Origin of the sequence: Sunxiuqinia rutila, assembly GCF_050589705.1 — a bacterium.
Classification (GTDB): domain Bacteria; phylum Bacteroidota; class Bacteroidia; order Bacteroidales; family Prolixibacteraceae; genus Sunxiuqinia; species Sunxiuqinia rutila.
The window spans coordinates 57,672-236,723 of the sequence record NZ_JBNGOT010000003.1; the positions used below are offsets into that span (position 1 = coordinate 57,672).

Genomic DNA, 179,052 nt, shown 5'->3' on the forward strand with positions numbered 1-179,052 from the left:
GTTGGCATCCATCTGAAACGGAGGATGCAGTCCAAATAAATTGGGAGAAGTACTTTTCGCCAAAACAGTGTTCAGGCTTTCTTTTGCTTTCTCTGCCTGGTTTAAGCGGGCATATTGACTAATCAGCCAGGCTGCGCTCCATCCGGTATGCCCCCCTCCGTTGGCAATCCTGTAATCCAGTGATTTTTGTGCAGCTTTTGCTAATTCAGGTGTATTCTCCAAACTAATTTGTCTTCCCGGATGCAAGGCAAAAAGGTGAGATATATGGCGGTGTCCTGGTTCCACCTCCGGAAATTCTTCGGCCCATTCCATTAAACGGCCATCAGATCCAATCTGTGGACCAGCAAGCAAATTTATGGCTTGTTTCACTTCCTGAACGGTTGTATTTTCAAGTTCAAGTTCCTCGGAAGCAAAAATAAAATCAGAAAAAAGCTGCCATATTACCTGTTGGTCATGAGTTGGCCCCATGCTTATCTGGCTTCGGCTACCATCAGGCGCAATAAAACTATTCTCTGGTGAAACTGCAGGACCGGAAACCAACTTACCGGTTTTTGGATCAGCAACTAACCAATCCAAATAAAACTCTGATGCCCCTTTCAAAACAGGGTACATTCTTCTCAAAAAATCTTTATCACCGGTAAACAAATAATGTTCCCCGATGTGAGAACAAATCCAGGCACTTCCTCCTGTGTGCATTCCCCAACTGGCCATTTCGCCCGGCGAAGTGTATCCCCATACATTTGTAATGGGGTGAATCACCCAACCCTTGTTCCCGTATTGTACCTGCGCCGTTTTCTCACCAGGTTTAACCAATGATTCAATTAAATCAAATAACGGCAAATGCATTTCCGACAGGTTGGTTACTTCTGCCGGCCAGTAATTCATTTCCACATTTACATCGGTATGGTAATCTCCGTTCCATGGTGTTTGGATTTTATTGGCCCAAATTCCTTGTAAATTAGCCGGCAATGTTCCTGGTCTGGACGAAGAAATTAAAAGATAACGCCCGTATTGAAATAACAACTCAACTAAGTGAGGATCTGATTTTGTTTTCTTAAAATCGATTACGCGTTGGTCAGTTGGAATATTAACGTTATTTCCAGGGGTTAAATCAATACTTACCCGGTTAAAATAGGCCTGGTATTCTTTCTTGTGAGTGTCCAGTAACTCCTGATATGGCTTATTTATGGTATTTTCAATGTTTTCATTCGTTATTTTCACATATCCCCTTCCTTTATATTCAGGATAACTCAACACATAATCTGTTGATGCTGTTAGAAAAAGCACCACTTCATCGGCATTTTCAACAATTACTGTTGAATCGGTATAGCTTACTGAACCATTTTTGCTGACTGCTTTTAACCGTGCCATGTATTGTAATCCGTTTCCTCCCTTACCATCAAAAAGGGCACCTGACATTACCAACTGATTATTTTCAGAATATGTTTTAAACCTTTCAGGACGATCCATTGAGCATTTGAAAGAAATCTGACCCTTTTTATCTGCAGTAAAACGGGCAACCATCGCCTGATCCGGTTGGCTTGTAAATATTTCCCGTTGAAAATTTACCCCCTCCTGTGAATACCTTACGCGGACTACGGCATCATTCAGATCCAGTTCCCTGTAATAATTTTCATAGCCAGTATTTTTTCCGTTTTCAATCCACAAATCGCCAAGTGTCTGGAAACAACCAAATGGGACTTCTGCACCATTGCCACGACCGGAACCTTTACCAATACAAATTTGAGTTTTGTTCGTGAGCTCAGTGGCTTCTTTATACTTTCCTTCAAAAAGTAATTGACGTATTTTTGCCTGGGCTTCCTTTGCCACGGGATTGTCATTGACATCAACGCTACCCGACCACATGCTTTCTTCATTTAACTGAATGCGCTCCTTATTTACATCGCCAAAAACCATTAGCCCTAACGAACCATTGCCCAAAGGCAGGGCTTTCAGCCACTCCGGATCATCTTTCCACCCATCGGGAGAGTCTTTTACCGTAGCATCAGCCGGTTGGTTATACCAGAGCTTTAGAGCTTTAGAGCTTGTTTCTTTCTTTTCGTTGGTACATGAAAAAAGAACCAGCATGATGAACAAGGAGGATAAGTGTCTTTTAATTTTCATATTCGATTGTTTAATATAAATAGATTAAGGCTCAATTTTTATTTCTGCTATTCTCACCACGTTCTGCCCTCGTGTTGCAGAAAGCATCACATACCGCAAATATCGGCCTTTTGCCAGTTTGTGGAGGGTTACGGATTGTGGCACAGGATTATTATCCACGTTTCCATTCTTACCTTCACCCACTTTAAAGTTGATATTTTCCGGATCATTGCCAACATACACTTCAAATCGTTCTACCCTACCAAGCTCTTCCGGACTTCCCTGAGGAGGAATGTAAGTAAACACTGACAAGGTTGTTTCTTCTCCTAAATCGATATCAATGTAAGCAGGCTTTCCATCTTTCAATTCTCCTGTCCAACAGGTATTCAGGTCTCCATCCTTAATGGCAGCATCTGTTTTCCAGTTATCCCTGGATAAATCTTTTTTCTGATTGATTAGGTTAGGCCCTATCAACTCAGGTACTTTCAATAATTTTACAGTTGCCAAACTTGGCGACAAGCGGGAAGAAAGAATCCGAATTCGAATTTTGTCTGTAGTGGTTGATTTTACTCTTTGAATTCGTCTAAAACCAACGGTAGTATTTTTTACCAACTCCCTCCACCTGCCATCTACCATGGCATCCACTGCAAATGCTTCAATTCGCTGTCCGAAGTCAGCCACCATTTCCTGAAGATAAACAGCATCGAAAGTTTGTTCTCCGTATAGATTAATCACTATTTCTGCTGTTTCAGTCCCTTCAGGAGCTACCCAACCAGTACGGATATCATCGTCAAACATATAACTTACATTGTAACCGCCCTCACCAGTTGGAGTCGTTTCGGCCCTGGCACCCAAAGCGTAATTATGTCCCGTCAATTTTCTTCTCCAGTCACCAAAAGCCTTCATTACTGCCATATCTTCTTCTGGAACTAGTCCGGTAGTATCAGGAGAAATATTCAGTATTACTCCGGAATTACAGCCAATGGTACTAAAAAATGACTCTGCAAGATAGTTTAACGAACGTACTTTCTCCAATGGGTTCCAGAACCATTTGGTATGAACAGGTAAACCACCCCTTGCCGGCATCCAGGTTAATTGCTTAAGTTTAGAAGTATCGCCGGTCATATCATCAATTCCTTTTAATGACATTAACTGACTAATATCACCTAATTCAGGTGCCATTGTAGGTACACCGGCATGTGCACCCGGGAAATCTTTTGTATCATAAACAACCCCTTGCACACACCATTCTGTTGTGCGCCCCCGACCGGCTTCATTTCCAACCCAACGCACATCAGGGCCAACACCTGAAATAATAGCCGAAGGTTGTAACTTATGAATGGTAGCATGTATCCTGTCCCAGTCAAAATCCATTTCAACACCACTAACTTTAGTACTGATACCTGCACCATCAAACCATACAACATCCACTGCGCCGTAGTTGGTCAACAATTCAGTCAATTCATTTACCATCAAATCGTTATAAGCAGGCGTCCCGTATGGCTCCTGTTTATCCCACGGAGAATAGTACACGCAAAAACGAAGTCCGTGCCTCTGGGCTCCTTCCGACACTTCTTTTACCAAATCTCCCTTACCTTCTTTATAAGGTGTTTTAGAAATATTTCTGGAGTGATAAGAACTGGGCCACAACCGGAACCCATCGTGATGTTTGCACACCATAATTACCGACTTTACACCAGCTGCGACAAAGGCTTCCATCCATTGGTCAACATTCACACTCTTTGGATTAAAAATGCTTAGGTCTTCCACTCCTGTTCCCCACTGTCTTCCGGTAAAGGTGTTCAGGTTAAAGTGAATAAATCCCATAGTTCCATATTCCTGGTAGCGAAGTTGTTTGGCAGATGGCCTTACTGCAGCCGCCAGCTTAATCATTTCTTCTTTCGTCACATTCTCCGGTATTAACACCGATGTACCTTCGTAGTAGGTATTTTCCACGTACTTAATGCCTGTTTCCTGAGCATAGGGAAAAAGGGAAAAAACCATAAAACCAACTGCTAATATATATTTCATAAATAATTTAGACGTTTAATTACTATTTTCAGGTTGAATTCGAAAACCATGAAGCACTGTCCAGGGATTTCCTTCTGCGTTAAAACCACTGGGTAAGAACATATAAGCAGGCACTCCATCTACCTTGATTACTTTTGGGCGTTCAAACTTATTATTGGCATATACCGCTTTCCCTTTACTGAAGTCCTGTTCTGGAAACATAACCGGACGCGTTTCCCAGGCAACAGATGTTGGAGTCAGTTTTATTTCACCTGTTTTTGTAAAATGCGACTGGTCCATTTCGCAATAAATACCTCCATTTTCAGCATACATCCCAAAGTTATCACACATAGTTGCAACGATATTACCATCTTCTGATACAAACGCACAGAGGTCTTCAACTTTTTTTCCCGGAGGTGGGGCAAAAACGGGTACCATATGTTCAATATAAGGTCCTTCCAGGCTTTCTGCCACAGCTACTCCCAAAGAAGTATTGTCCATAAGTCTGCCATCAATTTCATAAAGTCTGGGACAATACATAAAGAACAAATAATATTTATCATTGTATTTAACCAGCGATGGATTATCAGTGCCGCGTAAACTACTATAGGATGGAACCCCCTCAACAAGCGACTTCTGCATTATCATGCCACAATCTTTCCAGGGCCCACCTGGCTTTTCAGCAATTCTCAATCCTATTTTTCCTTCAGCTCCGGTGTTTATTCCAGGATAGGAAAGATAAGTCAATACATATTTTCCATCAATTCTTTTCACTTCTGGATTATGTGCTGTGTAGCGATTCCATACCCCCTCTTTATCTCCGCCTGGCCTGGATGGAATAATGTTCTTTACAAAAGAATAAGGACCTTCTGGATTCTCGGCAATGAAGTAATTCACTTCAGATTCTACATCCCAGGCACCAAAACCGTATTCTGTTAACCACTGGCAAGCATACATATGATATTTACCATCATCTCCCTGAACGACTGAAGTCCCCCATGTATGATAATCTGGCCTATCCAGGATGACGCCCAAATATTCTAAACGGTCAATAAACTCTCTGGAAATTTTAGGTGGAATTGCAGTATCTGTTGCATTAACCATTACTGCAGTTTTTGTCTTTCCTGATTCAGAGTTTTTTTTTTGTTTGCAGGCAACCATATTCAAACTGCCCAGTATAAGAATGATAATACCAATTAAATATTTATTTTTCATCTGCTTTCATTTATAATTTTAAAAAACGTTTGATTAATAATTCTGCTCTTTCCCATGCACAGCTTCCTTAAAATATTTTGGTTATCATTTTCCAATGCCTCCGCAAAGAGACTATTATTCTGTTCAACAATTTCACTTTTACATAAAACAATGGCCAGTAATTAGAGCAATAAAAGAGGTTCTATACGGAAGCATAATGAACTGATTTTAATTAAAAATTACTTTTCTCAGGAATACCTTTTCATCCTGAACTTTATCAGCCAGATTAAAAATTACTTTAATTGAATTTTCGTTCATGGTTGGGTGTGCGCTAATGTTTAATTCCATACGTCCAAAAACCCGGTCGATTTTGCAAAAACCCGGAGTTTCAACCCCTTCCAACATTAATGCAGCTTCCGAAGGTTTATTTGTTGTACCGTTTACTTTATTGGCAACGAACAGTTCATATTGTCCGGGGCGGTCAATTATTTTAGATAAATCAACGGTAAACTGTCGCTCGTTTGTCGTTTCAGCAAAACCTGAAGCTTTTCCAACTTCCACCAAATCGATATATTCTTTCGACTGACCAGCCTCCCATGAATAACCAAAATCATCTTTATCGCTTTTTAGCCTGTCGTAGTTCTTTTTATCACCAACCATGTAAACAGCCAGTTTCTTTATCACAGGTGACGCTGCATATTCGTTGGCACAGAAACGTATTTTACGGACTTTTACGGGTTTAAATTTATCAATGCGTTTATGTCCTACTGAAATTCCTTTAACGATTTCAAACCAAGTGTTTCCGTCTTTGGAACCTTCAAGGGTATATTTCCTTACGCGTTCACCAAAGGCAATATCTTCCATGGTTATTACGTGGTCTATTTCAGTTACTTTTCCAAGGTCAAGTTCTACCGTTTTACCTTTTCCTGAAGTCTCTTTTATACTTTGTGAAAACCTTCTGCGAATCTCATCTCCCAATTGCTGATACAATTTCATATCGGCAGCGGGGATCAATCCGGATGTATCGGGTGCTGAGTTCAGTAAAAACACCCCACCTCTACCAACAGATTTGTAATAGTTCTCCACAAGCTGGTCCAATGATTTTAAATGCTTTTCGTTTTCCGGAGACCAGAACCAATAGTGGTCTTTTAAGGTGGTGTTTACCTCAAGGGGCATCCACATATCCCCATTGGGGTCGCTATGCGCAGCAGTTGCAGAACCGGTTCCTCCATCTTCCTTTTTAACGGTATTCCATGCCGGATACGGGGCATAGCCACGCTCATTTCCTACCCAACGGATATTTGCCATTGAACTACCGAAAACAATCGCATTGGGGGCATATTTTTCTTTAATATCATCGATGGGGATAATACAGTTTCCATCAAACCATATTTCGGTTGCCTCGCCGTAACGCGATAACACTTCTTCCCATTGCTGGCGAAGCACTTTATTGTATCCTTCTTGTTTTGCGGGGTCTTTGGTTCGTCCTGCTCCGCCCAGGTAAGCTCCCCAGGTTAAGTCGCCGGGATATACATAAATACCTAATTTAATTCCTCGTTGCCAGCAAGCATCTGATAATTCTTTAAGTACATCTCCCTTACCATTTTTATACGCAGTATTTCTTATACCGTAATCGGTAGTTTCAGTATTCCACCAACAAAAGCCACTGGAGTGTTTTGCAACAAACAGAACCATTTTAGCTCCAGAAGCTTCTGCTGCATCCAGCCACTGATTGACATCTAACTTCGAAGGATTGATTTTTTCAATTGGATAGGTGTGATTGCCTTGTTCAATTCCTTCCCAGGTACATGGGTCGAGGCAGATAAACATGGTTTGTTCCATTTGCTGCCACAAGATTTGTTCGGGGGATGGTGTGGCCAATCTGTTTTTGGTTTGGGCATTTATCGTTACTCCGCCCCAGATGATAAATGTACACAGCATTAATATTGCCTTATAATGAATTCCTAATATTCTTTTTTTATCCATCTCTTTAATAATCTTTTAACGCTTGATTAAAAATTCCGCTCTTTCCCAAGTACCGCTTCTTTAAAATATTTTGGTTTATCATTTCGAATACTTTTGAATACTGTTCTATTCATTGATGGCTTTGTTCCTTTCATCACAATAACGTATTTTCCCAATGCTTCTGTGTCAAATACAATGAGACCATCCTTTTCCTTTTTTACCTTAACTACAGATTCATCATTCGCATTCAATACATCAACCCTTTGACCTGGCCAAGGATTAACCAATTTACAAGTACTTCCCTTTATACTTTCTATTTGAACCGCTGCAACAATTCCTTCTTTCATTTCCGACGAAACGATAAATGTTCCCCTTGCCCGAAGTTTAAATGCCGGATTCCAACCTTCCGGAACCGCTGGAAAAACCCGGATTTTACCTTCATTACTTTGCAATAACATCTCATTGATTGTTGAAGTACATATGCTCATTGGTTCTAATCCACATTGGATAAACGGCTTTGCAGGATGCCCCTTTTCGTATTTACATCGCTCATCATAAAGATAGTCACGCTGAGTGGTAATATCCGGTGTTTTAACGGAGTCTGCATACAGAGACAAATAGTACCAATGGTCAATGTTATAAAAAAGGCCCTGTGGAAAGTGTTGCAAACGTCGAACCTGATTGGTTATCCGCTCCAAAGCAACTTCGCCTAAACCCAAGCGGGCCGCCACTATCGGATCGGGTGATATCGCATTTTTCGAAGGTGAATGGCTCTTTACAACATTGGCAGCAGCATTGTACTCCCGGCTCCCTTTTTGGTCAATGCCAATAATATTTGCAGGAAAGACCAACGAAGTGTTAGCGCTGAAATGATTGGTCCAGTCTCCATAGTCTTCTTTTTTAGGATAAACCGATCCATCCTGGTTATAGCCCAGTTGCATAATTTCTCCAATCCCTTCTTCTTCCCGGAAAGGAATAGGCCACAAATGGTCAATGATATGCTGCCATTCTTTAACTTTTTTATTGTCTCTTTCCAGTATTTTTGCAGAAGAAATGCAGGCAGTCATCGTTGAAATGATCATATTACGGTCTGTAATCGTATTCTTCAGATTGTTAGAACGTGGACTCTCATACGGCTGCGAAGGAGATATAAAAAACTCTTTTTTTGATTCATCCCATTGTAAGGTCTGTACATAAAATTCAGCAGCTTTCTTCAAAAAAGGATAGGCTTTCTTTTCTAAAAATACAGTATCACAGGTATATTGAAAGTATTCCCAAAAGAATCCGGCAATCTGACTGGCAGGGGTGAAATTGTTAATCATATCCCCTCTGTTCCAGAAAGTCATACTACCCAAAAAATCATGTGCCTCACTCCAAAGAATGGAATTATCTGCGCCCCTCATTTTGGCATGTTTTTCCGCTTCCGGCATAATCCGGTAATAAGTGTTTAAATACGGAAGCATTAATTCGCAATCATTCTGCGGTGCCAATCCCCAGTATTGTTGCTGTGTGTTCCAATGGTGAGGTGTTACCCAATTTCTCACATCATGGTTCCAGTTCCATAGCCCGCCATTAAAAACAACCGGATATTTCCCCCTTGAACTACTTGCCATCAAATACCTGCGGAGGTAATAAATATTTTCAAGGTAATCATCTCCAATATGCACAAAGGACTGGTTCCAGAAATCCTTCCACCATTGCGAGTGAAGGTTCTTCTCATTTTCAATTCCATTATTCTCAGCCTCGTTTAACAACTCAATTGCGGTTTGCGTTGGTGTTTCCGATTCATTGGAAGTGACCAGTGAAACCATCAAAAGAATGTCATGCTCCCTATTAACCTTGGTTTCAAGTTCGACCCTGTTTGAACTTATCTTTTGTGCTTCAACACCATCCCCAATCAAACGGCATGCAACTGAAAAATTTAGCCCACTAAGACTTTCTTCCAATACAATGTCGGTTCCAATAATTTTTGAATATGTATTTCCTAAACCAATTTCCGAATTTTTTGTATAGCCGCCATACCAGCCGGGAAAAGCCCTGCTTCCCCAGCGTTCGAGCGAAGTACGAATTTTCGTTTTACCGTTGTTTATATTCTTCGAACTTATCCGGATAAACCAAACATTTTTATTGGCAGAAATCCATGTCTGGATGTTATTTTCCTGAAATGGTGTTTTGACATTAAAAGTAGCTTCGGCATCTTTTAACGATAGTCGCCCGTCAAAATCGTTGAGGTATAACCACTCAAAAGTGGGCGTCCCAAAATCAATATTAAGACGAGCTCCTCCACGCAAGGTGGCGCCGGCTTCTGCATTGGGCTGGTCAAACAGATCGTTTTTATTGATTTGGATTTCTATCCCATTTTTATGGTTCCACACCATTCCTCCAAGGTCACCATTACCTATAGGGAAACCTTCAAAACCTTCATAAGCTGGAGTTCTATAAACAATATCATGTTTGTTGAGATAAGTTGCATTATCAACTTTAAATATTGAGGAATTTATTTGTCCCAGTGTACTAAAATAAAAAAACAAAAGGCAAATAAATGCCATCAACTTGACTTTACTTATCTTCATATTATTAATTTTAAAATAATAATTCGAAGCAACAACTAATACATGCTTCGAATACAAACAATAGCTTATAATGAAAAACTTAAGATAATGTCATTGTATAAAGAACATTAATACTCGACTTCAAAATGACAAAATGGATATGAATAAAACGCAGTCTCATCCATACCCATTAAAGTCTAACTAACTAGTTTAAGACTGTAGTTATTTCAAAAATTTTGGTTGTTTTACCATCAGCAGCAACAACCTTATAACTAACCTTGCCTGAATAGTCTCCTGGGCTACCAAGCCTGGGAGAGCCATCAAGCGGGCTTATGGTTGCAGCTGTAGATATCTCTGCTTTACCAGTGATACTAGACAGCTTAATATCTTTATCTGTTTGTGATTTGTTTATGGTTACTTTTCCCTCAACAGTCCCTCCTGACTCACTTAATACTTCGAATGAACAAGCTGATTTAAGATCTGTAAACTCTACTTGTTCATAAGAAGAACCATCCGGATACTGTTTGGTTATAATTTCTCGGTATTCAAACCAAAAATCTGTCATTTCAGCTTCTTCAAAGGTAGGCAGTTCATCCAAGCCCATCCGACAAGAACTGAAAGCCAGTAAAACCACAATAAAAGTCAAGAAATATATTTTATTTTTTTTCATCTTATTTTTTTTTAAAATCATTACAAATTATACTACCAGCCAGGGTTCTGAGGTGCTAAATTTGGATTTTCCTGCATTTCACTTCTGGGAACAGGAAAATAAAAGCGCTTTTGAGTAAATACCCGAGGTGCAAAAACACCACCGTTGTTATATACCTTATTTTCAATTGTATTGTAAAAATCCTGATCGCCACTAACAAAATCTCCGTTTACCGTGAGTACTGCATAGGTAGATCCATCAGAACTGATATCGATATACGTTGGTTCAACGTTTAATTCAGGTACTGTATTCAGATTTTCAGCTTTTGCCCAACGGATAAGGTCCCAATAACGGTGCAATTCAAACGCTAGTTCACAACGTCTTTCATTCTTATATACCTCTAATATATTTGCTATAGAAGTAACTTCAGGCAATTGGCCATGGATTGTACGCGTTGCATTTATGTATGGTAATGCATCACCTTCTTTTCCTGTCCTGATTAAAGCTTCGGCATAATTCAGATAGACTTCAGACACACGGATTAATGGCCAATGATATTCTTGCGGACGTGGAGGCCATCCAAAGTTAGCAAGGTCGTCATACATCCCTTTTCTGAACAAATAGCCGGTCATTGCCCTATGGAGGTTACGGGTCATTTGCGAACGATGTGCCCAATAGGGAGGACGTATGTTAATTGTATCGCCAGAATAAATTGCACCATCGTAAATTAATGTGGCATAGAAACGATTGTCCCTATTTTTGTACATCCAGGCTGTTGCCATTTCACCATCGTCTTTATGCTGTTGCCATAGATTGGTTTCCCACCATTTTTTAGCTACTCCATCATCATCAATCATCAAAAAAGCATCAGCTAAATCTTGAGTCGGATATTGCATTGCCCAGCCATAATAACTTGGTTCATAGTCATTAATTGTTTCTGGCTTGTCGTTTTCTCCATTTGCCAGGGGCAAACGGTATTGCATTGGTGTATTTTCCATATGCAATCCATCTGAATCTCCATAACGAACAAAAATATTATCTGAAGAATTTACTCCGCCAAAATTATTATGTATCCCATTAAAATCAGGATCAATCGCATAGCCATAATTCTCTTTTACGTTTATAAAATCATTGGCTTCTGTAATTACCTCATTGTAGCGTAAACCATGCAACAATACCCTTACAAGGAAAGCGTGTGCTGCAGCCCTGTTTAATCTTCCTTTCGGAGAAGTTTGTGGTAAATTGTCTTTAGCATATTTTAGGTCTTCAACCATAAAGTCAATCATTTCTGATTCGGATGTCCTAGGTAATTTCATATCTTCAGTAGGTTCCAATACACGATCTACTTTCATTACTCCACCAAATCGCCTTACCATCCAAAAGTAAGTCATTGCCCTTAACATTTTTGCTTCTGCCAACGACTCCTTTTGTTCTTGCTCACTTAGCACCTCACTTTTCTCAAGTTCTGTAATTGCCTGGTTGCACAAACGGATCTTGCCATATTGGTTCCATCCTGCATTGTATGAATCATCAATCACTTCTTGCGTTACTGAACGGTTAAAATCAGAGTGTATATCGTCAGACCAATCATCCTCACTTTGAAAATTGAATGTGTACATCGGTATCACCTGGGCATATACATCGGCCATATAACCATCAATCAAGCCTTTACTTCCCCAAACATCTGCACTGGATATTTTATCCAACGGCTTTTTATCCAATAGATCATCCTGGCAACCTGCAACAATTATTATTGAAAAAGCCAGAAATGCAATATATTTTATTTTATTTTTCATTTCTATTTTCTCTTAAAATTTAACATTTAAACCAATAGACATAACCTTTTCAACTGGGTAACCATACCCAAAACCGTCACTTGCTTCCGGATCAAATATCCCATCAACTTTTGGGGCATAGGTTAATAAATTGGTACCATTAACAAATACACGAAGATCGTTAATACCAACCTTTTGTAGTTGTGGCATTTTGAAGTTATAGCCTAACTCAATATTTTTCAACCTTACATAGCTCAATGTTAACAACCATGCATCAGAAGTTGGCCCCACATTATTTTCTCTTTTTCCTGTTGGATTAATCCGTGGGAATCTTGCATTGGGATTGCCAGAGGTCCAAACATCGGTTTGTGGTTTTACAGTTAAAAGGTCTGCTCCTCCATCATCGTAAGAGTATCTGCCGTCTAGCCACATATCGAAATTACTGGCTCCCTGAATAACTGCCGACATGTAAAAACCACGATACGATGCACCAAGATTGATCCCATAGTAATAGTCAGGAGAACCTCCGTTTCCAATCCTTCCAAAATCATCGCCATTAATTTGCCCGTCTCCATTAAGGTCTTTATATTTTAAATCGCCCGGAAGCAAATCAACTGAACCTAAGCGACGTGGACTATTTAAAATATCTTGATTTGTGTTATAATACCCTAAACTAGAATATCCTGTCCCAGTATAGTTTGATTCGTATGTCTCACGGGTTCTTGGATTTTTCAACGATGATTCCGATTCATCTGGCTTAAGTTCCCAGAAACTTTCATAATGAGTTAGGTTAAAACCTAATGAATATTCCAGGTCACCAATTTTATCGTTCCAATTTAAATTTATTTCGTAGCCACCGCGACGAGTTGAACCATAGTTAATTTTTGGCAATGAAGTTCCCAAAGGCGTAGTATAAACATCCTCCGGATTTGCCAAATAACCATTTGTTCGATAATAAAAACCATCAAATACAGTTTTTAAACGGTTATTAAAAAAATCTGTCTCTAAACCAACATTGTAACTTTTTTGGGTGTACCAGGTAATATTTCCCGCAGGTAATCCATTGTCACTATAACCTCCAATCCATGATCCGCCCCAAAAATAACGCTTTTCTACTGGTTGAAATGTTGAAAGGAATGCAAACCGCGCAACTGCATCGTTTCCTGTTTCACCATAAGATGCACGAAGCTTCATATTGTTGATAATTGATTCGGAGATTAGATTTTTATAGAAACTTTCTTCAGAAATCCTCCATCCTAAACCAATAGAAGGAAAAAATCCCCAACGATCATCTTCCCGAAAACGTTCTGATCCATCATAACGAAAACTGGCAGATAGCAGGTATTTATCTTTATAATCATAGCCTAAACGCCCAATATATCCCCTTCGCGCATATTCATCGCCACTTCCTGAGTTGGTGAGTCCGTCCTGAGGGCCGGCAAACAAATAATCAATAGCATCTGAAACATAATCCCTCCTAGAAGCAGAGAGGTTAGAATAATAACCTTCAGATTCTTCATAAAAAAGAGAGAGATCCAGATTGTGATCACCAAAAGTCCTTTCGTATTTTATAAATGACTGCAAAGTATAATTCCTTGATGTTGCCCTTGATTCAGATAATGTTGGCGCTGACTGCTCATTTTTATCTCCTGCGTTGGAATATACAGGCTGTAAAGTCCGCCATTGTTTAGATTTGCTAAAATTAAGGTTGTAATTGGTCATAAAACCAAGCTGCATTCCTTTAACCCAAGGCACATCCCATGTAACTGTAGAAATTCCGTTAAAATAACGATTCCATGAATTATTATAACCGTTAGCCGGATCGGTTTCATAAGCCGGATTATTAGTTGAGTTGATTGCCAAATAGCGGCCTTGTTCATCATAAGGCTTTTGATATGGCAATGTGTTGTTCACATGTCCAAAAATAAACCAGTACGAAAAAGGAACATCTTTATAATCAGTAAATGTACTTCTGACTGTAAAATCAAATTTCAGCCCTAATTTGTCGTATGACTTACCGACCTTTGATAAAAAGTTATATTTTTTAAGATTATGTGCATCACTGGATTTGTATGCACTTCCCTGTTCTTGAAACGACAGCGAGAACAAATAATCTATAGATTCCTCTTTGCCACTTACGCTTAGGTTGTGCCTTTGTGATGGTGCCGGTTTAAATACTTCATCCCACCAATTGGTAGACGGATAATTGGGATCTGTCCCATCTTTGAATTTTTGCAACGCTTCATCATTCCAAGGCTTGGTAATTCCATACATGCCTGCAATTTCATTGTTAAACGAAGCATAATCGTAAGAAGACAGAAAATCTGGTTTCAATGCCGGAGTTGAAGTACTAAACAAATTAGAATAACTAATGCTGTTCCCTTTTGCCTCTTTTGTTGTAACCAAAACTACTCCATTTGCAGCCCTTGATCCATAAATAGCAGACGCACCAGCATCTTTTAAAATTGAAATGTCCTGAACATCGTTCGGACTAAGGTTTGCATAATCATTTTTAAAACTAACCACCCCATCAATTACATACAAAGGTTCACCTCCGCCCCTAATAGATATTGAAGGGACATCGTTGCCAGGACCACCACCACTTTGTTTCAAAATAACACCAGGTGAAACACCTGCCAATGCTTGTCCCATATTTGAGTAGGAAGCATTCTCAAGTTTTTCTGCATCTACTTTTGATATTGAATTTAGCACTTTTCTTTTGCTCTTGGTTCCATAACCAATCGCCACTACTTCTTCTAAACCAATAGCATCGGGTTCCATGGTTACATTAATTCTATTCTGCCGACCAATGACAAGCTCCTGCGTTCGCATCCCCACAAACGAAAAATGAAGTATTTCGCCGGCAGATACATTTGAAATAGAATAATTTCCATCCATATTGGTAACTGTCCCCTGCGTTGTTCCTTTTACAAGTACCGTTACACCAGGTAATGGCAAGCCTTCCTCATCAACCACTTTTCCGCTAATTTTTCCTTTTTGCTGCAGAACTCTTGTTCCTCCATTGAATCTTGCATCATTTGTTGACAATAAAATCAACTTATCTCCAAAAAAACGGTATTCAATTCCAGTATCCTCAAATATGGTCTCTAATATTTCCTCGACCGTTTTATTCTCAACTGTAATAGACACCTTCCTATCTACATCGATTTGCTCATTCTTATAGAAGAAATGGAAGTCACTTTGCTCCTCAATTGATTTCAAAACATCTACAATGCTTTGATTTCTTACCTTAACTGACAACTTGCTATTTTGCGAATAGACCGAGGCAGTCACCTGAAGCATACTCACCAATAAGAGAATCACTGCTAATTTCATAATTAGAAACAGTTTGTGCCACCCACTCCTCGGGTAACATTGTTTTACTTTTTTTTTCATAAATTTGTTTGACTTTAAATTATTAAAATGGTGTTAGCGCACCGGTTAATTTATTTCAGTGTCGGTGGATGTTAGCGCATCCATCGACTTTTATCTACAATTTTGACTAGGGGATTCACCCTTTACCTTTTTTTGAATAATTATCTTCCGCTCTTCTACATGGTATTCAATTGGATGAGTATGTTTTATAATCTCAAAAACCTCCAGTATCGTTTCGTTTCGGATGGTTCCGGTATAATGTTCATTCAATATTGATTGGTCAACAACTTCAATTTCAATATCATATTTTCGCTCCAATAGCTTAATCAGATCCCCAAAAAGCATATCAAGGAAAATCAGTTTATTATCTTTCCAGGAAGTGTATAAATGTGTGTCAACATGTTCTTTACGCTGAATCTTTCGATGGATTTTATCAAAAACCAATTGTTCGCCAGGCTTTAAGACAATCTCCTCTTTAAACATTAAATGGTCTGAAGACAAAATTCGGATAGATCCTTTTTCAAGGGTAGTGACAACTCTGTGCTCCGCTTCATAGTTTTTCACATTAAATTGGGTTCCTAAAACTTCAACGTTGTAATAGGGGGTGTGAACGATGAAAGGCTTCTTTTCATTTCTTTTGACATCGAACCAAGCCTCGCCCGTAACAAAAACCTCACGTTTTTTACTCGTTTCATTCACATCATATTTTATTTCAGAACCAGCATTCAGGTAAATGAGTGTTCCATCAGGTAAGATGGTTTGAGAAACAGACCCTTTGGGTGCTATTGTCGTCAAATAAACTGGAACTTTCTGCTTATAGTTTTGCATGATTAAACTACCAACGAGCAAACCGATAGCAACCACAGCTGCGGTTAGTGACCAATTAATTCTTCTTCGTATAGTTAGTACCGCAGGTCTAGTGGTATTTATGCGGTTTTTAAATCGCTCCCACTCTTGTGTAGTTTGCGCCATCTCTGCAACATCAGCCACAGAGCTTTCCCACAAATCTTTTATTTTAGTGTAGTAACGTGCATTACGATCAGATTGCGACATCCACTGCAACAGTCGCGCTCGCTCTGCATTAGTGATATCTCCGTCTAACTCAGCAATGATTAATGATTTTATTGATCGTTTCTCTCTCATTAGTATCTCTGTTTAATGCTATGACACATGAATACAGTTTACCCCTACCTCTTTGAGGTATATTTTTTGAAAGAGCAACGAGAAGGTGAAAAGAATAAACGATCTACAGTGAAGGAACGGATTAAATACAATCAGGTTATTGAAGATTAAAAGACATCGAAGAATCACATTTTTGAAATAAACATAGCTAACAAAACTCCTACATATTCGGCAAGTTCATGACGTAAGATTACCAACGCTTTCGAGATATGTTTCTCAACCATTTTAACAGAAATCCCCAGACGTTCAGCAATCTCCTTGTTTTTCAATCCCTCGAAGCGACTCATTTTGAAGACTTCTTGGCATTTTGAAGGCATCTGTTCAATCACTTCAGCTATTTTCTCCTCCAATTCTTGCTCTATCAGACTAAGGTATGGCGTCTTTGTTCCATCATAAACCTGCCGCTCCAATTCGGCGATTCTTGTACTAATTTCGGCTTCGGCATTTTCTTTGATCGATAAATGTCGATTGTAATTTAAGCAGCTATTTTTAACCGATTGGTACAAATAGGCCTTGGGAGACTTTTTAATATCTAACTGATCAGTCTTTTCCCACAACATAAAAAAAGCATCTTGTACCAAATCACGAGACACCTGCATGTCACCAATAAACTTGTTGGCAAAAAGAACAAGTCTACCGTGATAATTAAAAAACAGTTCTTCAAAAATTTCAACGTCTCTGTTTTTTATACCAGATATGATTCTTTTATTGTCGATTCAATTTTAAGATTAATTGAGCTGACAAACTTACAAAATCAACACCATATTGCCATGCCTTCCTATCTCGAATCATTTTCTTCCTTCAACATCTTTTCATAAAGCTCCTCCCATCTAAGCATTCAATCAGCTTTTTCTTTTTGCTATCAGCAATGGAGTTGTTATCCATGCTTGAGAAGAGATACACTAACTGTCAAATCAAGATAGTTGTCAATTGACTTGAAATACTCCTCCAAAACTGCAGAAATCAAACCTAACAGCAAAGTTGAATATCTGAATAAGCTTATCCTCTATTCTATCAAATTTAAAAGGTCAGAGAAAAGAGAAACAAACTTTATCGGAGATTCTGAAGGCAATGAAATTATTGATAAAGACCACTGTTTTTACAAACACTCCAAACACAGGAAAACCATTACGGCAGTATAAAATGATAAAACGGTTGATTTGGATTTAATTTAATCAATTTGTATATTTAAGTTGGCATAAGTTCTTTAATATTGTTGAAGGTGATTTATCGAGACCACAAGAAATGGCAATGATCTACACTACTGAATAAAAGCGCATTAACATTACAAAACATGCACCTTTACTGGGCACAAAAGCATTTAAATCATAGATTTAGATGCTTTTTTTATTTTATTAGGAATAAGTACAACTGCCTAAGCATATTGAATTCTGGCTCATACTGAACAAACAGAGGCCACTCCCTGAAGAATAGCCTCTGTAAAATCAATTACCACAAATAACCTTTATTTTACTGTGAGATTACTTTCAATGAATCCACCTAAGGCCAGGTAGTCTTCGTAAAGCTTTTGATACTTCGCGACATTCTCAGGTATGGGATGATATTCCATTTCGAAACCGCCACCCATTTTCTTCTGAGCCTCGTTGGTTGTTGCATAAACACCGGCTACAACGGCAGCAGCCATGGCTGATCCTAAAGCACAAGCCTGCTCAGACCGGGCCACTTTAATTGGCATATTCAACACATCGCATACGATTTGCATCACTAGTTTTGATTTTTTCGCAACGCCCCCAAGAGCAATAACGCCATCAATACGAACGCCTTCACGTAAAAAGCGATCAACAATGGCTTTTGAGCCAAAGGCGGTGGCTTCAACCAGTGCACGGAAAATACGGGGTGCATCCGTTCCCAATGTCAAGCCTGCAATAGCCCCTTTCAGGTTTTGGTTGGCATCAGGCGTACGACGGCCATTCATCCAGTCGATTGCCAGAACACCACTCTCCGCAATTTCAATTTTGGCAGCTTCCTTAGAGAGTTCCACAATCATCTTGTCACTCATTTCGTCAAGCAAAGCCTGACGTTGCTCTTCTGTTACCAATGATGAATTGGCCAGAATTTGCTCAGCCGGCCACATCAACACCCGCTTAAACCAGGCATAAATATCACCAAAAGCAGATTGTCCTGCTTCCATTCCCAGCATTCCGGGCATAATGGAGCCATCAACCTGACCACAAATTCCGGATACCAGCCTATCACCTATTTCTTCCATGGGTGCCACCAGCATGTCGCAGGTTGAAGTTCCCATCACCTTGCTTAAATGATAGGGTTCAATTTCAGCGCCAATAGCTCCTAAATGGGCGTCAAAAGCACCAACTCCAATCACCACATTGGTTGATAGGCCCAACTTGTCGGCCCACTCCTGTGAAAGATTTCCAATGGCCACATCACAAGTGAAAGTCTCTTTATATAGGCGGTCACGCAAACCTCCCAACATCGGATCCAATGCAGTCAGAAATTCTTCAGAAGGAAGACCTCCAAACGCATCGTGCCACATAGCTTTATGACCGGCAGCACAACGACTGCGTTTCAAGGTTTTTGGACGTGTATTTCCGGTCAGTACTGCCGGAATCCAATCGCAATGTTCTACCCACGAATTAGCAGCACGATAAACGGCCGGATCAACCCGTGAGATATGTAACAACTTAGCCCAAAACCATTCCGAAGAATAAACCCCACCTTCAAATTTGGTAAAGTCAATCTCCCACTTTCGGGCCAAGGCATTGATTTCATCAGCTTCCTTTACCGCAGTATGGTCTTTCCATAACACAAACATGGCATTCGGATTTTCTTCAAAACCGGCCGTTAATGCTAGTGGTGTTCCTTTTTCATCCACCGCTACAGGAGTTGATCCGGTTGTATCAACCGAAATTCCGACAACATTTTGAGCCACTCCTGCCGGAGCTTGTTTCAAAGCTTCAACAATAGTGTATTCCAAGCCCTCCAGGTAGTCTTTCGGATGCTGGCGAAACTGGTTCTGAGCAGTATCGCAATACAATCCCTTTTTCCAACGCGGATACTCAAAAAAAACACTGGAAATCTCCTCTCCAGTTTCTACATTCACCAGCAATGAACGTACTGAATCTGATCCATAGTCCAGTCCAATGGTATATTTGATTTCTTTCATTTTTAGTTCCTGATATTTAGTGGTTAATTAGATATTAAACGTATTGATTACTTTTCTTTTGTCACAAAAACTACACTATTGCGATTCTGACTAAAAATTACTTTTTCAACTGTAATAAAAATGATACGACTCATCATCACTGAATCGTCAAACAAATAAGTTCATCATGTTTAGTAGATGTCTCAAACTTATTAAAAGTATATTACACTCTTGTATTATAAGGTTAAAAAGTTCTCAAATATGTTACATAACAACTTTTAGAAAATCCCGCAGATACTTTTCCAATAATTTGCTCTTCCCATTTCAATTATTCATGAAAATCCAAGGCTTTTCACGTTTCATCCACCTTCTAAAAATGCGTCGAAAAGAAACCGGAAATATTAATTAATTGCTAAAGTTTTTTCAATAAAGCGTAAAAAAACGACCTCAGAACCAGTTTCACGCTTCAAAATACCTTCAAAAAACAAAATCAACCATAAACAAGAAGACAGCCCCAAAGCAAACCAGCCAAACAGCCAAACACAAAACCAAACCAACAACAAGCAATTTGCTCAAAACACACCCACAATAACTTCTTTTTGCATTTAGTGTTAAAATAGTTTAAAATTAAATTTTCTTTTCCTAGTTTCGTTTTGTAATTTTTTTCAAAAGATCTTAATCTTTAAGAATTATTTAAGCAATGTAAATTGACTATCAAGCCATGGTCCTACACAGGAAAAAAGAAACAGACAATATGGCCATACGAGAATTGAAACGCTACCGGCTACGGATGCAGATCATTACTCACCTGTACAAGCAATCGCCGCAATCTGCTTTATCGTTAAGCAAGCAGTCGCACGTAAGCTTGCCAACAGTTCGTTCAGTCCTCGATCAGTTAATTTCAGAAAAAAAAGTTTGTATCACCGGCACAGGCGAATCTCAGGGAGGTCGTCGTCCAGTACTCTACAGTCACGCTGAAAATGCCTACCACATTGTAGCCATTGAGTTTGGTCACTATAAAGCCAGAGCCATCCTCATAAACAGCCTCAATCAGAGAATTACCGCAATACACGAGTATTCAACAAACATCAATGATCCACTTCTGGAAGAACACATGGAAACAGCCATTAACCATCTTCTAGAAGAATCGGGACTGGAAAGAGAACAAATCCGTGCTATTGGAGTAAGCATGCCCGGACTTATCCATTCTGAAAACGGTATAAACCAAACGATAAAAAATCCGGCGAACAGAAATATCAGGAAACGTTTAACCCATCATTTTCATAAGCCGGTTTACATTGAGAATGATGCCCGCATGCAAGCCTTGGGTGAATTCATTTTTGGCAAGGCAAAAAACACTAGAAACACACTGGTTTTAAACTGGAGCTGGGGTCTGGGACTGGGAATCATCTTAAACGGACAAGTTTACCAGGGGGACAAAGGATGCGCCGGAGAGTTCAGCCACATCCGGATTCTTCCCGAGGGAGAATTGTGTGAATGTGGTAAAAAGGGCTGTCTTCAAACCATTGCCTCCACCCAAAAACTGCTGGACATGGCAGCATCAGCAATCAAAAAAGGAACGGTATCGCAGTTAACCAATCGTTTTTCGTCGGCGCTTTCAAAAATCACCGTTGATGATATTATTGATTGTGCGCAAAACGGCGATGAACTTGCCATCTCCTTATTAAATAAAATCAGTACAAAATTAGCCTGGGGACTATCCATCCTCATTCAACTATACAATCCTGAGCTCATTGTCCTGAATGGGGCACTGGCAAAAGCCGGGAAATACATTTTAATGCCCATTCAGCAAGCTCTGAATCAGTATTGCCTTGAGAATATTTCACACCATGTAAAAATTGAAATTTCAGAAATGGGCGAACAATCGGGGCTAAAAGGAACAAGTGTTATGACCTTTCAAAAAATATTCCGGGACAAATCCCTGGATAATTAAGTTCTCAAATAAACATCTTTTTTTATTTAACAACTATGTAAAACAAATCTCTATGAATCAAAAATTAAAATGGCTTACTAAGTATTTGCTTGCAATAGCAATGCTCTTTATGGGAATTGGTGCCGCACATGCTCAGCAAGTGAGTATTAGCGGTAATGTTACCAGCTCTGACGATGGCTATCCCCTTCCCGGAGTGACAGTTATCCAACAGGGTACAACCAATGGAACGGTTACAGATATGGATGGTAACTACACGATTAATGTACCACAAGGCTCTGTCGTTCTGTTTTCGTTTATCGGTATGGAAACAACCGAAATAACAGCTGACGGATCCAAAACATACAATGTTGTATTGAATCCGGAAACAACAGGTCTGGAAGAAGTCGTTGTTACGGCTCTGGGTATTAAAAGAGAACAAAAAACCCTGGGGTACTCGATGCAAGAGCTAAAAGGTGAAGCGCTGTTGGAATCAAGAGAGGCCAACCTGACCAACGCGCTATCTGGAAAAGTAACCGGCTTACAGGTTATTAAATCCAGCAACGGACCTGCAGGATCATCAAAAATTGTATTGAGGGGATACAGCTCTTTAACAGGAGACAACCAACCTTTAATTGTTGTTGACGGTGTGCCGATTGACAACTTTACAGGAGCCTCAAACAACGACTATTGGAACCCTTCAACTGACATGGGTAACGGGCTTGGAGATATTAACCCCGAAGATATTGCCAGCATGTCAGTACTAAAAGGTGCTTCAGCTGCTGCCCTTTACGGGTCACGTGCCGGTAACGGTGTAATTTTGATTACAACCAAAACCGGTAAAAAACGTGATGGATTGGGCATTACTGTTTCTTCGTCTGTAGGTTTTGAATCAACATTCATTTCACCAGACATGCAAATGTCTTTTGGACAGGGATCAGACGGTTCGTTTGACAACCGTTCGAACATCAGCTGGGGACCTGCCATTACAGGGCAATCTGTTGTAAAATGGGATGGAACCAGTGTTCCGATGTACGCCTATGACAATGTGGAGAACTTCTTTGACACAGGCATCAACCTGAATAATAATGTGTCGTTCCAGCAACAGATTAATAAAACATCGCTTTATACTTCTGTTACCCAAACAAACGACAAGAGTATGATTCCGGGTGCTAAACTTAACCGGACCAACTTGATGACTCGTTCGATGTCAACTTTCGGGGAGAAAGACAACTGGGTACTGGACACAAAAATTCAGTATGTTCGCTCTACTGCCAACAACAGACCGTTATCCGGGAACAACTCATCAAACAGCTTCAGAACCATGTATCTGCTTCCAGTTTCTATGGACATCAGAGACTTTGAAAATGCAAGTGATGAACTGGGCAATATGATCTGGTACGGTGGTGGAAATGCTGTTAATCCATACTGGGGTGAAAAAAACAACCTGAACGAAGATACTCGTGACCGGTTTATTTTCCACGGATCATTAAAATACAAGTTCACCGACTGGCTTAGTATGGAGATGAAAGGTGGAGCTGACATGTACACCAACAACACGGAAACGAAACTATACAGCGGAAGCCCGTTAAGTGCAACCGGACGTTATAGCTTGGGAAAATCCACACACACTGAAACCAACTATTCAACTTTGGTGACAGCACAACAAGACAATGTTTTTGGCAAAATTGGTGGTATGGTAACCTTGGGTGGTAACCTGATGGAACAAAGATCATCCGGCATTTCTGGAAGCTCAGGCGAATTGGAAGTTCCTAACCTTTTTGCGCTGAACAACGGAAAAGACAAGCCGACTGTAAGAGAATCATTCTCTCACAAGAAAATTAACTCTCTTTATGGATTGTTGCAAGTAAACTACGATGGCTACCTGTTCCTGGAAGGAACATTCAGAAATGACTGGTCATCTTCGTTACACCCCGACAACCGCTCCTTCTTCTACCCTTCAGTAAACGCCTCATGGGTTATTACTGATATGGTTAACAAAACAGGCGGTTCCTTGCCATCATGGTTAACATTCTCGAAAGTGAGAGCTTCTTATGCTGAAGTTGGTAACGACCTTCCTCCTTACCAATTGTATAACACCTATTGGATTGATAAAGATCCGAATGGCAATACAACAGCAGGTGTAGGAAATACATTATACGATCCAAGCGTACGAAGCGAGTTGATCAAATCATACGAGGTGGGTATTGACGGACGCTTTTTCAATAACCGCTTAGGTTTCGACTTTGCCTGGTATCAATCAAATGCTACTCGCCAGTTGATCAACTTACCCATGGACCCACAAAGTGGTTATTCAAGCAAAAAGATCAATGCTGGTGATATTCAAAATACCGGGGTTGAATTGATGGTGAACGGTCGCATTATTGACAATGCCAATGATGGACTTAACTGGGATATCCAGTTGAACTATTCCTTCAACAAAAACACGATTGAAGACCTGTATGACGACATTCAAATCTACGACCTGGGAGGTTTTGACAACTTGAAAATCCTGGCTCAGGTAGGCGGAGAATATGGTGAGATTCACGGAACCAGATTCCTGCGTGTGGAAGATGTTAACAGCCCTCATTTCGGCAAACTTTTACTAACCGAAGACGGACTTCCTCAAGGAACAACTGAATCAGAAAAAATCGGTAGCCAACAGCCTGACGCTTTGGTAGGATTAACAAACACGTTCTCTTACAAAGGCTTTTCTTTGAGCTTCCTGATTGATGGTCGCTTTGGCGGAGAGATGTTCTCAACAACCAACCAATCGATGCAAGCGGCAGGTACTGCAGAAGTTACTGCTCCAGGTGGATCAAGAGAAGACATGGTTCTGGACGGAGTTATTGCCAGCGGCGACGGATTTGTTGCCAATGACAAAAGCATTACTGCACAACAGTACTGGACAACTGTTACCAGCACAACAGGAAACTTGGGAATTGGCGAAGCAAACATTTATGATGCAACTAACATCAGATTGCGTACCCTGCAGTTGAACTACTCACTGCCTAAGTCATTGCTGTCAAAAACAGTTTTCCAACGTGCAAGCGTAGGATTCTCTTGCAACAACGTATTGATGATCAAAAGTCACATGAATGGAGTTGACCCTGAATCAACTTTTGCAACAGGAACAAACGCAGTAGGTTTTGAAAATACTGCACCTCCTACATCAAGAAACTTTTTATTCAATATCACCTTGGGATTTTAAAATAAGATAAAATGAAAGCATTAAAAAAACTTTTCACTTTAGCACTTGGCAGCACGTTACTTTTCTCTTGCTCCGACTTTGACGAGGTAAACATTGACCCCAAAGCAGCAAGTGCCGATCAAGTTCAAGTTGAATACATCATAAATAACTCCATCATTGGAGCACAGCAAAACCCACACGTAGCCGAAAGAGCTTTCGTACTCTATTGGAAAACGGCATCAAGACAACACCGTGTAAACGGGGCTTTGGCACTTGGTTCATACAGCGACGGCTGGAGTAACGATTACTACAACTCGCTATCTGGCTGGTTAAAATCATCTAGTCTGGCCATTACAACAGCTCAAGAAAAAATTGCAGCAGGCTCAGCATTGCCTTATACTGAAAACCTAATGCATATTGCCCGGATTTGGCGGGTTTACCTGATGAGTGAATTTGCAGACAATTTCGGTCCGATGCCAATTGATGCCTTCAGTGGAGAGAACCCTGAATTTGCCAGCCTACAGGATGTATATTACCACATGCTGGCCGAACTGGCCGATGCTACCGCTAATATCAATACGGAAGTGGTCCTGCCCGAGTCAATTACTAAATACGACCAGGCTTACGGATTTAACTACAGCCAATGGATTAAATACGGTAACTCCATGAGACTTCGTCTGGCCATGCGTTTGTCTGAAGTTGATCCGGTAAAAGCACAAGCAGAGTTTGAAGCAGCCGCAGCTCAACAGTTGATTCTGGAAGCTGATGACAACTTCAAAATTGCTGAAAAACCGGGTTGGGATAACCTGACCGGAGTAATGAGTAGAGAATGGAACAGCCAACTTTTGTCTGCAACGCTTAATAACCTTTACATTGGCTTAGGTGGAATTGATTCAGAAGAAGTTCTTCCTGTAGAAATGCACAGCCAAATTAAGCCTGCTGACTACATGGGACAAAGATTTACTGATCATCTGACTACCATGACCAATGACCCATCTGCCGGATACTGGTTTGATGGTCTTCACAAAGTTATGGATCCTCGTGCTTACAAAGCTTTCAGCATTCCTGGAGATACGTTGAATTTGAATTCAAATTTCAGTTTCTATCCTTCATGGACCAATGACGCTAGAACCGTTGTCCGCAATTTGGTGGATGATAACGATGAAGTTGTAAAAGAAATTGATGCAACCTTTACCTGGAACGCTGCGCCTCTTGGTGCCTGGGGTAAAAAATCAGCCAAAAACCAGGTTTCATTCTTCTCAGGAACGAACCCTCGTCTGAGCCAGGAGTTCAGAGGCAGCGAATCAGAGCGTATCTTCTTTGCGAACTGGGAAACTTACTTCCTGATCGCTGAAGCAGCTGTCAGAGGCTGGAATACACCTATTGATGCTAAAGCAGCCTACGAAAATGGTGTTAAAGCAAGTTTTGCTTACTGGGAATTATCAGCTTTTGCTGATGACTACCTGGCTTCTGAAGCCTACAACCGCGTTGGAACTTCAGTAAGCTTTGATCACACTACTGAACCAACCGGAGGTTTTACCATGAACTTTGTTGATGGTTATACCAATGAAGCGGGCACTGTAACTTTTGACTATCCGAACAACACGATTTACGAAAACGGACAAGTTAAAAATGATGCACTGACTAAAATTATCACGCAAAAATACCTTGCTCAATTGCCTTGGTTGCCTTTGGAAGCATGGAATGATCACCGTCGTTTAGGGCTGCCATTCTTCGAGAATCCTGCAGTTGACCTGCCAATAACAGATCTTCCTGAACTTAGCTCGTCAAATTACATTACAAACAGCGTTAAGTTCTTCCCTCAACGCTTGAAATACCCTTCAAGCCTGGTAAACAGCAACGCGGATGGCTACCAGCAAGCAGTTGGTTTCCTTGGTGGAGCTGATGCTGTATTGACACCGCTGTGGTGGGCTAAAAAGCAATAACACTACTACTCGCTAATTGATAAAGGCCGTCTCATCATCGTTTTGAGACGGCCTTTTTTTAGCTAAAAACACTCCCTCACGCACCAAACAAAACCACATATTTAATTCAGTATCATTACGATACAAAACAACAACGAGATTGACCAGTCCTGATATTTCTGTTAAAAAATGTTTAATTTTAAATTTCTTTTTTCTAATTTAGTTCTGTTTATAATTTCAGTTACACTTGTTCTTTGGAAGATATTTTAAGAACTCACAACTAACTGGCAGAACATGGCTTTAAACAAAAAAAATGACACAAAACGATTAGCCATAAGAAAAACGAAGCACTATGGCCTTTGGAAGCAGTTAAATCATTTTCTTTTTAAGAAGACTGATCAAAATCACTATGCCACAGCTTTTTACACAAACCACAACCTACCACAACTAACCAACTACCTACTCCCCACCCCCACTCTGCAAAAAACACAACACCTAAGTATTCGCACTAAAAGCAACGTAAACCAGCCCACCATGCACTGCCCAGGCAACACAAAGCAAACGCAGGTGCATCTTACTCTCACGCGACCTTTCCCCCAGAAGGTAATAACTCAATCTGCCACAAATCTTGACAGATTAGCCTTATCCCCTATAAATCAGAACTAAAACAGCGATCAGGCAGCGTTAAAATAAATACTGCAAGACAGAGTCCTTCAGGCTCGCTATTCCAAGTGCAAAGATCTTCCTAAAGGTACACGGGATTTACCACCCGGCCTCCCTTCCAACCAACAACCAACTAACAGACCCATAGAATTTGGAATTATTAACCATCTAAAATTTGCTTTATGAATCAAAAAATGAAATGGTTGAAAAAGTATTTGTTAGTTATAACATTATTCTTTGCAGGTACCAGTTTCCTGGCAGCTCAAGTCGCTACCCTGTCCGGTACGGTTACCAGCTCAGAAGACGGAACTCCACTCCCCGGAGTTTCAGTACTCATTGAAGGAACAAATAGTGGCACCATAACCAATGCCGATGGAGTATACACTCTTGATGTTCCCGTCGAATCGGTTGTCCTCTTTTCCTTTTTAGGAATGCAAACACATCGGACAACCGTCATGCAAACAATGACCTACAACGTTGTTTTGGAACCCACCACCAAAGGGTTAGAAGAAGTTGTGGTTACCGCTTTGGGTATCTCCCGCGAGAAAAAATCATTGGGATATGCTGTTACCGAGGTCGGAAGCGACGAAATGTCCACAGCCAAAGAAACCAACCCCATCAATTCATTATCCGGACGGGTAGCGGGTGTTACCATCACCCAAGGCTCTTTTGGACCGGGAAGTAGTTCACGGGTAATCATCCGCGGAAACAACTCACTTACCGGTAACAACCAGCCGCTCTATGTAGTTGATGGTATCCCGATGGACAACAGCGGTTTCGGATCTGCCTCCGAAAATAATCCAGGTGAGTACTCCAAAACCGACTATGGATCAGGTATTGCTGACGTTAACCCGGACGACATCGCATCCATCTCCATTCTGAAAGGCCCCAATGCTGCGGCCTTGTATGGATCACGGGCTGCGAACGGGGTAATCATGATAACCACCAAAAAGGGATCTGCCCAGAAAGGTGTAGGTGTGGCATTTAGCTCCAATACCACCTTCGAAAGACCAATGCTCCTCCCCGATTACCAAAATCAATACGGACAGGGAACACAAGGCTATATCCCTTCCACAGTGGCTGACTTAAAAACCGCTGGTGGTTCCTGGGGCCCCATGTTAGATGGAACAAGTCAGCTCTATTACACCGGAGAAAATCGTCCCTACCTGGGGTACCCCGATAATGTCAAAGACTTTTTTGACACAGGGTCGACCTATATCAATACCTTGGCACTAACGGCTGGGAATACTGACCTGAATATCCGTTTTTCATATACGAATTCCCAGATCAACTCAATGATTCCAAATTCGAGACTTGAACGGAACAATTTCAATTTGAGAGGGTTTGCCAAGTTATCCGACAAGCTGTCGATTGATGCCAAAGCAACATACTTCAAGCAATATGGCAAGAACAGACCCACACTGGGTACCGAGGGAATTATGAGCACGCTGTACAATATTCCGCGAAATGTTGATATTAATGATTATAAGAACTATCAGGATCCTGTGACGCTGAGTTCCGTTTCAGCCACCTCACTCAATGCCAACCCTTATTGGACCGTTTTCCACGACATACGGAAAGACTGGAAAGACCGGTTCCAGGGATTTGCCAAGATTCAGTACGACTTTACCGATTGGCTTTCAGCCTATATCCGCACCGGTACTGACTTTACCACAATGAACATCGAAAGCGTCACCCAATTCGGCCATTGGTACGAAGCCACCGGAGCCTTCTCGTACAGCGAAACGCAAATTCAGGAAACCAACTCCGACTTTTTGCTAATGCTGAAAAGAGATCTGACTGAAACCATTAATCTGAATGCCAGTTTTGGTGGTAACTACATGCACCAAACCTATCGGGGACACAGTGTTTCCGGAGAAAAGTTCAGGATCCCTGACGGCCCTCCAATTTCCAGCGCCAGTGTTATCACTCCGGGCTTTACTCCTTTGCAGAAAAAGCAAATCAGTTCCCTTTATGGAACAATTAGCCTGGCCTACGATCGTTGGTTCTACCTTGACTTGTCAGCGCGTAACGACTGGTCATCCACACTTCCAAGCCACAACTGGTCCTATTTTTACCCATCAGTCAGTGCATCCATCTTGTTTAATGACCTGCTGAAATTAGAAGATTCGGTGATGAACTACTCTAAAGTTCGCGCCAGCTGGGCACAAGTTGGTAACGACACCAGTCCTTACCAGCTTTATGATACCTATTCATTGGCCAGCATTAGCAGTTCTTACCTCGGACGCACAACCATGTCGCGCAACTCAACCAAGTTCAATCCCGAACTGCTTCCCGAGGAGGTTAACTCCTTTGAAGTGGGTGGCGAGTTCCGTTTCCTGGATAGCCGACTGTTTGCCGATCTTTCCTACTACAAAATTCTTTCAAAAGACCTGATTATGAATGTCCCAATTTCACAATCAACTGGCTACAGCGCTATGAAAGACAATGTAGGCGAAATTGAGAACAAAGGTTTTGAAGTAATGCTTGGTGGAACGCCGGTAAAAACAATGGATCTTACCTGGGATGTTTCGGTCAACTTTTCAAAAAACAAAAACAAACTGAATGAGCTGATCGAAGGAACAGACGATTTTACCTTCTCAACAACAAACTCAGGCATTGTCCTGGTTAAAGCAACAGTTGGAGGTGGGTTTGGTGATATCTACGGAAAAACCTGGGAAACCAATGAAAACGGAGACGTTGTGCTTACAGCCGATGGCAAACCACAAGCCAGCAGCGAATACTCCAAGTTAGGAAACTACCAACCCGACTGGACTGGCGGACTTACCAATACCCTCACCTACCGGAATCTGCGCTTCAGCTTCCTGATTGACGGTCGTTTTGGTGGCGAAGTGTATGCCGGTACCGATGCTGCCATGGATGGATCAGGAACCAGCAAACGCTCCTTACAATACCGCGAATCAGGCATCGTTGTTGACGGAGTAATTAATACAGGTACAACTGAAGCTCCTTCCTGGCAGCAGAATTCTCAAAGCATTTCTGCACAGGATTATTGGGGAAATATAAACGACATCACTTCTGAATACATCTACGATCAAACTAATATTCGCTTGCGAGAAGTTTCACTGGTATGGAACCTGCCCTCCGCCTGGCTGACCGATACATTCGTTCAGAAAGCATCCATTGGCGTTGTTGGCCGCAACTTGTTTTTCATTCACAAGAAGGTGGACAACTTTGACCCGGAGTCAAGCTACAGTACTTCATCTTACTCACAAGGGCTGGTTTACTATCCACTACCAACAGCCCGGAGTGTTGGTTTCAACCTAAATTTAAATTTCTAAAGCTTTAAAAATGACGATTATGAAATTAACAAGATATCTTATAGCAATAATTGCCGTTTTCGGGTTGACTCAATGTACTTCAGATTTTGAGGAAATAAATAAAGACCCCAACGCAATTCTTGGCGATCAAATATCAGCCAAATACTTCATCACCGGAACGCAAGTGCAACTATTTGCACCCAACCGGTTCCCTTACTGGCGCGCCCAGTTAATTCATGCCGACCGCTATGCCGGTATGTTCTGCTTCGGGTTTAGTGGGTCCTGGTGGTCCGACGAACTCGGATATACCTACAATTCAGGGTATACCGATGCCGCCTGGGATTATTTTGAAGGATACAATAGTACCATTAACACCTACCTGCAACTCACTGAGCCAGGTGGTGACCTGGAAAATCCGCTAACATACGCCACTGCTCTGATTATGAAAAGTATGTTTTACCAAAAATTTACAGATACCTTCGGGCAAGTTCCGTATTCTGAGAGTGGCAACCTGGAAATTCTGCAACCCAAGTTCGACGCCCAGGCCGACATCTACCAAGGCATTATCAATGACCTTACGGAAGCCATGAACCTGATTGGCAGCGAAAGCAGCACCGGGGTTGGAACGGAAGATTTGGGTGAAAACGACCTGTTTTATGGAGGTAACCTGCAACAGTGGAAAAAACTAGCCAACACACTCAAACTAAAGGTTGCCTTGCGCGCACTTGGTGCCAGTGGAGCCACTTTTGCAGAACAGGCCATCAATGAAGCAATGGCGCAACCTTTGCTTAGCGACGAAACAGACAATTGCCTGCTTCCGAAAGATGCCCTAATTGACCAATGGAACAGCTCTTGCTATGGCGATGTGTGGTATAACTTTGGCGTAGGTTCTGACTGGACTGTAAGTAACCTGGTTATTAATTACCTTCAAAAGAACGGGGACCCTCGCCTCTCCAAATATGCTCAACCCGCTGTTGGCGGAAGCGAAATTACGATTCCCAAACCCGAAAGCGACTCGAATGAATTGTATGCCAAACGCAAAAATTTCATCCTGGCAGCACTTACCGACGCTGGCGCTGAGTTTACAGAAACTACCAATGCGCAAGGCGAATCGGTCATTTCAATGGCTGAGAACACCTACTATGTAGGACAACCAGTCCGCATGGGGTCCAGAATGCCTTCCTACGCACGCTATGAATTTTTCAGTAAGCCCGCGCAGTATATTATTCAGGCAAAAAACGAAGGAGCCGACATCGCTCCTGAAATAGTACTGACCACTGCGGAATCATACCTTATGCAAGCACACGCTGTTCTTCTCGGCTATGGCAGCGGAACGGCCAACACGCTGTATCGCGAAGGACTACGACACGCTCTCTTGCTTTGGGATGTGGAAGAAGCCGACGTTGAAGACTTCCTGGCCAGCTCACCAATGGCCAATCTTGATGGAGCTAATGATATGGAAAAAGTAGTCGTCCAACGCTGGCTGGCCAACTACACCGAAGGTTTTGAAGCCTGGTCCATTGTTCGAAAAAATGGCTACCCGGCATCTCTAGCCGAGGGAGTCAGTGACTTTGATATCTTTGGTCCGGGTAACTTGAATGGAGCTTATCCACAACGCATGCGTTATGGCTCAAGCCCATACAGCACCAACAACGACAACCTGCAGCAAGCTTTAAGCTCGCAAGGGCAGGATATTCAGGCAACTAAATTGTGGTGGGCTAAATAAGCCAACTAAGCTTTAGTCATCCACCATAGATGCCGACAAACATCCTTCAGTTTATTTTTGCTGAAGGATGTTTTTTTTTCTGCAAACACCTCCCCAACAACCTACAGGCAATAATCCTTCAACGGCAATACAATTGCTATTCTGGTGAAAATGAAAAGCCCCGGTTAAAGCCGGCCCAAAACAAACAGCCCAAGGCTGCAAAATAGTTCCCAAATTCATCCGAAATAAATAATGAAACGGTTCCTAATATGCTTAAATTAGTGCTTCAAATCGGCTTTCTCCTGTGACGATTTTTCAGAACAGCAGCCGACTCTGTATTAACCACTTAGAAAATACACTGGTATGAAAAGAAAATTAAGACTTATTGTTTTATCATTGGTTGCCATGACTTTCGGCTGTAGTCAATCGGGCCACCAGGATAAAAAACCACACATTGCCATTGCCGGTCTGGGAATCGAATCAAGCACCTTTTCCCCGGCAAGAACCCACGAAGATGCCTTTCACACCTGGGAAGGTGACGAAATTTTTTCCTATTACCCGTTTTTTTCCGACTCTTCGCTTTTGCAGCGCGCCGAATGGTCGCCCACAAAACTGAGCCGTTCACTTCCGGGAGGTACTGTTACCCGCGAAACCTATGAATCGTTGGTGGGACAAACCCTCGACCTGCTGGAAAAAAACAAGCCCTACGACGGACTCTTTTTAGATATTCACGGCGCCATGAGCGTCGTTGGACTGGATGATCCGGAGGGTGATTTTATTCAACGCATCCGCGATGTCATCGGTTACGAAACACTAATCTCCACCTCCATGGATCTTCACGGAAATGTCTCTTTGCGTTTGGCCGAAAACTCGGATATGATTACCTGCTACCGCATGGCACCACACGAAGATGCCTGGGAGTCGCGGCAACGGGCACTGGAGAACCTGCTTGACCGGGTTGAAAACGAAAAAGGCAAACCAGCTTATAAAGCCTGGATTCCTGTTCCTATTTTATTGCCTGGAGAAAAAACCAGCACACGTATTGAGCCCGCCAAAAGCCTATACCAGGAAGTAGCTCCGGCAACAGCAAAAGATGGTGTCATTGACGCAGCCATTTGGGTTGGTTATGCCTGGGCCGATGAGCCTCGTAACCACGCAGTGGTGATGGCTTATGGAGATGACCAGAACCAAGTTGGAGTAGTAGCTGAAAAGCTGGCTCAACACTTCTGGGATGTACGCAAAGAGTTTTCTTTTGTAGCCCCCACCGGTAACCTCGAAGAGTGTCTGGATCAAGCCATCAAAAGCACAAAGAAACCATTTTTCATTAGTGACTCAGGCGACAACCCCACAGCCGGAGGAGCCGGCGATGTTACCTGGACTTTAACTGAAGTATTGAAAAGGCCGGAGTTTAAATCCGCCAACGGCCCTTCGCTGATTTATGCTTCCATTCCGGGACCCGACTTTATTGAAAAGGCCCTTGAAGCCGGAGTAGGCAAGCAAGTGAGTGGCACGGTTGGAGCCATGGTGGATGATCGTTACGCACCGCCACTGCCCATTTCAGGCACGGTTCAAGCCATTGTTCAGGGCGATAAGAATGCCGAAACTGAAGTTGTCGTACGCGTGGGAAGTGTCGATGTAATTGTGACCAAAAAGCGTAAGCCCTACCATACCGAAGCCGACTTTACAAGACTTGGACTAAATCCAAGAGAAGCCGACATTGTGATGGTTAAAATTGGCTACCTTGTTCCTGAGCTGTACAACATGCAGGCCGACTGGCTGCTTGCGCTTACGCCGGGGGGTGTTGACCAGGACTTGGAACGGTTGGACTATCAACGCATCATTCGCCCCATGTATCCGCTGGATAAGGACATGGCTGATCCCGACCTTTCAGCTCGTTTTATTCCCTTATCAGGAACAAATCAAGAATAAAACAGCACGAAACGATGTGAACCTTCTGTTACCAGAAGTAATAAAGGGCACGATAGCTATCGTATTTTGATATGCATCGTGCCCTTTTTTTATCATTCTTCCCGCCAAGCGGAAAAAGCTATTAGCTCAGCAGGTCTTCTTTTCCTTCCTGCACCAACTTCAGGATCAACTCGCCAAACAGCGTATTGGCCCATGCAAACCAGGACCGGGTAAAGTTTGTCGGATCATCCATATGAAAAGTTTCATGCATAAAACCAGTGTCGGCATCCGTATTACGCAATGTTTTTACACACCAGGCAATCTCTTTGTCATCTGAACTGGTCATGGCTTTCATAATAATACTCATGGGCCACACCATATAATAGCCTACATGCGGTCCACCAATGCCTTCAGCTGCTTTTCCCTTAAAAAAGTAAGGATTGTCCTCGCTCCAAACCAATTTACGTGTATTCTGATAGATTTCATCCGCTTGATCCACCAGTCCCAGGTAGGGCAACGCTAGCAAACTGGGAACATTGGCATCATCCATAAACGTATGATTCCCATAACCATCTACTTCAAAAGCATACACCTTGCCATATTTAGGGTGCTCCACCACGCCATACGCGCGAATGGCTTCATCCACTTCCGCAGCCAGTTTCAGGCAATCTTTGGCAAACGACTTTTCACCGGTAACTTCTTCGCTGATTTCGGCCATTTGACGAAGAGACACCACTGCGAATAAGTTAGAGGGAATGAGAAAACCATAAGTAGCTGCATCATCCGAAGGGCGGAAAGAAGAATTGATCAATCCTACTGCTTTTAACGGACGACCATATCCCAAATTGGACAAGGTATCCAACTGACGGGCTGTTTCACGCATGAATTTGTATGGTCCCAAACCATCCTTTCGTTGTTGCTCCAGTAATGTTTTCAAAATCAACTTCGCAGCTTTCTGCCAATCGGCATCAAAAACAGAGGCATCCCCCGTGGTTTTCCAATAATTGTAGGCCAACCGAACCGCATAACACAGCGAGTCAATTTCCCATTTTCGCTCATGCAAGCCCGGTTTCATATCGGTTAAATCACTCATCCAATGCACCTCTTCTTTTTTTGTTTTATTGAAAGCATTGGCATACGGATCGATCAAAATACATTGTGTTTGACGATTAACAACCCCGGCTAGCAACGATTGCAATTCCTTGTCTTTTTTAGCCAAGGGCATGTAGGGCCACACCTGAGCCGTTGAGTCGCGCAGCCACATGGCATGAATATCACCGGTAATCACGAAAGTGTCGGGCTTTCCATTTTTTGTTCCATATTCAACAGTCGTATCCAGCGTATTTGGGAAACAGTTTTCAAACATCCAGGCCAGTTTCGGATCCTTCAACCTGGCTTTAGTTGCCACAATGGTTTCCTCTACCGCTTTCGACGTAAAATGTCTTTCTCCGGAAGCTGGCCGGTTTGTTACATAAGACGCTGGCTTGCTTGCTGCCAGTAAACTACCCGATCCGGCTACGGCCAGTCCGGTTACAGTTAACGTTCCTTTTTTCAGAAAATCTCTTCTCGTTCTCATTTTTTATATTTTCTATTCAGTTGAAATAATTCTCGTTCTTCTTTCCTATTCATTTGGGCAATATGAGCTGCAAAGAAAACAACCTGCCCGGGAAGCTTCCCTTTCCAACGCAAAACTTTTGGCAAATACAGAATACAATGCATTAATTCGCGGATCAACGCATCGTTTGTCTGATTACGAAATTAACGTTTCACAGTTTCTTTAATACGACTTAATGCCCCAAAACACTCACATGCCTTCGTAAATTGGATTCATTTTCCACGGCCTGGCAAAAGCCCGACCAAATCGGAGTCAAAAGAACCACAATTCCCAAGAAAAAAATCGGAATCCGAAGCACGATCCTGACGTTAAAATTCCGCCAGTCACTTTTCCCCTCCAAAACAAAGCCTTAAACTTGTACAAAGCCCAGATTATTTCCCTTCCAAACAGCTTTTTAGGCAAAAAAAATTGCGTGACTCGCTTTTGCGTTTTAATATTGCTTTTTGTATTGCTTGAAGAACTATATTTGGGCCCAAATTTAAAAAGATATAAAGAACAATTCCAGTACGAATAAATATGAGAAAATGGCGCATTGAAGACACAGAGGAGCTCTACAACATAAATGGTTGGGGAATCAATTATTTTTCAGTGAATGAAAAAGGCAATGTCGTAGTTACCCCCCAGAAAGACGGTGTGAAGATTGATTTGAAAGAACTCGTCGACGAACTGCAAATCAGGGATGTTGCTGCTCCAATGTTAATCCGCTTTCCGGATATTCTTGATAGTCGGATTGAGAAAATGGCAAACTGCTTTAAACTTGCTGCCAAAGAGTACAATTACAAAGCCCAGAACTTCATCATCTATCCCATCAAGGTCAATCAAATGCGACCTGTTGTGGAAGAGATTGTAAGTCATGGCCGAAAATTTAACATTGGACTTGAGGCCGGGTCAAAACCGGAGCTGCACGCAGTAATTGCCACCAACACCAACAACGATTCGCTGATTATCTGCAATGGCTATAAAGATGAAGATTACATTGAACTGGCCTTGCTAGCCCAAAAAATGGGACGGCGCATCTACATCGTTGTTGAAAAAATGAACGAGCTAAAGCTGATAGCGCGAATTGCACGCAGGCTGAAGATTAAGCCGAATCTGGGTATCCGGATTAAACTGGCAAGCTCAGGAAGTGGCAAGTGGGAAAATTCTGGTGGCGATGGCAGCAAATTCGGACTGACTTCGAGCGAATTGCTTGACGCCATGGAATACTTGAAAGAGAATGAATTGGAAGACTGCCTTAAATTGGTTCACTTTCACATCGGAAGTCAGGTTAATAAAATTCGTCGTATCAAAATAGCCTTGCGCGAAGCCTCGCAGTTTTATGCCCAAATGTGTTTAAATGGCTTCAACATTGAGTTTGTTGACATTGGCGGTGGCTTGGGCGTTGACTATGACGGAACCCGTTCTGCCAACAATGAAAGCAGCGTCAATTACAGCATTCAGGAATACGTAAACGATGCCATTTCAACGATGGTGGATGTCAGCGAAAAAAATAACATTCCACATCCGAACATCATTACCGAGTCCGGACGTTCGCTCACGGCCCATCATTCGGTGCTTATTTTTGAAGTGTTGGAATCGGCTTCGCTACCTGCCTGGGAAGAGGAAATTGACCTACAAGAAGATGATCATGAATTGGTAAAAGAACTTTATTCACTCTGGGATGCGATTAATCAGCCCCGGATGCTCGAAACCTGGCACGATGCCCAACAAATCAGGGAAGAAGCTCTGGACCGTTTCAGTCTTGGCCTGCTCGACCTGAAAACACGTGCCCAGGTGGAACGTTTATTCTGGTCCATCGCCCGCGAAATTCAGGAAATGATTGGGAAAATCAGACATGTCCCACATGAATTGCATCAGCTGGATAAATTACTGGCAGATAAGTACTTTTGCAACTTCTCCTTGTTCCAGTCTTTACCCGACTCCTGGGCAATTGATCAGATTTTCCCGATTATGCCGATTCATCGGTTGGATGAAAAACCAGATCGTGCAGCCACCCTGCAGGATATTACCTGCGATTCAGATGGCCAAATCGATAACTTTATTTCAACCCGGAACCTTTCGCACTATTTGCCAGTGCACAAATTAAAAGCGAAAGAGCCTTATTACATCGGCGTGTTCTTAGTGGGAGCCTACCAGGAAATTCTGGGCGACCTGCACAACCTGTTTGGCGATACAAATGCCGTACACGTTTCAGTTGACGGAGACAGCTACTCCATCGACCAGATCATTGACGGCGAAACCGTGGCCGAAGTATTGGATTACGTGCAATACAATCCGAAGAAGATGGTACGCACCGTAGAAACCTGGGTAACTTCATCGGTAAAAGCAGGGACCATTTCGGCTACCGAAGGGAAAGAGTTCCTATCCAACTACCGTTCTGGTTTGTATGGCTACACCTATCTTGAGTAAGCAGAACACAACACATGATACAACCAAAAGGCCTTTCAGCAATGAAAGGCCTTTTTTTACATCCTGCAAAAACAGAAATCTCTGGTTTAGATACACAAGCCATTCAAAAATGAATTCGAAACAACATAAAACATAAACTCTTAAAGTTTGTTTATGACCATAATTTAGCGTGGATAGAAAAATAAAAGACACACACATATCCAAAAATATGGTATGTGTGAAACGTGCTTATTGTGCCCTTTATGAAAAATTTACTGTTTTCCACGTTTGTTTCAAGCTTCATTTTTATCTTCTATTCCTGTCAATCACCCAACGGACAGGAACTTTATAAAACCCACTGCGCCGGGTGCCACGGACTAAACCTGGAAGGCACCAGCTCCGGCGTTAAGCTCCTTAATCCGCACTGGAAAAACGAAGAAGGAAGAGACTACATCAGAAGTACTGTAAAATTTGGCATTCCCAGTACCACCATGATCAGTTGGGAAAAAGCCCTAACCAATAAGGAGGTCGATGCCATTACAAACTACCTGATTGAAACACAAGGCACCCAAGAAGCTTTTGAAGTTAATACGGAGCCGGAAACCATTGAAACCAACCAATACACGCTGAAAATCGAAAAGATAGTGGTTGAGCATTTAACCACTCCCTGGGGAATTGAATTTATTAATTCGGACAGTGCCCTGATTTCTGAAAAAAAGGGACGATTGAAATGGCTCATTCAAGGAAAATTGGATACCAGCTTCATCGAAGGGCTGCCTAAGCCTCACTTGGCAAGCAGTACCGGAGGTTTTATGGACATTGCCCTGGATCCGGATTTCGACGAAAACAGATGGATCTACCTGGCCTATAGCCACACCAATGGACACCCCAAAGACAAAGAAGCACTGGGGATGACTAAAATCGTACGTGGAAAAATTAGCAATAACCATTGGCAGCAAGAGCAAACCCTGTTTGAAGTGCCCGATTCCCAAAAGGTGGTGCATGGAGACCGCTGGGGGTGCCGCCTGCTTTTCGACCGGGAAGGGCTTCTGTATTTTTCCATTGGTGATATGGGGCGGGCCAAAGACTCGCAAAAACTGAACAAACCTTCCGGTAAGGTCTTTCGCATTCATCCGGACGGGGCTATTCCGATAGACAATCCCTTTGTTAACACACCCAATGCCCTACCGGCGATTTACACCCTGGGAAATCGTAACACGCAAGGACTGGCACTTCACCCCCAAACCGGAGCCATTTGGTCAACAGATCATGGGCCGCAAGGAGGCGACGAACTGAACATTTTGCAAAAAGGAGCCAACTATGGTTGGCCGGTCATTACCCACGGAATCGGATACAACGGAGAAGTCATTTCCAGAAAGAATCGAAAGAAAGGGATGGAGCAACCCGTGGTGCAGTGGACACCTTCCATTGCCGTTTGTCCCACTGAGTTTGTAACCAGCCCCTTATTCCCAAAATGGCATAACAACCTGCTGCTTGGAGGGCTGGCGTTTCAGGAGCTTCGCCGACTGGAGCTTCGGGGTGAAAAGGTCAGGAGACAAGAAATTCTGCTGAAAGGAATGGGCCGGATTCGCGACCTTAAATTCGGACCAAACGGACAACTTTACGTATTAACCAACAGCCCCGACAGGGTACTTCAGATTGTTCCGCAATAACTCGTCTGGACTTATGGGTGCTAGTAATTTCCTACAAAAGTGTAATATTTCCTGAATCAAAAAGACTAATCCATTGAAAACAAAAAGCAATGAGATATAGTCCACTATTTTTCATCCTGGTATTCTTGCTCTGCTCTTGTTCCAAAGAGAAAGGTCAATTAGTTTATGTCGAAGCCAACCAACAACAGGGATTCAATTTCCCTTATTTCGTCTTCCTCCCCAACGAAATGCCTGCGGATAAAGAGCACTACCTGATTGTAGAACCCAATAACTCCGGATTTGCCAGCGACAAGTTTGAAGAGCATCTGGAAAAAGCACGAAGGCTGGCTTCCAACTCCTATTATCTGGGGAGTTACATCGCTCAGCAACTTCAACATCCGCTACTGGTCCCGGTATTTCCAAGGTCAAAAACAGATTGGCAGATATATACGCACGCCCTCGACCGCGATGTCATGAACCAGCACGATAATGAACTCGAGCGCTTGGATCTGCAACTCCTGGCAATGATTGATGATGCAAAAAAACGCTTAAATAGCATGGGATTTATTACAAATGACAAGATTTTAATGACTGGTTTTTCGGCTTCAGGAACGTTTGCCAACCGTTTTTCCCTTCTGCATCCTGAAGAGATTTTGGCGCTTGCTGCCGGAGGACTCAATGGTCTGCTAATGCTTCCAACAGACAGTCTCCTGGGAAAACCCTTGAGCTATCCCTTGGGAACCCATGATTTTGAAAGCCGCTTTGAAAAAACCTTTAACAACCAGGCATTTCAATCGCTTCCGCAATTTTTGTTTATGGGTGAGTTGGACGACAATGATGCCATTCCCTTTGCCGATGGCTACGATACTGATGAGCGTGATTTAATTTACCTGCTGCTGGGAGAAGAGATGCAGCCTCAACGATGGAACCGTTGCCGCGAAATTTATCGCAATCACAGAATAAACGCCACCGTAAAAACATATCCTCAAATTGGCCATCAACACCCTCAAGTGGTAAAAGAAGAAGTGTTGGAGTTTTTCCGTTCGGCCATTAGAAAGGCAGAGGTCAGGGAGTAAATCAAGTAGATCCTTCTGCCTCGTCTATGTGCTCCTATCACGAATTTGACAAAAGGAGAAAATACGCTCTTCACTACAAGGCAAACAAAAACCAGCAGTGTCCTCCTTATTCTTCCCCCAGCCCCCTTCCCTCCTACTAGCGCCCATAAAAATGGCCTTACAAGTTCCTGATAATTAATTGGCTTCTTTTTTATCTTTTCCGGCATCAAACAGAAAGCCTTTTTAGGTGTTCAAGGAGTAAAATTAATTGTTTAAAAAATCGCACTATGGATGAGTTTTTGGCTGCACGTTTGCAGATGGCCGTCTCTCTTGGGTTTCATATTGTTTTTGCCTGTATAGGCATGGTGATGCCGTGGTTTATGTTTGTGGCTGAATGGAAGTGGCTTCGGACCAACAATCCTGTTTACCTTGATTTGGCCAAAGCCTGGGCAAAGGGTGTCGCCATCTTTTTTGCTGTTGGTGCCGTATCCGGAACAGTTCTTTCGTTTGAACTCGGAATGCTATGGCCCACGTTTATGGAACATGCAGGCCCCATTTTCGGGATGCCTTTCTCGTATGAAGGAACGGCCTTTTTTGTTGAAGCCATCGCCTTAGGACTGTGGCTTTATGGCTGGAACCGCCTCAATAAAAAGGTTCACTTGTATATTGGCATGGTGGTCGGTATTGCCGGCGTAATGTCAGGAGTCTTTGTTATTTCGGCTAATGCCTGGATGAATGCCCCCGCCGGCTTCGACTGGATTGACGGGCAAGCGTATAACATTGATCCGGTGGCTGCCATGTTTAACAAAGCTTGGTTTTCACAAACCCATCACATGATTATTGCTGCTTTTTCGGCTACAGGATTTGCCGTTGCCGGAGTTCATGCAATGCTCTACCTCAGAAATAAACTGGAGATTCATGCCAAGGCACTGACCATTGCACTGGCTTTTGCCTCGGTTGCAGCCTTGTTGCAACCGCTTAGTGGTGACCTTGCCGCTAAGAATGTGGCTAAACTTCAACCAGCCAAGCTGGCTGCTTTTGAAGCACACTTTGAAACACAAAAGTCAGCTCCGCTTATTATTGGAGGAATTCCGGATGTTGAAAACCGTGAAGTGAATTATGCCATTAAATTGCCTGGCTTTCTGAGCTTTTTGGCTCATGGCGATTTCAACGCCGAAGTAAAAGGACTGGAAGAATTTCCGGAAGACGAATGGCCACCCGTGCCTATTGTCCATTATTCCTTTCAACTGATGGTGGGCATTGGTATGTTCCTGATTTTACTGGCTGTCATATTTTTAGCCGGAACCTACAAATGGAAACACTGGCTTGAGAAACGCTGGTGGCTCAAGTTGTTGATGATCGCTACTCCCCTAGGGTTTATTGCTATTCAAGCCGGATGGGTGGTCACCGAAGTTGGCCGCCAACCCTGGATCATTTACGGTATCATGAAAACAAAAGATGCCCTAACCCCGATGCCAGGAATTCAGTACACCTTTTACACCATTACGGCCGTGTATCTGCTCTTGACTTTTATTGTTGCCTGGCTGATGAGCCGACAAATAAAAATGCTTCAAAACAAATATCGTTCTCATGACTGAAACAATTTTAATTATACTCGGAATTTCCCTCCTGCTATACGTACTGCTTGGAGGCGCTGACTTTGGAGGCGGAATACTGGAATTGCTGTCACGTGGAAAAGCATCCAAGATCGTGTCGCGGGCCATCGCCCCGGTTTGGGAGGCTAACCATGTTTGGCTCATTCTGGTTGTGGTGATCTTGTTCGTTGGTTTCCCAACGGTTTACTCCACCATTCTAACGGCTTTGCACATTCCGGTTTTACTGGCCCTCATCGGTATTATTATGAGAGGATCGGCCTTTACCTTCCGGCATTACGATTTGGAGGCTGAACGTTCCAAAGCCATCTATTCCTCCATTTTCCGTTATTCAAGCCTGTTTACCACCTTTTTTCTGGGGGTAACCATGGGCGGAGTGATCCTGGGCGACATTTCCATGGACTATTCCAAAGGATTTTATGCCATCTACATTCACCCTTGGCTCAACTGGTTTTCATTTGCCATGGGCATTTTCCTGGTAGTCCTGTTTGCATTTTTGGCAACCATTTTCACCTTAGGAGAAACGAAAGAAAAAGAACATGTGGAACGATTTACCAAAATGGCGAAATACCTGATCGTAACCTTGGTTATTGCAGGCGCAGTGGTCTTTGCAACCGCCGAGATAGAAGGGCATCCGCTGTTTTATGAGTTTTACCATTCGCTGCCGAGTTTAATCAGCATTGTACTGGCAACGCTGGCACTGCCCTTGCTCTGGATCAATTTGAACCGCAACAACCGCAACTGGCTTCGACTAATTGCCGGCTTTCAAACAACGATGATTATGGTGGGCTGGTTTGCCATTCAGTTTCCGGTGCTGGTTAAAATTAATGATGGTACAGACATTACAGTTCAAAGCTCCAGCGCTCCTCATCAGGTTCAACTTCAACTGCTGATTGCGCTCATATTTGGTGTGTTTGTTATTTTGCCTTTTACCGGCTATCTGTACAAAACATTCAAATTTGACGACAAAGAATAAACCCAATACGAAAGGGAAAGAGCATGAGCAAACGCTCTTTCCCTTTTTTTTCACTTGAATACCCGAAACACCACCCGCAATTCAAAGTCTCCATTTGTATCTACAGGTGTTGCTACTCTCTCAATAAAAAGTCAGACGATTTGGGTATACGCTTAGCTCTTTTGAGAAAAGCCTGCAAGAGCATAAGCCAGTGCTGCTCCCACCATCACCCAAACAAATCCGGCCTCAACCGACACCAACATAGCGAGGCTGGTGCTCACTACCGAGGCACAACCATTAACGGCCCAAGCCCAGGGAACAGCCGCCGCCTGCTGACTGCTGACTTTACTTAAACCCATAGGGAAAGGCAAACCCATAAAGAAGCCCGGAATACAAACAAGTAAAACCATGAGGCCAACTTTTAGTGGCATGGGAAGGAAATTTAAACCCCGAAGCACCGGACTCAACACAAGCGCATAGCCCAAAATCAAGACCGCAATACCCAGGCTGATAACCATTAAATGCTGGGAGGTGCTTACCATTCGACCGGAAAAATAACTGCCAATGCCTGATGATAGCAACAGCAGGCTGATAACTCCGGATGCCGCATAAATTGGAAGCCCCAGAAAGAGTGTGAACTGCTGTATAAACACCATCTCTACAAAAAGATAGCCCAAACCAATGCCCGCAAAATAGAAAAACAGCTTGCCCTTTTCTTGCAGTTTGGTGGCAGCAGGCACCAGCGGCACTAAAATAAAAATCAGCGAAGCTGCCACCAGCAAAATGAAAGTGAGCCAGAGTACCACATAGCCCAGTTCCATGAAAGGGATCGTTTGATCTCCAAACAATGTTTTGAGCCGGGGCAAGCTGGACAAGCGCAGAAACTGAAAAAAATAGGGCCGGTTATCGGTGGCCGGTTGAATGCGAAAAGCGTACTGCCGGTAGAGCGACTCGACCGAATCGGTCATCAGTTGATCAACAGCCTGAAAAAACCAAGGGTCATCCAGCTGGTTGTAATCATCTCGCTTAAAATTCCCATCTCCCGGCAAAATCAATGGATCGTAATACTGCTCCGCACAAAACGTTCGGATCCGGTCAAGCTCCTGAGAGGTAAATGGCGATTTTTTAGCCACAAATGTGAGGGTGCTCCAACTGCGAATAACCACCAAATGATCCTTCTTTTGCAGCCCCTCCCCTTCAAGCAAATCAGAAAAAGTAGCCAGCATTCTTAGTGGACTTCGGATCGGATAATCCATCCAGCAACTTACACTGAGAAGCCCGTCAGGAGTTAATCGTAACCAAAGCTCATCCATCGCTTCGCGAGTCAGGTCGTAGCGTTGCTCCAGCGCATTGAGCCCCGAAGAACCCCAAAAAGAGCCAATTTCGGGCAACTGAATCAGGTCGTAAAAAGCACGGCTGCTACGCAAAAACGAACGAGGTTCCAACGGCATTATCCGGATGGTTAAATCGTGCTGGAAATTCCCTGTCGAATCTTCTTCCAGCAAAGCAATCAGCCCCCGGTTGGGCTCTACCGCATCAATCTGCTGAACACCAAACGACAAGGCCAGGCTTATTTGCTCCCCTGTGCCGCTGCGCAAAATCAAGGCTCTTTCAACCGGCTGTATCTGATAAGGCAATGCCTGCGTGGTATACCGTAAAATTGAATCCGTGCGGGGAAGCAACACGCCCACCCCGTCGCCATTATTAAAAACTCCCGGGCGTGCAGGAATATTCCCGCGGTAGCTCAGGCTCAAACCAGGAGCATAACGTAAAGCCGGCGAACTCACCACTTCCAGCAAACCATAAGGGCTGTGGTGCTCACCAATTACCCGGGCATCGGGAAGCAGCAAGGTCTTTTCAATGCTTTTATATTCCGATCGGACCAAAGGAGGAACATCCGCATTCATCACAAGCAAAACAAGCAAACTCACCCAAAAGACGATGCGCAAGCGGCTGGAAGCAGGCAGCCAAAAACCGCCAAAGAACGGAAGGATTGCCAGTAAGGCCGGTATTCCTGCTGTAGGAGAAAGCCACATAAGCGCCAGCGCCAGCCCTCCTCCCAAGCCCGAGCCCAGCAAGTTGGCAAAATAGAGGCGCCCAATCCCGGTACCATATTGCACAAAGCTCAAGCCGATAGCTAAGGCTCCCAGAAAAAAAGGTAGCAGCAAAAACAAGCACGTTAAAGCCAGGCGAAGCAGATGGCGGCTGTCCTTAAACAGCAGGTAAGTGTCGAAACGAAAAGCTTCGGACTGAATAACCAGGGGACTAACAGCCATTGTAAGGGAGCAGAGCAGCAGCAAAACCGGATAAACCGTAGTAAAGTTTCGGACAAGACCTTTTCTGAAAAACGCCAGAAATGTGCCGGAAGCCCCAAAACCCAGTAAGGCCAACGATATAATTAAATGGGCAAAATGATACCATTGGGTAATGGAAAACAATTGCATCAAAGCCAGTTGAAAAGCAATGAGTGCGGCCGACATCAAACCAATGCCCAACCCAACCCGGTTGATATGCGGCGTGGTGGTCCTAGTCATCTTGTCGGGTAAAAGGGACAAACCGCACCGGAAGCAAGTTTTTTGTCCGGACTTTGTCCTGCTTTTTCTCAATCAATTTCAGCATTTGAACCTGAAAAGGAGAACCTACCGGAATAATCATCCGTCCACCATCCTTGAGCTGTTCAATTAAAAGAGGCGGAATGTAGTTGGCCGCTGCCGTCACCACAATGGCATCAAAAGGTCCAGCTTCAGCCCAACCATAATACCCATCGGCAATCTTTACCCGGACGTTGTTGTAGTTCAAATCGCGCAAGCGTTGTCTGGCCGCCTGCCCCAACGCCTTCACAATTTCAATGGTATAAACCGAATCAACAATTTCGGCCAGCACAGCAGCCTGATAGCCCGAACCTGTACCAATCTCCAACACTTTAAAGTCAGACTTGGGACGAACCTGTTCGGTCATATAGGCAACAATGTAAGGCTGCGATATGGTTTGTCCGTAGCCAATTGGCAACGGCCCGTCGCGGTAGGCTTCTGCCAGATAGTCCAGCGGAACAAACTGATGACGGGGTACGGTTCGCATGGCCTCCAACACCTCCTGATCGTGGATGCCGCGGGCTTGAATTTGCATGCGTACCATTTGTTTGCGCGCTTGCACGAAGGCTTCGGGCTGAGCGCCAGCCAACGGAATGGTGAAGCTTAAAACAACCCACAAAAAAGGGACAAGTGAAAGAGCCATGGCTTCAAACGTTTACAATCGGTTTCCTGTAGCCATCTACGCAACAGGTGAGAAGAGGTTATCGTCCAAAGGCCTGCCAGTCGATCTTCCACGGAACGGTAAACTTTGCTGCATCAGAAACGTAAGCCCCTGAAAACGCACAACCCATGTTACTGCAATTTATCGTATTGGCCCTGTTCGGAATGGCCATGGCACATGTTGAAGGAGTGGTAGTGGTTTATCTTCGAAAAGCCATTGGCTTGCTCGACCCGGAAGTAGACAACCGGCAGGCACTGGAGCAAGTTCCACGCCGCTATGTACAAATTGAAATGACGCGTGAAGCAGCCACCATTGTCATGCTGGTCAGTCTGGCCTGGCTGGTGGGTGAAAACCTGCTCCATCAGATCATGGTGTTTCTGTGGACCTTCGCCTTTTGGGATTTATTCTATTACGTATCGCTTTACCTGCTCATCGGCTGGCCGCCCAAACTCACCACCACCGACGTACTTTTCCTCATTCCCCGGCCCTGGATTGCCCCGGTCTGGTTTCCGCTAGGCGTTTCCTCACTTACCATCATTCTTATTTTTCTGTTGTATCTGCTTCCCTATTGCTGAATACCCATAATCGCAAACTTTACCTAAAGCAAAAAGAAAGCGGTTGTATACAACGGACTTTCAGAATTTCCTGTTGCATACAACCGCCTTCCGCCCGCTTATATTGATACGGTGCGGAATTAAACTTGAAAAGCCTATTCCTGCTTTTTATCCGGGCCTTTCGCAGGTTTCTGCTCCCGCGGGCCACGCTTGTAAATAATCAATCCATTCAGAAAATTTCGTAAAATCTGATCCTGAAGTGGCTTGTAATTCGGATGTTCAACACTTCGGAAAAAAGCTCCCAACTCACTCTTGGTCACTTTGTAATCCACCAGGTTTAGAATCTCCACAATATCTTCATCGCGCAATTTCAGGGCTACGCGTAGCTTTTTCAGAATGTCATTATTGGTAAGGGGCATATACTTTCTTTTTTAGTGAAAATTGATGGCGAATAACGCTGCTCCCGCTTTTAAGGTTGGAGCCGTAAACGCATGGTCAAAAGTAGCAAATAAATTTAGCATGCCCCTTCCTTTAAATTTTATTGAAGGGGTTTACTTAAGAATAAAACAAGGGATCCGATCACTAAAACGATCAGACCCCTTGTTGCTTACGAGTTAATTCTTAAAGTCTTTTATTCGCCTACCAGCAAGGTTCCTCCTTTTTGAAGGCCTTCGATATTGGTGATACGCACCTGGCTCACCCCTTTTTGAATGGCATTGAAACTGTTGTCCAGCTTAGGGATCATGCCGGCATGAATAGCCCCTGATGCTTGCAGGTCTTTAAACTGGGCATGATTAAGCGAGGCAATCACCGAGCAATCGTCTTCAGCATCTTCCAGCACACCCGGTTTTTCAAAGCAAAAGACCAGCTCCACATCAAAATACTCACTAAAACCAATGGCCGCTTCAGCCGCAATGGTATCGGCATTGGTGTTCAGCAATTGTCCGTTTTTATCGTGGGTTAAAGGCGCCAATACCGGCACCACCTGGTTTTCCACCAACAACTTCAGTTGATCCACATGCACCGAAACAACATCGCCCACAAAGCCATAGTCGATGGTTGCCACCGGACGCTTCACGGCCTGCATGTAGTTCAGGTCGGCGCCAGTCAGCCCGATGGCGTTGATACCATTGGCCTGCAGCTGAGCCACAATATTTTTGTTGACCAGACCACCATACACCATGGTTACTACTTCCAGCATATTGGCATCGGTTATGCGCCGGCCATCCACCATTTGGGTTTCAACGCCCATGCGTTCGGCCATGGCAGTTGCCGAACGGCCTCCGCCATGCACCAGCACTTTCAAGCCGTCCAGTTGGGCAAAACGTGCCAGCAAATCCTGCAGCGAATCCTTTTCTTCAACCACCTTGCCCCCTACTTTTACGAGGGTTAATTTCTGTTTGCTCATCAATTTTCTTTGTGTTTATTCAGTCGTTGATTGTCATTAAGTCATTTCAGCAAAACCATGAATGACTCTAAAATGACCATAAATGACATTGCTTTTTTACTTCATCTGTTCCAGCAACATTTTCAATACGGCTTGAGCAGAAAACAAGCGGTTCTCAGCTTCAGCAACCACGATGGAGTTTGGTCCGTCAATCACCGAATCGCTCACAATCATGTTTCGCCGTACAGGCAGGCAGTGCATAAATTTGGCGTTGTTGGTAACGGCCATTTGCCGGTCCGAAACAGTCCAGTCCCGGTCTTGCGACAAGACCTTGCCATAATCGTTGTAAGCCGCCCAGCTTTTCGCGTAGATAAAGTCAGCCCCCTCAAAGGCTTTCATTTGATCGTACTCCGGTTTCAGGTCGCCCATAAACTCAGGCGCCAGCTCATACCCTTCGGGATGAGTAACCACCAGCTCATAGTCTGTTTCGCGCATCCATTCCACAAACGAGTTGGGTACTGCTTGCGGCAAAGCACGCGGATGCGGTGCCCAAGTCATTACCACTTTAGGACGCTCCTTGGTTTTATGCTCCTCAATGGTTATCAGGTCGGCAAAGGACTGCAGCGGATGGCGGGTAGCTGCTTCCATGCTCACTACCGGTACGCCGGCATAATCGATAAACTGCTGAATAATTTTTTCCTGGTAATCATCCTCCCGGTTTTCAAATTTGGCAAAGGAGCGAACACCAATAATGTCGCAATACTTGCCAATAACGGGTACCGCTTCGCGAATATGCTCGGGTTTGTCACTATCCATAATGACGCCCAGTTCTGTTTCCAGCTTCCAGCCACCTTCATTTATATCGAAGACAATTACGTTCATCCCCAGGTTTAAACCAGCCTTCTGGGTGCTTAGGCGGGTGCGCAGGCTGGAATTAAAGAACACCAGCAACAAGGTTTTATTCTTTCCGAGAGTTTGATATTGGTAAGGATCTTTTTTCAATTCAAGCGCCAATTTCAGGGCTTCATCCAAGTTATCGAGGTCGTGTACAGACGTAAAGTGCTTCATAGTTCGTATAAAATTTCAAGTTTCAAGTTCTACATTCCAAGTTTCCAGTTAGCAATCATCAATCTATTTCGGTCTTACCTGTCCATCCCCATCAATGAGGTATTTGTAACTGGTCAGTTCTTCCAGGGCCATCGGTCCGCGGGCATGTAATTTTTGGGTTGAAATGCCAATTTCAGCCCCCAGACCAAACTGCGCTCCATCTGTAAAAGCGGTAGACACATTGCAATACACCGAAGACGCATCGACCATTTTGCGGAATAAATCCAGCCGTTCTTCATTTTCTGAAACAATGGCCTCGCTGTGTTTCGAGCTGTAGGCAGCAATGTGATCCAAAGCATCAAGAAAAGCCGGAACCGTTTTCACCGACATTTTGTAGCCTAAAAACTCCGTTCCAAAAGACTCCTCGGTGGCTTTCTCCAATAGCTCGGCCGGATAGTTGCCAGCAAGTGCGGCATAAGCTTTCTCATCGGCATAAACCACCACCTTGCTTTGGGGCAAGTCAGCACAAAGCTGAGGCAAATCAGCCAACCGGCTTTCATGAATTACCAGACAGTCCAGTGCATTGCAAACACTTGGACGCCGGGTTTTGGCATTCTCCACAATGGCTTGTCCTTTGTCCGCATCGCCATATTCGTCAAAATAAGTATGGCAAATACCGGCTCCGGTTTCGATCACCGGAATGGTGGCATTCTCTCGCACATAGTTGATCAGTCCCTGCGAACCGCGAGGTATAATCAGATCCACATAGCCTTGCGCGTTCAGAATTTCAGCGGTTGCGGCACGGTCGGCTGGCAATAGCGCCAAAACGTTCTGATCAATACCATGCTTTTCCAGCACCTCATGAATGACCTTCACAATAGCCGTGTTGGAGTCAATCGCGTCACTTCCGCCTTTCAACACACAGGCATTTCCCGATTTAAGGCACAGTGAAAACACATCGAAGGTAACATTGGGACGGGCTTCATAAATGATTCCAATCACCCCAAAGGCTACCGATACTTTTTTGATCCGCATTCCATTTGGACGGGTTGTTTCGCTCAAAATGCGCCCCAGAGGAGAAGGTAAGGAAGCTACATTCCGGATATCATCCGCAATGCTCTGAATTCGCTCCGGCGTAAGTTTCAAACGATCAAACTTAGGGTCTTCCGGATCCATCCGGCTTAAGTCTTTTTGGTTTTCCACTAAAATCGCTTCGGTGTTTTCAACGGCTGCTTCAGCAAGCTCCAACAAAACATCATTAATCTTGCTTTCGCTTAGCAAAGCCAGATTTCTGCTGGCTTTCAGCGTTAATTCCAATTGTTTTTTAACCTCCATAGTACCTCCTGTTTCTATTAAAAGTCCCCTTCCCTGGGGGAGGAAGGGGACAACTCAGAATATCTTGTTGAAGTCAACAAAAAAAAGGGGATTGTTAAGATAAGAAACTAACTATCCTGAGCTTATTTTCATTAATTCATTAATCTTCACTTAAATACAAATAATCGTAATGCACCACTGGTTTTTGCTTAAGACTCTCGCCTTCGGCTTTCACTTTATCCGCCGAATATTGCGATTTTCCCCAGCCGACCAGCCGGCCTTGTTCATCGATAATTTTTACAATGTCGCCCCGCTTAAACAGCCCTTTCACTTCGGTTACCCCGATGGGTAACAAACTGGTGGCTTTGGATGAGTTCAACGCATCTTTGGCTCCTTGATTAATGACCAGCTCGCCTTTGGCAAAACTATGCGAATAAGCGATCCATTTTTTCACATTCGACGACTTGCGTTTACCGGCCTTAAACCAAGTATGTTTTACCTCCCGGTCCTTGCTCAGAATATCCGTCAGAATATGATCGCGCATCCCGTTGGCAATGTGCACCGCAATACCATCTTTAGCCGTCTTGCGGGCAATGGAGCTTTTGGTTAGCATGCCTCCACGTCCGAAGCCGGATTTCTGGGTTAAGATATTCTTCATCCAGTCGCGGTCTTTCAGGTTGATCTCTTCAATGATCTGCGATTCCGGCAACTTAGGATCGCCATCGTAAATGCCATCAATGTTACTGAGAATAATCAAAGCTTCTGAATTTTGCATCGAGGCAATCAGCCCCGACAACTCATCATTATCGGTAAACATCAGTTCGGTAACCGAAATGGTATCATTCTCATTGACCACCGGCACCACCCTGTTTTCCAGCAAGGTGGTAAAACAGTTTTTCATGTTCAGGTAATGATTCCGGTCGCCAAAGTTATCTTTGGTGGTCAGCACCTGTGCACAGGTAATGCCATGCTTATTGAAAAAAGCAGCGTATTGATTGATCATCTTCACCTGCCCAATGGCCGACCACAGCTGACGAGAGGAAACCGTATCCAGCTTCCGGTTCAGTTTCATTTCGCTACGACCGGCAGCAACCGCACCGGACGAAACCAAAATGACTTCGACTCCTTTCTGGTGAAGCAGGGCAATTTGATCCACCAGATGCTCCATTCGGGCAACATTCAATGTCCCATCAGACTTGGTTAGAACGTTACTACCTACTTTTATGGTAATTTTCTTATAATTAAAACTCATGTCTTCCGGGCTCTATCCGCGTTCCACCTTATTAAATGAGGCTATCAGTCCCTGAATTACCGAAGAGCTGAAACCTTTATGTTCCATCTCATTGATTCCGGTAATGGTAATTCCCCGGGGGGTAGTCACCTTATCAATTTCCCGCTCCGGATGATGGCCGGTATTCATAATCAACTGAACAGCCCCCTTTACCGTTTGAGCAGTAATAAACTGCGCCATTTCGGCATTAAAGCCCATTTCGATACCTCCTTGCATGGCTGCCCGCACATAGCGCAAAGCGAATGCGGTACCGCAGGAGGCCAGCACCGTTGCCGCAGCCATCAACTCCTCATTGATCACCACGGTAGAACCCAGTTGGTCGAACAATTCCTTAACCGTATCAAGGTCTCCTTCTGAATTGCCATTGCCTGAAATGCAAGTCATGGATTCCTGCAAGGAAATGGCAGTGTTGGGCATTACGCGCAAAATCCGGGCATCATCGCCAATCATCCCGCCCAACTCTGCCAGGCTTACACCCGCTGCAATGGAAACAATAATTTTATCCGAAGTTAAAGCTGGTTTTACCCCATTGATCACCTTCTCAATATGATACGGTTTCACAGCAAAAATAATCACGTCCGCTGTTTTTACAGCCTCCAGATTGTCCTGAAACGTATTCAATCCGCAAGCTTTAAAGCCTTCTAAAACAGCTTTACGCGGATCGGAGATGCTAATTGCTGAAGGTTCAACATAGCCCGACTTCAACAAGCCGTTGGCAATTGCTCCGCCCATATTTCCGGCGCCAATTATGGTAATTTTTCCAACTTTCATTTTGTTTATTTTTAGTTTGAATGAACGGCGAGTTCCTTCAATACTTTTTCAAATTTTTCGATAAAATAAGCTGCTTGTTCCATGGTTAAACTTAAGGGTGGCAGCAATCGAATAATATGCGCTCCGGAAACTCCGGTAAATATTTTCTCATCGAAAAGCAGTTTCTGACGGATGGGTTTCACTTCTTCGTCAAACTCAATACCAATCATCAATCCTTCTCCCCGAACTTCTTTAATTCCCCCAATAGCTGTCAGCTTTTCAATCAAGTAGTTTCCTACTTGCTCCGCATTGGTTACCAACTGTTCTTGAGCCATAATATCCAATACAGCAATACCGGCAGCACAAGCCAGGTAGTTGCCTCCAAAGGTCGTGCCCAGCATGCCATGCCATGGTTTCAGTTCGGGGCTAATCAGCACGCCACCAATGGGAAATCCATTGCCCATACCTTTGGCCATAGTAATCATATCGGGCTGTACAGCGGTGTATTGATAAGCAAAGAACTTGCCACTTCGGCCATACCCTGATTGGATTTCATCCAGAACAAGCAAGCTTCCGTACTGTTTACATAACTGGCTCAATTTTTCAAGGAAAGCCGAATCCGGAACATGAATCCCTCCGATTCCCTGAATGCCTTCCACAATGACTGCCGCAACATCTTTCGCTTTCAATTGCTGCTCAACCGCAGCAATATCGTTTAAAGGTAAAATCACGGCATGCTCTGTTTCATTGACCGGAGCAACAATTTTCGGATTATCGGTAATGGCCACTGCAGCCGAAGTACGCCCGTGAAAACCCTTTTTAAAGCTGATCACTTTTTTCCGGCCAGTTGTAAACGAAGCCAGTTTCAAGGCATTTTCATTGGCCTCAGCCCCCGAGTTACACAAAAACAACTGATAGTCATCGCATCCGGAAAGCTGCCCCAATTTAGTGGCCAGTTCCTGCTGCTGAGGAATCTTTACCGAGTTGCTGTAAAAGCCGATTTGTTGCAGCTGCTCACTAATTTGAGCAACATATTTTGGGTGGCTGTGCCCGACTGAAATTACAGCATGGCCTCCATATAAATCCAGATACCGGTTACCGGCATCGTCCCATACGTAGCATCCTTCGGCTTTCACCGGAGTAATGTCAAACAAGGGATATACATCGAATAAATTCATACTAATCAATTAAAATGATACCGGTTTTAAGTTCAACCCGGCCTTTTCATCCAGACCAAACTGCAGGTTCATGTTCTGAACGGCTTGTCCGGAAGCCCCTTTCAGCAGGTTATCCGTTACACTTAGGATCAATAGTTTCCGGCCGTGTTTTTCCAGATGAAGAACCGCCTTATTGGTGTTCACCACTTGTTTTACATCCGGATTTTCGCTGCTAACAAATACAAAAGGATGTGTTGCATAATACGTTTCATAAAGCTGAACAGCCTCTTCCAGGCTTCCGTCAAAATCAGTATAAACCGAAGCAAAAATACCCCGGGTATGATTTCCTCGAACCGGCACAAAGTTGATATCGAAGTCGAAGGAATCCTGCAACTGCTTAAAGCTTTGGCCAATTTCGCCCAAATGCTGATGCTGAAAAGCTTTGTACACCGACACATTGCTGTTGCGCCAGCTAAAATGCGAGGTAGCACTTGGAGCCTGTCCTGCCCCGGTTGACCCGGTAATGGCGTGGACATGAATTTCATTTTTGACTAAACCAGCTGCTGCCAGTGGCAAAACTGCCAGTTGAATTCCGGTGGCAAAACAGCCCGGATTGGCAATATATTGAGCTGTTCGAATGGCTTCGCGGTTGATTTCGGGCAAACCATAAACAAACGCATTTCCCGCTGCTTTTAACCGGTAGTCGTGGCTCAGGTCAATTACCTTAAGCGACTCCGGCAACGAATTGGCCTCAACAAATGCTTTGGATTTTCCGTGGCCCATGCACAGAAAAATAACATCAACCTTTGCAAAATCAGGCTCAGCAACAAACTGCAGGTCTGTTTCGCCCAGCAAGTCGCGATGAACATTGGTTACCGGATTGCCGCCATTGCTGCTACTTTGCACAAAAGCGATTTCCGCCTGTGGATGGTTCAATAAAATACGAATCAATTCTCCTGCAGTGTATCCTGCCCCTCCTATTATTCCTACTTGAATCATGTATCGCTCCTGCTTAGTATTTTTTATTAACTGAATTGTAAATTTTCAACGAAGTTCCTAAAATTTTGGTGAACCCTTTAACATCCTCGCTGGTCCAGGCTTTATTCATCTCACCATACTCACCAAAGTCTGATTTCATCAAATCATATTCTGACTCAACACCAACCAACACATAATGGTATGGCTTCAGTGTTACAATTACTTTACCGGTAACTGTTTCCTGTGTATTTTCTAGGAATTTTTCAATGTCGCGCATCACCGGATCCAGGTAAAGCGATTCGTGCAGGAACATGCCATACCAGTTCGACAACTGCTCTTTCCAGTACATTTGCCATTTGGTAAGCGTGTGTTTTTCCAGCATTTGGTGCGCTTTAATGATCAGCATGGGAGCTGCTGCTTCAAAGCCAACACGCCCCTTAATACCAATAATGGTATCACCAATATGCATATCGCGGCCAATGGCGTATGGAGCAGCCAAAGCTTCCAAAGCGCGGATCGCATCTACCGTATTGAAGTATTTTTTACCATCAACACCTTTCAGCTCACCTTTTACAAAATCAAGTGAAATCTCTTTCTCTCCCTTCGCTTCCAATTGAGAAGGATAAGCTTCTTCGGGTAAGGTTTTATCTGAAGTCAGTGTTTCTTTTCCACCAATACTGGTTCCCCACAAGCCTTTATTAATCGAGTAAGCCATTTTAGACCAATCGGCCTCAACACCGTGTTTTTTCAGGTAGTCAATCTCTTCCTGACGGCTGAGTTGCAAGTCGCGTGTGGGTGTCAAAATTTCAATATCCGGAGCCAGAACTTCAAAAGTAAGGTCGAAACGTACCTGGTCGTTTCCGGCCCCAGTACTTCCGTGAGCAACATATTTTGCCCCAATTTTCTTGGCATATTCAATGATGGCAATCGCTTGAAAAACCCGTTCAGAACTAACCGAAATCGGATAAGTATTATTCCGGAGAACATTGCCATAAACCATGTATCGGATACACTTACTATAATAGGTATCGGTTACATCCAGCGTAACGTGTTTGGCCGAGCCTAACTCATACGCTTTCGTCTCAATATCTTCCAGCTCTTCGGCACCAAAACCGCCGGTATTAGCAAGAGCCGTATAAACTTCAAGATTTTTTTCAACCGATAAATACTTTGCGCAAAATGAAGTATCCAAACCTCCGCTGTATGCTAATACTACTTTCTCTTTCATTTGATTTGTTTTTTATAAAAAGTGATGACACCAATTCAGCATTTCTACTGAAAACTTACAACTTTACTAACCTTTTTTCCCTAAACTGTTATGCAGCTCACTAAGCTTAATCCATTTCCATAATTGGAAATATTTAAAGAAAATTAATCCTGAAATTATTGCCGAACAGTGCCATCACTTAAGTTCTGAATTATTTTTTTAAAACGATTATCTCCTGATTCTTTACCGCCTGAATGACTTTTAGGTTTCAATTTACCGATGATTTCCGTCAATGATATTTTTTTGCTCTTTTCGACCTTCTTCACCTTCTTCTTTTCCCACTCCGGATCAAAAAGCATTCCGGTACACAAGCATTTAGAACGCCCGGTACGCGTTAGAATATCATAATTTACACAACTCTGGCATCCCTTCCAGAAATCCTCATCATCCGTAAGTTCTGAAAAAGTAACCGGGCGATAGCCCAACTCATGGTTAATTTTCATAACCGCCAGCCCCGTTGTCAATCCAAATATTTTAGCATTCGGGAACTTTTCTCGTGACAATTCAAAAGCTTTCCGCTTAATTTCACGTGCCAGTCCAATTCCCCGGTAATCGCGAACAACAATCAAACCCGAGTTGGCCACAAACCGATTGTGCCCCCACGATTCAATGTAACAGAAACCGGCAAAAGCGGTGCCATCTAAAGCAATAATGGCTTTTCCCTCCACAATCTTTTGAGTAATATACTCATCTGATCGACGGGCAATACCAGTCCCTCTCTCCTTGGAAGCCAGATCAATACTGTCATTAATCTTGGCAACATAGTCCAAGTGCGCAACATTTGCTGCAATAACTTTAATATCCTTAATGTTTTTCATTTAATCTAAAATCCTATCCATCTATCCAATTTTGTCTTCTAATTTTGGCATTACCAAAATCAAACTATTAATTAAATCACTGGGAGTTACTCCCTCTCGCATCACCAGTAAAATGGTGTCATCTCCAGCAATGCTTCCTATAATCTCATACGGATCTGCATGATCCAACACCGCAGCTAAGCTGCTTGCATAGCCCGGACGTGTTCTTAACACCGCCAAGTTTCCGGAAAACTGCAAATCACGAAATCCATCGGCCAAAAAATTCACCCGTGAATTCTCATACTGTGGATCAACATTCACCCCTTCCGGGAAAACATATACGTATCCTTTGTTCGGATGTGCCACTTTAGCCACCTTTAATATTTTTAAATCACGTGACAAGGTCGCCTGGGTCAACTCATAACCTTCTTCTTTCAGTTGCCCCAGCAGTTCCTCCTGGCTACTAATCTCCTTTGATGTAACTATTTTTTTTATAGCCAATTGTCTTTTCGTGCGATTCTTCATTTTCTGTATATATATGCAAATCCTATGCAAAATTATGCATTTTCTGTAAAAATCAAATTTTTATTCCAGAATTATTTCTATTTTTGTAGCCGAAACGCTCACCAAAAAACATTTTGTCACGATGAGTGTTTTTGGTAGCAATACAATATGACGGTGAAGAAAAAACATTATTCAAAAGAAAATAAGCACAATGCGTTTGCCCTACTTTCGGTAGTCAGACGCATTTTTTTTAATCTATAAGCGATTAGTACAATGACAAAGGCAAAGAAAGTCAGTTTGGTTTTAGAAGACGGGACCAGGTTTGAGGGAAAATCTTTCGGATATGAACAGTCCATTGCCGGCGAAGTGGTTTTTTATACTGCTATGACCGGATACCCGGAAAGTTTAACAGATCCTTCATATACCGGTCAGATTTTGGTTTCGACCTATCCAATGATTGGGAATTATGGTGTTCCAACAGATCTTTCGGATGAAGGCGTGCACGCTCACTACGAGTCACACAAAATGCACATCAGCGGATTGATTATTTCGGACTACTCTTCGGAATACAGCCACTGGAATGCAAGCAAAAGCCTCGGTGACTGGTTAAAAGAATCAAAAGTTCCCGGACTGTATGGGATTGACACACGTGCACTAACCAAAGTGTTACGCGTGAAAGGATCGATGTTAGGAAAAATCGAGTTTGAAGAAGAGCCAATTGATTTTTACGATCCAAACAAGGAAAACCTGGTAGCTGTTGCCAGTATAGAGAAAAAGGAAGTGTATGGCAATGGGGAACACAAAGTTGTTTTAATTGACTGTGGCGTAAAAAACAACATCATTCGCTGTTTACTCCAACGCAACACAACGGTCATTCGCGTTCCCTGGGATTACGATTTTTCGGAAGAAGAATTTGACGGGGTCTTCATTTCAAATGGCCCGGGCGACCCTGCCCGCTGCGACAAAACCGTTGAGACTATTAAAAAAGTAATGGCGACCGAAAAGCCCATCATGGGAATTTGCCTTGGGAACCAGCTGCTGGCCCGTGCTGCCGGTGCTGATACCTACAAACTGAAATTCGGACACCGAAGCCATAACCAACCGGTTTTACTTGCCGGAACTGACCGCTGTTTTATCACTTCGCAAAACCACGGCTATGTTATTGACCCCAACACTCTTCCTGAAGACTGGGAAAGCATGTTTGTCAATGTAAATGATAAAACCAACGAGGGCATCCGACACAAAACAAAACCATTCTTCTCTACTCAGTTCCACCCGGAAGCTTCCAGTGGTCCGGTTGATACAGAATATTTGTTTGATGAGTTCATTCAAAACATTGTTGAATTTAAGCAGAAAGCCTAATTTTTATAACACAGCTTCAAATGAGTAACCAAATAAATAAAAACATAAAAAAAGCAATCGTTCTGGGTTCAGGTGCACTGAAAATTGGTGAGGCCGGTGAGTTTGACTACTCCGGTTCACAAGCACTGAAAGCCTTGAAGGAAGAAGGCGTTGAAACCGTACTGATCAACCCGAATATTGCTACAATCCAGACTTCGCAGGAAATTGCCGACAAGATTTACTTCTTACCGGTTACAGCCTTCTTTGTCGAGCAAGTAATCAAGAAGGAAAATCCGGATGGTATCCTGCTGGCCTTTGGTGGTCAAACAGCCCTGAACTGCGGGGTAGAACTATTCGAAAGCGGTGTTCTTGAAAAATACAACATCGAGGTTGTTGGAACACCGGTCCAATCGATTATCGATACCGAAGACCGCCAGATTTTTGCCGGCAAACTAGCCGAAATTGATGTGTTTACTCCACGCAGTATTGCCTGTACTAACATGGCTGAAGCGCAGGATGCAGCAACAAAACTGGGCTACCCCATCATCATCCGCGCAGCTTACACCCTGGGTGGTTTAGGAAGCGGATTCTGCAAAAATGACCAGGAACTCAAAGACCTGGCCTCAAGTGCCTTTTCTTACTCGCCTCAAATTTTGGTTGAAGAATCGCTGAAAGGCTGGAAAGAGGTAGAATATGAAGTGGTACGTGACCAGTACGACAACTGTATTACGGTGTGTAACATGGAAAACTTCGATCCGCTGGGAATTCACACCGGAGAGAGTATTGTTGTTGCCCCTTCTCAAACATTGTCTAACAGAGAATACCACAAACTACGTGCAATCTCCATCAAAATCATTCGCCACATTGGCGTTATTGGAGAGTGTAACGTTCAGTTTGCCCTGGACCCATACTCTGAGGATTACCGTGTAATTGAAGTGAACGCACGACTTTCACGCTCTTCAGCCTTGGCATCAAAAGCAACAGGTTATCCGCTGGCTTTTGTGGCTGCCAAACTTGGACTGGGTTATGGTTTGCACGAACTAAGCAACTCGGTAACCAAGGTTACTACAGCTTGTTTTGAGCCTGCTCTGGACTACGTCGTTTGTAAAATTCCTCGTTGGGATTTGAACAAGTTTAGTGGTGTTTCCAAAAACCTGGGCAGCTCGATGAAGTCTGTTGGTGAAATCATGTCTATCGGACGTAGCTTTGAAGAAGCCATTCAGAAGGGAATCCGCATGGTGGGCATCGGCATGCACGGTTTTGTGGGCAACAAAGAAGAAATTACCATTGAGCAAATTGATGAAGAGTTGATTCATCCAACGGATCGACGGATTTTTGCCATCGCCGCCGCTTTTGCTCAAGGATACACCATTGAAGACATTCATGAGAAAACAAAAATCGATCGCTGGTTTTTGCAGAAGCTTTATAAAATTCACAAGCTGAATGAAGAGCTCAAAGAAGTTAACAGCCTGCAGGATTTGAATAACGAGTTGTTGCTTCAGGTTAAACAAGCTGGCTTCTCCGACTTCCAGATCGCCCGTTTGGTGCTCGATGCCCCGAACAAAGAAATGACGGCGAAACTGATTGAAGTTCGGGAACACCGGAAAGCGCATAACATTTTGCCTGTTGTCAAGCAAATTGACACGCTGGCCGGAGAGTATCCTGCGCAAACCAACTACCTGTACATGACCTACAATGGTACCGAACACGACATTGAGTTTCCGAAGGATAACAACTCTGTGATCGTTCTGGGTTCAGGTGCATACCGTATTGGTAGTTCAGTGGAATTTGACTGGTGTTCGGTAAATGCCATCAACACCATTCGCAAGGAAGGTTACCGCTCCATCATGATCAACTACAACCCTGAAACGGTGAGTACTGATTATGACACTTGCGACCGCCTGTTCTTCGACGAATTGACTTTTGAGCGGGTGATGGATGTGATTGACCTGGAAAGCCCGAAAGGAGTAATTCTCTCAGTGGGTGGTCAGATCCCCAATAACCTGGCCATGAAACTGGCGGCTCAGGATGTGCCAATTCTGGGAACATCAGCACAAAAGATTGACAATGCGGAAGACCGCAAGAAATTCAGTTCGCTACTTGATGACCTGGGCATTGACCAGCCTCGCTGGAATGAGCTGACCAGTATTGACGACATCTACAAATTTGTGGATGAAGTGGGCTATCCGCTGCTTATCCGTCCTTCTTACGTTCTTTCGGGCGCTGCCATGAATGTGGTTTCAAACGAGGAGCAACTGGAACACTTCCTGCAGCTGGCAGCCGATGTTTCAAAAGAACACCCGGTAGTTGTGTCTGAATTTATTGAGCTGGCCAAGGAAATTGAGATTGACGCTGTGGCCGACAAAGGTGAAATGGTAGCTTACGCCATCTCGGAGCACGTGGAATTTGCGGGTGTTCACTCCGGTGATGCCACCATCGTTTTCCCACCACAAAAGCTTTATGTTGAAACCATTCGCCGGGTGAAGAAAATTTCACGCGAGATTGCCAAGGCGCTGAATATTTCAGGACCTTTCAACATGCAGTTTCTGGCTAAAGACAATGACATCAAAGTTATCGAATGTAACCTGCGTGCATCACGTAGTTTCCCATTCGTGTCGAAAGTCATGAAGATCAACCTGATTGAGATTGCGACTCAGGTGATGCTGGGAGTTCCTTATCAAAAGCCGGACAAATCGCTGTTTGAGCTGGAATACGTTGGTGTAAAAGCTCCTCAGTTCTCTTTTGCCCGTCTGTTGAATGCCGACCCTGTTTTAGGTGTTGACATGTCATCAACCGGAGAGGTTGCTTGTATCGGCGAAAACTTCTACGAGGCCATTCTGAAATCAATGCTTTCGGTTGGTTACAAATTCCCTAAAAAGAATATCCTGATTTCTTCCGGACCTGCCCGCTCGAAGCTGGAAATGCTGAACAGCGCCCGTATGCTGGTTGAACATGGCTACAATGTTTTTGCCACCGAAGGAACACACCGCTTCCTGCGCGAAAACAAAGTAGAGTCAACCATGCTGCACTGGCCCGATGAGGAAGACCAACATCCGAACACGGTTGAATACCTTCGCGAAAAGAAAATTGACCTGGTTGTCAATATCCCTAAAAACTATACAAAACGTGAATTGAGTAATGGCTACAAAATCCGCCGGAACTCCATTGACTACAACGTGCCGTTGATCACCAACGCCCGTGTGGCCAGTGCTTTCATCTATGCCATTTGCAAGCATAAGCTGGAAGATATCACCATCAAACACTGGGGAGAATACAAATAGAAAATCGTAATTGATTACAATAAAAAGCCGGTTCAGTCAGATTGAACCGGCTTTTCTTATTTTATCAGGCTTGGACTTATGGAACTTCAACAGCCAGCAGGCTGGAGCTCACTCAATCCTTACATGTCGGCAGTTTCATAAAAAAGGAAGACCCTTTCCCCAATTCACTCTCCACCCAAATGCGCCCGCCATGCTTTTCAATAAACTCCTGACATACGGCCAAGCCAAGGCCGGTGCCAATTTCCTGCTCGGTCCCCAAAGTGGATTGATACTCCCCCGGTCGAAACAGCTTAGCGATTTTTTCGGGAGCAATTCCCACGCCATTGTCTCTGACCTCAATCACCACTTCTCCCAGCTCTCCGGGGCCATCTGATAAAATCTCAACCAAGCCATTTCGAGAGGTAAACTTGATGGCATTCGAGAGCAGATTCCGAAGTACCGTTAGCATCATATCACCATCGGCATACACCTTCAAATCTGCAAGTACCCGGTTCTGTAGTTGAATTTTCTTGATGTTTGCGGTTCCACGGAGTGTGTCACAGACTTTATCCACCAGTTCGGACAAACAAAGTGCCATGGGTTTAAATGAGGCCATTTTCTTTTGCATCATGGCCCAACTCAGCATATTTTCGAGCAAGCTATTGGCCTGAGAAGCCGCCAGATTAATTTCATTGGCGTAATCATTCAAGGTAGTCAGCTGATGGTGTTCAGCCTCATCTGCTATCATTTCACTGAATCCAAGAATTGCTCCAAACTGGTTTTTAAGATCATGTGCAATAATGGATAAGATTTTGTCTTTGGCGGCATTCAGCGCTTTCAGGTTACCTTCACTTTCCTTCAGTGCTTGCTCTGCTCTCTTTTTTTCGGTATTGTCTTTCACATAAGCCAGTAGCCGTCGTTCTCCATTCAGGGTAATAAATTTGGTATTGATTTCTGTGGGGAAAATGGTACCATCCTTTTTTATGTTTTCACGTTCCAGGTAAACATCTCCTGTTTCCATTTCATCGGGAATCACATCGGGCAAGAGCTTGCTGAATTCAGGGGGAACCAAATCCCTCAAGGATAGCTTTAGCATTTCCTCTTTGGTATACCCAAACATTTTATAGCCCTGCACATTGCATTCCAGTATATTTCCCCGTTCATCTTCAATGTAAATTCCATCCAGCGACTGATCAATTAAGGTTTGGTATTTCTTTTCACTATCGCGCAGCTTCCGGGTTTGCTTAATATTGGCAATCAGCAACAGGCTAACCATTAAGCCTGCTATTCCGCCAAACAAAACAACCAATAGCGCTTCGTTCCAGCTCAAATGAGTTTCGGCCGTAAAAACATCATGAATCGCAAACAACAGGAGAAGCAGGACACTTCCCAGGCAAAACCCAATCAACATTTTTAGCACCAACGACAATCCCCCTGACCTCATATTTATTTTATTCAGTTACACCGCCAGCTAAAGAAGAAAAACAAAGCCGACAATTTTTTTACCATCTAGCAATTTAGAAAAAAATAAAGAAAAACATATGGCTAAAAGCGAAAGAACCGCTTTATAAAAGTCTGATCCAGAAAAAAACAAAAAAAAATCCCGACAGCACGTATGTTGTCGGGATTCCTATCGTTTTAAACCAATGCTCAATCCAATTTATGAATAACCAGTCCGGAACGCAATTTAGGTTCAAACCAGGTTGTTTTGGGCGGCATAATATTACCACTGTCTGCAATAGCAATCAACTGTTGCATGGATACAGGATATAAGGCAAAAGCCACTGTCATTTCGCCACTGTCAACTCGTTTTTTGAGTTCACCCAGTCCACGAATTCCACCAACAAAATCAATTCGGTTGGAGGTTCTCAAATCCTTAATATCCAGGATAGGCTCCAGCACCTGGTTCGACAAAATGGTTACATCCAACACCCCAATCGGGTCTGAATCATCATACGTTCCGCTTTTAGCCGTCAACTTGTACCAGTTTTCATTCAGATACATACTCATTTCATGCAAGGCCGAAGGTCTGTAAATTTCAGTGCCCATTTTTTCAACCTCAAAACCTGTGCTCAATTGTTCCAGCAATTGCTCTTCGCTTAAGCCATTCAGGTCTTTCACTACCCGGTTGTAATCAATAATCTGCAATTGATTATCCGGAAAATGAACAGCCATAAAATAATTGTATGACTCCTCGCCGGTATGGGAAGGGTTTTGCGCTTTTTTCTCCAGACCAATGCGAGCTGCTGCAGCCGTACGGTGGTGCCCGTCAGCCACATAAGTGGCAGGAACCTGTGTAGCAAACAACTCTTCAATTTGCTGGTTAACGCCGCTTTCGTTTACAACCCAAAACTGGTGTCCAAATCCATCTTCAGCCACAAAAGAGTAATCGGCCTCTTTGTTCTGAACAATCGACTCCACAATCGCGTCAATCTCAGGAACGGCCTTATACGAAAAGAAAACCGGCTCAATATTGGCATTCAGGTACCGGGTCAGAATCATTCGATCCTCTTCTTTATCCGGACGTGTAAGCTCATGTTTTTTGATGATGCCGTTGTGGTAATCATCACAGGCTGCTGCACCCACAATTCCGTACTGGGTACGTCCATTCATGGTTTGTGCGTAGATGTAATACTTGTCATTTTCGTCCTGCTGAAGCCAGCCATTTTGCTGAAATTTCTCGAAATTTTCAACCGATTTGTTGTAGACCTCCTCAGAGTGGATGTCTGTTCCGGCCGGACAATCAATTTCAGCACGCGTAATGTGCAACAAGGAGTTTTCCTTCCCCTCAGCCATCCGTGCAGCTTCTTCTGAATTCATCACATCGTAAGGCAAGCATGCCAAATCCTGAACAATCTCACGAGGCGGGCGAAGGCCTCTAAAAGGTTTTATTATAGCCATCTTTAAAAATTTTCAAATTAATATCGTAGAACATCAATTGTCAGCGAATTTACAATGGATATTCCACTTACACATCGCTCAATCTCAAAAATTAAGCGACTTTAAGTTATTGCTAAGCCAGACTATAGTCTTGTTGCAGCAAAACTGATAAGCCTGGCTCTTTTGGTCTTCGTTTAGTTTTTGTTCACCTGGAAGGTGTTATCTCCATTTTCCAGGTAAGCCACAATTTGTTCGGCAGCAGCTACTCCGGCATTCAGGTTGGCTTCAGCCGTTTGCGCTCCAATCTTTTTAGGACTAAAGAAATACCGTCCTTCAAACTCAGTTTTAAACTTGTCGGCACAGTCGGGTGTAATGTCCGAAAGGTACTTCGCATCTTTCCGGCTCGCCATAAATGCGCAAAGATCGTCTTCATTAACCACCTCTTTCCGGGCAGTGTTAATGATCAGTGCATTTTCCTTCAGGTGTTGCAACACCTCTTTACTCACTGATTTCAGATGCTCTCCGCGGGCTGGTACATGGATGGATACAATGTCAGAGGCAGCATACAGTTCTTCCAGAGAACTTGTTACTTCCAGCCCTTCAGACGAAGCCTGAGCTTTGCTGTAGCGCGTAAATACTTTGACATTCATTCCCAGTCCGCGGGCAATGCGATGCACATTGCGTGCCACATAGCCATAGCCATGCAAACCAAGTGTGCGACCGCGAAGTTCGCCGCCAGAAGTTCCATCAAAAAAGTTACGGATTCCGTAAATGGCCAGTCCAATAGCCAATTCGGCCACGGCATTGGAGTTTTGTCCGGGCGTATTCATCACACAAATGCCTTTTTCTTTGGCATAAGCCGTGTCTACATTGTCGTAGCCAGCACCGGCACGCACTACAATTTTCAACTCCGAAGCCGCATCCAGCACTTGCTGGTCTACTTTATCACTTCGAACAATCAACGCTTGCGCATCACTAACTGCGTCCAGCAGGGCTTGTTTGTCGGTATACTTTTCCAACAACTGAACCTGGTAACCTGCCTGTTGACAGACTTCACTGATCTGCGCAACCGCAGCCGGGGCAAACGGTTTTTCGGTTGCAATTAATACTTTCGTCATTTTATTCCATGTTTAGGGTTAAAATAAAATGTCATTGCAAGCCAAATCGAAGCAATCCCTTGATTGCTTTAGCCGTACCTCATGCTTTAAATGACTTTGAAAAAGTGGAAGGCAAACGACCGTTCACCTTCCTATTTTAAAAGAACTATTTTACATGCTTTTTCTCGAAGGCCTGCATGGCGTCAATCAAGGCCTGAATGCTTTCTTTAGGCATGGCATTGTAGATTGAAGCCCGGAAACCACCAACTGAGCGGTGTCCTTTAATTCCAGACATTCCTTGTGCGGTGGCAAAGTCGAAGAATTCTTTTTCCAACGCTTCGTAGCCATCATTCATGATGAAGCAAACATTCATTAATGAACGGTCTTCTTTATTCAATACCGTTCCTTTAAATAAAGGATTGCGGTCAATTTCATCATAAAGAAGGGCAGCCTTTTCTTCGTTAATTTTTTCCATAGCTGCAATGCCGCCATTGTCTTTCAACCACTTCAGGGTTTGCAAGGCTGCGTAAATTGGTACTACCGGAGGCGTGTTAAACATGGAGCCCCCATCAATATGTGTTTGATAGTTCAACATGGTTGGAATTGGGCGGTCTACTTTTCCAAGCAATTCATTTTTAACAATAACGAAAGCCACCCCTGCCGGAGCCAGGTTTTTCTGGGCACCACCGTAAATGATTCCATATTTTGAAACGTCAATCTGACGAGAGAAAATATCGGACGACATGTCGCAGATAACCGGAATATCCAAATCAAAATCCTTGCGAATTTGCGTTCCGTAAATGGTGTTGTTTGATGTGAAGTGGAAGTAATCAGCATCCGCCGGAATTTCAAAATCTTTCGGAATGTAGTTGTAAACCGTATCTTTTGAAGAAGCTACTTCAACCACCTCTCCAAAGAATTTTGCTTCTTTGATGGCTTTAGCCGACCAGGCTCCTGTATTCAGGTAAGCCGCCTTGCTTTTCATCAGGTTGTAAGGCACCATGCAAAACTGCATTGAAGCACCACCACCAAGAAACAAGACCGAATAGTCTTCAGGAATATTCAACAGTTCACGAAACAAAGCCTGCGCTTCATCCATTACGGCAATGAACTCTTTCCCACGATGCGATACTTCCATCACAGAAAGATTGGTTCCTGCAAAGTCTTTAATGGCTTCAGCTGTCTTCTCAATAGTAAATTGTGGTAAAATTGAAGGTCCGGCTGAAAAATTATGCTTCTTCATATTGGGTCTATTTTAAAAGGGTTTAAATTATATTTTGTTTTTAAAATTACGTATTCCTATCAAATTAACGGAAAATTGTCTGCCGGATATCTGAGAAAAATCAGTCCACCTGCTTCAAATACAGGTTATAAAACATTATTATTTAAGACACTGACTTCCCTGCTGATATCATTCAGCAGCTTGCGACTTGCCATTAATGCCCGGGCTTTTGGCGAGCAGCATGCTATCGGTGTAATATGGGATCAGGCTGGTAAAATCCAACTGATGGCAAAAACCGATGCAATCATCCAGTCCTTTGGAGGCCAGACGTCCCTTCTGCGCAGCTTTCTGGCTGTAAGCATCCAAGTTGTTTTTTGCTACCGACCATAAATCCATCGATGCAGTTACTGCATCACAAATGGTTTCGTACTTATCGGATGCCAGCAACAGCTCGGCTAAAGCGCCGGCACAAACGGTATCTTCCAGGCTAAAGCGGTCTTTCCACGATGCGCAAAAAATAAGAACCGGTGCATCCTGTTGAATCAAATAATCAGCCAATGCCGACAAGTTCAAAAATGAACCAATCACCACTTCGCGCGAATGACTGGCCATGTGGATGCAGCGGGTGCCATTTGTAGTGGAGTACACAATTTCTTTGCCTTTCACTTTTTCGGGGGTGAAATTGAATGGTGAGTTGCCAAAATCAGCAAAGTCCAGCACGTAGCCATCGCGCTCGGAAGCCACAATGTAGCCCTCCTCTTTCTTTTGGCGGGCTTCTTCAACCGTGGCAACTGGTATCAAACATTTAACACCATTGGCAAACGCCGTGCAGATCGATGAAGTGGCACGCAGCACATCAATCACCACCACGATGTTTTCGTCTTTGGCATGTTTATCGTAAATAGCCGGAGTCAAACAAACTTCCAGCGAGCGTTTTTTCGTATTCATCGTGTCCAATAAGGGTTCGGAGAGCAAAGATAAAGCTCTATTCAAAATAAATCAGAATTAAGCTCAACAATTCCGGCAAATTGTCTATTTGTTAAATTTTACCCCTTCCTGGTTTCAATCTTAAAGCCATACTACCCTTTCCCACTATTCCTGTAGCATAAATTGCTATGCAGAAGGCGTATTTGCTTTTGCAGAATGGTTCTGCAAAAGCAAATACGCCTTCTGCAAGCCCATATCACAATTCTGCAACTCCATTTTTAAATTCTGCATGACCAGAACAGCATTCTGCATCAAGTTTTTATACTTCTTCATAGGTTTTATTCCTGCAGGGCACGTTGGCTTCAGGACACAAAAAAACCCACTGGTGTAGTGGGTTTAAAGATTAGTAACAAGTAAGTCAATCCCCTTATTGAAGACTTACAAAAGGTACTTTAACTACCTTTGCTTTTAATAATTTCGTCCGTACTTTCACATAAATTTCTGTACCGAAAGCAGAATATTCCTTGGCAACGTAGCCCATTCCAATGCCTTTATTTAGCATGGGCGACTGGGTACCGGAAGTAACTTGTCCGATAACCACGCCGTTCTGGTCAGTCAGTTCGTAGCCATGGCGCGGAATGCCACGATCAATCATTTCAAAGCCTCTTAACTTGCGTTCAACGCCTTCCGTTTTTTGAACCGACAGCAATTCCTTATCAATAAAGTCATTGTCTTCGTTGAACTTGGTAATCCATCCCAGACCAGCTTCGATTGGCGAAGTGGTGTCGTCAATATCGTTGCCATACAGGCAGAATCCCATTTCCAAACGCAACGTATCGCGGGCACCCAAGCCAATCGGTTTAATGCCAAACTCTTCTCCGGCTTCAAAAATAGCCTTGTAAATGGCCTCGGCATGTGCATTGTCAAAATACAGCTCAAAACCTCCAGAACCTGTATAACCGGTTGCTGAAATGATTACATCTTCAATCCCTGCAAATTCATCGGTTACAAAAGTGTAGAATGGAATATCACTAAGCTTAACCCGGGTCAGCTTTTGCAGTACTTCCATGGCTTTGGGACCTTGAATGGCCAGCAGGCTGATTCGGTCTGAAGCATTTTCCAGTTCGGCTCCCTCTTGGTTTTGACTAACCACCCAATCCCAGTCTTTTTCAATATTGGAAGCGTTGACGACCAGCAGATACTTCTCCGGCTCGTAATAATAAACCAGTAAATCATCCACAATGCCCCCTTTTCCATTGGGAAAACAAGTGTACTGGGCCTGCCCCATCCGAAGCTTGGAGATATCATTTGTGGTTAATTTCTGTACCAAGGCGGCAGCTTTAGGCCCTTTTACCCAAAACTCCCCCATATGAGAAACATCAAAAACGCCAACACCGTTTCTGACTGTTAAATGTTCATCTTTAATTCCGCTGAATTCCACCGGCATTTCATAGCCTGCAAATTCAACCATCTTACCTCCTGCTTGCTTATGGAGTTGATTTAAAGCTGTTTTTTTCATTGATTTCTTAGTTTGAATTGGTAAAAATAGAGCTTATGCCACCGCTTTTTCATGAGGAATATCAGAAAAATACTGCTGTATAGCAACTATTATATGAAATTACTGTCAGATGTTGTATCTTTCTAGTTCCACCAATAAAGAATAACTATGAAAACCAAACGATTGACCAACTTAAGGTATCTGGAGAAAGCCACAGGAGGAGAGGCTAAAATTATGAAAGAATTCATCCAGTTGTATTTCGAGCAAATTCCCAAATTTCGGAGAGATTTTAGACGCTACCTCGACAACAAACAATGGAAAGAGCTGGGAAATTTGGCGCGAATGGCCAACTCATCGGTGCTGACCTTTGGCATGTTTGACTTGTCTCACAACCTACGAATTCTTCATGCGAAGACCTACAAACAAATTGGGCTCGATTCATACCCCAAGTATGTTGAAGAGTTTGAGTCTGTAACACAAGCGGCAGACCTGGAGTTAAGAGAGGCCCTGCGTAAGTTTTCCTAGACACGTTCAGCAATTTGATTCCTGCCTGACCAGCACAAGCCTGAACGTAACATCTGACGACCAAACGTCATTGATATGCCATTAATGATGTTTCACTGTTGATTTTACTCCGTAAAACCGTTAAGAACTATTTGTCCCAAAAACCACCCAACCATTGCTCCACTCATTCTGAAAACAAGACCACTCCCCCAGCCTTTTTCCTTTCTGATTTGATCAGCAAAACACAGCTTCCCTCAACATTTTGACCAAACACTACCTTACAAACAAACGCTCAATAAGCAGGAAACAGCAACTAAAACAGAACTACCCGTTTAACCTCTGGCATAATAGCCAAAATTTACCTATAATTGCATGTTTTAACTGATGTACAGAGCTATGCCTGAAAAAAGATACACCAATTTAGACTATCTAAAAGAGATTACAGGAGGTCAGGATGATATTTTGAAAGAATTTATCACCTTGTTTTTTGATCAACTTCCTGAATTTAAGATTGGCCTACACGAACATCTAAGCCATAAAAGATATAAAGAGCTTGGCGAGTTGGCACACAAAGCCAAATCATCCGTTATGACCTTTGGCATGGAAGATTTGGGATGGAAGCTGAAAGAGCTGCAACTAAAAACCCAGAAACTGGAAGATATTGAATCGTATCCCGACTACATCAGTGAGTTTGATCTGGTTATTGGCCAAGCCGAACTGGAACTTCAGGAAGTGATGGATCAACTAGCATAAAAAAGAGGCATTTTACAGAAAAATGCCTCTTCGTTTTTTTTACATGCCTTTGAACTTCAACTCATCTTCTTCCATCACAATCCGGATGGTCTGGTCAACCCGAACATCGCCTGCCAAAATTCGTTTCGACAGCTCATTCAGCACATACTTCTGCAGTAAGCGGTTCACCGGGCGAGCTCCGTATTGCGGATCATAACCGATGGTCGCCAACCAGGAAACAGCCTCATCTGAAATTTCAATTTTCAAATCCTGGTTACTCAAGCGTTTCACAATCCGGTCGAATTGAATTTTCACAATCTCTTTGACATCTTCGCGTGACAAAGGCGTGAACATGATTGTTTCATCAATCCGGTTCAGAAATTCAGGACGAATGGTTTTCCGAAGCAAGTTAAAGATGGCTTCGCGGGTCTGCTCGTAAATCTCGCCCTTGTTTTCCTCATTCATCCGCTCAAAACCTTCCTGAATAATCTGCGACCCCAAATTTGACGTCATGATGATGATGGTATTCTTAAAGTTCACTGTCCGTCCCTTGTTGTCGGTCAAACGCCCGTCGTCAAGCACTTGCAGCAAGACGTTAAACACGTCGGGATGGGCCTTCTCAATTTCGTCAAACAGCACTACGGAATAAGGCTTCCGGCGCACAGCTTCACTCAACTGACCACCCTCATCATACCCAACATAGCCCGGAGGCGAACCAATAAGCCGTGTAACCGAGAATTTCTCCTGGTACTCGGACATATCAATCCGGGTAATCATATTCTCATTGTCAAACAGGTATTCTGCCAGTGCTTTGGCCAACTCGGTTTTTCCCACACCGGTAGTTCCCAGGAAAATAAACGAGCCAATCGGACGTTTTTCGTCCTGCAAGCCCGCGCGACTGCGGCGCACCGCATCGGCCACCGCATGAATGGCTTCCTGCTGACCTACCACGCGTTTGTGCAATTCTTCTTCCAGGTGCAAGAGCTTTTCGCGTTCGCTTTGCAACATTTTAGCAACCGGAATCCCGGTCCAGCGGGCCACCACATCGGCAATATCTTCCGCATCCACTTCCTCTTTAATCAGCGAATCGCCCTGAATTTTCTGCAATTCTTCCTGCAAATGCACAATGGCTTCTTCGGCCTCTTTAATCTTTCCATACCGAATTTCGGCTACCTTGCCATAATCACCTGAACGCTCAGCCTGCTCTGCTTCGAACTTGAAATTCTCAATATTGGTTTTATTCTGCTGAATCTGGTCGATCAATGATTTCTCCATTTCCCACTGAGCCCGATAGCGCGATTGCTCTTCTTTCAAATTGGCAATTTCTTCATTCAGCAAAGCCAGTTTGCCTTCGTCTTTTTCACGCTTTATCGCCTCACGTTCAATTTCGAGTTGCTTAATCCGACGTTCAATTTCATCCAGTTCTTCCGGCACCGAGTCCATTTCCAAACGCAGCTTCGCCGCGGCTTCATCCATCAGGTCAATGGCCTTGTCAGGCAAAAAGCGATCTGATATATAGCGTTGAGACAATTCAACAGCCGCAATAATCGCATTGTCTTTGATGCGCACCTTATGATGTCCCTCATAACGCTCCTTCAAGCCTCGAAGAATAGAAATGGCACTCAGCGTGTCCGGCTCATTCACCATCACAATCTGAAAGCGGCGTTCCAAGGCTTTATCTTTTTCAAAGTATTTTTGATACTCGTTTAAAGTTGTTGCACCAATGGCACGCAGTTCGCCCCTGGCCAATGCCGGTTTCAAGATGTTTGCGGCATCCATGGCGCCATCGCTTTTTCCTGCACCCACCAGGGTGTGAATCTCATCAATAAACAAAATGATTTCCCCATCCGACTTCACAACTTCATTCACCACGGCTTTCAAGCGCTCTTCAAACTCGCCTTTGTACTTAGCTCCGGCAATCAAAGCACCCATATCAAGGGAAAACAATTGTTTCGATTTCAGGTTCTCCGGAACATCCCCCCGTACAATTCGATGGGCCAGCCCTTCAGCAATAGCCGTTTTCCCGGTACCGGGCTCCCCAATCAGTACGGGATTATTTTTGGTTCTCCGCGACAAAATCTGCAAAATCCGCCGGATTTCATCATCCCGTCCAATAACCGGATCCAGCTTGCCACTGCGCGCTTTCTCATTCAAGTTGACCGCAAAGCGATTCAATGAGTTAAACTGATCTTCAGCAGTCTGACTCTCAACCTTGGCTCCTTTGCGAAGTTCGGCAACGGCGGCATTCAGCTCCTTCCGTCCAACGCCACTATCCTTCATCAGCGATGAAACAGTATCGCCCGTCTCCAGCAAAGCCATCAGGATATGCTCAACAGAGACAAACTCATCGCCCATTTTCCGCGAAATATCAATTGATTTCTGAAGCGCCTTATTCGTATTGGCCGACAAGTATTGCTCGCCGCCACTTACTTTGGGGTACGATTCAATTATTTTATTAAGTGCTTGCTGAAAAATACCGGTATTTACCCCTAGTTTTTTCAGTAAAAATCCAGTCACATTTTCTGCTGCATGCAACAATCCTTTCATCACATGGCCGTTTTCAATGGCTTGTTGATGATTTGCCTGAGCAACCTCAAACGCATGCTGCAAGGCTTCCTGCGATTTGATCGTAAAATTATTAAAATTCATAGGTTCCTCCTTTTTTCTTAACTGCTAGACTACAAGCAAGAAGCTAACCAAAATTAAGAAATCCAGTCGAATGAGACATTTTGTCTTAACGAAATGATTTTACAGGAAAAAATTACTGGTGGGATGCTATCTACAAGCATTTTTGACAGATAAGCATAAAAAAAAGGATGGCTGGGACCATCCTTTTTCTAACTTAACCAAACCTATCTCTATGAAAAAAATTACTTGTCTCTTTATTAAAACTAACAATACAAATGTAGGCTGATTTATAGTTAAGAACCTTCAACCAACGTTAATAAATGTTAAGAGTTATGTTTCAGCTTCTACCCTAATTTTAGAATAGAAAGGAAGTGACATTTATTCTGTTTTTCATATATTTATAACCACCTAAGCTAATTGAAGTAAAAATACGGTACAAAGTGCTAAAAAAGGCTGTAGAACACGCTTTCTGATTGAAAAATAAGAATAGTATTCCCCATTTTTGTATGGTGAGCAAAAAGAATAAACACTAATTGAATAGATATTATTTTAACTAACCCACAAAAAACGTTTTATGACAAAGTATGTTTATACGTTTGGAAACGGTAAAGCCGAAGGTAAAGCCGGCATGAAGAACCTCCTTGGAGGAAAAGGAGCAAACCTGGCAGAGATGAATCTTATTGGAGTGCCTGTTCCTCCTGGCTTTACAATTACAACGGAAGTTTGTACCATTTATACGCAGCAGGGCCACGATGCAGCAGTTTCAACGATTAAAAAAGAAGTTGAAGAGGCTGTCGCTCTTATTGAAGAACTTACCCACACCAAATTCGGAGACAAAGACAATCCCTGTCTCGTTTCGGTTCGCTCCGGAGCCCGGGTTTCCATGCCCGGCATGATGGACACTGTATTGAACCTCGGACTAAATGACCTGGCCGTGCAAGGGATTGCTCAAAAATCAGGAAATGAGCGCTTTGCCTGGGACTCTTACCGTCGCTTTGTTCAAATGTACGGCGATGTTGTTTTAGGCATGAAACCGGAAAGCAAGGAAGACATCGATCCGTTCGAGGCCATCATGGAAGACCTGAAAGAAGAAAAAGGCATTGAACTGGATACCGACTTTACCACAGCCGACCTTAAATTACTGGTCATCCGTTTTAAGGAAGCGGTGCTGAAAGTTACCGGCAAAAGTTTTCCGGATGATCCATGGGAACAACTCTGGGGAGCAGTTTCTGCGGTATTTGACAGCTGGATGAACGAACGTGCCATTTACTACCGGAAACTGAATAACATCCCTGCTGAATGGGGAACTGCGGTAAACGTTCAGGCCATGGTTTATGGAAACATGGGAGAAACATCAGCTACCGGCGTGGCCTTTACGCGCGATGCCGCTACCGGCGAAGACATTTTCAATGGTGAATACCTGATCAACGCACAAGGCGAAGATGTGGTTGCCGGAACACGTACACCTCAGCAAATTACCCTTGAAGGCAGTAAGCGCTGGGCCGAATTGGCTGAAGTAAGCGAAGAAGTGCGCCAAAAAGAGTTTCCATCGCTTGAAGAAACCATGCCTGCCCTGTACAAAGAACTGATGGACATTCAGGAAAAACTTGAAGACCATTATAAAGACATGCAGGATCTTGAATTCACGATTCAGGATGGTAAACTCTGGTTGCTGCAAACCCGAAACGGAAAACGTACCGGAGCGGCCATGGTAAAAATTGCGGTTGACATGCTGGAACAAGGCATGATTGATGAAAAAACAGCCCTGCTACGCATTGAACCGAACAAACTGGATGAGTTGCTTCACCCGGTATTTGACACCACAGCGCTTCAAAGTGCCCAAGTGCTGGCCAAAGGACTTCCGGCTTCCCCCGGAGCAGCAACCGGCCAGATCGTTTTCTTTGCCGATGAAGCTTCGCAATACGAAAACTCCATTCTTGTGCGGATTGAAACATCGCCCGAAGATTTGGAAGGAATGAATATTGCCCGTGGTATTTTAACCGCCCGCGGAGGCATGACCTCGCACGCAGCTGTAGTGGCCCGTGGTATGGGGAAATGCTGTGTTTCCGGAGCCGGAGCTGTTAAAATCAACTACAAGTCCCGGATAATGAACATTAATGGACAAGAGTTCAAGGAAGGTGACTGGATTTCACTGAACGGAACAACAGGTCAGGTTTATGAAGGAAAAGTAAAAACCATGAACCCTGACCTTGGTGGCGATTTTGGTAAGGTGATGGATCTTTCGGATAAATTTGCCCGGATGACTGTTCGCACCAATGCCGACACCCCGCACGATGCCCAGGTAGCCCGCAATTTCGGAGCTCAGGGAATTGGCCTTTGCCGGACCGAGCACATGTTCTTTGAAGGCGCTCGAATCAAAGCCATGCGCGAAATGATTCTGTCGTCGACAAAAGAAGGACGTGAAAAAGCACTGGCCAAACTTCTGCCCTACCAACGGGAAGATTTCGAAGGAATTTTTGAAGCCATGGAAGGCTATGGTGTTACGGTACGCCTGTTGGATCCGCCATTACACGAGTTTGTTCCTCACCAGCAAGCTACTCAAAAAGAGCTGGCCAAAGAAATGGGTATCTCTATTGAAGCTGTTAAGTCCAAAATTTCAGATCTGGAAGAATTTAACCCCATGCTGGGACACCGTGGTTGCCGCCTGGGAATCACCTATCCTGAGATTACAGCCATGCAGGCCCGTGCCATTATTGAGGCTGCCCTAAACCTAAAAGCCAAAGGTGTAGATGCCCGCCCCGAAATTATGGTACCTCTGGTTGGAACCGTTGCCGAATTGAAAAACCAGGCAGATATCATTCGCTCAACAGCCGAAGAGGTCTTTGAAGAAAAAGGTGATCGGATTGACTACCTCGTGGGTACAATGATTGAAATTCCGCGTGCGGCCTTAACCGCTGACCATATTGCGGCCGAGGCTGACTTCTTCTCTTTCGGAACCAATGACCTGACCCAGATGACACTGGGCTACTCCCGTGATGATGCCGGAAAATTCCTGCCCGTTTACCTTGAAAATGGTATCTTAAAGCAAGACCCCTTCCAGGTACTTGACCGGAATGGTGTTGGACAGTTGGTACAAATGGGTGTTGACAAAGGACGCTCAGCCAAACCTCACTTAAAAGTTGGTATCTGCGGTGAGCATGGAGGAGAACCAAGTTCTGTAGAATTCTGCGACAGCGTTAATCTTGACTATGTCAGCTGCTCACCCTACCGGGTGCCTATCGCACGTGTTGCAGCCGCTTTAGCCAACATTAAGCACCGCAACTAATTCATAAACTGATTTTATAACAAAAGCCGTTTCAGCCATGCTGAAGCGGCTTTTTCAATCGATCTGTTATGAAAACAAGGAAGCGAAAAGTCATTCCGGTTCCTGTCCTGCATTAAGTTTCTATTTCTTCAATTGGGCATTCATCGTAATTTTGATAGCCGCAAGCGCCTGCGAAACCGGACAGTTTTCCTTGGCCTTGGTTGCCAATTCCTGAAAAGTATCTTCAGCAATACCTTCCACTTCAGCCACTACATCCAGGTGGCTTTCCGTAATTTTAAAACCACCGTCTACCATATCCAGTTTTATACTGGCAACAGTTTTCACCTCCACAGGCTTGTAGCCTTCTCCTGCCAGAATATTTGAAAAGGCCATGGAGAAACAACCGGCATGAGCTGAACCAATCAGCATTTCAGGATTGGCACCGACGCCATCCTCAAACCTGGATTTAAAACTAAATGGAAATTCCGTATCACTATTTTCAAATTGCATACGTCCGTTTCCTTCTTTCAAATTCCCTTGCCAATAGGCATGTGCTTTATTAATCTTCATAGTTTTATATTTTTAAAGTGACTTGAAATTGCTAGTCCACTCTACATCAAAGCTGGTGCCGAATCGCTTAACTCGAAAACTCAAAACCAAACAAAACCCATCTAAAACACTAACCAACAACACAATAAATCAAATCCAGCCACTAATCAGCTCCTTCAAAAATTACTTCAGACCATGTATGGAAAGCTCCACCTTTTGAGGTAAAAAATCCACACTCCAAGGCTGTATGTCTTCCCTACCCAGAGTTCGGTTCCCACACATCATGGGCCCCATCTGGTTTATCGCTGATTTTATGCGTATTTTGCAAGGTCTTTGCAGAATTGATTCGTGAACTAAAAATTGTTACTTATGCTTTCGTTTCCATCAACCACCGGACTTTATACCGACCATTACGAACTGACCATGGCACAAGGCTACTTTTTAAGCCAACGCCATGAAAAACAAGCCAGTTTCGACTATTTTTTCAGAAAAGCACCTTTTGGAGGAAGTTTCGTTGTTTTCTCCGGCTTATCGTCAGTCTTGGAAATGATCCAAAAATTTCGCTTTTCATCAACGGAATTGACTTATTTAAAGAGCCTTGGGTTTGACGAAAGCTTTATTGACTACCTCAGTCAGTTTTCCTTTCAGGGAAACATCTATTCCGTCAAAGAGGGTGAATTAATTTTCCCCAATGAACCCGTTTTGCGGGTGGAAGGAACCATCATTGAAACCCAGCTGGTTGAAACTTTACTTTTAAATATTTTGAATTTCGAATCGCTGATTGCGACCAAAGCCTGCCGCATGCGCCTGGCTGCCGGCGACCGTGTGCTGTTGGAATTTGGCTTACGACGCGCACAGGGCCTGGGAGGAATCCATGCCAGCAAAGCAGCCATCAGCGGTGGGTTTGATAAAACATCCAACGTTTACAGCGCTTATCATTTCAAAATCGACAGCAGCGGAACCATGGCGCATTCCTGGATTCAAAGTTTTGATGATGAACTGGAAGCCTTCCGCACTTATGCACGTTTTTTTCCGGAAGAATGCGTCTTGTTGGTTGACACCTACAACACCTTAAAAAGCGGCATTCCCAATGCGATTACCATCGCACGTGAACTCAGCGCACAAGGACACCAGCTAGCCGGCATACGGCTTGACAGCGGCGATCTGACCTACCTCAGCAAAAAAGCACGCCAAATGCTGGATGAAGCCGGCCTGCACATGGTTAAAATTGTTGCTTCAAACCAATTGGATGAAAATATCATTCAAAGTTTACTGGCACAAGGGGCGCCCATTGATGTTTTTGGAGTAGGAACTTCGCTGGCTACCGGAAAATCGGATGCGGCACTGGATGGCGTTTACAAACTTGCATTCTACGACGAAAAACCTTCCATCAAAGTATCTGAAAACCTGGCTAAAATGACACTTCCCGGTGTGAAAACCATTCACCGGTTCATTGATCAGGATAATCTTTTCTGCGCCGATGGAATTTCCCTTGCCCATGAACAAGCATACGATCAGATTTATCATCCCACCGAGGCAGGCAAACACAAAGACATTTCGGGCTGCCAAAGCGAAGAGTTAATCCAGCAGGTGATGAACCAGGGAACAATCACCCTTCAACTACAAACACCAGCAGAAAATGCGGCCTATACCAAGTCACGTCTTCTGCAACTCCCTGAAGAGCACAAACGCTTCTTAAACCCGCATGTTTATAAGGTCGGAATCAGTCAGAAGTTACAGGATGCCCGCAACGAGATGGCCAAACAATATTTGAAAAAGGATTCATTCAATTCATAAACACCTTAACGACTATGAAAGCACTTTTGATTGTTGATTTGCAAAATGATTTCTTACCCGGAGGAGCCCTTCCCGCTGCCAAAGGGCGAGCCATCATCCCTGTGGTCAACGCACTCCTTAATCAGTTTGATTTGGTAATTGCTTCCAAAGACTGGCATCCGCAAGACTCCATTCACTTTCAAAAATGGCCGGTTCATTGCCTGGCCAATTCCGATGGAGCAGCCTTCCCAGAAGAGCTTCATCACCATAAAATTGAAACGGTACTTTTAAAAGGCACCCGCAACAGCGATGACGGCTATTCCGCTTTTGAAGCCACCAACCTTAAACTCACCAACTATCTCAATGAAAAGCAGGTAGACCAGCTCTATATTTGTGGACTAACAACGGAGTACTGTGTTAAAAATACCGTTTTCGATGCCTTGAAAGCAGGCTACCAAACCTTTGTGGTAAAAGAAGCTGTTGCCGCGGTAAATGCCCAGCCGGGCGATGAAGAAAAAGCCTGGCAGGAAATGCAAAAGGCCGGAGCGATCATTGTTCATCATTCCTGATTCGAAGCGACAAAAAAGCCATCCGTCACAAAAGACGAATGGCTTCAAAATTGATTGAGTTTATTGCGCTTAAAAATGAGCCGAAAGTTGAATATTGATGGATGGCGCCAGGCGATATCCGTGATTATACGATTCAAAATACAAATCGCCAGAGCGGTAATACACAGAGGAGCCTACCCGTACCTGTTCACATTGAAATGGCAAATGTGCAAAAACAACCTGCCTCGGAATCTCAACCCGCACATAACCTACTCCACGATGGTGCCTGTAGTAATGTCCTCCATAGAAATAATAATCACCGTGCTGATGGTGATGAATCCGAACGGGATCGGCATAAAACCGGCGGTAAACCTGCCCATAGCCCGGATGATGGTAAGCATACTTTTTACTGTACCTGTTCTGTTTAGCCCAGTGCTTTGAGTGATGGGCCTTTTTATGCGATGCTTTCCAGTTGGGGTGCTTGTAGCCATGTTTTGAATGCTTCAGTTCGCTTTTTCTCGCATAACTATTATAAGCCCGTTTATCCTTAAAATGCTTGTTCTTATTTTGCTGACGAACTTCCTTGTAAGTACGATTTATTTCGTTGCCTGTTTCTCGGCGTTGCGCCTCTGCATTAACTCCTGTCATCACTGCTGCCAGTGTAATCATCAAAGCAATCAGTTGTTTATTTCGTGTTTTCATGGCTTCCAGATTTTAAGTTTAACATCATGTGCTGGTGCCTGTATTTACCGGTAATCAGTTGCCCAAAAGAAGCAAAGGGCGTGCCAAAGCTACATCACACTAGAAAACAGCCGCGTACAGCCCCTTCTCAATTAGATGTTTTTTACGCTTCTACTTTTTTTCTGCCCGGAGAATATTAATTTTGCACAAAATTTGACACCAATGGGAAGAATTCTGGCAATTGATTATGGGAAAAAACGGGTTGGGCTTGCAGTTACTGACCCGCTGCAAATTATTGCCACAAAATTAACTACGGTTCGGACTCATCTGATTTTTGATTTCTTGAAAGATTATTTTCAGCAGGAAAACGTTGAAAAAGTGATTATCGGCTATCCGCTTCAGATGAACAATGAACCCTCTGAAGCCGTTCAGTATATCAATCCGTTTTTAAAGCGTTTTCAGAAGCTTTATCCGGATATGCCCATTGAGCAAGTTGACGAACGTTTCACCTCCAAAATGGCTTTTCAGACCATGATTGATGCAGGGGTGAAAAAGAAAGACAGACAAGACAAAGGAACGATTGATGCCGTAAGTGCAACAATTATCCTTCAATCATATATGGAACAACAAAAATACAGATCATGATTTATCCGGTAACCGTATACGGCGATCCACTTTTACGTAAAGTAGCCGAACCAATTGACACCAACTCTGAAGAATTAAAAGAGCTGGTTGACAATATGTATGCAACCATGTACCACTCTGATGGCGTTGGCCTGGCCGCTCCGCAAATTGGCAAATCGCTGCGCATCTTTGTCGTTGATGCCAGCTCAGCTGCTGACGAAGACGAACCCGAACTGGAAGGCTTCAAAAAAGCCTTTATCAATCCCGAAATTCTGGAACGCACCGGCGACGAATGGGTGATGAATGAAGGCTGTCTGAGTTTGCCCGAAATCCGTGAAGATATTAGTCGTCCGGAACGAGTAAAAATCAAATACCTGGATGAAAACCTGGAAGAACACATCGAAGAATATGGTGGTTTCGCCGCTCGTGTCATTCAGCATGAATATGATCACCTGGATGGTATTTTACTAATCGATTACCTTTCTCCGTTGAAAAAACGCATGTTGAAAGGAAAGTTGACAGCTATTTCAAAAGGAAAAGTAAAGACTTCTTACCGCATTGTTTTGCCGGGCAAGAAGTAAGCTCATAGGCTGAAAGAGGGGGTTTTCCCCTTCTTTTGGCACCCTTCATGAAATAAATTCATATTTTACAAACCGAAAAGGACAGCCTGCCGTAAAAGTCTGAAAACAAAAGGCTGTGACTTTTTTCACCAATAACCCATTCACCCGAATCTTGAGTTTTTGGCTAATCGGCTTACTGATTGGCAACTATTTCCCACCCTTCAAGCTGGGTTTATGGGCACTACTTTTTATCTCCGCTTTTTTATGCCTGCTCAAGCTAAAAGCGAAAACCTACCCTTTCGACCGTTACCTCTCTTCATTGCTGGCCATCAGCCTTGTAACCTTTTCCTCTTATACAGTTCCACCTCCCAAAATTACTGCTCTGGACCAACACCAGCACATCCTTGCAACACTTCTTGAATTCCCGACAGAGAAACCCAACTCCTACCAGGCAAAGCTAAAGATCCACCGGGCCGACTCAGCCGCCTACCACAACGAAACCATTTTGGCTTATTTCGAAAAAACAGATTCGGTGAATCAACTCCAGCCCGGCGACCAGCTGGTTGCAAAATGCCGGTTACAAGCCATCCGAAACCAGGGCACTCCTTACGGATTCGACTATCAAAAGTTTATGGCCAACCGCCAGATATATTACAGTACGTACATTTCAGCTAGAAATTATGTCCGGATTCAAAAAGGCAACAGCAAGTCGCTGCTATTGCAGGCTGAACACTTACGATCGACCATGATTAACTTACTTAGGAGCTACATCAAAAACAAAGAGTCGCTGCAAGTTATTTCAGCCTTGACCCTGGGGTATCGCAAGGAGTTGTCTCCGGAAACCCGCTCCTACTTTGCATCTACCGGAGCCATGCACGTTTTGGCAGTTTCAGGCTTGCATGTCGGCATGATTTACCTTTTCCTCTCCAGCCTTCTGGGCTTTTTAAAACGGTCACGCTTCGGAAGACTGTTCTATGTGCTGGGCATCGGACTCTTGCTTTGGTTTTATGCCTTGCTTACCGGTTTTTCGCCATCGGTACAACGGGCAACCGTCATGTTCAGCTTTATTTTGATTGGAAGCAGCCTGCAACGCCCGGCAGCCATTTACAATTCCATTGCCGCATCTGCCTTTATTTTACTACTGTTCAACCCCAATTTATTGTTTGAAGTTGGCTTTCAACTGTCGTATGCAGCAGTTACCAGCATTGTATTTTTCTTTCCTCGCCTCGAGTCGTTGGCTAAGCCCCGCCACAAGCTAACCCAAAAACTGTGGCAGCTATTTTGTGTTTCGCTGGCTGCCCAACTCGGGACATTCGCTTTATCCATCTATTACTTTAATCAGTTTCCGGTGTATTTCTGGCTCAGCAACTTTCTGGTAATTCCGGCCGCTTATCTCATTTTAGACGGAACCTTTCTGTTCTTTATTTTTTCGCCAATCAGCTATCTTGCCGAAATTCTCGCAAGCCTCGTTTCTACAATTACTTTTGCCACCACGTTTCTGCTTCGTCAAATTGAGCAACTCCCTTTTTCATTGATTGAAAATATCAGCTTGTCCAGCCCACAACTGCTGCTCCTGCTTACTATGGGAGGTTGCCTTCTCTTTTTCATTAAACTCAAGCGAAAAGCTTTTTTCTTCACGTCCGTGATTCTTTTAGGCGGTTTCTTTCTGGCTGGCTTCTTTCAAAAACTACAAACCTTCAATCAGCAAAAGTTTATTGTCTATGCTGACAATAATGACATCCACCTCATAAATGGAAGAACAAACTACTTGATTCAAACTTCCAATGAGACGCCAAACGAACAGAATATTCAGCCCGTAATCAATGCTCTGAATCTGAAGCCACCCATCCTTATTCACCTCGACTCCTGCAAGCAATACCAAAGCGACGATTTAATTATTGACGAGGCATTAATTGTTTTCATAGATCAAACTTTCCACTACCATAAACGTAATGTTAACCAATCGAACAAGATGTTTAAGCAACGGACAAAACAAGGGATGCTACCAAACAACACATCCCCCATTTGGGACACAAAAATTGATTCAGTACTGGTAAAAGAAGAGACTTTGAACCTGGCGAACCTAAAGGTCCAACAAGCTTTAGTGGCTGACCTTAAACCGAGCAACCGATAACATAATGTTAACGTTAGGCTCATCGGGCCGAAAAACAAGTTCAAATACATGGAAATTGTTGTTTTTATACCTTTCTTTACCGGGCTGAATTTTAGAATAAAGAGTAACGAGATATGAAGGTTGTTATTGTAGGTGCCGGCGAAGTTGGAACACACCTTGCCAAGATGCTGAGCAAGGAGAACCATGACATTGTATTGATGGATGAAGATGCGAATAAACTTTATCACATTTCCAGTCAAGTTGATCTGCTGACCGTCACAGGCTACGCCAATTCGTTTCGTGATTTAAAAGAAACAGGACTGGCTAAAGCTGACCTGTTTATTGCGGTAACGCCTTATGAAGAGCGTAACATTTTCGCCTGTGTTCAAGCCAAGGATATGGGCGTTCAGCGCACCATCGCCCGAATCAATCAAGGAGAATACCTGACCGAAAAGTACAAGGAAAAGCTACGGACACTGGGGGTTGATGAGCTTATTTATCCGGAAAGTTTGGCCGCCAAAGAAATTGCCTCTTCAATCAAACAGGTGGGAACCCGCCAAATGATTGAATTTTCGCAGGGAAAACTCACCCTGATGGGAATTAAAATCCGCGAAAATGCCCCCATTCTAAATAAGTCACTTGAGGAGTTAACATCTATCAACTCTGATATTCGGGCAGTGGCCATCAACCGTGAAAGTGAAACGATTATTCCTAACGGGAAAGACTGTATTCACAACGGCGACATTGTCTTTTTCATTACTACACGTGCCAACCAAAACCGGGTTTTTGAATTGGCCGGGAAAGAGATTTTTGCTGTTCGCAACGTCATGATCCTGGGGGGTAGCCGAATCGCTCAAAAAACGGTTGAACGCCTGGGCGACAGCTACAACATAAAAGTAATTGAGAGTGACAAAATCCGGAGTCAGCAAGTAGCCGACCGTTTTGAAAACATCCTGGTTATTCAAGGTGATGGCCGAAACCTGGAATTATTGAAAGAAGAGCGGATTGAGCGAATGGATGCCTTCATTGCTGTTACAGGCAACTCGGAAACCAACATTCTATCGTGCCACCTGGCCAAAAGCCTTGGCGTAAAAAGAACGGTTGCCGAAGTAGAAAACATTGACTTTATGGGCATTGCTGAGAATATGGACATTGGTAGCCTGGTCAATAAAAAATTAATTGCAGCCAGTTACATTTACAAATATACACTAGGCGCTAAAGTGGCACAGGCTAAATGTCTGACAGCCTCCGACGCCGAAGTTTTTGAGTTCATTGCCAAGGAAGGCTCCCGAATTACCGAGCACCCCATTAAAGATCTGGAATTCCCCAGTGATGCCATCATCGGAGGCTACATCAGAGGAGTAAAAGGCTTCGTAGCCAAAGGAGATACGCACATTCAGGAAAACGATAAGGTAGTTGTTTTCGCCTTACCATCAGCCATTCAAAAACTGGATAAATATTTCAAGTAATTCGACCAAGCTATGCTCAATTTCAAGATAGTTTTTCGTGTTTTGGGTTTTTTATTGGTGGTTGAAGGGGTCTCTATGCTAATTGCAATGAGCATCTCTGCCATCTACCAGGATGCCGGACTATTTGCCTTATTAAAATCAGCACTCATCAGTATTGCAGTAGGCTCTTTGGCTTTGCTGTCAACACGGAAAGCCGAAAAGAAAATTGGGAAACACGAAGGATTCGTGATCGTTAGTTTGGTGTGGGTGGTCTTTTCCTTTTTCGGCAGTTTGCCTTACCTGTTTAGCCATTCAATCCCTGACTTAACCAATGCCTTTTTCGAAACCATGTCCGGTTTTACCACTACCGGATCATCCATTTTAAATGACATTGAATCGCTTCCCAATGGAATCCTATTTTGGCGAAGCATGACCCAATGGCTTGGTGGAATGGGAATTATCGTATTATCTTTAGCCATCTTACCCATTTTCGGAATTGGAGGAATGCAGCTGTTTGCTGCTGAAGTTCCGGGACCAACGCCCGACAAAATCAGCCCCCGAATTCGACAAACAGCCAAGAGTTTATGGATTATTTACCTGGGATTTACCATTCTGGAAACCTTGCTTTTATGGGCTGGCGGAATGACCTTATTCGATGCCATTAACCATTCATTCACCACAATGGCTACCGGTGGTTATTCTACCAAACAAGCATCCGTAGCCTATTGGTCGTCACCATTTATTCAGTATGTTATCATCTTTTTCATGTTCTTGGCCGGAACCAATTTCACCCTCTCCTATCTGGCCATTCATGGGAAGTTTGAAAAAGTTTATAAAAACGAAGAATTTAAATATTACATTCTTTTTATTGTAGGCTTTACGGCCATCATCTTTAGCGGACTGCTCATTTCTACCCAACTGGATTTTGAACTGGCGTTTAGAGATGCTCTGTTTCAGGTGGTATCCATCATAACCACAACAGGCTTTGCCACGGCTGATTACCTGACCTGGACCCCATTCCTGACCATTATTATCTTTGCGCTTTTCTTTTTCGGAGGAAGTGCCGGATCAACAGGCGGAGGGATCAAAATTATGCGGGTTGTTTTGCTCATGAAAAACAGCTATTACGAACTTCGCCGCTTGCTGCATCCCAATGCGGTTATCCCGGTTCGCTTTAACCGGCGCGCAGTTTCCGATCAGATCATCACCAACGTGCTGGCTTTTTTCATGTTCTACTTCATTATTTTCTTTCTCAGCACCATTCTTTACACCTTGGTTGAACCGGATCTGCAATCAGCCATGGGAGCAGTTGCCACTTCGCTGGGAAATATTGGACCAGGACTTGGAAATGTTGGGCCGGCGGAGAATTTCCACCATGTGCACCCGGCCGGAAAATGGTTTTTATCGTTTCTGATGTTGCTTGGACGCTTGGAGCTATTTACGGTTTTGGTACTTTTCTCACCAGCTTTCTGGAAAAAATAGGACGCGTTGCTATTCCTGCACCACGCCTTTACCCTGACGAACAATGGTTGGAACATCCATGGTGCAATCAATAACGGTTGAAGCAACATTGTCTCCATAACCACCATCAATAACCAAGTCAGCAAAGTCTTCAAATTTTTCGTGTATCAACTCCGGATCAGTGGTGTATTCGATCACTTCATCCTCATCGTAAACTGAAGTCGAAAGAATCGGATTGCCCAACTGGTGCACAATTTCCCGAATGATATTATTGTCAGGAACACGAATTCCTACCGTCTTCTTTTTCCCTTTAAAGTACTTGGGAACATTGGAATTAGCCTCCAGAATAAAGGTAAAAGGACCGGGCAAATTTCGTTTCAGCAGCTTAAAAATTGTATTCGAAATCGGTTTGGCGTAGTCAGACAAATGGCTCAAGTCACTACAGATGAAAGACATGTTCGACTTTTCGATTTGAACTTTCTTGTAGTGCGCAATTTTCTCCACCGCTTTTACATTGGTTATATCACAACCAAGCCCATAAACCGTATCGGTGGGATAAATAATGATTCCTCCATTTCGCAAGACTTCCAGCACTTTCTCAATCTCGCGCTGATTCGGATTCTCTTCGTATAATTTTATCAGCATAATAATCAGTTAAAAGCCTTTCAAAATTAGCATAAAAATGTGGAAGCCAAGAAGAAAATGCCGAAATTCGCGCGCAGCAAATCGATCACAGCATCCGAACGGACTCTTTTCACAAACAATTCCGAAGTTGATTGATTCCAATAAATGTATAATTGAAACACGCATACCATGAAACGATTCCTAAAACTGACCGAGGACGGATCGCACACCCTTTACTTGCCTGAAATGGATGAACATTTTCACTCCATACACGGGGCCATACAAGAATCCATGCATGTGTTTATCGCCAACGGGCTAAACCGCTGCACCAAAACCGAAATCAACATTCTGGAAATTGGTTTTGGCACGGGACTCAATGCCCTGCTAAGCTTGTTGAATCGGCAGGAAAAAACCATTCATTATTATTCACTTGAAAAGTATCCGCTGACGGAAGCCGAATACAGCCAGCTGAACTATGCCCAAAATTACGATACAGAAACCCAGTCGCTTTTTTTGAACTTACACCATAGTGAATGGGGAAAACCGGTCCAAATTGCTCCAGGCTTTGAGCTGACCAAACTGCAAGCCGACCTTTGTTCGGTTGATCTTGCACAATTCCCTTTGTTCGACCTGGTGTATTTTGATGCCTTTGCCCCGGACAAGCAACCCGAGCTGTGGACCGATGCCATTTTCAGTAAAATAAGTGCCCAATGCCAGCCCGGAGCAATCCTGACAACCTACTGTGCCAAAGGAGTTATTCGACGTACGTTGCAGCAAAATGGTTTTCTCATGCACCGGCTTCCGGGCCCTCCTGGAAAACGACAAATGTTAATGGGCGAGAAAGCCTGATCTGGATCAGGGATATCACAAAAATTCCCTTATATTCGTAGCTCTTAAAAAAATTTAGAATTTTATGTCAGAACACAAATTTAAAGGAGAACTGGAAGAATTTAGTTATGCATTGGGATTGAGCATTTCAAGCAATCTCATTCAATCTGGAGTTAAAACAATTGAACCCGGCAATTTCATGCTGGCCCTCGAAGATATTTACACGGGAAAAGAACCGAAGTTAAGCCCCGATCAAGCCAATAAAATCTTGCAGGAGTTCATGGAAAAACAACAAAATGGACAAGGCAAGGAAAACCTGGAGCAAGGGCTTCAGTTTTTAGCTGAAAACCGCGCAAAAGAAGGCGTTCATGAAACAGCCAGCGGACTTCAGTATACTATTTTGGAAGAAGGCGACGGCGAAAAACCAGGTCCTGCAGATCAGGTAAAATGTCACTACCACGGTACGTTGATTGACGGAACCGTTTTCGATAGTTCTGTTCAGCGCGGCGAGCCTGCTACATTCCCGGTAAACGGGGTTATTCAAGGATGGGTTGAAGCCCTTCAAATGATGACAACCGGATCAAAATGGCGCTTGTTTGTTCCTTCTGAACTGGCTTACGGTGATCGTGGTGCTGGTGGTGCTATTGGCCCAAACTGCACCCTTATTTTCGAAGTTGAATTACTGGAAATCGTCTAATTATATTTACAACAATCAAACATGAGATTTAAATCAATTCTTTTTTTATTGGCTGCAGTAGTGGTACTGGCAGCATGTCAACCACAAGGTTCTCGTAACGAAAACCTGGCCACAAGTGCAGATTCAGCTAGTTATGCCATTGGTGTTTTAGTTGGAGATCAAAACAAACAACAGCTGGAATCAACAGGTTCTGCTGACTTCAACACCGAAATTTTAGTTACTGCTTTTGAAAAGCAACTGAAAGGTGAAGAAACTAAAATGACCATTGAAGAAGCTCGTACCTTCATCCAGTCTTATTTTCAAAAGATGGCTGAAGCAGAAGGTGTTGCTAACGAAAAAGAAGGAGCTGAGTTTTTAGCCGCCAACAAAGAAAAAGAAGGTATTACTGTAACCGAAAGTGGTCTTCAGTATGAAGTTATTGAAGCAGGCAATGGGCCAAAACCAACAGCCGAGCAGCAAGTAAAAGTTCACTATACCGGAACTCTGATTGACGGAACCGTATTTGACAGCTCAGTAGAGCGCGGTGAGCCTGCTACTTTTGGAGTTGGACAAGTTATTCCGGGATGGACAGAAGCCTTACAGCTAATGCCTGTCGGATCAAAATGGAAAGTTTATATTCCGGGCAACTTGGCTTATGGCCCTCGTGGTGCCGGTGCTGACATTGGTCCAAATGCAACCCTTATTTTCGAAGTAGAGCTGCTTGAGATTGTGAAGTAAACAGTTCTTGAAAACTTTTTAATAAACCCCTGGAATTTTTTTCTCAGGGGTCTTTTTTTATCCCTATTTTTGGCAACAGAAAAATATTGAAGTAATGAGTTTAGAAGTAAAAGGAAAAATCAACCAAATCTTAGACGTAAGTTCCGGAGTGAGTAAAGCCGGGAAAGATTGGAAAAAACAAGAGTTTGTGATTGAAGTAGTCGATGGTCAGTTTCCAAAGCAAATCTGTTTTACACTGTTCAATGACAAAATATCACTGCTGGAAGGATTGAATACCGGCGAAGATGTGAATGTTTCTTTCTCGGTTGAATCGCGTGAGTTTAATGGTCGCTGGTACCACAACATCAACGCCTGGCGTATTGACCGTCTGGCAGCCAACGGAGCTCCGGATATGTTACCTCCTGAATTTACTCCGGATGATATTCCACCAGAATCAAATAATCAAGACGATTTACCATTCTAAAAAGATACAGCTAAAGCGGAGTTCTACCAACTCCGCTTTTTTTGGCTTCAAGCTAAAACCAAAACCAGACCAAACTGATTACCTTTGCTACTGTTACTAGCTTTTACAAGAATCAATTTTAGACTCAGATTATGACCCTGCAGATTTTGTTATTGTTAGTTGGCTTAGTGTTGCTTATAAAAGGTGCTGACTGGATGGTGAGCGGAGCCTCATCCCTGGCCAAAAAGTACCATGTTTCAGATTTGGCCATTGGCCTTACCATCGTTGCTTTTGGCACCTCTGCCCCCGAGTTGGTCGTCAATGTTTACTCCTCCCTTCAAGGACACCACGATCTGGTTTTTGGGAATGTCATCGGAAGTAACAACATTAATTTGTTTGTCATTCTCGGACTTGCCGGCCTCATCACGCCCATGGTGGTGCAATCGAGTACCGTTTGGAAAGAGATCCCACTTTCGCTGTTTGCAGCAGTCTTGCTCATTGTACTGGCCAACGATTGGCTGTTTCCAAACGCTCATATCCTTTCCCGTCTCGACGGACTAATTCTCTTAGCGCTGTTTGGCTCTTTTCTATTTTATGTATACAAACAACTAAAGACTGACAAACAGGAAGCTGCCCCGGAGCAAAAACAATTCAAACCACTTCAAATTTGGTTCTTGATTCTTGTTGGTATGGCTGGCTTAGTGATTGGCGGGCGGCTGGTAGTTACCAATGCCGTCAGTATGGCAACAGCCTTGGGAGTTAGCGAAAAAATTATCGGGCTAACAATTATTGCCCTGGGAACTTCATTGCCCGAATTGGCTACTTCCGTTGTAGCCGCACTGAAGAAGAACAATGATATTGCTGTTGGAAACATCATCGGGTCCAACATCTTCAATATCTTCCTGATTCTTGGTGTCAGCTCTCTTTTGAGTCCCATTGAATACAACCCGGTTTTCAATACCGATATGCTGCTGCTGTGTTTCGGAACGTCACTGCTGTTTATTGCCATGTTTACCGGAAAGAAGAAAAAACTCGACCGTTGGGAAGCCGGTTTACTTCTGCTGATTTATGTGGGATACACGATTTACATCATCAGCCAGGAAATATAATGGGCTGCGGAATTACTTATCGTTAATACTAGGTTTTGCTTGCTTATTTTTAAGCATTCATGGTGTGTTTCTATCGCATTATGACTAATTTGCAGCAAATAATTTTCAACAATGGACCTAAAATTAGCGGTGTTAATCGATGGCGACAATATCCCATCGGCCTATGTAAAGGAAATGATGGAAGAGATAGCCAAGTATGGCAACCCCACCATCAAGCGGATTTATGGAGACTGGACCAAGCCCAACCTGTCGCGCTGGAAAAACCTCCTGCTTGAAAACGCCATCACTCCCATTCAGCAATACGGATACACTACAGGAAAAAATGCCACCGACTCGGCCATGATTATCGATGCCATGGATATTCTTTATTCGGAAAAAGTGAATGGGTTTTGCCTGGTATCGAGCGACAGCGATTTTACCCGGCTGGCTACGCGCCTGCGCGAAGCTGGTATGAAAGTATTTGGCATTGGCGAGAAGAAGACTCCCGACCCCTTCATTGTGGCTTGTGATAAGTTCATCTACATTGAAATTCTGAAAAACGAACCAGAGGAAGACGAATCAGAAGTAACGAAAAGTAAGGCTCCTCCGAAAAGTAATCTGGACAAAATAACGCCTAAGGTCATTCGCCTGATTGCCTCGTCCATTTCGGACTTGGCAGATGATGATGGCTGGGCTTTCCTGGGGGATGTGGGCAACCTGATTCAAAAAAAACAACCCAACTTCGACTCTCGAAACTATGGATTCCAGAAGTTAACTCCGCTCATTAAATCGATTCCGGACTTCGAAATTGACCAGCGGGAAAACACCAAAGGGCAACTCAAACTAATTTATGTTCGAAAAAAAGAAAAGCCGAAAGCAAAAGCAAAAACACGCAGTCGAAATTAGTTCGCTTTTGGACAACAATCGCAAAAACATCGAACCAATGAAAGCAACACCTTACCCCTGCTCGTTTACGGGCACTATAAGGCAACTCGTTTCGCTACTGCTTCTGTTGTTGGTATCCTACTCAGCATCATCTCAGAAGCAGGAAGAGCAAATTTGGTTTATTGCCAGTGAGCTTCCTTCCTTTCATTACAAAGGGGGTTTCTCACTTAACGAAAGCTTTATGCGGTATGTGCAAGACAGCTTACGGCTCCCGGCTCCTACGTGTCGGGGGAAAGTGCTGGTATATTTTGTGGTTGAAAAGGACAGCACCATCAGCCAGGTCAAAATACGACAAGGACTGGAAAACTGCCCGAATTACGAAGAGGAAGTGCGGAGACTGTTGTTGAATATGCCCCCTTGGGTACCCGGAAAAAATGGAGATGAAGTGGTTCGCGTGAGCATGAGTATGCCTATCATTTTTGAACCAAAGCCCTAACTCAATCTGCTTTTTTGCGTTTCAAAATCCATTGATCGAGCAACAATAAAAAGGTAGCCGACAAGAAAATCACAACTATATACTGAGGTAAGCCTCCCAAAACACCGGTTACTTTTTCCCCGGCTTCAGCAGCACCCGACCAGTCAAGCTGGGGCAGCCATCCAAAGAATTTGCTTTTGCCCGATGCAGCCGGCTCTGCTCCCGTGCTAAACATAGCAAGCAGCACATAGCTGCCAATCAGCAAATAAACCACACGTAAAAACCATTTATTCAGAACAGGTTTATATTCCGAAATTTGGCTGGATTCAGCATAAATCCGGTTCATCACCTCAAGCGTAAAGTTGCCTGGTGCTTTCTCCGGCTGGTAAGCCTTCATCAATTCCTTGAAATTAGCATCTGTCTTTTCCATATCGTGTCCTTTCTCTTCCGTTTACAATGTCTCCTTACAATTCATTAAAAACAGCTTCTTCCAGGTTTTCTTTCAAAAAGCTATACATTTTCTTTCGTGCCCGGTATATTTTCACCTTCACATTGCTCTCACTCAATCCTGTAATCTGCACGATGTCTTCCACCCGCTGTTCTTCGTAATAAAATAACGTAATCAGCACCTGGTCGTCCTCGGGCAAGGTTTCCAAAGCCTTTTTCAAACTTCGGCCCAATTCTTCCTTGTCAATTTCATGCAGCCGGCTATGGATACTCATTTCATCCTGATCCGACAGTTGCTGCTCATCCAGGGAATGGATTTCGACTTTACGCTTTCGCAGAATCGTGATCGCCCCATTGTAGGTAATCCGGTAAAGCCAGGTCGAAAACTTCGAATTTCCCTTGTACGTTCCGATGGACTGAAAGGCCTTGACAAAAGTATCTTGCGCCAGCTCTTCTGCATCTTCTGTGTTTTTCAGCATTTTCAACGCTAAGCCATAGACCATATCCCGGTACTTCTCAACCAAATACGAAAAGGCAGAACTGTTGCCTCCCCTCACCTGCTCAATGTAATAATGATCATCCTTTAGGTTCATGCTACATTTTTGACGAGTGATTTGACCTTCGGTTACAAAAAATACGAAAAAATTGATTGATTTCAGGCATACTTCAATCAGTCAGTTATTTCGGCCGGCAAAACAGCTTAAGAAAAAAGCAAAGTATAGGAAAAGCAAAAATCAATCCTCCAACACCCCAAAAGCAAGCCCCTTGAAATTAAATTGATCTAAAAAAGTAAAAAGCGTGTAACCTGCTCCCGAAAGTTGCGTCATAAGGTCGACAAAAATGAAAAGAAACAATTAAAACATAAAGTTATGAATGAAGCAATTGTAATACCCGTAAGTTTTTTCGCTTTTATCTTTGCCATGGTGTACGTCTTTCTGACAACCCGCAACAAAGAACGGATGGCGATGATTGAAAAGGGAACTGACCCTACAATTTTTAAGGGAGCAGGCAAAGTGTCCAATTTTCTAACACTGAAAACTGGCTTGTTATTTATTGGTGTGGCACTGGGAGTATTATTCGGAAATATCTTGGATAATGTCACCTCGCTTGAGGAAGGCACGGCTTATGTCTCCATGATCTTCCTGTTTGGAGGACTGGGATTGGTAGCCGGCTACTGGATGCAAGCCCAAAAAACAAAAGAATAACACCAGCAGCAAAGAAGTGGTTTCCTTTTTGAATTCCACCGCTGGTCCGATTGATTGAGCAGTGTACCCAAAGCGTCTGAGCAAGGCTCCCATACTCCTTGGCTAGTGTGCCCAAGCATCCTGACCAGTGCGCCCAAGCATCGTGGGTAAGGCACCCAAGCCTTCCGGCCAGCATACTCAAGCAGCCTGAGTAAGGCACCCAATAAAGCCCTTCCGATTTTCCCGGAAGGGCTTTATTTTAACGATTATTTGCAATGCCAGTCAATTACTTGTTCAATGGCTTGCTGGCAGACCGGGCAAAAGCCCTTGGGGCCGTTACTCTTCATGCGGCAATCCATGACCGGACTGTAAATTCCTTTTTCGCTGTAGCCACCGCCTTCAAATAAACCAACCACATCATCATATTTGGCGATACGGGGCGTTGGCTGGGGCGTTGCTTCATCAATCAGCTCGGCCCACTTCGACTGGAAATTAACCAAGGTGGTAATGTTGGCTTCCCAAGGTTCAACCTCCAGGTTGTAATAGTCGCTGTAGGCCACTCCCGAAGTGTAATACTCATCGGCCAGTCCGGCAAAACCATGCCCAAACTCATGGATAAACACCTTTTCCGCCAGCGGATCATCAACCGAAGTAATTGAAAGAAAATTGTAAAAGCCGCCACCACCATACCGATCGGTATTCACCAATAAATAGATATGGTCGTAGGGCACAACAGAGGCCGCATCATGAATAGAGAGCATATCCTGGGTCGTCAGATAGCGGGGCGTGTCGAAGGTATAAAAATGCGAATTAAAAGCTGTGTTCTTATAGATGTATTCTCCGGGAATATCGGTTCCGGCCTCGACGGAAGGAACTTTCACGGCATACCAGTTAAAATCCTTCTGATGACGTTTGAAAGGCTGCGTTTCAAACAAGGCCTTGAGCATACGACGGGCATCGGTTAAAAACTTATCCATTTCATCGGCGGTATAACCCTCCGGCAAAATCACCACATCAACCTTCGTTTTGGGGTTTCCATTTTCTAACAAGTTCTCCACTTCATAATCAGGAACCTGCTCATCCAAAATGAAATAATTGTCCGGATCAATTTCGGTCTTGAAAACAGGTTCAAACACCCCTTCCCAATTCCGTTGTTCAATAATAAACCGACAGATCTTTTTAGGAAACGGACAAACAGCCACCTGATAAAAGCTTCCTTTTTGTTTCTTGGCTTCATCGGTGGCCTGCCACTCCTGAAAGATGGGACAAAATCCTCTGGAGAAAATCACCTCATCAGTGGCCACATCCACCAGCTGGTAACGGTAAGTCCCCTTGGTGTTCGCCTCCACCAAATTCACATGCGAACCACCATAATGAGGTTCCTTTTTGAGTTGTTTGATAACGACTTCAGCCGTTTGATCAGTGCCTCCCAGCAAATAATCAATCCGTAAAGTCTTGTTTATGAAGTGTTCTGAGAAATCACCCCGGGCCAATAAAAACTGAGGAAGAATCACAAGTACAAAACTGAGTAATCTCCATTTTCTAATCATAACAAAATCATTAATTTTAACTCCTAAAAATAATCACAATTCTACAAATTCCTTTGATCTTTATCATATGAACTACCTCTTGACATTTTTCAAAACCCTGCTGCGGGATATGAATGTTCCTGATGGCGCCGCAAATTCAATTGCCATATTTTCCTGTCTTATCGTTTTATTTCTGGTAGCACGTGCTGCCCATTGGCTCACACGTCGCATTCTGGCCAAAGTGGTTCATCAGTTTGTTTCGAAAACCAAAACTCAATGGGATGACTTTCTTGTTAAGCGCAAGGTTTTTAGCGCACTGGCCCACCTTTCATCGGCATTTTTGCTGTATTACACCCACGATTTCTCGGACAGTGAATTTATCAGTAGTTTCCTGCTCGGCCTTTCCCGAATCTATTTTATCGGCATCTTTACCCTGTTTGCCGTAAGGTTCGCTAATGCCGCCAACGATATTTACCAAACCACTCCTTACGCGACCAACCGCCCCATCAAAGGATACATTCAGCTGCTTCAGATTCTAATCATTTGCATCTCCATTATTTTTGTGATTTCGATCCTGATCGGGAAATCACCCCTTTTTCTGATTGGAGGTTTGGGTGCCATTGCGGCGGTCTTACTCTTGGTTTTTAAAGATACCATCTTAAGTCTGGTTGCCAGTATTCAACTATCGGCCAACAAGATGCTTAAGCCTGGCGACTGGATTGCCATGCCCAGCCACAACGCCGATGGTACCGTTATTGACATCAGCCTAAACACGGTAAAAGTGCAAAACTGGGATAAAACCATTACCACCATTCCAACCTACGCTTTGGTGTCCGAATCGTTTAACAACTGGGTGGGAATGGAAGAATCCGGCGGACGTCGCATTAAACGCTCGGTTAATTTGGATATGCGAAGCGTACGTTTTTGCGATCAGGCCCTACTGGATAAGCTAAATCGTTTCTACCTGCTAAAAGATTATCTGCAGCAGCGCGAAAAAGAAATTAAGGAACACAACAAGAAATTAAATATTGAAGAAGGTGACGTTTACAATGGGCGGCGACAAACCAACCTGGGTATTTTTCGTCATTACCTGGAAAACTATTTGCGTCAGCATCCTAAAATTCATCAGGATATGACGTTTTTGGTTCGTCACCTGCAACCCTCTGAAAAGGGATTGCCTTTGGAATTTTATGTCTTCAGTAAAGATCAGGAATGGGCAAAATATGAAGAGATCCAAGCCGATATCATGGATCATGTACTGGCCATTTTACCGGAATTCGGACTGCGGATATTCCAAAGTCCAAGTGGTAACGACATTACCGACCTTTTAAATCAAGCAATTACGCCCATTCAAAAGAACGCGTAAGGGTTTGATTTTTCAATGATCCGAAAGGCGCTATTTAAAAAAAATAAACTATTTTCGCCGACAAGATCTAAAACAACTATTTTATAACCATCTTTTCGCATTTACTTACGAATCATAACAAATGACCTGCAATAAAATACGGTTAATTAATTATAGTTGATTTTTTATATCTTTAGCTTTTAGTTTCGAAGTTGAAAAAATATTAAGAATGAATCAAGATCATACTACAGTTCCGCTACCGCAAATTGACGAGTTGGATGAGAAAATCCTTCGGTTAATAACTAAAAATGCCCGAATTCCTTTCCTGGAGGTAGCCCGCGAATGTGGCGTTTCGGGTGCAGCTATTCACCAACGTGTGCAACGCTTGTTGAATTTGGGGGTGGTTTCAGGAAGTGAATTTATTGTTAATCCCTCTAAATTAGGGTATAACACTTGCGCTTACATGGGACTTTTCCTTGATAAGGCCAAATACCACACCCAAGTGGTTGAAGCCCTGAAAAAGATTCCGGAGATTGTTGAATGTCACTACACCACTGGTTCGTATGCTATTTTTGTGAAAATACAAACCAAAACCAACAACCACCTCAAACGCATTATCGATGAGGAATTGCAAGAGGTTGACGGCATTGCTCGAACTGAAACATTTATTTCATTGGAGATGGAATTCAAACGCCAGGTTCCGATTAAGTAGTAAGACAAAAAATAACTTTAGCGCCTCCTTCAACCAAAGGGGGCGTTTTTGTTTTAGGCAACTCGATATAACCCATTATATCGCCTCCGATTTTTTCTTAAATCCTATTGAAATAAGAATTGACATTCGATGGATTAATTAGTAATTTTAATAATGGTACTTCTGTAAAAACCAGTAATAGCATAGCTGTACTAAGGACCTACACGCAACGGTAGCATTCATATTAAAGAAATAAAGTATGATAACCGATAAAATCAATAGTACGAATAGACATAAATGTAATGGATGTCATGCGTGCGCTACCGTATGTCCAATTGACTGCATTGATATGATCCCTGATCACGAGGGCTTTTGGTATCCTGAAGTAAACTCCAATTGCCTTGAGTGCGGAAAATGCATCGAGGTTTGTCCTATTTTCCATGGAGAATACCAGAAAATCCATCCAACAGCTTATGCTTGTTACAACCTCAATGAAGAAATACGGCTACAAAGCTCATCAGGTGGTATTTTCCATGAGCTTTCGAAATGGGTTATTTCTCAGAATGGCGTTGTTTTCGGAGCATGTTTTAATGATCAATTTGAGGTGGAACACACTTGCATTGTAAATGTTGATGACATCAAAAAGTTCCAAGGGTCAAAATACGTTGAAAGTAAAATAGGTGATACATTTAGCAGGATTGAGTCCTATTTAGAATCAGGAAGAAACGTCTTATTTTCAGGCACTCCATGCCAGATTGGAGGTCTTAAAACATACCTTAGAAAAGATTATCAGTCCTTAATTTGTTTGGATTTTATCTGTCATGGAGTTCCTTCTCCAATGGTTTGGCGTAAATACCTCGATTTTCAAACAGCACAACACAAATCTCAGCTTGAAACCATATCTTTTAGAGCAAAAGATTATGGATGGAAGTTATTCTCCATGAAACTATCATTTGCAAGCGCTTCAACTTTTTTAGAACCCTTAACGAATGATTTGTATTTAAAAGCCTTCTTAAGAAACATTTGCTTAAGGCCTTCCTGTTACACCTGTGATTTTAAGAATTCAAACCGAAAAAGTGATATCACTCTTGGTGATTTTTGGGGAATTGAAAGTCAACTTCCCCAAATGGATGACAATAAAGGTACCTCTTTGGTATTTCTAAATACTCCGAAATCAATTGAATTTTTTGATCGTATTAAAGGCCAAATAAATTGGAAGGAGGTTGATCTTATGGAGGCTATCAAACACAATCCCTCATCAGTAAGATCAGTTAAAGCCCATCCGAAAAGATCCGACTTTTTCAATGCAATTCATCAGCTTCCATTTGACAAGCTTATTCAAAAATACTGTAGGGTCAGTATATTATCAAAAGCGCGAAACAAAACCAAGCATCTCTTGGTCAGCATTCTAGACAAACTAGGAATTAAGGAATTTATCAAATCTGTTCTTGCAAAACCCTAAACAAAAAAAGAGCAACCGGGCTAAAGCCCCATCGCTCTTTTTCGTACTTCAGTTATTTTATTCGAATTCTGGTCTACTTGATGAGCTCAACGCTACGGCGCACAAACTGATCCAGCGCTTCGCCTTTCAGCATGCCGTTAGCCAGCAAAGCCAAATCAACCAACTGTTTGGTCAGCTTATTCTGTTTTCCGAAGTCAGTCAATTTTGCCCGCTTTTGCTGCTCCAGTTCCGCAATCGTTTTGCTAAGGTCTTCCAGTTTTTCTTTGTCAGCTGCCGGAACTTCTTCCTCTTTCTTTCCTTCTTTCGCTTTTTCCAACTCCTGACGTTCTTGCTTTTTTTCGGCCAGTTCATCTTTGATGGTGGTAAACTCCTCGCCCATCTTGTTTTCTTTGGCCTCCAACACTTTTTGCACCAACGGATGAGCCGTGTTAACCACCAGGTTCAGGCTGTCGGGCAAATCGCCATACATGCTCATTCCACCCTGTAGTTGTCCCATGTCTTTCATGCGTCGCATGAATTCATTGCGGGTAATCACAATTGGCTGGCCCTTCTCCCCCATGTTTTTAAAGTCAACAATGTAGTTTACACCATTCGTTTCGGGACACACGGCCTGGAAAATCGGACTTAGCTCTTCTTTCTCTTCCCAGCTCAGGCTTTCTGTTTCTTCTTCTTTCTGAATCAGGTTTTCAACCACATCCGAGTCAACCCGTACAAAGCGCTTGTCGGAGTATTGCTGCTCAAACTTATTCAGCAGCGGAGTTGCCAGCACATTGTCCATCACCAATACATCATATCCCTTATCTTTGGCCGTTTGAACAAAGGTGTACTGCTCGTCCATGTTGCTGGTATATAAGTAAACCAGGTTGTTGTCCTTGTTGGTTTGGTTTTCCTTAATCAGATTTTCATATTCTTCAAAAGTGAAATACTTTCCATCGGTATTTTTAAACAGGAAGAAGTTCATCGCCCGTTCAGCAAATTTTTCATCGGTCAGCATTCCGTATTCGATAAAAATCTTCAGGTCATCCCATTTCTTCTCAAAATCTTCCCGGTTGTCTTTAAACAACTGGTTCAAACGATCGGCCACTTTTTTAGTGATGTGGCTGCTGATCTTTTTCACATTTGAATCGCTCTGCAAATACGAACGAGATACGTTCAAGGGAATATCCGGCGAGTCAATCACCCCATGCAGCAAGGTCAGGAATTCGGGTACAATTCCTTCTACCGAATCGGTTACAAAAACCTGGTTCGAGTACAGTTGAATCTTATTCTTCTGAACCTCGATGCTGTTTTTCAATTTTGGGAAATACAAAATTCCGGTCAGGTTGAATGGATAATCCACATTCAGGTGAATGTTAAACAACGGATCATCGCCCATGGGGTAAAGCTTGCGGTAAAACGAAGCATAATCTTCCTCTTTCAAATCAACCGGAGCTTTGGTCCAGGCTGGGTTTGTTTCATTGATCTGATTGTCTTCTTCCGTTTCCACTTGTTGGCCATCTTTCCATTCGGTTTGTTTTCCGAACACTACTGGCACCGGCAAAAACTTACAATATCTATTCAGAATTTCAGAAATCCTCTCCTTATTTAGGAATTCTTTGGAATCTTCATTCACATACATGATAATGTCCGTTCCCTCACCATCACGATCAGCCTCTTCAATGCTGTATTCCGGACTTCCATCGCATGACCATTTTACGGCAGTAGCTCCTTCCTGGTGCGACTTGGTAACAATTTCCACCTTGTCCGAAACCATGAAAGAAGAATAGAAACCCAATCCGAAATGTCCAATAATCGCATTCGCATCGTTCTCGTATTTTTCAAGGAATTCATTGGCTCCCGAGAAAGCAATCTGGTTGATGTATTTTTCAATTTCATCGGCTGTCATTCCAATCCCATTATCCGAAACGGTGATGGTCTTCTTCTCTTCGTCCAACGAAACCCGTACTTTTGCATCTTCTACTGAAGCTTTTGTTTCGCCACGGCCAGCCAATGTTTTTAATTTTTGAGTCGCATCAACAGCATTTGACACAATTTCACGAAGAAAAATATCGTGATCTGAGTATAAAAACTTTTTGATGATCGGGAATAAATTGTCACTTGAAACGCCAATTTTACCTTTTTGCATCGCTATTTATTTTTTTAGTTTAACATCGAATTTTACGGCTGCATATTTTCAAAGCCTGTGCCACTTCCAAAAAATGACGAATTGTCACCATCGTTTTCCCCCACCTGCTTTTTTGAATGAAAAAAAATGACTTTTTTCTGTTCATATGTCAGTTGAAACACCTTATTTTGCCGTGGTAGAATATAAAAGAAAGATGAGTCAACTGGAAAACTATTTTAGCACATTTCGGGAAAACATCATTGGAATTGACCAATCATTTACAAGCCCGTTTGGAACCCAAAAAATACTTTATGCCGACTGGATTGCCAGCGGACGTTTGTACCGTCCCATTGAACAGAAGCTTCAGGAACAATTTGGCCCGTTTGTAGCCAACACCCATACCGAAACCAGCGAAACTGGTGCCTTAATGACCAAGGCCTATCAGTTGTCTCATCAGATCATAAAAAAACATGTCAATGCCGGGCCCAATGATGTCATCATTACCGCCGGCTTCGGAATGACTACAGTTATTAATAAGTTTCAGCGCATTCTAGGGTTGAAGGTCTGCGGTAAAATATCGGGGAAAAAGTGTATCCACGAACGCGAAAAGCCAGTGGTTTTTATTACGCACATGGAGCACCATTCGAACCACACCAGCTGGTACGAAACCATTGCTGACGTGGTCATTATTGAGCCGGATGAAAACCTGCTGGTAAAACCGGAAAATTTGCGCAAGAAACTGGAAGAATATAAAGACCGGCCGTTTAAAATCGGCTCATTTACGGCATGTTCCAATGTAACAGGAATTCGTACGCCTTACTACGAACTGGCAAAAATTATGCATGAGTTTGGTGGCGTAGCCTTCATTGACTTTGCTGCTTCGGCCCCCTATGACGAGATAGACATGCATCCCGAAGACCCGATGATGAAGTTGGATGCCATTCTGTTTTCGCCGCACAAATTCTTAGGGGGTCCCGGCTCTTCCGGCGTTCTGGTATTCGACAAATCGATGTATCACAACACCGTACCCGACCATCCGGGAGGCGGAACGGTAGACTGGACCAACCCTTGGGGTAAATACAAGTATGTGGACAATATTGAAGCTCGTGAAGACGGTGGGACACCGGGTTTTTTACAATCCATTAAGACCGCTCTCTGCTTTCAACTAAAAGATCAAATGGGTATGGATAACATCCGCGCCCGCGAGGAAGAGTTGTTGCAACTTGCTTTCGAAGGGCTGGACAGCATTCCGGAAGTCAAAATTCTGGCCGATCAGGATCGTGACCGGTTGGGGGTCATTTCATTTTATGTGCCTGGAATTCATTACAACCTGTTAGTTCAGCTGCTCAACGATCAATATGGCATTCAGGTGCGTGGCGGTTGTGCTTGTGCAGGCACCTACGGCCATTTCTTATTGGAAGTAACGGCCGAGCGTTCTTCTGAAATTACCGAGCAAATCAACTTGGGCGACATGTCCGAGAAGCCGGGCTGGGTGCGTTGGTCGCTCCATCCGACAATGACCAATGCGGAAGTCAATTTATTTATTGAAGCCTTGAAAGACATCATTACTAACAGCAGCAGCTACTGCGAAAATTATGAGCCTGTTCCCCGCACCAACACCTTCCGCCATAAAGATGAAAAAGACTATCATCTGAAAGCCGAAGAATGGTTTGAACTGTAAAGCCCGGAATGCCGGGGTGATTCAGCCAATGGGCTGATCACTTCTCAATCCGGGTCAATGTTGCAGACAGGCCATTTTCAAAAGCAGCTTCCGAATTGGCATATTTTAGGACAAACCTTTGAAGTTCTGGTGTTTTGGCGGTCAACAGAATACGATCGCCATTGTTTTCATGTGCAATTGAGCTTGGGTCCTGCTCAATCAAATTTTCCAGCCATTCCAAATCAAACCAATTGATTTGAGGCCCTTTGTCCGTCAGCTTCAAGCGGGCAAAACTGTTGACAGACACCAGATGCATATCGAAAAAATCAGGATCTTTCCCAAAATAATCATCCAGTTTAAAATTCAGGAAATAGTGGTCTTCAAGCTTAATCAGGTGAACCAGGAAGGATTCTTTGGAAAAACCCTCCTCTCCCTCATCCTTAATGCGTAAAATATAAGCTGTACTGTCTAGGTTTTCAGGCACATGCTCTCCGCTGTAATTAAACTCAAAAGCCCACACCGCAGAGTCCGAATCCATCCACTCTCCAAGCAACAAATCATTGGGAAATAAATCATCTTCAGTATATAAGGGGTAGAATGAAACAATCACACAGCCGGATATCGCGACCAAAAGAATAGCTGTCAATAGAAATGCTTTCCGTTTCATGATCTTTGGTTTTTAAGATTTTACGATACTAAAAGAACAACAACTTTTTGGTATACGAAAATTTATTCGACAAGTAAACAATCTTTTCTTCGTCAAAACGCCAACTCGATTCACCTGCATAAGTGCTCCAATCAGCCGTTTTTTTATTTTGAATAACCAATAGAATTCAGCAATTTTAGGCTCAATTTTTACAAGCTCAACATGCAAATTCAATTAGCAACCATCGCCATTACCGGATGCCTGATCGCCTCCTGCAGTAATTCCTCAAGCAACTCGAAACAAGCAACGAACCAAGCCCCTGAGTCTCCAAAACAAGAACTTGCCCAAGTTGCCGAACAGGCAACTCCCGATTTCACCAACATGGTGCAATTTCCTGCCGGAAGCTATTTTATTGGCAGCGATAAGGGCTTGCCCAATGAACAACCGGTGCATGCTGTTGACCTCAATGCCTTCTATATCGACCAATCGCCCGTAACCGTGGCGCAGTTCCGACAATTTATTGAGGCTACTGGTTATAAAACAGAAGCTGAAAAGTTTGGGGATTCGGGCGTATTTAACTTCACAACCAATCAATGGGAGTTGAAAAAAGGCACCAACTGGGAATATCCTTTGGGGCCGGATCATGATAAAGCTACCAATAACCACCCGGTAACGCATGTGAGCTGGAACGATGCGAAAGCTTACGCCTCATGGGCCGGCAAACGACTGCCCACCGAGGCCGAATGGGAAGTGGCTGCCCGAAGTGGCAAAAACAATCAGCAACGTTTCAGCTGGGGCGACCAGCTCGTTAAAAACGGACAGTACAAAGCCAATGTTTGGCAAGGCGACGAGGTAAACCACAATAGCAATGAAGATGGCTACCAATTGACTTCGCCCGTTGGAGCCTTTGGAAAAAACGAAGCCGGATTGACCGATATGGGCGGCAATGTTTGGAACTGGTGTGCCGACACGTATCAGCTCTATCCGGGAAACAGCATGCCTTTCCGCAAAGATGAAAATGTGAAAGTAATCCGTGGCGGCTCTTTCTTTTTTGACCAAAATGGCGAAGCTAGTTTTACCGTTTCCGGACGGTCATTCAACTCACACGAAACATCGCTTTTCAATACCGGATTTCGTTGTGCTGCTGATGTAAAATAAATTCACACGGAATATAAGATTGAGCCCCGATCTATCACAAAGTTCGGGGCTCTTCTTTTTCTTATAGCCCCTCCTTTTTGCTCCTCACAAAGTCAATTTTTAATCTAAAGCTTACATCCGTAAGCTAACCAGTCTATACAGCTTTTCAAATTTTATTTTTCTTTGAAAGAAACAAATTGAAGAAAAGCCTGTTTGTTTCATTTAATGAAAAGATTTATAGAGGCTTATATAAAATAAGCAGATTATTTTTTAACTTCACTACTGAAAAATTCCAAAAATTGAATTTATGAAAAGCTACAAACCTTACTTAAGCTTAAGCAAAACCGCAGAGGACTACGTGCTGGATGTGGTTCTGACAGCCGGTAAAACACAAACCATTTCCTCGATCACACAGCAGGAAGTCAAAAAGGGTGAAAAAGCCTACTGGGGTGTCATCATCGAATTATCGACAACCACCCAACTCATGAATGGTCCGGAGACTCCTATTTTCTCCACGTCAGTCAGCATTCCGCTGGAAACTGCAAGCAAGTACCAAACCATCAAGTGCCTGGGTCGGCAAGTTGTTGCCAAAGGTCTAATGGGCCCTCCACCAGACGAAGAAACCGACATTGACTTTATTGATTCATCAGAATAATTCCAGAACCAACCCGATAAAGGTAACCTGACAAATTTCGGGTTACCTTTTTCTAAACAATCGTTATAATACCAAGCCTTTTTTGTAACTTTCGCTGTGCTTATGTAATATTTCTCTAATCCTTGGTGATCATGCCAAAGCAATGCTTTCTATCCTTACTACTCCTTCTGGGCTTGACGGACACTTATGCTCAAGTTCCCGCTACAAAGCAGGCTGACACAACTGCGATCAACCATTTACTGCAACAACTTGATGAACTGACCAATCGCAACCTGGACAGCGCGCTTCTCTTAAGCCAGGAGATTTTCCAAAAAGCAACAACAATCGATTATCAGCAGGGAATTTGGGAAACCCAACTGATCCAGGGCAAAGCCTACTACCAGGCTGGGAAAAAAGATACCGCTTATACCATCCTAAATCAGCTATTAGGCCAAACCCAACAACAGGTTAACCGGATTGCAGAAATTGAAACACACATTCAGCTAGCCAGTAATTTTCAGGATGATTACAACTTTAAGCTTGCCATTGAGCATTTGATTGCTGCCCAAAAACTATTAACGAGCACCGATGCCATTGACCTTCGCTTTAGTATTTTAAATAACTTGGGTATGGTTCATCGGAAAATGAAGAATTATGATGTGGCTTTAAGTTATTTCAGCCAGTTGGAAGAAAACTATTTTTTCCAGTTAACTCCTCTTCAGCGCTTCAGCCTTTTCATGAATCAAGGCAATGTGTATGCGGTACAACGGAAATATGACAAAACCGAAGCACTTTACAGCAAAGCGTACCAGGAAATTAAAAAAGCTGACCACCCAGCCAATCTGGCATCAATTACCTATAACCTGGGGGCCTTGTATTACCGGCAAAAGCGCTATCAGCAAGCTGAAGACTACATCAATCAGTCGTTGGAAGCTTATATGACGATTGGAGATCAAACGCAAATTGAACGTTGTTACCGGGTGTTGGGAGCAATCCAAGTAGATCAGGATCAATACTCCAAGGCTGAAGTTTATTTTTTAAAAGCGCTGGAAATCGCCAAAGCAATCGATCACAAAAAATCGATCCTGGGTAATTATAAAAACCTTTACCTCAACTATTGGGGGCGTGGGTACGAAACCCAATCGGTTGAGGATTTAGATAAGGCCCTTAACTACATGGATCTTTTCCGCCAGCTCAACGACACCATCTATCAACTTGAAACCACAGAGAAAATCCTGGAGCTTGAAAAGCAATACGAAACTGAGAAAAAGAATACCCAAATCACCTTGCTTGAGCAGGACAATCAGCTGAAGGAAGATGAACTATACATTCAACGCGCCCAGCGAAACTACCTGTTCATTGTCATTTTCTTAGTTTCGGGCATCCTGGCTATTTTCATTTACTTCTATTATTACTACCGCAAGGTAAACCGGCTTTTACAAGTGCAGGGCAAACGCATTTTGAAGCAGAACAATCAAATCTCGGATCAGAATGAAAAATTGCAAAAATCGATTGATACGCAAAATAAGCTGTTTGGAATTATTGCCCATGATTTACGCAGCCCGTTGGTATCCATTGCCAATGTTGCCAAACTCATTGGTTTCTACCTGGAAGACAAACGTTACGACGATCTGGAAACCGTTGCTCAAATGATGGAGCAAAAAAATGATCAGGTTTTAGAGTTAACCGACAACCTGCTAAACTGGGCAAAAAGCCAGTCGGAGGGCTTAAGCCCGTTCTTTGAGAAGGTTAGTTTACAGGAAATTGTTGAAGAATGCTTTGACCTGTACCTGCCAATTGCGCAAACAAAAGCCATTCGTTTAGTTTGCGAAGACGTGGAAGATGTGCAGGTTTGGGCTGACCGAAATATGCTGAGAACCATCTGCCGCAACCTGATCAACAACGCCGTTAAATTCACTCCTAAAGAAGGCACAATCCGGTTAAGCTACTGTTCCGGCGATCGCGTTGCTGAGCTTTGCATCCAGGATTCCGGGATTGGCATCCCTCCTGAAAAACTTCCTATCCTGTTTCAGGTTGACCGGGCAAAGATTACGCCGGGAACTGAGGGCGAGAAAAGTTCGGGTTTGGGCTTAACCGTTTGTAAGGAATTTACCATAGCTCTGAACGGTGAAATCAAAGTACAAAGCAGTCCGGGCAATGGCAGCCGTTTTTGTTTGACACTGACCTTATTCAATCCGGAAATCCACCACCCTAAACTGAAAAGCTCCCGAAAAGTACGAGTAAAACCCGCTGTCAACTAGGCTTTCATTCAATAATCATACATTGAAGTAAGCCCCTCAACGGCATCAATTGGCAGTGCCAAAAGATTCGTACGGACAATCATTTTACACAATAAAAAAAGCCACTCTCTTTTCAGAAAGTGGCTTCCATACTATTCAGTCGTAAAAATTACTTCTTGTAGATTTTTTTGTATCCGTAGATAGCAGCATCACCCAATTGCTCTTCAATACGAAGCAGTTGGTTGTATTTTGCCATACGGTCTGAACGGCTCAATGAACCAGTTTTGATCTGACCTGAATTTGTTGCAACAGCGATGTCAGCGATAGTTGAATCTTCTGTTTCACCTGAACGGTGAGAAGTTACAGAAGTATAACCAGCACGGTGTGCCATTTCGATTGCATCCAATGTTTCAGTCAAAGTACCAATTTGGTTTACTTTGATCAGGATTGAGTTAGCAGCTCCCAACTCGATACCTTTTTGCAAGTATTCAACGTTAGTTACGAACAAGTCGTCACCAACCAATTGACATTTGTCGCCGATTTCAGCGTTCAAAGCAACCCAACCATCCCAGTCGCCTTCGTCCATTCCGTCTTCGATTGAATCGATAGGGAATTTAGCAACCAATTCAGCCAAATAAGCAGCTTGTTCTTTTGAGTTACGTTTTGCACCGCCTTCGCCTTCGAATTTGCTGTAATCGTATACTCCGTTGCTGTAGAACTCAGAAGCAGCACAGTCCAAAGCGATAGATACATCACCACCGTCTTCAGCACGACCTGGCTTATAACCAGCGTTTTTGATTGCTTCAATGATTGAGTTCAAAGCGTCTTCAGTTCCGTCCAAAGCAGGAGCAAAACCACCTTCGTCACCTACTGCAGTGCTCAGGTTACGCTTGTGCAATACTTTTTTCAGGCTGTGGAATACTTCAGCACCCATGCGTAAACCTTCACGGAAGGAAGGAGCACCAATAGGACGAATCATGAATTCCTGGAAAGCGATCGGAGCATCAGAGTGAGATCCGCCATTGATAATGTTCATCATAGGAACAGGCAATGTTTTCGCATTGGTTCCACCGATGTAACGATATAACGGTAAATCAAGTGCATTAGCAGCAGCTTTGGCAACAGCTAAAGAAACACCCAACATCGCGTTAGCGCCTAATTTTGATTTGGTTTTGGTACCGTCCAATTCCAACAATTTGCTGTCAATAGCAACTTGGTTTGAAGCGTCCATACCAATAATTTCTTTGGCAATCGCGTTGTTCACATTTTCAACCGCTTTTAACACTCCTTTTCCAAGGTAACGGCCTTTATCGCCATCACGCAACTCAAGAGCTTCGTTTTCACCGGTTGAAGCACCAGAAGGAACAGCAGCTAAACCAATAGCTCCGCACTCCAGCGTGATTTCAACTTCTACTGTAGGATTACCACGAGAATCTAAAATTTCTCTACCAACGACGTTATTAATTAACATGATTTATGGTTTTGAATTAAACTTAGTAATTATCTTAAATTTCTGATTTTTAGAAACCTTAAAAAAACCTTGGCAAAGGTACAAAATCCGACCGAGAATTAAGAGGTCTACCTACTATGGATAACCTAAATTTAACCAGTAAAATCAGCTCAACACTGCCTCGTTTCCCATTCTACTGTGGTTTTAACAAAAACGAACTCTGATCATATGACCGAAAAAGTATAAAAAGCCTCATCTGGTCGCCTAAAAAGCAACAGAATAACCGAAATAACAAACAGTTAAAAGGTCTTAAACTGGTTATACTTTTCTCCTGGCTTGTAGTGCACAACATCAACCGGCTGAATGATAACCAAGGCTCCCCTTTTGGATTGTTCAATCAACTCAACAACCCGATCGGCAAACTCTTTGATAGTATCATCTGTATCAACCACTTCAACAACAACGGGCAGATGACTTGACAAAGCAAACATTTTCATAGAATGAATGGAGTGACTCGCACCAAAGGAAAGAATTCCCCGGTGCACAGTTGCTCCTCCTAACCCACGGTTACGCGCCTCAGTAACAATTTCTTCATACAAAGGAACTGCTCCTATTTTATCGAATTCTGATATATATACTTTTAATAAACTGGCCTTACCTTTCATAATCGAAGTTTTTGGAATAACGCTAATTGATCCTGTCTCACTCATCCTGGACAGTACATTCAGTCGATTCAGCTGTCACTGAAGAAAAAACAAACCAAAAACATTATCGTCCCGACGCTGAAATGACCCAATAAAAAGTGGCAGATCTGTGCTCTTCAAATTATACGTGAGACGTCAAACAAGTTACTTCAAAGAGCATAAAATAAGCTGATAAAGCTCCCGAATTAACAATCAGTTCACGCAACTTGTTATCATCACGAACACGTTTTAACCAAACGTAAAAAAAGACAGCAGGAATTATGACAACACGAACGAATAGCATGGAAAATCAAAAGCCCAATTACACCCTTGAAAAGATCAAGGCTTTTGCTGACAGCGACGCAGAAAGCTTGCGCTTGATTTTGAACTCTCTGGTGCAATCAAGCCGGCAAAACCTGGAACTTTTCAGGCAACATTTGCAACAATGCGATGAACAAGCGCTGACCGAGCTGGCTCATAAAATGCTGCCTCTGTTTAAACAGCTGGAAGCCCGTGAAGTGGTTACTCTTTTAAGTCAGCTGGAAGAAGGCCGATTGACACGTTCGGAACGGGAAAGCCTGAGCCGGAATGCCATCGTTCAAATTGAAGCCCTTCTCAGCACACTTGTAGCAGAGCAATCCTTAGAAGACTAGCAGCGATTGGCTTATTTACGCTCAGGCAAGATTATCTTATGCTCTTTCAACTTATTGTACAAAGTCTTTCGGTCAATTTGCAGCAAACGGGCCGCCTGACTTTTGTTGTAGTTAGTGGCTTTCAAGGCCTTCAAAATAAGTTGATTTTCATCGTGCTCATTGCGCAAAGCAAATTGACCTTTTTCAGCATCAGCATACAGTTCGGCTGGAATTTCATTCCAGGTAATCCAGTCCCTCTTGGCTAAAAGAGTTGCACGTTTAACAATATTTTTCATTTCCCGCAGGTTGCCAGGCCAGGAGTAATTTAGCAATACCGGTTCCAGACTTTTTTCAAAGCCCCGAACATCCTTATTTAAATACTGATTCGACTGTTCCAAAAAATGATGAGCAAAGTACAAAATGTCCTCCTGTCGTTCGCGCAGCGGAGGAACGCTAATTTGAAATTCATTGAGCCGATGGTATAAATCTTCGCGAAAATCGCCCTTTTGCTGCGCCTCTGTAAGCTGTTCGTTGGTAGCTGCAACTACCCGCACATCCACTGCCGTTTCCTTGTTGCTGCCTACCGGCTTTACCAGCCGCTCCTGCAAAACGCGTAACAACTGAATCTGGGTGTTGTAGCTGAGGTTGCCCACTTCATCCAGAAACAAAGTGCCCCCATTGGCCGCCTCGAAATAGCCCACCTTATCGGCCACTGCTCCGGTGAAAGATCCTTTTACATGACCGAAAAACTCACTGGCCACCAATTCCTTGGGAATGGCTCCACAATCAACGGCTACAAAAGGTTTGTGGGCACGCTTACTTTTGGCATGAATCAACTTGGCAACATATTCTTTACCGGTTCCGCTCTCCCCAACTATAAGCACTGACATGGGCGTAGGAGCCACCAATTCAATATGTTCTTGTAATTTCCGCGCCGGTTTGCTTACGCCTTCCCGATAATCAACCAGCTGCCCTCTGGCAGTAACAGGCGCCTCCGCTGTCTTCGTTTCAGCCGCAGCGCTCAGGGCTTCCCTAATGACATTCAAAAGCTCATCCGGGCTTAAAGGCTTGGGAATATAACTAAACGCTCCCTTTTTGATGGACTCAATGGCTGTGGCAATATCGGCGTAACCGGTCATCATCACAATCTGTGTTTGAGGCGCTTGCTTTTTCACCAGATGAATGAGTTCCATCCCACTGATATCCGGCATGCGAAGATCAGTCAACACCACATCGAAGCGGTTGTTCCGAATCAGTTGCTTCACCTCAACAGGCGAGGCCACCGTTGTTACTTCATAGTTATTCTTCTCCAACAGTGTTTTCAGCATCAAACCATAAGTTACATCATCATCTATTATAAGAATGCTTGCCATAAATTTTCATCATGCGTTTTCATCTTGCATAAACGAGTCTTTCCTCGCTTAATTGTATACTCTGTTATAAGTATTCACCGACTAAAAGGTTTATAAAAAAACCCTTATCAATCAGAATTTCTTCTTCTTGATAAGGGTTCAAATTGGTCAACAATGACCAGCATTCATCGAATTGATGATTTACTTTTCGTTTATTCCATAGGGTCTTCAACCCTTTCAATTTTCAGGAACTCGCCACTGGCATTGAAGAAAACAGCAATCTTTTCATCATCTTTGGTTAACTTTACTTTGTAACTACCATCAGATCCCTGATAAGCTTTAGCCAGCGTATAATCGGCATAACCATCCGAAATTGCCTTGGTGACTGCTTCAGGCAGGTTTTCCACTTCCATTTCTTCGTAAGTTACCTCTTCCTGTGCAACTGTTGCAAACTGTTGTGCGTTTGCGGCCATAAGGCCAGCTGGCATACTCATTCCCATTACCACTACGGCTGCTGTAATTATCATTCCTTTTTTCATAGCTTCTAATTTTTAAGGATTTTACATTTATAATATGTTTCTATGACCTTCTTATTAGGAATAAGTGTGCCAAAAAAAGGAAGCCAGAAAACCAAAAACATCCCAAAACACTCACAAACAAAACACTACAAGGATGCCAAACACAAATACATAAGCCTTAATTGAAAATTCAAGCATGTGGATTACCCATTACGCTGTAGAAAGTTTCTACAAAAATGAACCAGGAATGGCTCCTAAAAAGTCCTCTTGATTCATGCATTCAATTGCTGTAGTTGAAGAAAAAGTAACCAAGCGGGTTTTCGAGATCGATTTTTTTATTTATTCAGGCGAAATCAATACCTTCCGTCCCAAATTGACAGTCAGCACCGACTATCACCAACAAAGTCACTGATTTACAAACTACATCCATGATCACAATCAGGTTCGTTTTTATAAGTTTGCTCATTACCTGCCTTAGCTGGATTAGCAGATCGCAGGAAGTTCAGAATTCACTGAAGCATGAGATCGACCTATGGCTGAAGAATCCCCACTTAGAACATGCCAGCGTTGGCATTTATTTAAAAGATTCTGAAACCGGCAAAATTCTGGCACAAACATCGCCCCAACTAAGCCTGGTGCCAGGATCAACCCTGAAGTTGGTAACCACAGCCACAGCGCTTGAAATGCTCGGCCCCGACTTTTGTTTTGAAACTCGCTTGGCCTATTCCGGCGAAATCAAAAACGACACGCTTTGGGGCGATCTGGTCATTGTTGGTGGAGGCGATCCGGCTTTAGGCTCTGCCTATTTCAAGGAGCATTACCTACAAAATCACTTTCTGGATCAATGGGTCGATCAATTAAAAAAAGCCAACATTTCCCACATCACCGGCAACCTGATTACCGATGCGACTATTTTTGAAGAACAGCCCATCCCTGACACCTGGATCTGGGAAGACTTGGGGAACTATTATGGTGCCGGAACCTATGCACTGTCTGTTTACGACAACCTGTACACCATTCACTTCAGCTCGCCCGGCCAAGCCGGACAGCCTACTTCGGTAAACTATACCACGCCTTTTATTCCGGGCCTGGAATTACAAAACAAAGTGCTATCATCTAACCGCAATCGCGACCTGGCCTATGTTTACGGAGCCCCCCGGTCGAACCAACAAATCATTCGGGGAACCATTCCGAAAGGCAGAACCGATTTCAAGATCAAAGCAGCTATCCCCAATCCCCCGTTTTTGCTGGCCTGGGATCTTTTGGACCGAATGAAAAAAGCCAACATCAGCCTAAATGGGTTCATTCAAAACCAAGCCCAGCGGCAGGCCAATCGTCAGTTGCAACCACTTGCCATCACCCGCTCCCCTGAGCTACTGGAAATCATCCGGGTAATCAACCACGAAAGTGTCAATCTCTTTTCGGAGCATTTGCTAAAATACCTGGCCTTTTTAATTCATGGAGAAGGTTCAACGCAAAAAGGAATTGACGTGATTTCCGATTTCTGGGAAAAAAGGGGTATCGACACCAAAGGCTTTTTCATGGCTGATGGCAGCGGCTTATCCCATTTCAATGCTTTAACAACCAACCAACTGGTTAACATTTTGTACGAGATGAAGTCCAACAGCAGCTATGGCGAAGATTTTTTTCAAACGCTTCCTTCGGTACCCAATGGAACACTTTACTTCTTCAATCCGGTCAACTTCCCGGGAGAAAGCTTGCGGGCCAAGAGCGGCAGTATGACCCGGGTGCGTTGCTATGCCGGAGAGCTAACCAGTTATCACAATCAAAAAATGCTGTTTGCCATTTTCCTGAATAATTTTTCCGGCAGCCAGCAAAATGCCATCAGGTTGATTGAAAACTTACTGATTCGGATTGCACAAACTCCGGCACTACCTTCCCAAAAATGACCGTATGCACCCTCATATTTTTCCGGCAACTACCAACATTTTTGCTATTTTTGCTGTTAGTGTAAGTGACTTGAAACAATTCTAATGTTTGAAAAACAAATATATCTCGAAGGAGTTGACCCTCTGGAGTTTTACGGTGTAAACAACACCAAAATCGACCTGATCAAAACATACTTTCCAAAACTAAACATTGTCAGCCGAGGCAATCAGTTAATCATACAAGGCGATGAGACCGAAAGCGAAGCTTTTGAAAAAAAGTTTCACCTTTTAATGGATCATTATCACCAATTTAATGTTTTAAGCCTGGACACCATTAATCAGGTCATGAATAACGATTTCTCTCAGCTTGAAGTTGAATTTGAAAATCCCAAAGAAGTGCTGCTGCATGGCATCAACGGGAAACCCATTCGTGCTAAAACCCCTAACCAACGGGTGTTGGTGGAGGAAAGCAAAACAGCTGACCTGATTTTTGCCATTGGCCCTGCCGGTACCGGCAAAACCTATACGGCCATTGCATTGGCTGTTCGGGCACTGAAAAACCGGGAAATCAAACGAATTATTTTAAGCCGGCCGGCCGTTGAAGCCGGCGAACGTCTGGGCTTTCTGCCCGGAGATTTAAAGGAGAAAATTGATCCGTACCTGCAACCGCTTTACGATGCCTTACAGGACATGATACCGGCTAAAAAACTGGAAGAATTTATGAAAGACGGCATCATCCAGATTGCCCCGCTGGCCTTTATGCGCGGACGTACACTGAGCGATGCCTTTGTGATTCTGGACGAGGCGCAAAACACAACGCTCAATCAGCTGAAGATGTTTTTAACCCGAATGGGGATGAATGCCAAATTCATTATAACCGGCGACGAGACGCAGATCGACCTGCCTTCGGTTCACCAATCCGGCTTGGTTCAGGCTAAGAAAATTTTGAAGAACATCAAGGACATTTCGTTTGTTCAGTTTGATGCCAATGACATTGTTCGTCACCGACTGGTGCGTGACATTGTCAATGCCTACGACCAATATTACCAGAAAGAGTTAGCAAAGAAAGAAGCATATAAAAAAGATAAAAACGACAAAAATGACGAAAGCATTAACAAGAACTGATTTTAACTTTCCGAAGCAAAAAAATGTCTATCATGGCAAAGTGCGCGATGTTTACAACATCAACGATGAATACCTGGTGATGGTTGTTTCTGATCGCATCTCAGCTTTTGATGTGGTATTGCCTGAAGGAATTCCTTACAAAGGACAAGTGCTGAACCAAATTGCAGCCAAATCCTTGGATGCAACTGCCGACATTGTTCCAAACTGGAAAATTGCGACTCCGGACCCCAATGTAACCGTAGGCCACCACTGCGAGCCTTTCAAGGTAGAAATGGTGATCCGGGGCTACCTGACAGGCCATGCCTGGCGGGAATACCGCGATGGCAAACGCACCCTCTGTGGCGTTCCGATGCCTGATGGGATGGTTGAAAATCAGAAGTTCGACCAGCCGATCCTAACACCAACAACCAAAGCAGACGAAGGCCACGATGAGGATATTTCGCGCGAGGACATTATTGCCCAAGGTTTGGTGAGCAAAGAAGAATATGAAATGCTGGAAGACTACACCCGTAAATTATTCCAGCGCGGTACCGAAATAGCAGCAGAAAAAGGACTGATTCTGGTCGACACCAAATATGAGTTTGGAAAAAAAGATGGCAAAATCTTCCTGATTGACGAGATTCACACCCCAGACTCTTCCCGCTATTTCTATGCTGATGGCTACGAAGAACGTCTTCAAAAAGGAGAAAATCAAAAGCAATTATCCAAAGAATTTGTTCGCCAATGGCTGATTGAGAATGGTTTCCAGGGAAAAGACGGGCAACAAATTCCTGTAATGGATGAAGCTTTTGTCAGCTCCGTTTCTGAACGCTACATCGAATTGTTTGAAAACATCACGGGAGATTCTTTTGTTAAGTCAGAAACCGAAGCAATCAACGATCGCATTGAGAAAAACGTGAATGCATTTCTTAAGTCGCTGTAACTAAAAACGACATACACACCGCTGAAACTTCCGGGTAAAAATCCGGAAGTTTTTTATGATTTTACCCTAGCACCAATTGTTCATTCAATACATCTTTATTATGACACGCCATTACACGACTCCCATTTTCGCCAGTCTTTTACTTACTGTTTTTACCCTGTTTTCTGGTTGTCAAAGTCCGGAAGATAAGGCCAGCTTGGTCCATGTTGGCCAACAAGTTCCCGCATTCACATATACCAATGCTGAAGGAATGGAAAAGTCAGTGTCCGAATTAAAAGGACAAGTGGTTATGGTTACCTTTTTTGCCACCTGGTGCGGCCCCTGTTTAAAGGAGCTTCCACACATTCAACAAGACATTTTTGAAAAATACCAAGACAACCCTAAGTTCACGCTTTTGGTGATTGGACGTGAGCACTCCAAGGAAGAGCTGGCCGCATTTAAGGTCGAAAAGGACTTTTCACTCGATTTTATTGCTGATCCGGAAAGACAAGTCTATGCAAAATTTGCCAAGCAATTCATTCCCAGAAATTACCTGATCGATCGGGATGGAAAAATTATTTACAGCTCAACTGGTTTTAACGAAGATGAATTCAACCAATTAAAGAAAATACTGGAAGATCAGCTAAAGAGCTAATCAAGCTCCTTTCTGTTTTTTTCTATTTGCCTCTCAGGCTTTCCGGAATGTAAAAATAAAAATCGGAGCCTTTTCCCGGGATGGACTTTACTCCAATATCACCCCCCAGCAAATGAACAATTCGCTTGGAAATAGCCAGACCTAAGCCTGTTCCCCCATAGTTTTTCTGAGCATGGGTTCGGGCTTGGGTAAAGCGTTTAAAAATCTGGTCTATGTCGTCAGCTGAAATACCGATTCCGGTATCCTGAATACTAAAATGTACCCACGAAGCACGTTTGTTTACCCGCAAAACAACACTCCCTGCTTGCGTGAATTTGAAAGCATTGCCGATTAAATTGTCCAATACCTGTTTCAACCGTAACTTATCCGTTCGGATCTTGTAATTTTCAGGCAAGTTATTTTCCAGCTTGAATTGAATATCTTTATTTTCCAGATGTGCAGCCAACTCGGTATAATTCCACAATTCTTCTTCAAGCAACTCGTGAAGCAAAAACTCCTCAGGGTTAACTTTCAACTGATCGGATTCAATTTTAGAAATATCCATAATATCGCTGATCAGCTGAAGCAAAACCTCGCCATTCTTCTCAATTAACCTTAAATAATTCCTTTTTTCTTCTTCTGTAAGCTCTAACTCGTTCAACAGACTTGAAAAACCAAGAATTGCATTCATGGGTGTTCGGATTTCGTGCGACATATTGGCCAAAAATGCCGTCTTTAACCGATCCGATTCCTCTGCCTTTTTTTGCTCCTGAACCAACTCTCGATGCACCCTTTGTCTTTCGTGAATCATTTCATTGGCTACTTCCCCCATGCTTCTGAACTCATCAAAGTACAATTGCCCCGCTTCAATGGTTTTATAATGATGCTTTCCGGTCTGAAAAAACCTGGTAAAATTGCTGTAATCAGCTAAGAAATTGGCATTAAACCGATAAACAACCAGTAGCTGCACAAAAACAATCATCAATAAAACTAAAAAGAGGATCGCTAAATTTTTAATTAATTCATTCCTTAACTTCTCCTTCTGGTGACTGATTTCACTTAAAATCTCATCCAGGAAGAATCCCCCTCCAACAAACCAATTGCATTCAGGAACCAATCTTACAAATGATATTTTGGGAATTTTTTGCCCCGTGCCCACCTTAATCCAATCATACAACAAATAATCTCCTTCAGGAGAGGCCATGGTCAACTCCAGCTCCTGCTCGAAAACAGCCATCTTATCAGGATCACTTCCATCCAGAAAATTAAAATCCCCCTTATAAACCTCCCCATCCATAACAATGGGAGTCCCATCCGTTTCATTGACAAAAACATATCCTCCGTATCGAAAGTGATCACCACTTATCTTACGGGCAATTTCATTTCTAAACGTATCGTAATAATCTTCCAGGTAAGTTTTTGAGCCAAAGTACCAATTCAAGGCCTCCAGCTTCTTCACAAAAACGACTTTATTCTCGGGCAAAGTATCCTCTAAAATGAGCTGATCATCCTCTCCGTAGCGCACATAGCCTTCATCCCCAACGGATAAAACATCCAACTCTCGTTGAACAACTGAATTGCCATGCATATCCGTATGCTCAAGCAAATCCTTACCGGAATAGTCAGGTTTTCCGGGGTAATAAATGCCTGTCCCTTCCAGATCATTAATAAACACATCCATGTAAGGGCTTGGTGTTTTTATGGCAGAAACCGCATCAACAATTAGCTTCTTCAGCGTCTTTTCATCATAATGACTACCATACTCTAAATAGATTTTCTCGGCCAAGCTATGGGCATTGTAAACATTTTCCCTGACACGCTGAGTGATTCGCTCATCGAAAAAACGCCGCTGACTGACAATGTATTCAACTTCAATATCAATCAGATCTCGAATGAACGACTTGTGCTCTTTAAAATACATTTCTTGCTGCTGGCGTGCTGTGTCCCGGAAAATCAAATACTCATGGATGCTGATGAGACTAGCAATAAAAACCGTCATCAACAAAGTAGAAACAATGACAATATTGCGTATTGTGACTGTTAAACTTCTGGAAGTAATCTTTTTAGTGGTTACCTGTTCCCCCATTCACGCTAAAAAGTAAAATGACTAAGTTTTCAATTTTCATACAAAGTTAAGCTATTATAATGAAATAATGTCAGTATCACAAGCAAACAAATGCCTGTTATTCAATAGGAAATTTATAGTATGTCTACCAGGTAAATTTGTACGAGATTCAGCAAACACTCCTATGAATCAAGCCCTTTAAACCACCCAAAGCTGTTAAAACATGTTAAACAATTCAAATGAAACAAAAACAGAAAAACACTGGCACTCTTTATGTGTTAAATTAGCACGTTTAGAAAGAGCTATTAATCTTAAAATAAACACAACATGAAAGATTATAAAAGAATTGGATTAACCTTCGTGGTTGCACTTTTTAGTGCTTTTATTGCCGTTTGGGCATACAATACTTTCTTTGCAAAACCTCAAATTGTAACTGTTCCACAGGAACAATCCATACGATATGCCAGCTTACCTTCGGCGCCGCAAGGAGAGGCACCAGATCTGACCTATGCCGCTGAAAGTTCAGTGCATGCTGTTGTTCACGTAAAAGTAAGCTCAACACAACAAGCCAGACAATTCCATAGTAACCCGTTTTATGAGTGGTTCTATGGCGACCGCTATCAGCAACAGCAACCTCAAATCAGGCAAGGAGCCGGATCTGGAGTGATCCTAGGCAGCGATGGCTACATTGTAACCAACAACCACGTGATTGATGATGCCGACGACATACAGGTAGTACTGAACGACAACCGACAGTTCGAAGCTCAATTGATTGGTGCTGATCCAACAACCGACATTGCGGTTCTTAAAATAGATGAGAAAAACCTGCCTTTCCTGAAGTTCGGAAATTCAGACGCCTTAAAATTAGGCGAATGGGTTTTGGCCGTAGGCAATCCATTTAACCTCACGTCAACAGTAACTGCAGGTATTGTGAGTGCCAAAAGTCGCAACATTGGTATTAACCGTGTCGATATGGGCATCGAAGCATTCATTCAGACCGATGCTGCTGTTAACCCCGGGAACAGTGGTGGAGCATTGGTGAATATGAATGGTGAACTGGTGGGAATCAACACGGCCATTGCCTCCAGAACCGGTTCGTACACAGGATATTCTTTTGCAGTACCCGCTTCGATTGTAGCCAAAGTTGTGGATGACCTCAAGCAATACGGGCAGGTTCAACGGGCTTTACTTGGGGTTAACATAGGCGATGTAACGGCTGAAGTTGCCGAAGAATATAAGCTGGATAAAATCGAAGGCGTCTTTATTGGAAAAGTCAATGAAAACAGTGCTGCCGAAGAAGCAGGAATTGAAAATGAAGATGTGATTATCAGTGTCGATGGTGTGAAAGTCAATTCAACTGCTCAACTGCAGGAACAAATTAGCAAACACCGTCCAGGCGATGTTGTAAAAATTTTGATAAAAAGAGACAACAAACCGAAACAATTTGAAGTGACCCTCCGTAACATGCACGGAGATACAGAAATCATCAAAGCTAGTGACAATATTTTTCTTGGTGCTAAATTTGATGAGTTGTCAGACAAGGAGAAATACCAACTACGCTTAAGCCATGGAATAAAAATCACCAACTTGGATAAAGGCAAACTGAAAGACGCTGGTCTAAAGGAAGGTTTTATCATCACGGACGTGAACAAGGAGGCGGTCAATGCGGTTAATGATTTTAAACGCATTGTCAGTCAGGCTAAAGGCGGAGTATTAATTGAAGGTTTATATTCAAACGGAGAACCAGCCTACTTTGTGTTTGGCATGAATTAATCATCCATAATTCACATAGAATTAACAAACCAAAAGGCTTTAACCAAAGCTGGGCATTCATTTGAATTATTGACCTTAAAAGTCTATATTTGCACGATTTTTTTTAGAAGGGTATATGAGACAATTAAAGATTACAAAATCGATTACCAACCGTGAGAGTGCTTCACTTGACAAGTATTTGCAAGAAATTGGCAAGGAGGATCTGATTACAGTTGAAGAGGAAGTTGAGTTGGCGCAGCGGATTAAAAAAGGCGATCAGCATGCGCTGGAAAAACTGACTCGCGCAAACTTACGTTTCGTAGTTTCAGTAGCGAAGCAGTACCAAAACCAAGGCTTAAGCCTTCCCGACTTAATTAACGAGGGAAACCTGGGACTGATTAAAGCCGCTGAAAAGTTTGACGAAACCCGTGGGTTTAAGTTCATTTCCTATGCTGTTTGGTGGATCCGTCAATCTATCCTTCAGGCTTTGGCTGAACAGTCGCGTATTGTTCGATTACCGCTTAACCAGGTAGGTTCGTTGAATAAAATCAACAAAGCTTTTTCAAAATTCGAACAAGAGAACGAACGTAAACCATCTCCTGAGGAACTCGCAGACTCGCTGGAATTGCCACCTGAGAAGGTTGCAGACACCTTGAGAGTTTCCGGTCGCCACATTTCTGTTGACGCTCCTTTTGTTGAAGGAGAAGACAACAGCTTGCTCGATGTGTTGGTCAACAACGATTCCCCAAATGCAGACCGTAGTCTGATGATGGAATCGCTTGCCCGTGAAATTGAACGCGCTCTTGCTACCCTTACAGAACGTGAAAGTGACATCATTAGGATGTTCTTTGGAATTGGCTGCCAGGAAATGACCCTGGAAGAAATTGGAGAAAGATTTGGACTAACCCGCGAAAGGGTTCGTCAGATAAAAGAAAAAGCAATCCGTCGATTGCGTCATACATCCAGAAGCAAATTGCTGAAAACATATCTTGGATAAAAGATTCTTTTAAACCGCCCCACGAGGCGGTTTTTTTTTCGCCCTAAAAACTCTTTAGCCCCCAACTTGTTTCATAGGCATCATGAAAAAAATCATTATGATCCTTCTTCTCACGGCCCTTTTTCTAATTGTTATTGCCTTTCTGGTTATTCGCCTTTATCCTTCTTTTGGAGCGGCACCTAAGGAAGAGCGCTTGTCCCGAATTCAGCAATCACCCAACTACAGCAATGGTCAATTCCAGAATCCGGTGAAAACCAAAATGCAAATTGGCGATGTTCCCTTTTTCAAACTGATGAAAGAATTTCTTTCGAACAATGAAAACCGGATCCCCCAAAGTCCCATTGCGGTTCTGCCTATTGAAAAGTCAAGCTTTCATCAGGATTCTTCTGAAATGAGTATATGCTGGTTGGGGCATTCTACGCTCCTAATTAAAATAGATGGCAAACTTATTCTGACCGATCCGGTATTTAGCCAACGTGTATCTCCGTTTTCATTTCTAGGCACCAAAGCTTTTGCTTATTCAGAAAATTATTCACTTGAAGACCTTCCGGAAGTTGACTTAGTCTTGATCTCTCATGACCACTACGATCATCTGGACTATCAAACCATAAAAAAATTAAGCAAGAAGAAAGCCCCTTTTCTTACTGCCTTGGGAATAGGTGCCCACCTCGAACGCTGGGGCATTGCTCCCGAACGAATAACAGAATTGGATTGGGGAGAAACATTTTGGCTAACCAACCAAGTCAGCCTGACAGCAACACCTGCCCGTCATTTTTCCGGAAGAGGGCTCACCAACCGCTTTTCGACCTTATGGGCCTCCTGGGTCATTTCAGGATCAAGCAAACGCCTCTTCTTTGGAGCAGACTCCGGCTATTTTCCGGGATTCAAAACCCTGGGGGAAAAATACGGTCCTTTTGACATTGCCATGCTGGAATGCGGGCAGTACAGTCCATACTGGCCTTTCATTCACATGTCACCTGAAGAAACCCTACAGGCTGCAGCCGACTTAAAAGCACAGGCTGTGTTACCCATTCACTGGGCAAAATACAAGCTCAGCATTCATCCCTGGACTGAGCCTGTTGAACGGCTACTGGCGGCCAGCAACCAGCAGCAAATCACCATCGCCACCCCTTCAATCGGAGAAATTTTCACATTAGATGATACACTCCCTCAAAAAAGATGGTGGGCAAAAGAAATCAACTGAGAAAAGAAGGAACAGCCGATTTCGGAATATTTGCTTTTCCATTCCCTCAAGATTTTTTAGAACACAAAAAAGCCTTGCTATCTTACCGATAACAAGGCTTTCTTTTTTCGCTAGTACCCCGGACGGGATTCGAACCCATGACCTACTGCTTAGAAGGCAGTTGCTCTATCCAACTGAGCTACCGAGGCATCCTTTTTGCGGTTGCAAAGATATAAAAATATCAAGAACAGCAATCGCTTAAATAATATATTTTTCCCTTTGATTTAAAACAACCGGATTAAATCAAATGAATATTGTGTTCCCGGCATTGCTTATGCATTTCGTCAGGCCAAATACTCGACTGAATTTCACCAATATGAGCTTTCCGAAGGAAATACATGCAGAGACGTGACTGCCCAATTCCTCCTCCGATACACAAAGGAAATTCATCATTCAATAAACGGTTATGCCACAATAATTCTTTGCGTTCTTCCGTATTGGTAAGTTTCAATTGGTGTAAAAGCGTTTCTTTATCCACCCGAATTCCCATGGATGATATTTCCACTGAACTTTGCAAAACCGGGTTCCAGATCAAAATATCACCATTCAGTCCCCGGTAACCATTAACTGTTTCTGTGGTCCAGTCATCATAATCGGGAGCACGACCATCGTGGATTTGCCCACTCGGCATTTCTCCGCCAATTCCAATAATGAATACAGCGCCATGATCCTTGGTAATTTCATTTTCCCGCTCCTTTGAGCTCATGTCCGGGTATTTTGCTTCCAGCTCTTCGGCATGAATGAAGGTAATCTCTTCGGGTAAAATGGGTGTAATCTGTGGGTAATGCTCGTAGACATAGAATTCTGTCCGAAGCAAAACTGAATAAATCTTACGAACAATTTTCTTCAGGAAATCCAGGTTGCGTTCTTCATCAGCAATTACGCGCTCCCAATCCCATTGATCAACATAAAGCGAATGGATATTGGACAATTCTTCGTCCGGACGAATCGCATTCATATCGGTATACAATCCGTATCCGGGAGCAAACTCCTGATCTGCCAGTGTCATGCGCTTCCATTTGGCCAGCGAATGCACCACTTCAGCCCTCTTGTCATCCAACTCTTTTACAGGAAAAGTAACCGGGCGCTCAATCCCATTAAGATCATCGTTAATTCCGGTTCCTTGCATCACAAAAAGAGGTGCCGTCACCCGGCTCAACTTCAACTCTGAGGACAAATCGCGCTGGAAAAAATCCTTGATCTGCTTGATCGCTCTTTCCGTTTGTTTTAAGTCAAGATGCGACTTATAATTTTCTGGGAAGTATAGTTTCATAATATATTCAATATCACTGCCCTGACGACAGCTAAGTAGCTTATTAATAAATTCCAGCCAGCAAAAATAGCAAGAATCTTTCAATTTGACTTGAAATTCGTCATAAAAACATCAAAGAGAAAGCCAATCAAGCAAAATTCACCATTATGATTTTCATTTCTAGCAAATATTCAGATTCATAAAAGTTACTATTTTTGCTGCCCATGAGCTCAAATATTGTCAAGCTTTATCTCATTAAGTTTTCCAAGTGGTTTAACCTGGTTATGCCCGTCATCGTCCTTTTCTACCAGGATAATGGATTGAGCATGCAGGAAATTTTTTGGTTGAAATCCATTTATTCCATCGCAATTGTTGTCATGGAAATTCCGTCGGGCTACCTGGCCGATGTATGGGGACGAAAGAGCACGCTGCTACTCGGCGCAATTCTCGGGGCCACCGGATTTGCCATGTACAGCTTTTCCTTTGGTTTTTGGGCTTTTGCCGCCGCTGAAATTGTTCTGGGACTTGGTCACAGCTTTGTTTCAGGTGCCGACTCGGCCTTGCTTTATGACACCCTCAAGGCTCAGGAGCGTGAAAAAGAATACATCAAGCAGGAAGGCTGGATCACGTCATCGGGCAACTTTGCGGAAGCCATTGCCGGTGTTACCGGCGGCTTGCTCGCTACCCTCAGCTTACGAATGCCTTTTTACGTTCAGTTTGCGGTGGCTTCCATAGCCATTCCAGCTGCCTTTTTGCTAAACGACCCCCAAATACACACCGAGAAGGCAAGCAAAACCTTTAAAGCCATTCTAAAAACCATTCGGCAAACCTTTTTGCACCGCGAGTTGCGTTCTGCCATCCTGGTTTCCTCTTTCACCGGCACGGCTTCACTCACCTTTGCCTGGTTTGTGCAGCCATATTTTAAGGTAGCCGGACTGCCGTTGTCACTGTACGGTATTTTATGGACTTTGCTGAACCTCTCCGTTGGGGTTTCTTCCATGCTTAGCTACAAAGTTGAAAGTCGTCTGGGACAGCGAAATTCGCTTTTACTCATCATCTTTGGACTGACCATTGGGTATCTGCTCGCAGCCTGGAAAATCAGCCTGGCCGGCATTGCGATTCTTTTCGCATTTTACCTTTTCCGTGGAATTGCCCATCCCATTCTGAAAGATTACATCAATCGCTACACGCAGTCCGAAGTGCGGGCCACCATTTTATCGCTGCGAAACTTTGTGATCCGGATCAACTTTGCCGTCATTGGGCCTTTGCTAGGGTATCTTACCGACCGGTTTAATCTGGGGACTGCCTTGCTGACTGCCGGTTTAAGCTACGTTGTTGTTGCCCTATTTGCTGCTCTCCCACTCCTTTCAAGCAAAGCGAAAAAAGAAACAGAATAGGTTAAAGCTCCAATTTCAGTCCGTCATAGGCCAGCGAAACATGCCCGGGCAACTGCTGCTGCACATCTTCATGCTTCCCCATCAGGTGCGAAACATGCGTAAGATAAGCACGCTTAGGCTTTACCCGGTCAATAAGTTCAAGGGCTTCTTCGAGGTTGAAATGAGAAATGTGTTTTTCAAACCGCAAGGCATTCACAATCAAAACATCAAGTCCTAACAACTTTTGCTGTTCTTCAGGCTCCACCCGGTTTACATCGGTCAGGTAGGCCAGTGTTCCCAATCGAAAACCAAAAACCGGTAATTTGTGGTGAAAGCCCCGAACCGGAATTACCTCGATACCATTTAAACTGAAAGGCTTATTTTCAACCAAATGAAGATTCATTTGCGGAATTCCGGGATATTTATTTTCCTCAAACACATAATCAAAAACCCGCTTAATTGAATTCTGAACCCGTTTTTCGGCATAAATATCAGTGGGGTGTTTTTGTACCCAATTGAACGCGCGGATATCATCGAGCCCAAAAATATGATCGGTGTGCTCATGCGTCAGAAAGATGGCATCGAGTTTTCGCAGACCAATTCGCAACATCTGCTGGCGGAAATCAGGTCCAGCATCAATCACAATCTTGTGTCCGTTTACCTCCACAAAAAGTGCCGAGCGCAGCCGGGTATCTTTAGGATCAGCAGAGCGACAAACTTCACAATCGCAAGCCACCACCGGAACTCCTTGCGAAGTACCGGTACCCAGAAATTCAACCTTTAATTTAATATTTGATTTCATGTATGCAGGCAAAACTACAAAAAATAGATTTTTTTATGCCGACCGTGTAAATTAATTAATTTTGAAAAAAATTTGACATATGGCCCATTTGTACCTGATTCCGATTACCCTCGGCGAAAGCGAACTCAATACTGTTATTCCGGAAAACCACCGGGTGATTATCCGATCAATTTCTCATTTTATCGTCGAAAATGTCCGCACTGCCCGACGTTTTCTAAAAAAAGTGGATAAAGAGATTGATATTGATTCGTTGCATTTTTACGAGCTGAATAAACACACCAACAAAAACCAGCTCCATGATTACCTCGCCCCCATTAAGGACAAACAACCAATTGGAATTATGTCGGAAGCAGGATGCCCGGGCGTAGCCGATCCCGGTGCTGATGTGGTTCGAATAGCTCACGAGCAAAATATCCGGGTGATACCTCTGGTTGGACCTTCCTCCATTTTGCTGGCCATGATGGCCTCTGGAATGAATGGACAAAACTTTGCCTTTAACGGCTACCTTCCTATTCAAAAAGGCGAAAAAGCCCGGCAAATCAAGCTGCTGGAAAACCGGATTTATTCCGAAAACCAAAGCCAGTTGTTTATTGAAGCACCTTATCGCAACCTCCAGCTGCTGGATGACTTGCTGCAAAATTGCAAGCCTCAAACCAAGCTGTGTATAGCCTGCGACCTGACCCTGGAAACAGAGTTTATAAAAACCCGCTCAATTGGTGATTGGAAGAAACACAAACCAGACATTCAAAAACGTCCAGCCATTTTTGTCTTAGGAAAATAGAATTTGAAGGGATATCAGAGGCCTGTTTTGTCCGGAGGTCAGCACCGATCGCTGGACAAAACCGGAAGTCAGAAAATAGGCACTAAAATCAGAAAGCCCGCTTCTTAACCGAAAAGAAACTTAAATTCGTGCTCAAAATTGGGCGTAAAAATACCTTGTCCGAGGCTGCGTGCAATCTGCTTTTTGGTCCAGAACTTGCCTTCTTCTACCTCTTCCGAATGCAAACGAATACCTTGATAATCGTGGGTAACAAATACGTAAACCAGTTCGCGCTCCAGCTCACTTTCCCAAACGTATTGCTTGACAAGACTAGCCGAAAATTCCTTCAGGCCAATTTCTTCCCAGGCTTCACGCTGCAAGGCAACCTGCAAGTCTTCGCCAAAAGCAATGTGCCCTCCAACAGCAGTATCCCATTTACCAGGCTGAACCAGCTTGTTCATCGGGCGTTTTTGAAGAAAGATTGCTCCTTTGGGATTGAAAACATGCAAGTGCACCACCGGATGAAGCAGTTTTTGACCGTTATGACAAACCGATCGCGGCGCTTTGCCAACCACCTGTCCCTGCTCGTTGACCAAAGGAAGCTGCTCCTCTTCAGTCAGCACCTGTCGGGCTTTCTTTTGTTTGAAGTATTCAAACAGGAAAAGCACCCCAAACAGGATATAAAACAAGCCTCCGCTAATAAATGCCCAAGCTTCATTGGAAAGGAAAAAGGCCGCGTAAAAAACCAGCAACGTGTGACCGGCAAAAATGTAAAACATGCGCTTTAAGCTGGTTCGCATGCTTCGTGTTTGCTCCTCGCTCAAGCTCACATCCTTCAGATAACGCTTACTCATCAGCTCAACAATGTTGACTTTAGAAAAAGCCGATAAAGCCAGGATGATGCAGAGAATTAATTCGACCAGAGCAGGCTTTAGCTTGAAGAACAGATCGTTTTCCAGCAAAATGGAAACGCCACCTAAAGCCAGCAAAAGCAGCGTATCAAACAACACAAACCGATCGAAACGCTTCTCCCGAATCCCAATCCACAGCAATTCGGCCACACCAATGACAAGTGCAGCAATCAAGCCGGCCTTGGTTCCCCATAGCTCGTCCACCGCTATAAAAACAAACAATGGAACAAAGCCAGGGAGCAGCTTTTTGAGTAATTGTGTTCGCTGATTATTCATCTATAAAAAACAAAACCCGCAAAAGCGGGCTAATTTGTTATTCGGATTGTGTATCTGAGAGCTTGTAGTGTTTATAAACTTCAACATCAAAAATCAGGGTTGAAAAGCGAGGAAGCCCGCTGGAACTGGAAGAAGCTCCATAAGCCAGGTTTGATGGAATGATAAAAGTGGCCTTGCCTCCCTGTGTCATGTAAGTTAAGCCTTCGCTCATTCCCACAATCACATCCGAACTACCTACAATAAATTCAAAAGGTTCATACGTGCCTGTGCGATCAAATTCAGTACTATCAATCAACATTCCAGTGTAAAAGATTTTAACCTTATCGCCCAGCTTAATGGTATCTCCGGTTCCTTTTACACGCTCAATGTAGTACATGCCCGATGCCGTGGGCTCTTCTTCAATATTATTAGCTTCAAGAAATGCATCCAGTTTTTCAAGCTCTTCGGCGCGCAATTTTTCCAGGTCAATCCCGTCATCCTTACAGGACGCAATAGTCATCATCAATCCGCCTATCAAAACTGCAAATAAAAATATCTTTTTCATGTCGTATCCTAACTGTTTTATTGGTATATCTTTTTCAACTCAATGCTAAATGAAAGCGTTGTATAAGGAGGAATTGATCCAGAACCACTTGCTCCATACGCCAGGTTCGAAGGAATAATAAACAATCCTTTAGTACCTTCGTTCATCAGCATCAGCGCATCTTCAAACCCATCAATTAAATTACCTGGTTCATATCTGAATTTCCATGTCTCGTCTTCGTAATGATAAGTCGATGAATCAAATATCTGGCCATTATCGGATCTAAAGCCGGTGTATTTAATTCCAATTGAATCACCTGATTGGATATAAAGTCCCTCGCCCTGCTCCTCAATCACATAAAAAATTCCGGATGACGTTGTATCGATATCGTAACCACGATTAACCAACGTGTCCAGATACACTTCCAACAATTCGGCTTCGCGAGTCGGCGTATAATTAACAGTATCCTGCACGGGGTCATCAAAACAGGAGTACATGGCAACCAGCATGACCGCCATCAATAAAAATTTAATCCCTTTCATTTGTTTCATCATTTTGATTTTGTTTTTTCCAATTTTTCCTGATAAACGGGTAATAAGCGCCGATATTTATCAAGTGTTTCTTCTAATGATGCAAAAACCTCTCCTCCGGCTGCGTTGCGATGCCCTCCGCCATTAAAATTTTCGGAAGCAAACTCATTCACAGCGAATTCGCCTTTGGAACGAAAAGAAGCTTTCACCATTCCATCTTTCTCTGAAAATAACGTGCTAAAGTGAATCCCTTTTATCGACAGCGGATAATTGACAAACCCTTCACTATCACCGGGCACAAAGTTAAATTTTTTCTGCGTTTCTTTAGACAAATACATCACAGCCGCGTGATATTCCGGAAAAACCTCCATACACTCGTTCAAACAATAGCCTAACAGACGCATCCGATCGGCCGAGTAGTTATCAAAAACCTGTGCATGAATGTAATCCTGATCGATGCCGAATTTCAAAAGCTCTCCTACTGTTTGAAACGTTTGCGGATCAGAAACATTGTAGTCGAATGACCCGGTATCGGTCATAATGCCACAAAACAAAGCCGAAGCAGCTTCCCGATCAAGGTATTGCTCCAGCCCGGAAGCTTTCAGCACATGGTACACCAGCTCAGCCGTTGAAGAACATTCGGGATGCGAGATTAACACATCGGCAAAGTCTTCGGGATACGGATGATGGTCAATCAACACACAACTTTTGCCATAATTTTCCACCAAGGGCTTCAGCTCCCCAGTGCGCGACAGATGATTGAAATCGAGGCAAATCAACAAGCTCGATTCATCCAACAATTGCTGAACCTTTTTCGGGTTTTTTGAAAAAAGGGTCACTTGCTCATGCCCTTCAATCCAGTTATAAAAGGAGGGATAATCATTAGCAGAAATCACCTCTACCTGTAACCCGCTGTTCTTTAAAACGCGCGACAGGCCTAAGGCAGAGCCTACTGCATCTCCATCAGGATTAATATGTGGTAGAATAACAACTTTTTGATTGGGGTTATCAATCAATTCACCAAACAACTTAATTATTTCTTTATCAAGCTCTTTCAAGACATCACTTTTTTTGATTCGGATACAAATATAAAAATAATGCATCCGCTATTTAATTTTAGTTAATTAATTTTCTAAATTAGTTCGCTATATCAAACCTTATATTAAACTAAACAAAATGACTGGAAAAAGAACCCTTACGATCATTAAACCGGGTGCCGTAGAAAGGAACCTTATTGGACCAATTATTACAAAAATTAACGATGCAGGTTTTGTCATTAAAGCGCTAAAGTATACCAAACTGAAAAAGGAACAAGCACGAGCATTTTATGCTGTACACAAAGACAAACCATTTTACAACGATTTGGTGAAATTCATGAGCTCCGCTCCCATCGTTGTAGCCATCATTGAAAAAGAAAATGCAGTTGAAGATTTTCGCAAACTGATTGGAGCCACAGATCCACTGGAAGCAGAAGAAGGAACCATTCGTAAAATTTTTGCTGAATCAAAAACCCACAATGCAATTCACGGTTCAGACAGTGATGAAAACGCAATTAAAGAAAGTGACTTTTTCTTCTCTCGGATAGAGCGTTTTTCTTTTTAGCGAAACACAATTTCATGGACAATAGTACTGCCCGCGTGTTCATTCAGGCGGGCTTTTAATTGCTCCTTCATCATCACCAATTCACTTCTCAGGGCCGGAGAGCTGGTTTTTACAAACAAAGTGCCATTGCTCATCTTCAGAGACTCGGTATAGCGGGCAATTGTTCGCCCCACCACTTGTTCCCAGGAAGAAATCAGCTCAACTTCAGTCAGCTTTTTATTCAATTTATTTTGTTCGATATAATCCCGAAGGACTTCGCTTAATTTTTGGGTATTGCTTCTTCTCATTTTATTGCTTCATTTACCGTTCCATCGGCCACCTGAAAAATTTTAAAGTTGGCTTCCACCTCCGCAATCATCTGGTCCAAGTGTTCGCGGTTGGTGTCCGTCATAAAAATCTGACCAAAATGGTCATCGGCCACTAATTTAACAATTTGGCCAACCCGGTTTTTGTCCAACTTATCAAAAATATCATCCAATAGCAAAATTGGAGTCATACCGGCCAGCTCTTTTATAAAATCGAATTGAGCTAGTTTTAAAGCCACCAGGTAGGTTTTCTTTTGTCCTTGAGAGCCAATTTTTTTAATCGGATAGTCCCCCAGCTTAAACAGAATATCATCTTTATGAATTCCGACAGAGGTATACTGCAACATCCGATCTTTACCAACTGAATCCTTGATTTGCTGAGCCAAATCACCCTCATACAAACTCGACTCGTGAACCATTTCAATACGCTCTTTCCCCGATGAAATCAGCTCATAGTAACGCTGAAAGACCGGTTGAAGTTGCTGAAGATACTCCACCCGCTTGGTATGGATCAGTTCGCCATAATGAACCAACTGGTCGCTCCAAACCTCCAGACTTTCGGCATTAAAAAAGCCACTGCCCGCAAATTGCTTCAGCAATTTATTGCGCTGCAGCAAGGCCCGGTTATAACGAATCAAGTTATCCAGGTAAACCTGGTCATATTGTGAAATCAACGAATCTAAAAACCGACGACGCTCTTCGCTGCCTCCCATAATCAGGTTAATATCTGTGGGGCTAATAATGATTAAAGGCAGCAAGCCAATGTGCTCCGAAAGCTTTTTGTATTCTTTTTTATTGCGTTTGAAGTGCTTCTTTTGTCCGCGCTTTAGTCCGCAGTAAATATTCTCCTCGTTATCCAACCGGAGATATTTTCCCTGTACGACGAAAAAATCCTGATCATGCCGAATATTCATGCCATCAATCGCATTCGAAAAACTCTTGCAAAACGACAAATAATAAATGGCATCCATCAAGTTTGTTTTCCCGGCGCCATTGTTGCCAATAAAACAATTCAAGTTTGACGAAAAACTCAAATCAGCTTCTTCAAAGTTTTTAAAGTTAACCAGCGATAAATTCTGAATGTGCATGCGTGAAATTCTAATTGAAAAACAAAACTAAGAAAATTAAGAATGACGGTAGAGTCAAATCCCCTCCGATTGCCTAATTTATTTCTTTCCAGCGAAAAGAATCTGAATAAATACCGGTATTAGCCGGGAAAACAGCTAATAACACCACTATGTTGATTAATATTAAATTTTATAAACCTTTCCTGCCTTTTATTTTATAAAAAAACATATTTTTGCGAAACTAATTTGGATATAACCTATTTTTAAGATGGCAAAGAATAAAGATCAAAGAGAAGACAGCTTTTCAGAAGTTGAAAGCACATTAACGAAAACCGAACAGTTAATTGAAGACAATCAGAAAATGTTAACCATTGTGGTTGGTGTTATTGTTGCTATTGTGGTTGTTTACCTTGGGTTCACCAGGTTATACATTCAACCCCGCGAAACGGATGCTCAGGAGCAAATGTTTATGGCGGAACAGTATTTTGAAAAAGATTCTTTCAACCTGGCCATCAACGGAGATGGAAACTACCTGGGTTTCCTGGACATTATTGAAGACTATGGCATGACTGATGCCGCTAATCTTGCCAGCTACTACACAGGTATTTCATACCTTCGCTTGGGTGAGTACGAAGCAGCCATTGATTACCTGAACGATTTTGACACAGAGGACTTATTACTGGTTCCCATTGTTGAAGGTGCCAAAGGTGACGCTTACGTAGAACTGGGAGAAACAAGCAAGGCCATTAGCGCATACAAAGCCGCTTACATCAGTTCGGACAACGAATTGACAACTCCGATTTACATGATGAAAGCCGCTAACCTCCTGGAGTCTGAAGGACAGCTTAGCGATGCCCTGGAAATTTACCAGGCCATCAAAGAGAACTATCCAACAACTACGGAAGGTCGTAATGTAGAGAAATATATCGCCCGCGTGGAGATTAAACAGAACAACTAAGAATCATTCGAAAATAGTACATGGAAAATCCCCTCATCGCAGGGGATTTTTTATTTTTGTAGAAAATTAAAGCATATGGCAACAAAGAATTTATCAGCCTACGATCTGGAATCAGTCCCATCAGCCAAAGGATATAAATTTGGAATCGTAGTTGCTGAATGGAATTATGAAATTACAGGCGCCTTGGCACAAGGTGCAATCGACACACTTAAAAAGCATGATGTTGATGACAATGACATTCAGGTAAAACACGTTCCCGGAACCTTTGAGCTGCCTCTTGGCGGACAGTTCCTGGCCGAATATACTGATGTCGATGCAATCATTCTTATTGGCTGTGTGATTCAGGGAGACACGCGTCATTTTGATTTCATTTGTGATGGTGTTACGCAAGGAACAACAGACTTGAATCTGAAATACAACAAGCCATTCATATTTGGAGTACTCACAACCAACAACGAGCAACAGGCTTTGGACCGCGCTGGCGGCAAGTTGGGCAACAAAGGTGATGAAGCTGCAGTAACAGCCATAAAAATGGTGGCCCTTCAAAACGAAATGAAAGCCAACCGCTAAATGCTACCTGACCGAAAAAGCAGAAAAACTGAACGCTGCTCTTTCGGTCAAAAGCTTTTCCTTACACTTTTCCGACTTAAGGTTTTATCAGAGTAATCCAACTCGTGTACTTTAAATAGTTTCAACCCAGGAAACAGATAAAGGCTTAACAACGGGTCTGTTCCATCAATGGGACAAAATGAAAGAGACTGTCCATATACTGAACAGCCTCTTCTCTGACATCTAACTAATATACCAGCCAAACCTAATTCACTGGTCTACTTTCCAGGTCTTCTGGCACCTCCCCGCTCACCCGGAGCGCGTCGGTTATTCATTCGTTCCTGCCGCTGCTTTTGCATTTCGTCAAACTTTTCAGCTTGTTCTTTGGTCAGCATCGCGCGAATTTCTTTGTTTCTGCTTTCCATTTGTTCCCGCATCTTTGGAAACAATTCCCTGCGTTTTTCATCGCTTGCACCTTGCATTTGCTCACGCAGTTCGGTAAATGTTTTCTGGTATTTCTTATTGATGACGGTCAGCTTTTTCTGTTGAGCATCATCCAACCCCAGGGTTTCAATCAACCGCTTATCGCGTTCTTCCTGGCTCATGCGCTGTCTTTGTCCTCCGGGCTGCGCATAGCTGGCACCAATTGTAGCTACTAACACCACTAGCAATACATACAACTTTTTCATTTTAGTTCAATTTACTGTTGTTAAAACTTGATGAAACGTGCCGGGAAAATTCGTCGCGCTTGTTTCACCGGTTATTTTTTGACATTCAACCTATTGACTTTCGAAATCAGCATTCGTTTAATTCAATTTGATTTTCTTTCCTGAAAGAATGCATTATTTTTACCCAAAAAGAACTTACATGCAAGCAATGATATTTGCCGCAGGGCTTGGTACACGGCTTCAACCGCTTACCAGCGACAAGCCGAAGGCACTGGTAGAAATTCACGGAAAAAGTTTATTGGAACGTTGCCTCTTAAACTTAAAAAAGCAGGGCATCAACGATGTTGTTGTCAACGTTCATCATTTTTCAGAGCAAATCATCCATTTTCTTGAAGCCAACAATAACTTTGGGATGCACATTCAGGTTTCGGACGAAACAGCTGAATTGTTGGACACCGGAGGCGGCATCCTGAAAGCCAAATCCTTGTTTAAGCCGAATGAGCCGATTTTGATTCTGAATGTCGACATACTGACTAACCTGTCATTCGACGCCTTGCTTGATTTTCATCTGAAAGAAAAGGCACTAGCCAGCTTGGTTGTTCGCCAGCGAAAGACCTCGCGTTACTTGTTGTTTGGCAAGAATCATCAACTAACCGGTTGGGAAAACCAACAAACAGGCGACCGCAAAATAGCCCGTATTGCGCAAATTGAAGAATCAACGCCTTATGCATTTAGCGGCATTCAGCTTATTCAGCCCGAGCTGCTGGACCTGATCGAAAAGCAAGGCAAGTTTTCGATTATTGACTTGTACCTGCGGCTGGCAAAGAGCCAAACCATCAATGCCTTTGTCGATAATCAATCCATTTGGATGGATCTGGGAAAATACGAACAGTTGGAAGAAGCGGAAAGCCTGGTAAAAAAGATGGAGCTACTTTCAGACTAAAAATAGTTAATTGGAATCCGGACTAGGTTTCGGAATAAAAATAAAAGCAAAAAAAAGCGAAGCCGGCATTGACCAGCTTCGCTTTTTTAGTTAAAGTATTTCGTTATTCCGAAGGAACAAAAACCACATCAATCAAATCAGCATCATCAAAAAACCGGGCTGCAAATTCCTGAATATCCTTTTGGGTCATGTTTTGCAGGATTTCCTCGTAGTTTGCCGGGTCGGCTGAATTAATCCCGTTAAAGTAATAGTTATACAAGGAACTCATCCAAAAACCATTGTGCTCACGAGACTGCTCGCGGTCTTTCTGCAAGTTCTTAATTGTTTTATCAAAGTCAACATCCGTCGGCCCTTCGGTAATAACTTTATCAATTTCGCGGTATACAATTGACTTCAGCTGGTCGGCACGCGCCGGATCGCAATCAAACAAAATACGCATGGTTCCTTTACTTAACGGATATTTGCTCATTCCGCTACCAATGCCTACGCCATAGGTTCCGCCTTCATCCTCGCGAATCGTTTCCGTATAGCGGAGATCCAGAATTCCTTCCAGAATCTTCATGGCCAACAGGTTTTTCTGCGTGTATTCCACATCGTTTTCATACCGCACATTTACATTGGCTTTTGGGGTGGTCAAAGGCACAGGAATCACTTTTTCGGTTTTTCCTTCCGGAGAACGGACGCCACGATCTTTCCAGTTTTCCTCCCGATCTGAATCGGTTAACGAGCCGAGGTATTTTTCGGCCATGGCCAGCGCTGTTTCTTCTTCAATATTTCCGACAATAAAGAAGGTGAAGTCGCCGGCATCCTGAATCCGATCTTTATATATTTGCTGGATTTCCTCAAAGTCAACGTCCTGCAGGTATTGCGTATTCATCGTTCTTACCCGAGGATTATAATCCGCAAAAATGAAAGACAAGGAGTCGCGCATAATTTTTTGCGGATCTTTTTCCATATTGGCCACAAAAGCCAGGTAGCGCGACATCAACGCATTGTGAGCTTCCTCGTCAAAACGTGGTTTCTCAAAATACAAATACGTCAACTGCATCATGGTTTCAAAATCTTTGGGAGTGGTTGAACCGCTAAACCCTTCGGTTAACGAACCCAACGTAGGCGACAGTGAAACTTTTTTGCCAGTCAGCATTTTCTGCAAACTGATGGCATCAAAATCCCCCACCCCATAAGCTTCCATAAACGTTGAAGCCATATTGGCAGAAGGCACGTACTGGTTATCCCACAACGAAGTACCACCAAGACTGTAAGCCATCAGACTAACATTGTCCTTTTCATAGTCTGCATGGCGGAAAATGACCTTCACATTGTTATCCAGCGTCCATTCCACCGCATCGAAGGCATCCAGGCGTTTGGTTTGTTTTACTTTTGAACCGGGCAACTCTTCACTGATTAATGAAGCTGCCGCCACCTGATCTTCGTATGGCGCAATATCCATAGTCTCCACCTTGGTAATAATGCCTTTGGCTTCTTCTTCCGAAAGATGCTCAACATCCGTTGGCCCTGTAATTACAATCGTGCGGTTTTCAGGCTTAATCCATTCCTTGGCTTTTGCCGAAACCTCCTCTACCGTTATGGTCGGAATCACCTCTTTGGCAAATTCATATTCCAGCTCAATTCCCGGGACAGGCTCTTTCACCAGATAGTTTTGGGCATATTCCCGGGCATAGCGGTCGTTCGAAATCTTGTCTCGTTCATTGTATTGATTCTCAAAACGAGTCAAGAAGTTGGTTTTAGCTCTTTCCAGCTCACTCTCCACAAAACCATAGCGTTTAACCCGCTCAGTCTCGGTCATGATTGCTTCCAAGGCTTTAGCCTCTTCATTGCTGTTGGCTGTTACACTGATGCTGTAGGCATCATAACCTCGTACCAAACCTCCGCGCCGCGTTGCTCCGGAAACAAACGGAGGTGTGCCTGTTTGCAACAGTTCCTGAATCCGCATGCTTGTCATGGAATTGTACAGCGAAGTAATATAAGCATCCCTTAAATCAGCATAGGTTTTCTCCTGTCCATCCTTGTTTTCATCCAGAATATAAATGTTAATTTGCGACTGTGTGGCTTCGTCATCTGTGGCCAACACATAGTATGTTTCTTCATGATCAGGAATGCGGAAATCCGGACGCTCTTTGGGATTTTCAACCGGCTCAATTGACGAAAACAGCGCTTTCACTTTTTGCTCCACTGCATCAACATCCACATCGCCGACGATGGCAATAGCTTGCAAATCGGTCCGATACCAATCATGATAAAACTGACGTAAAGTCGCCGGATCATGGTATTTAATCACCGTCGTATCTCCAATAATATCGCGCTCAGCCCATTTCGACCCTTTCATTACCACTGGAAGCCATTGATTAAACAAGCGGAAATTAGCATTTCGACGCGTACGCCATTCCTCACTAATTACGCCGCGTTCCAAGTCGATTTCCTCTTCTTTCAACTGCAGAAAATCAGACCAGTCATGCAAAACCAGCAAGCAAGTATCCACCAGGCCTTCGTGGGTAGTCGGAACTTCGCTAAGGTTGTAAACCGTTTCATTAAAAGAGGTGTAAGCATTGATATTACGACCAAAAGCCACACCATGCTTTTCGAGGGTATTTAAGATACCTTTGCCATCAAAATTTTCGGTGCCATTAAAAGCCATGTGCTCCAAAAAGTGAGCTAAACCATTCTGGTTATCTTCTTCCAGCAAAGCACCCACATTTTGAATAATGTAAAAACTTGCCCGGTTTTTTGGCTCTTGGTTGTGACGAATATAATACGTCAAACCATTCTCCAGCACACCTTTGCGAATTTCGGGCGATTCGGGTACTACACTGTTTAAATCAAATCCTGTTTTTGCGGTTACTGCCAGCGAAAACAGCAAAAAAAGCATCACGAGTTGTTGTTTCATCGGACTAAAATTTATATTTCAAATAGGTCTGTCTTTCCTGTTGATTATTACAAAAATCAATGGCTTTTTGTTTTTCAACAAGCCAAAGCATCTCTCCCTAAAAGGGCTGCACAACGTTCGTTTTTTGCAGAATAAGAGATGAAAACACGAATCCAATCATTTAAAGGAAAATTATTTCTATCAAAAATAGGCTTTCTGATTTGAACTTAGGCCATATACCAAAAGGAAATAGTGGACTTTTTCAAACACATAACCGATGTCTTGAGCATCGTCTCCCAGCTAGCTGGAAATATCCTTCTGGAGACAAACGAAAAAGAAGCAAGTTTCAAGCAGAAGGTTAAAGACGGCCAAAACCCAATAAAAAGCCCTGATGAATGATTAATGATTCATCAGGGCTTTTCTTTGTTTGGCCTGTTCACTCTATTTTATATCAACATGGCGAATTTAAAGCGATGAGATGATGCAATGATACTTCATCTTCCAGTTGCCATGCCTTAAAGGCTCAGGTATTTTTGATAGGCACGATCCCAATCCAGTTTAGGGTCCGGCTTAAATTCCTCCACTTCGAAAGACTTCCGAACCACTGCCCGCATCGCTTCCAGCGATTGCAAAGCCCCCATCGCTTTGGCCTGCACCAAAATGTTTCCGGTAGCTGTGGCCTCGGTTGGTCCGGCAATTACAGTCAGTTTGGTCGCATCAGCTGTCAATTGATTTAAGAAACGGTTATTGGCTCCGCCTCCAATGATATGGATACGCTCAATCGGCTGCTCACTAACCGTGCGGATTTGCTCCAGGGTATAGCGGTATTTCAGGGCCAGACTATCATACACACATCGAATAATTTCAGCATGCGTTTCCGGTTTTCCCTGCCCGCTGGCCTCACAAAAACGAACAATTGCTTCCGGCATATTCCCCGGATTCAGAAATACAGAATCATCAGGATTGATCAGATATTTAAATGGCTCAGCACCTTGGGCAAGTTGCACCATTTCATCCCAGCTGTAATTCTTCTCTTTCAGCCAGGTCCGACGACACTCCTGAATAAGCCACATGCCCATAATATTTTTCAGGAACCGCGTTGTTCCTTCTACCCCACCCTCATTGGTGTAATTCATCTCCAGGGTTTGGTCCGACACCAAGGGCTGACCACTCTCAATCCCCATCAGCGACCAGGTACCAGAGCTGATGTAGGCGTAATTTTTGTCGCTGGCCGGAACCGAAGCAATAGCCGATGCCGTGTCGTGTCCGGCTACAGCAATAACCGGAATTTGCTGACTACCGGTTTCTTCTGCTACTTCAGCTAAAACGGTACCAATAATTGTTCCCGGATCAACAATTTCAGTTAAAAGTGAAGTGGGAATACCTGCTTTCTGCAACAAATCAACTTGCCAGTTCTTCGTGCCCGGAGCAATCATTTGGCTGGTGCTGGCAATGGAAAATTCGGTAACGGCCTTTCCTGAAAACAAGTAGTTCAAGGCATCCGGCATAAATAAAATCTTATCGGTAATTTCCAGCAAGGACGATTGATCCTTCACCATGGAAAACAATTGAAACAAGCTATTGAATTGCATGAACTGAATTCCGGTTTGCCGATATACTTCCTCTTTGGGAACCTGTTGAAACAAATCCTCCATGGCTGTATCGGTTCGGGAATCGCGATAGGCAAAAGGCAGCGAAATAATCTGTCCTTCCTTGTTCAGATGAACAAAATCGACTCCCCAAGTATCTACCCCAATGGACTCAGGTTGAATACCAAATTCCTGAATACATTTTTTTAAGCCGGTTTTCAGCTCATTAAACAAACTGAAAATATTCCAGAAATAATGTCCCTGAATGAGTTGCATCTGGTTTTCGAACCGGTGAACTTCCGTCAACTCTAATTTATCCTCACTCAAGGTTCCCAGAATCGCCCTTCCACTTGATGCTCCCAAGTCGAAAGCCAGAAAATGATTTTTTCTCATATGTTTTATCTTACGACAGTTTTATGCTTATTTGACTAAACAAATAAACGCAAGTTCGGAAAGACCTCTATCCTGTTCAATCCTGAAAGCTAAACCAAGCTCTGTTTTCAGACAATTCTTCGAGCTTGAAGTGGGCGTTGGCAAAATCAATAAACTGCAGCCAGTCATAGGGGGTAATGTTATGCTTTCCGGTTCGAATATGATAGCCAATTGTTCCAAAAGCAGGGTTGTCAGGCTCCGGCATTTCTGTAACCGGCAGGCCTTCCTGTCCATACAAGCGATAAACTTTGCCGGCTTCAACAGCCGATAAAAATTCTCCCTTCGGATCGGCCCATAAATCCTCGGTAGCACTGGTCACATAAAGCGGACGCGGAGCAATTAAAGCCAGCAGCATATGCTGATCAACCGGCAATTTATCTTCCCGGGATGAATACTTGGTCAGGTTTTCGCAAAACCAGTGAGGAAAGGCATGGGTGATAATGCCCACCGTTTCGCCAAATTGCCGTCTGGAAAGTGCTGCCCCCATGCATCCGGAGTTGTTGGATACACACATGGCAAAGCGCTGATCCAAGGCCGCAGCCCACAAAGCTGCTTTCCCCAGGCGGGAATGCCCAACCACTATAACCTGGGAAGAATCAATCTCAGTATCCGTTTCGAAATAATCCATGGCTTTGGTTAACCCCCAGGCCCAGGCAGCAATCGTTCCCCACTCATCATGTCCTGGACGAAACTGGCCCAATTCATAAGAAAACGGATGAATGCCATCCTGAAAATTATCCCGATCAGGATCAACATCGCCACAATAGATCGTAGCCACGCCATAACCAGCTTCAACAATGGTTCGGATCGGCCAACGTTCGCTTTTCGCACCACGCGACTGCTCGGTAACCTGATTATGGACAATGCCCAACGAAGGATTGTCGCGAACCCAGGATTCGGTTAAACGAATGTCGGGATCGTCGGCTACGGTATGATTCCCACTAAAGTTGTAACCCACAAAAAGAGGCACCTTATCCGTGGTTTGAGGCAAATACATTAAGATTTCTACATTCAGTTTCTTGTCATCTTTTCTGAAAACCAACTCAACCTGTCTGCGCTTAGCCAAACCATCAAAGGCATCGCCGGCCTGCTCATGCACCACAACTTCATCGATAGCTATTTCAACTGGAATCTTTCCATACACTTCCTGTTGAAAAAGCTTTAAAATTTCCGGGCGCCGAACCTTTTCCCAGCGCTTGGTATTTTTAATTTTCCGACCGCTTTTTGAAACCAATAACTCAGGTAAGTTATAACCAGGCACCTCCTTTTCTTCGTAATTCACATCACTTCGCTGGGCACCAACCTGAAGGCTACAAATTAGAGATAGCAGAAGCACACAATGTCTCATATCCGTTTAGTTTTATTTATGGTTTTTAGTTAGACAATACTGAAGTCCTCTAAAAATAAGAGTTTTTCTTTGAAAGAAAGAATTTAAGCCGATTCATTCGTCAGGAAACTTATTTCTCCTGAAACAGCCTTCATGACGAGCCGAATTAGTTCCGGTAGAAATACTCATCAAAGTGGTTCCTGCTGCTCTTTTCTTCTGTTGGACCGGCTGGCAAATTCGAATCGTCATCTCCGTTCTTCTTCGAAGATCGCGACTTGCTTGTTTCTGAAATCAAAGACCAGGCCATGATCAGGCTCGAAAAGATAATAACCACCAACAAGGCTCCGCTTTCAAATTCGGGCACTTTAAAGTCATCAGGAATAGCAAAAAACAACAGAATAGATATCAAGCCCCGGGGAGCCAGAAAGATCTGTGGGAAGATGTCCTTGCGTTCAACGGCAAAAAAAGTAAAGAAACGAATGACATACAAAATCACCAGGAAAATTCCACTCATCATCCAGACTTCCCAATTAACAAGTGTTTCAATGGACAAACTGATTCCGAAAACAACGAAAAAGAAGGTGCGAACCAAAAAGGAACTTTCAATGGTCACCATCTTGAAGTTTTCAAACAGCCCATCGATCGCCTTATCGTTTAGCCAGCGTCTAAGTCGACCCCACACCAATACCTTATGGTTTCGTAGCAACAATCCAAACATCAAAATAATCAGTAATGAAGAGAGGTGAAACAACTTGGCAACAGCATACAGCAGCACCAGTACGGCTAAAAACAGGAAAAATCGGGCACTCGTTTTAATATACTGAATGACATAGGTTAATCCATAACTTAACAAGACCGAAATAACCAAGGTGAGAAAAATATTGCTCCCAACTGCAAAGGCAATTTCTCCGGCACCAGTGGCATTTACATTTTCAATCAGGAAGTAAAAGAGCATGATTCCAAGAATATCCGAAAAGGTACTCTCATAAATCATAAATTCACGCTTGTCTTTGCTTAAGTTTGCCACACTGGGTATGATAATGGCGCTACTCATGATCGAAAACGGAATAGCATAAATGAGCGCCGGAAAAAACTCCATGTTCTGGATAAAAAACTGAGTAACAAAAGCAATTAAAACGGACGAGAAAGCCAGCGAAACAAAAGCAATGACAAAGGACTTCCAGATTATCGGCCATTTCTCCTTCTTCAGTTCAAGATCCAGCGCAGCTTCAAGCACAATCATGATCAACCCAACAATACCAAGCACCTCCAACGCATTGTAATATTCTGGCACAATTCCGAAGTATTTCAATACCTGCTGTAGTCCCAAGCCAAGCAAAATAAGCATTAAAACGCTGGGAATGTTTGTTTTTTGCGCCAACAGGTTGAAGAAAAAAGAAACAATCACCACCACACAAAGACCGATCACAAAAAGATAAGCACTCATGAATTCCGTTTAATTTTTAGCTCCAAGATACAAATAAGCTTGAAACTGCCTACGAAATACTTGCTTTTAGATTCGTGCGCAAGCCTTTAACAGCGCATGATTCGGCCTGTTTTCTCATTAAAAAAAGCCGGAAGAGAAACGAAACCAACAAGTTAAGCTGTCCCCATATAAAAATCAAACATTTGCTTAATCGATCGGGGTTCACCAATAATGGTCAAAACATCATTTTCCTGCAGCACGGTAAAGCCGTGTGGCGCAAACGAACGCCCGTCGCGTTCAACAATGGCAACCAATACATCAGCCGGAAATTTAATGTCTTTCAGCTGCTTCCCGATCATGTCGGCCTGCGTAGTATCTTTTAACAACCGTACAGTAATGAAACGTTCGTTATGCAGCAGGTATTCCTTAATTTCCCGTTCGTTGGATTGTGCAATCATACTTTCTACAAAGTCATCACGTTCAACAATATTCATTAAGCGAGACAACATGCGCAACTGCAAGCGAATTTCCTTGGCTGGATTGACCAGGAAAAAGAAAACCCGGATATGATCCACTGACTGAATATCTCCTTTTTCTACAGGCTTGGCAACGCCTGGATTTGCCAAAACAATATGTAGGGTTGGTTCCGCAATCCCATCATAACGGGCATATTGAATAGAAATCTCCGGGATAAGCAAAGCCGAGTCAATGGCTGAAAGAGTTTGAAATTCTTTAATAAGAACCGCTTTATCAAGGTCCATTTGCCTGGATAAGGAATCAGCCACCTGCTCCACCAACCCATCAAAATCCTGCCCGGGTTGAGTATTGATAATTTTAGAATTAATAATTGTGGCATCAAACGGATCACCTTGCCGAAGTCCTTTTTCTTTCAAAATAGTCATAAACTCATTTTCCAGTTCTACATGCTGGTGTTTGCCCAACAAGGCAAACCAATGAAAAATAGCCCCTTCCCGCTTCACTTTTCCACGGGCGTAATAGTTGTACCAAACTACGGCCAGAAATACGATCAGCCCACTGAATAAAATGGACATCCATCCCATATACACAATCAAAACCAGGGAAATAAAGATTCCCACCACCTGCATTCCCGGATAAAAAGGTGATTTAAACCCCGGGTCATAGGATTCTATACTACTTTTTCGAAATACAATCACTGCAAAATTGATCAGCATAAAAATGATCAGGTTGAAAGTACTGGCCAATTTGGCAATCCCCTCTTCCGAGAAAACCAAAATGAAAGTAATCACTAAAGCCGTTGTAAGTAAAATAGAACTTATGGGTGAACCGCTTTTCCCAACCTTGGAAAACATGGGTGGAAAAAGCTTATCTCTCCCCATCGCAAACGGGTAGCGGGAAGAAGAAAGCAAACCGGCATTTCCGGTTGATGCAAAAGCAGCCATGGCTGCACCAATCATCAGGTAAGTTCCCAGATCGCCTGGCAACCATTTAAAAAGATGCTCAGCAGCCGATGCTGCCGGGGCTAAATCTTCAGCAAACTCAGCCGGGTTGATCAGGGAAACCATAACGAACACGCCCAAAACATAAATTGTTGCCGTAACAACCAACGACAATAGCATGCCTAAAGGAATGTTTCGCTCCGGATTTTTAATTTCCTCCGCGACACTGGCTATTTTCGTCAAACCCAGATAGGAAACAAATACGAAACCAGCAGTGGTAATCAGGCCCTCAAATCCGTGAGTGAAAAACGGTTCAAAATGGCTGTTAACGCCAGGTTTATCAATCCCCTCAGTAAAAAAGATGCGGTAAAGCCCCTCTACTAAGAAAGTGCCCAATACCACTAATAAAAAAATAACAAAGAAATTTTGGAGACGGGAGGTTTTCTTGGCACCAATCAAATTCAGCCCCATAAAAAAGAAAGTCGCAGCAATAGCAATTGTCTTTACAGGCACTTCCCAGAAAAATGCGGCATAAGCACCAATACCAACGATGGCAAATGCCGTTTTAAACACCAATGCCAAATAGGTTCCCAGTCCTCCAATTGTTCCAATTAATGGGCCCAAACTGCGGTCTAAAAAAAAGTAAGCGCCTCCGGAACGCGGAAGTGCTGTTGAAATTTCAGCAATGCTGAACATGGCAGGCAGAATGAGCAAACCTGCTACTAAATAACCAATAAATACAGAAGGCCCGGTATATTGGGAAGCCAAACCGGGTAACAGAAAAAAGCCAGAGCTAAACATGGCTCCAGTGCTAATTGAGAAAACATCAAACAGACCCAGTTCCTTTTTTAATTTTTCTTTTTTCGCCATACGCTTTCATTCTGAGTGGTGTTTATAAAAAGAAAAGCTGCACACAATGGAAATGTTCATTTTAAATATACAACTTTATTCATAACAGATAAGCACTATCTGGCAACTTGTATCGATAAATTACGCCCCTGACCAATCTGTCGTTCAAGGATTTTCAGCACTTGCATTGCAGAGAGAGCTAACGCTTCCAATTCACAAGTGTTGATCTTGAAAAACCTTATAGTTTAATAAGCTCAAAAGAGGGAAAAAGGTTTAGCCTTGCTGCGTATTATTCAGACTTGAATGTGGGAACGATAAGTTTCGGAAAGAGAAAAGAAGCAGTCTTGAGGGTATAATTCTTCGTCATTCCGAATGAGAAATAACTAAATCACTCCTCTGAATAACAGCTCATTTCGATCCACTCACGCTGACGTTTTTTTATACTAAAGTGACTTTGGGGACAGCTGCCTATAAAACAAGTTTGAATAGCAAGTTTTACAAATGAAGATGCTGTTGCCTGATCCGCAAAGGTTTTTGCCTAACGTATTTTGGGTTGATAGGTTTTTGCCTGCGTTTCCTGGCGAGCAACCCGCAAGGCATTTTTTGCCAAGGCTTCCAGCTCATCTTCCCCCGGATACACATAAACAGGGGCCAAAAATTCAACCTTTGTTTTGATAAAAGAAGTGATGTACTCACTATAAGCCACACCTCCGGTAAGCAGCACGCCATCAACCTGGCCTTCCAACACCACTGCCATTTCGCCAATGGATTTCGCCACCTGGTAGGCCATAGCATCCTGAATAAGCCGTGCCTTTTCATTTCCCTGTCGGGCCATTTCTTCCACATCACGGGCATCATTGGTCTTCAAATAAGCCACATAACCCCCTTCGCCAACCACCATTCGTCGAATGTCGGCTTTGCTTCTGCCACTCTCAAAACACCAGTCGATAATTTGGCCGGTGGGCAAGCCTCCACTACGTTCGGGGCTAAAAGGACCATCACCGTCCAGCCCATTATTGACATCAACAACCCGACCTTTTTTATGGGCGCCTACCGAAATTCCACCGCCTAAATGCGCAACAATCAGGTTCAGGCTTTCGTAGGGAACACCAAGTTTTTTAGCATGTTGGCGAGCCGTTGCCTTTTGGTTAAGTGCATGAAAAATTGATCGTTTTTCAAACTGGGGATGACCGGTAATCCGGGCAATTTCATCCAACTCATCGGTTACCACCGGATCGGCTATAAAAGCTTTGGCTCCCGGAATTTGGTTGGCAATAAAATCAGCAATTAGCGGCCCCAAATTACTGGCATGCTGTCCATAAACGCCATCACTGGCATGTTTCAGCATTTCATTATTGACCAAATACACCCCCGATTCCAGCGGGTAAGTCAAGCCACCCCGACCAATGATGTACTTTAGACTATCCACCTCAAACCCTTCTTCCACCAAGGCATCAATAATCATCCCTTTGCGGTAATCAAATTGCTTTAAAATGCTTTTATAACTGGACAATTCATCGATGGAATGCCGCAAGGTTTTATTCAATTTGCATTCGTCGTTGTAATAAACAGCAAACTTGGTAGAGGTTGATCCTGGATTGATCGCTAAAATTCGGTATTCATTCATAGTTTTAATGACTCATTAATGCAGCCAAAGCAATGGAATTCAATTTTATTTGTGTGCTGTCGCCACGCGACGACAAAACAACCGGAACCTTCGCCCCCACAACAACTGCAGCCTGCTCCGCCTGACACAGCTTGGTATTGGTTTTGTAAAACACATTGCCGGCATCAATGTTCGGAAAAAGTAAACAATCGGCATCGCCGGCCGTTTCGGAATGCATTCCTTTTATGGTGGCCGACTCCTGATCGATAGCTACATCCAAAGCCATGGGGCCATCAACAAATGCTCCGGGGAAATGTCCATCCGCCCCCATTTGCTTCAATTTTGCCGCATCAGCACATGCCGGGATCGATTCAATAACTTGCTCTGTGGGTGCAATTAAAGCTACTTTAGGCTGATCGATTCCTAGCTTACGCGCCACCTGAACCAGGTAACGAATCATAACCTCTTTCTGTTGCAGGTTTGGAAAAGGAATAATAGCCACATCAGTAACAATTAACAATTTGTGATACGACTTATTGTCGATCAGCGTAACATGAGTCAACAAGCCTCCCGGTTCAACCAGGGCAAACTGCTTATTCAGAATAGCACGCATGTACTTATCGGTACTAATCAGGCCTTTCATAACCAAATCAGCCTTTCCGGACTGAATCAACTGAACCGCTTTCAGAGCAGCCTCTTCCTCGGAAGAAGCATCAATGATTTCAAAATTGCCAATGTCAATTCCCAGTTCCTGGCAGGTTGTTTCAATCCGTTTCTTATCGCCGGTAACCAGGACATCTACAATTCCATGTTTTCGGGCGTGTTCGGCCGCTTCAAGGCTGTGCTTATCCACTCCGTTGACGATAACCATCCGTTGAGTTGGCTGATTTTTTGCTAAAAGCAACAGTTCCGTTAAGTGTTTTACATTCATTTGTTCGGCTTATATGAGGTAAATATAGACTAAGAACAGTTGAATTTACAGAACAAATGTCAATCTAAAAAAAATGTTTTTAAACCCCTGAAAAACAAAACATCCGACACATTGCTGCATCGGATGTCAATCGGATAATATTTTAAATCCTGAACTTTCGGATTCTGATATTCAAGCCTAAAAAACTTACGATTTCACAAGTTCCTTCACTTTCACTTCAGTATCCAAAGCAATCATTAATTCTTCATCGGTTGGAACAACCATTACTTTTACAGGTGAATCATCCGTACTAATAACTGCTTCTTTTGAGCGAAGTCCGTTATTTTTTTCATCATCCAAATGGATTCCCATGCACTCTAATCCACCAGCAGCTCCTGAACGGGTCGTATCTCCATTCTCACCAATTCCACCGGTAAAGATCAGGATATCAACGCCACCCATGGCAGCAATGTAAGAGCCAATGTATTTCTTCACCCGATAATCGTAAATATCAAGTGCCACAGAGGCCCGCTCGTTGCCTTTGTCTCTAGCATCCTCAATTTCGCGCATATCAGACGAAACGCCCGACAAGCCCAACATTCCGCTGTGCTTATTGAACAGCGTATTGGCTGATTTGATGCCCAGTTCTTCTTTCTCCATGATATAGGTGACCACACCAATATCGAGGTCTCCGGAACGGGTTCCCATCACCAGACCTTCAAGCGGAGTGAATCCCATGCTGGTGTCAAAAGACTTACCATTTTTGATGGCAGCAATTGATGCTCCATTACCCAAGTGACACGAGATAATTTTCTGTGTTTCGTAATCGCGTCCCAGGATTTCACAGGCCCGTTTGGTCACGTAACGGTGACTGGTTCCGTGAAAACCGTAGCGGCGGATACCATACTTCTCGTACAACACGTAAGGGATGCCGTACATGTATGATTTAGGCTCCATGGTTTGGTGGAATGCCGTATCGAAAACCCCCACTTGTGGGATTCCGGGAATCAGCTCTTCCATTGCCCGAATTCCTTTTAGGTTTGGTGGGTTATGCAAAGGAGCCAAATCTGTACATTTTACCAATGCGTCAATAACTTCGTCCGTAATCAACTCACTGGAGTGAAAATATTCCCCCCCGTGAACGACCCGGTGACCAACTGCATCAATTTCCTCCAGGCTCTTCAGGCAACCATATTTTGCACTGGTTAGTACCCCAAGAATATATTCCACACCACTTTTGTGGTCTAAAATTTCACCTTCGAAAACAATTTTTCGCCCATCGGCATGTTGATGCTTTAAAAATGAGCCTTTCATGCCCAGCTTTTCAACTCCTCCTTTGGCAACCACTTGCTGGCCATCCATATTGAAAAGTTGATATTTTATGGAACTGCTACCGCAGTTTAATACCAGAATTATCATTCCTTCAAAATTTTCGTTGAGATTGTTTTTTAACAAATGTTTGCGCTGTTTGAGATCCGGTTTCCATCTTCATCATATTCATAGAAACCTTTTCCTGTAGAAACGCCCAGTTGCTTGGCACGTACCAAGCGCTTAATAAATGGAGACGGTTTAAAATGTACGTCACCAAACTCAGCATAGATGTTTTCCATCCAGCGGACAATTTTGTCCAAGCCCATTTTATCAGCCAATTCAAATGGCCCCAATCTCATTCCCTGCCCAATTTTCATTGTGGTATCAATATCTTCCATCGTGGCTATCCCTTCCATCAGGATTTCACAAGCTTCATTGAGTAAAACCACAAAAAGACGAACGCTTACCAGCCCTGCAGACTCTTCAACGGGTATAATTGTCCGGTTGATGAGTTTGACAAACTGACAAACTTTGGCATAAGATTCTTCAGACGTATAAAGTCCTTTGACAACTTCCATGATCCGCGATTCGCGCGACGAAACAGAAAAATGAAAGCTGATGCAGCGATCTTTATATTTCATTTCCGACGACAGTTCGGTAATGATGATTGTGGTCGAGTTCGTTGCGATAATGCAATCGCGGTCGACCACTTCTTCAATCTTCTGGAAGATTTTCTTCCGTTCTTTGATTTTTCCGCCACGGTTAACCGCACGGATGGCTTCCACCACAAAATCACAACCGGCCAAATCCTTGTAATCCAACGAACCTTTGATTCGCGAAAGGATGGCTCTTTTTTCACCTTGCGTCAAGCCCCAGTGTTCAATCCGGTTATCCAGAATTTTTTCAATATTCCGGTAGGCTTCCCTAATCTTGTCTTCGCTTACTTCAATAAAAACCACTTCAATGCCATAGTAGCTGGCCACGCGGGCAATGTTTTGTCCTACGAGTCCACAGCCTACCAAGCCGATTTTAGAGAAAAGCGCCTTTGAAACTTGTTTCTTAATTAAACCAAATTCTTCAATTGGTTCATAAATAACTTCACTAGCCATTTGCAACTAAATTTATTCGAACGAGGTAGCTGCCTGATTAGAGGTAATCGCTACCATATTAACAATATCACTTACCGAACAACCTCTGGACAAGTCGTTAATTGGAGCTGCCATTCCTTGCAGAACCGGCCCAATTGCTTCCGCTTTTCCCAGTCGTTGTACTAATTTATAGCCAATATTGGCAGCTTCCAATCCTGGGAACACCAATATGTTTGCACGTCCGGCCACTTCGCTTTCAGGCGCTTTCAACCGGGCTACATCAGGCATCAAAGCTGCATCAAGCTGCAGTTCGCCGTCAATTTTCAATTCAGGAGCCATTTCCTTGGCAATCTTTGTCGCTTCTACAACCTTGTTTACCCGCTCGTGCTGGGCACTTCCTTTGGTTGAAAAGCTCAGCATGGCCACGCGGGGTTCCATACCTACAATGGCTTTGGCTGTTTTGGCTGTTGTTACAGCAATTTCAGCTAATTCACGCTCATTCGGATCGGGCATAACAGCACAGTCGGCAAATACCAAAATTCCGTCATGTCCAAAGTGAGGATCATTCACAAACATCAGGAAAGCGCCTGAAACGACACTTACCCCGGGTGAAGTTTTTACAAACTGAAAAGCGGGACGCAAAACGTCGCCTGTTGAATTAACGGCTCCGGCAATTTCACCGTCAGCATCGCCATTTTTAATCATCATAGGAGCAAATACCAAAGGATCATTCAACATTTCCAATGCTTTTTCCTTGCTCAGCCCTTTTGATTTTCTGATTTCAACCATCATGTCAGCGTAGTGCGACCGACGATCATCAGTTTTTGGATCAACTACAACAGCCCCCTTGATGTTTACGCCACACTCTTCGGCTGCCTGCATAATTTCTACCGGATTTCCCAAAAGGATGATCCGGGCAATATTTTCATTTAAAATGATTTCTGTGGCTCTCAAAGTGCGTGGTTCTGTTCCTTCCGGAAGAACAATCCGTTTTTGATAACTCTGAGAGTTCTTAATAACACGTTCAAGTAATTTCATTCGAAAAAAACTTATCTGATTTATTAATATCTGCTTGCCATGCTTTTCCTGTCAAAGGGCAGAAACCGACAAACAAGCAAGTTGTTTTCTGATATACTTTTGATCTTTCACACACCCTTTCAACCAGTGCCTGATTAACTGGTACGATGGTTTCGGCTTAAGGGTTAAGATTTCTAACTTTTGAGTAAAAGATTCAAAATGCAAAAGTAGCGAAAATAACCTGTCTAAATCCCTTGGCAAGGATAATTATTTGTTAATCTTCTGAAATCGTCATTTTTTGAACCCATTGTTTTTAAGCTGCAAACGAAAATCAGACAATCGATTGCACGGATTTTCCCAGTTGATTCTACCTGGAAATAATCGAAGGGAAAATACGAATGATCCTGCTTTTCTAAAACATGAAAGCAAGGCTTCAACTCACCAAATAAATTGATATTTTTGTTCGTTTACAAACACCAATCAGCCATGAAGGAATCCGATCTGTTTTACCCGCTCAAGCAAAGCCTGGAAGGAGAAATCTATACCAACAACGTTCAACGCATCATATACGCAACCGATGCTTCTTCGTACCGGGAAATCCCACAGGCAGTATGCAAGCCCAAGTCGAAGGCCGACCTTCAGAAAATTATTGCTTTTGCTCACAAGCATCAAACGTCGGTCATTCCGCGCGCAGGAGGCACCTCACTAGCCGGCCAGGTGGTAGGAAAAGGGATTGTTGTGGATATTTCAAAATACCTGAATAAAATCCTTGAATTGAATGTCGGGGAAAAATGGGTTATCGTTGAACCGGGCGTTAACCTGACTGAACTCAACCAATACCTGGCACCTCATGGCTTGCAATACGGACCGGAAACCTCAACAGCCAACCGCTGCTGTATTGGTGGCATGGTGGGCAACAATTCCTGCGGACTGCATTCGCTCATTTACGGCAGTGCCCGCGATCACATTCTGGAAGCGGACTGTTTGCTGGCCGATGGCTCCTCCGTTCTTTTTAAAGCATTAAGCACCGAGGAATTTCAGGCGAAATGTGCCGACAATCCTGAAAGTCTGGAAACCCGGATTTACCAAAACATCAACACCATTCTGTCCAATCCGGTCAACCAGGAAAACATCCGAAAAGAATACCCTGACCCAAAAGTAAAGCGCCGCAACAATGGCTATGCCCTGGATGTGCTTCTTGAAACCGATCCGTTTACCGGCAATGGCGAACAAATAAACCTCTGTAAGTTACTGGCCGGAAGTGAAGGAACACTGGCCTTCTCCACCCGGCTAAAGCTCAACCTTATTCCGCTTCCGCCCAAACACAAAGGGTTGGTTTGCGCTCATTTCAGCAGCCTGCAGGAAGCCTACCAGGGCAACCTGATTGCCCTGAGACACAATCCGGGTGCTATTGAATTAATGGATGACATCATTATGAATTGCACCAAAGGAAATATTGAGCAGCGCAAAAACCGCTTTTTCATTCAGGGCGATCCGAAAGCCATGCTGATGATTGAATTTGCCCGGGAAACAGAAGCTGAAATTCATGCAATTGCCGAGCAGCTGGAAGCGGATTTTCGCTCGGCTAAGCTTGGCTACCATTTCCCGCTGGTTCAGGGAGCCGACAACATCAAACGCGTGTGGGCACTGCGCACAGCCGGACTGGGTTTGCTCTCCAACATTCCGGGCGACAAACGCAGCGTAACCGTGATTGAAGATACAGCCGTTGCACCCGAATACCTGCCGGACTATATGCGTGAATTCGACGAAATTCTGGCCAATTACGGGCTAAGTTGTGTGAAGTACGCACACATTGCCACAGGCGAAATTCACCTGCGCCCACTTCTGAATTTAAAAGAAGAGGCTGACGTCCAGCTTTATCATACCATTGCCCGCGAAATAGCAGCTCTGGTCAAAAAATACAAAGGATCATTAAGCGGGGAGCATGGCGATGGCCGGCTCAGGGGGGAATTCATTCCTTTCATGCTGGGCGAACACAACTACCAACTGATCAAAGAATTGAAACAAACCTGGGATCCGCATCAGATTCTGAACCCGGGAAAAATTGTGGACACCCCTCCGATTACCGAGAACTTACGCTTTTTGCTTGGTGAAACCCGTAAGCTGGAAACCACCTTTGACTTTTCGGAACAAAAAGGACTGTTACGGGCCGTGGAAAAATGCAATGGGTCGGGCGATTGCCGCAAGAGTGTGGCCATTGGCGGCAGCATGTGTCCAACGTTTATGGCCACCAAAGACGAAGATAAAACGACGCGTGGGCGAGCCAATATCCTCCGCGAATTTTTAACCCGGTCCGAAAAGGCCAATCCTTTTGACCATGAAGAAATAAAGGAAGTGCTTGATTTGTGTATCTCATGCAAGGCCTGCAAGTCCGAATGTCCGTCCAGTGTCGATATGGCGAAGTTAAAAGCCGAATTCCTGCAGCACTACTATGAAAGTCATGGCATTCCGTTTCGATCATGGCTTATTGCCTATCTTCCCCGACTGAACCGACTCGCCCGTTTGGCCCTTCCCTTGAGCAACTGGTTAACAGGCACCACCACCTTTAAAAAACTGGTAGGTTTTGCTCCCGAACGGCAGGTTCCTAAACTGTCGAAACTCAGCCTGCGCCAGTGGTACAAAAAACCGATTCAACTCAATGGCTCAGCCAAAGGCAAGGTTTACCTGTTTGCCGACGAATTTACCAACGACAACGAAAGCCACATTGGAGTAAAAGCCATTTTATTGCTGAATAAACTGGGTTATGAAGTCGCCATTCCCACGCACCGTGAAAGCGGACGAACGTTCCTTTCAAAAGGTTTGGTAAAAACGGCTCAGAAAATTGCCTGTAAAAATGTTGAACTGCTTCATCAACTCGTGACTGAACAAACACCTCTTCTGGGTATTGAGCCTTCTGCCATCCTGGCTTTCAGAGACGAGTATCCGGAACTGGTGACCAAAGAATTACAACCAAAAGCCAAAGCGCTGGCCCAAAACACCTTCATGCTGGATGAGTTTATTGCTGCTGAATTTGAAAAAGGACACATCAATCCGGAACTGTTTACCCCGGAGAAAAAACAGGTAAAACTGCACGGACACTGCCAACAAAAAGCAGTGGCCTCAACTACCAGTACAAAGAAGATGCTGGAAATACCCGCCAACTATGCCGTTAGCGAAATTGCCAGCGGCTGTTGCGGCATGGCCGGCTCGTTTGGATATGAAAAGGAGCATTACGAACTCAGCCAGAAAATTGGAGAACTGGTCTTGTTTCCTGCTGTGCGCGAAGCCCAGTCCGACGAGCTGATTGCTGCTCCCGGCACATCCTGCCGTCATCATATTGCTGAAGGAACCGGACGCGAAGCCATGCATCCGATAGAAATACTTTACGACGCCTTGATTTAATAAATGAGTTTAGCCCCTTTTTCAGGTTGAAAAAACGGGCTAACCCCAATTTCAAAGCGCAAAAAAAAGCCCGCTATCAAACGATAACGGGCTACTAATTTTATGCTGTCCGATTATTCGGCAATCGAAATTGCATCAACCGGGCATACCTCGGCACATGAGCCACAATCAGTACACAAATCTGCGTCAATTGTATAGATATCACCTTCTGCGATTGCGTCTACTGGGCACTCATCGATACAAGTTCCGCATGCAATGCACTCATCTGAAATTACATAAGCCATAACACTTCTTTTTTAATAAGTTAGAGAATACAAGCAAAAGTACAAAGTTTGCTATAAAAACAAAGTAATTGATTACTAAAATTAATGCTGCAAAACTAAGAGATAATTTGAAATTAATATACCTCAAAAATCTATTTATAATTGTACTAAATAAGTACAACTCCCCAACTTAATTCTTAACAATAAGGAAAAGAGCGTTCCTATTCATTCTGCTTTGATTTCTGAAGCTTCTCATAGTGCTTACAAACTTCGGTTAACCCGCACTTGCCACACTTCGGGCTTCGTGCCAAACAAGTGTATCGTCCGTGCAAAATGAGCCAATGATGCGCTAAAGGCACAATTTCTTCCGGGAAATACTTCATCAACTCGCGCTCCGTTTGCAGGGGCGACTTGGAGTTGGTGGTCAAGCCAATTCGGTTGGCTACCCGAAACACATGCGTATCCACCGCAAAAGCCGGTTTTTCATAAACTACCGAAGCAATTACGTTGGCAGTTTTTCGTCCCACGCCCGGCAGTTTCTGCAGTTCTGTGATATCATCAGGAACAACGCCCTTAAAATCATTGACCAGCATCTTTGCCATTCCCACCAAATGCTTGGCTTTGTTGTTGGGATACGAACATGAGCGAATGTACTCAAATACCTCGGCTGCTTCCACCTCGGCCATCAATTCCGGCTTTGGAAACCGCTTAAACAGTTCCGGGGTAATCTGGTTCACCCGTTTATCGGTACACTGTGCCGACAAAATTACGGCCACCAACAACTCGTAAGGATTGCCATAGTCCAACTCCGTTTCGGCAATGGGCATGGCTTTCTGAAAATAGTCAATCACACGCTGATAACGTTCTTTTTTCTGCATATCGGTATTCTATTCTGAAGTGAAGCAAACAAAAATAGCCATCCTGAGCCAGAAAGCAACTTCTGAATTTCGTTTTTGGGACGGACAGCTCCTAAATCAACTTTAAGTAGTTGTTTTCCCTGCGTCCGTCTTTATCAGAAAAGCCTTGAAAGTATTAACTATCGGACAACTTCGACTCATTCGGTCAGTAGCCGGACACGAATTATCGATTCAACTTTTGCCGTTCTGGTCAACAGGATGCCAAGAACAAGCACATTTTCGGAGTTTCCAAATTTGAAATAAATTCCATTCTTTTGTGCCAAAAGAACTTCAGTCTATAAATTCACATGATTAAGATACGACTATGATTACTACAAAACCTTTCGTTTTCGTTGCATTTATACTTCTTCTGTATAGTTGCCAAAAAGAGATCAAAACTCAACCGATTCAGGTTATTCCTGAACCGTTATCGATACAAACCGAAGATCAGCCAGCTTTTGTTTTCAAGGAGAAAACAACCATCGTTATCAACGACTCGACCATGCTGCCTGCCGTAAGCCTGTTGCAGGAAATTCTTCATAAAGAATTAGCGGTTGTTTGGGACCAAAACAGCCAACCAAAGTCAGTCGTTGTTTTTGAATACGACGCCGGACTTGACTCCTTAAGCCAGGAAGGCTACCAGCTTCAAATCGCTAAAAATAAAATTGGAATCCGCTCGGCCGGTCCTCAGGGATTATTTTATGCGGTGCAAACCCTACGCCAACTGCTTCCGGAAGAACTGGAGCAACAGCCACTTCAACAATTGGCTGTGCCTGCTGCCAACATCATCGACAGTCCTCGTTTTGGCTGGCGTGGTGTACACCTTGATGTTTCCCGGCATTTTATGCCTCTGGATTTTGTAAAAGAGTACGTCGATTACCTAGCCATGCATAAATTGAATGTATTTCACTGGCATTTGGTTGACGGCATTGGCTGGCGGATTGAAATAAAATCGCATCCGGAACTAACCGATATCGGCGCCTGGCGGGTTGTAAAAGAGGGTAAAAAACCCTGGCAAGACTATGAAGTTTGGAAAGCCGGAGATTCAAGGCCCAAATACGGCGGCTACTATACGCAAGAAGAAATTAAAGAGCTTGTAGCCTACGCCAAAGAAAGACAGATTACCGTATTGCCCGAGATTGAGTTGCCCGGCCACTCGGAAGTTGTTATGCAATGCTACCCCGATTTACTTTGCAAGGACAAACACGGCAAAAGCCTTAAAAACATTGGCGTTTACTGTGCCAGCAATCAGGATAGTTACCAACTACTGGAAGATGTCCTGGATGAAGTGCTCGAATTATTCCCTTCAGAATACATCCATATTGGAGGCGATGAGGTTGGCAAAAGTAACTGGGAGGCCTGTGCCCAATGTCAGGCCACGATGAAGAAAAACGGTTACACCCCTCACGAACTTCAAAGTCATTTTGTCAACCACTTTGATGAATACCTCAAATCGAAAGGTCGGAAATTGATTGGCTGGCATGAAATTTTGGAAGGGGAATTATCGCCATCGGCCACCATTATGTACTGGGGAGGAGAAGCCGGTGTTACTGCCAGCTTAGAAAAAGGACACCCCACGGTTCTCACAACCGGTTCAATCTTATATTTTGACCATTACCAAAGCTTAAGCAAAAACGAGCCCAAAGCATTTGGGGGTTATGCGCCGCTAAAGAAAGTGTATAACTACGAACCGATCCCTGCGGAAGCCGATGCCGAAACCCGGGCCCGGATATTAGGCGTTCAGGCCAATCTCTGGACCGAATACATGCCGGATGAAAACCAAGTGGAATATATGTTGTTCCCACGGATTGCCGCCTTAGCGGAAATTGCCTGGCAAGCTCCAAACAAGAAAGACTGGACACAGTTTCGGAACAAAATGGACCGGATGATCGAACGCTACAGCGCCATGGATGTCAACTATGCGCCCAGTGCCTACCGTCCGGAGATTAAGTTTCAGTTGGATAAAGAATCCAAAAAGCTAAACGTTGAACTGGAGACTGAGCTCCATGCGGAAATTTATTACACCCTTGATGGCTCTGAACCAGATCAGCAAACAGCCATCCACTACACGCAACCTTTTACGCTTGAACAATCAACGCCGGTAAAAGCCATTGCCTTAAAAGATGGCAACAAAATGGTAAGCACAGAAACCAAGAACGCTATTTTGCACAAGGCGTGCGGGGCCGATGTTACGCTGGATTCTGAGCCTTATGGCAATTACAAAGCGCAGGGTGGTTACACCTTGGTGGATGCCGACTTTGGCGGCGATAAATGGGGCAATGGTAAATGGCTGGGTATTTTAAGCCGCGACTTTTCGGCCACCATCAACCTGAAAGAAGCCGCTACCATTTCGAAAGTAGCCATGAGCTGTATTGAAGAAACCGGAGCCGGCATTTATTTCCCGGCAGGCATGGAAGTAGCCGTATCAACCGACGGAAAAAACTTCAAAACACTAAAAACCTGGGAGAATAAACGAGGAGCAACCATTCCGAAAACGCCCGATATTCAAACAGAAACCTTTGTTCTGAATTTTGACCCCATCGAATGCCAGTACATTCGGGTGAAAGCTCCTTACCAAAGGGTAAAAAACCAGGGCGTATTTATTTTTATTGATGAAATTATCGTGGAATAAGCTCCACCCCACCCCTTAAGCCTGATTGGCATAAGGGCAACAAGCAATGAGGTGAGTCTTGCGCTAAAACTCAAACTTGGTTTGATTACGCACGACTCACCTCATGTTATTTTAAAACAGCTCCTTTTTAATCTTCTCTGAAAAATGGAAGCTTTCCCCAAGCCAATTAAGTAAAGGATCGGCCGGCCTGTCTTATTGCGCAAGTTCAGCATCCAAGGGCACAAAACGTTGTGTTAAGGTATCGGGCGTAGCCTGCCAAAGCCTGAACCCGAAAGGTCGTTTATCAAAATTTACGCTGGTTGTTTCACTACTCACCAATTGAATATTGTCGTACTGGTTAATAGTTAACTGGTGGGTGTGCCCCGACAGGTAAGCACGAACGTTGTTTTGCTGAAATAACGTTAGCAACTCCTGCCTTTTATCTAACGGAAAATTAAAATAAGCCTCCTCTTCTTCGGGCGTTTTGGTGTACAAAGGATAATGCCCGATAACCACCACCGGTTGCTTTTTAAGGCCTTGTTCTTTCAGTGTTTCTTTAAACCAAAGGTCATGCTTGTCGGATTCATCTTCCACATTTGCTTTCCACAATTGCGAATTGGTGACAATAAATGAATAGCCTTTGTTCTCAAATTCGAAATAATCTTTTCCAATCGTTTCCCGGTAATAACTCAGGCTTGCGCTGGTGGGCGTGTTTCCCACGTCATGGTTTCCGGCAGCCACATAGCAGGGCATTGTAAAACCAGCCATAACTCCTTTAAAATCGGAAAAAGAACTGTCGTTGGCCATATTGACCAAGTCGCCGCAGATCACGACAAAGTCCGGATTGAGCGCATTGATTTGCGTGACTGCCTGTTTAAATTTTTCTACATCCTGCTCATAGCCCTCCGCGTAAAACCCCAGCTGGGTGTCGGTTAGCTGAACAAACGAAAAGGGCTGCTGCTTTTTTCCGGTGCAGGAAACAACAAAGACCAATAAGGCAAGTAACAGATAGTTCTGAAATCGGTAATTCATGGTGTTTTTTTAGGTTAATATACAGATGACAAAGAACGCCTATTTTAGGACTTCATCCACTGTTTTCGAACAAAAAATCAGGGCAGCTTCAATTCCTGAGCCTCCAGACAGGGCACGGATTACAAAGCCGCGCCAGTGAAAGCTTAGCTGACAGAAAAGTCTGCAAGTACCTTTTTATTTCCCCAGATCGTAGGTCAGCCCAATTCGAATGCCCGATTCCATCAAGCGTTGCGCATACCTTTCACCCGAAAAAGAGATCAATGAATGAGCCTTGAAATAAGGATTTACAAAAATTGAAGCGCCACATTTAAAATCATAGTTAGCCCCAATTCCGAGAAGTCCGCCAATCCCCGTTTGCGAATCAATTTTGCTTTGGCTGGAGGCGTCAATATCAAGAATTAAACCGCCATTCAGAAAGAAATAATTCCAAAAGTTAGTCCGAAGGGTGATCGGAATATTGATCAGGGTGAGGTCCGTTTGGTACGATTCACCGTCCATATCGGGTGGCAAATTAGGATTCACCACAAGGGTGTGTTCGGAATATTCGAACCCGGTTTCCAAAAACAGCCCATTTTTAATTGGGTGGAGATAAGTAAGCCCGAGCGTAAAAAAGTGATCACTGTCATAACTGCCTGCACCATCCAAATCCTGGAAGCGAATAACATCATTCGTTCCAAAAGAAGAATAGCTAATTCCGATTTTGCCGGGTGCCTTGGCATCTCCTGACTCTTGCGCCAAGCATAAACTGCTCATAAAAATGAAGCACATAAGGGTGGTGATTGTTTTCATAATTGAGGTTGAATTTGTTACTGATTGTTTTTTATTTATTGATAATATATCCAAGTGATACTCCAATTACCCGATTATTATTTTGTGTAGTGTAAGTTTAAATAGGGTTTGCATAGGCTATTGGTTTTTAGTTTAACCCTGGCGTTAAAGACTGGTACATGTTGTAGAACGGATTAAAACCGAAAGTTCACACCCAGTTTCCAATATTGACGTTTGAAACTAAATGTCCAATCCGAGACATCCAGTTCTCCGCCAAATTGGTCATAACGCAATCCGCCCAAACATGCAGAGAGGCCCCAACGTTTGCCGAAAAAGTAAGCCAGTTCCGGCGCCAACTCCAGGCTAAACAGATTTCCCTTTACACTTCCTTCCCAGCTTGTTTGCGTGCCAGGCCCAATCTCGGATAAACCATCGGCAGGATCAAGGTACACTTTGCTGCTGCTGAGCACCGAGGCATTGGCCTTGGCTCTTCCGTAACTTCCCGAAAACCGAGGAACCAGGTAAAACTGCCCGATCACCGGCCAATAATATTTACAGAAAATCCGCGGCTGCCAGTGAGTAGCTTCAGCCTCAACGAAGGTTCCATATAGCGTCGTTTCTGTTGCTTCAACCACTAATTGTGTTGTATTCTCTTCTGCTTTCTCATGGTAGCGTGCCAAGCCCAAACCAACAGAAAAACGATCAGTTACGAAACGTTCAGCGTTAATCGAAAGGTGCCATTCCTTTTCATTGGTCTTGAATTGAAAACCGGGATTCGATTCACTCGATTTCGATTTGTAGTAATTGCCCTCCACCGAGAGCATCCAGTTTTTGCTTGCAGGTTGTGCAAAAGCATTGAAACTAAGAACCAGCATAAAGCCGGTTAGCAAAAGGCTTTTTAGTAGCTGCATTGGGTTTCGTTCGTGTTTTTTTATTGATTAACTCAACCGCTGGCACGGATTACAAATCCGCGCCAGCGGGGGCTGCTTGTTTATTTCGATTCCAATTTATTGATAATTTCCCGCAACAAGTCATTTTGCTCTTCTCTTAAGGCAATAAACTTACTCACCCAGCGGTAAATCAAATAAAGGATCCCAACAATTAGGGACAAATAAACAATCGCAGTAACGATAATCGGAAGGAAAGGCATAATAGTCATAAGTTAATTTTTTAGGTTTTTATTTAGAAATTCCAGCCAAGGCAGGGATTACAAATCCGTGTTTGCGGAGGGGGTCCTTACAATCCAATAGGAACTGGGATGTACTCCCAAACTTCCTCTTTATCGCAATTTTTTAAAAAAAAGTAAAAAGTTGAATCAATAATCTTGACAGAAGAAGTTCCAATGTCATAATCAAAAATCGGTGGAGAAATTGATTTTTTAATCTGGTTTGAAACAAGAGTTTGTAAGAAATACCCCATATCTGAAGGTCTCACATCCTCTGGTCTATGATGGACTGCTTTTATTTTCTCCTGAATAACTCTACGTTTTAAACCATTTGTAATGTCTTCAAACTCCTCGTTAAACAATATTTTTATAAAATAATATGGAATATACAAAGGAATTTCATCTGAACTTTTGGCTTTCTGTTCTACAAATGCTTCCAAACAACGGATATGTCTACTTGAATAGTCGCTAAGCTTTTTTTCAATCGCTTGCTGAATGTTTTCAGATTTTATATTTACTGTTTCTTTAGCTGTTTGCTTAATGCCTGCAGAATAGCAGGACTCTTTGCATAATTCTTGGAAAACTCCGACACTATCAAAGCATGTTTCAACAAGCTTTTCAAAAACATTTTCAAAGCTTACATTAAGTAAAGGCAAACCCTCTTTAACAATTTCTTCTAAATGCTGTCTTTCCCAAGGCTCAACGGGTATCTCAATCAGCCTATCAACTAAATCACCATTGAATTGAATTAGTCTGTTTTTTTCTCTCCATATTCCTAATACAATGAATTGAATTTTGTAATCATCAAAGATTCGTAAATCTATTGCAAGTAATTTCTGGTTATCTTCTGTTAGATAATGAAAATTCTCTACAATGATCTTTTTGTCAAAATCAATTGCCCTCAGTAATTCAGATAAATCCTGAGCTAAGAATAGATTATAATCGACAACTTTATATAATGACGTGTCTCTTTTTTTAGTTACTCCCTTTCCTTCAACATTTGCTTCTCCTGAGCCCCAAAATGGTATTTTAACTTTCGCTTTAATACCTACTTTTATCTCTCCACCAACTTCTTGCGACACTTCTCTTGATTCAATAATTTCAATATTCAATTGTCTGACTATTGAACTATATAAGTCTTGAATTGTTGATGCGGGCGAGCAATTAACTTTAATGTAATCCTTTTCTTCTAGGTGCTTAGCTGTCAATGCAGTCTTCCCCTGCTTTGAAGCCCCATAGATGACTATATGTTTGTTTTTCTCAAGACCTTTAACAAACAATTCATCAACATCTGGTCTTTCAATGTAAGTTGCAATCATTTCATTCGAAACTCCAAAGACTTCATGTGTTTGATACATATTGATATTAGTATTTATTCAGTATTAGTTGCTTATTGAAATAGCTCAAAAGTAAATATATGCGGGCATATTTGTACCCCAAGCTAACGCGCGATTGCATCGCGTGGTAGCAGTTTATCCCCCTAGCTCCTAAGGCTTATTCTCACCAACTCGCCAAGATACGCCTTTTCGTTAACTAAACAGTACGTGTATTGGCAGCTTTGGGGCCTGGAGGCTGTTTGTTCGCGAACAAAGGTGCAATAAGCGGTTTTAAGTCTTTGCTATGCCCTTTGTTTTCAATGGATTTCAAAATCATTAATAAACAAGCCCCTGCTGAAGAACATAAAACAATTGCCTGCCAGTGGGCTTTCGCCCTCCCCTTTTATATTCATAATGATGGGCTCCAATTGGTTGTTTGGCTTCGTCCGGCTGCTGGCCGGAGCATTTTCCCAATCGCACCGATTCGCCTAACGGCCCTACCCCGGACTTTGGAGACCGCTTCCGGGGGTTGAATGACGCTCAAAAGCACTGGATTCACTTCTGGAAACTCTTTGACCTATCAAGCTGTTCCTTCAAACAGTTTCCCTTTGGCTTAAAATACCCAACCGGGCGCCTGGTGCATCGGGCCGAGCCCTTTGTCCACCGAAAAAAGGCCTTGGAAGACTCTCCAAAGCAGTCCGAACACTAAAAAAAGTGGTCCGCACACCGAAAAAAGTGGTCCGGATACTCAGCCGACCAAAAAAGTAGCGTTTGAACCGCTCGGAATTGTGTTTCAAGTGCTCCGCTGTGTGTTTGAAGTGCTCGGTTTTGTGTTTGAACTCGTCGGTTACGCGTTTGAACTGCTCGGTTTTGTGTTTGAACTGCTCGCTTGAGTGTTTGAACCACTCCGCCAGGTGTTTGAACTGCCCGGCTGAGTGTTTGAACTTGTCGGTCCGGTGTTTCAACTAAAAACGACGGACTTGGACATTTTCTAGTTAGGGTTTCTAGTAAGGGCTTCACTTAGAGTGAAGCCCTTACTGGCAGGCTGGACTGAAGCCTTACTGGCAATCCACTGAATAGCGTGAAGCCCTCCGCTGGTGTCCATTTTATTGAGCAGGTGACTTGGAGTCACCTACTCAATAAGCTCCATACTTCGCGTGAAATCCTCACTTGCCAACAAAAAAATACGTACATTTAAGGACAATCAAGAACCCCTAAAACAAACCGTATGCCAAGCAAAACAACTGGTTTTTTAGTCCTATTCGCCTTGTTTTTCTCCTGCCAATCCAAACAATCCGTAATTGATCAATCGACCGTCAAGCAGTTGGATTTGGATCGCTACCTGGGAACCTGGCACGAAATTGCACGCTTTCAGCATTCGTTTGAAAAAGACCTGGTGGGCGTTACCGCCACCTACTCGCTGCGCGACGACGGCAAAATTAAGGTCGTCAATGCCGGTTATAAAAATACATTGGATGGCCCCTACAAAGAAGCTGTGGGTAAAGCCAAAATTCCGAATCCGGATGAGCCCGGTCAATTGAAAGTGGCCTTTTTCCTGTTTTTTTATGCTGCATACAATGTGCTGGAGCTGGACGAGGATTACCAGTACGCCTTAATTGGAAGTTCCACTCCCGACTATTTGTGGATTTTAAGCCGCACCCCACAGCTGGATGAGAAAACCTACCAACAATTGGTTGATAAGGCGGCTGCGCGAGGCTACGACACCAGCAAGTTGTTCAAAGTACCACAAAACCAACCGGCTAAACCGTCCGAAAGTTGATCCGGCTTCCTGAAAAAACCGTTAACAGGCGCAACCTTTACCGGCAAGGACAAACAAGCCTAAGCATCGCAAACGAAAATTACTTAACTTTGGAAAAACGCTCTAAAAAACTAAAATCATGAGATCAGGCCTCATCTACACGCTCATCTTGCTTTTCGCATTTTCATTCGGAAGCCAGGGACAGGAAACCGATTCAACCCGGGTAAACCCGAAGAAGCTGGTTTACAAGCTTAACATCATGCAGAACATTATGCCGGCCACTTGGCGCCAAACCAAACAAGCCTTTCAGGAGGCCGACAGTTTGAAGGCGGATTTGTTTCTGATCCACATGAATACCTACGGAGGAACGGTGATTGACGCCGACTCCATTCGTACCAAAATACTCAACAGCCCCATTCCGGTATACGTTTTTATTGACAACAATGCCGCCAGTGCCGGGGCCCTGATCTCCATTGCCTGCGACAGTATTTTCATGCGTCGGGGCGGCTCCATTGGCGCGGCCACCGTGGTTAATCAAACCGGGCAACAAATGCCGGACAAATACCAGTCGTACATGCGCTCGACCATGCGGGCCACAGCCGAAGCGCATGGTGGCGACACCATTATCAGCGGACAGGACACGACTTTTCGCTGGTTCCGCGATCCTCAGATTGCCGAAGCCATGGTGGATGAACGTGTTTACATTCCTGGCATCATCGATACGGGCAAAGTACTCACCTTTACCCCCAGCGAAGCCATGAAACACGGCTATTGCCAGGGAATTGCCAACAGTGTTCCGGAAGTTCTGGAAATGGCCGGAGTAAAAGATTATGAACTGGTGGAATACCGCCCTACGTTCCTCGAGAAAATCATTGGTTTCCTGGTTAACCCGATGGTTTCCGGCTTACTCATAATGGCCATTTTAGGCGGTATTTATTTTGAAATGCAAACGCCGGGCATCGGTTTCCCACTGATAATCGCCCTAGCCGCAGCCTTTGCCTATTTCGCCCCACTCTACCTCGAAGGATTGGCGGCCAACTGGGAAATCATGATTTTCATCGTCGGACTTATTCTGATTGCGCTCGAAATCTTTGTCATTCCCGGCTTTGGCGTGGCCGGACTACTCGGAATTACACTGAGCTTCACCGGCCTGGTGTTGAGTCTGATTGACAACATCAACTTCGACTTTGACGGCGTACATCCGGACAAAATCCTGACGGCCCTCACCACGGTTATTGTGGCCTTGTTCGGCGGGTTTATGCTCAGTCTGGTCATCAGTAAAAAGTTGTTTACCGCCAACTCGGGAGCCTTTAAAAACCTGTCGCTGCATTCAACCCAGGAAAAAGAGCAGGGATTTGTGGGCGTTGACACCAGCTTTATTCATTTGGTGGGAAAAACCGGAACCGCTTACACCGTTTTACGCCCTTCGGGAAAAGTGAAGATTGATGGTAAAATATACGATGCTGTTTCCAGCCTGGGCATGATTGACCGCGGCGATGAAGTTGTGGTCATCCGCACGGAATCGGCCCAGCTCTACGTTGAAAAAACATCTTAAAATATTGGTGGGAGTAGCATCAGCCAGACAAAAGCCGATACTGCTCCCACTTTTCTTTCCTCCAGCCTGCCCCCCCCAACAAGCACAACACTTCCACAAAAATAAATAGCTGAATACCTTAAACTTTTTAGCTGCTGAACTCCTTTTAAAACCGAAACAATTCTAATTTTGTTTTTACTATAAATCGAGGACACGTGATGATTGATTTTATAATAAACTACCTGAATGAAGTTATTTATTTACTGAACGAGATGGCTCCCTGGCTGATTCTGGGCCTGCTGTTTGCCGGCTTGTTAAAAGTATTCTTTCCGGAAGAGAAAGTTACCCGTTACATGGGGCAGTCAAACACCAAGTCAGCGGTCAATGCGTCGTTACTGGGGATTCCGATGCCCCTGTGTTCCTGCGGAGTGATTCCAACAGGCATCTCCTTTTTTCGAAACGGAGCTTCCAAAGGAGCCACCAACTCCTTCCTGATTTCGACACCCCAAACCGGCGTTGATTCCATCTTTGCCACCTACTCCATGCTGGGATGGCCCTTTGCCCTTTTGCGCCCCATCGTAGCTTTTGTAACCGGCATTGTTGGCGGGATTTTAACCAACTGGCTGGTGAAAGATAAACCTGCCGCCCCTAAAAACCCCTTTGCCGGCTTTAAGCTCGACACCGAAGCAATGGGCAAAAAAGGCGGATCGGCCAGTGGTGCCAGCTGTCAGGATGAAGCCTGTGGCTGCCATGAGCAACCGGCTCGTCAGGGAAATACCTTTATGCGAGCCACTCACTACGCCTTTATCGAATTACTTCAGGACATTGCCAAATGGCTGATCATCGGCTTTTTGCTTGCTGCGCTGATTTCCGTGGTTCTTCCCGACGACTTTTTCAGTCGCTTTCAGGGCTGGGGCATCCTGGAAATCCTCATTATTCTGGCCGCCTCTATTCCGCTGTATGTGTGTGCCACCGGGTCCATCCCCATTGCTGCCGTATTGCTTATGAAAGGCGTTTCGCCGGGAGCCGCACTGGTTTTCCTGATGGCCGGACCGGCAACCAATGTGGCCACCATGACCGTAATTGGCAACACCATGGGTCGCAAATCGCTGTTTGTTTACCTGGGAACCATTATTGGCGGCGCAGTTTTGTTTGGACTGCTCACCAACTGGCTCATCCCATCAGACTTGATCCTAAGCCATATTGTGCATATTCATGAACATGGTGAGCATGAAATGCTGCCTGAATGGCTGCAGGTTTCCTCTTCGGTTTTATTGGTTGGCTCATTGATTTTTGGTTATTTTTACGAGCGTTTTGAGAAAGGCAAAAAAGTTCCACAGGTAAATATGACAAAACTAAAGGTAGAGGGCATGACTTGTTCGCATTGCGAAGCCAGCGTGACCCGCAACCTGTTGAAGCTGGAAGGTGTGGACGAAGTTTTTGCCAATAAAAACACATCAGAAGTTCAGGTCAAAGGAACAAAAATCAACCTGGACGAGATTGAAAAGATCATTAACGAAATTGGTTACCAATACAAAGGAGAAATTTAATGTCGATTCTTCAGCTAGCACTTACTAGTTTAAGCAGTTTTCCGCTGCTGGCAACGGCCTTTTTGGGCTATCAGCTTTTACGCAACGGGCAAGGCGCTATGGGTACACCCAGCATTAACAGCTGGCTTTTTTACCCTGCCAAGTTCACCGCAGGCTTCTTACTGTTTATTTTACTGCCAGCCAGTTTTTCATCCTCGTTTTTCAGCTATTTCCCCTGGCTTATTCAAAACGAAATTCCGGAGGTTCAGCAATTGCTTGCCCTGATTTTCCTACTGGCAGGTAACTTACTGCTTATTCCGGCTTATTATACCATGAGCATTTTTACGCGCGTGGGGCTGCCCACCAAAGACCATGCTTTGCAAACCAGTGGCATTTACCGCATCAGCCGGAATCCGATGTACACCAGTTTCTTTTTCTTTTTCACCGCCTGCTTTTTGCTTGTGCCAAGCATCGGTGTAGCTGTCTTTAGCCTGTTTTCGCTGTTCGCTCACCATTTAATCATCCTTAGTGAGGAAAAATACATGGCTTCCAGTTTTACCAGCGACTACCAACAGTACTGTAAACAAACAGCCCGTTACCTCTGATTGAAACGCTTCACAGTTTGCAGCTTTCCGGGCTGACCGGATTAGCTGTTGGCTGATTGCCTTTCGCTCAAAAGAGAACGAGCTGTTCACTTCCAAAGGAATCTTTCCCTAAGATCCTATTGCTTCAAAAGATAGCTGCGAAAATCCTTAAAGTCTTTGCTCATGGCAACCGACAGTTTTTCGCGCTTCATAAATTCTTCCAGTTTTTCGGGCAGACGAACTTTTCCTTTACCGATAATTTGCTCAACGGTTTCGGTAAACTTGGCCGGATGCGCTGTTTCCAGGAACACTCCCACTTCGCCATCCAGCAAATCTTCTTCCAGGGCTTTATAGCCTGTTGCTCCATGCGGATCGGTCAGGTACCCGTATTTGTGGTAAACCTCACTCAGCACTTCCCGAATTTGCTCGTTTGAATAGCGGTAGCCATGCATTTCAGCCTGAATAGCCGCATGCGAATGATCATACAAATCCAGGATTCGCGCAAAGTTACTGGGATCACCCACATCCATGGCATTCGCAATGGTTGCAACAGATTCCCGTGGCTCGTATTTTCCGCTCTTCAAATAAGAATAGACAATGTCATTTTCATTATTAGCTGCCACAAAGCGCTTGATGGGCAAACCCATTTTTTTGGCAAACAAACCAGCTGTCAGGTTCCCAAAGTTGCCACTGGGTACCGAAACCACCAGATCTTCCGTCATGCCTCGTTGCCGCATGCGCGCATAAGCATTGAAGTAGTAAAAAGCCTGTGGCAGAAAACGCGCGACATTGATCGAATTGGCCGATGTCAGTGTCAGGCTGTTTTTCAGCTGGTCATCCAGAAAGGCCGTCTTGACCAGGCGCTGGCAATCATCAAAATTTCCTTCAACTTCAAGGGCCGTAATGTTTTGCCCCAAAGTGGTAAATTGTTTTTCCTGAATATCGCTGACCAAGCCTTTGGGATACAACACATACACATGAATGCCCGGAACGCCCAAGAAGCCATTGGCAACAGCACTTCCGGTATCTCCTGAAGTCGCCACCAGTACATTCACCCTCTCTTGCTTGTCTTTTAAGAAATAAGCCAGCAAACGGGCCATAAACCGACCACCCACATCTTTAAACGCAAGTGTTGGGCCATGCCACAGCTCCAGCGAATAGATGTTATCATTGACATGAACCACCGGGCAGTCAAAGTTGAGGGTATCATCAACCAGGGCTTTGAGGTCAGCTTCCGGAATATCTTCACCAAAAAATTTCTTGGCCACTTCAAACGAGATTTCCTGAAACGTCAGGTGGTGAATCGTTTCAAAAAAAGATGTTGGAAACGGCTCAATCCGCTCGGGCATAAATAGCCCTTTATCATCGGCAAGCCCTTTAACCACTGCGTCTTTCAGGGATACTCCTGAAATGGTTTTATTGGTACTGTAATAATTCATTTTTGTTAGATGTTAGATGTCAGACACCAGACATTCGATTTTAATTTTTTTGATTCCCAGAACTTGAAACCTGGAACTTGAAACCTGGAACTTGAAACTAAGAAGCTGCTTACCTTTTTTGCTGCAGTAAAGCCCGCATAAATTCAGCACCACGAAGCAAGCCATAGCTTCCGGCTTTTACACTAAACTCATCATAGGTTTCCACCTGATCGCCTTCAACTCCCGGTTTGTAAATTAGAAATGGCACCGGATCTTTGGTATGCACTGTTGTGGCACAAGGCGTAGGATGATCGGGTAAAACAGCAATGGTTACCGGCTCTTCCATCTTGGCGGTTTCTTCCATCAGGTATTTCACCACCCGTTGATCCAGGTACTCAATTGTTTTCGTTTTCAGCTCCACATCACCTTCGTGTCCGGCTTCGTCACTGGCTTCAATATGCAGGTACACCAAATCATGGTCAGCCAAGGCATCAATCGTTGCCCGGGCTTTTCCTTCGTAATTGGTGTCGTACAAACCCGTGGCTCCTTCAACCTGAATGACCTTCATGCCGGCGTACACGCCAATTCCCTGAATGAGGTCGACCGCGGAAATTACCGCCGACTTTTGAATGCCAAACAAATCGTTTAAGGTTGGCATTTGAGGTTTGTAGCCCGGCGACCAAGGCCAGATGCTTGTTGCCATTTCCTTCCCTGCCGCTTTTCGTTTTTGATTGACGGGATGGTCTGGCAAAATTTCCATCGACCGGGCAATAAGCTGATTCAGCAATTCGGCTGTTTCGTCAGCCTGCTCGTCGGTGGCTTTTATCAAATGTTTTTTGAAAGGTTGCCCCGGAACATCATGGGGTGGCGTACAGTCCATTTGCTTCTTTCCACCTTTAATGACCAACACGTGCCGGTACGACACGCCTTTGTGAAAAATGATTCGTTCCGAGCCTAACTTTTCATTCAGAAAATCGATCAATTCGTGAGCTTCCTCACTTGGAATATGTCCAGCCGAATGATTCTTGATTGTTTCGTTTTCAACCGTCAGCAAGTTACAGCGTAAGGCCAGATCGCCTTCTTCGAGCTGCACTCCCATGCTTGCCGCTTCCAAAGTTCCGCGCCCCTCATAAACGCTGGGCACGTCATAGCCCAGCACCGACAGGTTCGCAATCTCACTTCCCGGGTGCATGTGCTCCGGAACGGTAATCAATTGTCCGCAGCATCCGCGCTTGGCCAGTTGGTCAATCATTGGGGTTTTGGCCAGCTGCAATGGAGTTTTCCCACCATAGTCAGCCAATGGCTCATCGGCCATCCCATCGCCTAAAACAATAATGTACTTCATAACCAAACTGGTATTTAGATATTGGAAACCCGGATAATATCGGCAAAAACACCGGCAGCAGTTACCTCAGCACCAGCTCCGTATCCTTTAATAATCATCGGAAACTCATGGTAACGTTCTGTTGTAAACATCACCAGGTTGTTACTGCCCTGCAGGTCGTAGAACGGATGGCCCATCCCAATCTCCTGCAAGCCGACTTCCGCCTGTCCGTTTTCATATTTAGCCACAAAGCGCCAGCATTTATTTTCGGCTTCAAGTACCTTGCGACGCTCTTCAAAGTCTGCATCCAGACCGGCAATGCCCGTCCAGAAGTCGTCCATGCTTCCGGCAAAAAATTCATCCGGAATGAACTTATTAATGGTAACATCATCCTTGTCAATCCGGTAGCCCGACTCACGAACCAGAATCAGCAGCTTACGAACCACATCAATCCCACTGAGGTCAATTCTCGGATCAGGCTCTGAGTAGCCTTCTTCTTTGGCCATCCGAATGGTTTGACTCATTGGAATATCAGCCGAAATGGTATTGAAGATGAAGTTCAGTGTTCCGGAAAGAACGGCTTCAATTTTTTGTATTTTATCACCGGCATTCACCAAATCATTCAAGGTATTTATAATTGGCAAGCCGGCACCAACGTTGGTTTCAAACAAAAATTTAATGCCTTTTTGCTTGGCTATTTTTTTCAGCTTTAAGTAGTTATCATACTCCGAAGAGGCAGCAACCTTGTTCGCCGTAACAATGGAAACATTGGCATTCAACAGGTCGGCGTACAAATCGGCAGCATCATTGGATGCCGTACAATCCACAAAAACCGAGTTGTAAATATTCATGTCAACCACGGCCTGCTTATAAGCTTCCAAGCCTGAAGTTTGTCCATCGGCATCCAAACGTTCTTTAAATGACTCGATGTCAATTCCATCACGGTCAAGCAACATCTTTTTGGAGTTGGCCACTCCCACCAACTTCAGCCTCAGGTGTTTTTCCTTCAGCAACTTCTCCTGTTGCTGCTGAATCTGCTTCAGCAAGTTTCCTCCTACCAGGCCGATGCCCAGCATAAAAATATTTACTTCAACATTTTCAGACAGGAAGAACGATTCGTGCACCACATTCAGCGTTTTCCGCAAGTCTGAATCTTTCACCACCCAGGAAATGTTAAGCTCTGAGGCGCCCTGCGCAATGGCAATAATGTTGATCCCGTTCTTTCCGATGGTATGAAACAGTTTCCCGGCAATGCCTGTGGTGTGTTTCATATTTTCGCCCACAATGGCCACAATCGAAAGATCGCTTTCCACTTCTACATTGCTGATTTGCTCCGCGGCAATCTCACGCTCAAATTCAATTTTGATGGCTTCCTCGGCCAATTCAGCCTTGAAAGTATCCACCGCAAAAGAGATGGAGTTTTCGGACGAAGCCTGCGAAATCAAAATAACATTGATGTTTTCGCGTGCCAAAGCGCCAAACAAACGCATGGAGATACCGGCAACACCCACCATTCCCAAGCCCTGCACGGTAAGCAAGCTGATGTTGGAAATCGATGAAATCCCTTTAATCGGCCGATCCTTGCCATTGGATTGACTTTCGCGGATCAGCGAGCCTTCAGCCTCTGGTTTTAAGGTGTTTTTTATCTGAACCGGAATTCCTTTTTGGTAAACCGGCAGAATTGTTGGCGGATAAATGACTTTCGCCCCAAAATGCGACAGCTCCATTGCTTCGGAATAACTCAGCGACTCAATGGTGTAGGCTTTCCGAATCACACGCGGATCGGCGGTCATGAAGCCATCCACATCGGTCCATATTTCCAGCACTTTTGCATTCAGTGCAGCGGCAAAAATGGAAGCGGTATAATCCGAGCCACCGCGTCCAAGGGTTGTGTACTCGTCGGCGCTGTTGGAAGCCACAAAGCCCGGTGCCACACAAACACCTGAAAAATCATTTAATGCAGCCTGTATGCCACTATTTGTCAACTTAAAGTCAACCATGGCACGGCCAAACGCACTATCGGTTTTTATCAGCTGGGAAGAATCAACCCACTCGGCATCATCAATAAACTGGCTGATAATGTAAGAAGACAATCGTTCGCCAAAACCGCCTATTTTATCCATCGTTTTGGGCGTCAACTCGCCAATCAGGTAAACGCCGCGGACAACTTTAGACAATTCATCGAGCAACTTGCTCACTTCCTCTTTAACTTCTTCTTTTTGGTCACCAGAAAATAAAGCTTCGACAACTTCTTCGTGTCTTTCCGTAATTTCGGTAAGTTCCGTGTTGAAATATTCCGTTCCCATGACGGCCATTTTCGCTGCGTTCAATATCTTGTCAGTAATTCCGCCTAAAGCAGAAACCACGACGATCACATCGTCCTGCTGACCTTTTACAATCGACTTCACCCTTCGGATGTTTTCAGCACTTCCAACGGAAGTACCTCCAAATTTCAACACTTTCATACCTTTATCTTGATAATTTGCTATTCTATTCCTGATTCTAACCGTTTGTGATTAGCACAAAAAAAAATCCGGATGAAGCAGTTTTCGCCTCATCCAGACCTGACTGCAGTATATGCTATTTTTTTAAACTTCTGCAGCAGCCGTAGTTACTGCTTCAAAAATTTTGGTCTCCAATTCATGAGCCAGTTCCTGGTTGTCGCGCAAGATATTTTTCACCGACTCACGTCCTTGGCCAAGCTTGGATTCACCATAGCTGAACCATGATCCACTTTTCTTAATGATGTTGTAGTTCACGCCTAAGTCAATAATCTCACCAACTTTCGAGATTCCTTCGCCATACATGATATCGAACTCTGCTTTGCGGAACGGAGGTGCCACTTTGTTTTTGACCACCTTCACACGTGTGTGGTTACCGATTGCATCTTCGCCATCTTTAATCTGTCCAATCCGACGGATATCCAACCGAACCGAAGCGTAAAACTTCAGCGCATTACCACCGGTTGTCGTTTCCGGGTTACCGAACATGACTCCAATTTTTTCACGCAATTGGTTAATGAAGATGCAGCAGGTTTTGGTGCGGTTAATGTTTGCCGTAAGCTTACGCAAAGCCTGCGACATCAAACGCGCCTGTAAACCCATTTTGGAATCCCCCATTTCACCTTCAATTTCCGCTTTCGGAGTCAAAGCTGCCACCGAGTCAATCACAACAATGTCAATAGCTCCCGAACGTATCAGGTTATCGGCAATTTCCAAAGCCTGCTCGCCATTGTCCGGTTGCGAAATCAACAGTTCATCGGTGTCAACGCCCAGTTTTTGCGCATAGTAAGGATCAAAAGCATGCTCCGCATCAATGATTGCAGCAATGCCGCCTGCCTTTTGGGCCTCAGCAATAGCGTGGATGGCCAGGGTTGTTTTACCCGACGATTCCGGGCCATAAATTTCAATGATCCGACCTTTAGGAAATCCACCAACTCCCAAAGCAATGTCCAGTCCGATTGATCCGGAGGAAATTGCCGGGACATCTTCAACGACCCGTTCGCCCATCTTCATGATTGAACCTTTGCCGTAACTTTTTTCAATTTTATCCATTGTAAGCTGAAGTGCTTTCAGCTTTTCCTTATTCACATTTGAATCTTCTTTTGCCATGCTATTCTAAGTCTAACGCTTTGATTATTTGATTTGTGTGATCTTTTGTTTTTACTTTCTGAAAAACTTCTTCTACAATTCCCTGCTCGTCAATGACGTAGGTTGTGCGAAGTACGCCCATGTATTTCCGTCCATACATATTCTTTTCGCCCCAAACACCATAGGCCTGCAGAATCTCCTTCTCTGTGTCTGCAATTAGGTTAAATTTAAAACCAAATTTATCGGCAAATTTCTTGTGCGATTCTACCCCATCCGGGCTAACTCCAACCACCTCGTAGCCTTTGGCAATCCAGGCATCGTAGTTATCATTCAAATTACAGGATTCAGCCGTACAGCCGGGAGTATTATCTTTAGGATAGAAGTATAAGATTAATTTTTTCCCTTTAAAGTCCGATAATGAAATTGTTTCATTGTTTTGATTAAGCCCCTTGAAATCAGGAGCCGCATCACCTTTTTGCAACAGTCCCATACTTTTTTTTTATTTAATTAGACAAATATACTTGAATTAATGATAAATATCAGATTAATTTCGCGTGAAAAGCTAACAAAAACTAAACAGTTAAAGAAAAATTAGCTTTCAACTATTTTTGTAATTTTATATCGAAAACGATTTAACAAATATGCGCCAAGACATGATATCATTTTTGAAAACAACTGCCTTTCTTTTATTGTTTGTGCTTAACCCCGGTTTATTCGAAAAAACGGTTCATGCCCAAAACGACCCCGAACAACAAGCCAAAAACCTGGTTGAAAACGGGCAATATGCGGAAGCCATTCCATACTTTGAGGATTTGGTTCATCTTTATCCTCAAGACAAAATGTTAAACTACTATTTAGGCATGTGCCTGGTTGAAACCGAACAACTCAACCAACAGGCTCAAACCGCATTGGAAACTTCCCTTGGTGAGAAAACGCCCGTAATGAGTCTTTACTACCTGGCACAATGCTACCATGCGAAAGACAATTTTTCGGAGGCGATGAATTACTACAACCAGTTTGACGATAATGCTCGTAGAAAGGAAAAGAAAAACACCAAACTGGAAGAGTTGAAAGCCTTATGTGAACAAGAAATCAATCCATTTTCAACACCTGAAGAAGAGGACGAAGCGGAACAAACAGAACCAACAACACCGATTGAGGAAGTTGTCGAGTTGCAACCCGAAGAAGTGGAAATCCCGGCAGGACTTGAAGACAGCCTGATTCATTTCCAGGTCAACTCTACGATAAAATACCTAAAAATTGACCAGTTCAACAGTGCCAGCTCGCTCCAGGCATTTGTTCGCGGCTGGCGAGCAGAGCAGGAGTTGCACAATTTGACCGAGGAAGCCAACCTGCTTCGTGCAAAATACAACTCAGCCTTTGCCGGCGAAAAAGAAGAAATTGCAAACGCCATACTCGCCCTCGAAAAAGAAAGCTACACCAAAAGCCAGCTGATTAACCAAAATTATACTCAGGCACGTTTGGGTGAAAAGGATTACTGGGCTCAAGCCAGCCCCGAGACCCGTCACGCCTTTAGCGAAAAGATACAGGCCATGGAGGACAGCATTATTCAAGCAAAAGAAGCCAAACGACTGGAAAAGCTGGAAGCTCAGAAACCACTTGTACTTCCGGATAGCCTGGTTCAAAATTTAACTCCGGAAGAACCGGCAGCTGTCAGCACCGGAGCTGTGTACAAAATTCAGATTGGCGCCTACAGCCGTACCCCTCCCGAGTGGGTACAACGCTTGTTCAAAAAGCTATCGGTTATCCGTCGTATTGATCAATACACCGATGAAAATGGTGTTACCGTTTACACTGTTGGCGAGCTAAAGTCCTATCAGGATGCCCTGCAAATGCAATCACAGGTGCGTACCGAAGGAGTTAGCGATGCATTTATTGCAGCCTACAAAGATGGAGAGCGCATCCCTCTGAAAGAAGCCCGCCAAATAACCGGCGAATAAAATCGAAAATCAGACTGCAAATCAACTGAATCTGTATTACTTTTATAGGAGTAAATAATACCAAGTCATGAAAGCGGAAGAGAAAATTGAGAAACAAACCAACAAGGATGAAAAGGAAAAGATAAAGAACGAACGCCTTCTCGTTCTTCATAACGATGATCATCATAGCTTTGATTATGTGATTGATGCCTTGATGAATGTATGCGAACACGATCCCGAACAGGCTACACAATGCACGCTTATTACACATTATAAGGGGAAATGTGATGTCAAGAAAGGAAGTTTTACTTATCTTAGTCCAATGAAGAAGGCCTTGGTGGAGCGAAAATTAAAAGCAACCATTGATTAAGCAAAAATAAATGACCATACTAATTATTTTGTTTCTCATTTTTCTGGGAATCCTACTCCTACTTTTGGAATTTGTTGTTATTCCCGGAATCACCATCGCCGGAATTGGCGGAGTCATTTTACTCGGAGCCAGTGTATATTTGGCCTTTGACGCTTACGGAGTCGTAGCCGGAATTTTAACCCTCGCTTTCGTTATCATTGCTGTTCCCATCATCGTATATCGCTTGTTTCAATCCCGGTCCGGGCAGCGCTTATTGCTGAATTCGGAAATTGACGGGCATGTGGATAAAATTGATGAGCTACAAATCAAGGTTGGAGACGAAGGGATTACCCTTGGACGGTTGGCCCCTACTGGCCGGGTTAAAATCAACAACCTCAACATGGAAGCTAAATCAGCCACCGGTTTTGTCGACCAAAATGTAAAAATTAAAGTCATTGAAGTATATAAAACACAAGTACTCGTTGAACCAATAAATCAAGAATAATGGAATATTTTGGAACTTTCGGATTAGTTGTCGGGATTTTTGTCCTGCTTATAATCATTCTTTATTTTATCCCAATCGGACTCTGGTTTTCAGCCTTAGTCTCAGGTGTTCGTATTTCACTCATGCAACTCTTCCTGATGCGTTTCAGGAAAGTGCCACCATCAGTTATCGTTCGCGCACTGATTGAAGGAACCAAAGCCGGCATAAAGTTGGATCGCGACAAACTGGAAGCCCACTACCTGGCTGGCGGAAAGGTGGACATGGTTGTTCACGCCTTGGTTTCAGCCGAAAAGGCAAACATCGACTTAACCTTCAACATGGCCACAGCCATCGACCTGGCCGGGCGTGATGTATTTGAAGCTGTACAAATGTCGGTTAACCCCAAGGTAATTGATACCCCTCCGGTAGCTGCCGTAGCGAAAGACGGAATTCAGCTCATCGCTAAAGCACGGGTTACGGTTCGTGCCAACATCAAGCAACTGGTTGGAGGTGCTGGTGAAGATACGATCCTGGCTCGTGTAGGTGAAGGAATCGTTTCCTCGATAGGTTCTTCCCATACCCACAAGGCCGTATTGGAAAACCCCGACTCAATTTCAAAAGTTGTACTGAACAAAGGGCTTGATGCCGGTACCGCATTTGAAATTCTGTCCATTGATATTGCCGATATTGACATCGGTAAAAACATAGGTGCCGGACTGCAAATTGACCAAGCCGATGCCGATAAAAACATTGCCCAGGCCAAAGCCGAAGAGCGCCGTGCCATGGCCGTTGCCTTGGAGCAGGAAATGATTGCCAAGGCTCAGGAAATGCGTGCTAAAGTAATTGAAGCTGAAGCGCAGGTTCCACTGGCCATATCAGAAGCTTTCCGTTCCGGAAACCTAGGCATCATGGATTACATGAAGTACAAAAACATTATGGCAGACACCTCCATGCGTGACTCCATTGCCGGCGACGAAAAAAGCAAAGGCAGAAAAAAATAAGCGTTAAATACCTGTAAGAAAATAGGTTGACTCATTCGAGTCAGCCTATTTTTTTGTTCTTGAATAATCCAATAATAAAAAAATGTTCTTCAGCATGTTTTTTAACATTGGCTTAACACATATCCAGCTTTCTCGATATATCTTTGTCGCAGATTTTATTTCATAAGTTTAGGTTTGATTAGTTTTATTGGTTTAGTTAGGTTAGAAAAGGGTAGATAGAGATCTACTCTTTTTTTTTGCTCAAAAGTGAGCGCTTCCCAAAAACATGTTTTCTAACATATCTTTAATGTTCACTTAACACATATTTGTGTTTTTCAACATATCTTTGTCGTAGATTTTATTTCATAAGTTTAGGTTTGATTAGTTTTATTGGTTTAGTTAGGTTAGAAAAGGGTAGATAGAGATCTACTC

The 179,052-nt window shown here is 43.5% G+C and carries 142 protein-coding genes and 1 tRNA gene (1 of these 143 cut by a window edge); 65 read left to right on the forward strand and 78 right to left on the reverse strand.

Translation table 11 applies throughout. The features are described from left to right. From ACRD6K_RS03980 to ACRD6K_RS04020, 9 genes are all read right to left on the reverse strand, one after another. Positions 1 to 2,124, reverse strand: the 5' portion of a protein-coding gene (locus ACRD6K_RS03980) for a glycoside hydrolase family 95 protein (RefSeq protein ID WP_430972174.1). 276 nt of this gene lie to the left of the window's left edge; only the first 2,124 of its 2,400 coding nucleotides appear in the window; it begins with the start codon at positions 2,122 to 2,124; its stop codon lies off the left edge, out of view. Positions 2,125 to 2,148: 24 nt separating this feature from the next. Next, a complete protein-coding gene (locus tag ACRD6K_RS03985; protein WP_430972175.1) occupies positions 2,149 to 4,134 on the reverse strand; it encodes an alpha-L-fucosidase in 1,986 nt (661 codons plus the stop codon). 15 nt (positions 4,135 to 4,149) lie between these two features. Next, positions 4,150 to 5,328: a glycoside hydrolase family protein gene (locus ACRD6K_RS03990; protein ID WP_430972176.1), complete on the reverse strand. Its 1,179-nt coding sequence runs from the start codon at positions 5,326 to 5,328 to the stop codon at positions 4,150 to 4,152. A 207-nt stretch (positions 5,329 to 5,535) separates the two neighbouring features. Next, positions 5,536 to 7,293: an alpha-L-fucosidase gene (locus tag ACRD6K_RS03995; protein WP_430972177.1), complete on the reverse strand. Its 1,758-nt coding sequence runs from the start codon at positions 7,291 to 7,293 to the stop codon at positions 5,536 to 5,538. 26 nt (positions 7,294 to 7,319) lie between these two features. After that, entirely contained in the window at positions 7,320 to 9,845 is a 2,526-nt protein-coding gene (locus ACRD6K_RS04000; protein ID WP_430972178.1) for a glycosyl hydrolase family 95 catalytic domain-containing protein, read from the reverse strand. A 184-nt stretch (positions 9,846 to 10,029) separates the two neighbouring features. Beyond that, the gene (locus tag ACRD6K_RS04005) at positions 10,030 to 10,494 is read right to left on the reverse strand and encodes a DUF5018-related domain-containing protein (protein WP_299577974.1); all 465 of its coding nucleotides are present in this window, start codon (positions 10,492 to 10,494) and stop codon (positions 10,030 to 10,032) included. 32 nt (positions 10,495 to 10,526) lie between these two features. Then, positions 10,527 to 12,269 (reverse strand): RagB/SusD family nutrient uptake outer membrane protein, encoded by a 1,743-nt coding sequence (locus tag ACRD6K_RS04010; RefSeq protein ID WP_430972179.1) that lies wholly within the window; start codon positions 12,267 to 12,269, stop codon positions 10,527 to 10,529. Positions 12,270 to 12,281: 12 nt separating this feature from the next. After that, entirely contained in the window at positions 12,282 to 15,584 is a 3,303-nt protein-coding gene (locus ACRD6K_RS04015) for a TonB-dependent receptor (protein ID WP_299577972.1), read from the reverse strand. Positions 15,585 to 15,734: 150 nt separating this feature from the next. After that, a complete protein-coding gene (locus ACRD6K_RS04020; protein ID WP_299577971.1) occupies positions 15,735 to 16,766 on the reverse strand; it encodes a FecR family protein in 1,032 nt (343 codons plus the stop codon). 27 nt (positions 16,767 to 16,793) lie between these two features. Here ACRD6K_RS04020 and ACRD6K_RS04025 point away from each other — a divergent pair, with 27 nt between their 5' ends. Beyond that, entirely contained in the window at positions 16,794 to 16,916 is a 123-nt protein-coding gene (locus ACRD6K_RS04025; RefSeq protein WP_299577970.1) for a hypothetical protein, read from the forward strand. 14 nt (positions 16,917 to 16,930) lie between these two features. Here ACRD6K_RS04025 and ACRD6K_RS04030 read toward each other — a convergent pair whose 3' ends face one another. Together ACRD6K_RS04030 and ACRD6K_RS04035 are read right to left on the reverse strand one after the other, a co-directional pair. Continuing rightward, positions 16,931 to 17,521, reverse strand: coding sequence for an RNA polymerase sigma-70 factor (locus ACRD6K_RS04030; RefSeq protein ID WP_430972405.1), 591 nt, complete (start codon positions 17,519 to 17,521; stop codon positions 16,931 to 16,933). 749 nt (positions 17,522 to 18,270) lie between these two features. After that, entirely contained in the window at positions 18,271 to 19,950 is a 1,680-nt protein-coding gene (locus ACRD6K_RS04035) for a ribulokinase (RefSeq protein WP_430972180.1), read from the reverse strand. Positions 19,951 to 20,683: 733 nt separating this feature from the next. Here ACRD6K_RS04035 and ACRD6K_RS04040 point away from each other — a divergent pair. The 6 genes from ACRD6K_RS04040 to ACRD6K_RS04065 all read left to right on the forward strand — a co-directional run bounded on the left by ACRD6K_RS04040 (position 20,684) and on the right by ACRD6K_RS04065 (position 34,552). Then, positions 20,684 to 21,883 carry an ROK family protein gene (locus tag ACRD6K_RS04040; RefSeq protein ID WP_299577968.1) on the forward strand — a complete coding sequence of 400 codons (1,200 nt, stop codon included), beginning with the start codon at positions 20,684 to 20,686 and terminating at the stop codon, positions 21,881 to 21,883. Positions 21,884 to 21,935: 52 nt separating this feature from the next. Next, positions 21,936 to 25,070 (forward strand): SusC/RagA family TonB-linked outer membrane protein, encoded by a 3,135-nt coding sequence (locus ACRD6K_RS04045; protein WP_430972181.1) that lies wholly within the window; start codon positions 21,936 to 21,938, stop codon positions 25,068 to 25,070. Positions 25,071 to 25,081: 11 nt separating this feature from the next. Beyond that, positions 25,082 to 26,995, forward strand: coding sequence for a SusD/RagB family nutrient-binding outer membrane lipoprotein (locus ACRD6K_RS04050; protein WP_430972182.1), 1,914 nt, complete (start codon positions 25,082 to 25,084; stop codon positions 26,993 to 26,995). A gap of 824 nt (positions 26,996 to 27,819) precedes the next feature. After that, on the forward strand, positions 27,820 to 30,939 hold the full coding sequence (locus ACRD6K_RS04055) for a SusC/RagA family TonB-linked outer membrane protein (RefSeq protein ID WP_430972183.1): 3,120 nt from the start codon (positions 27,820 to 27,822) through the stop codon (positions 30,937 to 30,939). A gap of 19 nt (positions 30,940 to 30,958) precedes the next feature. Continuing rightward, positions 30,959 to 32,644, forward strand: coding sequence for a SusD/RagB family nutrient-binding outer membrane lipoprotein (locus ACRD6K_RS04060; protein ID WP_430972184.1), 1,686 nt, complete (start codon positions 30,959 to 30,961; stop codon positions 32,642 to 32,644). Positions 32,645 to 32,986: 342 nt separating this feature from the next. Further along, entirely contained in the window at positions 32,987 to 34,552 is a 1,566-nt protein-coding gene (locus ACRD6K_RS04065; RefSeq protein ID WP_430972185.1) for a M81 family metallopeptidase, read from the forward strand. A gap of 121 nt (positions 34,553 to 34,673) precedes the next feature. On the opposite strand, the gene ACRD6K_RS04070 is transcribed toward ACRD6K_RS04065, so the two are convergent. After that, on the reverse strand, positions 34,674 to 36,107 hold the full coding sequence (locus ACRD6K_RS04070; RefSeq protein ID WP_430972186.1) for a glycoside hydrolase family 125 protein: 1,434 nt from the start codon (positions 36,105 to 36,107) through the stop codon (positions 34,674 to 34,676). 555 nt (positions 36,108 to 36,662) lie between these two features. On the opposite strand from ACRD6K_RS04070, the gene speA reads away from it, so the two are divergent. The 5 genes from speA to ACRD6K_RS04095 all read left to right on the forward strand — a co-directional run bounded on the left by speA (position 36,663) and on the right by ACRD6K_RS04095 (position 43,830). Further along, a complete protein-coding gene (gene speA / locus ACRD6K_RS04075; RefSeq protein ID WP_299577961.1) occupies positions 36,663 to 38,555 on the forward strand; it encodes a biosynthetic arginine decarboxylase in 1,893 nt (630 codons plus the stop codon). A 242-nt stretch (positions 38,556 to 38,797) separates the two neighbouring features. Continuing rightward, on the forward strand, positions 38,798 to 40,207 hold the full coding sequence (locus ACRD6K_RS04080; protein ID WP_430972187.1) for a PQQ-dependent sugar dehydrogenase: 1,410 nt from the start codon (positions 38,798 to 38,800) through the stop codon (positions 40,205 to 40,207). An 89-nt stretch (positions 40,208 to 40,296) separates the two neighbouring features. Further along, entirely contained in the window at positions 40,297 to 41,262 is a 966-nt protein-coding gene (locus ACRD6K_RS04085) for a hypothetical protein (protein WP_430972188.1), read from the forward strand. Positions 41,263 to 41,528: 266 nt separating this feature from the next. Next, positions 41,529 to 42,839, forward strand: a complete 1,311-nt coding sequence (locus ACRD6K_RS04090) for a cytochrome ubiquinol oxidase subunit I (RefSeq protein ID WP_299577958.1) — start codon at positions 41,529 to 41,531, stop codon at positions 42,837 to 42,839. Beyond that, complete coding sequence (locus tag ACRD6K_RS04095) at positions 42,832 to 43,830, forward strand: cytochrome d ubiquinol oxidase subunit II (RefSeq protein ID WP_299577957.1); 999 nt, start codon at positions 42,832 to 42,834, stop codon at positions 43,828 to 43,830. Before ACRD6K_RS04090 ends, ACRD6K_RS04095 begins: the two co-directional genes overlap by 8 nt. A 152-nt stretch (positions 43,831 to 43,982) precedes the next feature. Here the strand turns inward: ACRD6K_RS04095 and ACRD6K_RS04100 are convergent, their stop codons facing one another. Together ACRD6K_RS04100 and ACRD6K_RS04105 are read right to left on the reverse strand one after the other, a co-directional pair. Continuing rightward, positions 43,983 to 46,343, reverse strand: a complete 2,361-nt coding sequence (locus ACRD6K_RS04100; protein WP_430972189.1) for a hypothetical protein — start codon at positions 46,341 to 46,343, stop codon at positions 43,983 to 43,985. Further along, on the reverse strand, positions 46,336 to 47,043 hold the full coding sequence (locus ACRD6K_RS04105) for a protein-L-isoaspartate(D-aspartate) O-methyltransferase (RefSeq protein WP_430972190.1): 708 nt from the start codon (positions 47,041 to 47,043) through the stop codon (positions 46,336 to 46,338). The genes ACRD6K_RS04100 and ACRD6K_RS04105 overlap by 8 nt, the downstream gene beginning before the upstream one ends. A 146-nt stretch (positions 47,044 to 47,189) precedes the next feature. On the opposite strand from ACRD6K_RS04105, the gene ACRD6K_RS04110 reads away from it, so the two are divergent. Beyond that, complete coding sequence (locus ACRD6K_RS04110; RefSeq protein ID WP_430972191.1) at positions 47,190 to 47,636, forward strand: hypothetical protein; 447 nt, start codon at positions 47,190 to 47,192, stop codon at positions 47,634 to 47,636. A gap of 134 nt (positions 47,637 to 47,770) precedes the next feature. On the opposite strand, the gene ACRD6K_RS04115 is transcribed toward ACRD6K_RS04110, so the two are convergent. From ACRD6K_RS04115 to ACRD6K_RS04165, 11 genes are all read right to left on the reverse strand, one after another. After that, entirely contained in the window at positions 47,771 to 48,034 is a 264-nt protein-coding gene (locus ACRD6K_RS04115) for a DUF1456 family protein (protein WP_093920015.1), read from the reverse strand. Between the two features lie 212 nt (positions 48,035 to 48,246). Then, positions 48,247 to 49,023 (reverse strand): acetylglutamate kinase, encoded by a 777-nt coding sequence (gene argB, locus ACRD6K_RS04120; protein ID WP_299577953.1) that lies wholly within the window; start codon positions 49,021 to 49,023, stop codon positions 48,247 to 48,249. Between the two features lie 96 nt (positions 49,024 to 49,119). Further along, on the reverse strand, positions 49,120 to 50,070 hold the full coding sequence (locus ACRD6K_RS04125) for an N-acetylornithine carbamoyltransferase (protein WP_430972192.1): 951 nt from the start codon (positions 50,068 to 50,070) through the stop codon (positions 49,120 to 49,122). Between the two features lie 63 nt (positions 50,071 to 50,133). Further along, the gene (locus ACRD6K_RS04130; protein ID WP_299577951.1) at positions 50,134 to 51,384 is read right to left on the reverse strand and encodes a glutamate-5-semialdehyde dehydrogenase; all 1,251 of its coding nucleotides are present in this window, start codon (positions 51,382 to 51,384) and stop codon (positions 50,134 to 50,136) included. A 139-nt stretch (positions 51,385 to 51,523) separates the two neighbouring features. After that, on the reverse strand, positions 51,524 to 52,615 hold the full coding sequence (gene proB, locus ACRD6K_RS04135) for a glutamate 5-kinase (protein WP_430972193.1): 1,092 nt from the start codon (positions 52,613 to 52,615) through the stop codon (positions 51,524 to 51,526). Positions 52,616 to 52,627: 12 nt separating this feature from the next. Beyond that, positions 52,628 to 53,425, reverse strand: coding sequence for a pyrroline-5-carboxylate reductase (gene proC, locus ACRD6K_RS04140; RefSeq protein WP_430972194.1), 798 nt, complete (start codon positions 53,423 to 53,425; stop codon positions 52,628 to 52,630). Positions 53,426 to 53,436: 11 nt separating this feature from the next. Then, the gene (locus ACRD6K_RS04145; RefSeq protein WP_430972195.1) at positions 53,437 to 54,582 is read right to left on the reverse strand and encodes an aspartate aminotransferase family protein; all 1,146 of its coding nucleotides are present in this window, start codon (positions 54,580 to 54,582) and stop codon (positions 53,437 to 53,439) included. Between the two features lie 9 nt (positions 54,583 to 54,591). Further along, positions 54,592 to 55,560 carry an N-acetyl-gamma-glutamyl-phosphate reductase gene (gene argC, locus ACRD6K_RS04150; RefSeq protein ID WP_430972196.1) on the reverse strand — a complete coding sequence of 323 codons (969 nt, stop codon included), beginning with the start codon at positions 55,558 to 55,560 and terminating at the stop codon, positions 54,592 to 54,594. A gap of 13 nt (positions 55,561 to 55,573) precedes the next feature. Beyond that, positions 55,574 to 56,767 (reverse strand): argininosuccinate synthase, encoded by a 1,194-nt coding sequence (locus ACRD6K_RS04155; RefSeq protein WP_430972198.1) that lies wholly within the window; start codon positions 56,765 to 56,767, stop codon positions 55,574 to 55,576. A gap of 155 nt (positions 56,768 to 56,922) precedes the next feature. Then, positions 56,923 to 57,624: a GNAT family N-acetyltransferase gene (locus tag ACRD6K_RS04160; RefSeq protein WP_430972199.1), complete on the reverse strand. Its 702-nt coding sequence runs from the start codon at positions 57,622 to 57,624 to the stop codon at positions 56,923 to 56,925. Between the two features lie 21 nt (positions 57,625 to 57,645). Continuing rightward, positions 57,646 to 58,128: an arginine repressor gene (locus ACRD6K_RS04165; RefSeq protein WP_299577944.1), complete on the reverse strand. Its 483-nt coding sequence runs from the start codon at positions 58,126 to 58,128 to the stop codon at positions 57,646 to 57,648. A gap of 252 nt (positions 58,129 to 58,380) precedes the next feature. Between ACRD6K_RS04165 and carA the strand changes: the two genes are divergently transcribed. Next, positions 58,381 to 59,469: a glutamine-hydrolyzing carbamoyl-phosphate synthase small subunit gene (gene carA / locus ACRD6K_RS04170; RefSeq protein WP_299577943.1), complete on the forward strand. Its 1,089-nt coding sequence runs from the start codon at positions 58,381 to 58,383 to the stop codon at positions 59,467 to 59,469. A 20-nt stretch (positions 59,470 to 59,489) separates the two neighbouring features. Next, positions 59,490 to 62,729, forward strand: coding sequence for a carbamoyl-phosphate synthase (glutamine-hydrolyzing) large subunit (gene carB / locus ACRD6K_RS04175; protein WP_299577942.1), 3,240 nt, complete (start codon positions 59,490 to 59,492; stop codon positions 62,727 to 62,729). A gap of 112 nt (positions 62,730 to 62,841) precedes the next feature. On the opposite strand, the gene ACRD6K_RS04180 is transcribed toward carB, so the two are convergent. From ACRD6K_RS04180 to gcvT, 7 genes are all read right to left on the reverse strand, one after another. After that, the gene (locus ACRD6K_RS04180; protein ID WP_430972200.1) at positions 62,842 to 64,152 is read right to left on the reverse strand and encodes a two-component system sensor histidine kinase NtrB; all 1,311 of its coding nucleotides are present in this window, start codon (positions 64,150 to 64,152) and stop codon (positions 62,842 to 62,844) included. Positions 64,153 to 64,358: 206 nt separating this feature from the next. Beyond that, the gene (locus ACRD6K_RS04185; RefSeq protein ID WP_430972201.1) at positions 64,359 to 65,609 is read right to left on the reverse strand and encodes a DUF1015 domain-containing protein; all 1,251 of its coding nucleotides are present in this window, start codon (positions 65,607 to 65,609) and stop codon (positions 64,359 to 64,361) included. A gap of 173 nt (positions 65,610 to 65,782) precedes the next feature. Then, positions 65,783 to 66,706, reverse strand: coding sequence for an NAD(P)-dependent oxidoreductase (locus ACRD6K_RS04190; RefSeq protein ID WP_430972202.1), 924 nt, complete (start codon positions 66,704 to 66,706; stop codon positions 65,783 to 65,785). A 145-nt stretch (positions 66,707 to 66,851) separates the two neighbouring features. Beyond that, on the reverse strand, positions 66,852 to 67,928 hold the full coding sequence (gene serC, locus ACRD6K_RS04195) for a 3-phosphoserine/phosphohydroxythreonine transaminase (protein WP_299577938.1): 1,077 nt from the start codon (positions 67,926 to 67,928) through the stop codon (positions 66,852 to 66,854). 168 nt (positions 67,929 to 68,096) lie between these two features. Next, on the reverse strand, positions 68,097 to 68,855 hold the full coding sequence (locus ACRD6K_RS04200; protein WP_299577937.1) for a 2-phosphosulfolactate phosphatase: 759 nt from the start codon (positions 68,853 to 68,855) through the stop codon (positions 68,097 to 68,099). Between the two features lie 165 nt (positions 68,856 to 69,020). Then, positions 69,021 to 69,167, reverse strand: coding sequence for a hypothetical protein (locus ACRD6K_RS04205; protein ID WP_299577936.1), 147 nt, complete (start codon positions 69,165 to 69,167; stop codon positions 69,021 to 69,023). Between the two features lie 94 nt (positions 69,168 to 69,261). Next, entirely contained in the window at positions 69,262 to 70,353 is a 1,092-nt protein-coding gene (gcvT, locus tag ACRD6K_RS04210; RefSeq protein ID WP_430972203.1) for a glycine cleavage system aminomethyltransferase GcvT, read from the reverse strand. Between the two features lie 147 nt (positions 70,354 to 70,500). Here gcvT and ACRD6K_RS04215 point away from each other — a divergent pair, with 147 nt between their 5' ends. After that, a complete protein-coding gene (locus ACRD6K_RS04215) occupies positions 70,501 to 70,857 on the forward strand; it encodes a hypothetical protein (protein ID WP_299577934.1) in 357 nt (118 codons plus the stop codon). A 375-nt stretch (positions 70,858 to 71,232) separates the two neighbouring features. After that, the gene (locus ACRD6K_RS04220; RefSeq protein WP_299577933.1) at positions 71,233 to 71,589 is read left to right on the forward strand and encodes a hypothetical protein; all 357 of its coding nucleotides are present in this window, start codon (positions 71,233 to 71,235) and stop codon (positions 71,587 to 71,589) included. 39 nt (positions 71,590 to 71,628) lie between these two features. Here the strand turns inward: ACRD6K_RS04220 and clpB are convergent, their stop codons facing one another. Further along, positions 71,629 to 74,217, reverse strand: a complete 2,589-nt coding sequence (gene clpB, locus ACRD6K_RS04225) for an ATP-dependent chaperone ClpB (protein ID WP_299577932.1) — start codon at positions 74,215 to 74,217, stop codon at positions 71,629 to 71,631. Between the two features lie 553 nt (positions 74,218 to 74,770). Here clpB and ppdK point away from each other — a divergent pair. Next, entirely contained in the window at positions 74,771 to 77,482 is a 2,712-nt protein-coding gene (ppdK, locus tag ACRD6K_RS04230; RefSeq protein WP_430972204.1) for a pyruvate, phosphate dikinase, read from the forward strand. 120 nt (positions 77,483 to 77,602) lie between these two features. Here ppdK and ACRD6K_RS04235 read toward each other — a convergent pair whose 3' ends face one another. Beyond that, on the reverse strand, positions 77,603 to 78,031 hold the full coding sequence (locus ACRD6K_RS04235; protein WP_299577930.1) for an OsmC family protein: 429 nt from the start codon (positions 78,029 to 78,031) through the stop codon (positions 77,603 to 77,605). A 348-nt stretch (positions 78,032 to 78,379) separates the two neighbouring features. On the opposite strand from ACRD6K_RS04235, the gene ACRD6K_RS04240 reads away from it, so the two are divergent. Then, the gene (locus ACRD6K_RS04240) at positions 78,380 to 79,807 is read left to right on the forward strand and encodes a nicotinate phosphoribosyltransferase (protein WP_430972205.1); all 1,428 of its coding nucleotides are present in this window, start codon (positions 78,380 to 78,382) and stop codon (positions 79,805 to 79,807) included. A gap of 14 nt (positions 79,808 to 79,821) precedes the next feature. Continuing rightward, positions 79,822 to 80,355: an isochorismatase family protein gene (locus ACRD6K_RS04245; RefSeq protein WP_430972206.1), complete on the forward strand. Its 534-nt coding sequence runs from the start codon at positions 79,822 to 79,824 to the stop codon at positions 80,353 to 80,355. A 69-nt stretch (positions 80,356 to 80,424) separates the two neighbouring features. On the opposite strand, the gene ACRD6K_RS04250 is transcribed toward ACRD6K_RS04245, so the two are convergent. Then, positions 80,425 to 81,036, reverse strand: coding sequence for a hypothetical protein (locus ACRD6K_RS04250; RefSeq protein WP_430972207.1), 612 nt, complete (start codon positions 81,034 to 81,036; stop codon positions 80,425 to 80,427). Positions 81,037 to 81,237: 201 nt separating this feature from the next. Here ACRD6K_RS04250 and ruvX point away from each other — a divergent pair, with 201 nt between their 5' ends. The 5 genes from ruvX to ACRD6K_RS04275 all read left to right on the forward strand — a co-directional run bounded on the left by ruvX (position 81,238) and on the right by ACRD6K_RS04275 (position 87,242). Then, positions 81,238 to 81,660, forward strand: a complete 423-nt coding sequence (gene ruvX / locus ACRD6K_RS04255; protein WP_299577926.1) for a Holliday junction resolvase RuvX — start codon at positions 81,238 to 81,240, stop codon at positions 81,658 to 81,660. Beyond that, on the forward strand, positions 81,657 to 82,220 hold the full coding sequence (gene def / locus ACRD6K_RS04260; RefSeq protein ID WP_299577925.1) for a peptide deformylase: 564 nt from the start codon (positions 81,657 to 81,659) through the stop codon (positions 82,218 to 82,220). The genes ruvX and def overlap by 4 nt, the downstream gene beginning before the upstream one ends. A gap of 115 nt (positions 82,221 to 82,335) precedes the next feature. Further along, positions 82,336 to 84,333 (forward strand): ComEC/Rec2 family competence protein, encoded by a 1,998-nt coding sequence (locus ACRD6K_RS04265; RefSeq protein ID WP_430972208.1) that lies wholly within the window; start codon positions 82,336 to 82,338, stop codon positions 84,331 to 84,333. A gap of 113 nt (positions 84,334 to 84,446) precedes the next feature. Beyond that, a complete protein-coding gene (trkA, locus tag ACRD6K_RS04270; RefSeq protein WP_430972209.1) occupies positions 84,447 to 85,781 on the forward strand; it encodes a Trk system potassium transporter TrkA in 1,335 nt (444 codons plus the stop codon). A gap of 75 nt (positions 85,782 to 85,856) precedes the next feature. After that, positions 85,857 to 87,242 (forward strand): TrkH family potassium uptake protein, encoded by a 1,386-nt coding sequence (locus ACRD6K_RS04275; protein WP_299577922.1) that lies wholly within the window; start codon positions 85,857 to 85,859, stop codon positions 87,240 to 87,242. A gap of 9 nt (positions 87,243 to 87,251) precedes the next feature. On the opposite strand, the gene ACRD6K_RS04280 is transcribed toward ACRD6K_RS04275, so the two are convergent. Next, complete coding sequence (locus tag ACRD6K_RS04280; RefSeq protein WP_430972210.1) at positions 87,252 to 87,866, reverse strand: L-threonylcarbamoyladenylate synthase; 615 nt, start codon at positions 87,864 to 87,866, stop codon at positions 87,252 to 87,254. Between the two features lie 168 nt (positions 87,867 to 88,034). Between ACRD6K_RS04280 and mnmC2 the strand changes: the two genes are divergently transcribed. The 7 genes from mnmC2 to ACRD6K_RS04315 all read left to right on the forward strand — a co-directional run bounded on the left by mnmC2 (position 88,035) and on the right by ACRD6K_RS04315 (position 92,998). Beyond that, a complete protein-coding gene (gene mnmC2 / locus ACRD6K_RS04285) occupies positions 88,035 to 88,694 on the forward strand; it encodes a tRNA (5-methylaminomethyl-2-thiouridine)(34)-methyltransferase MnmC2 (protein ID WP_430972211.1) in 660 nt (219 codons plus the stop codon). Between the two features lie 64 nt (positions 88,695 to 88,758). After that, positions 88,759 to 89,370: a BamJ family beta-barrel-assembly machinery protein gene (bamJ, locus tag ACRD6K_RS04290; RefSeq protein ID WP_299577919.1), complete on the forward strand. Its 612-nt coding sequence runs from the start codon at positions 88,759 to 88,761 to the stop codon at positions 89,368 to 89,370. A gap of 21 nt (positions 89,371 to 89,391) precedes the next feature. Next, positions 89,392 to 90,087: a BamJ family beta-barrel-assembly machinery protein gene (gene bamJ, locus ACRD6K_RS04295; protein WP_430972212.1), complete on the forward strand. Its 696-nt coding sequence runs from the start codon at positions 89,392 to 89,394 to the stop codon at positions 90,085 to 90,087. A gap of 94 nt (positions 90,088 to 90,181) precedes the next feature. Further along, a complete protein-coding gene (locus ACRD6K_RS04300) occupies positions 90,182 to 90,550 on the forward strand; it encodes a DUF3127 domain-containing protein (RefSeq protein ID WP_299577917.1) in 369 nt (122 codons plus the stop codon). 131 nt (positions 90,551 to 90,681) lie between these two features. Continuing rightward, positions 90,682 to 91,638, forward strand: coding sequence for a calcium/sodium antiporter (locus ACRD6K_RS04305; protein WP_430972213.1), 957 nt, complete (start codon positions 90,682 to 90,684; stop codon positions 91,636 to 91,638). A gap of 111 nt (positions 91,639 to 91,749) precedes the next feature. Next, positions 91,750 to 92,523: an NYN domain-containing protein gene (locus tag ACRD6K_RS04310; RefSeq protein WP_299577915.1), complete on the forward strand. Its 774-nt coding sequence runs from the start codon at positions 91,750 to 91,752 to the stop codon at positions 92,521 to 92,523. A gap of 37 nt (positions 92,524 to 92,560) precedes the next feature. Next, the gene (locus ACRD6K_RS04315; protein WP_430972214.1) at positions 92,561 to 92,998 is read left to right on the forward strand and encodes an energy transducer TonB; all 438 of its coding nucleotides are present in this window, start codon (positions 92,561 to 92,563) and stop codon (positions 92,996 to 92,998) included. Between the two features lies 1 nt (position 92,999). Here the strand turns inward: ACRD6K_RS04315 and ACRD6K_RS04320 are convergent, their stop codons facing one another. Both ACRD6K_RS04320 and ACRD6K_RS04325 read right to left on the reverse strand, forming a co-directional pair. Next, complete coding sequence (locus ACRD6K_RS04320; protein WP_430972215.1) at positions 93,000 to 93,407, reverse strand: hypothetical protein; 408 nt, start codon at positions 93,405 to 93,407, stop codon at positions 93,000 to 93,002. Positions 93,408 to 93,441: 34 nt separating this feature from the next. Further along, complete coding sequence (locus ACRD6K_RS04325) at positions 93,442 to 94,017, reverse strand: RNA polymerase sigma factor (RefSeq protein ID WP_299577912.1); 576 nt, start codon at positions 94,015 to 94,017, stop codon at positions 93,442 to 93,444. Positions 94,018 to 94,293: 276 nt separating this feature from the next. Between ACRD6K_RS04325 and ACRD6K_RS04330 the strand changes: the two genes are divergently transcribed. Next, a complete protein-coding gene (locus ACRD6K_RS04330; RefSeq protein ID WP_299577911.1) occupies positions 94,294 to 94,629 on the forward strand; it encodes a DUF6249 domain-containing protein in 336 nt (111 codons plus the stop codon). Between the two features lie 245 nt (positions 94,630 to 94,874). Here the strand turns inward: ACRD6K_RS04330 and ACRD6K_RS04335 are convergent, their stop codons facing one another. Then, on the reverse strand, positions 94,875 to 96,158 hold the full coding sequence (locus ACRD6K_RS04335; RefSeq protein WP_430972216.1) for a M64 family metallopeptidase: 1,284 nt from the start codon (positions 96,156 to 96,158) through the stop codon (positions 94,875 to 94,877). Positions 96,159 to 96,225: 67 nt separating this feature from the next. Between ACRD6K_RS04335 and ACRD6K_RS04340 the strand changes: the two genes are divergently transcribed. The 3 genes from ACRD6K_RS04340 (at position 96,226) to ACRD6K_RS04350 (ending at position 99,635) form a co-directional block, all read left to right on the forward strand. Continuing rightward, entirely contained in the window at positions 96,226 to 97,503 is a 1,278-nt protein-coding gene (locus ACRD6K_RS04340) for a mechanosensitive ion channel family protein (RefSeq protein WP_430972217.1), read from the forward strand. A gap of 208 nt (positions 97,504 to 97,711) precedes the next feature. Continuing rightward, a complete protein-coding gene (locus tag ACRD6K_RS04345; protein ID WP_299577908.1) occupies positions 97,712 to 98,194 on the forward strand; it encodes an Lrp/AsnC family transcriptional regulator in 483 nt (160 codons plus the stop codon). A gap of 238 nt (positions 98,195 to 98,432) precedes the next feature. Then, positions 98,433 to 99,635, forward strand: coding sequence for a Coenzyme F420 hydrogenase/dehydrogenase, beta subunit C-terminal domain (locus ACRD6K_RS04350; protein ID WP_430972218.1), 1,203 nt, complete (start codon positions 98,433 to 98,435; stop codon positions 99,633 to 99,635). A 73-nt stretch (positions 99,636 to 99,708) separates the two neighbouring features. Here ACRD6K_RS04350 and htpG read toward each other — a convergent pair whose 3' ends face one another. Beyond that, complete coding sequence (gene htpG / locus ACRD6K_RS04355; protein WP_430972219.1) at positions 99,709 to 101,760, reverse strand: molecular chaperone HtpG; 2,052 nt, start codon at positions 101,758 to 101,760, stop codon at positions 99,709 to 99,711. Positions 101,761 to 101,953: 193 nt separating this feature from the next. Between htpG and ACRD6K_RS04360 the strand changes: the two genes are divergently transcribed. Beyond that, on the forward strand, positions 101,954 to 103,420 hold the full coding sequence (locus ACRD6K_RS04360; protein WP_299577906.1) for an aminotransferase class V-fold PLP-dependent enzyme: 1,467 nt from the start codon (positions 101,954 to 101,956) through the stop codon (positions 103,418 to 103,420). Between the two features lie 37 nt (positions 103,421 to 103,457). Here ACRD6K_RS04360 and ACRD6K_RS04365 read toward each other — a convergent pair whose 3' ends face one another. After that, positions 103,458 to 104,066: a hypothetical protein gene (locus ACRD6K_RS04365; protein WP_430972220.1), complete on the reverse strand. Its 609-nt coding sequence runs from the start codon at positions 104,064 to 104,066 to the stop codon at positions 103,458 to 103,460. 201 nt (positions 104,067 to 104,267) lie between these two features. Between ACRD6K_RS04365 and ACRD6K_RS04370 the strand changes: the two genes are divergently transcribed. From ACRD6K_RS04370 to ACRD6K_RS04380, 3 genes are all read left to right on the forward strand, one after another. After that, on the forward strand, positions 104,268 to 105,203 hold the full coding sequence (locus ACRD6K_RS04370; protein ID WP_430972221.1) for a formylglycine-generating enzyme family protein: 936 nt from the start codon (positions 104,268 to 104,270) through the stop codon (positions 105,201 to 105,203). 286 nt (positions 105,204 to 105,489) lie between these two features. Further along, complete coding sequence (locus ACRD6K_RS04375; protein ID WP_299577903.1) at positions 105,490 to 105,837, forward strand: hypothetical protein; 348 nt, start codon at positions 105,490 to 105,492, stop codon at positions 105,835 to 105,837. 131 nt (positions 105,838 to 105,968) lie between these two features. Beyond that, positions 105,969 to 108,077: a tetratricopeptide repeat-containing sensor histidine kinase gene (locus tag ACRD6K_RS04380; protein WP_430972222.1), complete on the forward strand. Its 2,109-nt coding sequence runs from the start codon at positions 105,969 to 105,971 to the stop codon at positions 108,075 to 108,077. Between the two features lie 148 nt (positions 108,078 to 108,225). Here ACRD6K_RS04380 and eno read toward each other — a convergent pair whose 3' ends face one another. Both eno and ACRD6K_RS04390 read right to left on the reverse strand, forming a co-directional pair. Then, the gene (gene eno / locus ACRD6K_RS04385) at positions 108,226 to 109,527 is read right to left on the reverse strand and encodes a phosphopyruvate hydratase (RefSeq protein ID WP_363322880.1); all 1,302 of its coding nucleotides are present in this window, start codon (positions 109,525 to 109,527) and stop codon (positions 108,226 to 108,228) included. A gap of 278 nt (positions 109,528 to 109,805) precedes the next feature. Beyond that, positions 109,806 to 110,171, reverse strand: coding sequence for a DUF190 domain-containing protein (locus ACRD6K_RS04390; protein ID WP_299577901.1), 366 nt, complete (start codon positions 110,169 to 110,171; stop codon positions 109,806 to 109,808). A gap of 299 nt (positions 110,172 to 110,470) precedes the next feature. Between ACRD6K_RS04390 and ACRD6K_RS04395 the strand changes: the two genes are divergently transcribed. Continuing rightward, on the forward strand, positions 110,471 to 110,842 hold the full coding sequence (locus ACRD6K_RS04395; protein WP_430972223.1) for a hypothetical protein: 372 nt from the start codon (positions 110,471 to 110,473) through the stop codon (positions 110,840 to 110,842). Positions 110,843 to 110,853: 11 nt separating this feature from the next. Here the strand turns inward: ACRD6K_RS04395 and ACRD6K_RS04400 are convergent, their stop codons facing one another. Continuing rightward, positions 110,854 to 112,194 (reverse strand): sigma-54-dependent transcriptional regulator, encoded by a 1,341-nt coding sequence (locus ACRD6K_RS04400; protein ID WP_430972224.1) that lies wholly within the window; start codon positions 112,192 to 112,194, stop codon positions 110,854 to 110,856. Positions 112,195 to 112,385: 191 nt separating this feature from the next. Then, positions 112,386 to 112,712: a hypothetical protein gene (locus ACRD6K_RS04405; RefSeq protein ID WP_430972225.1), complete on the reverse strand. Its 327-nt coding sequence runs from the start codon at positions 112,710 to 112,712 to the stop codon at positions 112,386 to 112,388. A gap of 253 nt (positions 112,713 to 112,965) precedes the next feature. Here ACRD6K_RS04405 and ACRD6K_RS04410 point away from each other — a divergent pair, with 253 nt between their 5' ends. From ACRD6K_RS04410 to ACRD6K_RS04430, 5 genes are all read left to right on the forward strand, one after another. Further along, complete coding sequence (locus ACRD6K_RS04410; RefSeq protein ID WP_299577897.1) at positions 112,966 to 113,103, forward strand: hypothetical protein; 138 nt, start codon at positions 112,966 to 112,968, stop codon at positions 113,101 to 113,103. 16 nt (positions 113,104 to 113,119) lie between these two features. After that, positions 113,120 to 114,601, forward strand: coding sequence for a D-alanyl-D-alanine carboxypeptidase/D-alanyl-D-alanine endopeptidase (dacB, locus tag ACRD6K_RS04415; protein ID WP_430972226.1), 1,482 nt, complete (start codon positions 113,120 to 113,122; stop codon positions 114,599 to 114,601). An 84-nt stretch (positions 114,602 to 114,685) separates the two neighbouring features. Continuing rightward, positions 114,686 to 115,705 carry a PhoH family protein gene (locus tag ACRD6K_RS04420; RefSeq protein ID WP_299577895.1) on the forward strand — a complete coding sequence of 340 codons (1,020 nt, stop codon included), beginning with the start codon at positions 114,686 to 114,688 and terminating at the stop codon, positions 115,703 to 115,705. Further along, positions 115,680 to 116,627: a phosphoribosylaminoimidazolesuccinocarboxamide synthase gene (locus tag ACRD6K_RS04425; protein WP_430972227.1), complete on the forward strand. Its 948-nt coding sequence runs from the start codon at positions 115,680 to 115,682 to the stop codon at positions 116,625 to 116,627. Before ACRD6K_RS04420 ends, ACRD6K_RS04425 begins: the two co-directional genes overlap by 26 nt. A 100-nt stretch (positions 116,628 to 116,727) precedes the next feature. Beyond that, positions 116,728 to 117,261, forward strand: a complete 534-nt coding sequence (locus tag ACRD6K_RS04430) for a TlpA family protein disulfide reductase (protein ID WP_430972229.1) — start codon at positions 116,728 to 116,730, stop codon at positions 117,259 to 117,261. A 22-nt stretch (positions 117,262 to 117,283) separates the two neighbouring features. Here the strand turns inward: ACRD6K_RS04430 and ACRD6K_RS04435 are convergent, their stop codons facing one another. Next, on the reverse strand, positions 117,284 to 119,326 hold the full coding sequence (locus ACRD6K_RS04435) for a cache domain-containing protein (protein ID WP_430972230.1): 2,043 nt from the start codon (positions 119,324 to 119,326) through the stop codon (positions 117,284 to 117,286). A gap of 306 nt (positions 119,327 to 119,632) precedes the next feature. On the opposite strand from ACRD6K_RS04435, the gene ACRD6K_RS04440 reads away from it, so the two are divergent. The 3 genes from ACRD6K_RS04440 to ACRD6K_RS04450 all read left to right on the forward strand — a co-directional run bounded on the left by ACRD6K_RS04440 (position 119,633) and on the right by ACRD6K_RS04450 (position 123,258). Next, positions 119,633 to 121,078 carry a Do family serine endopeptidase gene (locus ACRD6K_RS04440; RefSeq protein ID WP_430972231.1) on the forward strand — a complete coding sequence of 482 codons (1,446 nt, stop codon included), beginning with the start codon at positions 119,633 to 119,635 and terminating at the stop codon, positions 121,076 to 121,078. Positions 121,079 to 121,193: 115 nt separating this feature from the next. Next, on the forward strand, positions 121,194 to 122,054 hold the full coding sequence (locus ACRD6K_RS04445) for a sigma-70 family RNA polymerase sigma factor (protein ID WP_159519064.1): 861 nt from the start codon (positions 121,194 to 121,196) through the stop codon (positions 122,052 to 122,054). Between the two features lie 97 nt (positions 122,055 to 122,151). Then, a complete protein-coding gene (locus ACRD6K_RS04450; protein WP_430972232.1) occupies positions 122,152 to 123,258 on the forward strand; it encodes an MBL fold metallo-hydrolase in 1,107 nt (368 codons plus the stop codon). 114 nt (positions 123,259 to 123,372) lie between these two features. Here ACRD6K_RS04450 and ACRD6K_RS04455 read toward each other — a convergent pair. Then, positions 123,373 to 123,446 (reverse strand) — tRNA-Arg (locus tag ACRD6K_RS04455). 89 nt (positions 123,447 to 123,535) lie between these two features. Further along, positions 123,536 to 124,570, reverse strand: a complete 1,035-nt coding sequence (gene asnA, locus ACRD6K_RS04460) for an aspartate--ammonia ligase (RefSeq protein WP_430972233.1) — start codon at positions 124,568 to 124,570, stop codon at positions 123,536 to 123,538. Between the two features lie 203 nt (positions 124,571 to 124,773). Here asnA and ACRD6K_RS04465 point away from each other — a divergent pair, with 203 nt between their 5' ends. After that, entirely contained in the window at positions 124,774 to 125,946 is a 1,173-nt protein-coding gene (locus tag ACRD6K_RS04465) for an MFS transporter (RefSeq protein WP_430972234.1), read from the forward strand. 1 nt (position 125,947) lies between these two features. On the opposite strand, the gene ACRD6K_RS04470 is transcribed toward ACRD6K_RS04465, so the two are convergent. After that, positions 125,948 to 126,727: an MBL fold metallo-hydrolase gene (locus ACRD6K_RS04470; RefSeq protein ID WP_430972235.1), complete on the reverse strand. Its 780-nt coding sequence runs from the start codon at positions 126,725 to 126,727 to the stop codon at positions 125,948 to 125,950. A 79-nt stretch (positions 126,728 to 126,806) separates the two neighbouring features. Here ACRD6K_RS04470 and ACRD6K_RS04475 point away from each other — a divergent pair, with 79 nt between their 5' ends. Beyond that, the gene (locus ACRD6K_RS04475) at positions 126,807 to 127,508 is read left to right on the forward strand and encodes an SAM-dependent methyltransferase (protein ID WP_430972236.1); all 702 of its coding nucleotides are present in this window, start codon (positions 126,807 to 126,809) and stop codon (positions 127,506 to 127,508) included. Between the two features lie 104 nt (positions 127,509 to 127,612). Here ACRD6K_RS04475 and ACRD6K_RS04480 read toward each other — a convergent pair whose 3' ends face one another. The 4 genes from ACRD6K_RS04480 to ACRD6K_RS04495 are packed head-to-tail and all read right to left on the reverse strand — an operon-like array spanning position 127,613 to position 130,830. Next, entirely contained in the window at positions 127,613 to 128,674 is a 1,062-nt protein-coding gene (locus ACRD6K_RS04480; RefSeq protein ID WP_430972237.1) for an NUDIX domain-containing protein, read from the reverse strand. 37 nt (positions 128,675 to 128,711) lie between these two features. Next, positions 128,712 to 129,218 (reverse strand): FKBP-type peptidyl-prolyl cis-trans isomerase, encoded by a 507-nt coding sequence (locus ACRD6K_RS04485; RefSeq protein WP_299577884.1) that lies wholly within the window; start codon positions 129,216 to 129,218, stop codon positions 128,712 to 128,714. A 17-nt stretch (positions 129,219 to 129,235) separates the two neighbouring features. Then, positions 129,236 to 129,751 (reverse strand): FKBP-type peptidyl-prolyl cis-trans isomerase, encoded by a 516-nt coding sequence (locus tag ACRD6K_RS04490; protein WP_430972238.1) that lies wholly within the window; start codon positions 129,749 to 129,751, stop codon positions 129,236 to 129,238. After that, on the reverse strand, positions 129,748 to 130,830 hold the full coding sequence (locus ACRD6K_RS04495; RefSeq protein WP_430972239.1) for a DHH family phosphoesterase: 1,083 nt from the start codon (positions 130,828 to 130,830) through the stop codon (positions 129,748 to 129,750). The genes ACRD6K_RS04490 and ACRD6K_RS04495 overlap by 4 nt, the downstream gene beginning before the upstream one ends. A gap of 73 nt (positions 130,831 to 130,903) precedes the next feature. Here ACRD6K_RS04495 and ndk point away from each other — a divergent pair, with 73 nt between their 5' ends. Beyond that, entirely contained in the window at positions 130,904 to 131,329 is a 426-nt protein-coding gene (ndk, locus tag ACRD6K_RS04500; protein WP_299577881.1) for a nucleoside-diphosphate kinase, read from the forward strand. Here ndk and ACRD6K_RS04505 read toward each other — a convergent pair. Together ACRD6K_RS04505 and recF are read right to left on the reverse strand one after the other, a co-directional pair. Then, positions 131,326 to 131,616, reverse strand: a complete 291-nt coding sequence (locus ACRD6K_RS04505; protein ID WP_299577880.1) for a DciA family protein — start codon at positions 131,614 to 131,616, stop codon at positions 131,326 to 131,328. The two genes, ndk and ACRD6K_RS04505, sit on opposite strands and share 4 nt — an antisense overlap. Next, a complete protein-coding gene (recF, locus tag ACRD6K_RS04510) occupies positions 131,613 to 132,722 on the reverse strand; it encodes a DNA replication/repair protein RecF (RefSeq protein ID WP_430972240.1) in 1,110 nt (369 codons plus the stop codon). Before recF ends, ACRD6K_RS04505 begins: the two co-directional genes overlap by 4 nt. Positions 132,723 to 132,969: 247 nt before the next feature. On the opposite strand from recF, the gene ACRD6K_RS04515 reads away from it, so the two are divergent. Next, entirely contained in the window at positions 132,970 to 133,659 is a 690-nt protein-coding gene (locus ACRD6K_RS04515) for a tetratricopeptide repeat protein (RefSeq protein ID WP_430972241.1), read from the forward strand. Between the two features lie 75 nt (positions 133,660 to 133,734). Then, a complete protein-coding gene (gene ribH, locus ACRD6K_RS04520; protein WP_299577877.1) occupies positions 133,735 to 134,229 on the forward strand; it encodes a 6,7-dimethyl-8-ribityllumazine synthase in 495 nt (164 codons plus the stop codon). Positions 134,230 to 134,486: 257 nt separating this feature from the next. On the opposite strand, the gene ACRD6K_RS04525 is transcribed toward ribH, so the two are convergent. Continuing rightward, positions 134,487 to 134,897 carry a DUF4890 domain-containing protein gene (locus tag ACRD6K_RS04525; protein ID WP_299577876.1) on the reverse strand — a complete coding sequence of 137 codons (411 nt, stop codon included), beginning with the start codon at positions 134,895 to 134,897 and terminating at the stop codon, positions 134,487 to 134,489. A gap of 178 nt (positions 134,898 to 135,075) precedes the next feature. Between ACRD6K_RS04525 and ACRD6K_RS04530 the strand changes: the two genes are divergently transcribed. Continuing rightward, a complete protein-coding gene (locus tag ACRD6K_RS04530; RefSeq protein WP_430972242.1) occupies positions 135,076 to 135,819 on the forward strand; it encodes a nucleotidyltransferase family protein in 744 nt (247 codons plus the stop codon). Positions 135,820 to 135,922: 103 nt separating this feature from the next. Here ACRD6K_RS04530 and ACRD6K_RS04535 read toward each other — a convergent pair whose 3' ends face one another. From ACRD6K_RS04535 to pta, 10 genes are all read right to left on the reverse strand, one after another. Continuing rightward, positions 135,923 to 138,724: a M16 family metallopeptidase gene (locus ACRD6K_RS04535; RefSeq protein WP_430972243.1), complete on the reverse strand. Its 2,802-nt coding sequence runs from the start codon at positions 138,722 to 138,724 to the stop codon at positions 135,923 to 135,925. 494 nt (positions 138,725 to 139,218) lie between these two features. Continuing rightward, positions 139,219 to 140,685 carry a rhamnulokinase gene (gene rhaB / locus ACRD6K_RS04540; RefSeq protein WP_430972244.1) on the reverse strand — a complete coding sequence of 489 codons (1,467 nt, stop codon included), beginning with the start codon at positions 140,683 to 140,685 and terminating at the stop codon, positions 139,219 to 139,221. Between the two features lie 76 nt (positions 140,686 to 140,761). Next, positions 140,762 to 142,072, reverse strand: a complete 1,311-nt coding sequence (locus ACRD6K_RS04545) for a glucuronyl esterase domain-containing protein (protein ID WP_430972245.1) — start codon at positions 142,070 to 142,072, stop codon at positions 140,762 to 140,764. Between the two features lie 145 nt (positions 142,073 to 142,217). Further along, positions 142,218 to 143,498 (reverse strand): cation:proton antiporter domain-containing protein, encoded by a 1,281-nt coding sequence (locus ACRD6K_RS04550; protein ID WP_299577871.1) that lies wholly within the window; start codon positions 143,496 to 143,498, stop codon positions 142,218 to 142,220. Between the two features lie 152 nt (positions 143,499 to 143,650). After that, entirely contained in the window at positions 143,651 to 145,765 is a 2,115-nt protein-coding gene (locus tag ACRD6K_RS04555) for an amino acid permease (protein ID WP_430972246.1), read from the reverse strand. A gap of 517 nt (positions 145,766 to 146,282) precedes the next feature. Next, on the reverse strand, positions 146,283 to 147,371 hold the full coding sequence (gene buk, locus ACRD6K_RS04560; protein WP_430972247.1) for a butyrate kinase: 1,089 nt from the start codon (positions 147,369 to 147,371) through the stop codon (positions 146,283 to 146,285). A gap of 4 nt (positions 147,372 to 147,375) precedes the next feature. Next, the gene (locus tag ACRD6K_RS04565; RefSeq protein WP_430972248.1) at positions 147,376 to 148,281 is read right to left on the reverse strand and encodes a phosphate acyltransferase; all 906 of its coding nucleotides are present in this window, start codon (positions 148,279 to 148,281) and stop codon (positions 147,376 to 147,378) included. Between the two features lie 186 nt (positions 148,282 to 148,467). Next, a complete protein-coding gene (locus ACRD6K_RS04570) occupies positions 148,468 to 149,679 on the reverse strand; it encodes an acetate/propionate family kinase (protein ID WP_299577867.1) in 1,212 nt (403 codons plus the stop codon). A gap of 29 nt (positions 149,680 to 149,708) precedes the next feature. After that, complete coding sequence (locus tag ACRD6K_RS04575) at positions 149,709 to 150,680, reverse strand: 3-hydroxyacyl-CoA dehydrogenase family protein (protein ID WP_299577866.1); 972 nt, start codon at positions 150,678 to 150,680, stop codon at positions 149,709 to 149,711. Between the two features lie 12 nt (positions 150,681 to 150,692). Further along, complete coding sequence (pta, locus tag ACRD6K_RS04580; protein WP_299577865.1) at positions 150,693 to 151,697, reverse strand: phosphate acetyltransferase; 1,005 nt, start codon at positions 151,695 to 151,697, stop codon at positions 150,693 to 150,695. Between the two features lie 465 nt (positions 151,698 to 152,162). Here pta and ACRD6K_RS04585 point away from each other — a divergent pair, with 465 nt between their 5' ends. Then, positions 152,163 to 155,078, forward strand: a complete 2,916-nt coding sequence (locus ACRD6K_RS04585; RefSeq protein WP_430972249.1) for an FAD-binding and (Fe-S)-binding domain-containing protein — start codon at positions 152,163 to 152,165, stop codon at positions 155,076 to 155,078. Positions 155,079 to 155,191: 113 nt separating this feature from the next. Here ACRD6K_RS04585 and ACRD6K_RS04590 read toward each other — a convergent pair whose 3' ends face one another. After that, entirely contained in the window at positions 155,192 to 155,362 is a 171-nt protein-coding gene (locus ACRD6K_RS04590) for a 4Fe-4S ferredoxin (protein ID WP_082326626.1), read from the reverse strand. A 200-nt stretch (positions 155,363 to 155,562) separates the two neighbouring features. Beyond that, entirely contained in the window at positions 155,563 to 156,219 is a 657-nt protein-coding gene (gene nth, locus ACRD6K_RS04595) for an endonuclease III (RefSeq protein WP_299584517.1), read from the reverse strand. Positions 156,220 to 156,562: 343 nt separating this feature from the next. Between nth and ACRD6K_RS04600 the strand changes: the two genes are divergently transcribed. Continuing rightward, positions 156,563 to 158,869 carry a glycoside hydrolase family 20 protein gene (locus ACRD6K_RS04600; protein ID WP_430972250.1) on the forward strand — a complete coding sequence of 769 codons (2,307 nt, stop codon included), beginning with the start codon at positions 156,563 to 156,565 and terminating at the stop codon, positions 158,867 to 158,869. A 192-nt stretch (positions 158,870 to 159,061) separates the two neighbouring features. On the opposite strand, the gene ACRD6K_RS04605 is transcribed toward ACRD6K_RS04600, so the two are convergent. The 5 genes from ACRD6K_RS04605 to ACRD6K_RS04625 all read right to left on the reverse strand — a co-directional run bounded on the left by ACRD6K_RS04605 (position 159,062) and on the right by ACRD6K_RS04625 (position 163,171). Beyond that, positions 159,062 to 159,880 carry a metallophosphoesterase gene (locus tag ACRD6K_RS04605; protein WP_430972251.1) on the reverse strand — a complete coding sequence of 273 codons (819 nt, stop codon included), beginning with the start codon at positions 159,878 to 159,880 and terminating at the stop codon, positions 159,062 to 159,064. Positions 159,881 to 160,054: 174 nt separating this feature from the next. Continuing rightward, the gene (locus ACRD6K_RS04610) at positions 160,055 to 160,669 is read right to left on the reverse strand and encodes a hypothetical protein (protein ID WP_430972252.1); all 615 of its coding nucleotides are present in this window, start codon (positions 160,667 to 160,669) and stop codon (positions 160,055 to 160,057) included. A 173-nt stretch (positions 160,670 to 160,842) separates the two neighbouring features. Beyond that, positions 160,843 to 161,559, reverse strand: coding sequence for a hypothetical protein (locus tag ACRD6K_RS04615; protein ID WP_430972253.1), 717 nt, complete (start codon positions 161,557 to 161,559; stop codon positions 160,843 to 160,845). An 80-nt stretch (positions 161,560 to 161,639) separates the two neighbouring features. Continuing rightward, a complete protein-coding gene (locus ACRD6K_RS04620; RefSeq protein WP_430972254.1) occupies positions 161,640 to 161,807 on the reverse strand; it encodes a hypothetical protein in 168 nt (55 codons plus the stop codon). Positions 161,808 to 161,884: 77 nt separating this feature from the next. Further along, a complete protein-coding gene (locus ACRD6K_RS04625; protein WP_430972255.1) occupies positions 161,885 to 163,171 on the reverse strand; it encodes a P-loop NTPase family protein in 1,287 nt (428 codons plus the stop codon). A 1,186-nt stretch (positions 163,172 to 164,357) separates the two neighbouring features. Here ACRD6K_RS04625 and ACRD6K_RS04630 point away from each other — a divergent pair. The 4 genes from ACRD6K_RS04630 (at position 164,358) to ACRD6K_RS04645 (ending at position 168,556) form a co-directional block, all read left to right on the forward strand. After that, the gene (locus tag ACRD6K_RS04630) at positions 164,358 to 164,909 is read left to right on the forward strand and encodes a lipocalin family protein (RefSeq protein WP_430972256.1); all 552 of its coding nucleotides are present in this window, start codon (positions 164,358 to 164,360) and stop codon (positions 164,907 to 164,909) included. A 118-nt stretch (positions 164,910 to 165,027) separates the two neighbouring features. After that, positions 165,028 to 166,443 (forward strand): NfeD family protein, encoded by a 1,416-nt coding sequence (locus ACRD6K_RS04635; RefSeq protein WP_430972257.1) that lies wholly within the window; start codon positions 165,028 to 165,030, stop codon positions 166,441 to 166,443. A 197-nt stretch (positions 166,444 to 166,640) separates the two neighbouring features. Further along, on the forward strand, positions 166,641 to 167,972 hold the full coding sequence (locus tag ACRD6K_RS04640; protein WP_430972258.1) for an SO_0444 family Cu/Zn efflux transporter: 1,332 nt from the start codon (positions 166,641 to 166,643) through the stop codon (positions 167,970 to 167,972). Then, positions 167,972 to 168,556 carry a methyltransferase family protein gene (locus tag ACRD6K_RS04645; protein WP_430972259.1) on the forward strand — a complete coding sequence of 195 codons (585 nt, stop codon included), beginning with the start codon at positions 167,972 to 167,974 and terminating at the stop codon, positions 168,554 to 168,556. Before ACRD6K_RS04640 ends, ACRD6K_RS04645 begins: the two co-directional genes overlap by 1 nt. Before the next feature lie 116 nt (positions 168,557 to 168,672). Here the strand turns inward: ACRD6K_RS04645 and thrC are convergent, their stop codons facing one another. The 5 genes from thrC to bcp form a co-directional block, all read right to left on the reverse strand. Further along, on the reverse strand, positions 168,673 to 169,974 hold the full coding sequence (gene thrC, locus ACRD6K_RS04650) for a threonine synthase (protein ID WP_430972260.1): 1,302 nt from the start codon (positions 169,972 to 169,974) through the stop codon (positions 168,673 to 168,675). A 109-nt stretch (positions 169,975 to 170,083) separates the two neighbouring features. Further along, the gene (locus ACRD6K_RS04655; RefSeq protein ID WP_430972261.1) at positions 170,084 to 171,298 is read right to left on the reverse strand and encodes a cofactor-independent phosphoglycerate mutase; all 1,215 of its coding nucleotides are present in this window, start codon (positions 171,296 to 171,298) and stop codon (positions 170,084 to 170,086) included. 14 nt (positions 171,299 to 171,312) lie between these two features. Then, positions 171,313 to 173,742 carry a bifunctional aspartate kinase/homoserine dehydrogenase I gene (gene thrA / locus ACRD6K_RS04660; RefSeq protein ID WP_430972262.1) on the reverse strand — a complete coding sequence of 810 codons (2,430 nt, stop codon included), beginning with the start codon at positions 173,740 to 173,742 and terminating at the stop codon, positions 171,313 to 171,315. Between the two features lie 123 nt (positions 173,743 to 173,865). Then, positions 173,866 to 174,888 carry a recombinase RecA gene (recA, locus tag ACRD6K_RS04665; RefSeq protein WP_299584466.1) on the reverse strand — a complete coding sequence of 341 codons (1,023 nt, stop codon included), beginning with the start codon at positions 174,886 to 174,888 and terminating at the stop codon, positions 173,866 to 173,868. A gap of 1 nt (position 174,889) precedes the next feature. Continuing rightward, the gene (gene bcp, locus ACRD6K_RS04670) at positions 174,890 to 175,357 is read right to left on the reverse strand and encodes a thioredoxin-dependent thiol peroxidase (protein WP_299584420.1); all 468 of its coding nucleotides are present in this window, start codon (positions 175,355 to 175,357) and stop codon (positions 174,890 to 174,892) included. 163 nt (positions 175,358 to 175,520) lie between these two features. On the opposite strand from bcp, the gene ACRD6K_RS04675 reads away from it, so the two are divergent. The 4 genes from ACRD6K_RS04675 (at position 175,521) to floA (ending at position 178,641) form a co-directional block, all read left to right on the forward strand. Continuing rightward, positions 175,521 to 176,828, forward strand: a complete 1,308-nt coding sequence (locus ACRD6K_RS04675) for an SPOR domain-containing protein (protein ID WP_430972263.1) — start codon at positions 175,521 to 175,523, stop codon at positions 176,826 to 176,828. A 67-nt stretch (positions 176,829 to 176,895) separates the two neighbouring features. Continuing rightward, complete coding sequence (locus ACRD6K_RS04680) at positions 176,896 to 177,177, forward strand: ATP-dependent Clp protease adaptor ClpS (RefSeq protein ID WP_299584414.1); 282 nt, start codon at positions 176,896 to 176,898, stop codon at positions 177,175 to 177,177. Positions 177,178 to 177,187: 10 nt separating this feature from the next. After that, a complete protein-coding gene (locus ACRD6K_RS04685) occupies positions 177,188 to 177,661 on the forward strand; it encodes an NfeD family protein (protein ID WP_299584411.1) in 474 nt (157 codons plus the stop codon). Beyond that, the gene (floA, locus tag ACRD6K_RS04690) at positions 177,661 to 178,641 is read left to right on the forward strand and encodes a flotillin-like protein FloA (RefSeq protein ID WP_299584408.1); all 981 of its coding nucleotides are present in this window, start codon (positions 177,661 to 177,663) and stop codon (positions 178,639 to 178,641) included. The genes ACRD6K_RS04685 and floA overlap by 1 nt, the downstream gene beginning before the upstream one ends. Positions 178,642 to 179,052: the final 411 nt, after the last annotated feature.

Excerpts from the sequence above, each read along its gene's own strand:
- ACRD6K_RS04110 (WP_430972191.1), top strand. The coding sequence starts at position 47,190 with ATGTTACTGCAATTTATCGTATTGGCCCTGTTCGGAATGGCCATGGCA.
- ACRD6K_RS04495 (WP_430972239.1), bottom strand. The coding sequence starts at position 130,830 with ATGCATTATTTTTATATTTGTATCCGAATCAAAAAAAGTGATGTCTTG.
- ACRD6K_RS04315 (WP_430972214.1), top strand. The coding sequence starts at position 92,561 with ATGAAAGCAACACCTTACCCCTGCTCGTTTACGGGCACTATAAGGCAA.
- ACRD6K_RS04180 (WP_430972200.1), bottom strand. The coding sequence starts at position 64,152 with ATGAGGTCAGGGGGATTGTCGTTGGTGCTAAAAATGTTGATTGGGTTT.
- ACRD6K_RS04475 (WP_430972236.1), top strand. The coding sequence starts at position 126,807 with ATGGCCCATTTGTACCTGATTCCGATTACCCTCGGCGAAAGCGAACTC.
- ACRD6K_RS04480 (WP_430972237.1), bottom strand. The coding sequence starts at position 128,674 with ATGAATAATCAGCGAACACAATTACTCAAAAAGCTGCTCCCTGGCTTT.
- ACRD6K_RS04530 (WP_430972242.1), top strand. The coding sequence starts at position 135,076 with ATGCAAGCAATGATATTTGCCGCAGGGCTTGGTACACGGCTTCAACCG.
- ACRD6K_RS04640 (WP_430972258.1), top strand. The coding sequence starts at position 166,641 with ATGATTGATTTTATAATAAACTACCTGAATGAAGTTATTTATTTACTG.
- ACRD6K_RS04115 (WP_093920015.1), bottom strand. The coding sequence starts at position 48,034 with ATGCCCCTTACCAATAATGACATTCTGAAAAAGCTACGCGTAGCCCTG.
- ACRD6K_RS04325 (WP_299577912.1), bottom strand. The coding sequence starts at position 94,017 with ATGAACCTAAAGGATGATCATTATTACATTGAGCAGGTGAGGGGAGGC.
- ACRD6K_RS04320 (WP_430972215.1), bottom strand. The coding sequence starts at position 93,407 with ATGGAAAAGACAGATGCTAATTTCAAGGAATTGATGAAGGCTTACCAG.
- ruvX (WP_299577926.1), top strand. The coding sequence starts at position 81,238 with ATGGGAAGAATTCTGGCAATTGATTATGGGAAAAAACGGGTTGGGCTT.
- ACRD6K_RS04350 (WP_430972218.1), top strand. The coding sequence starts at position 98,433 with ATGATAACCGATAAAATCAATAGTACGAATAGACATAAATGTAATGGA.
- thrA (WP_430972262.1), bottom strand. The coding sequence starts at position 173,742 with ATGAAAGTGTTGAAATTTGGAGGTACTTCCGTTGGAAGTGCTGAAAAC.
- rhaB (WP_430972244.1), bottom strand. The coding sequence starts at position 140,685 with ATGAGAAAAAATCATTTTCTGGCTTTCGACTTGGGAGCATCAAGTGGA.
- ACRD6K_RS04185 (WP_430972201.1), bottom strand. The coding sequence starts at position 65,609 with ATGGCTATAATAAAACCTTTTAGAGGCCTTCGCCCGCCTCGTGAGATT.
- ACRD6K_RS04305 (WP_430972213.1), top strand. The coding sequence starts at position 90,682 with ATGACCCTGCAGATTTTGTTATTGTTAGTTGGCTTAGTGTTGCTTATA.
- ACRD6K_RS04395 (WP_430972223.1), top strand. The coding sequence starts at position 110,471 with ATGACAACACGAACGAATAGCATGGAAAATCAAAAGCCCAATTACACC.
- speA (WP_299577961.1), top strand. The coding sequence starts at position 36,663 with ATGAGAAAATGGCGCATTGAAGACACAGAGGAGCTCTACAACATAAAT.
- trkA (WP_430972209.1), top strand. The coding sequence starts at position 84,447 with ATGAAGGTTGTTATTGTAGGTGCCGGCGAAGTTGGAACACACCTTGCC.
- ACRD6K_RS04445 (WP_159519064.1), top strand. The coding sequence starts at position 121,194 with ATGAGACAATTAAAGATTACAAAATCGATTACCAACCGTGAGAGTGCT.
- bamJ (WP_430972212.1), top strand. The coding sequence starts at position 89,392 with ATGAGATTTAAATCAATTCTTTTTTTATTGGCTGCAGTAGTGGTACTG.
- ACRD6K_RS04430 (WP_430972229.1), top strand. The coding sequence starts at position 116,728 with ATGACACGCCATTACACGACTCCCATTTTCGCCAGTCTTTTACTTACT.
- ACRD6K_RS04635 (WP_430972257.1), top strand. The coding sequence starts at position 165,028 with ATGAGATCAGGCCTCATCTACACGCTCATCTTGCTTTTCGCATTTTCA.
- ACRD6K_RS04035 (WP_430972180.1), bottom strand. The coding sequence starts at position 19,950 with ATGAAAGAAATCAAATATACCATTGGACTGGACTATGGATCAGATTCA.
- ACRD6K_RS04600 (WP_430972250.1), top strand. The coding sequence starts at position 156,563 with ATGATTACTACAAAACCTTTCGTTTTCGTTGCATTTATACTTCTTCTG.
- ACRD6K_RS04105 (WP_430972190.1), bottom strand. The coding sequence starts at position 47,043 with ATGGCTCTTTCACTTGTCCCTTTTTTGTGGGTTGTTTTAAGCTTCACC.
- proC (WP_430972194.1), bottom strand. The coding sequence starts at position 53,425 with ATGAAAGTTGGAAAAATTACCATAATTGGCGCCGGAAATATGGGCGGA.
- argB (WP_299577953.1), bottom strand. The coding sequence starts at position 49,023 with ATGAGCAAACAGAAATTAACCCTCGTAAAAGTAGGGGGCAAGGTGGTT.
- ACRD6K_RS04465 (WP_430972234.1), top strand. The coding sequence starts at position 124,774 with ATGAGCTCAAATATTGTCAAGCTTTATCTCATTAAGTTTTCCAAGTGG.
- ACRD6K_RS04040 (WP_299577968.1), top strand. The coding sequence starts at position 20,684 with ATGGCCATACGAGAATTGAAACGCTACCGGCTACGGATGCAGATCATT.
- ACRD6K_RS04050 (WP_430972182.1), top strand. The coding sequence starts at position 25,082 with ATGAAAGCATTAAAAAAACTTTTCACTTTAGCACTTGGCAGCACGTTA.
- buk (WP_430972247.1), bottom strand. The coding sequence starts at position 147,371 with ATGAATGAATACCGAATTTTAGCGATCAATCCAGGATCAACCTCTACC.
- ACRD6K_RS04005 (WP_299577974.1), bottom strand. The coding sequence starts at position 10,494 with ATGAAAAAAAATAAAATATATTTCTTGACTTTTATTGTGGTTTTACTG.
- ACRD6K_RS04240 (WP_430972205.1), top strand. The coding sequence starts at position 78,380 with ATGCTTTCGTTTCCATCAACCACCGGACTTTATACCGACCATTACGAA.
- dacB (WP_430972226.1), top strand. The coding sequence starts at position 113,120 with ATGATCACAATCAGGTTCGTTTTTATAAGTTTGCTCATTACCTGCCTT.
- ACRD6K_RS04555 (WP_430972246.1), bottom strand. The coding sequence starts at position 145,765 with ATGGCGAAAAAAGAAAAATTAAAAAAGGAACTGGGTCTGTTTGATGTT.
- ACRD6K_RS04485 (WP_299577884.1), bottom strand. The coding sequence starts at position 129,218 with ATGAAAAAGATATTTTTATTTGCAGTTTTGATAGGCGGATTGATGATG.
- bcp (WP_299584420.1), bottom strand. The coding sequence starts at position 175,357 with ATGGGACTGTTGCAAAAAGGTGATGCGGCTCCTGATTTCAAGGGGCTT.
- ACRD6K_RS04610 (WP_430972252.1), bottom strand. The coding sequence starts at position 160,669 with ATGAAAACAATCACCACCCTTATGTGCTTCATTTTTATGAGCAGTTTA.
- htpG (WP_430972219.1), bottom strand. The coding sequence starts at position 101,760 with ATGCAAAAAGGTAAAATTGGCGTTTCAAGTGACAATTTATTCCCGATC.
- recF (WP_430972240.1), bottom strand. The coding sequence starts at position 132,722 with ATGCACATTCAGAATTTATCGCTGGTTAACTTTAAAAACTTTGAAGAA.
- ACRD6K_RS04055 (WP_430972183.1), top strand. The coding sequence starts at position 27,820 with ATGAATCAAAAAATGAAATGGTTGAAAAAGTATTTGTTAGTTATAACA.
- ACRD6K_RS04570 (WP_299577867.1), bottom strand. The coding sequence starts at position 149,679 with ATGATAATTCTGGTATTAAACTGCGGTAGCAGTTCCATAAAATATCAA.
- ACRD6K_RS04590 (WP_082326626.1), bottom strand. The coding sequence starts at position 155,362 with ATGGCTTATGTAATTTCAGATGAGTGCATTGCATGCGGAACTTGTATC.
- ACRD6K_RS03985 (WP_430972175.1), bottom strand. The coding sequence starts at position 4,134 with ATGAAATATATATTAGCAGTTGGTTTTATGGTTTTTTCCCTTTTTCCC.
- ACRD6K_RS04190 (WP_430972202.1), bottom strand. The coding sequence starts at position 66,706 with ATGACGAAAGTATTAATTGCAACCGAAAAACCGTTTGCCCCGGCTGCG.
- pta (WP_299577865.1), bottom strand. The coding sequence starts at position 151,697 with ATGAAATTACTTGAACGTGTTATTAAGAACTCTCAGAGTTATCAAAAA.
- ACRD6K_RS04425 (WP_430972227.1), top strand. The coding sequence starts at position 115,680 with ATGACGAAAGCATTAACAAGAACTGATTTTAACTTTCCGAAGCAAAAA.
- gcvT (WP_430972203.1), bottom strand. The coding sequence starts at position 70,353 with ATGAAAAAAACAGCTTTAAATCAACTCCATAAGCAAGCAGGAGGTAAG.
- ACRD6K_RS04080 (WP_430972187.1), top strand. The coding sequence starts at position 38,798 with ATGAAAAATTTACTGTTTTCCACGTTTGTTTCAAGCTTCATTTTTATC.
- ACRD6K_RS04360 (WP_299577906.1), top strand. The coding sequence starts at position 101,954 with ATGAGTCAACTGGAAAACTATTTTAGCACATTTCGGGAAAACATCATT.
- carA (WP_299577943.1), top strand. The coding sequence starts at position 58,381 with ATGACAAAGGCAAAGAAAGTCAGTTTGGTTTTAGAAGACGGGACCAGG.
- ACRD6K_RS04015 (WP_299577972.1), bottom strand. The coding sequence starts at position 15,584 with ATGAAATTAGCAGTGATTCTCTTATTGGTGAGTATGCTTCAGGTGACT.
- ndk (WP_299577881.1), top strand. The coding sequence starts at position 130,904 with ATGACTGGAAAAAGAACCCTTACGATCATTAAACCGGGTGCCGTAGAA.
- ACRD6K_RS04630 (WP_430972256.1), top strand. The coding sequence starts at position 164,358 with ATGCCAAGCAAAACAACTGGTTTTTTAGTCCTATTCGCCTTGTTTTTC.
- ACRD6K_RS04490 (WP_430972238.1), bottom strand. The coding sequence starts at position 129,751 with ATGATGAAACAAATGAAAGGGATTAAATTTTTATTGATGGCGGTCATG.
- ACRD6K_RS04685 (WP_299584411.1), top strand. The coding sequence starts at position 177,188 with ATGACCATACTAATTATTTTGTTTCTCATTTTTCTGGGAATCCTACTC.
- ACRD6K_RS04010 (WP_430972179.1), bottom strand. The coding sequence starts at position 12,269 with ATGAAAAATAAAATAAAATATATTGCATTTCTGGCTTTTTCAATAATA.
- mnmC2 (WP_430972211.1), top strand. The coding sequence starts at position 88,035 with ATGAAACGATTCCTAAAACTGACCGAGGACGGATCGCACACCCTTTAC.
- ACRD6K_RS04550 (WP_299577871.1), bottom strand. The coding sequence starts at position 143,498 with ATGAGTGCTTATCTTTTTGTGATCGGTCTTTGTGTGGTGGTGATTGTT.
- ACRD6K_RS04435 (WP_430972230.1), bottom strand. The coding sequence starts at position 119,326 with ATGGGGGAACAGGTAACCACTAAAAAGATTACTTCCAGAAGTTTAACA.
- proB (WP_430972193.1), bottom strand. The coding sequence starts at position 52,615 with ATGAGTTTTAATTATAAGAAAATTACCATAAAAGTAGGTAGTAACGTT.
- ppdK (WP_430972204.1), top strand. The coding sequence starts at position 74,771 with ATGACAAAGTATGTTTATACGTTTGGAAACGGTAAAGCCGAAGGTAAA.
- ACRD6K_RS04420 (WP_299577895.1), top strand. The coding sequence starts at position 114,686 with ATGTTTGAAAAACAAATATATCTCGAAGGAGTTGACCCTCTGGAGTTT.
- ACRD6K_RS04100 (WP_430972189.1), bottom strand. The coding sequence starts at position 46,343 with ATGACTAGGACCACCACGCCGCATATCAACCGGGTTGGGTTGGGCATT.
- ACRD6K_RS04160 (WP_430972199.1), bottom strand. The coding sequence starts at position 57,624 with ATGAAAAACATTAAGGATATTAAAGTTATTGCAGCAAATGTTGCGCAC.
- ACRD6K_RS04620 (WP_430972254.1), bottom strand. The coding sequence starts at position 161,807 with ATGACTATTATGCCTTTCCTTCCGATTATCGTTACTGCGATTGTTTAT.
- def (WP_299577925.1), top strand. The coding sequence starts at position 81,657 with ATGATTTATCCGGTAACCGTATACGGCGATCCACTTTTACGTAAAGTA.
- ACRD6K_RS04145 (WP_430972195.1), bottom strand. The coding sequence starts at position 54,582 with ATGAATTTATTCGATGTATATCCCTTGTTTGACATTACTCCGGTGAAA.
- ACRD6K_RS04130 (WP_299577951.1), bottom strand. The coding sequence starts at position 51,384 with ATGGAGGTTAAAAAACAATTGGAATTAACGCTGAAAGCCAGCAGAAAT.
- ACRD6K_RS04000 (WP_430972178.1), bottom strand. The coding sequence starts at position 9,845 with ATGAAGATAAGTAAAGTCAAGTTGATGGCATTTATTTGCCTTTTGTTT.
- ACRD6K_RS04310 (WP_299577915.1), top strand. The coding sequence starts at position 91,750 with ATGGACCTAAAATTAGCGGTGTTAATCGATGGCGACAATATCCCATCG.
- ACRD6K_RS04335 (WP_430972216.1), bottom strand. The coding sequence starts at position 96,158 with ATGATTAGAAAATGGAGATTACTCAGTTTTGTACTTGTGATTCTTCCT.
- carB (WP_299577942.1), top strand. The coding sequence starts at position 59,490 with ATGAGTAACCAAATAAATAAAAACATAAAAAAAGCAATCGTTCTGGGT.
- ACRD6K_RS04410 (WP_299577897.1), top strand. The coding sequence starts at position 112,966 with ATGCATTCAATTGCTGTAGTTGAAGAAAAAGTAACCAAGCGGGTTTTC.
- ACRD6K_RS04045 (WP_430972181.1), top strand. The coding sequence starts at position 21,936 with ATGAATCAAAAATTAAAATGGCTTACTAAGTATTTGCTTGCAATAGCA.
- ACRD6K_RS04615 (WP_430972253.1), bottom strand. The coding sequence starts at position 161,559 with ATGCAGCTACTAAAAAGCCTTTTGCTAACCGGCTTTATGCTGGTTCTT.
- ACRD6K_RS04200 (WP_299577937.1), bottom strand. The coding sequence starts at position 68,855 with ATGAATACGAAAAAACGCTCGCTGGAAGTTTGTTTGACTCCGGCTATT.
- ACRD6K_RS04525 (WP_299577876.1), bottom strand. The coding sequence starts at position 134,897 with ATGAAAAAGTTGTATGTATTGCTAGTGGTGTTAGTAGCTACAATTGGT.
- recA (WP_299584466.1), bottom strand. The coding sequence starts at position 174,888 with ATGGCAAAAGAAGATTCAAATGTGAATAAGGAAAAGCTGAAAGCACTT.
- ACRD6K_RS04535 (WP_430972243.1), bottom strand. The coding sequence starts at position 138,724 with ATGAAACAACAACTCGTGATGCTTTTTTTGCTGTTTTCGCTGGCAGTA.
- ACRD6K_RS04675 (WP_430972263.1), top strand. The coding sequence starts at position 175,521 with ATGATATCATTTTTGAAAACAACTGCCTTTCTTTTATTGTTTGTGCTT.
- ACRD6K_RS04505 (WP_299577880.1), bottom strand. The coding sequence starts at position 131,616 with ATGAGAAGAAGCAATACCCAAAAATTAAGCGAAGTCCTTCGGGATTAT.
- ACRD6K_RS04095 (WP_299577957.1), top strand. The coding sequence starts at position 42,832 with ATGACTGAAACAATTTTAATTATACTCGGAATTTCCCTCCTGCTATAC.
- ACRD6K_RS04440 (WP_430972231.1), top strand. The coding sequence starts at position 119,633 with ATGAAAGATTATAAAAGAATTGGATTAACCTTCGTGGTTGCACTTTTT.
- ACRD6K_RS04245 (WP_430972206.1), top strand. The coding sequence starts at position 79,822 with ATGAAAGCACTTTTGATTGTTGATTTGCAAAATGATTTCTTACCCGGA.
- ACRD6K_RS04375 (WP_299577903.1), top strand. The coding sequence starts at position 105,490 with ATGAAAAGCTACAAACCTTACTTAAGCTTAAGCAAAACCGCAGAGGAC.
- asnA (WP_430972233.1), bottom strand. The coding sequence starts at position 124,570 with ATGAAACTATACTTCCCAGAAAATTATAAGTCGCATCTTGACTTAAAA.
- ACRD6K_RS04390 (WP_299577901.1), bottom strand. The coding sequence starts at position 110,171 with ATGAAAGGTAAGGCCAGTTTATTAAAAGTATATATATCAGAATTCGAT.
- ACRD6K_RS04065 (WP_430972185.1), top strand. The coding sequence starts at position 32,987 with ATGAAAAGAAAATTAAGACTTATTGTTTTATCATTGGTTGCCATGACT.
- floA (WP_299584408.1), top strand. The coding sequence starts at position 177,661 with ATGGAATATTTTGGAACTTTCGGATTAGTTGTCGGGATTTTTGTCCTG.
- ACRD6K_RS04330 (WP_299577911.1), top strand. The coding sequence starts at position 94,294 with ATGAATGAAGCAATTGTAATACCCGTAAGTTTTTTCGCTTTTATCTTT.
- ACRD6K_RS04235 (WP_299577930.1), bottom strand. The coding sequence starts at position 78,031 with ATGAAGATTAATAAAGCACATGCCTATTGGCAAGGGAATTTGAAAGAA.
- ACRD6K_RS04680 (WP_299584414.1), top strand. The coding sequence starts at position 176,896 with ATGAAAGCGGAAGAGAAAATTGAGAAACAAACCAACAAGGATGAAAAG.
- ACRD6K_RS04220 (WP_299577933.1), top strand. The coding sequence starts at position 71,233 with ATGCCTGAAAAAAGATACACCAATTTAGACTATCTAAAAGAGATTACA.
- ACRD6K_RS04280 (WP_430972210.1), bottom strand. The coding sequence starts at position 87,866 with ATGCTGATAAAATTATACGAAGAGAATCCGAATCAGCGCGAGATTGAG.
- ACRD6K_RS04400 (WP_430972224.1), bottom strand. The coding sequence starts at position 112,194 with ATGGCAAGCATTCTTATAATAGATGATGATGTAACTTATGGTTTGATG.
- ACRD6K_RS04250 (WP_430972207.1), bottom strand. The coding sequence starts at position 81,036 with ATGAAAACACGAAATAAACAACTGATTGCTTTGATGATTACACTGGCA.
- argC (WP_430972196.1), bottom strand. The coding sequence starts at position 55,560 with ATGATTCAAGTAGGAATAATAGGAGGGGCAGGATACACTGCAGGAGAA.
- bamJ (WP_299577919.1), top strand. The coding sequence starts at position 88,759 with ATGTCAGAACACAAATTTAAAGGAGAACTGGAAGAATTTAGTTATGCA.
- ACRD6K_RS04655 (WP_430972261.1), bottom strand. The coding sequence starts at position 171,298 with ATGAAGTACATTATTGTTTTAGGCGATGGGATGGCCGATGAGCCATTG.
- ACRD6K_RS04380 (WP_430972222.1), top strand. The coding sequence starts at position 105,969 with ATGCCAAAGCAATGCTTTCTATCCTTACTACTCCTTCTGGGCTTGACG.
- ACRD6K_RS04060 (WP_430972184.1), top strand. The coding sequence starts at position 30,959 with ATGAAATTAACAAGATATCTTATAGCAATAATTGCCGTTTTCGGGTTG.
- ACRD6K_RS04345 (WP_299577908.1), top strand. The coding sequence starts at position 97,712 with ATGAATCAAGATCATACTACAGTTCCGCTACCGCAAATTGACGAGTTG.
- thrC (WP_430972260.1), bottom strand. The coding sequence starts at position 169,974 with ATGAATTATTACAGTACCAATAAAACCATTTCAGGAGTATCCCTGAAA.
- ribH (WP_299577877.1), top strand. The coding sequence starts at position 133,735 with ATGGCAACAAAGAATTTATCAGCCTACGATCTGGAATCAGTCCCATCA.
- ACRD6K_RS04370 (WP_430972221.1), top strand. The coding sequence starts at position 104,268 with ATGCAAATTCAATTAGCAACCATCGCCATTACCGGATGCCTGATCGCC.
- ACRD6K_RS04155 (WP_430972198.1), bottom strand. The coding sequence starts at position 56,767 with ATGAAAGAGAAAGTAGTATTAGCATACAGCGGAGGTTTGGATACTTCA.
- clpB (WP_299577932.1), bottom strand. The coding sequence starts at position 74,217 with ATGAATTTTAATAATTTTACGATCAAATCGCAGGAAGCCTTGCAGCAT.
- eno (WP_363322880.1), bottom strand. The coding sequence starts at position 109,527 with ATGTTAATTAATAACGTCGTTGGTAGAGAAATTTTAGATTCTCGTGGT.
- ACRD6K_RS04405 (WP_430972225.1), bottom strand. The coding sequence starts at position 112,712 with ATGAAAAAAGGAATGATAATTACAGCAGCCGTAGTGGTAATGGGAATG.
- ACRD6K_RS04575 (WP_299577866.1), bottom strand. The coding sequence starts at position 150,680 with ATGGCTAGTGAAGTTATTTATGAACCAATTGAAGAATTTGGTTTAATT.
- ACRD6K_RS04070 (WP_430972186.1), bottom strand. The coding sequence starts at position 36,107 with ATGAGAACGAGAAGAGATTTTCTGAAAAAAGGAACGTTAACTGTAACC.
- ACRD6K_RS04085 (WP_430972188.1), top strand. The coding sequence starts at position 40,297 with ATGAGATATAGTCCACTATTTTTCATCCTGGTATTCTTGCTCTGCTCT.
- ACRD6K_RS04340 (WP_430972217.1), top strand. The coding sequence starts at position 96,226 with ATGAACTACCTCTTGACATTTTTCAAAACCCTGCTGCGGGATATGAAT.
- serC (WP_299577938.1), bottom strand. The coding sequence starts at position 67,928 with ATGAAGAAGCATAATTTTTCAGCCGGACCTTCAATTTTACCACAATTT.
- ACRD6K_RS04215 (WP_299577934.1), top strand. The coding sequence starts at position 70,501 with ATGAAAACCAAACGATTGACCAACTTAAGGTATCTGGAGAAAGCCACA.
- ACRD6K_RS04165 (WP_299577944.1), bottom strand. The coding sequence starts at position 58,128 with ATGAAGAATCGCACGAAAAGACAATTGGCTATAAAAAAAATAGTTACA.
- ACRD6K_RS04515 (WP_430972241.1), top strand. The coding sequence starts at position 132,970 with ATGGCAAAGAATAAAGATCAAAGAGAAGACAGCTTTTCAGAAGTTGAA.
- ACRD6K_RS04090 (WP_299577958.1), top strand. The coding sequence starts at position 41,529 with ATGGATGAGTTTTTGGCTGCACGTTTGCAGATGGCCGTCTCTCTTGGG.
- ACRD6K_RS04625 (WP_430972255.1), bottom strand. The coding sequence starts at position 163,171 with ATGTATCAAACACATGAAGTCTTTGGAGTTTCGAATGAAATGATTGCA.
- ACRD6K_RS04125 (WP_430972192.1), bottom strand. The coding sequence starts at position 50,070 with ATGAAGCACTTTACGTCTGTACACGACCTCGATAACTTGGATGAAGCC.
- ACRD6K_RS04450 (WP_430972232.1), top strand. The coding sequence starts at position 122,152 with ATGATCCTTCTTCTCACGGCCCTTTTTCTAATTGTTATTGCCTTTCTG.
- ACRD6K_RS04020 (WP_299577971.1), bottom strand. The coding sequence starts at position 16,766 with ATGAGAGAGAAACGATCAATAAAATCATTAATCATTGCTGAGTTAGAC.
- ACRD6K_RS04275 (WP_299577922.1), top strand. The coding sequence starts at position 85,857 with ATGCTAATTGCAATGAGCATCTCTGCCATCTACCAGGATGCCGGACTA.
- ACRD6K_RS03995 (WP_430972177.1), bottom strand. The coding sequence starts at position 7,293 with ATGGATAAAAAAAGAATATTAGGAATTCATTATAAGGCAATATTAATG.
- ACRD6K_RS04300 (WP_299577917.1), top strand. The coding sequence starts at position 90,182 with ATGAGTTTAGAAGTAAAAGGAAAAATCAACCAAATCTTAGACGTAAGT.
- ACRD6K_RS04365 (WP_430972220.1), bottom strand. The coding sequence starts at position 104,066 with ATGAAACGGAAAGCATTTCTATTGACAGCTATTCTTTTGGTCGCGATA.
- ACRD6K_RS04565 (WP_430972248.1), bottom strand. The coding sequence starts at position 148,281 with ATGAATGTAAAACACTTAACGGAACTGTTGCTTTTAGCAAAAAATCAG.
- nth (WP_299584517.1), bottom strand. The coding sequence starts at position 156,219 with ATGCAGAAAAAAGAACGTTATCAGCGTGTGATTGACTATTTTCAGAAA.
- ACRD6K_RS04645 (WP_430972259.1), top strand. The coding sequence starts at position 167,972 with ATGTCGATTCTTCAGCTAGCACTTACTAGTTTAAGCAGTTTTCCGCTG.
- ACRD6K_RS04545 (WP_430972245.1), bottom strand. The coding sequence starts at position 142,072 with ATGAGACATTGTGTGCTTCTGCTATCTCTAATTTGTAGCCTTCAGGTT.
- ACRD6K_RS04470 (WP_430972235.1), bottom strand. The coding sequence starts at position 126,727 with ATGAAATCAAATATTAAATTAAAGGTTGAATTTCTGGGTACCGGTACT.
- ACRD6K_RS04585 (WP_430972249.1), top strand. The coding sequence starts at position 152,163 with ATGAAGGAATCCGATCTGTTTTACCCGCTCAAGCAAAGCCTGGAAGGA.
- ACRD6K_RS03990 (WP_430972176.1), bottom strand. The coding sequence starts at position 5,328 with ATGAAAAATAAATATTTAATTGGTATTATCATTCTTATACTGGGCAGT.
- ACRD6K_RS04605 (WP_430972251.1), bottom strand. The coding sequence starts at position 159,880 with ATGAATTACCGATTTCAGAACTATCTGTTACTTGCCTTATTGGTCTTT.
- ACRD6K_RS04205 (WP_299577936.1), bottom strand. The coding sequence starts at position 69,167 with ATGAAGAAGTATAAAAACTTGATGCAGAATGCTGTTCTGGTCATGCAG.
- ACRD6K_RS04025 (WP_299577970.1), top strand. The coding sequence starts at position 16,794 with ATGAATACAGTTTACCCCTACCTCTTTGAGGTATATTTTTTGAAAGAG.